Origin of the sequence: Fibrella aestuarina BUZ 2, from assembly GCF_000331105.1 — a bacterium.
GTDB classification, from domain to species: Bacteria; Bacteroidota; Bacteroidia; order Cytophagales; family Spirosomataceae; genus Fibrella; species Fibrella aestuarina.
On the sequence record NC_020054.1, the window covers coordinates 4,323,928 to 4,554,613 of the forward strand.

Sequence of the window (230,686 nt, forward strand, 5' to 3'; positions counted from 1 at the left end):
CATCCTGTTTAGTACGCTTTGGGGCCTGTTTTTGAAGGAATGGAAAGGCTCCAGCAAAAAAACGCTGACGACCGTCTACATCGGCCTCGGCCTGATCATCCTGTCCACGGTCCTGATCGGCATGGGCAGTCAGTTGTAGCCGACCGCCTTGCCAGTTCCTGTTTCTTAGTACCAAAGCGGCCCAGGCGCCGACGGCCCGACGCCTCCCTACTTCAGTTTAGGGAGGCTTTTTATTGCTGGCTGGCGAACCCCTACCCTGCGCGAACCGCCACGACCAGCCGATTGAGGCCGCTGCCTCACTCTATAAGGCCATTTTGGGCTATAAACCGGCTTTTCCGGTTATACTAACCTATGCCTATCCATTTAATAGGCTATCATTCTTTCCTGACAACAAGGTAAGAGCGTTCGTTGCAACAAGCTGTTGCAGCGGGCCAGACGATTCGCGTTGCTACTATGCTTTATCAGAAACTACCCGCTTCACCCGGACGAGCCCCCGTGGCCGGTTGGGGCGGCATTGAGTGCACCGTCAATCGCGTCGGTGATCGGTATTACGATCAACTCCGGCGTACAGGACACCACACCCGGCTGACTGATTTGGATCGAATCGCCGCCTTAGGGCTGAAAACGGTTCGCTATCCCATCTTGTGGGAGCGCACAGCCCCCGAAAACCCGACTCAGCCCGACTGGCGATGGCCCGACGAACGGCTAACGTACCTGCGCCGGTTGAGCATCCGGCCCATCGTGGGGCTGGTACATCATGGCTGCGGCCCCCGCTACGCGACTTTCGATCAGCCCCCGTTTGAGTGGGAACTGGCCCGGTATGCCCGCCGGGTTGCCGAGCGCTACCCCTGGGTCGACGCGTATACACCCATCAACGAGCCCCTTACAACGGCCCGCTTTTCGGGGCTGTACGGCCTCTGGTACCCGCATGCGCAGTCGGATCGGTGCTTTGTCGAGTTGCTCCTTCGGCAGTGCCGGGCCACGGTGCGGGCGATGCAGGCGATCCAGCAGGTACGTCCCGATGCGCAGTTGATCCAAACCGATGATCTGGGCTATACCCACAGTATGCCCTCGTTTCAGTACCAGGCCGATTTCGAGAACGAACGGCGGTGGCTGGGCTGGGACCTGCTCAGCGGACGGGTCACGCCCACGCACCCCCTCTGGACGTACCTGCGCGCCTCGGGTGCCTCGGAGGCTGATCTGGGCTTTCACCTCGACAACCCCTGCCCGCCTTCGCTGCTGGGCGTGAACCACTACGTGACGAGCGAACGGTTTCTGTTCGATGACCCCCAGCAGCCCGGCCACTACCAGGATACGGAAGTGGTGCGCGGCGCACCAGCCCGCCGCCTCGGGTTGGGTGCGCTCCTCAAACAGGCCTGGGACCGGTATGAACTGCCCATCGCGGTGACGGAGGCCCATCTGGGCTGCACCGTCGACGAGCAGATGCGGTGGCTGGGTCAGGTCTGGCAGCAGGCGCAATGGGCCCGGGCGCAGGGGGCCGACATTCGAGCCGTGACAGCCTGGGCGCTGTTTGGCATGTATGACTGGCACTGCCTGCTCACCCGCCCGGAAAATTGCTACGAGCCCGGCGTTTTCACTCTTCAGAAGGGGCAGCCCCGCGCTACGGCCCTTACCCATATGGTGCAGCAGCTGGCAGCGGGCATAGCCGTCAACGACCTCATGCCCGATGGCCCCGGCTGGTGGCAGGACACGACCGCGCCGCAAGACCTTATCAACTATGAGATTCACTGATTTTACCCAACCCGCTCCGTACCGAACAACCGACTGGCCACGTTCCCTGCAGGTCAGCCATCGTCAGTTGGGCGTTACCTTTCCAGTCCCCGGCCAGGCCAACGTGCTGGTTTGGGCACCGCTGGCCGACGACGTAGCCCTCTGGCTACCCGCCGAGGCGGCACTACTACCCCTGACGAAAGACCTGTTCGGCTACTGGCAGCTGACCACCGACCAACTCGCCCCCGGCGACCTGTATGCCTTTGTGCTGAACGGCCAGCACCCCGCCGAGTCTGACTCTCCGGCACCCGACCCGACAGACCGCGACCCGGCTGAACGCAGCCCGGCTGAACGCAGCCCGACTGAACGCAGCCCGACTGAACGCAGCCCGACTGAACGCAGCCCGACTGAACGCAGCCCGACTGAACGCAGCCCGACTGAACGCAGCCCGACTGAACGCAGCCCGACTGAACGCAGCCCGACTGAACGCAGCCCGACTGAACGCAGCCCGATACCAATGCTGCCTGACCCAGCCTCGCTATCGCAGCCCGAAGGCGTGCATGGCCTCTCGCGGGCCGTCGACACGGGTACGTTTCCCTGGGAAGACACGGGCTGGGTCAACCCGCCGCTAGCGCAGTACCTGCTCTATGAACTGCATACAGGTACGTTCACACCGGAGGGCACCTTTGCGGGCATCGAAGAAAAACTCGACTACCTCAAAGCACTCGGTGTCAATGCCATCGAGATCATGCCCATTGCCGAGTTTCCCGGCGATCGCAACTGGGGGTACGACGGGGTGAACCTGTTTGCGGCCCACCATGCTTACGGCGGCGCCACGGCCCTGCAACACCTGGTCGATGCCTGCCATTTCCGGGGTATCGCGGTGGTGCTCGACGTCGTCTACAACCACTTCGGGCCGGAAGGCAATTACCTCAGCCAGTTTGGCCCCTACCTGACCGATCAGTACAACACGCCCTGGGGCAAAGCCGTCAATTACGACGATGCCTGGTGCGATGGCGTGCGGCGGTACGTGATCGAAAACGCGCTGATGTGGCTGCGCGACTTCCACGTCGACGCCCTGCGGCTCGATGCCGTTCACGCTATCAAAGACTTCAGCCCCATCCATATCCTGCGCGAACTGCGGCAGCGGGTCGATGAGCTGTCGGCCCAAACCGGACGTACCTACTACCTTATCGTGGAAAGCGACCTCAACGACCCGCGGGTGATCAACCCGCTGACCGAGCATGGCTACGGCATGGATGCGCAGTGGGTCGATGAGTTTCACCACGCCCTGCGCGTCTCGGTGGGCGAAGAGCCGGCCGGCTACTACGCTGATTATGAGCGGGTCTATCACCTCTCGAAGTCGTACATCGATGCTTATGCCTACGACGGGCAGTTTTCGCAGGTACGTCAGAAACGCTTTGGCCTGAAGGTGGAGCGCCATCCGGGGCATCAGTTCATTGTGTTCTCGCAAAACCACGATCAGGTGGGCAACCGGAAGGGCGGCGAACGCTCGTGCCACCTCTACAGTTTCGAGATGCTGAAACTGATGGCCGGGGCCGTGCTGGTGAGCCCGTTTATCCCGATGCTGTTCATGGGGGAAGAATGGGCCGAAACCAACCCGTTCTTTTACTTCGTTCACCACTCCGACCCGGCGCTGATCGCGTCGGTGCGGGCGGGGCGGCAGGCGGAGTTTGCCGCCTTTTATGAGGATGGCAACATGCCCGACCCGCAACGGAAACAAACCTTCCGGCAGACCAAATTACAGTGGCACCTGCCGACCGAACAGCCCCACCAAACGCTGCTCCGGTACTATCAGACCCTGATTACGCTCCGAAAGCAGCTCCCGGCCCTCTACAACCTGAACCGCCAGACCCTGCGTGTCTTTCCCGACGAGGAAGCCCATACGCTGGTGCTGCACCGCTGGCATCAGGATCAGCACCTGCTGTGTCTAATGAATTTTACGACCGAAACGCGTACCGTTCAGCTCCCCGACCTGCCGGGCGACTGGACCAAACTGCTCGACTCCGCCGATCAGGCATGGCTCGGCCCCGAGGGCGACTCGCCGACGCCGGATCAGTGCACAGGTAACGCCTCGGTCTATCTGCATCCCGAATCCATCGTGCTCTATGCGCAGGGCCACGAAAGCTACCGCGTTACGCTGCCGCCCCCCATTCCGGAGCGGCTCTTCATACCGCACTAACTCTCTTTTCACTAACCACAATACCCGATCATGACCCAGAAAATTGGCCCGCAACTGCTGAAACAGCTTACCAAACGCTACGAGCCCAACCACCTGGTCCGGTTCAAATTTGGCCGCTACGACGTGGCCACTAAAACCGACGAGGAAGGCTATCCGCGGCTGCTCTACCTGGGCACCGCCAATGAAGAAGGCACCATCAAAGGCGATCATTTCAGCCGTCGGCTGGTCAAAGATGAGCACGGAGCCGTAGTAAAAGACCACTGGGATTATAAGGGAAAGGTCTGACTGTCCCTCACTACGGGCAATGTAGCGTGTCAGTAGCCAAAACACCCCAAGCCGGAGGCGGTTATCAACCTCCGGCTTGGGGTGTTTTGGCTCAAAATTGCGTTGTTTAGGGCGTGGTAGCGTTTTGGGAAGCTGAGCACTGGCGTTGTTCAGATGGCCGATAAGGTATCTGGCGACGTTTTGCGCGCCCTCCCGGGCGGCTTTTTCATCACCTTTGGTGGGTGCCTGCACATGGAAGATGTGGTTCAGGTACAGCACGTGCAGCATCCGTTTACGGGGTTCCCAGAGAGCTTTGTCGCCCACGTTGTTGACGGCTACGCCTGTTGGCGTATTGTCGGCGGGCGCGACCAGGTGCGCCGTTGCGGGCGTGTTGTTCTGCGACAGGTTGGTCGAGGTATCGTTCAGCGCCGACGCATCGACGCCTTTGCCGGATAGCCCGTCGGCAGGCCGCTCAGCCGCTGTACCCTGGGGTTTGGGGCCGTGATACGCCCCCATCTTTACGCCGGGCGTTATCGTATTCGAGTCGAGGCGGGCGGCTTTACGGGGCTGAAACAGCGTATCGAACGCATATTCCGACTTGAACACCGACTCGTAGGGCGACGCTTCTTCAAAGTAAAGGCCTACCCGCTGCCCATCCCAGCGAACTTCGCAGCCGTTAGGCAGGTCATACTTTTCGAGTTTGACCGACTCATCGATGTTGAACAACGACTGCACGTACTCCAAAGGCAGGTAATTGCAGCGTTGATCATAATTGTAGTCGGTGCTGAGCAGCCACACGCCCGTCACCTCACGGGCCAGATCGGCATCGCCCGTGCCAGCGGCATCGTTAGCGCCATCTTCAGTAGGTTGATGGTCGCCCTGGAAACAGCCCGAGAGGCTGGTCAGGGTCGCCAAGAGGAGCATCGGCAAGAGACTTCGTTTCATCGTCTGGTTGGTTTGCGTTGTCGGGAGGGGGGCAACGTACCTGTCGCCGGGGAGGTCGTCAGGTACGTTGTTTTATGGTTTGCGCTGATAACCAGGCCCGGCCTACGCCGTCAAAAACAAGCCCGAATCGAATAAGGGAACGGTCCTGTGCCAGGCAGGGCGGGCCGTTGCCTCATGGGTGCTCTGGCGGCCAGCCCCGGTTCAACCGGCGTAGCTACGCCACCCGCCTTGCGGCTCCCGTCACCGATTGGGTATGGGCCGTCTGCTCGTTGCGTTGCCTGCCTGCGGAGCAAACAATGGGAGTCGGGTCCGTTGCCTCACTCGTGGCTACCGACCTCAGGCTCGGAGCCAGACGGGAGCGGTTAACAAGGCACGTTCAAACCAACACAACGTATGAAAACGACTGTCATGACGGTCCTGCTGCTACTTACCGTAGCGGCCGTGGGTGCCCAGGCCCAGACGACCAACTCAGGAAGTACCTCGTCGCAGAGGCCATCGCAATCAGGCCAATCCGGCAACTCAGGCTCAACCGGGCAAAGTAGTACGGGCAGTGGCTCCACCTACGGGACCGGCTCGGGAACCACGCGCCAGAGCGGCACTACCAACTCAGGTACGTATGGTAGCGGCTCAACATCGGGCAGCACCTCCGGGCAGGGAACGATGAACTCCGGGCGGAATGCCGAGCGCAAAAACGAAAAACGCAACCGGAGCGGCAGCACCACGGGCAGCAGCTCCATGACGAATCAGTAGCAGCCTACCCCCCGGCGGGGCGCCCGGCAGCCCCACACTTTTCGGACATTTCTCTTTTTAACCAACGACTCAACACATGTTTTATCACGATAAAAAGCTCCAGTACAAGGTGCGGGTTGATAAGCCCGACCCCCAATTCGCCCGTGCCCTGCAACAGGCCATCGGTGGCATCGAAGGCGAAATTCGGGTGTGCCTGCAATACCTTTTTCAGGCCTGGAACGCGCGGGGGCCGCAACGCTACCGCGATATGCTGCTTGATACGGGAACCGAAGAAATGGCCCACATCGAGATGCTCGCCACGGCGGTTTGTCTGAACCTCGAAGGGGCGTCGAGCAGCGTCATCGATACCATCGTCGGCAACGACCCGATCATGGAGAAAATCGTTGGCGGGGGCGATCCGCGCCACTTTCTGTCGGGCGGACTGGGGGCGCTGGCTTCCGATGCCAACGGTGTCCCCTTCAACGGCTCCTGGATCGTGAGTTCGGGCAACCTGGCTTCCGACATGTTCTCCAACGTTACGGCCGAAGCCACGGGCCGGGTGCTGGCCACGCGCCTCTACGAACTAACCGACGACGCCGGCATGAAAGACATGCTGTCGTTCCTGATCGCCCGCGATACCATGCACCAACAGCAGTGGCTGGCCGTGCTGGAAGAACTCGGGCATGGCGACATCCGGGGCGTCTTGCCCGTGCCCAACAGCTTTCCCCAAAGCCAGGAAGCGCAGGAGTTCAGCTATGCGTTTGTCAACACCAACATTGACCCACAGGAGCCATCGGCCGGGCAAGACCGCCGCTGGACCCAGGGGCCTTCACTGGATGGGCGTGGCACCTTCCAGGAGCAGAAAGCCCGCCCCTTTGGCGACACACCCCGGTTAGCCCCGCCCATTCCGCCCGGCCACGCGCAGGTCGAGCAGATGGAGCAGGCCAACCAGCAAGAGTAACGGCCCTTTCCTCTTTTCTACTCAACAGCAGGGACAACCCATCAGCCGACGGGTTGCCTTGCTGTTTTTGTGGTATCTACGCCCTTAGTCAAGGCAAGTAATAGGGTAACTCATACGAACTGCACGAATCAGTTAAAGACACATAAATTGGATTTGGTAACAAGTTTAAAACACGGGGGTTGTATAATGACTTACCGCTTAGCGACTAACTGCTTTCGTTCAAAACAGACCAGTATGTCCAGACAACAAGTGATCCCCGCCCCTCTAATCGGCCAAGAACACGGTTCCTCCGGCACGCCAACCTCGGAAGAGCATCCCATCGACCAACAGGCAACCACGCTCCAAGCGTTGCTCGACGAACGAACCGCCCAACTGGAAAAAGCCAACGAAGCGCTCGCCAGGGCTCAGGCAGACCTGCGCAGGGCCAACCGGCAAGGGGGGCAACAGGCGCTGTACCTGCAGGCCGTCCTCAACAATTCACCAGCGGCCATTGGCTACATAAAAGCCGTATTCGACAAGCCCGACCCCCTGGAAGGCGACCCCCTCCTGGATTCCATCATCGACTATCAGTTGGTGGCCCTCAACGACAAGTTTGCGGCCATCGTGGGCGAACCCGTCGGGCAGCTGGTTGGGCAGTCGGCTTCCCGGCTGGCCGGGCTGCTCTGGCAAGAGGTTACCTACGCTAACTTTTACCGCATCATTGCGGAAGACGTAGCCCTGTATGAAGAACGGGCGTATGACGAGGCCGGACAGCCGCGTTGGTGGAGCATCTCGGCAGCCAAACATGACGGCGGCGTGGTGCTGACCTACCTGGACGTTACCGAACTAAGGCAGACACAGTTGCAACGCGAAGCCCTGCGCCAACAGGCCGACGAGGCGATCCGGGTCACGGCGCAGCTGGCGGCCCTCCGGCAGCAACTCAACGACCGGGGCGCTTCCATGCGCGTTGCCTCGCACGATATCCGCAGCAGTATCGGGGTTGTGTCGGGAGCGACTCAACTGCTTAAATCCGCCGAGTCGGATGCCGATCGAGTACACCTGCTGGATATGATCAACCGAAACGTGGACGCCATGACGCACCTGCTGGCCGACCTGATCGATGCCTCGCCCATCGGTACTGATCGGTAACCATTACCTGACTGTTTATCGCTTACCAACCTCAACCACCTCTCAACGTTTTTCGCCCGTGCATGTCATCACCCCGCTGCTGAGCTACCCCATCCTGCTGGCTTACTTTAGTGGAGCCGACAACTACACCTGGGTGTATTTTCGAAACGGCAAACGGCAACTGCTGGCCAAGCCGCTGGTGTATTTCGAACAGCGGTTACCTGGCTTCATCCGCATTCATAAAACAGCCCTGGTTAATCCGGCGTTCGTGGTCGACGTTGAGCCGCCACCCCGGCCCAAGATGGCGGCCGCGATTCGGCTTCAGGACGGCACGATGCTACCCGTGAGCCGTCGGCGGTGGGCTAGCGTGCTGGCAACCTTGCAAACCGTGCGGTCCGGCTTCAGCGATACGTCATTGGACCTGACTCCGATGGGGGCTCCGGCGCTGTCGAACGCGATGCCTCCCATCCAGTTGCTGGCCATCCTGGAAGGTGATGCCCGGCTGCTGGCCGAGCACTGCCTGAACCAGCTGGGACTGGCCTATTGCCTGCAAACCGCTCAGGCGGGCGATGACCTGACTCAGGCCTTACGCCACGTACCCGACGACGAATGGCCCGCCCTGGTGCTCATCGACGCCCGAACTGATTGCGCCAATTGCCTGCGGAGTGTGGAAACGATCAAGGGGGATCCGCGCCTACGCATTATTCCGGTTGTCTGGCTCAACGGGCAGGACGATTGTTCCGATCAGGCGTATCAGCTGGATGTCAATTCGGTGGTGGCCGTGCCGGAGGAGCCGGACGCGTTTGTCCGCGTTCTGTCGCAACTGTTCAACTATTGGTTCTTTCTCGCCCAGTTTCCGGTCAGCAGCCGTACTTACGCCTAAAAGACGGAAATACGGTTGCTGGGCAGCGTTACAGTCTCCCACCAATAGGAACGGAGCTGATCGAAGTAGGCCTGCCACTCCGAGGTGCGGCTGGGCTTGACCAGGTACGATGAACACCCCCGCTGATAAGCTTCGACAATGTCTTCGCGGTGACCAGAATAACTAAACAGCACGACAGGGATCTTACTAATGTCGGCCGGTAGCCCCCGAATGTAGTCCAAAAGGTCCCAGCCATCCTGGCGGTCAGGCAGGTACAGGTCCAGCAACACCATTTTGGGGATGTCCCAGTCATTGCCCTGGCATTGGCTCAGGTACGAACGGGTCTCGTCGGCGTTCGTTGCCAAAATGGTTTTTACCTCTGGCATCGACCGGCGCAACTCGCTCTGGATGATAAAGCCGTGGTCGGGGTTATCTTCAACGACGAGCAGTTTGGCGTGGTTGAAATTCGCTCGGATAGTCGGGTCGATGTCGGTGCTTCGTTTCATCAGGTATCTCAAGTGGCCTGATGGTAAAACTAAAAGAAATACTATTTCTATAGAATAAATACTATTCATATTGAGCGATCGGCCTATCAGCCTATGCGGCGCTGGCCCGCCCGCAGATGGGTATTACTAAGGCTGGAACGCGGATGACGAGAATACTGAGACTAATCGCGGATGGTCGCTTATCTGGCGTTTAGGGTTTGCACCACAAGCCATTGAAAAGCCATAAAATCCACGTAGATCCGCCCCATCCCGTCATCCGCTTGCCATTCTGTTCCACCGATCAGCTTCAGACCAGTTCGGTTTGCTGCTGCCAGAACTGCGAATAAATCTTTCCGCTCTTGAGCAATTCGTTGTGTTTGCCTTCTTCCACCACGCGGCCCTGTTCCAGCACCACAATCTTGTCGGCTTTCCGGACGGTGCTCAGGCGGTGAGCAATGATGATGATCGTTTTACCCGCCTTTCGCAGTTGCTGCACCGTTTGCTGTACGTATTGCTCCGAGGCCGAGTCGAGCGCCGAGGTGGCCTCATCCAGAATCAGTACCTCGGGGTCGCGGTAGAGGGCGCGGGCAATGGCCAGTCGCTGTTTCTGCCCGCCCGATAGGGTGGCGCCGTTTTCGCCCAGGTACGTCTTGAAGCCGTTGGGCATGCGTTCGATGAAATCCGTAATGCCCAGGCTCCCGCAGATCGACAGGATACGCTCCATATCCGGGTCTTCTTCACCGATGGCGATATTTTCGACCACGTCACCGGCAAACAGATCGATCTTCTGCGGCACCACGCTCACCACCCGGCGCAGGCTGTCGCTGTGCAGGTGTTTGATATCGTACTCACCGATGAAAATGCTGCCCTCCTGAATAGGATACAGCCCCTGCACCAGCGACAGCATGGTCGACTTGCCCGAGCCACTTTCGCCCACCAGCGCCGTGATTTTACCCTTCGGCATCGTCAGCGTGAGGTTGTCGAAAACCGGCGCGCGCGACCCGTAGCGGAACGTAACGCCCTGAAACCGAATATCACCGACCATATCCGGGCGTAGCTGCACCTTGTTTTCGTTGGACTCGCGGTCGAGGTCCATGATCTCGAAGAGACGGTCGGCGGCAATCAGGGCTTCCTGAATGGGCCGGTTAGCACCAATGAGGCTGGCGGCGGGGCCCGTGAAATAGCCGATGAGCGCGTAGAACGACAGCAGTTCGCCCGGCGTGAGGTCGCCGCCCAAGACGTACCCAGCCCCGGCCCAGAGCAGGATGATCGTGAACAGGCGCGTCACAAACTCAGACGCATTACCGGCATAAATGCCCGCGCTACCCGTCTGGAAGATCGTTTGCAGCAGCATCACGAAGCGGTTTTCGGTTTTCTGGCTAGCAAACTGTTCCAGCCCAAACCGCTTGATGGTGGGCATGGCGTTGAGCGATTCCACTAGCTGCGCTTCCAGATCGGCCGAGTTTTCCATCAACTTACGCTGGTAGCGCTGATTGAACCGGTTCATGGCCCAATAAATCGCCGCGTAGAACGGCACCACCAGAATCAGGATCAGGGCCAGTTTCCAGTAGTAGGTAAACATCAGCCCGAACGAGAAAAAGACGATCAGCACGTTAACCAGCAGGCCCAGCCCCACCTCGTTGATGAACGTGCGGATCTTGACGGCGTCGTTGACCCGCGAAATCACCTCCCCTACCCGCATGGTGTCGAAAAACGACTGCGGCAGGGTCATCAGGTGTTTGTAATAGCCCAGAATGAGCGCGGCGTCGATGCGCTGCCCCGTTTTCAGGTTGAAGAAACTGCGGGTAGCATTGATAAAAATCTGCAAAAACAGCAGTAAAATCATCGTGATACTGAGCAGGTTGAGCAGATTCCGATTGCCGTTAACCAGCACGTTATCGACGATCTTCTGAATATAAATGGCCGATGAAAGCCCCAGGATGGTGTAGATCAGCGCCCCGAACAAGGCCTGCCCCATCACGGCGCGGTGCGGCTGCATGAGCCGCCAGAACCGCTGCAACACCGGCACTTTTTCGTTGCCGATCTTAAACGTTTCGTCGGGGATCAGCAGCACCAGCAGGCCCGTCCAGGCGGCTTTGAACTGCTCGGGCGTCAGGGTGTGCATCTGCCCGTCGGAGGGATCCATCACCGTCACGTGTTGCGGCGTGATGCGGTAGACTACTACGTAATGCTGCATGCGGCCGTCGAGCACGTTCACGTGGGCAATGGCCGGCAGCGGAATCTTCGATAGGCTTTCGTAGGTCGCCTTTACCCCTTTCGCCTGGAAATCGAGCTTTTGGGCGGCTTCCACCATCCCCAGCATGGTGGTGCCTTTCTGGTCGGTGGAGGCGATCTGCCGGATGCGGGCTACGGGCAACACCAGCCGGTAATACGACGCCACCGACGCCAGACAGGCCGCGCCGCAGTCGGTCAGGTCACGCTGCTTTACCCGCACGCGGGCGCCAAGGCTGCGCTCGGCCAGGCGGTCCTGGGTACGTTGCCATCGGGCTAACAAGCTGTTTTTGAGTTGGTTCAGTAGGCTCATGAGCGTGTTCCGCCCTCCTGCTGCGCCAATCGGTTAGACGGTGACGGTTTCGCCTGAATGGCCGGGTTCAGCCAGTCGTCGGCTTTGTCGTAGAGGAGTTGAAACAACGACCGGCGGGCCACCTGGAAGCGCGTTTGCACGGTCATCCCTTTTTTGAGCTGCCCCCGATAGCCGTTGCTCAGGCTCAGGTACGGCCGGTCGAGCTGGCAACGTACCTTGAATACCGGCTGGTTGTTGTTCATGGTGAAATCGTTGGCAATGTCGAGCACCTTGCCGGTGAGCAGCCCCCACTGGTTGTAATCGAAGGCATCGACTTGTAGGCGCACGACCTGCCCCGGTTGCAGCAGGCCAATGTCTTTGGAAGGCACATACGCTTCCACGATCAGCGTCGAGTCGGGCGAGACCACGGCCATGATGTCGCCAGGCTGCACGTAGCTGCCTGCATAGCGCCCCGCCAACTGGCTCGCCGTGCCGCCAATGGGTGCTTTCAGTACATACAGTTCCTGCTCCTCGGCGAGCTGCTTAGCTTCCGATTCGAGGTTGCTCAGGTCGCGGCGGCTCTGGGTGAGGTCGGTTTGCCAGTCGCTCCGTTGCTGTTCCACCAGGGTATTGTAGCGGGCCAACGCGGCTTTGTGGGCGTAGAGAGCATCTTCGTATTCGAGGCGGGCAATCACCTTCTGCGAGTACAACAGGCTCGCCGTCTGGTACTCGCGCTTGCGTTTTTCCTGTAGGTTCCAGCTTTCTTCCACCACCGACCGGAAGCGGGTGTACTCCTGCCGGTAGAGTGGAGCCGTCAAGCCCGCCACTTCCTTCCACGACCGGGTCGTAAGCTGGGTCAGGTCCTGCACAAACGCCTGTTTTTCGGCTAGTTGCTGATCGATCAGTTGTTGACGGGTGAGCAGTTGCTCCGAGCGGAGCCGAAACAGGGGCTGCCCTTTTTTCACCGTCTGCCACTCTTTCACCAGTACGGCTTCGATGACGGCCCCGGCGGTGGCTTTCACCTCACTCCGCTCCGAAATGGGGCGCACCAGGCCATTAGCCTGCACGGATACATCCACGTAGATAAACGGAAGGGCCAGCAGTGTGAGCAATACCGCTCCTAACACCGTGGTATAGATGAGCTGACTCCTGACGCTCACCGTCGGCAGGTACGTGACCAGACCGTGCGAAAAGTCGTTCTCGTTCATAGGGCGTTGAGTTGTTGGGGGCTGCACGTCATTAGGCTGCGCCGTCATTCGTAGTCATTTGCCTTTGGCGTCATTCATTGTAAAAACAACCAATGACGCGAAGCAGATGACTATGAATGACTACCGATGACCATTTATGACATGCATCATCTATTTTTTACGAAAAAAAAAGAAGCAGGGATGTCGCCCTCACTTGGAAACTGACGGAACGGATTCCTGTTTCCCGGGCTGCATACCTGCTTCCTACTTGTTACTCAATGGGTTTTATGGGCAACCCGACCCCACGGCTGTACGCGTACGCTTACCGGCTAAAATTAAAGTTGAAGCTGGTCGTCGAGCTGGTGCCCGTGTTTGTGGTGTTCCCGCTAAAGGCGAGGTAATTCCCGTTCAACAGCTCATTCCCGTTTATATCGACCAGATCCGTGACGATGATCGACCCGATGTTGCCGAGGCTAGTCGTATCACCACCCCCGTGGTTGTTCATCAGGTCGGCAGTTGATAGTTCTTCGAGGCCCAGTTGGGCCAGTTCAAGCGTTTTCATAACTGTATGGCGTTAAGGGCAGTCGCTGGTAGTCAGGTTCGTTACCACGATTCATGACTATGGAAAACGAAACCCGACTACCAAACCACCACCACTGTGATGAATTGACGTTGACGATTCACGTTGGCTTTATTTACCGGCTCGATGAGAAGCCGAGCAGCGTGGTCAGGTTGTTGACGAGGCTCGTGTCGTTCCCGCTGAACAGCGCGTTGTCGCCGTTGAACAGGCTATTCCCACTTACATCCACCAGATCACCGACGGCAATGCTGCCGATGTTGAGGATGCTGGTGGTATCGCCACCACCATGGTTATTCATCAGATCGACTGTTGATAGTTCTTCGAGACCCAGTTGGGTTAGTTCGAGCGTTTTCATAATCGTAAGGAGTTATGGGTAGCTGCCGGTAGCCCGGTTTCGCCGGTGCAACTGTTGACCGAGCACTTGAAACCAGACTAGCCGACGCCACCACTACTGAAACAAATGGATAAACGGGACTCAGGCAACGTACCTGACGCTTAGCGGCTGGTTACGAAGCTCAGCAGGGTCGACAGACTCGTCGATGTGTTGGTTGAGTTCCCGCTGAAGAGCGCGGTATCGCCGTTGAACAGGCTGTTGCCACTTACGTCCAGAAAGTCGGCGGCTATGATCGAGCCAATGTTACCAATGCTGGTGGTATCGCCACCGCCCTGGTTAGTCATCATGTCGGCTGTTGATAATTCTTCGAGGCCAAGCTGGGCCAGTTCGAGCGTTTTCATAACAGAAAGAAGTTTACGGATCGTCACCGGAGTCGGTCTTCGTGGATAGAAGATAAGACTAGTTCGACGGAGACCGACTACCCGATGACCTCCTGTGACAATGATTGATTAGGCCGAGACACGGATTTACCGATTAGCGATTCGACACAAAATTGAGCAGGGTCGTCAGGTCAGTGACCGTGCTGGTTGAGTTCCCACTGAACAGGGCGGAGTCGCCGTTAAACAGGCTGTTGCCGCTCACGTCGATCAGGTCACCGATGGCAATGCCACCGATATTACCGATGCTGGTGCTGTCGCCGCCCCCGTGGTTGTTCATCATGTCTGTAGTTGAGAGTTCTTCGAGGCCCAGTTGGGCTAGTTCGAGCGTTTTCATAACAATTGATCGTTGACTATATACTTGCCTACTCGATTCGCTTTTCGGCTGCCGCGGGGCGCCCGACCGTCCGACTGGCTGACTTAATTACTGTGCCCGCCGTGGTGCCGTTTGCCTGTGACAAAGGTGGGGGGTTCATGCGCCCGGCCCGATAACGAGCGTTTATAGCTTCATAGCGCTCAGTTATAAGTTTATAACCGGCCATTGGCGGGGCCACTCAATAATTCTGCGTGAGAGCGGCAATCCGAACGCCCGTTGGCTTCCGTATACACTACACGATTAAGCCAATAGATTAACCTGTTATAACTGTCTGCTATGTACCGACGCTCTACATTTCCGTTTTTGTTATACCCTAAATCGTTGAACTATGCAGATGCTATCGGAAAAGCTTCGTCGGCTTCGTCAATTATTCGGCTATTCGCAGGAATACATTGCGTTTAATATCGGTATGACCCAACCTGCTTATTGCAAATGGGAAAGTGGACAAACACAGCCTTCGCTCACCAAACTACAGGAGCTGGCTGGCCTTTATCAACTAACAATTGGTGAATTACTCAACGAAAACGACATCGCACTGATCCAGAAACTGCTGGCCGATAGCCATTTTGCCGAGCGCCTGCTAGGCCGCGGCGGCGTCAGTTAGACTTACAGGAGAAAGGAATAAAGGGAGGATGAAGGAAAGGGAGCTGGCGCGTCAGCAATAACGAGGCGCCAGCTCCCTTTCCTTCATCTTCCCTTTATTCCTTTCTCCCTAATTCAGAATTTCTTCTTCTTCGGCGGGAGCCATTTTGGGCGGTATGTAACGTTGCGACGAATCGATGTAATAGCCGCCACAGTCAACTTTGTAGCCGTCAGGTTTCAGGAACGGGCTCGGTTTGTACTTGGCCAGGGTTTTGTCGGCGTATACTTTTTGCATATACATACCCCAGGCTGGCATCGCGAGCCGCGCCCCCTGCCCAAACTCGATGTTCTTAAAGTGAATCGACCGTTCGTCGCCACCCACCCACAGGCCCGAGACCAGATTCTGGGTGATGCCCATAAACCAACCATCCGAATAGCTCGAGGTGGTACCCGTCTTGGCCGCAATCTGATTGCCGTTTTCCAATAGCTTGTACTGGGTGCGCAGGCGACCGGCCGTACCGTTGGGGTCTTCGGCGGCACCGCGCATCAGGTAGAGCATGTCGTAGGCTTTCTGGGCGCTGATCACCTGTACGGCGTTGAGCGTAAAGCGCACCAGTTCGTTGTCGTTCTTATCGGTGATGCGGTAGATGGTCATGGGCTGCACCCGGTGGCCGCTGTTGGCAAACGAGCAATAGGCCGCCACCATCTCAATCACCGACACGTCGGCCGTGCCGAGGCAAAGCGTGGGGTTGGCCGGAAACCCGGTGGTGTCGATACCCAGCGCCGCCGCCGTGCGGAGTACGGGACCCGGCTTGGTTTTTTTGATCAGTTGTGCCGATACGCTGTTGACCGACTGCCCCAGGGCCTCACGCAACGAGAGGGCCCGGTAGCTGTAGCGGCCCGTCGAGTTTTTGGGTTGCCAGGGCGGCCCGCCGTTGCCGTCTTCACCGTGGGCGAACACCACGGGCTGATCGGTGATGCGGTCGCAGGTCGTGAAGTAATTGTTGTTGAGCGCGGTGAGGTACACAAACGGCTTGAACGTAGAGCCCGGCTGACGTCTGCCCTGCGCCACGTGGTCGAATTTCATGTACTTGAAGTTGACGCCCCCAACCCACGCCCGAACGTACCCGGTGGTCGGGTCCATCGACACGAAACCGGTGTGCAACAGCCGCTTGTAGTACTTCAGCGAGTCGATGGTGCTCATGGTGGTGTCTTTTTCCATCCGCCGGTTGGTGTAGGTAAACACCTTCATCTTCACGGGCTTGTTCAGCTCGCGCCAAATGGTTTTCTTATCGTCGCCATACACCGCTTTGAGCAGTTTGTAGCGGGTCGTGCGCTTCACCGAGTTTTCGATGAAATTGGGCATCTCCTGCCACTGATTGCGGGCATTGCGGAACACCCAGGGGTTGCGGCCGCGCCACTGCTCGTAGAATTTCTTTTGCTGATCGCGAATGTTGGTCATCACGGCCTCTTCGGCGGCCTTCTGCATGCGCGAGTCGATGGTCGAGAAGATTTTCAGGCCGCTGGTGTAGAGATTCAGGTCGGTGCCGTTCTCCTTGTTATACTGTTTAAGCCAGCTTTTCAGAAAATCCTTGATGTAAGCGCAGAAGTAGGGCGCCTTGTTGGTGTTCTGGTTTTCAATGTTGAAATCGAGCTTCACCGGCCTGATCTTGTAGGTCACGTACTGGTCGGCCGTCAGAAACTTGTATTTTTTCATCTGGCTCAGCACCACGTTGCGCCGGTCGCGGGCGCGGTCTTCAAACACGCGCGGATCAAACAACGACGGATTTTTGAGCATCCCAACCAGCAACGCGCTCTCATCCACCGATAGTTGCCAGGGCTCTTTATCGAAATACGTTTTGGCGGCGGTCCGGATGCCGTACGTGTTGTTGCCAAACGACACCGTGTTGAGGTACATCATGATGATCTCCTGCTTGGTGTAGTTGCGTTCGAGGCGCACGGCCAGAATCCACTCTTTGGTTTTGGCGATGACGAGCCGAATCACCGGCACTTTGCCCAACGCCCCTTCGTAGACTTCCTCACGGGTATTGAAGAGATTTTTGGCGGTTTGCTGCGTCAGGGTACTGCCCCCACCCGTACTCGCCGTATTCTGAAACGTGACGATCCCTGCCAGTGCCCGGGCAATCGAGCGGGCGTCGATGCCGGAGTGCTTCATAAACCGGGCGTCTTCGGTGGCCAGCAGGGCCGAAATCACGTTGGGGGATACCTGCGTAATCTCGACGGGCGTGCGGTTTTCGAGGTAAAACTTACCCATCTGCGGCCCGTCGTTGAAATAGATGGTCGAGGCTTCCTGGCTTTTGGGATTTTCCAGCGCTTTCAGGTCGGGCATACCGCCGAAGAGCCAGAGGAAATCGACCGACACGGCCAGTACATACAGAATCAGGGCGACGAGGCCGAACAGGAAAACTTTCCAGATGCGAACAATGGTGGTGCGGTAAGGCCCGGAGGCAAATTCGATCATAAACACTATGGGTGTTAGTCTGGATAGTCCGGTCAGCAAAATAGTCCAAAGTCTGGATAGTCGTTCTTGTAATAGGTGCGTAAGCAACGCCCAAACGACTGTCCAGACTTTGGACTATTCTGCTAACCGGACTATCCAGACTTCATATTTATTTCCGTTTCGCCGACAATTGCTCGGCGGCGACCTGGCGTTCTTTCACGTGGGAGAGCAGCGGACTGGTGGGATAATCGCGAACGAAGTCGCCCAGTGCCTGCCGGTAGGCGTCCACGCCCCGTACCTGGCCCAGCAAAATTATACGCAATAAGGCCATTTTGTCCATAATTTTTGACCCACCGAACGTACCCAGCGCCGCTTCGACCCGGGCCAGCGCCTCGGTGCTGTTGCCCGACTGGTACAACTGATACAGCGACGCGTAGGTCTGGCTGGCGGCAATTTCGTTCACGGGCCCTTTGCCAGCCCCGCTCGTGGGCCCGCTTGCCAGGGCCCCCGCCGGGCCCGATTCGGACAGCAGTTTGGCAAACGATGAGGTCGGGAATTCGGTCAGCAGTTTGTCGCGCCAGGGCGAGGGTTTGCCCGCCTGCTGCGGCAGGGCCTCGGTCGACAGGTGCATGAGGTAATAGGCCTCGGGGCGGTAGCTCGAGTTGGGGTAGCGGGTCAGCAGTTGGTCGAGCACGGCGATCGCCTGCGTGGGCTGCTCCAGCTGAAATTTGTACAGTTTCCCCTGCCGGAACAAGGCCGATTCGAGCTTGTCGTTCGAGGCCTGAAGCGCTTCTTTCGTAAAAGGCAGCTGGCCGTAGAGTTCATCTTTCTGCGCCTGACGCGGGTTCAGCGTATTTCTGGCAACGGGGTTGGTACCCGACTGGGGCAGCGGCGCGGCGGGGTTGGTGGCGTTGGCCGGATTGTTGCCATTCTGCGGGCTGCTGTCGCCCGCCAGGGCCGCCGTCGCATCTTTGTTCTGCCTGCGCCAGTTGTCTTCCAGCGGGCGGTTGCCCCAGATGCGCGTAAACTCCTGCCGCCCCTGCGCCAGCTGGTTGGGATTATAGAGCACCCAGCGCTGGTCGGGCGAGAGGTCGGAGTTGGTCGCCTGCGCCCCATCGAGGTTCACGCGGCCGGTGATCTGTTTCGCCAGTTCGGCGCGGGCTTCATCCTCTTTCTGGCGCTGGTCAATTACCTTATCCAGCAGGGCATCGAGCGCCGCCGGGTTCAGCTGCACCAGCCGTTGCAGGCTGTCTTCGGTGTCGATGGTGCGCTGATTCAGCACGAACTCATCGAGCGTTTTTTTGCGGGCGGCCAGCGCCGTATACTGGGCGTGGCCTGGTGGCAGCAACGACAGGGCACTGTCGTAGTAGGCCTGGGCTTTGGCAAAATTGCGTTTCTTATCGAAATAGATCGAGCCCATTTCCAGGTACGTCAGCGGCAACTGCACCGACCCGCTCCCCGCCGACCGAACGGCTTTACCGAACGTACCCAGCGCCTTGTCGTAGTTGCCCCGGCGCGCCTCGGCCCGGCCCATCGTGAAGTAAATCTTGTCTTTCAGATCGGAGTTTTTCCGGTCGTCGAGCATGTCGTCGAAGCGGCGGGCGTTGCGGGCATCGTCGCCTGGCGAATCGCCATCGGCCTGCATCAGGTAGATGTTGGCAAAAAACTCCTGATCGTAGTTAGGCCGCGAGGTCAGCACTTTCTGGAAGTGAGCCGTCGCTTCGGCGGACTTGCCGATGCTTTCGTACAACTGCCCGGCGATCAGGTGCAGCCGTGCTGTTTCTTCCGATTTGCTCAGGTACGGGAACGTGGCGTCCAGAATACCCGCCGCCAGCTGGGGCTGGCCGTTGCGCTGGTGCAGGTACGCTTTGGTGAGGTAAAATTCGCGCGTGTTGGCCTTGTTGAGCGGCTGGGTACGTAGGTATTCGGCTACGGTGAGGCCATTCTGGAAATCGCCCTGCTCGGTGTAGGCCCGCATCAGGTAGATCAGCGCTTCGTGCTTATCGTCGTCGTCGGTGCCTTTGGTGTTCACGTATTTAAACACCTCAATGGCGTTGGGCAGATCCTGCCGGTAGAGGCGCGTTTTACCGATCAGCACGTAGGCGTCGTCGACCCACCGGCTATTCTGGTGCCGCTCGGCCACCAGCGACGCTTTTTTGATGGCATCGTCGAGTTGCGCCCGCACCGGCTGAATGGCGATCGAATCCAGCGGCAGCAGGATGGGTAACGTTTCGTTGTAATTTTCTTTCCGGTTCCGGAACAGGTACCGTTCCACCTCGCTGATGTCGTCGCGGGCCATCACATAGGCGTTGAACCGGGCGGTGGTGTTGTGATAGGCTTTACTCATAGCCCCGTTGCTGTGTTGCGAGCACGACACGCTCAGGCCGGTCAGCAATGCCAGCAGGCCCAAAACGACAACGGGGTTCATTCGATTAATCTGCATTCGTCAGGACGTTCGTCGGGAAACTGAATTCGGTCGAAAACGGTAGAGCGGCTTCTTGAGTTTGACGTATACCGCTGGCTGGTCTGTTTAGCCAATCACAGCAATTAGTAAACCAATTTTAAAACGTTTATCGCTCACCCGAACGTATGATTGCGGCGTAATCGATGGGCGAATCTACCATTTTCCGACCATGAACCCGTCAGCCGACCCCAACAAGCCCGACCGCCCCGATGACGTTGACCGTCGACCCTCGGCCTATGCCCAATACAGCAGCATTGCGTTTCAGATGCTGGCCACCATCGGATTGGGCGTTTATGCCGGCATGAAACTCGACGACTGGCAAGGCAACAAAACGCCCGGCTGGACCATCGGCCTGTCGCTGGCGTCCATCTTCGCCTCTCTATACCTCTTCATACGAGGCCTGCCGAAGGGGTAATCTTCAGTTTGGCGTTTTCGGTTTCGAGCTTTCAGTTTGTCCAGCAGTGAACCTGCGTCAGCCAACTGGAAACTCGAAACTGAAAACACCAAACTCATTTCCGCCATGTGAGGGCGTTGATGTTGGTACCAATCTTTTTGCCTTCGGCCAGCCCCACCACGTTGTCCTGATTGGTATGGATGCCGCCCCAAAAGCGTGACTGCGCGGCTTCTTCGGCCGTCGACCAGAAGGAAGTAAATGAGCGCGATACGTAACTCACCCTGCGCGCCTGATCGCTTGGGCGGCCCCAGTGCGACGTGTCGGTGAAGCGGAACGATGGTCCGTAGAGCGCTTCCAGCACCATGGCCGTAGCGCCCGATTGCACCGAGTGGCCCGAATAGAACGCCGGGAAGGGCGGTTCGGGCCAGAACGAATTCCAGTTGGCGTCGATGTTGGCGCGGATGTAGGTGCCGGGGCGTTCGCAGTGGTAGGTGTACTTGGCTTTCCAGCAGTTGATGAACGCATCGGCCACGGCCATGCCCACGCGGGCGTAGGTCTCGGCGGTCTGATACAGATCAGCGTTGGCCGTGACCGCCACAATACCCGCCAGGCTGTAGGAGTGGCCCGGTGGCGAGAACGTCTCAGTGGGGTCGTCGGCCCACCAGCCCGCGATGTTGCGCTCCTCCTGACTCAGCGACCCGTTTTTCTGGTACACCGCCGCAAACTCCTTGTAGTAGTCTGACGAACGACTGGTACTGTAGGGCGTCATCGACGGGACAGATAACGTGCTGTTGGCCAGCGCAAACGTGCGGTTCTGGCCCCAGTGCGGATGCAGCGGCGCCGTTGTGAAGACCTGCGCCTGCCCCGATGCTGGTGGCACCCAGAAGCCACTGCCGCGCGGGAACACGTAGGTATTATCAAAATTTCGTTTGAACCCCTCGAAACCACCGTCCGTTTTCGACCAGGCAAAAATGGCTTCGGCCACCGCTTTGCCATACGCCACCGACCGATCCATAACGGCCGGATCAACCGTAGCGGCAAATTGCTGATTGATGGCCCGTTCGAGGGAGTCGATCCGGTTCATCCGGACGGCGTCGTTATAGCCGAAATCAAACATTCGTTTCAGGATCACGGCCTGCCCGGCGTTGAGCGCCAGTTCGTACTGGTAGGTTTTGCCGGCTTCGGGAACGGGCAGGTTCGTCAGCCCGACCAGTTGACCGGCCAGCGACCGATGCGTGGGGCTGCCGTTGACGACACATTCGTACATGGTCAGGCCGGCATAGCCCAGCGAACGCGACCCGTAGGTCGGGCTGTTACCCCCCAGCCGGTACATGGTTTGCAGGGTTAGTAGCCCCCATTTCACAGCCACATTCGTGCTGTTGGTGACGATGGGCGGCGGTCCCGGATCGGGATCAGAAATAGGATCGGGTTCGTGCTTGCAGCTTAGGCACAGCAACAGGAAGGCAAAGGCAAGTAGCGAATGTCGCATAGAGTTGAGCAGAGGAAGCGGAACGTGCCACAAAGACCCACCGAAACTACGATGCGTTGGATGATTGCCAAAGGAATTGATTGAGAGGTTTGCCTCTCGGGAAAGCCGTTGGTGAACGGCTTTGGTTTCGGACAGCCTCGTGCCACATGGCCATCCAGCTTGGAACCAGGTGCCTGTACTACTTCTGCGTTGTCAACAGCTTGTCAAATAACTGCCGCGTGGCGGGGTCACCGGGGCGGGACGCATCGGCTTGCAGTAGTTTGCCACCCCGCCCTAGCAGTACGTACCTGGGAATCGTTACGATCTTGAGCCGACGGGCAATCTCCGAATCGTATTCGTTGACAAGCAGGTAATTCTCGGCGTCAGCCAGCCCCACCTGGCGTAGTGCTCGTTTCCAGGCGGCCGGGTCTTTATCCAGGGAGACATACACAAAGCGGACACCGCGTTTGCTATAGTCGGCCTTTAACTGATGCGAACTGGGCATTTCGGCCCGACAGGGGCCGCACCAACTCGCCCAGAAGTCTACATACGTCAGGGGTTGCGTTAGCGAATCGGTCAGCGATTCCCAGTTCAACCCCTGCACATTCGATACCGACAAGAGTTGGTTGGTTCGGTTCGGGACCGTTCGGTCCCTGGCCAGCACATCCACTTTCGACGCCAACCCTTCCGACACGTAGCTTCGTAGAGCGGGATTGGCACTTAGCGCCATAAACTGATTGACCATCACGGCTAACGAATCGTGGCTGTCTTTAGACGCGATTGTCAGCAGGTCAAACAGGGCTATGTCGCGCGTCTGTCCGCTGAATCGGCTCACGCCCGTCTGGAACAACTGAAACACATCAGACTGAGCATCCGCCCGGCCTTTGCCAGCCAAGTAGGTCAGGTAATTCAGCGCAGCCGCCCGGTACTCAAACAGGTAGAAATGGTCGTCGTCTACGCGGAACCCAGCCTCAAGCGCCTCGGTTACGGCCGGTATAGCAGTTGGAGGTGGTACGGCCTGCTTCGACTGCCGCCAGGGCGAGAAGTAATTTCCCGTCAGTTCCTCGAACCGGGTATAATAAAAACTGGCCCTCAGGTAGGCGGCAAAAGCAGGCCGGATTGGATACTGGTCGGCCTGTTGCTTCAGAAAGCGCGTCCGCTGCTCATAGGCTTTCTCAATCTGGGCGACCCGATCCTGTTCGGTTTTTGCCGGGGCGCGCATACTCGCTTCGAAGCCTTCATAAGCCCCCAGCACCTGATTCATCTGAGCAAAGAAGTTCAGTTCCTTACTGCGAAGCGAGTCACCCGCTACAGACAGGCGCGTATTCCCCGCCTTATCCTTGGTGGCCTGAATGTGGTCGTCCGGATAAATGACAAAAGAAGTACTCTTCCCGTTGGGGTAGCCTGTCAGCTCATCTACACAGATAATTCGGACAGGATAAGGAGCAGTCAGGATAAATGACCCGCTTTTTCCTTTGTTGACTCTTGCCATGGGCACTGGCTCCCTGAAAAAATCGGTGTAGTAAAACTGGATCGGGCTTTTGGACCTCGTATTACTGACGGTCAAAACGGCCGAGTCGGCGCGGTTGGGCGGCTTTGGGAACAGCTGGGACTGCTTGTCTGGCTTCGACGCCGCCCCCATCAGCAATAGACTACAGAGGCCTGACATCAATACCGGCCTGGCAGACAAACGGAACGCGGTCAGCATAAAACGATTCGTGGTTTAGGAGAGGGGTACGGCCAAATTAACCGAAACAGACCAGACTGTCACCACAAAGATTCTGCTTACTCTATAGACAACGCTGACGTTGGTCTGAACACAGACCTATTGCTGCTATTTAGGTGCTCCATTCCTCATGCGTCGCGGAAACCACTGATCTTGTGCTGACAACGTACCTGAGGCCTATTGCTTCGCGACTGGGTACGTTCCCGCGCTTCGGCCAGTTTCCTATAAAATAGATCCAACTTGCTTTGATACTTATTTATCAATTGTATATAATTGTCTTTACAACTATCCGCCTAACCGCCAATATATTGGTATCTTGATGAAAGAATTGTTACAAACTATTTTTAAGACTACAGAAGATCGCCTTAAAAATCCTTTCATAGGAGCATTTACAACATCGTGGCTTGTTTTCAATTGGAATGCTATTCTATATCTATTATTTTCAAAAAAAGATATAGAGGAAAAGATTCGTTATATAGAAAATAACTTATCGCACGAGGGAACAGCAATATGGCTCCCTCTCCTTTCAGCATTTTTATACACTTTGCTCTTACCTTATTTAAATCTTTTGATCGATGAAGTTCTCAACTATTCTGTCGTGAGAAGTGAAAAAAATATAATACGGAAGAAGACAAACAATATTGAGAACCAAAAACTTCTTGCCATTGAAGAAATAAAGCTAGAAGATACTAAAACAGAGTATAGAGAGAAGAGGCAACAAAATAATTTAATTGAAGAGTTACAAAAAAAAGTGATACAGTATGAGGATGAAATCAAAACAAACAGAGATTCTTACAATCAGGCAACAGATGAATTCAGGAGCGTTCTACAAAAACTTGAAGAAGAGAAAGCGAATCTCTTAGTCAGTTATGAAAATCGACTTAATGATTTAAGTAAAGAGAAGGATTCTACAATTGAAGAGCTGCAAAAGACAATCAGCAGTTTTAGCAAAGAATCAAAAATCATTTATTCATTTAGCAATGGTCAAGACTTATATGAAAGTAAAGACGGCACTAGAACAATATATATCAACAAGAACAATCGTAGTGTTTACAGTGAAGAAGAATTTCAAGATTTTATAAAGGCTTACACATTAAACAAATACATCGAATCAATATAAATCTATAGACCGTTACTCTCCCGGGCTGCGGCCAGTTTCCACCAGGGCAGGTAAGGCTGATCGTGGTGCTCGAAATGGTAGCCGAAGAAATAGCACGACACAAACGCCCAAACGTGGTTGAGGCTCTGGCTGCGGGCGTTATGGGGCGGGTTTTCGTGGTCACCCCGGTGCGGCAGGTACGTGCCGAAGAAGAATAGTTGAAACGTGCTCAGAATAGCCGGGACCATCCAGTACAGAATCAGGTTCTCCATCGGAAACCAGATTTTCAGCACGTTGTAGGTTAGGGCCATCAGCAGCACCTGCCAGATGGTGACGTAACTGCGGGCAAAGGCCAGAAACCAGAGCAGGATGTTGGCGTTGCCGCGGTGAAAATCGGGGTCGTGGTCGGTGGCGGCGTGCTTGTGGTGCAGGTGGTGGCCCTTCGTCAGCTTCGCGTAGTTGTTGAACGCAAACAGCGTGGTGGCAACCCAGCCGATGGCGTCGTTGAGGCGGCGGTTGGTGGGCGCGACCACACCGTGAATCGCATCGTGCGCCGTGATGAACATGCCCGTGTACAGGTGCGTTTGCAGCAGCACCAGCAGGTACGTGAGCGGGTTCGTCCAGTCGATGGTATAGTTCAGCAGAAACGCCAGCAGCCCGAACCAGCCCACCAGAATCGTCAGACCGATGGCCACACCGCGGTACGGATTCGTCAGGTACCAGCGAGCCGAAGCGTCGTGTTGGGGGGCGGGATACAGTTGAGTCGTGGGCATAAGGGGCGGCTGAACAAAGGCCAGTCTGCCAGATAGGCTGGTCTAGTTCTCAACGGCGGCTTCACCCAAAATGTTCGCTACCTTTGCGGCTTCATGAGCGCAGTTTCCTCACTGTGTTGCCTTCGAACGGTCTTTTCTGCCCATTATGCGTTTCTCAACGGCACTCTGTGCACCCCTCCTGTTTTTCAGCACGTTCTCGGTTGTTGGTCAGTCCAAGCGCGCGCTGACGGCTCCGGCTATTCCTTCGTTCCCTGATCGGCCCAAACTCGTCGTTGGCATCGTCGTCGACCAGATGCGGTACGATTACCTGTATCGGTACTACGAAAAGTTTGGTAACGGCGGCTTTCGGCGGCTCATGGACCAGGGCTATAACTGCCGCAACAACCATTACCATTACGCCGCTACGTATACCGGTCCCGGCCACGCGGCCATTTATACGGGTTCGTCGCCAGCCTACAACGGCATCGTGGGCAACGACTTCTACGACCGGCAGCAAGGGCGGCTCGTGTACTGCGCCGAAGACACATCGGCCCGGAGTGTCGGCAATACCAGCTCAGCAGGCCGGATGTCGCCCCGGAATATGCTGACGACGACCATCGGCGATCAGCTCAAACTGGCGACCGACGGACGCGCCAAAGTAATTGGGGTAGCCCTGAAAGACCGGGGGTCCATCCTACCCGCCGGCCACGCCGCCGACGCCGCCTACTGGTTTGACTCGAAAGATGGCAACTGGATCACGAGCACGTTCTACCGCAAGGACCTGCCCGACTGGGTACGTCGCTACAACGACCGCCGCCTCCCCGATCAGTTTATCCGCCAGAAGTGGGAGCTACTCCTGCCCCTGGACAAATACACCGAAAGCACCACCGACGATCAGCCGTTTGAAGCCACGCTGCCCGGCGAACTGAAAGCCATTCACCCGCACGAATTCGTGACCGTAAGCGGGCAAAGCCGCTATGAAGTGCTCCGCAGCACGCCCTTCGGCGATCAGCTCACGAAAGAGTTTGCGCTGGCAGCGATCGACGGCGAGCAACTCGGCAAAGACAACATCACCGACCTGCTGGCGGTCAGCTTTTCGTCGACCGACTACATTGGCCATGCCTTCGGCACGCACTCGGTGGAGATTGAAGACGAATACCTGAAGCTGGATCGCCAACTGGCCGAGTTGTTCAACGAGATCGACAAGAAAGTGGGCAAAGGCACCTGGATGGCGTTTCTGTCGGCCGACCACGGCGCGGCCGATATCCCCGGCTTCTCGCAGCTTTACCGCATTCCGGCCGATACCAAATCCTACGGCGAAGCGGGTGAAGCGGCCCGCACGGCCCTCACCAAAGCCTACGGCCCCGGCAACTGGGTGCTTCAGTACATCAACCAGCAGATTTACCTGAACACGGCCCTGTTTGCCGAGAAGAAAATCGCCATCAGCGAAGCCTACGAGATCGTTCGGGTGGCGTTGCTGGCCCAGCGCGGCGTCATCAATGTGCTGAACCTGCACAACCTGGGCAACATGGCCCTGCCCGAAAACCAGTTGAGCATGCTGCGCAACATTTACCACCCCAACCGGAGCGGTGATTTCTATGTGATGCTACAGGCGGGCTGGTTTGAAGGCCGTAACCGGGGCACGACCCACGGTACCATGTACCCCTACGACACGCACGTGCCGTTCCTGCTCTACGGCTGGGGCATCAAACCCGGCCAGACCTTCCACCGCACCCAGATCGCCGACATTGCCCCAACGGTCTGCGCCATCCTAGGCATTCTGGAACCCAGCGGCTGCGTAGGCAACCCGGTCGAAGACGCGCTGAAATAAACCGCATTGCTCATTTAATAAGGCTGTCGCGTCCGTTTTATCATTCCGACAACAGGGGAATGACAAAACGGACACGACAGCCTTTTTTATTACTTAGTCAGTACTAATGCGTTATCACTTCCGCAGCACCACCACGCTGTACGGCGGCAGGGTCAATTGGTCTTTCTGAAGCGTAGCGGTGGCTTCTGACGTGAAAAGCATATTTCTGAAGCGGCGTTCAGCGGTAGGTAAGGTAACGGTGCTGGGTACGTTGCCGAGGTTGTGCACCACCAGCACATCGCCCGACGCGTGGGGCCGCACAAACGCCAGCACCCCGTCCTGACGAATGCTGCTCGGTTGCAGGTTCGGGTTCAGCACCTGCGCCAGCGCGGGCGTTTGGCGGCGCAGGGCGATCAGCTTCCGGTAGTGGTTGTACAGCGATTTCGGATCGGTCTGTTGCTGACTCAGCGGCGCCACGGTCGAGTCGGTCGAGAAACGGGGCGTCTGCCAGCGAGTGCGGGCGGTATCGGTAGCGCGGGTCGTCCACAAAAACGGCTCCCGGATCAGCTCGTCGGGTTTAGTGCCGAGCATGCCCAGTTCTTCGCCGTAGTAGATCCAGGGTTGGCCGGGCAGGGTCAGCAGCAGACTCGCCGCCACGCGCATCCGGTTCGGGTCGCCCCCGACGATCGAGCCGATCCGGTTCTGGTCGTGGTTATTGACCATCGTAGCGCTTACAAACGCGGGATTTTCTTTACCGTAGGCGGCGTAATCGGCCAGTAACTTGCTAACCAGGCTGCTATCGCGGCCCGTTTTGGCCATGTTTTGCAGGGCAAAGCAGGCGTCGAAGTGGAAGTTGGCGGGAAGGCCTTTAAAATAGGGCGCCACCTTGTCGGCGGTGTCCCAAACCTCGCCCAGCAGCAGCACGTCGGGTTTTACGGTCTGCAACGCCTGCCGGAATTCCTGCCAGAACTGGTGGTTTTTGGCCACGTCCCACTGCGGGTAAATGTGCTTGGCGGCGTCGAGCCGGAACCCATCGACGCCCACCTCCGTCAGCCAGAACCGGCCGATGTCGTAGAGTTCGCGGCGTAGCGACTGGTTATCCATGTTCAGGTCGGGCATGCCACCCCAGAACAGCCCATAGTATTTTTCGGCATCGGGCGAGGCGCTTTCACCACGCGGTGTGTGCCAGGGGCGCAGTTCCCACGAGTCGGCGGTGCGTTCACGATAGGCAACCCCCATCGAGTCGATGGCCCGCTGCGACATCCAGACGTACCAGTTGCGGTAGGGCGACTGCCGGTCGGCCACGGCGGCCTTGAACCACGGGTGCTGGCTGCTCGAGTGATTGATGACAAAGTCGAACAGCACCTTCATCTTACGGCGGTGCGCTTCGGTCAGCAGCCGCTTGAAATCCGCCATGGTGCCAAATTCCGGGTCGATGCCCCGGTAGTCGGTCACGTCGTATTTATGGTAGCTAGGCGACGGGCTCACGGGGGTCAGCCAGAGCACGTCGGCGCCTATCTGTTGCAGGTAATCGAGCTTAGCCGTGATGCCGTTGATGTCGCCGATGCCATCGCCGTTGGAGTCGGCAAAGGAGCGAACAAAAATCTGGTAGCCGACGCGGGGCGGTTCGCCAACCGGCTGGTTTTGCGCCAGCAACCGATGGGTACTGATCAAAAAGAGGAAGCAATGTAAAAAGCGACGCATTGTGAGCTGTGGGCCGTTGGATGACCCCGATAAATCCAGTTTAGTCGTAAAATGAGTCTACAAAAGTAGGGGTTGCCTTACCCGTCGTCGTGCCACTTTACCAAGGCGGGGCAGCTAGCGAAACCAGATCAACTACCTACAAATCAATCCTTTACCTGACCGGTACGTAAACTGGCACGGTCAATTCGGCCGAACGGGGAAACACGTACCTGACCGGATGGCTGATCCGTCGTTGGCGAACGGCCCCGTGTCGGCACAGGCCGCTGCTCGCCTAAACTCGTTTGGATTTGTCCATAAAATGATGAAGTTTCCGTTCGGGCAGGCTTCTACAGGTAAGCGATTGGCGACTTGGGCAATTACGCTCCATGGCTCGCTCGACTTGTCTGGTAACCTACTGGGCAGTTACTCGTTTAGCCCGCCTACTCATTGCATTGATTACCGAGTAACCCTGTACTATTTGGGGAATTAGCGGATTTTTCGATCGATTGCGCTTTCAATCGTTTCTATTAGCAAATTTTCAACATTTTTGCTCTATTGTTTGCCATTATACAATCTGAAGCCGTTTCCGTTGCCATTTTATGAAGGACTACATCCGCCCGATTAATCGCCTGCTGGTGGCTAACCGGGGTGAAATTGCCATCCGCATCATGCGGGCCGCCACCGAACTGGGCATCACCACCGTCGCCGTTTACACCTACGAAGACCGTTATTCCCTCCACCGGTATAAAGCCGACGAAGCCTATCAGATTGGGCGTGATGAAGACCCGCTCAAACCGTATCTCGACGTGGAGGGTCTTATCCTGCTGGCAAAAAACAAGAAAATCGACGCCATCCACCCCGGTTACGGCTTCCTGTCGGAGAACGTGACGCTGGCCCGCCGTTGCCGGGAAGAGGGCATCATCTTCGTGGGGCCCACGCCCGAGGCGATGGAAGCGCTGGGCGATAAGGTACGGGCCAAGAATCTGGCCACCAAAGCCAACGTACCGCTGATTCCCGATTCACGCGAAGAAAACATGAGTCCCGACCGGGCGATGGCGGAAGCCTCTCGCATCGGGTTCCCCGTGATGGTGAAAGCCGCCGCGGGCGGCGGTGGCCGGGGTATGCGCGTGGTACGCAACCCCGACGACTTTGAAAAAGCCTTTACCGAGGCTAAAAACGAAGCCAAAAACGCCTTCGGCGACGATACCATCTTCCTCGAAAAATTCGTAGAAGACCCCAAGCACATCGAAGTGCAGCTCCTAGGCGACACACACGGCAACCTCATTCACCTCTACGAACGCGACTGCTCGGTACAGCGCCGGTTCCAGAAAGTCGTCGAAGTGGCCCCATCCTTTGGCCTGAAACAGGAAACCCGCGAGCAGCTTTACGCCTACGCCATCAAGATCGGTAAGGCGGCGGGCTACAGCAACGCCGGCACGGTCGAGTTTCTGGTCGACAAGGAAGAGAACATCTACTTCATCGAGGTGAACCCCCGGATTCAGGTGGAACACACGATCACGGAAGAGGTAACGGGCATCGACCTGGTCCGTACCCAGATTCTGATCGCGATGGGCTATAAGCTCTCCGACAACGGCATCTACATTAACCACCAGGACGAAGTGCCGCTCAACGGCTACGCCATTCAGTGCCGCATCACCACCGAAGACCCCGCCAACGGCTTTAAGCCCGACTTCGGCACGATTATCGCCTACCGCAACGCCGCCGGTTTCGGTATCCGCCTCGACGAAGGCAGCAGCTACCCCGGCGTGAAAATCTCGCCCTATTTCGACTCGATGATCGTGAAGGTCTCGGCGCGGGGCCGGACGCTCAAAGGCGCGACCCAACGCTTACAGCGGGCCTTGGTCGAGTTCCGGATTCGGGGCGTGAAGACCAACATCTCGTTCCTGCAAAACGTACTGAACCACCCCATTTTCCAGCGGGGCGAAGCGCGGGTGTCGTTCATCGAAAACCACCCCGAACTGTTCAAGCTCCGCAAGCCACAGGACCGCTCGACGCGGGTGTTGCGCTACCTGGGCGAGGTGGTCGTCAACGGCAATCCCGAAGTAAAAAAGCGCGACGACAGCAAGGTGTTCCGCACGCCTGTGGTGCCGTTTACCGAGCCGTATTCAGCCTATCCCTACGGGAACCGCAACCGCCTCACCGATCTGGGCCGCGAGGGCTTTGCCAACTGGGTGAAGGAGCAGAACCAAATTCTGTACACCGACACCACCTTCCGCGATGGGCATCAGTCGCTGCTGGCCACGCGGGTACGTACCCAGGACCTGCAACGGGTAGCCGAGGGCTTCGCCAAAGCCCACCCCGAACTGTTTTCGATGGAAGTGTGGGGCGGCGCGACCTTCGACGTGTCGATGCGCTTTCTGTACGAGAGCCCGTGGAAACGGCTGCAGGCGCTGCGTGAGGCCATGCCCAACATGCTGTTGCAGATGCTCTTCCGGGGCTCCAACGCCGTGGGCTACTCGGCCTATCCCGATAACCTGATCGAGACGTTCGTGGAAAAATCGGCCGAAACGGGCATCGACGTGTTCCGCATTTTCGACTCGCTCAACTGGGTGGAGGCGATGAAAGTGAGCATCCGGGCCGTGCGCGAACGTACCCAGGCCCTGGCCGAAGCCGCCATCTGCTACACGGGCATCGACGAAAAATACACGCTCCAGTATTACCTCGACATGGCCCGCCAACTGGAAGACGAAGGCGCGCACCTGCTGTGTATCAAGGACATGGCGGGTCTGCTGAAACCGCTGGAAGCCACCACGCTGGTGACCGAGCTGAAGCAGGCGCTGAGCATTCCGGTGCACCTGCACACCCACGACACGGCGGGCATTCAGGCGGCAACGTACCTAAACGCCATCAACGCCGGGGTCGACATCGTCGATTGCGCGTTGGGGGCGCTGTCGGGCCTTACCTCGCAGCCGAATTTCAACTCGGTGGTGGCAATGATGCAGGGCCACGAGCGCGAATGCCCCGTCGATTTGCCGTCGCTGAACGCCTACTCAAACTACTGGGAGGACGTGCGCGAGTACTACTATCCGTTTGAGAGCGGCATGAAAGCAGGCAGCGCGGAGGTCTACGAAAACGAGATTCCGGGCGGGCAGTACTCAAACCTGAAACCGCAGGCCATCGCCACGGGCCTCGGCGACAAGTTCGAAACGCTGAAAAAGAACTACACGGTCGCCAACCAGTTGTTTGGCAACATCATCAAGGTAACGCCCTCGTCTAAGGTGGTGGGCGACATGGCCATTTTCATGACGGCCAACAACCTCACGGCGCAGGATGTAGTTGAGCGGGGCGAGTCGCTGTCGTTCCCCGAGTCGGTGAAGGAGTTGATGAAGGGCATTCTGGGTCAACCCTACGGCGGTTTCCCGGAGGATGTACAGAAGGCGATCCTGAAAGGCGAAGAACCCATCACGGGCCGCCCCAACGAGCACCTCGCCCCGATCGACTTCGACACTGATTTCGCCCAGTTTCAGGAGAGCTTCCCGCAGGCCGACGGCTTCCTCGATTACCTCTCGTACAAGATGTACCCGAAGGTGTATGAAGAATATTACAAAGCCACCGAGCAATACGGCGACGTGAGCGTGATTCCGACGCCCGCCTTCTTCTACGGCCTCAAGCCCAACGAAGAGATCATCGTGCCGATTGCCGAGGGCAAAAACATCCTGGTGCGGTTGCTGTTCCAGTCGGAGGCCGACGCAATGGGCATGCGGACAATCACCTTCGAGCTAAACGGCCAAAGCCGGCAGGTGCAGGTACGTGACAAGGCCCAGAAGGTGGTGAAAGCGCAGAACCAGAAAGTAAGCAAACCCACCGACGTGGGCGCGCCGCTGCAAGGCCGCCTGACGCGCATTCTGGTGAAACCCGGCGACGAGGTAAAGAAAAACCAGCCACTGTTTGTGATCGAAGCCATGAAGATGGAAAGCATCGTGGCCGCGCAGCAGCCCGGCACCGTCAAGCAAATCCTGCTCAAGGAAAACACCACCGTCGAGCAGGACGACTGGGTTTTGGAGATGGCGTAACTGGCTTTGTGTAAGCAATTGAAGGAGTTCGTTTCTGCTTTATCGCTGTGATGGAGCAGAAACGAACTCCTCTTTTATGCACCAGTTCGACTCAGGAAAACCGTACGTTTTGGCGCTTATCCCGATTAAGCCACATGACGTTCGATCTGTGCGTCGCCTTCATCAATACCTACTAAAGTGAGCATTCTACTATGACCGAGTTTGTCATTGAATCCCTGAAGATACTGTTTAATGTTTTCGTAAAAGGGGTGGTGAGCATCATCGTGATTGTTGGTGTTTTGTTGATAGGGCTGTCCATCTACGGCTACTTTAACCGAATTCCAACCACCGATCTACATCTGTCCCACGTTGACCGGGATACGACAGTTTACATCGGAAAAGCGACAAACGATGCTCGGTTTGGCGGGCAGCTTTCGGTTTGGGTAACAGGCAATGTCAACGACTCTGGCGCAGTTATTAAGTATTTTTATCCGCCTGAATCAGAATGGGCCACGAAATCAATAGTGATGCCCAAAGGGAAAATTGACACGATGGTTACGGGTGACTTCTATGATGAGCGAGCCCGGATAACGTACCTACACAAAAGAGTTCGTACCGGGCATTTGCGGATACGGGCTGTTTTCTCATACCCGCCCGAGGAGTGGCCGTTCCGATCGAAAGAAACTGGTGGCTGGCAGCGAATAAAGCAGTAAGCGGGATCCGACGCGACAGTTAGGCAGATGACAAGCGTAATTCTCGGTATCTGATCATGCATCGTTGTGATCTTCGTTCACTTTTGTTCCAGACGGGCTACTCAGGTACGTTACATCGGCTAGCTTGCTGAATCGTTATATTTGGCTGGGGCTAATTGGCTCCTGTCAACATACACCTGATTCATGCTGAAACCTTTCCTTTTTTGCGTGGCCCTCGCCGGGTCCGCCTCAACCGTTTTCGCCCAGACGCCACCAGCCGATTCGGTCGTTATCCGGTCAATCTACAATGAAGCGCTTACCAACGACAAAGCCCACGACTGGCTGCGCTACCTGACGCAGCAAATCGGCCCGCGGCTCAGTGGTTCGGAAGGCGCGAAAAAAGCTGTTGCCTGGACCAAACAACTGATGGAGCAGCAGGGCTTCGACCGGGTGTTTCTTCAGGACATCATGGTGCCGCACTGGGTACGTGGTGCCAAAGAAGAAGCGTATATACTGGCCGACAAGCAGAAGACGGTGGTGCCGATTGCCGCGCTCGGCGGCTCGGTAGCCACCCCCGCCAAGGGCGTTCAGGCGCAGGTGGTCGAAGTGAAAGGCCTCAAAGAGGTGGAGCAACTTGGCCAAGCAGGCATCAAAGGCAAAATCGTGTTTTTCAACCGGCCGATGGACCCGACCAAGATCAACACGTTTGAGGCCTACGGCGGGGCGGTCGATCAACGGGGCAGCGGCGCAACGTTTGCTGCCAAGTTTGGGGCCGTCGGGGCCATTGTCCGGTCGATGACCAACGCGCTCGACGATTTCCCGCATACGGGCAGCCTGCGCTACGGGCCGGGGGTTCCGCTCATTCCGGCGGCAGCCATCAGCACCAACGGGGCCGAAAAATTGAGCGCACTGCTCAAAGCCAACCCGGCGCTGACGTTCTATTTCAAACAGAACTGCGAATCCTTGCCCGACGCGCCCTCGCACAACGTAATTGGTGAGATCCGGGGCAGCGAGAAACCCGACGAGATTATCGTCGTAGGCGGCCACCTCGACTCCTGGGATCTGGGGCAGGGCGCCCACGACGACGGCACTGGCTGTATGCAGTCGATCGAGGTGCTGCGGATTCTGAAAGCCCTGGGCTACAAACCGAAGCGCACGATCCGGGCCGTCATGTACATGAACGAAGAAAACGGGCTGCGCGGCGGCGTGGGCTATGCCGATTACGCGAAGAAAAACAACGAAAAACACATCGCCGCCATCGAGTCCGACGAAGGCGGTTTTACCCCGCGCGGCTTTGGCATCGTGGGCACCGACGCGCAAAAAGCCAAAGTGCTGACGTGGCGTAATCTGCTGACGCCCTACGGTCTGCACGAGATTGGCGTAGGGGGCGGTGGTGCCGACATTGGTCCGCTCGCGCAATTGGGCACGGTGCTGTTTGGCTTCAAACCCGACACGCAACGCTATTTCGACTACCACCACACGGCCGCCGACCGGTTCGAGGCGGTTAACAAACGGGAACTCTCGCTGGGTGCCGCTTCGATGGCCGCGCTAACGTACCTGATCGATCAGTACGGGTTGTAAAGCCCTTACAGGCCAATAGGTACGGCGACCATAGCGGTATCCCAGCCCATGTACATGGTGGCCGTCGAGGCGTCTTTCTTCGCGAACTGGATCGAGAAGTTTTCGATGACCGTGTCGGATTTCTGCACAGGTACGTTCACGCGGGCCACATCGAGCGCCGGGTTGTAGCTGTAGGCGCCCCACTGATCCAGATCGGAGCTGAGGATGATTGTCCACTCGGTTTCGGTGGGGAGCAGCAGCAGGGCATAGTTACCCGCCGGGATTTTCTTGCCGCCGATCGTGACGTCCCGGTAGAATTTGATTTCGGGCGCTTCGTTGGCCCCGGCCCGCCACACCTTGCCGTAGGGGACCATTTTGCCGAATACCTCGCGGCCATTTTTGGCGGGGCGGCTGTACGTTACCCGCACCATGGCTTTGTCGGAGCCGATCTTGGCGGGGGCAAACTTGCGGTCGTGGGCATAGTCGTCGGGGTAATAGGCCATGTCCATCGGTGATTTGTCGAGGCCCCGGAAGGTCTGGGCGGTGGCCCCCGTTAGGGTAATCAGCAAGAAGCCGAGCAGTAAAGCCGTCTGTTTCATACTATCTGTCTGGTAGCAACGTACCCACGCCCGGTGTAGGCCAGGTTGGGTACGTTGCCGGGGGTTTGTGTGCCTAAAGATAGCCCTCCCTGCGTGACCGTTTGCATCCGTTTGTCCAGCAAGACGGTTCACTCCTTATGCACGTCCCGAAACCGGAGCATGTCGGTCAGGCGGAGTTCCCTGGTCTCGTCGAAACCGCAGGTCGATGTGAACTCCTTCGGGTTGCGGTACGTCCCGAACAGCATGTCCCACCAGACAATGTCGCCGTAGTTATGGCTGTGCTTTTCGTATTCGTGGTGGATACGGTGCATTTCCGGACGCTGAAAAATATAGCCGATCCACTGCGGCGTTTTTATGTTGGTGTGGTAGAAGAATTCACCAAGGGCCGTGCACAGCGTGTAGATGGCACCGGCTTCGGCATTCAGGCCCAGCAGCGTGTAGACCAGCAAACTGCCGATGATGGAGTTAACCGTCATTTCGAGCGGATGCTTGTAGAACGACGTGATCACTTCGAGCCGTTGGGGACTGTGGTGAATCTGATGGAAGCGCGTCCACAGAAAATCGACGGTATGCCGCCAACGGTGCCACCAGTAGAAGATAAAGGTGGCGATGAAGTAGGCGATGACGCCGCCCGCCCAGGGGCCAACAGACCTGGACAGATGAAACAGCGACTGAGCCGAGAGCCATTTCTCCCAGGTGAAGCCAGCCACGACCACGACGATCAACTGGATGAAATTGATCGCCAGCACCCGAATGGTCCATGTGGGTACGTCGGGCAGTTTCCAGCCGGGGAAAAGCCGTTCGACAATAAAGCAGAGCGCGAATACGCCAAAAATAATTGGTAACATACGGTTTCAGGGGTTGATGTGACCGCGGGGGTCAGCCTGGTAAAACATAGCTCAAACCAACATCTTTCAGCCGACCCTCGCCTTGACGAATGTCAATTTCGGCGTTCGGCCACCGTTACGTTTTTCGTCCTCGTAACCGGCTCAGCGTTTCGGCTGAAATGCCCAGGTGCGAGGCGATGTGCTTGAGTGGCACCCGACTAAAAATCATGGGAAAGTCGATCAGCAATTGCTGGTAGCGTTCGCTGGCGGTCTGCATGCGCAGGTTCAACGACCGCTGTTCGCTGAGCACGTAGTATTTCTCCGTCAGCAACCGCCCCACCAGATTGAACGCCGGGTAGTCGCGATACAGTTGCTGGAGTTGCTCGTAGGTAATCGACCAGAGTGTACCGTCGGTCAGCAATTCGATGTATTCCTGCGCTGGCTGGCGGGTGTAAAAGCTGACGATGGAGATGATGAAATCGCCCTCACGCATGAACCAGGACGTGACTTCGCGCCCTTCTTTAAGGTAATAGCCCCGCACCACGCCCTGCTCGATGAAATAAATCCGATCGGCTTGCTGACCGGGTTGCAGCACCCATTGCCGGCGCAGGTACGTTTCGCGCCGGAGCCTATCCAGGATTGCGACCTGTAGATCGGGCGGCAGGGTCGTCAGGGCTTGCAGGTACGTCAGCAACGGGTGTGTTGGGGCGGATTCCATTTCGTTTTCGCGATGAGAGGCACAAAGCAATAACGAATCCCTTTTGTGCTGTCGCCTGTCACCGAGCCAACTTTACCTGTGCGACCGTATGCATCCGCCCCGCTACACCCGTCATGACTTGGTCGATCAATGGCACAAGGCGATCGCCTGAACAGTAGCTGGCCCATCGGCGCGGCTTCTATCGGTCAGGTACTTAACCGGCTCACTTTATGTCTGCATACCGTCTTCTTTTTCTGGCTGGTTTACTGCTTTGTCTGGCGGGTATTCCACCGCAGCAACCAACGCTGTACATCATTGGCGATTCCACCGTTCGCAACGGGTCGGGGGTGGGGGCCAATAGCCAGTGGGGCTGGGGAAGCGTCATCCACACCCATTTCGACACCACGCGGCTGGCGATCGAGAACCGGGCTATCGGTGGACGGAGTAGCCGCACGTTTCTCACCGAAGGCCGTTGGGATGCCATCCTGCAAACCCTAAAACCGGGCGATTTCGTGCTGATGCAGTTTGGTCACAACGACGGCGGCGCCATTAACGACACCACCCGGGCGCGGGGCAGTATCCGGGGTACTGGCGACGAAACGGAAGCGATTGACAACCTGCTGACGAAGAAGCACGAGATCGTTCACTCCTATGGCTGGTACATGCGGAAGTACATCAACGATACGAAAGCGAAAGGAGCCACGCCCATTGTTTGTTCGCTGGTCCCGCGTAACGTCTGGAAAGATGGCCGGGTGGAGCGGGGGTCGGCGAGCTACGGCCGGTGGGCCGCCGAGAGCGCCCAGTCGGCAGGGGCGTATTTTATCGACCTCAACGAGATCATTGCCCGGAAATACGAAGCCGGTTACGATGAAGCTAAATTGAAAGCCGATTTCTTTCCCGCTGACCATACCCACACCAACCGGGCCGGGGCTGAACTGAATGCGGCCGCAGTTATCGAGGGGCTCCGGCAGTTACCAGCCTGCTCGCTCAACCGCTACGTCGTTGCGCAAGGCAAGTGACCTGAGCTACGTTATGACCCCAAAAGCGACCGTTTGCCTCCCGTCGCAAGTGCGTTATGGCCGGGCGGCCGGGTACGGATTATCTTTGCGCTATGCAGACCCTTGAGTTCCCCAACGATCCGCTGCCCTGGCAGGTTGAACAGTCCGATTATATCCACCGCGAACGCTGGTTTACTGTCCGTAAAGACGCCATCCGTATGGCCGGAGGCGGCTACATTCCGGATTATTACATCCTGGAATACCCCGACTGGATCAACGTGGTGGCGGTCACGACGGCGGGCGACCTGGTGCTGATCCGGCAATACCGGCACGGGGTGGCGGGGGTGCACTACGAACTCTGCGCGGGCTGTATCGACCCCGGCGAAGACCCACTGGCAGCGGCGCAACGCGAACTGCTCGAAGAAACGGGTTTCGGCGGCGGGACCTGGCAACCGCTGATGACACTGTCGGCCAACCCCGGCACCCACGCCAACCTGACCTATTGCTTTTTGGCGCTGGGCGTGGAAAAATTACAAGAACAGGAACTCGAAATCACGGAGGAGATTTCGGTCCACCTCATCCCCCGCGCCGAGGTGCTGCCCCTACTCGACAGCGGGCAAGTTATGCAATCGCTGCACGCCGCGCCCCTGCTGCGGTATTTGGTGGGTGGTCATTAGGCTGCGCCGTCATTGGTGGTTATTCGTAGTCATTGGGCTGCGCCGTCATTGATGGTCATCAATGACGGCGCAGCCCAATGACTACCAGCTAATCTTTTCCCAACAACCGGGCTTGCTTTGGGCTTTCCGTTGTACACAACCTTTCTGAACAACGGTATGGCATCAACACAGAACGAATTAGGGGGAAAAGTGGCGCTTGTTACGGGTGCCGGGTCGGGCATCGGGAAAGCGGCGGCGCTGCTGATGGGCAAGCAGGGTGCTACCGTAATTGCCCTGAGCCGCACCGACAAAGAGATCAACGAGACGGTGGCGGAGATCGAGCAGCAGGGTGGCAAAGGCCTGGCCCTCACCGCCGATATTGCCAACGCCGACGATATGAAGCGCGTTTGCGACACCATCGATCAGCAGTTTGGCCGACTCGACATCGTCTTTGCCAACGCGGGTATCAACGGCGTCTGGGCGCCCATCGACGAACTTCAACCCGAGGAGTGGCAAAAAACCATCGATAACAACCTCACCGGCACGTACCTGACCATCCACTTCGCCGTACCGATGCTAAAACGGCAGGGCGGTGCCATTGTGATTACGGCCTCGGTCAACGGAACGCGCATTTTCAGCAATACCGGCTCAACGGCCTACTCCTGCACCAAAGCGGCTCAGGTAGCGATGGCCCAATTGCTCGCGCTGGAGTTGGCCAAAGACAAAATCCGGGTGAATGTGGTTTGCCCCGGTGCCATCGACACCAACATCGACGACAGCGCCCAACAGCGTGATATTGAGCAGATAAAAGAACCCGCCGAGTTTCCGCAAGGCAGCATCCCGCTCACCGACGGGAAACCGGGAACCAGCGAGGAAGTTGCCGACCTGGTGCTGTTTTTGGTATCGGACCGGGCGCGGCACATCACCGGCACGCCCGTCTGGATCGATGGGGCCGAGTCGTTACTGATGGGTTAACATTTGATTAATCGTGGGGCGGTTGGCGCTTATTTCAAAACAGACTTACCGCCAATACAGTTAGGTTGTGAGTTCTGTAACATTCACAAACTAACACTCAATTGACGATGAAAAATGCACTGTTTGCTCTGGCCTTAGGTTGTTTTGTAACCACTGCGTCGTTTGCCCAGGACGACATGAAAGCAAAGGATAAAGACGCCAAAAAAGCCGCGAAAGCCGCCAAGCAAGACGCCCAGCAGATGAAAAAAGAAGCGAAGCGGAATGGCGATATGGCGACCAAGGACATGGCGAAAGACATGAAAAAAGCGGCCAAAGAAGAGAAAAAGATGCACAAAGACGGCAACTAAGCCGTTGGTGCACGAGTCAAGAAAAAGCCCTGCTCCGGTCTTGTATCGGGGCAGGGCTTTTTCGGTTCGAAGGCTAGTGCATTACGGCTTCAGATGCCTTCTGAGCCTGCTTTGGCGTTGTTACGCGCTCCAAAGCCGATGCATAATCAGGACGGGTCGTGCCCATCCATTCGTCCCACCATCGAAAATACAGGCCGTAGTTCCCGTTGAAGAACTGGTGATGCTGGTTGTGGTTCACGGAGGTGTTCAGCCAGCGTCCCAGCCAGTGGCGATGCCAGCGGGCCGGCATCAGCTCCCAGCCCAGATGCCCATACACATTGTATACGATCATGAACAGCAAAAACGTCATGACTGTGTACAGATGCAGGGGTAAAACAAAGGTTACCAGGGGAACGATCAGCGCCTCGACGATGGCTTCGAGCGGATGAAACGCATAGGCAGCCCAAGGCGATGGATTCGTCGATTTGTGGTGTACCAGGTGCATCATCCTGAACAGGCGGGGGTGATGCATCGCCCGGTGCGTCCAGTAGAAATAGGTATCGTGCAGCAGGATCAGGGCGGCAAACGAAAACAGGCCATACGCTGTGCCGTACGCGTGCCAGTCGCGATACATGAGCGTGTGCGCACGAATACCCGTCAGGAAGAGCGTCAGCGAAACAAGGGCAAACACGCCCGTTGTCGCGATGGAATAGCCGATCTCGCGGCGCAAGTCGGTATTTTTGGGGAAGCGGGGCTGAATTTTGCGGGCCGCCAGGCGGTGCCGTCGCCAGCCGTAGTAGAGCGCGTAAAAACTACCCGCGACCAGCAGGTACCGCACCAGATGCACTAGCCACATCAGGAGCCAACCCCATCCTGGGTACGTCTTGATCAGGTCAACCATACGAGGTTTTGTGGTTAAAGGGGGAGGCACTAAGTGGTAACAGCCCTCCCCCAATTGATACTACCTCAGCCGCACTCAAACCGTTGCCGGTCTCGCCCTTTATTTGCCTTCTTCACCCTCCTCCTCGCGCCACTGTTCAAACTCGTCGGGCGAGGCGAAGGTAGCCGGGCGGCGCGACCGGCGCTCGGGGGCTTTGATCTCCAGGTCGCGGCTCACCGACTGTCCGTTCTGCGTCAGCGTCAGCCGATATTTGCCGGGGCGGATATACAGTTTTTTGTCGTCGGCCAGCGTCAGGTCGACGGGCTTCTCGTCTTTCTTCCGCGCCTCGTTCAGGTACGTCAGGTACGTTGCCCGCTGGGTGGTGTCGACCGCGTAGTCGAAGCGCAGGTAGTTAAGGCCAGCTTCGGTCGTGTCGGTGAGGGTGCGCATCGTCAGGCCGTTGAGGGTTTTGAGCGTGGCCGTTGTCGGTCCCGCCGACTTGGCCAGATACGGCAGATCGACCGAGTAAGAAGCCGGTGCCTCGTAGGGGCTGTCTTTCCGGCCCCAGCGGCTGTTGGCGGTAATGGCCTTGAGCGCAAACAGGTGCAGCGGCTTACTCAGCAGCGAATCGGTGAGTTGTTGCAGGTGCTCCACATTGGCCGTGTACAACGACCGCCCGTGCGTGCCGATCAGCAGTTCGCTGTCGCGGGGGTGCACCACCAGGTCGTGGACGGCGACGGCGGGCAGGTCTTTGCCCATCGGCATAAACGTTTTGCCCCGATCGAGCGATGCGTAGAGCCCATGATCGGTGCCTACGTAAAGCAGATTCGGATTTTTGGGGTCTTCGCGCACCACGTTGACCGGCTCGGCGGGCAGTGTCTGATCGATCGCCCGCCAGGTTTGGCCGTAGTCGGTCGAGACGTAGACGTGCGCGTTGAAATGGTCGTTGCGATACCCGTTCAGCGCCACGTAAACGGTGCCCTCGTCGTGGGCCGAGGCCGCTACCCGGCTGACCCACAGGTCTTGCGGCAGGCCCGCCGTGATGTTGGTCCAGGTGTTGCCGCCATCTTTCGAGACATGGACCAGCCCGTCGTCGGAGCCCGTGTAGAGCAGGCCAAAGCGCAGCGGTGATTCGTCGATGGTGGCCAGCGTTCCAAACGCCACGTCGCCTTCGCGGGGGCCTTTCGTCAGGTCGCCCGACATCGTTTTGAAGTCATCGCCCCGGTTCAGGCTGCGGTGAAAGCGGTTCGAGCCAAAGTAAATAACGTCCTGATTATGACGCGAGATCAGGATCGGAGCCTGCCAGTTCCAGCGCAGGCGGGCCTCCCCTACCTGCGTGGGCACTGAGAGCCGCTTCATCTCGCCGGTCGCTTTGTTGATGCGGAAGTAATTGCCGAACTGAAACCCCGTGTAGACCGTGTTGTTGTCGCGCCAGTCGACCTGCACCTGCATGCCGTCGCCGCCCACCAGGTTTTTGTACGGGTAGCGGCCACTCCCAAACCAGTCGTAATCGGCCCGGTAGGTGCTGGGGCCGGTCCAGACGCCGTTGTCCTGCAAGCCGCCGTAGACATTGTAGGGTTTGGCCATATCGACCGCCACGGCGTAGAACTGCCCCACCGCCGAGGTGTTGGCTTTGAACCAGGTCTTACCACTGTCGTAGGTGATGTTGATGCCGCCGTCGTTGCCCAGAATCTGGTGTTTGTTGTTGGCGGGGTTGATCCAGAGCGCGTGGTGGTCGGAATGGACGTTGTCCAGATCCATCGAGTGGTACGTTTGGCCCCCGTCGTCGGAGCCAACCACCGGCACGCCCGCAATCACCACCTTGTTGGCGTCGTTGGGCGCCACCCAGATATTGCCGAAATAATAGCCGTAGGTGTTGAACAGGCCATCGAGGTAGTCGCGGTTGACCTTGCGCCAGCGTTGCCCCCCGTCGTCGGAGCGGTAGACCTCGGCCCCAATCACTTCGGCGTTGATCAGCCGCGAATTGGCGTCGTCGGTGTATTCCAGGATAGCGATGGGCTTGATTTTATCCGTCCTGACCAACTCTTTCAGCGTGGCGGGGGTGTAGCGTTCGGGGAAATTCTGTTCCTCCAGGTAGTCGGCAATGAACGAGTCTTCGGCTTTCAGGAAGTCGTCTTTCGAGATCACCCGCAGCCGGTCTTTGGTGATCTTCCGGGCGTCGACCACGGCCTTGCTGTCGTCTTTCTTTTCAGGACGAGCCGCCTGGTTATCCAGGATCAGGTAGAGCGTCTGGGTATTGCCGGGAAAGACCGTCAGGCCGATTCGGCCCGTTTTGTCGTCTTTCGGCAAGCCACTCTGCCCGCCCGAGAGCAGCGCCCAGGTGTCGCCGCCATCGGTGCTTTTGTACAGGCCCGACGTTTGGCCGCTTTCCACAAAATTCCACGCCTTCCGCTCTTTGTGCCACATGGCCGCGTAGACAACCTGCGGATTCGTCGGGTCAACGTCGACGTCGATGGCCCCGGTTTTGGTATCCGTGTAGAGCGTCTTTTTCCAGGTACGTCCGCCGTCGGTGGTTTTGTAGAGGCCGCGTTCGGGGTTGTCGGTGTAGAGGTGGCCCACCGCTGCTACCCAGGCCACGTTGGGGTTGCTGGGATGCAGGGCGATTTTCCCGATGTGGTGGGTTTCTTCCAGGCCCGGCAGGTGCTGCCAGGTACGTCCGCCGTCGGTGCTTTTGTAACAGCCTACGCCCGAATAACTCGACCGGCTGGCGTTGGCCTCGCCCGTCCCGAGCCAGATCGTGTGTCCATCGGTGTTCGGGCCTTTCCAGTCCACGGCCACCGCCCCGAGCGACATCACGGCCTCGTTCTGGAACATCGGCGTGAACGAAATGCCGTTGTTGTCAGTGCGCCACAGCCCACCGCTGGCATAGGCCACGTAAAACTGATTGGGATTCTGCGGGTTGATGGCCAGATCGACCACCCGGCCACTCATAACCGTTGGCCCGATGGATTTGACCGGCAGGTTTTGTAACAGGGACGCCTGTGCGCTCTTGACCCGTTGGGCAGCCCCCAGCAGGCGGTCGGAAGCAGAGGTAGCCCCGATGCCGACAGGTACGTTGGCGGGGGTTTTGCGCGCTTTTTTCTGGGCGTAACTGCCCGTTGTCAGCGCCAGCAGGCTAGCCGTTAGTATTAGTTTATTCATGAATCAGTGGCGAATCGGAGTTGTTACCGTAAAGATAGGTGCCGCTAATTTTCCGCCATCCGCCTTTGCCCGAAAAGCCCCGAAACACAGCCCAGCTACAGGACATCCCACCACTCTTTGACCGGCCTGGCAACAGGAGCTGAGTTGGTCGCCGTTGAGGAAACAGTCGCCGGTACGGGTTCGACGGGCTGCGCCAACGCAGCGTCAGGTCGGCTCTGGATGAGCGCCCGAATACTGGCCACAAGCGACCGGCCTAATTCGGGTTTTACCATCTGCACAAAGTGCGCGTAGCCCAGTACGACTTGCTGAATGTCAGCTTCGGGAGCGGGGTTTCCCCAGGTTTTACCTTCCCAACCCGTTTGCCCGATCTGGTGCAGCAATGCCCGAAACCGCCGTAGCGTGGCCCGGTCGATGCTCGCTTTCTGGTTGACTACGATGCCCGTCACGCGCTGCTGCTGCCCTTTTCGCCTCACCGAAATCTTGTCGGGGTGGACCACGAAGCCCTCACCCTGCACAATCTGTTCCACTGCCCAGATGAGTTGATTGGCCTTCCCGGCTCCACTGCCCGACGCCGAGAAGGTGAGGTCGTCGGCATAGCGGGTGTAGACATAGCCAAACGCCTGGGCCAAGCCGTTCAGGCGGCGGTCGAGGCGGTAGGCGAGCAAGTTGGTCAGCGCGGGGCTGGTGGGCGCGCCCTGAGGCAGGTACCGGGAGCCGTTGCCTACGTAATACGTTTTACCATCCACCTGCAACGCCTGCGTGTCGGGTTCGGTACAAAGCAGGGCCAATACCGTAGCCAGGGCTTCGCTATACCCGAGTTTAGCCAGCAACCCTTTCACCCGGCCGTAACTGACGGTGGGGAAGAAGTTTTTCAGGTCGATGTTAATTACCACGTCTTTGCCCACATGGGGCTGTGCATTGGTCAGAATCGAGCGTTCGGCCCGGAAGCCGTGGGCCTGTTCGGTGGGTTGTACCTTGCTCAGAATGTTTTCCAACACCCATAATTGCGCTTTCTTGAGCCGGGGCATCGGCGCCGAAATCAACCGTTTACCGCCCGATTTTTTGATCAGGTGAAACCGCTTGTAATGCGATACCGTCGAGACGGCGCGGTTATAGGCCAGAAAACGCAACTCACTCAACGACAACCCCATAGCGCGGGCTAGCGCGAGTGGACTCTCAAACTGAGGCAGGCCAACCTGCCGAAGTCGATCGGGATCGGCGGTGTGGTTGGCCAACGCAGCCGGGGTGCCTTCACCAAGGTAGGGCACATCCGTAGCCAGCGTAGCCTGCCAGGCGTCGGCGCGGGCCTTTCGGGCGGCTTCGCGGCGTTGTTTGGTCTCGATGCGGCGCTGCTTGGCCGCTGCCATCCGGGCCTGGCGCATCTCCTTCAGCATGGCGTCGCGGCTTTGAAACCGCCGCTGCCGGTCGAGCAGTTGGCTCAGCTCTTTCTGCAGCGCGGCATCCTGCGCCACCAGTTCAGCGGGAATGGGTTCGCCGTGCTGCGTCCAGAAGCCCAGACGAGTCATTTCGGCGATGATAAACTGTTGTTTGGAGCCAAGCTCCTCGATGCGTTTTTGGATTTCCTGGCGGGTCATTCGGGGCGATGAGCAAAGCCGGGAAGCAGCTGAGGGCGGGAGTGGCCGGTGGCCAGATCCAGCAAAATCAGTAGCGGGCGAATGGGCGGCAGCCGGGCCAGCCTTCGAACAAACTGAGAACTATGTCAATCAACTCCAGGGGAGAGGGTACTAGTACGACCCTCAACTCCACAGGAGTCGCACTGTGAGGGTCGTACTAGTACCCTCTCCCCACAGTAACGATTGACGTAGTGATGCGTGTGTAGTCTTGATACCGGAATGACGAACCATCATTCGTTTCCCTGAGGGAAAGGCAAGGTTTTGACGCCCGCCGCACGGCCCACACGCCCGCTTACTGATTCTGCAAAGTACGCCCCAGCCAGCAGCCGGGCAACTATAAATGAGTTAATGTGACATTTTTATCCGCTGTGTTTCATCCGAAGGGCCAGCATATGATCGCAGGGGCCCGTCATGAGCTTGTGTTGGGCGTAATAGGCGCAGTCACAGGTAGCCTTACTCAGGCGTTCATCCCGGTCGATCAGCAAATCAGGATGATAATCGCGCCCATCGGCCGACCGGACCCGGCCCGTCAGGCGGGTACCTTCGGGGGTTGGCTGCGCGTAGACCTGCACGCCGCCACTGGCCACATACCGGCGAGCGGCTTCTTCCCGCGGATTGGCAAACCGTAATTGCTCCATCGGCAGGGGCTCCTGTGTCAGTTCGCGCACGCGGTACACCCCCAGATTCAGGTCGTAGATAGCGCGGCCCGCCTGCGTGTATGTACCCAGCGCGGCCAGTACGGTTTTGCTGTCGAGGCCGGTTTTCTGCACCAGTTCGTCGGGGCGGGCAAACCAGGTTTGTTTCAACGTTTCAAAGACCTGTCGGGCCGTGCTGGGGAGCACGTCGCCGCGCGGAGCCATCAGATCGAAGTTACCAAGCCGCGACCAATCGTTGGCCGACCAGCCCGACAGCCCCAGCGTGAAGGTCATTTCACCCAGATCGGCCAGCCAGAACGAGGGCAGACCCGAGCCCAGCAGGCTCACCGTGAAGCCTTTAGCCACGGGCACCAGCCGTTCCAGCGTCAGTAGCCGCCGCCGCCCCCAGATCCGTATTTCCTGCTCGGCGAGGCCTTCGTAGCGCGACCGGGCGCAGACTAGCTCTTTGCCCCACGGATCGAACACCAGCCGCACCGGTTCGCCGGGCGTCAGCCGAAAACGGATGGAGCGGGGGCCGGTTTTTTCCTTGAACCGCCGCAGCATCAGGCAGATATCGTGCACATCCATCGGGTGTAGGTGCAGCGTGGTGGCGGGCAGGGTCATGGCCGACGAGACCTGTAAAAAACCACGTACCCAGCTATCGGGCAGGTCAATTTTGACTTCCTTATACTCCGCTTCGCCCGTGGTCTGCACCGAAAACCCGCTGGGGTCGATGCTGAAGTCGGTTTCTTTGTAGTCGCGGATCTTCTGAAACTCGTTGTACAGATCGGCCGAGTAGTCGACGTTGGTGGTACCGCACGCAAACTCGTTGATTTCCCGAAAGACGTTGTAACTGGCCGACAGCTTGCCATACGACGACTCATCCTGCGAGAAACACTCGAAAAAGACTTCATCGGGGTGCACCGTGATTACCGGATCGAGCACGAACCAGGCATCCTTATCACGCTCCCAGAGGTAGTTGAAATAGCGTTGGCGGGCTTCGTAGTACGGGCCGGTGTACTTACCCATTTCTTTCTGCACCGCCTGAAGCTTCCCCTGCACCACCCGGATTTGTTCCGATACGTCGCTGACGTTCTGGGCCAGCATGTAATCGGCCAGCCAGCTTTCTTCCTGTTGCTTGGCCCACGTCAGATAAGCCGTTTTGTCGCGAGGGACAAAGCGCATATCCGACACGACCACATCGTGCAGGGCCGAGATGGCTTCCCGGAACGCTAGTTTCCGATGCAGTTTTCCCACAAAAAACGTGGGCGTTCGGTTGGTATCGGGGGCAAACGACATGCCCACCGATGAGGCATTGCTCACCACCGAGGTACTTCCGCCGAATTTATAGTTGAAGAGCATGCTTGCGGTTGGTCTTTATGAACGGACGGGCTCGGCTTCCTGCCGGACGAACGGCACGGGCGTATCCGGAAATTGACTCTGTAAGGCACTCAGCAGTTGTAAACAAATGGCTTTGTCGCGAATGGCCGACGTAGCCGACACCTCGGTAAGCAATTGGCCGACGAAGTGGGCATTTTCGGCCGAACGCATGCCTTCCTGCCCCAGAAACGCCAGGATACGGTCCTTAGCTATGCGCCCCTGATGCGGCCGCATCAGCACCGTTCGGAAATAGAACGACAGGCCGCGTAGCCGTTCGGGGTTGTTGGCCGCATACTGCTGCAAGTAATTCGTTGTGAACAACTGCACATTGGTCGATGGGTGCTGACTCAGCCGCATCAGGTACGTTGGCCCCTGCTCATCAGTGAAATAGCGGGCAATCAACTCGCGGCCAAACGCCTGGATGTCGGGGCGCACCGAGTCGGCGAGGCCCACCAGCGTTTCGGCATCCCAATCGTCGGCGGTGAAGGCATCCCGAAAAAACGCGATGGCCTCCTGCCGGGTATCGGCCCAGCGGGCATCGAGCAGGCGAATGGCTTCGTCGCGTTCGTAACGAACCTGGGGTACGTTGTCCCGGAAATACTGCCAGGCGTAGCGACGGAGCGACAGGGTTTCGTGGCTCCCCAGCGCAATCACCTGCCGGAGGGTCAGGGTGTTGGCAGGCAACGTACGCAGGGCTTCGGCCCCCACCTGCTGCGCCGGGCCAAAGGAGGCATAGACCAGCCGTAGCACCGTCTGGCGTTCTAGCTGTCGAAGTTCGGGTTGGAGCTGGGTGAGCACGAAATCGGCGACCCGCTGCTGCTGCCCGTCGGCAACCTCGGCCCGGATGAGCACGGGCAGCAGCGCCGCCAGCAGAGCGGTGCCGTAGGTACGTTGTTCATGGGCGCGCGCGGCGACCGACGCCCAGAGCGATTGCCCCAGTTGGGCGGTTGTCGGGTCGGGGCTACCCAGCAGGCGGGCCAGCAGCGCCGGGGCAGGTAAGGTGGTCTGGCGGCTTAGCACCTGCGCCGCCAATGGCTGATAGATCGGGATGGCGCTGTCGAGCAGCCGGTCGAGCAACTCGGCCGATACCTGCTGACAGGCGGCAGGTGGCAGCAACTCAATCAGCCGGCCAACGTCAGTAGCGATGGCGTTGATGGTATCAGCGGGTTGGGTGAGTTGAAGCAGCCGCTCAAGCAGGAGTTGCAAAGTCCCGTTGTTCAGGGTAGAAGCCATAGGCCCACGTCCGTACTGATCGAGCAGCCACTGCCGCACGTCGGTGTGGGGCGAAAGGGCCATTTCGTACATAAAAGCCGGGTCGCTCAGGTACGTGGCGGGCTGGTTGCTCATGTATTCGATGCCCAACTGCCGCACCTCGGCAACAGGACTCCGTATCAGCAGGGGAACCAGGACCGGGTCGGGCGCCTGGGCCATCCGTTTCCGAACCAGTTCGACACCCCACCGGGCCGGTATGTCGAAGGGCGATGCCAGCAATTGCCGCAACAGGGGCAGGTCGACCCGTTGCTCAAGGCGGGGGTAGTCGGGGTGGCGGGTCAGATTGCGGTAGGCAAAGGCATGCACGTCATCGACCCGCGCCTGTACCAGTAGCTGCACGTAGGCTTGTGGTAACTGATCCCAGAGCGCGGGGTATGGTTCGTCGCGGCCGGCCGGGGCAACCGGTTCCGGCTTATCCGGCTCGCTCGGTTTATTACCCAACAACTGCGAAACCCGGTCGATTAGCGAACCAATCAGTCCCAGGGTTTCGGTCGGGTTCACCCATTCTGTGCGCACCCGCACCTCCTTGCGTTGCCAGCGCGAACCGGCCAGTTCTAGCTCCGTGCTGTTGCCATACAGGATCTGGTTTAGCAGCACGGCCTGCGCATAGGCCGGAATGACCCGGTCCAGATAGTCATACGATCGGGTGTTGTAGTTCCACTGGTAGGTTGTTTCAACCCTCGAAGCGGTATAGTCGGTTGCTTTGTCGTAGCTGAGCAAAATGGCCGTTGCCAGCCGCACGTAGCCCAGATCGGCGGTGTTGCCCAGGGTAGCCAGCTGTCGCTGTACGCGCCGTTGCAGGTACGTCCGTGTCGCCGTCGAGTACGCCAGTCGGCTATCGGGTTTACGGAGTTCAGCCTTTACTTTCACCCGCTCGCCCAATACCCCGATATACAGAAGCGGGTCTTTGGCTTTATCGTCGTCATACGACCAGTAAACCGGCTTGGTGAAATAAGCCCTCGCTTGCTCGAAGCGGTAGGCAAGCAGGCCCAGCAGTTCATAATCGTCGCGCAGTTCGGCAAGCTTATACAGGTGCCGCACAGACCGGAAATAGGGTGGCTGTAGCGGAATTTGTCGCAGACAGGCCAACAGGGGCCGGCGCAGGATGGGGTAGTCGATTGCCAGGGCGTAGAGATCGTCCAGCAGCGGGCTACCTGCTGCCGCGGCCACGGCCTGATCGGTCAGGGCTCCCGACAGCCGGGTTACGTCGGCGCCGAGCAGGGCTGTTTGCAGATCAGGCGGGAGCCGTTGTCGGATCGTGGTCAGGTACGTTGCCCGGGCCTCATCCGTGAGCAGATGCAACAGCGCTTCGGCAGCCATGCGCCTAACCTTGTCGCTGTAGGCTGTGTTTGTCGCGTAGGTTTCGACGGTCCGAACAAGGGCTTCGTCGACAGGTACATCCGCAGGTCGGGCGGCACCACAGCGGGCAATTGCCCAGAGGGTAGCGTAACGATGTACGTCGTCGGCTTTCTGGCCACCCGCCCGCTCGATGAGCCGCACCAGCAGGGGTAGCAGATCGACCAGTCGACGTTCGCCCACCTGCCAGATCACCCGCGACGGTTTCCAAACCGTCCGGCTGTTGGTTTCGCCCGCTGCCAATGCCCGAATCCGCCGCCGAATCGCTTCGTCGGGAGAATTGGGTTTGTCGGCAGGGTCTACCGGCTTGGGCGGAGGCGCAGAAGCCCCTCCCCCTTCAGACAGGTAGCCCTTTTTCCGCTTCTCCATTTCCAGGGCGTTGAACACGGCCTCTGCCTGAGGCAGGCCAACGGGTGCCGTAGTCTTGGTGCCCTCTTTCAACGCCGCTCCCCGCTTGCCAAACCGGAAGTTTACCACATACTGCCCAGCGCCCACCTCGCACAAATCGACCTCGTATACTTTGTCGGAAGTCCCTTCGTTGAAGTAAAGTTTTGTCTGCTTAACTAGCTTCATCATTCCCACGGTTACGACCGGTAAGATAGTCGCGAAACCGATTAAGTAATCGGTTTCGTTATGGAGCGTTTAACTACCTTCACACCTCTTACCGTAAATAATTAACTAACAGACCAGTTGCCACCAATCGGTTCTGTTGCTCCCAGCACACTCACGGATCACTTGCCCATGCCGCTCTCGACGCGTTCAGTGCTCTCTGGCGCTTCGGGCGACAGCTGATCGCTGAGGATAAGCACGGTGATTACCCCCGAGATGACCAGCAGCAGCGCCAACGCTCCCAGTTTGGCAAAGATGCCTACCCCAATCAGCACCAGACCCGCGCCAACGCGGACCAGTATACCCCGTTGAAAGCTGACGTGCGACGGCCCCGAATGCAGGGTGGTCAGGCTGATGACGGCCTCAGCAAACAGGTACGTAGCGACCGACCCAATCAGCAGGTGATGGACAGGACGGGGCAATTCGGGCTGGTCGACCGCTTCGATGGCTTTGGCGATAGCCACGCCGTAGCCCGTCAGGGCAAGCGTCAGTGGCAGGTGGGTATACAGCCAGATGGTATACCGACGGATGGCAGGTTGGCTGGCGGGTTCGTCGCCGTCGCGGTGTTCGGTCAGTTTGCGCACGGCATCGTCGTCGAGCCGGTCAAAATAAGCCCACCACAATCCAACGATGATGACACCACCCAGCACGGCAGCTATGATCGTGTTTGGAAAGAAGACACTACCCGACAGACCAGTTACTACGCCCGTTACGGCCTGCCCCAACACGAGCAGTGTAAACAGCCCGTACCGTTCGGGCAGGTGACGCACGTCGGGTGGAAAGTCGACGTGCAGTTTACCGCCCGATGTGAGTGGCGTGCCCAGTTCGATCAGCAACGCCAGTGCCCAAAGGCCATAACGGTAGGGCGGTTCCACCCATATCGATCCAATCCAGACGCACATCGATAGCGAAAACCCGATTCCGATAACCTGAACGTACGGGCGTGTTTCGGGAATATACCACCAGGCTCGGGCGTAGTCGATCAGCAGAATGGCCCGCACACTGGCATAAGCCAGCGCATACACCATCGAGCGTTCTTCGGTTGCCTTACTGATCGACGCTCCCAAAATGAACAGGCCGATCAGTTGGGCACTGCTGAGCAGCCGATGCACGATATCATCGACGTTGTCGAACCGGGTGGCATAGTGCGTTTGCCCGTTCCACAGCCACCAGACGGGTACGTATAGTAGCAGGAATTCGAGCACATTGACCAGTTCCAGCGAAGTGCTTAATCGCATAGCCAGTTGCATCACGATCGCCGTGTAGGCCAGGTCGTTGAGCAGTTCGGCCCAGGAGGTACGTCGCTCCCCGGTCGTTTCGGTAGAGCGGAGCGTGGGTACGTTGCGTGTTTTTTCGTCGGAATCGGCCATCGTTCGGGAAAACCTATTTGCTTACAACCCGATTGACCGGGTGAATGGTCGCCTATTTCGAGGCAACGCCGACTATCTTCTTCGTTACACGACAGCCACTGGCTTTATGAGCGTTACTGACTATCAAGCTGGTACGGCAACCAATGGTTCTATCAGCATTTACTCATAAAAAAAATCTGACAACTACCTGTCACTTTTCCCCGTTGGCTCAGTCTATTTAACTGTGTAATTGAAACGGACTGCCAGCGGATCGATCGCCTGACCATAGCGGATCTGTCATGAATCGTTTATCATGTTCAGCCGTACCTGATTACCACTCTTTAGTTGGATAAAGCGCCAGAAAAGCCCCAGCCGTGATGAGCTGAGGCTTTTTTTATGACCAAGCCATGACCTCGGCTACCAGCCATACCGGGTTTAGGAGCCACAAAAAAAGCCCTCAACCGGTTGGGGTTGAGGGTCTGGTTGTGACCGATACGGGAATCGAACCGCAGCGTTCCGCGTCCGGCGGCGGACCGTCCGTGTTACCGCCGCGAAAGGGCGATGCCTCTAACCGCTAGACGAATCGGCCGTCTTGTCAAAGACCTGAGCGCCGCACGGCTCGAATGAAGCGGGTTAAACACAAAAAAGCCCTCAACCGGTTGGGGTTGAGGGCCTGGTCGTGACCGATACGGGAATCGAACCCGTGTTACCGCCGTGAAAGGGCGATGTCCTAACCGCTAGACGAATCGGCCGTCTTGTCAAAGACCTGAGCGCCGTTCTGACCAAGTCAGCCCGCCGTCAGCGAATCGTGGTGCAAAAGTACGGTTCTGATTTTAATGTGCAACTGAGCGCCCAATTTTTTTTGCAAAAACTGACCGTCACCGCCGGTAACAGCCGCCTAGCGACACCAGCAACGGGCCTGGTATCGTGACGGTGGCAACGGTGGCAAGCTCGATAGGCGCACTAGAACTTGGCTCTACGAATGGCGGATGGGCCTGTCCATCTTATCGATACGGGCGAGTAATGACCGTGTTGTCAAAGCGTTAAGCGGACATATTTCCCAAAAAACGGGCAATACATACAGTTTATCGAAAACTATCATATGATTCTTCGTGAACAGGCAACCTTTGGGCCATCAAATCGCCAAGTCAACAGCAACCGTCATGTACGTTTCTTCTACTGCCCACCAGCCACTCACCGACGAACTCGTTATCCAACACTATTTCACGACCCGGCCTAACTACTGTTTCGAACTGCTGTACAACCGCTACCAGCAGAAGGTATACCGCCGCTGCCTGTCGATGACCCGTGATGCGGACCTGGCGCAAGATTATACGCACGACATTTTCATCCGCATGTTTTCCCGGCTGGATAAATTCCAGGGTCGCTCATCCTTTTCGACCTGGCTGTATTCGATCGCCTACAACTACGTGCTCGATCAACTGCGCCTGACCAAACGCCTGCCGACAGGCCAATTGGACGAAGCGTATGATTACCCTGGCTTCCGCAACGACGACGGCGCCGAAACACTGGAAGCGAGTCTGCAACAATTGGGTAAAGCCCTCGGCAGCATCTCGAGTCAAGACGCCAGCATTCTGCGGCTCAAATACCAGGATGGCCTCGACGTGCGCCAGATCGGTTCGCAGCTGAATATTCAGGAAAGCGCCGTGAAGATGCGTCTCAAACGCTCACGCGACCGGGTGAAGCGCCTGTGCGAAGTAGCTTACTAAACCTATACAATCGACTATCCTTGTTGAACCCTCTTTGCGGTTTCACGAAGCAAACCCCGCCAGTCGACTGGCGGGGTTTTGATTTGTTACAGGATTACTGAAGCGTATCGTTGTCGTTTATACGACCGTCCTTGTTACCGCTGGGCGTGCCACGCCGTGAAAGCGGAACGTGGCCCGGGGCGATGGCCCAATCGCCAGACGAATCGGCCAATCTTGTCAACGACCTAAACGCACAAAAAAAGCCCTCAACCGGTTGGGGTTGAGGGCCTGGTCGTGACCGATACGGGAATCGAACCCGTGTTACCGCCGTGAAAGGGCGATGTCCTAACCGCTAGACGAATCGGCCGTCTTGTCAAAGACCTGAGCGCCGTTCTGACCAAGTCAGCCCGCCGTCAGCGAATCGTGGTGCAAAAGTACTGCTGTGTGCGTAGAATGCAATATTTACCCTCAAAATTTTCGTCCGAAGCGCCATCCACCTCTAATTACTACTATTTTTGACCAGCAACAATTCGCTCAACCTCAACTGCTTTCCCCACTTCTATCGGCATGAAAAAAATGTTAGGCTTCGGCCTGCTTGCCTGTCTATTTCTCGCCTCCCCCGTTCGTCTGCAAGCCCAGAGCGCGCTACCGGCACCCGCTCAGTTTCTCGGGTATGCTATTGGCGAACGGTACACCCCCCACCACCGTGTACTGGCCTATGCCGAACAGATTGCCCGCCAACAACCTACTCGCGTAAAAGTCATCCCGTATGGCACCACCTACGAAGGCCGTCAGTTGGCCGTTGTGGTGATTGCCAACGAGGCCAACATGGCCCGGCTCGACGAAATCCGTACCGACAACCTCAAACGCATCGGGATGCTGCCTGGTCAGCCGTCGGGCAAGGCGCTGCCCGCTATCCAGTGGCTGAGCTACAATGTCCACGGCAACGAAGCCGTCAGCTCCGAGGCGTTCATGGAAGTACTCTACGGCCTGTTGGAACCCACCAAAGCCAGCCCGTCGCCTAAAGCGCAGTTTACCGTGTCGCCCAAGATTCTGGAAACGAGCGTGGTCATTCTCGACCCCGGCCTCAACCCCGATGGGCACGACCGCTATGTAAACTGGTACAACCAGATGCACGGCCGCGTGGCCGACCCCACCCCCTTCGCCCGCGAACACAGCGAGCCCTGGCCGGGCGGGCGTTACACGCACTACCTTTTTGACCCCAACCGCGACTGGGCCTGGCAAACGCAGGAGATCACGCAGCAGCGCATGGCCCTCTACCAGCAATGGATGCCCCACCTGCATGGCGATTTCCACGAAATGGGGGTTGAAAGTCCCTACTACTTCGCTCCGTCGGCCAAACCCTATCACGAAGACATCACGCCGTTTCAGCGGCAGTTCCAGGGCATCGTGGGCCAATATTGCAGCCGCTATTTCGACCGAAACAACTGGCTCTACTACACCCGCGAGCGCTTTGACCTGTTTTACCCCAGCTATGGCGACACGTACCCGACCTACAATGGGGCCATCGGCATGACCTACGAGCAGGGCGGTAACAGCCGCGCCGGCCTGGCCATCCGAAAATCGGACGGCGACACGCTTACGCTCCGCGAACGCATTGACCACCACGTGGCGTCGTCGTTTGCCACGCTCGAATCGGTGGCCGACCGGTCGGCGGAAGTGGTGAAGGAATTCGGTACGTTCTTCGACAATGCCCAACGTAACCCCGTGGGTACGTTCCGCACCTACGTGGTCAAAAGCGGCGGTGATGCCGGTAAGCTGACCGCCCTTCGCCAACTGCTCGACCGCAACCAGATTCGGTACGGGGTGGCGGGGCGCAATCAGACTCTTTCGGGTAGCAGCACGGCGGCCTCTAAAAAAGGGAAGACAACCGCCAAATCGTCGGGTGGCGGGGTGTATAATTACTTTACACAGCGCAACGAGGGGAGCCTCAGCCTCGCCCCCGAAGACCTGGTCATCAGCGCCTATCAGCCGAAGTCGACGCTGTTGAAAATTCTGTTCGAGCCAACCTCGACCCTCGAAGATTCGGTAACGTACGACATTACGGCCTGGTCGCTGCCCTACGCCTTTGGCCTGCAAACCTATGGCCTGACGACCCGCCTCGACCCCGTTTCGGCGCCGCAGGCGTCCACCACAGCCGCTGCTCCGGCCACCGATCGGCCCTATGCCTACCTGGCTCGCTGGCAGTCGATGCCGTCGGTGCAGTTGCTGGCGGGGTTGATGAAAAATAAGGTCCGGGTACGTGCCGCCGAGAAACCCTTTGAACTCGATGGCCAATCGTATGGCGCCGGTACGTTGTTGATCACCCGCGCGGGCAACGAACGGCTCGGCCACCGCTTCGACGAACTGGTTCGGCAGGAAGCCGCCACGCTGGGCGTAACGCTAACGCCCGTCAAAACGGGTTTTGTGAGCAAAGGCTCTGATTTTGGCTCCGATTTTGTGATGACGCTGAAAGCCCCCCGCGTGGGCGTGGTGTCGGGCGACGGGCTGGTGCAAACGGCGGTGGGCGAAGTCTGGCATTACTTCGATCAGGAACTGAAATACCCCGTCTCGATGATCAACGGGGCCGACCTGGGTAGCGTCGACTGGACACAGCTCAACGTGCTGGTGTTGCCCAACGGCTACAACTACGGCCGCATCCTGAACGACCGCGTGCTGACGAGCATCCGGGAGTGGGTACGTGGGGGCGGCAAGCTCATTGCCCTCGAACGGGCGGCGGGCGCGCTGGTTGGCAAAGAAGGGTTTGACCTGAAAGAGAAAGACGATAAGCCCGAAAAAGCCAAGAAAGCCCTGACCGATTCGCTGAAAACGTACGCCGAACGGGAGCGCGCCGCCGTATCCGACGAAACGCCGGGCAGCATCTACCGCCTGAACCTCGACGCGACCCACCCGCTGGGTTTTGGCCTGTCGGGCGGGTATTACGCGCTGGTCAACGAAGCCCATAATTACGACATCCTGAAAGATGGCTGGAATGTGGGCTATCTGAAAGACAGCAACCTCGTGGCGGGTTTTGCCGGGAAGAATGCGAAGGAGAAACTGAAACAGACACTGGCTGTGGGCGTACAGGACCTGGGACGTGGGCAGGTGATTTACCTGGCCGACGATCCACTGTTCCGGGGCTTCTGGTACAGCGGTAAACTACTCTTCGGCAATGCCGTCTTCTTCTAATCGTTATAAAGTGAGCCCCTTCCGTTGCCTGAACGCGGGGACTCACTTACCTTCCGAACATACATGGGGGTAAACCTCTTCTTTTTCGCCTTTCATAGGTAGTACCTACAAACCAGTCAAACGGCATGAATACGTTTCAGATTAAAGACAACCCGACGGTTTACGATGTAGCCATCGTAGGGTCCGGTGCGGGCGGGGGGATGGCGGCTTACATGCTGGCGAAAGCCGGCGCGAAAGTCGTGCTGCTCGAAGCAGGCGGCTATTTCGATCCCGCCGACCCGAAATACATTACCCAACTGAAATGGCCCTACGAATCGCCCCGGCGCGGTGCAGGTACTACCCGGGCCTTCGGCGATTTTGATGCGGCCTGGGGTGGCTGGCAGATCGACGGCGAACCGTACTCGGCCAAAGACGGTACCGAGTTTCACTGGTTCCGGTCGCGGATGCTCGGCGGACGCACTAACCACTGGGGCCGTATTTCCATGCGCTTCGGCCCGGATGATTTCCGGCGGCGGTCGCTTACGGGCATCGGCGACGACTGGCCGATTACCTACGATGATCTGTCACCGTTCTACGACCGGGTCGATAAACTCATCGGCGTGTTTGGCTCGAAAGAAGGCATTCGCAACGAACCCGATGGTCACTTTCTGCCCCCGCCGAAACCCCGCCTGCACGAGCTGTTGTTGCAGAAAGGGGCCAAAAACCTGGGCATCCCCGTCATTCCGTCGCGCCTGTCGATTCTGACCAAAGCCATCAACAACGAGCGCGGCCAGTGCTTCTATTGCAATCAATGCAACCGCGCCTGCCAAGCCTACGCCGACTTCTCGTCGTCGTCGGTACTGTGTATTCCGGCGGTGAAAACGGGCAACGTTACACTCATCAACGGGGCAATGTGCCGCGAGGTAATGACGGACCCTAAAACGGGCCTCGCTACGGGCGTGAGCTACGTACACACGGGCACCATGCAGGAACATACGGTGCGGGCGAAAGCCGTCATGCTGGGCGCATCAGCCTGCGAATCGGCCCGGATCCTGCTCAATTCCAAGTCGTCGCGCTACCCCAATGGGCTGGCCAATGGCAGCGGCGTGATCGGCAAATACATCAATGACTCAACGGGGGCCTCACGCGGGGCGTTCGTACCGGCGCTGATGGACCGGGTACGTTACAACGAAGACGGCGTGGGCGGTATGCACGTGTTTACCCCCTGGTGGCTCGACAACAAGAAACTGGATTTCCCCCGCGGCTACCACATCGAATACGGCGGTGGCATGGGTATGCCTTCGTTCGGTTTTGGCTTCGGTATGGAAGGCATGAATGGCAAGTACCCCTACGCCGATGGCCAGAAACGGCCCGCCGGGGGCTACGGGTCACGCCTGAAGGAAGATGCCCGCCGGTTCTATGGCGCTTACGTCTACATGGCCGGGCGCGGCGAGCCGGTGCCGCTGGAAAGCAACTACTGCGAAATCGACCCGAACAAGGTCGATAAGTACGGCATCCCGACGCTGCGGTTCCACTATAAATGGTCGGACGCCGAGGTGAAGCAGGCCAAGCACATGCAGGATACCTTCGAGGAGATTATTCACTCGATCGGTGGGATTCCCCTGGGCGAAAAACCCGGCCCCAACACCAACCACGGCTACGGGCTGGAAGCACCGGGTAAGATCATCCACGAAGTGGGCACGGTGCGGATGGGCAGCGACCCCAAAAAGTCGGCCCTGAATGGCTACCAGCAGGCGCACGAGTGCAAAAACCTGTTTGTGGTCGATGCCGCCCCCTTTGTGTCGCAAGGCGACAAAAACGTTACCTGGACGATTCTGGCCAGTTCGATGCGCACCAGCGAATACCTGATTGATCAAGTTAAAAAGAAAAACATATGAAGCGCAGAGACACCCTGAAAGCCCTGTCGCTAACTGGCTTTGGCTTGGCCGTGGGGCCCGTTGAGGCGGCCGTACCGGCACCACCCGACAAGAAAGTACCCGTGAAAGCCGGGCCGGGGCGACAGCCTTTCGAAGTGGCGCGGGATGCCAAACTCCACGCGGAGACGTTCTTTACGCCTGCCGAAATGAAAACGCTCACGCTGCTGTCGGACATTATTCTGCCGGCGGATGCCAAGTCGGGCAGTGCGTCGCAGGCGGGCGTACCGGCATTCATCGAGTTTATGGTGAAAGACGTACCCAACTACCAGACGCCGTTTCGCGGCGGGCTGGCCTGGCTCGACAACCAATGCCGGAAACGCTACGGCAAGGCCTTTGCCGACACGACACGTACCCAGCAGATCGAAATGGTCGATCAGATCGCGTACCCGGAGCAGGCTAAGCCCGAGATGTCGCAGGGGGTGGCGTTCTTCAACCTGATGCGCAATTTCACCATCAGCGGTTTCTACACCAGCAAAATGGGCATCGCCGACCTCGGCTACATGGGTAACACCCCCAACCAGTGGGACGGCCCCCCCGAAGCCGTGCTGAAGCAGTACGGACTGGTGTAAGCTGATCGGTATCGTTTACTAGTCAAGGTCCAATGTACAAGGTCGATTCCTGCCTTGTACATTGGACCTTGGACTTTGACCTGTACTTTTGCTTTGTATGGAACAACAATCCCTTTTCCAGCGGCTGCGGCCTCACCTGCTTTTCATTTTCGGGCTCTTCCTGCTGACCTCCCTCTATTTTTTTCCCGCCTGGCAAGGCAAAGAACTTCAGTTACAGGACGTGCGGCAGGGCAATGCCGCCACCATCGAACTTCGTAAATACAAACAGGAAACCGGCCAGTTTCCCAACTGGACCAATGCCCTGTTCAGCGGCATGCCCGGCTACCTGATTGCCCATGATTACCCCAACACCTATGTAGGTTTGGCGGCGGCGGCGGTGCTGCGGCTTTTTCCCCGCCCCATCGACGTGGTGTTCATGCAGATGCTCGGCCTGTATGTGCTGCTGGTGCTGCTGCTAAGCCCACCCAGGCGCTCCGACGAGAGCGACGTACCCCGCCTCTCAGGCACGGCGCGGGGCTGGATGGCCGCCATGGGCGCTGCCGCCTATGGCCTCGCCTCCTGGAACCTGATCACCGTTGAGGCGGGTCACATCTCCAAGATTCTGGCGCTGGGCTACGCCCCCGGCATGCTGGCAGGGCTGATGCTGTGCCTGCGGGGACAATACTGGTCGGGGGCGGCGCTGACGGCCCTGTTCACCTGCCTCAACATCAGCGCCAACCACGTGCAGATCACCTACTACCTGTTTCTTTGCATTGGCCTGTATGTGTTGATCGAAGGCATCCGGCTGGTACGGGCCGGTCAGGTACGTCGGCTGGTAATCGGGCTGGCCATTTTCGGGCTGACAACGGGTATCGGGATGGCGTCGTACAGCAAGCGGCTGCTGCTGCTGAATCAATACTCAAAAGAAACCATACGCGGCAAGTCGGAGCTGACGGCCAAAACGACGGCGACAACCGCGCCCGGTCAGGCCGCCACCGCAGCTAAACCCGCCGATGGCCTCGACGAAGAGTACGCTTTTCAGTACAGCTACGGCGTTGGGGAGGCCCTCACCATGCTGGTGCCGAACCTTTACGGCGGTCTGGCGGGTGCTGGCGAGCTGGACAACAAATCGGAAACCTACAAAGTACTGTCTGACCGAGGACTGGCGGCCGACGAGATCATCGGGCAAATCCCGACGTATTGGGGCGAAACCAACGGGCCGGCTTACGCGGGCGCCATTCTGGTGTTCCTCTTCGTGCTGGGCTTGCTCATTAGCCGCTCCACGCTGCGCTGGTTTATGCTGGGTGGACTGCTGCTGACCTTATTGCTGGCAATGGGCAAAAACATGCTGTGGTTCAACGGCTTGCTGTTTGCCTACCTGCCTTACTTTAACAAGTTCCGGGCCGTCACCATGACGCTGACGATGACCCCGATTTTCTTGGGTGGCGGGGCAGCGCTGGCGCTGTACACCTTACTGACCGAGAAGCCGACGTTCAAGGCGATTCAGCGGCCGTTCCTGATTGCCTTTGGGCTGACGGGCGGGCTGGCCCTACTGCTGGCCCTGCTGGGTGGCAGCCTGCTCGATTTCCGGGGACCGAACGATGCGGCAATGTTTGGCGCTGAAGGGGGCGACATTCTGCGGGCTTTGCAAAACGACCGGGCGAGCCTGCTGCGGGTCGATGCCTTCCGGGCTTTTTTCTACATCACGCTGGCCGCCGGGCTAATCTGGTTCTACCTCACGGGCAAACTGAAAGCGGGTCTACTGCTGCCGCTGCTGTTTGTACTGAATACGGTCGACGTGTATAGCCTGGGACGCCGGTTCATCAATGACAAGAGCTTCATTCCCCGTTCAACGGTCGATTCGGCGTTTGAAGAGACCCCCGCCGACGCACAGATTTTGCAGGACAAGTCGCTCAGCTACCGGGTGTTCGACAACTCAGGCAATTTCATGAACGACAACCGGGCGTCGTACTTCCACAAGTCGATTGGGGGCTACAGCGCGGCCAAGCTGCAACGGTATCAGGAGTTGATTAGCTACGCGTTCCAGAACAACAGCGACAACATCCTGAACATGCTCAACGCGAAGTACATCATCGCGCCGCAGCTTGATAGCACTGGTCGGCCGGTTGGGCAACCCATCGCGCAGCAAAACCCCAACGCGCTGGGCAACGCCTGGTTTGTGCAGACGGTGAAAACCGTTGCCAACGCCGATGAGGAGATAGCGGCCTTGAAAACACTGGATGCCCGCACCACCGCCGTTGTCGATCAGCGTTACGCGGATCAGGTAAAAGGAATCTCGACGCTGTCACCCGCTGGAACCATTCAACTGACAGCGTACAACCCGGATAAGATGACGTACCAGAGCGACAGCCCGACCGAGCAGGTAGCGGTGTTCTCAGAGATTTTTTATCGGGGTAACGACGACTGGAAAGCCTATATAGACGGCAAAGAAACGCCCCACTTCCGGGCTGATTACGTGCTGCGGGGCCTGCGCGTTCCAGCAGGCAAACACACCATCGAATTCCGGTTCGACCCGCCCATCGTTACGCTCGGCAATACACTGGACCTGGTGATGAACCTGATTCTGATCGCGCTCGTAGCGGCTGCCGCCTGGTTTAGCCTGCGCCAGAAACAGTCAGTTACGGCCTAATTTTGGTTCAACAAGCTTGCCAGCAATGCCATCGCCCAACGGTGATGGCATTGCTGGTTTATACCGATAACCAATGAACTACAACAACCGAACCTTCCGGGCGGTGAGCAACACCGATAACGGGGAAGTGACGACTGAGACGCTGTTTTATTACCAGCAGGAATCGAACGTGATCATCGCCATTTACGAAGGGGGCCGCGTGGCGCAGGGGCATCTGATGGGCCTGGTCGATGCCGACGGCAACCTGACGTTCAATTACCACCATATCAATACCGACGGCCAACTGATGGCGGGGCATTGCCGCTCGGTGCCCGAAGTGCTGCCCAACGGCAAACTTCGCCTCCACGAAACCTGGCAGTGGACCACCGGCGACGGCTCCTCAGGTACGTCGATCATCGACGAAGTGTAGGGAAATAAACCTCGGAGCGCGATCTTCACTGATACGTTTGTCACACGCTAAGAATAAATCAGTTACTATGTCGACAACTGTGCGCTTCGCCCTGGCCCTCCTGCTCCTGAGCACCCAGGCCATCAGTCAGGTTACAGAAAAAGGATTCGTTCTGATCGGCCAACTAGAAGGCGCCGATTCCTTAAAAAAAGCGGTGTTAACTCGCCTCGACAGCAGACAGGTAGATACGGTAGCTATCAACCAGGGGCGGTTTACCTTTTCAGGGAACGTGCCGCGCCCGACGGTAGCCTTGATCGGGACGGATAAGGTTAGGGCCGGGCTGGGCGTATGGCTCACCAACGACACGATACGAGCCACGTTCAACGTAGTCAGTTACAGCGAACGCTTCAGATTGCTACAGCCTCTATCCGTATCAGGCCCCTCGGAATCAGTTGATTACTTGGCGAATATGAACGCGTTGAACTACTACAACAAACTTGACTTAACAAAAGAGAAACGCAATCAGCTTAAAGCTGACTTCATTTACGAGTATGTCAGCAAGCACCCGAATTCAGCTTATGCCGCGTTCTTCCTGCGTATGAACGCCGACTACATCGCGCCCGATGTAACGAAAGAATTGCTGGCTTCCCTTTCGCCCGCGCTTCAGCAATCGGAGGAAGGCGAGTCTATCCGAAAATCGATTGCGCGCAACGAAGCCACAACGTTGGGGAAGACCGTTGGGAATCTGACGCTACCTGATCATACGGGTCAGCTACAGACCGTCAACACGACAAGTAAGCCTTTCACGCTGCTTTATTTCTGGGCGTCTTGGTGCGGTCCCTGTCGTAAACACAACCCTGATTTGGTCAGGCTTTACAGACAAGTCGATCCGGGGCGGTTACAGCTCATTAGTGTCTCACTGGATACTGACAAGTCGGCTTGGCTGAAAGCGATCAGGCAGGATGGGCTGCAATGGACGCAGCTCTCCGACTTAAAAGGCTGGGAAAGCCCCGTTGCCAAGCAGTTTGCCCTGTTCGGCATTCCCCAAACTATCCTTCTCGATCAGAGCGGCCGAATCATCGCGGTCGATGCTTCCGAGGCAAGTCGATTACTTACCACCAGGTAGGCTAATAGGCAAGGTGACCATGCTTTACCATCGGGTCGATCCATTTCCAGCTATTCATTAGTGCTGACACCTGCCGCGAGTCGCCAGGGATTGCGGCTCTACGCGAAAACCAATTCACTGCCGTTCTCGCTTACCGTCAACGTACCTGGCAGGCCAACTGGCAGGGCCAGATTGCGCCCTTCGTGACCAACAGGCCACTCGTAGGCGACGGGGTACGTATAGGCTGATACCGCCTCGGCGATGAGTTCGGCGGCGGTTTTGCCCATTTGGTTCGTCTGGTTGTCGCGTATGTCGGCGAAGTTGCCCACGAGCAGGCCCGCCAGTTGCTCGAGCTTACTCGCCCGACGCAGTTGGGTCATCATCCGATCGATGCTGAACAGGGTTTCGTCAATGTCTTCGATGAACAGGATCTTTCCCGCCCAGTCCACCTCCGACGACGTACCCAGCGTATGTACCAGCATCGACAGGTTGCCACCCGCCAACGTACCTGAACCCACGCCCGGCCGGTTCAGCGGATGCGCCTCAGCCATGTAGGGATTGAGCCCGCCCCGCCTGAGCGGGGTTACCTCGCCAAACAGCCATTGCCGTAGCGTTTCGATGTCATCGGCAGTGCCACTAAGGCGGAACTGACGGGGCATGATGGCGTGCAGACTGGCGACGCCCTGCTGTTGGGCATGGGCCAGCAACACCGTAATGTCGCTGAAGCCAACCAGCCATTTGGGCTGCGCCAGCAGGGGCGTCAGATCGAGTTGTTCAACCAGGCGGTAGGAACCGTAACCTCCGCGCGCCGCAAAAATGGCCCGCACCGCCGGGTCGTTGATCGCCTGTTGCAGGTCGGCAAGGCGCTGGGCATCGGTACCGGCAAACGCCCCGGATTGGGCCGTCAGGTACGTTCCCTCCCGAATGGTCAGTTGCCAGTCCTGGCGCATCACCCGAAAGGCATCCTGTAAGTCGGTATACGGAAACGGACTAGCCGGCGCCACAATCATCACGGTATCGCCCGGCTGTAGAAAAGGGGGAATCAGCATGTAGGTAAGTAAGGGGCCGTGATGAATGTATAATGAACAATGTATAATGGGTTAGGAGCATTGTCCATCATCCATTATACATTGTTCATTATACATTCATCACTGTGCCGTTAATTCAACGAGACGGGTTCGGTTTCGTCAAGTTGGTTCAAGTCGACGGTTACGGTGCCTTCGCCGTCCATGCTGCCGCTAAACATGGGCTTGAATTTTTCGCCCCACCGCACTTCATTGTAGCGGTACGAGTAACGGCAGTGCACGGTCTGGTTGAAGGTGTCTTCGACGCCGCGCAGCAAAATTAGAAACTCCGCGTCAGAGTCGGCGAGTTGTTCGGCCGTGCAATTGTAGAGCGGGCTGTCGTCGGTGATGGGGTGCACCAGCGTCCAGTTGGCCGGAAAGAAGTTGACCTTAGTCCGTTCCAGTTTCAGGCCATAATAGCGGCGGTAGCTACTGCCATCAGCTTTGGTTTCGAGGCGCGACAGCGACACCTCCACCTGCACGTCGATCAGCTGGTTGCCGCGCTCGTTGATGATGCGGAACATCCAGCCATTAATGTCGAGATACGGCGCAAAAACGGCGTTTCGGGAAAAGCGGATATGAGCCACCGGGCGCGAAAAACGGCCATAGAGCAACCCCGTCGCCAGCGCAAACAGCAGCAGCCCAAACATCGACTCGATGGCCGCGAGGCCGCTCGTCCAGTAACCGACGGGGCTGATGTGGCCATAACCGACGGTGGTGAGCGTTTGCGAGCTAAAGAAGAAAGCGCCCATAAAGCGCCCAATCGGCGTATCGGGCGTTACATTCTCGATACCCGACAGGTTTTCGTAGCCCAGCAGGCTATAGAGCGTGGCAAACACCACATTCGACGACAGGTAGAACGTCAGCACGAGCCCCAGAAACTTAATCCACGGGATGGTGATTAGTCGGTGGTAGATGTTGATGCGATTCCAGAAGCCTTCGTTGCGCCGGTTGACGTTGAAGGTGCCGTCTTTGTTGATCAGCCGCGATACCGACTCGTTAATGCGGGTACCAAACCCGAGGTCTTTGCGTTGCTCTTCCTGCTCAACCAGTTCGCTGTTACCCCGGTGCTGATCGACAAGCCGCTGCTTCGGACCACGTGCCGCGGCTTTGTCGCCCGCCGCCCGTTTCGGTTTACTTGTATCACTTGAGTGCATAGGTGGGTTGGTTGTGCTGATAGTACAATTCTGACGGTCGTTTGATTCAGAGACAACTAATTTGGTCAAACGGGCATCTACAGAGCATTAACCATTCGTTATTTAGCGTACGTGCAACCTGGCTTTCCCATCATGAAACAGTTTACGTTTTGCCTGCTCTTTCTTTTTGTTACCTGTTCAGCGTTGGCGCAGGGTATTCGGGGCGTCGTTAAAGCCGGTTCGGGCGAGGCGATGTCGTTTGCCACGATCTCGGCCAAGGGCACTACCACCGGCACCATCGCCAACGAAGAAGGCCGCTACGAACTGGCCCTGAAGCCAGGCCAGTACGAGATCGTTTTTCAGTTTCTGGGGTTTAAGTCGGAAGTGCGCCCGGTCACGATCGGGAATGAGTTTCTGGAACTGAACGTGACGATGGCGCAACAAGCCATTAATTTACAAGACGTTAAGATCGGCAAAAACACCGAAGATCCCGCCGTCAGTATTATGCGCCGGGCTATTGCCAAAGCGCGTTTTCACCAGCTACAGGTAAAAAGCTACGCGGCGCGGGTCTATACGCGCTCGTCGGTGACGGTAACGAAGCTCCCGATGACGTTTCTGTACCGGGAGCAACTCAAAAAAGCCGAGAAGGAAGCCAATTTCAAGGTGGGGCGGCCGATGCTGAACGAAACGGTGGCTGAGGTCAACTTTACCTCACCCAACACCGTACGGCAGAAAATCGTGGCCAACCGCAACTCCCAGTTCGATCAGGTCGTGCCGAGCAATTATTACGAAGCCAACCTGTATAAACCCAAATTGCTGGGAGCGGCCTCGCCCCTGGCGCCCAATGCGTTTTCGTACTACAAATTCGAATATGGGGGTACGTTCCGCGAGCAGGGTGCCGACGTCTCGAAGATCAGCGTGATTCCCCGCCAATGGGGCGACGGCGTGGTTCGGGGTACGTTGTACATCATCGAAGATACCTGGGCGGTGCACAGCCTGGACGTTGAAACCCGCACCGACGAGGGCTTCAACATCCGGCTCAAGGCGGTTTGCAGCCCGATCCAGAATGTCTGGATGCCCGTCAGTCAGCAATTTTCGTTCAATGGTTCGTTTATGGGGGCCGAAGCCAACGGGCAGTATGTGCGCAGCCAGACGTTCCGCTCGTTCGTGATTAACCCCGCGTTTGTGGAAGACATTAAAGTGGTGGACGAGCGGTTCAACGCCCCACCGCGCACGCTCACCAAAGGCGATGTGAAAAGCGGGACGTTTGCCGATCAGGTGGCGAAGCAAAAGGAGTTTTCGACCAAAAACCTGAAGCAGCTCGTCAAGCAGTACGAAAAAGAAGAGTTTAAGAACCGCAAAAAGCAAGACCCGAACGTGGCCGTCGTGCGCGACGACTCCACGGTGATCGATTCGCTGGCCCGCAAACGCAGCATGGCTTTCTGGGATTCACTACGGTCGGTGCCGCTCACGCAGGCCGAGCAGGTCAGCTACAAGAAAGCCGATAGCCTGGTGGTGGTGCGAACGGTACAGGCCCGCACCGACAGCGTGAAAAAGGTTAAAACCAACAGCCGGGGCAAGAACCCGCTGAATCTGCTCTTTTTCGACACCAACTACAAGCTCTCGCGCAAGGCTACCCTTACCTGGACCAGCCCCATTAACCTCGAGAGTGCCTATTTCAACACGGTGGAAGGCTGGCCCATCACCGCTTCGCTCCGGTACAATCAACGGCTCGACAGTCTTCGGCAGAGTCAGTTTTCGCTGGGCGGCGTGGGGCGTTACCAGACCGGCCGCGATCAGTTTGTGGGTTATGGCACCGCCACGTATCAGCAAAAACGCACGACCGTGGGGCTGTCGGGTGGCCGGTTTGTGGCGCAGCTTAACCCCGACAATCCCATCAGCCCGATCATCAACACGATCACGACGGTCTTCTTCGAGCAGAATTTTATGAAGTTGTACCAGAAAGATTTTGCGCGGATCGATTTGTCGACCCAACCCCTCGACGGCCGGCTGACCGTGGGGGGCAGCGTTGAATGGGCAAACCGGACCGAACTGACCAACTTCCGCGAATCGATCAAGCCGTTTATCGATTGGAATCAGTTCCGCTATACCCCCAATCGCCCCGCCACGAGCGAGGTACCCAGCGCGGGCTTTGTTGACCATAAAGCCTTGACGTTGAATCTGTTTACGACCCTTCGACTGGGTCAGGTACGTTACCGCATCCGTAACGGGCAACGGGTACGGCTTCGCAACGACGATGCCCCCACCCTGACGCTCAACTACCGCAAGGGGATCAGCGAGTGGGCCGGCTCCGATGTCGATTACGACTTTGCCCAGGCTACCTGGCGCCATTCGTTCGATACGGGCATCCGCAGCCGATTGGCCTACCAGCTCTCGGCGGGTGGTTTCCTGACCAACCGCTCGGTCTTCTTCCCCGACTTCAAGCATTTTCAGGGCAACGAGTTTTTCTTCCAGATCGGCGATCCGGTCAGTTCGTTCCGGTTCCTCCCCTACTACCAGTTTAGCACCCGCAGCCGCTTTGCCGAAGCACACGTGCTGGGTGAGTTCAGGCAATTACTGCTAACCCAGCTAACGCCGCTTCGGCTGCTCGGCCTGAAAGAAAACTTGTTTGTCAATTATTTAGCCACGCCCGCCAGCCAGAATTACACCGAAGTCGGCTACGGAATCGACGGCATTATCCCGGCCGTGTTCCCCTTCTTCCGGGTGGAAGTAGTGGGTCGTTTTCAGGGTGGAACGTACCTGGGAACGGGGGTACGGATCGGAACGACGCTGAAATTCGGTCGGTAACGACGTACCTACGGGCGGGAGTTGGGAACGTCGACCGTTGGTACAAATTGCTGACGCGGGCAAGACGCAATCCCTTGCGTCTCTACATATCCCATATATTTACGGAAACGCACATTAACCGTTCCATGTACAAACCTGTATTGACCGCCCTGTTGCTGGCGACGTTTGCTTTAGGTTGCAACGTAAAAAGCAAGAATGTCGAGGACGACAAGACGGCCTCAGCCCCCACCACCACGACCGTAACGGCAGAAGGCGATGCCGCCGCCAAGGCAGACGCGAAAACGGATGAAGCTACCGCTGCCCCAGCGACCGATGCGGCCAATATTCCAGCCGGTAAGATAGCCGATGCCGCCACGATTCTGAGCCGGAAGCAGGTGCCGATTCTGTGCTACCACCAGATTCGGGAGTGGCGCGGGTCCGACTCGAAGAGTGCCAAGGATTACATCTGCCCCACCACCGTATTTGCCCAGCACATGCAAATGCTGGCCGACAGCGGGTACCACGCCATTACTGCCGATCAGCTCTACGCGTACCTGACCACCGGCGCGGCCCTGCCCGAGAAACCCGTCTTTCTGACGTTCGACGACGGCGACCTCGATCAGTATGAGAATGCCCTGCCGATTCTGAATAAGCACGGCTTCAAGGCGATGTTTGGGATCATGACGGTGGCCATTGGCCGCCGGGGCAAGCAGCCGTACATGGACAAAACGCAGATCAAAGACTTGGCCGACAAAGGGCACGAAGTAAGCTGCCACACCTGGGATCACCACAACGCCAAGAAATACACCGCCGCCGACTGGACGACGCAGGCCGTGGAGCCCAAGAAAAAGCTGGAAGACATTACGGGCAAACCCGTGAAGTATTTCGTCTACCCCTTTGGCCTCTGGAACCACGAAGCCGCCGCCGAGCTGCAAAAGCTGGGGTATCTGGCCTCGTTCCAGTTGTCGGAGAAAAAGCGCGACGAGCAATACCCGCTGCAAAGTGTTCGCCGCATCATCGCCAGCGGTTACTGGTCAGCCAAAACCCTCCGCAACAGCATGGTGGGGAGTTTCAAAGGGTAACCGTTTCTTTGCTAGTAAACGATAAGGTCCACTGTGGCTGGCGCATAAATAAGCTTGCGCCAGCCACAGTGGACCTTATCGTTTACTGCTACTTAGATGTTATGCTGTAAGCTCTTCTTGATCTCCTTCACCCGATCATTGAAGGTAAGCTCCTGAATATCGACGTCGGGCATTTTGGTGGCGTCGAGCAGGTCCATCACGGCGGGGTGGTGCGGGATGCGCTTACCCGTTTCGACGCTGATGTATTTCGAGGTTACCCAGAGCACATTCTTCAACTGCGCCTTGCGGTCGTCGGTCATGTAGTATTCGGTCACGGTGGTGTCTTCGTCGAAGAAAATTACCCGCGACATAATCCGCACCCACTCGCTGACGTAGGCCGGCCGCACGTAGGCGATCTGATGCTGATAGACGACCCAGCTCGATTTGTATTCGTGAAACAGCTGCGCCGGGGCAAAGCCGTAGAGCTTCGCCACCTGATCTTCACGGGCGTTGAAGTAGTAATCGAAATACTTGGCGTTGTTGAGGTGCTGCAACGGGTCGCAGTCCTGAAACCGAATAATCATTCGCGATTCGGTCTCGACCGGGTACGTCCGGCTTGGGTCACGTTGGAACATGATACTTTTCGCTGTCCAAGGCTCATTATCCAACGTGGCTGGCGCATTGGTCAGCCACGTTGGATAATGAGCCTTATCCCTGTTTACAGTTTTTCTAAAATCCGCTCCACCGATACCTCGTGGCCGATGCGGGCTTTCAGTTCGCTCACCGGCACCCGAATCTGCTCGGTAGTGTCGCGGTACCGGATAGTCACGGTGTCGTCTTCGAGTGTCTGGTAATCGACGGCGATGCAGAACGGCGTCCCGATCAGATCCTGGCGGGTGTAGCGTTTGCCAATGGCGTCGCGCTCTTCCATAATCACCCGGAACTCCGATTTCAGCGATTTCACAATCTGCTCGGCTTTCTCGGGCAGGCCATCCTTCCGCACGAGCGGGAACACGGCGGCTTTCACCGGTGCCAGAGCCGGGTGCAGCTTCAGGTACGTCCGTTCTTTCTGCTGCTCACCTTCGCCGACGGTCTCTTTCGTAAACGCGTTGCAGAAGGTTGCCAGGAAAAGCCGGTCAGCCCCTACTGACGTTTCCACCACGTACGGGATGTAGTTGCCGTAGGGTTTGCCCGTGGCAGGGTCAACGTCGTTGTCGAAGTACTGCTGTTTCTTTTTGCTCAGTTCCTGGTGGGCTTTCAAGTCGAAATCGGTACGCGAGTGAATACCCTCGATTTCGCGGAAGCCAAACGGGAATTTGTACTCGATGTCGACGGCCGCGTTGGCATAGTGGGCCAGCTTTTCGTGGTCGTGGAATTTCAGGCTGTCGGCGGGCAGGCCAATCGCCTGATGGAACCGCATCCGGGTTTCTTTCCAGCTGTTGTACCACTCCATTTCGGTGCCGGGGCGCACAAAATATTGCATCTCCATTTGCTCAAACTCGCGCATTCGGAAGGTGAACTGCCGCGCCACGATCTCGTTACGAAACGCTTTCCCGATCTGGGCAATTCCGAACGGAACGCGCATCCGGCCCGTTTTCTGTACATTCAGAAAGTTGACGAAAATCCCCTGCGCCGTTTCAGGGCGGAGGTAGATCGTGCTCGCGTCTTCGGCCACCGAACCCACCTGCGTCGAGAACATCAGGTTGAACTGACGTACCTCGGTCCAGTTTTGCGTGCCTGAGATCGGGCATTTGATGCCTTCGGCGATAATGAGGTTCCGAACGCCGTCGAGGTCTTCGGCACCCAGCAAGCGACCCATTTCTTCGAGCAGGGCTTTGCTGCGGGCTTCGTCGCCCGCATTGGCGTACTCTTCGGCTTTGGCTTCGAGAAGCTGGTCGGCCCGGTAGCGTTTCTTCGAGTCGCGGTTGTCGATCATCGGGTCGTTGAACGAATCCACGTGGCCCGACGCCTTCCAGGTGAGCGGGTGCATGAAGATGGCCGCATCGATGCCCACTACTTCGTCGTGCAGCTGGGTCATGGCCTTCCACCAGACCGTTTTGAGGTTATTTTTCAGTTCGACGCCGTTCTGACCGTAGTCATAAACGGCCTGAAGCCCATCGTAGATTTCGGACGACGGGAATACAAACCCATACTCTTTGGCGTGGGCAATGATGTCTTGTAGCGTGGTAGCCGGGGCGGCTGCTGGGTTGCTCGTCATAATGGCCGCAAAGATAGGCGTTCAGCGCATTAGAACGCTGAAAAGGGCAAACCTACAGATGTGCCCAAAATTCATTTAGTTTGTCGTCACGTACCCACCAACGCCGTAACGACCGCATCATGAAACGCATTCTGCAAGAAATTGCCGATTACTTTGCCATTGGCTATAACGAAGCCCGGGGCGTCTTGCTCCTGCTCCTGATCACGTTCTTCGTGCTGCTCGGCACGTTGCTGTACCGGCAGTTCTGGCCCGATACCAGTCGCGATACAACCGCCGCCGATCAGCGCAAACTGGATAGCCTGGTCGCGCTGATGCGAACCGAAGGCGCCGCCGACGAACAGCGTTTCCGCGAGCAGCGCCGACAGGGCTACGCCTCCCGCCGGGATGAGGACGCTACCACCGCCGAGCACTACCGGGAAGTGAAGCCGTTTCCGTTTGATCCCAATACAGTCAGCGTGGCGGGTTGGCAGCAATTAGGCCTGCCCCGATGGCTGGCCCAGCGCATCGACAAGTATCGTAGCAAAGGCGGGCGCTTCCGCAAGAAGGAAGATCTGCTGCGTATCTACGATTTCCCGCCCGAGGCCTACGAGCAACTGGAAGCCTATATCCAACTGCCTAACAACGTACCCAGCGCAACGCCGTCCAGCCCGAACGTAGCGGCAGGTAACGTACCTACCGGGGCGCCGCCCAGTAACGTACCCAGCCCCACGGCAACGGCAGCACCCACCCGCGAGCGATACACAAAACCAGTGCCGCAGCCCTTCGATATCAACACCGCCGACAGCACCCAGTTGATTGCGTTGAAAGGGATCGGTTCCAAAATAGCCGCCCGCATTCTACGCTTCCGCGATGATCACGGCGGGTTCGTTTCAACCGCTCAGTACGCCGAGATCTACGGCCTCGACTCCATCAATCTGGCGCAACTGACGACCTATGCCCGCATCCTGTCGCCGGTACGCAAAACGCCGATCAACACCGCTTCGGCGGCCGATCTGGATCGGTTTCCATTTCTGTCACGCCGGCAGGCCGAGGTGATCGTCAACTACCGCAACCAACACGGCGCCTACACCTCGCCCGAATCGCTCAAAGCCGTCCGCATCCTCGACGCCCGCACAATCGAGCGTCTTACGCCTTATCTGGTGTTTTGATGGTACCTGTCATTGGTGGTCGTTGCTTGTCATCCGCTGAAAGAAGCAAGTAATGACCACCAATGACAATGAATGACAATCACCTAACAAAAAAGACCCTGCCGGTGAAAGCAGGGTCCAATGATCAAGTTACGGTACGATTGGTTTGGGTATTCGTTTACGCGTGATACTTGATTGGCGTAGTAATGGCGGGTACCAAGTATCGGTTACTCACTTTTTCTGTTACGGCATTTACTTTAAACTGGTTACGGCAGACGCGGAATCACTAATAAAAACGCAATACGGTTTTTTTCCTGGGCCAAAAGGTTGGTAACCCGCTGGTCATGAACGCACCGATTGGCTTGTTGGCCAACAGTTGAAATTGTTTCTCAACAGAAGGGATGGTAGCAGTTGTCTGTTTACCAACCTCCCGGTACAATTCGTCACCTAGCATTGACGACAGCAAAACGAATTGATCAATGTTCATAGTTAATGGTATCTCATAAAGGTTATGCAAAGTTCTACAGACTTAGCAGACTATCCAAGTATTACCACAAATTGTTACTAAATTTTAATGTAAAAACTACTCAATTATTAATCAGATCCGGCCGTGTAGTTACTGAAAATATGCTATTTGATTCATGAGACGCATAAAATGGGTCGAGGTAACGTACCGTAAAAATTAATTTTGCTTAACTCCAATCTGCTGGGCAGCCCGCTGAGCGGGGAAATAGGAGATCAAAAAGGTGACGAAAATCACCACCGCGCCGGTCAGCACGATGTCTTCGGACCGGACCCGTACGGGATAGGCACTCACGATAGACGAGGGGGTTCCGAAGCCAACCAGCCCGTAAGTCTCCTGCAAATAACAGAGCAATAGCCCCAGCGCTAGCCCGACCACGGCCCCGGTCAGCGAGATGATGGCCCCTTCAGTCAGAAAGATGCGCCGGATAAGTGACGGTGCCGCGCCCATCGCGCTCATGATGACGATGTCCTGTTTCTTTTCAAGCGCCAACATGGAGAGCGAAAAGAACGTATTGATGCTGGCAATCAGGATGATAAAAGCGAGCGTAATACTGACAAATATTTTTTCGTAGCTGATTGCCCGAAACAGGTCACGGTTCAGCTCGTCGCGTGTACTAACCACCAGGCTTTGAGGCAGTTGCTCCTGAATTGCCTCTTTCACAGCCTGCTCATCGGCATCGGGCGTCAGTTGCATTTCCAGCGACGAATAGTCATCGGGGCCATAACCCAACAACTCGCGGGCGGCGGCCAGCGGGATCAGAACAAGGTCATTGTAGTTGGCGGCTTCGATAAAAAATACGCCCGACACGCCCAGTTGCTGTTGACGAAACGACTCGGGCGACAGCGACGAGAGCCGTTTGCCACGCTCCGGATAAAACAGTTCGAGCGGCGTCAGGATATCCTCGGGTGAGATGGTCAGTTCGTTACGCACGCCCTCGGCAATGATGGCAAAGTTGTAGCCGTTCTGCCGCAACACCAGTCGGCCTTCTACCAAGATCGAGTCAAGTTGATGGCGTTGCAGGTACGTGCTGTCGACGCCCTTGATGCGCACTACCGTCTGCCCGTCGGCATAGCGCGCCAGCGCATTATCGGCGGCCACGGTAGTGAGTAGTTGTACGCCCGGCACCCGACGTAGTTTGACGATCGTCGACGCCGGCATGGTGAACCGCTTTCCCGTCGTTGGCAGCACCGATAAATCTGACTCGAACGACTTAAAAATCTGGCGGTTCAGTTCCTCCATCCCGTTGAAAACCGATAGCACGACAACGAGCGCCATCGTGCCCACGCCCACACCCAGCATGGCCAGAATGGAGAGATAGCTAATAAAACTCCGCTTGCGCCGCGAAAAAAAATACCGCCGGGCAATGAAAAAAGGAAGGGTCATGCGTGTGAATGTACAATGGACGATGCAACATGAACAATGGAGCGGGTCAACACTCCATTGTTCATAGTCATGACTGACTACTCCTTGTCATCGTCTGTTGCGGGCGGGATAACCAGGCCGGCGAAAAGCTTGTCCATCTTGTCGGCGTACTCAGCCGTATCATCGATGTAAAATTGAAGATCAGGCACAATACGCAGTTGGTGCCGCACCCGTTCGCCCAGCAGCTGCCGGATCGACCGCCCTTTTTCCTCGACGGCTTCCAGCAGCAGCTGCTTGTTTTTGGCCGCCAGAAAACTCAGGTATACGCGGGCAATGCCCAGATCGGGCGAGACCCGCACGTTGGTGACGGTGATGAACGCCCCGTTGAAGGCATGCGGCAACTCGCGCTGAAAAATTTCGCTCAGGTCTTTCTGTAGTTGGCGAGCTACCTTTTGCTGTCGTTTCGATTCCATAGGGCAAATATCCGTAATTTCGCTCTGCAATAGTTTTCGGTTTCTAGTTTGTGTGTTTTCAGTTGTCACGTCGACAGATAACCTGTCGATTGCAACAGACCGGAAAACGCACCCACTTTACATTGAAAACACGTTGCTAAGTCAACTCATTTCTGCCTTCGTAAGTTGCTCAGCTTTTTCCGCTCTTTCGCACCCTACCAATATATCAGCCTGCTGGTGGTGCTTTCGCTGATCCGGTTCCCGTTGTTGATTGCGCCTCCCCCCCTGCTCATTCCCGAACTGAACTGGATGCTGGTTGGCGAACAGATGCGGCAGGGCTATACCCTGTACAGCGACATCTGGGATAGCGTCAGCCCGTTTTCGGCGGGCGTCTATTGGCTCATTGATCTGGCCGTGGGGCGATCGCAGGGGGCCTACTGGTTTCTGGCTACTGCCCTTTCCGTATTCCAGATCGTTTATTTTAACTACGTCATGAACGCGCGCGAGGTATTTCCTGAGCGCTCCTTCTGGCCCGGCCTGATCTACGCCCTGTTTCTGAACCTCTCGTTCGACTGCACCACGCTCTCGCCCATGCTGCTGTCGACGACGTTTCTGCTGCTGGCTTTTGGCTCGCTGGTGAAGCAATTGGGGCGGCAGGGCGCTACCGACGAAGTGTTTGAGATGGGCGTCTACGTGGGCATAGCGGCATTGTTTTACCTGCCCTCGGCCCTGTTCATCATCTGGGCCTCGTTCTCGCTGCTATTCTTCACGGGAGCAACCCTGCGGCAACATTCGCTTACGCTCTTTGGCTTTGCGTTCCCCATCCTCTTGGTGGTGCTGTACTACTACCTCAACAACACGCTCGACGATTTTAACCGCAACCTGCTCACGTCGGTCTTTCGCGTTCGGCAGTATGACCTGAGTGATTTCAAGACACTTGTCATCTCCCTTATTGTGCCGCTCACGGTGGGCGTATTTGGCTTTCTGAGTCTATTTAACAGTGTTAACCGGTACGTCAACTTCCAGCAACGTACCCAGCAGATTATGTTGCTCTGGGTGATTACGGCCGTGCTGACCATCCCGCTCATGCCGTTTCTGGCCCCGATGCTATTCCTCTCGTTTGTACCACCGATGGCCTTTTTTGCGGTGCACTATTTCGCCAACGTACGACGGGTGTGGCAGCGGGAACTGCTTTTTCTGCTGGTCTTTCTGCTGATGGTGGGGGTCTTTTACCAGGGCGCAATTGGGTTGCTTCCGGGCGTCGAAGTAGGGCGGCTCAGCAGCCTGCGCGTGAAGTCGTCAACAATCCCAGGCCGGATTCAGAACCAGAAACTATTGATCATCGACGAGGATATCAGCGGCTACCGGTACAACCGCCCCGCCACGCCATACCTCAACTGGGACCTGGCCAAGTACGACCTCCGCAACCTCGACAGCTACGACGCGGTGATCAATGTATTCGATCATTTTCGGCAAGATCCGCCCGATTTCATCGTCGACCGGCAGCAGGTGGTTCCTAAACTGTTCGAGCGGGCACCGGCGTTGGGGGCGCAATACAAACCCACGGAGACGGCCGGTATCTACGAACGGATCAACCGGTAGATTCACCAGCGGGCAACGCGAATGACCGCTGTGCCCCGGCCCCCTTTTAAGTGGCATTTGGGTTTTCTGAAACCTGACTATATCGATTTGGTAAGTGAATAAAACTCAAATCGTAAAATCAGCGTTATACTCCTCCGGCAATGCCGGATTCGGACAACGATACCTATAGTTTATGGAACAATTGAATGCCCCTTCACCCAACACTACCCCGCAGGAAGTAAACACGGGCCCTGGCTCGAAAGAAACGACGCACCGTTCTGAAGCGCAGAGTACGACCCAGATTGAAAAGGAATTACCCAAACGCGACGAACTGCTGCTGACCCCCGATGAACAGCGCATCAAAGAAGCCTTCAAAGACCGGAACTGGAACGAGGTAAAGACTGCTGATTCGTGGGTTATTTTTAAAGTAATGGCCGAGTTTGTGGAAGGCTTCGATAAGCTGGCCCAGATTGGTCCATGCGTGTCTATTTTCGGCTCGGCCCGCACCAAACCCGATAACCCGTATTACACGATGGCCGAAGAGATTGCCGCCAAACTGGTGCGGCACGGCTACGGCGTGATCACGGGCGGGGGGCCGGGTATCATGGAGGCTGGTAACAAAGGCGCTTTCGAGCAGGGCGGCAAATCGGTTGGCCTCAACATAAAACTCCCCTTCGAGCAACACAGCAACATTTACATCGATCCCGATAAAAACATCAACTTCGATTTCTTCTTTGTTCGGAAGGTGATGTTCGTCAAATACGCCCAGGGGTTTGTGGTGATGCCGGGTGGTATGGGTACGTTGGATGAGCTTTTCGAAGCCCTCACGCTGATCCAGACTAAAAAAATTGCCCGCTTCCCGATTGTGCTGGTTGGCAAAGCCTACTGGCAAGGCCTCATCGACTGGATCATGGACGTGATGCTTGGTCAGGAACACAACATCAACCCGGAAGACATGAAGCTCATCAGCCTGGTGGACACCCCCACCGAAGCCGTGAAAGTCATCGATGATTTCTACGACAGATACCTGATGAAACCCAACTTCTGATCATTGCAGCTTCATCACAAAACCAATCGCTTCAAAATAGAGAGGCTCGGTTCATTACCGGGCCTCTCTGTTTTGCCAATAAATGAGCTACCTGAAGGCGTAGACTTCGTAGCCGTTCACAGGTACAGCGTTGGGGTCAACTTCGCTACGTACCCAGGCTGTACGTGTAGGTCTGCTCGGGGCCGCCTTGTTCGTCTTTCACGACCACGCGGGCAACAATGCCCTTCTGTTGGTCTACCGCAGCGGCTTCTCGGGCCAGCCGAACCGCTTCTGACTGGGTTGGATGAAACTCGAAGAAAGGAAATCGTTTGTCGCTATCGGTTAGCTGTATTCCCCACTTTTGCATACTCGAAAACAATTCGACCGTATACACTTTCTGCCTCATAAGTATCTACTGTTAAACTTAGCAGACGAAAGTAGCGAACTCTACTTACTTATTACACACCATAACTAGTTTTAATAAAAGCTTAATTACTTAGTTAACGTTTGAGTATGCCTGTATGAATCGTAAGCTGTTCAACAGACGGCGAATGTGTTTATACGTACCTGTCACTCACCGATGAGCGTCAGCACCAGGGTTCTTGCCCCACCCCGGTTCCGGTGTTCGCAGAGGTAAATGCCCTGCCACGTACCCAGGTTCAGTTGGCCATCGGTCACGGGTACCGAAACCGAGCTCCCTAACAATGAGGCTTTCAGGTGGGCAGGCATATCGTCGCTGCCTTCGTAGTCGTGCTGGTAGTACGGAGCGTTCTCGGGCACCATCTTATTGAAATGCGCCTCAAAGTCGTGCCGCACCGTGGGATCGGCGTTTTCGTTGATGGTCAGGCTGGCCGATGTGTGTTGTATAAACACGTGCAGCAGCCCCGCCCGCACCGAGCGCAGGGTCGGTAAAGCCCGCTCCACTGGTGCCGTGATCAGGTGAAAACCGCGCGGATAAGCGGGTAACCGGAGCGTTGTCTGGTACACCATGCTGAGAAGATGACGGCCTGATCCTTAATAGAAGAAGGGGAAAGTAATGGCCAGGTACGTTAGCCCCGATGTATTTCTGAACCGATTGTTGCCGTCGACCTTGTTCGTAACCGAGGTAGTATACTCTGTCGACAGCCATTGGTAACCCACTTTCACGGCCATTCGCTGGCTGACGTGCGCTCGGGCAAATACCTCCGTAGCCAGCGTACCGTAGCTGTTGTCGCCCAGCAATTGCAGATTGACCCGCGACGGCTTGGCCGACTGATCGGCGTAGGCACCCTGAAACGTTGTCATCAGTGAATCGGCTCCTGAAGCGGTCTGCCCCCGGTAGTAATAACCGTTCTGCGACAGGTACCGCCCGGTACGGGTACGGCCGATCGTCATACCAAGTAGGTCGGCACTGGCGCCGATTTCCAGAAACCGGTACCGGAACTGCGCCCGAATGCCAAAATTGAACGACGTATTTGAGGCCGACGCCATGCGCAGGGTGTCGATCTGGTTGAGCTTGTAGGGAGCACCGATGGCGTAAATCCCCGTTCTGCCCCGCGACAATTCAGCAGGCGCCGTAATGTAATCGATGTTGCTGGCGTAGTTGGTACGGAAGGTGGCCGTCCAGCCGATCGCAAATGATTTGCTTTTGGTGATGTTCAGCAGTTGGTAGTAGCTCAGCGATGGGCTCACCTGATTCTGGCGAAAGCCTACGCCCACATCCATGCCCGAGTTGATTCGGCTCGAAACCGGCCCCTGATACTGGGCAATGCTGTGTGTGGTAATGAGACAGAAGAGGATGGCGGTGATTTGTTTCATGCACATAAAAAAGTCAGAGGCTCGTGAGAACCTCTGGCTTGGCTGTAGTTGACGGCAAAGATAGGACGGTGACGTCAGAAAATCGGGCCGTTACCTCACCGGCTCAAAGTTAGACGCTTGTTTCAGGGTCCGTTCGTTGCCGGTTTCTGGATCGTTGTAGGTGTAGTCACCCACTTCGATGCTTACCTGTTTCCCCTTCAATTTGTTTGTATCCAGCTCATCGTCAGCGCTGACTTTAACGCCCGCCGCCTGGCACAAATTCAGGATAATCGGCATACCCGCAGGCGAGCTATAGAACCGTTGGGTCACGAAGCCCTCTTCGTTTTCCATGCGACAGGCAAAGTAGGGAATACCTTTGTATTCGCTGGTGCCTTCGTCGATCTGCGTGATCTCGACCGTGTGGCGTCCATCCGTCAGAAACGGTTTATCGAGCCCTTCTTCGACTTTAATCTTCATCTGCGTTGAGTTTTGCGTTGTACATTTAGTAACGCAAACGGCCCCCGGTGTGTTAACCCAGACACAAGCCTGTTTATGTATTCGTTGCCCGGCCGGGCGAGTTAAGCCAGGTCAATTAGGCAGGCTTACCAACGGGTTGTTTGTTGTTTATTTCGACGCATGAAACGCATCTGCCTGATTCACTGGCTCTTTATTTTTTTAGCTTTCCCTGCGATGGCCCAACAGCCGACGCAGGCAGTACTGTATCGCTTTGTTATTACGGAAGTACCCGCCAATACCCCCCACGATGCCACGCTGTATTTAACCGGTAATTTTACCAAGTGGAACTCGGCCCCGCCCGATTACCGGTTTAAAAAGCAACCCGACGGCACCTACCAGGTGTTTATGCGCAGTGACCTGCCCCGCATCGAGTATAAGGTCACCCGCGGCGACTGGACCTCGGTGGAAGGGCGTGGCAACGGCAAGGTGCGCCCAAACCGGGTGTTGTTTCGCAACGAAGTTTCGCGGCAACCTCACGACGTCGACATCCATATACAGAGTTGGGAAGACCTATCCGGTACGTTCGAGTTTTTTTCGCTCTATGACCTGTTGTTGCTATTTTCGGTCTTTCAGGGCCTGTTGCTGATCATCACCATTCCGAGCATTCAGAATTACAACCGCCCGGCCAATCGCTGGCTGGTGTTGCTGCTGGGCCTTACGTCGGTGCTGCTGCTGATGCGCTTCGTTGGCACCAACCGCAACGTGGCGCAGGCCTACGCCAAGCTACAGCTCCTCCCCGACCTGCTGCTGTTCTTATACGCGCCCATCTTTTTCATCTACCTACGTAAACTGCTGTTCAACACCAATCGCCCGGCGGCTGGCTGGTGGCGGCATTTTCTGCCCGCTGTGTTGCAGGTGGCCATCTACATGCCGTTTCTGCTGACCGACAACAAAGAATTGCAGTTGAAGATGGTAAACCACGATCCCTGGCTACAGGGCGTGTTTCTGGGGGTTGGGCTGCTGGGGCTGATCTATAATAGCATTTACTGGTGGCTCTGCCGCCGGGCTATCACCGCCTACCGCGAGCACTACCAGATGACCCAGTCGACCGAGCATCAGGTGCACTATCTGAATGCGGTACTGGCTTTGCAGGCGGTGTGCTTGGGGTTATGGGCCTTCTTTTTCGTGCTGGTGGGTATAGGTAGCGCCGCCGACCTCGATATTCTGGAAATCGCCGGTACCAACGTCGACATCATCTGGCTCACATTCTCCAGCATTATCTTCCTGCTGGGTTATTATGCCATTCACCAGCCCGAAATCTTTAAACTGCCCGACACCCAGCACCTCCCGCTGCTCGAAGAGACCACCGAACCCGGCCAGCCTGCAACGGAGCTTGTTGCCGAACCGGCAGGCAACGTACCTGCGGCTACGCCGACTAGCAAGGCAGCCGCATCCGAACCCACCGAAACCCTGCTGGAACTGAAGCAGCAGGTCGACGCCTTCATGCGCCGCCACAAGCCTTACACCAACCCCAACCTGACACTAGCCGAGCTGGCACTGCGCATGAAGCTGCCGCCTCACGTGCTGTCCAAAGTGATCAACGAAGGGTATCAAAAGAACTTTTTCGACTTTATCAACCAACTACGGATTGACGAGTTGAAAACCCGGCTCAACGATCCTCGTTTCCGGTCCTACACGCTGCTGAGTATGGCCTTCGAAGTAGGCTTCAATTCAAAGACGGCCTTCAACCGGTCGTTCAAGAAATTGACCAACCAGACGCCCAGCGAATACATGCACACCCACCCCAGTGGCGTTACTATAATTGATGAATAGCCTACAAATCACGCTTTGACTGTAGGAACGGTGTTCCATATTCTTAAAACGGAACATGGCATTATCTGCCTAATCTATTAATAATCAATACTATATATATCAATAAACGAACTAACGCCCACGACTGCTAGTCTGGTGTAATCTGGCACGACAGGCCTGCTGGTGAATAGTAATTTTGTTAGATAAAGTTGGCTCAGCCCCTGGGCAAGAGCCAACTTCTCAGTCCAATCTAACAATTAATAGTTCATTTCATGAATAACCTCTCTATCAGAAGGTTTTCATCAGCGGCACTGCTCAACGGCCTGAAGTCGATGATTGCCTTACTGCTGCTGGTGTTTTCGGGGATGCATCCGGCCCTTGCACAGGACCAGACCATCACCGGTACAGTTGTCGAAACCGATGGTACACCGCTGCCGGGCGTAACGGTTGCTCTCAAAGGCACCACACGCGGCGCCAACACCGACGCTACGGGGTCGTACCGCATCGTAGCGCCTGCCAACGGCGTACTGGTTTTCAGTTTTGTCGGCAAAAAACCGCTGGAGATCTCAATCGGCAACAAAACGGTCGTCAATGCGAAACTGGAAGACGATTCCAAATCGCTTCAGGAAGTGGTCGTGACCGGCTACGGCACGCAACGGCGCAAAGACCTGACGGGTTCGATCGCGTCGATTTCGGCCGAAGACTTTCAGAAAGGAAATATCGTAGCCCCCGAGCAGCTGATCGCTGGTAAACTCGCCGGGGTGTCGATTACGCCGCCGAGCGGTCAGCCGGGTGGCGGTAGCCAAATCCGGATCCGGGGTGGTTCATCGCTCAACGCCAGCAACGATCCGCTCGTGGTGATCGACAACGTACCTGTCGACAACAGCAACGTATCGGGTGCTGCCAACGCCCTCAGCCTCATCAACCCGAACGATATCGAAACCATGACGGTGCTGAAAGACGCCTCGGCTGCCGCTATCTACGGGTCACGGGCCGCCAACGGCGTTATCCTGATCACAACGAAGCGGGGCCAATCAGGTGCGCCGCGCGTTAGCCTCAGCCTCCAGGGGTCGGTATCGCAGATCAGCAAGAAGCTGCCGGTCCTGACGGGCGACCAATACCGCGCGCTGCTCAACGACAATTCGGCGGAAGCCAATTTTGCCAACGCCGATCAGCGCAAACTGCTGGGTACCGAAAACACCGACTGGCAGGATCAGATTTATCGCACCAGTTTCAGCAGCGATAACAACGTAAGCGTGAGCGGTTCGGCCAAAAACATGCCGTACCGGGTATCCTACGGGTATTCAACGCAGAACGGTATCCTGAAGACGTCGAACTTCCAGCGGAATTCGGTATCCCTGAACCTGTCACCCCGCCTGCTCAACAACAACCTGCGCATCGACCTGAACGCCAAAGGCTCGATCATCAGCAACCGGTTTGCCGATCAGGGTGCTATCGGTGCCGCCGTGAGCTTCGACCCCACCAAGCCTGTATTGAGCGGCAATAACAACTTCGCGGGTAAGTACGAGTGGCTCGACCCCACAACCGGCCGCCCCAACACGCAGGCGACCCGCAACCCGCTGGGCCTGCTGTATGACAAAGAAGACCGCAACAACGTAAACCGCTTCATCGGTAATGCGCAGTTCGACTACAAAATCCCGGTAGTGCCGGGTCTGCGAGCCAACCTGAACCTGGCCCTCGATCTGTCGTCGACCAAAGGCACGATTTTCGTGCCTACCTATGCCGCCGCCGGTTACGGCCGTGGATTTGGCCGTCCGGGTATCACGGGCGACCTGAACAACACGGGCGGTACCAACAACCAGTACAGCCAAACGCGCGACAACAAGACGCTGGAGTTCTACCTGAACTACGCCCGTGACCTGACTGCCATCCGCAGCCGGTTTGATTTGACGGGCGGTTATTCGTACCAGGATTTTATCCGCGATACGCCAACGTACCCAGACAATCTCGCTAACGGGCAGCAACTGAACCCCGCTGGCGTTCCTGGCTACACGCAATACACGCTGCTGGGCTTCTTCGGCCGCCTGAACTACACGCTCAACGAGAAATACGTACTGACGGCTACGTTGCGCCGCGATGGCACCTCACGCTTCGGCCCGGATGCCCGTTGGGGCTGGTTCCCGTCGGTTGGAGCCTCATGGAGCATCAAGGATGAGAGCTTCCTGCGCAATTCGAAAACCATCTCGGCCCTGAAACTGCGCCTTGGTTACGGCGTAACGGGTCAGCAGGATATTTCGAACCTGACTAACGACTACTCGTACCTTCCGCGCTACACCATTTCGGACCCCACGGCGCAGTATCAGTTTGGCAACACGTTTGTCCGGACGCTGCGGGCCGAGGGCTACGACGCCAACCTGAAATGGGAAGAAACACAATCGATCAACGCCGCTATCGACTACGCGCTCTTCAACGGTCGTATCTCGGGTAGCCTCGATTTCTACGAGAAGAAAACCAAAGACCTGCTGGCCGTTGTGCCGGTACCCGCTGGCTCGAACCTGACCAACCAGATTCTGACCAACGTAGGGAACCTGCAGAACCGGGGTGTCGAATTCCTTATCAACACCACGCCGATTCAGCGCGAGGGCCTCTCGCTCGACGTAGGATTCAACATCACCTACAACGAGAACAAGATCACCAACCTCTCGCGCGTGCCCGATCCGAACAACCCGGGTATCCTGGTGGGTGGCATCGAAGGCGGTACGGGCAACACCATCCAGATTCAATCGGTAGGTTACCCGACCAACTCGTTCTACGTCAATCAGCAGGTGTATAATTCGGCGGGCAAACCCATCGAGGGTGTGTATGTCGACCTGAACAACGATGGGCAGATCAACATCAACGACCGGTACCGCTACCAATCGGCCAACCCGAAAACGTTTATGGGTCTGACCTCGCAACTGACGGCGGGCCGATTTACGGCAGGTTTTGTGCTGCGGAGCAACCTGGGCAACTACGTGTACAACAACGTACGGTCCAACAAAGGCACGTACCAGAGCCTGGTTAACTCGCTCGGCTTCCTGTCGAACGGGTCGACAAACCTGCTCGACACGCGGTTCCGTAACCAGCAGTTTTTCTCGGATTATTACGTAGAGAATGCCTCGTTCCTGCGCATGGATAACCTGACGTTTGGCTATAATCTGGGCCGGGCGGGCATCGTCCGCAACCTGCGTCTGAATGCTACCATCCAGAACGTATTCGTGATCACGAAGTATACGGGCCTCGATCCTGAGATTGCCGGGGGTATCGACAACAATTTCTACCCCCGCCCCCGCACGGCGTCGCTTGGCATCAACCTCGACTTCTAAAACAAGACTTTCTCCATGTTTAAGTACACCATAAAAGTAGGCGCGCTGGCAGTCCTGATGGCCACAGCAACCGCCTGCGTCAATGACCTCGACCGGACGCCGAAATACGACGTAACCTCGGCCTCGGTCTATAATGATGCGGCCAATTACAAATCGGTACTGGCCAAACTATACGCCGTTCTGTCGGTAAGCGGACAGCAGGGACCTGCCGGTAAACCCGACATCTCGGGTATCGACGAAGGAACGTCGAACTACATGCGTCTGCTGTGGAAATTGCAGGAACTGCCGACTGACGAAGCCAAGATTGCCTGGAATGACGCCACGATTCAGGACATCAACAAGATCACCTGGTCGTCGAGCGACGGGTTCGTAACGGCGATGTACAACCGGATTTTCTACATGGTGGCCCTCGCCAACGAGTTTATCCGCGAAACCACCGACGAAAAACTCAGCAGCCGCAGTATCAGTGGGCAAGCAGCTACCGACGCCCGCACCTACCGGGCTGAGGCTCGTTTTCTGCGCGCGCTGGCTTACTACCATGCCGTCGATATGTTCGGCAGCGTGCCGTTCGTGACGGAGGCCGATGCGCCGGGTGCCTTCCAGCCCCGCCAGGCTACACGGGTTGAGTTGTTCAACTACGTCGAAGGCGAGCTGAAAGCGATCGAAACCGAACTGGCCGCGCCGGGTAGTGGTGAGTATGGCCGCGCCGACCGCGCCGCTGCACAGGCCTTGCTGGCCCGCCTGTACCTGAACGCACAGGTGTATACCGGCACGGCACGCTACGCCGACGCCATCACGTACGCCAAGAAGGTAATCGACGCGGGTAAATACACCCTCGACGCCAACTACGCGAACCTGTTCCTAGCGGACAACAACACCTCGAAAGAGATCATTTTCCCGATCACTTTCGACGGCACACGTACCCAGACCTACGGCGGGATGACCTTCCTGGTCCACGCCTCGGTGGGTGGCAGCATGCCGATCAATCAGTTTGGCGTCGATGGTGGCTGGGCCGGTATCCGCTCCACCAAAAACCTCAACGACCTCTTCCCCGATCTGACCGGCACGGCCGACAAACGGGCGATGTTCTACACGGCGGGTCAGGAGCGCGAGATCACCGACCTGGGCAATTTCGCCAATGGCATCGCGGTCACCAAGTACAAAAACATCACATCGAGCGGCAGCGCTGGCTCGTCGCTGACGTTCATCGATACCGACTTCCCGCTGTTCCGGCTGGGTGAAATGTACCTCATCTATGCCGAAGCCGTGCTGCGCGGCGGTGCGGGCGGCGACGTACCCACGGCGCTCAACTACGTGAACCTGCTGCGTACCCGCGCCAAAGCAACGCCGGTATCGAGCCTCAATCTCGATCAGGTCTTGCAGGAACGGGGCCGAGAATTGTATTGGGAAGGCCTGCGCCGCTCGGACCTGATCCGGTACGGCCGGTTTACGGATAACACCTACGTGTGGCCGTGGAAAGGCGGCGTCGCCAATGGCCGTGGCGTCGATGCGAAGTACAACCTGTACCCCATCCCCGCCTCGGATCTGGTTGCCAACCCCAACCTGAAACAGAATACCGGCTACTAATCGCGTTTGGTGTTTGGCGTTACGAGGTTGTAACGCCAAACACCAGATCTTAGACCTCAAACGAAGTTAAAACCATGTTTAGATCATTACAGAAGATAGCCCTGTTTGGCGTTGCCATTGGGCTTCTGACGGCCTGCCAGAAGGAAGGGGAGCAGGTCGTGTTGCCCGATGCGCCGAGTGCCAGCATTACGGCCACGCCCAGTTCCATGACCGTGGCACCTGACCGCACGAACCTGACGGGCACCGCGCTGACGATGCGCTGGAACGCGGTAAACTACGGCGCTACCGTTCCCGTTCGCTATGTCGTGCAGTTCGATAAGAAAGGAGGCAATTTTGCCGCCCCGGCCGAGATTTCAGCCGCCAACAGCACCAGTGTGGCCATTAGCAGCGCCGATATGAACAAAGCGCTGGTTCAGCTAGGCATTGCGCCCGGCACAACGGGGCAGGTCGATGCACGCGTGAAGTCAGAAATCGTCACCATTCCGGATCGAGCCAATGTGAAGGCGTCTTACTCGCCCACCCTGACCCTGACGGGCACGGCGTTCACCAACACAACGTACCTGTACGTACCTGGCGACTACCAGGGCTGGGCCCCCGACAAAGCCCCCCGGCTGACCTCGCCCAACGGCGATGGTATGTATGAAGGCTACGTATACTTCTCGAAGGCTTCGCCATTCAAGCTTACGTCGGCCCCCGACTGGAATCACACCAATTACGGCACGGGTGGCACGGGTAAACTGTCGACTACGGGCGATAACCTGACCATAACCGAAGCGGGCTACTACCGCATCGAGGTTGATCAGAACAAACTCACCTGGAAAGCCACCAAAACGCAGTGGGGCGTCATTGGTGCCGCAACACCCAAAGGTTGGGACGCCAGCACCCCGATGACGTTCGACCCAACGACCAACACCTGGAAAGTGGATGTTGCGTTGAAAGCCGATGAACTCAAGTTCCGGGCAAACGACGCCTGGGACATCAACCTCGGCGATAATAAACCGGCCAACGGTTTCCTGACGTACGGGGGTGAAAATATCAAAGTGGCCACAGCGGGCACCTACACACTGACGCTCAACCTCAACGAGTACGGCAAATACACGTACTCACTGACTAAGAAGTAACCGACTTTTATTACTAACCTATGTTACAAAGCTCGCCGGGCCAGTTGCTCGGCGGGCTTTTTTGTGCCTCTCGTGTGCCTGAAAACCGTCGATAAACGGGGCTGGGTACGTGCACTGGGTTGCGCCAGGTACGTTAGCTTGGGGGCGTCTACGGCCCTATCTTTGTGGCATGGCCCTTCCCTCCTACGCCGCCCGTGTTCGCGACGGCCTGAACTTCGCCAGCAAACTGACGCCCCGCCGCATGGCCAATGCCCTGCGGGTGCTCACCAGTTTTTACGCCTCCCGGCGAAGTGGCCTGCCCGAGCAGCGTGGTCTGCCGGTATCGCTGTCGGTAGAGCCAACGACCTCTTGCAACCTCCGTTGTCCGGAATGCCCCAGCGGCCTGCGTTCATTTACCCGGCCAACGGGTATGCTGGGTGATGCGCTCTTCAAACGGACCATCGACGAACTGCACGACACGCTGCTGTACCTGATTTTCTACTTCCAGGGCGAGCCGTACCTGCACCCGCAGTTTCTGGAACTGGTGCGCTACGCCGCCGACCGGAAGATATACACCGCCACCAGCACCAACGCCCACTACCTCACCGACGACAACGCCCGCAAAACAATCGAGTCGGGGCTGGACCGGCTTATTATTTCTATTGACGGCACCACGCAGGACGTTTATGAGCAGTATCGGGTGGGGGGCAAACTGGAGAAAGTACTTGAAGGCACCCGCAACCTGATGCGCTGGAAACGCGAACTAAACTCGCGCACGCCGCATGTGATCTTCCAGTTTCTGGTGGTGCGGCCCAACGAGCACCAGATTGCCGAGGTGCACGCTCTGGCCCGCGAGTTAGGCGTCGATGAGGTAAAGCTGAAGACCGCCCAGATTTACGACTACGAACACGGCTCCGACCTGATGCCCACCCTCGAGCGGTATAGCCGCTACGCCCCCAAGCCCGATGGCACCTTTGGCATCAAAAACGCCCTGCTCGATCATTGCTGGCGGATGTGGCACTCGTGCGTGATGACCTGGGATGGCCGCATCGTGCCCTGTTGCTTCGATAAAGACGCCGACCACCAGCTGGGTACGTTGCAGGAGCATAGTTTTCGTGAAGTTTGGTTCAGCGACGCCTACCGCCGCTTTCGCCAGACGCTCATCCAAAGCCGCGCCGAGATCGAGATGTGCCGTAACTGCACCGAGGGCGCCAAAGTTTGGGCCTAAGAAGGCTTCCGCCGTCATTTGGATTGGTTGTCATTTGGCTACGCCGTCATTCATAGTCATTTATTGTTTTTTACAACGAATGACTATAAATGACGGCGTAGCCAAATGACAACCAATGACAGCGTAGCCCTTAATACCCCGGATTCTGGGTCAACGTAGCCTGATCCCCTTTCTTGCTGTTCAGGATTTCCTGAATCGGGATGGGAAAGTACTCGTGCTTGCCTTTCACAAACGTCACCCCTTTCAGGTACGACCGCTTGCTGGCTTCAGTGGCGTAATAGGCATTCAGCGTCTGGTCGGCAATGCCCCAGCGCACGAGGTCGAACCGGCGGTGGCCTTCCATGCCAAACTCCAGCCGTTGCTCGAACTGAACAGCCTTGCGCGCCGTGGCTTTGTCGGTCCAGGGCGTATCATACGTTTTGATGACATAGTTGGCGGCCGCTTTTCCGTCGGCCGTTTTCACGAACCCATCGGGATTGGCAGCGCGCTGCCGAATCTGGTTGACGTATGCACGCGCTTTGTTCAGGTCGCCGACTTCCACCTCAACCTCAGCCAGCCAAAGCAGCACGTGGCTGTAGCGGATCATCCGGTAGTTGTTGGCGTTAAGGCGGGCATTACCGGCGAAGGTGTTTGTCCCCACATCCGAACGGTACATCACGTGTTTTTTCGGTGAATAAGGCCCACCGTAGGCCTGATCGCGCACATAGGCTTTGCCAGGGTGAACGCCCCAGTCGAGGTAGGGAATACCGCGGCGGCCAACCGTCCAGTCGAGCCGGGGGTCAACCGGGCCCGCGTAGGGTGTAAACGGCGCCGTCGATTCGATATTCTGGTCGCTGGTTACGTCGGTTGCGTTGAACGTGTCGAGCAGGGGCAGGCCATTGTCGTTGGTTTTAAACGCATTGACGAGGTTCTGCGACGGCTGGAAAAAGCCGCAGCAGGTAGTAACGCCACCGCCGCCGTAGGGGTAGTTGAGCGTCGAACCAATGTTCCCGTTTTCACCACCCGACGCCCCGTCGTTGACTGAATACTGCACCTCGAAAATCGACTCGGCGTTGTTGTTGGTCACCGCTTTGAAGTTGTCGTGGTAACGGTCCATCAGCTTATACTGGCCGCTGGCCACGATGGCTTCCAACAGGGGTTTTGCCTCGGCGGGCTTTTGCTGAAACAGATACGCTTTGGCCAATGTCGCCGCCGCCGCCCATTTCGATACCCGGCCGGGCTGGGTTTGCTTAGCCGGCAGTACGTCGTAGGCTGCTTTCAGGTCAGCCACAATGTTGGGCCAGATGTCGGCCGTGTTGGTGAGTTTCGTGCTTTCGAGGTCGTTTGGGTTGTATATCTTCTCGTCGATATACGGCACGTTTTTAAACATCTTCACCAGTTCAAAGTGGTAGTGCCCACGCAGGAACCGCGATTCGGCCACGAGTTGCTGCCGCTCGGCGTCGGTCAGGTCGGCAGCTTTGGGCAGGGCCTGCAAGACGTCGTTGGCCCGGGCAATACCATCGTACATGCCCCGCCATTTCCCCCGGAAATAGATATTATCCGACTGAATCTGATGCTGCTCGATGAGCGAAATCGGCGGTTGGTCACCGGCGATCGTGCCTTTGTAGGCGTCGTCGGAGGCCACACTACCATACACCCAGTTGTCGGCCCCGACCTGATACGACCGGTAGGCTCCTTCGGGCGTAGCCCAGCCGTCGAGCAGCGAGTAAGCACCAATCAGCAGGGCGTTGACGCCCGCCTTATTTTGTAGCGTTGTTACCGCCAGCGCGGCTTTCGGCTGCACATCCAAAAACTGATCGGAGCAGGCCGTTGCCATGGTGAGGCAAAAAACGGAAAGAAGTATTTTTTTCATGATCGTTTGACGAATTAGAAGCTCAGATTCAGACCAACCAGGATTGTTTTGGCGACCGGGTATGACCCGCCGTCGACGCCAATCTGCCGGTCGTTACCAGCCGAGTAGCTACGCAGGTTGATTTCCGGGTCCATGCCCGAGTACTTCGTAATGGTGAAGAGGTTTTGCCCCTGCACGTAGATGGAGGCCGACCCCATGCGTAGCCGCGACAGCAGCGTCTGCGGCAGGCTGTAGGTCAGCTGCACATTTTTCATCCGGAAATACGAGCCGCTTTCCAGGTAATAAGTCGAGGGTTGAATGCTCACCTGATCCGATGAGCGCAGTTGCGGCAATACGGCGTCGGTGCTGCCCGGGCGCCACGACTGGTAGAGCATGCGCGTGCTGCGGTTACCGGCAAACGTGGGGAAATCGGTCCAGTATTTTACGTAGTTGAAGATCTGGTTGCCCTGTACGCCCTGCCCGAAGACCGTCAGCCCGAAGTTGCGGTAGTTCAGGCTAACGTTCAGACCGTAGTTAAAGCTGGGGTGCGGATTGCCGATGATGCCCTGATCTTTGGTATCGATGACCCCATCGCCATTTACATCGCGAAACTTGAACCGGCCTGCCACGTTTTCGGTAGCGGCGTTGCCAAACTGCACGGGATGCGCTTTGGCTTCTTCGTTGCTCTGGAAGATCCCGTCGATGGTGTAGCCATAGAATGACGAGATCGGATAGCCCTGCTGCGTCACCACGAAGTTCTGAATCCGTTCGTCGTTGATACCGAAGTATTGCGTGCCGGGGTCACCCGTGGTTTTGGTCACCACGTTGCGGTAGGTGCTGAAGTTGGCCGATACATTGTACGTCAGGCCACTAGCCCCTACTTTATCCCCGTAGCCGATCATCAGGTCGATACCCCGGTTGCGCATCGAGCCGATGTTCTGGAAGGGGTTGACAGCCACCCCCTGCGTCAGCGGAGCCGACACCGGGAAGAGCATGTCGGTGGTGGTACGGGTGTACCAGTCGAAGCCCACGTTCAGGCGGTTGCGGAACAGCAGGGCGTCGAAGCCGATGTTCAGGCTGGTGGTGGTTTCCCACTTGGCTTTCGCATTCCCAAACTGTGTCAACTCGTAACCCGGTATCGCCGACGTGCGCGAGCCATTGATGTCGTAGAACGAGGTAATCGGGTTGGTGCTGAACTGGGTGAAGGAGTTGTAGTTACCGATCTCCTGGTTACCCGTCTGCCCGTAGCCGGCCCGCACCTTGAAATCATCGATCATGGTGAGCGGCCGCATGAAGCCTTCTTTCGACAAGCGCCAGCCTACGCTGGCCGCCGGGAAGACCGCCGAGCGAAACTCCGGCGAAAACCGCGACGACCGGTCACGGCGTACGGTCAGGTCGAGCAGGTATTTGTCGTCGAGGCCGTAGTTGAACTTGGCGAACTCCGACGCCAGACGCCAGTTCGAAGCACCGCCGTTGTTGGTCTGCACGCCCGTACCGGCACTGAGGTAGCGGTTGTCCAGATCGTCGATGGCGAAGTTGGTGCGGGTTGCATCAAAGAACTCGAAATAGCTTTTGATCGCTTCGGTACCAGCAATAAAGTTGAACCGGTGGCGATCCCCGATGCTCGTGTTGTAAGTCAGGGTGTTGTACCAGGTCCACGTCCATTCGTAGTTATTATTGGTCGTCAACTGGTTAGACCCACGTGCTTCGGCCGATTCAATATCACGGATGATGTAGTTGCGGTAATTATAGAGGTTATAGTCGATCCCGAAACTGGTGCGGGCCGTCAGATTGGGCAGAATGTCGACTTCGGCAAACGCGTTGCCAAATAAGCGCACTTCTTTCTGTACGTTGTCTTTGTTACGGTACAGCAGCGCCACCGGGCTGTTGGCGTTGTCGAGGTCGCCGCCCCGCGTACCAGCGAAGTTGCCGGCCACATCATACACCGGAATAATGGGCTGAATACGGTAGGCAAACGAAATGGGGTTACTTTCAGCGTTGTTGCCGTTGGGTTGCCCGATCCGTTCGCCAAACGAGGCCTGGAAGTTCTGACCGAAACGTACCCGCTTATTTACGTTAAACTCAGTGTTGGCCCGCAACGAGTACCGTTTGTAGCTCGTGTATTTCATGATCCCGTCCTGATCGAAATAGTTGAGCGACATGGCGTAACGGCCACCTTCGTTGCCGCCCGACACCCCTAGCTGATGGTTCTGGATGGGGGCCGGGTTAAAGATTTCTTCCAGCCAGTTGGTACCGATTTTGTTGGCTGGCGTGATCAACAAAAACTTCGACGAGTTGATGTCATTGTTGTAGTTCACGTAGGTGCCGTCCGGGTTGCGGGCCACGCGCGGGTCGGAGGCCGAGGCACCGCTGGGCAGGATGAAGTCCGGGATAACGGGCGTAGGGCCATTGCCGAATTGCGAGTGGCTGGGGTTACCGTTGGCCGCCACCACGCCCGAGTTTTTACGGGCTTCCCAGGTCAGCTGCGCATACTCGTTGGTGTTGAGCATATCGAGCAGCTTGCCATGACGTTGCACCCCGTAGTAGGCGTCGTAGGTGAACTTGGGCTTGCCAGCCTTACCTTTTTTGGTGGTGATGATCACCACCCCATTGCCAGCCCGTGAACCGTAGATCGAGGCAGCCGAGGCATCTTTCAGCACCTGCAGGCTTTCTACATCATTCAGGTTCAGCGTGTTGAGATTGCCTTTTGTCGGCACCCCATCGATTACGTAGAGGGGCGAGTTGTCGTTGATCGTCCCGAAACCCCGGATACGAACCATGACACCCCCACCCGGCGCGTTTTCATTCCCGACGGTTACCCCGGCCACCCGGCCCTGAAGCGCCTGCCCCACGTTGGTGGCGGGCACCGACAGGAGTTGCTTGGTATCAACCGTTGCCACAGCGCCGGTGATATCCCGTTTCGACTGCGCCCCGTAGCCCGTCACCACAACTTCATTCAGGTTGCGGATGTCGGATTCGAGTGTAATGTTTACCTCCGTCCGGTTGCCGATCGTTATTTCCTGCGATGTAAAGCCGATGGCCGAAAACACCAGCACATCGCGGTTGGTGGGTACGTTCAGCGTAAACTTTCCGTCAGCGTCGGTAGTGACGCCCGTTGCTGTTCCTTTCACGACGACGTTTACGCCGGGAATAGCGGTATTACCGGTTTCGGTAACTCGACCTGTAATTCGACGATCCTGCGCCTGGCTGAGTACGCTCAGACACATAAACCACCCTACTAACAGCCATTGAAGGCTGCGTACCACAATCTGGTAACGATGCTGCATAGTATAGGTATTGTTAGTGTAACAAATAACCCTTAGAGGGTTCCTGCAAAGTACAGCGTAACATAACCAATAATGGCTTAGACCAAGTCAACTATTTATTTAGATAGTCATGTGTTTAACGCTGTATACAGGTGTATATAAGAGCATTTATACACAAACATTTAATAGCATAATAACTTACGATTACAACTAAGTAAGCATAACCAGCGTGCTTAATTCCTTCATCGACGCAGTGACTGAACCAATCGACGGGTGGATGGGCGCCCGAGTAGCAGTAAGTAGTTTCCGGTAAGAAAAAACTGGTTATTCGCCTGACGGATTGTGCCGGCCTCAAAAGCCAGCTTGTTGTAGTCGTCGTCACTGGCCCGAAACAGCGAAGGCCACGTTGCCGTAATGTCGGCTTCCATGGCTTTACCCTGCACGACCAGTTGGTTATCAATCGGATCGTTGACCCGCCGGACATCGCGCATGAACTGTTGGGCAAACTGCACGATCGCTGGTGTCAGTAAGCCATTTCTAAAATGAATCAGTTGGTGTTGTACCGCCATAATCTGGATCAGGCGGGGCGTTGGTGTGCAGACAGCGAAGGCATACCGGCGCAGAAAGAACAGCCGGCCCAACGTTTGCCGCATGTAGAACCGGCTCATGCGATAACTCAACCCCCGACCAGCCAACTGATTATCCTGAAACGCCAGCCCCCCAAAGACGAACGGAATCCTGCCGGTGAAGAAGGGCGTCTGCATCCGGTATAGGTTATACGTTTGGAAACCCAGCAGTTGCCCGTCGCGGTGCGCCATGACAATAGTTGGCGAATGGCTCAGGTGTATGTTTTTCAGATAGGCCTCGTCCACAGCAAAGCCAGTTTGTTGCATGAGGGTTTGGAGCGCTCCAATTTGCGAGGGAGACAGCTCGTCGGCTGAAGTTAACGTGAGTTGCAGCACGGCCAGAAATAAGTAACCGCAGGTCTGAATTAGGTCAGCCTGCGGTCAACGAATTACTGCAAAATGTGATCTGCCGCTACGACCATTTACTAAATGGCAAACCGGCAGCAACGGACTATTTCATGTTGTGATACACCATCTGCACGTCGTCATCTTCTTCGATGCGCTCGATGAGTTTCTCTACGTCGGCAACCTGTTCGTCGGTCAGCTCCTTATAGTCGGTTGGAATGCGCTCAAATTCAGCGCCTTTCAGCTCATAACCCGCCTCTTCGAGGTGTTTTTGCAGCGCACCAAAGGCCGTGAAGTCGCCGTAGATCACGATCTGATTGGCTTCTTCGTCAAACTCCAGTTCGTCGGCCCCAAAATCGATCAGTTCCAGCTCCAGCTCGTCCATGTCGACGCCTTCGGCCGTGATCCGGAACACCGACTTGCGGGTAAACATAAAGTCGAGCATCCCCTGCGTACCCAGGCTACCTCCCAGCTTGTTGAAGTAGCTGCGGATGTTGGCCACGGTGCGGTTGAGGTTGTCGGTAGCGGTTTCGATTACGATGCCCACGCCATGCGGCGCGTAGCCTTCATACACGATCTCCTTATAGTCTTCCTGCTCTTTTGACGAGGCTTTCTTGATGGCCCGCTCCACGTTCTCCTTGGGCATGTTGGCCGCTTTGGCGTTCTGAATCACCGCGCGGAGCCGCCCGTTGGTGTCGGGGTCGGGGCCACCTGCTTTTACAGCAATAACAATGTCTTTACCAATACGGGTGAAGGTTTTGGCCATCTGCCCCCACCGCTTCATTTTTCGGGCTTTCCGGTATTCAAATGCGCGTCCCATTGTCTGGAAGGAGTTTTCAGTTTATCGGTTGATGGTTGACGTTTTCAGTGATCCACTCAGGTACGTTGCAGCCCATTGCAGTTTAATGCTAAACGCCAAGGTAAACACCTTACACTGGCTATTATATAGTTTCAAGAGTTGCTAGTTCAGGTACGTCCACCATGCCGCGGGTGAGGTCTTCGAAGGTATCGCGCCGCCGGATAAGGTGGGCCTCGCCATCCAGCACGAGCACTTCGGCCGGCCGTTCGCGGAGGTTATAGTTAGACGCCATGCTGTAGCCGTAGGCCCCCGCATTTTCAATGGAGAGCACATCGCCCATACGTACCTGGGGCAGCATACGGTCGGTAGCAAAGGTGTCGGTTTCGCAGATGTAGCCCACGACGTCGTAGAGCGTGGGGGCGCCACCGGGGTTGGATACGTTCACGATGTCGTGCCAGGCGTCGTACATCATGGGCCGGATCAGGTGGTTCAGGCCCGAATCGACCTGCACGAAGGTGCGCGTGGGGTTTTGCTTCACCACATTGACGCCCACCAGCAGGTGCCCCGCCTCACTGACGAGGAATTTACCCGGTTCAAACCAGAGTTCGAGGTCACGGCCATACCGATCGCAGAACGCGGCAAACGCCGCCGACACTTTGGCGCCGAGATCGGCCATGTCGGTCACGTAATCGCCTTCGCGGTAAGCCACTTTAAAGCCGCTTCCAAAATCGATGAATTGCAGATCGGGAAAATCGGCCGCCATCTCGAACAGCACGTTGGCGCCGCTGAGGAAGGTGTGGGCATCTTTGAAATCGGAGCCGGTGTGCACGTGCAGCCCCACGATATTCAGCCCGTACTGCGTCACCAGCTCCACAATCTGCTGGCGGTAATCGTTCGGAATACCAAATTTCGAGTTGGCGTGCCCCGTCTGGATTTTGATGTTGCCGCCGTCGGCCACGCTGGGGTTGATCCGCAGGCAGAGCGAGACGGTCGGGCCATAGACCTGCCCGATCTGCTCCAGCAGGGGCAGGCTGTCGACGTTGATCCGCAGGCCCATATCAATGGCGCGCTGAATCTCGGCCCACGAGTTACCGCTGGGGGTGTACATGATCTGGCCCGGGACGTACCCAGCCAGCATCGCCAGCCGCGCCTCGTTCACCGATACCACGTCGACGTCGACCCCCTGCATGCGCATCAGTTTCAGAATCGACAGGTTGGTCAGGGCTTTGGCGGCGTACTTTATCTTGAGGTTTACGCCCCGAAACGAGGAGCGAAACAACTCGATTTTCTCACTGATTTTTGCCGCGTCGTATACGTAGAGCGGTAGGCCAAACTCCTGAGCAATGGCTAGTGTATGGAGACCCTGGATCTGATAAGGTGATTGCTGTTGCGAATGCATGATAAGCCGAAAACAGGCCGCAAATATACGCAGTTTCGGCGTACCAATGCTTGCCGCCTACGGCTTGTCAGTTGCCCTTTTGTGCCGCAACCGGCGCCGCGGGCGTGGTATCGTAGCGCAGCTTGTTCAGGTAAAACACATCGCGGGGCAGGCGGTTACTGCCGCGTGGCGGGATGATCTTCTGGTAGCCCGTAGCCACGAAATGCGGACCATACCAGGCCTGAACGGCATCGTCGGCGCTCGACAGCACTTTCTCGGTGTCCAGGCCGGTCTGCATCTTGACGGGCTCATCGGAACGCAGCACCGAGTCACGTTCAATGAGTTGCGTCGTGATCTGAGCGTCTTTCGTGTAGGCCAGCACGACCTGGTCGTCCTTCGATAGCACCTGTACTTTCTGGCTCAACGCAATGTCGCTCAACTCTTTGATGGGCAGGCAATTATCCCACACCAGATTACCCTGCCGGTCAAACTCGCAGATGAACGCGTGGGTGTATTGGTAGCCCACCGACGACCGATCGATCGCCGGACGCGGCGTGTATGAATAGAAAGGGGCCGCACTGCTCATCGAGTTCAGCAGAAGCGTGCGGTTGTAGAACATCGACGACGGCGAGCTCTTGTACTGGGGGAAGTATACCTCTGCCGCCATGCGCAGCCCCGTGGGAGTAGGCATCAGTTCGTGCACCAGCAGGCGGTAGTGAAACTTGTAGTCTTTGCCCAACTGACGCCGTTTCAGCACGCGGGCCAGCAGCTTTTGCTGCCGCTTCGGATTCATGTAATTGAAGAAGTTTTTCAGCTTCGAAAAATCGAAATAGCGGATTGCCTCGCCCCGATCGGTCCTAACGGTAAGCTTGCCCGTTTCGTTGTGATAAATGCGGGTGACGTAAATGCCCTGCGAATACGGCGTACAGTCGGCCGAGTAGTTACCGACCAACAACGACTCATCAGCGCTAATGGGTAGGATTTTTCCGGTAATCAGGCTTTGTTGCAGCCCATCGTATTCGATAATACGAAGCGGTTTGCCATCGGGTGAATACGACCGGACGGCAAACTGACAGCGTTTTTTGGGCGAATGCGTCAGCACGTGTACCTCCTGCCGAAACGGGTCGACTTCCATGCTGCCCAGCTCCATGTGGTTGACGTACAGCCCCTGAAAGATGCGGAAGCTCCGGTCAAACAGCGAGAACGCCATCACCACCGGCCTCGACCGGTAATAACCCGACAGGTAAGCCACATTGCCCATCACTTTGAATTGGCTGATATCCAGCCCGGAAGGCATCTGCCCGTCGTAAAAATCGATCGCGCCGTCTTCCAGATTCAGGCGCATGACGGCAATCTTCTCCGAGTTGGGCTGGCTATACAGATGAAACAGGTACTGCTCATTGTCGAAGGTTTGCAGGGGCACGTATTTCTCGGGCAGTTTAAATTCAAAGGCCCAGCGGGTGGCCAGGGCGGTGTCGATCCGGATAAACCGGAACTGATGCGGCTGCCGCGAATAATCATCGACCCGATGGTAGGCTACCAGCCCACCGCGCTCACCAAGGGGCAGCAGCGCGTATTTCTCATTCCACGTCGGCGTGATGGGCAGTTCCAGCCGCGTCGTGTGGGTGAGCTGTGCCAGCGCGGGCCAGCCGCAGGCGATGAGTACGAAGATGAAAAGAGAACGCATGCAGTAGAAGGCATTGGCCCATAACCCGAAGCTACATCTTGCCCGCCAATTGCCCAAATCTGGCCGCATTTCGTACTTTTGCGGCCTATTGCCCCACCCTGATGGGTGTAATCAACACATGGATTTACAAGTCGCGCTCAGTACTGCCATTCAGCAAGCCATTCAGGCCGTTTACGATACAACGGTTGATGATATTTCCCTACAACCCACCAAGAAAGAGTTTGAAGGCACCTACACCTTCGTTACGTTCGGCCTGACCAAGGCGCTGCGCAAGCCCCCCGTGGCCATCGGGCAGGCCCTTGGCGAGTGGTTGCAGCAGCACAGCCCGCTGGTGAGCGGCTTCAACGTGGTGCAGGGTTTTCTGAACATCAGCCTTTCCGACGCCGCCTACATTCAGTCGCTGAACGGCATTGCCGCGACGCCCAATTTCGGTACCACGCCCGTCCATACCGAGGCCGTTCCAGGCAACCGGGTGCTGGTGGAGTTTTCGTCGCCTAATACCAACAAACCGTTGCACCTGGGGCACCTGCGCAACAACTTTCTGGGCGATTCGGTGAGCCGGATTCTCGCCGCCAATGGCTACGACGTCACCAAGGCATGTCTGGTCAACGACCGGGGCATCCACATCTGTAAGTCGATGCTGGCTTATCAGCAATTCGGGCAGCAGCCCGACGGCACCTTCGAAACCCCCGAGTCGTCAGGCCTCAAAGGCGATAAGCTGATTGGCAAGTACTACGTGCTGTTCGACAAAGAACTTAAGAAGCAGCTCAAGCCGATTCTAGAGGCGATCTATGAGCAGGGCGATTTATCCCTGTTTGACGAGGCCCAACAGGTACAACTGCAAACTCAACTTTCCGCTTTAAGGAAAGCTGAACACGAGCAACAAGAGGAAGCAAAAGAAGTTGAGTTAACCGGCTTGCCCTTGCAGGGTACCCCGTCAGAGCTAGTTCAGCAAGCGATAACCAATGCTTTCCATCATGGTGGCAAGTGGCGAAGCATCTCAAAAGCGCTTGAAGACGATCGGTTGATTGATGAAAAAGTCAAAAAAGATATTCGTCAAGCCTTTAAAGGCTTAATCCTAAGGGAAGAAAAGATTGATGGACTAAAAGACGACATAAAAGACATTGCTCAGACGAAAACGACTGCGATGCAGGAAGCGCAGGCGATGTTGCGGAAGTGGGAACAGGGCGATGCCGAGACGGTCGCGCTGTGGTCGCAGATGAACGCCTGGGTCTACGCCGGTTTCGCCGAGACCTACAAACAGATCGGCGTCAGCTTCGACAAGACCTATTACGAATCCGACACGTACCTGCTGGGTAAAGATGTGGTCGAGGAAGGCCTGGCGAAAGGCGTTTTCTACCAAAAAGACGACAAGTCGGTCTGGATCGACCTCACCGACGAGGGGCTGGATCAGAAGCTCGTGCTGCGCGGTGACGGCACCTCGGTCTACATCACGCAGGATCTGGGCACCACCGATCTTAAATTCAACGATTTTCACTCGAACCGCTCGATCTGGGTAGTGGGCAACGAGCAGGACTACCACTTCAAGGTGCTGTTCGCCATCATGAAACGGCTCGGCCGGCCCTACGCCGACGGCTGCTATCACCTCAGCTACGGCATGGTGGATCTGCCATCGGGCAAAATGAAGTCGCGCGAAGGGACGGTCGTCGACGCCGACGATCTGGTGGCCGAAGTCGCGCAGGTGGCGGCCGCCGCCGCCGATCAGGCCGCCAAAGGTAAGCTCGATGAGTTCAGCGAAGCCGAGAAGCAGGACCTGTTCCACATGATCGGACTGGGGGCGCTGAAATACTACCTGCTGAAAGTAGACCCGCAGAAACGCATGCTCTTCAACCCCGAAGAGTCGGTGGACGTGCATGGGCACACGGGGCCGTTCATCCAGTACACCCACGCCCGGATTCGGTCGGTGCTGCGGAAGGCCGAAGAGGCCGGTCTCGCAATCAGTGGCGCTGCCGATGAAGCCGCCGCGCCGCTGCACGAAACCGAGCAGGACGTGATTGTGCTGCTGGGGCAATATCAGTTGCGCGTGCGGGAGGCAGGCACCAACTACGCGCCCTCGTACATCGCCCAGTATGCTTACGATCTGGCCAAAGCCTACAATCGCCTGTTTGCCGAAGTGTCGATCCTATCAGAGCCCGATCCGGTCAAGACGCATTTCCGCCTGCTCCTATCGGCCAAGGTGGCCGAAACCATCCGTCACGGCATGGGGTTATTAGGCATCGACGTACCTGAGAAAATGTAACGTTGTGTTTGACGTTTGGCGTTTTCTGGCCGGCGTTGTGCTTCGATTAAGCTATTCCGTTTACAGTCTGTACAAAGTCAAACCCCAAACGCACGATGCGTCGCTCAACAAAGTTCACCCTGGCAGCCGCGGCTGTCGTTATTCTCATCAGCACTATGTCTTTTTCACGCCTCATCAAACACGTTTTCAGCGATAAAGAGGAAGCCCTGTCGGCGCCGACTACCCTGGAAGCCGCGCCCGCCAAGTCGCTCTACGATTTTACCGTAAACAGCCTCACGGGGCAGCCGGTCGCGCTGAGCCAGTACAAAGGCAAGAAAGTGGTCATCATCAATACGGCCTCGAAGTGCGGCTACACCCCGCAGTATGCCGACTGGGAAGCGTTTTACGAAGCCCACAAAGACAAAGTGGTCGTACTCGGTTTTCCGGCCAACAATTTTGCCAATCAGGAATCAGGCAGCAATCAGGAGATTGCTTCGTTTTGCCAGAAGAACTACGGCGTTACGTTCCCGATGTTTGAAAAGGTCGACGTGGTCGGCACCAACCAGGCCCCGCTTTACAAGTGGTTGACGACCAAATCGCTCAACGGCTGGAACGAGCAGGCCCCCGGCTGGAACTTCTGCAAGTACGTGGTCGACGAAACGGGCAAACTCACGCACTTCTTCGCCTCGGGCGTCAAACCCAACGATCCGGCCTTCAAGAAAGCGATAGGCATTTAATAATGGACAATGCACGATGCACAATGAATAATGGGCATACTCATCCATTATTCATTGTGCATCGTGCATTGTCCATTTATCTATTATGAAAGCATGGCTGGCGGCGGCTCGACCGCGCACGTTGCCGCTGGCGTTGGCCAGCATTATTCTCGGTAGTTTTCTGGCGGCGGCCGCCGGTCGATTTAGCTGGCTGACGTTTGCGCTGGCGGCCCTGACCACCATCTGCCTACAGGTACTCTCCAATTTTGCCAACGACTATGGCGATGCCATTTCGGGGAAAGATACGCCCGAGCGGGTTGGTCCCCGGCGGGCCGTAGCCACAGGCGACATCACGAAAGAGGCCATGCGCCGGGCCATGTATGTCTCAGGTACGTTGTCGCTGGTATCGGGCGTGTGGCTGCTGGTCGAAGCCACCCGGCAGGCCGGAGCCTGGTTGTTCTGGGCCTTTCTGATGCTGGGCCTGCTGTGCATCGGGGCGGCGGTAGCCTACACCAACGGCAAGCGCCCCTACGGCTATGCGGGCTACGGCGACATTGCCGTGTTGCTCTTTTTTGGCTGGGTGGGCGTGCTGGGTACGTTCTTTTTGCATACGCAATCGGTTAGTTGGGCGTTGTTACTACCAGCGAGCAGTGTGGGCTTCTTTGCCACGGGCGTTCTGAATATCAACAACATCCGCGACATCGAAACCGACGCCAAAACCGGCAAAAATTCCATTCCCGTGCGCTTAGGTCGGCCGGGGGCGATCCGGTATCACTGGTTTCTGTTACTATCAGGTATGATTTGTGCAGTGGTTTACTCGGTGCTGACCGCCACTGACGCGACCGATTTCTTGTACCTGCTAGCGTTTCCGCTGTTTGTGCTCAACGGGCGCGCCATTGCGCAGCACACCAATCCGGCCGAACTGAATCCCCGACTTGGGCAACTCGCGATGTCGACGCTGCTGTTCGTGATCCTCTTTGGGGCGGGCTTACTTTTATAAACTGCACGGCACTTGCCAGGTATCAAAACAGGCACGGAGCGTTTTTATCGTAAAAATGTTTCCTCCTGTTGCGTAAACCTTCGTGTATTTGCGGTTTACCTTATTAAAACCTCAACTTAATTAAACTTTGAAACGCTGGATTGCCATTGTGCTCGTAGTCGTGGTCCTGGGGGGCCTCATTGTGTATAACAAAATTCTAAACCCAGCCCCCGGCGCCGGTGGCCCGGGTGGGGGTGGCGGCGGAAGCGCGCCCGCCGCTGGCGGAGCAGCCAAGGGCGGCAAAGGTGGCCCCGGTGGACCGGGTGCGGCCGGCCCTACCAATGTCAACGCCTACGTGGTCGTTCCCAAACTGATTGCCAACGCGGTCGTGGCTACGGGTTCGCTGGTAGCCAATGAGCAGGTCGACATCTACCCGGAAATCGCTGGTCGGATCGTTCAGATGAACATCCGAGAAGGGCAGCCGGTGGCCAAAGGGGCGCTGCTGATCAAGATTTACGACGGCGATTTGCAGGCGCAGCTCCAGAAGTTTCGGGTGGTGCAGGAAAACGCCCAGCGCACCGAAGAACGGAACAAGCAACTGTTGCAACGGGGTGGTATCAGCCAGCAGGAGTACGACATCATCGTTACGAACCTGAAGGGAGCTCTGGCCGACATCGAACTGACGAAAGCGGCCCTGCGCCGGACCGAAATCAGAGCGCCTTTCTCGGGTGTTATCGGCATTCGGAATGTGAGCCCCGGCGCTGTTGTTACGCCGCAAACGCTCATCACCCGGCTTCAGCAACTCAACCCCATGAAACTCGACTTCACCGTTCCCGAACGCTACAGCCGGTCGGTCAAGTCGGGAGAGCGCGTGAGCTTTACGCTCGACGGCAGCCAGACCAATTTCACGGGTCAGATCTACGCGGTTGAACCCGATGTCGACGTGGCAACCCGTAGCCTTCGGATTCGGGCGCGGGTAGCCAATACCAGCCCCGAGCTGCGCCCCGGTTCGTTTGCGAAAGTAAACCTTACATTTCGTGAAGATCGGGCACTCACGATCCCCTCGCAGGCGTTACTTCCTCAGACACGTGGTAAACAAGTGGTGGTGGTACGCAACGGCAAAGCCACGTTTGTGGACGTGCAGACGGGTATCCGGGACAAGAGTAACATTCAGATTACGTCGGGCCTGGCCCCCGGCGATACCGTCGTCACATCAGGTCTGCTTTTTGTGAAGAAAGACAGCCCGGTAAAAGTGGTTAAAGTCAGTTCATAAGTATTCTGTCCGGCGTTCACGGTCGTCTGTTGCTTCCTTGTTTTAAACAGCGTAACAGACCACAGCGAACGCAGGAGGGACAACTGCTATCGTTATGAGTCTTTCTTCTCTCTCCTTAAAGCGCCCGGTCTTCGCGATGGTCATGTCCATCGTGATTGTGCTGTTTGGGATTATCGGGTACACCTTCCTGGGGGTACGTGAATATCCAGCCATCGACCCGCCGGTTATTTCCGTCAGGACGAGCTATACCGGTGCCAACCCCGAAATCATTGAGTCGCAGATCACCGAACCCATCGAAAAGACGCTGAACAGCATCGAGGGCATCCGCACGATCTCGTCAAACTCTGCACTGGGAAGCAGCAATATCACGGTCGAATTCAACCTCGACACCGATCTGGAACGGGCCGCCAATGACGTGCGCGACAAAGTATCGCAGGCGCAGCGGCTCCTCCCGCAGGACATCGACGCGCCCCCCGTGGTGACCAAAGCCGATGCCAACTCGGATCCCATCATCTTCATGCCGATCCAGAGTACGACGCGTAACCCGATGCAACTGTCGGACTATGCCGAAAACGTGCTTCAGGAGCGGCTGCAAACCATTCCGGGCGTATCGCAGGTGAACATCTTCGGGCTGAAACGCTACGCCATGCGGATGTGGATCGACCCGGCCAAGCTGGCCGCTTACCAGATGACGGTGCAGGATATTCAGGCGGCGTTGCAGTCGCAGAACGTAGAGCTGCCCGGTGGTAAGATTTACGGCAACAACACCGAGCTCACGGTAAAATCGGTGGGTCGCCTCACCACCGAAGACGATTTCAACAACCTGATCCTACGCCAGACCAACCAGCAGATCCTGCGGCTGCGCGACGTGGGTTACGCCACGCTTGGGCCAGAAAACGAGGAAACTTCCTCAAAGCAGAACGGCGTACAGGGGGTCATTCTCGTGCTTATTCCGCAGCCGGGCGCCAACTACGTCGACATTGCCGATGAGTTTTACAAACGTCTGGATCAGATCAAAAAAGACCTGCCGAAGGATTTGATCGTTAGCGTGGGTATCGACCGGAGTACCTTCATCCGCAAGGCTATCGAAGAAGTAGAAGAAACGCTGCTGATCTCGTTTGTGCTGGTGGTTTTGGTTATTTACTTCTTCTTCCGCGACTGGCTCATTGCCATACGGCCCCTTATCGACATACCCGTTTCGCTCATTGGCGCTTTCTTTATTATGTACGTTGCCGACTTCAGTATCAATATCTTAACGCTGTTAGGTATTGTACTGGCAACGGGTCTCGTGGTGGATGACGGCATTGTGGTAACAGAGAATATCTTCAAGAAGATTGAGCAGGGCGAAGATCCGGAGACCGCTGCCCGCGAAGGCTCCGAAGAAATCTTCTTCGCCGTTATTGCCACCTCGATCACTCTGGCGGTGGTGTTCCTGCCCATCATCTTTCTGCAAGGGTTTGTGGGGCGTCTGTTCCGAGAATTCGGGATCGTGGTGGCCGGGGCCGTACTGATTTCGGCGTTTGTATCGCTGACGCTGACGCCCGTGCTGAGCGTGAAACTGACGTCGAAAGACCACGGCCGGAACTCCTGGTTCTATAAGAAGACGGAGCCTTTCTTCCAGTGGCTTGATACCACGTACCGCAACTCGCTCGGCAGCTTTTTGAAGAAACGCCGCTGGGCCTGGGCCATGATGGTAGCCTGTCTGGCGCTGGTATTTGGCCTCGGGGCGACCCTGAAATCCGAGTTGGCACCGCTGGAAGACCGAGGCCGGATTCGGGTTCCCATCACGGCCCCAGAAGGCACAAGCTACGAAGCAATGTCGGGCATTGCCGACCGTGTAACGAAGCTGGTGCTCGACTCCATCCCGGAAACCAAGCTGACCTTTAGCGTGGTGGCACCGGGCAACTCGGGCGCCGGGGCGGTTAACTCAGGCTTTGTATTCATCAACCTGAGCGACGCCAAAGACCGCAACCGGTCGCAACAGCAGATTGTCGACAACCTGACCAAGAACTTCAAGAAGTTTACCGACGCCAAGATGTTCCCCACGCAGGAACAAACCATTTCGACGGGTGGCCGGTCAGGTTCATCATTGCCGGTGCAGTTCGTGCTGCAAAACCTGAGCTTCGATAAGCTGCGCGAAAAACTGCCGCAGTTCCTCGAAGAAGCCCAGAAAGACCCGACTTTCCAGAACGTCGATGTCGACCTCAAATTCAACAAGCCTGAACTCAACATCAGCGTTGACCGCGAGAAAGCGACCGACCTTGGCGTATCGGTGCTCGACGTATCGAACACGCTGCAACTGGCCCTCAGTAACCGGCGGCTGGCCTACTTCCTGATGAACGGCAAGCAGTATCAGGTGATCGGGCAGGTAGACCGCGAGAACCGTGATGAGCCCACGGATCTGCGCACCTTCTACGTCCGCAACAACCGGCAGGAATTGATTCCGCTCGACAACGTGGTTCGGTTCAACGAGGTGAGCAGCCCCCCGCAGGTATACCACTACAACCGCTTCAAATCGGCCACCGTATCGGCCGGGCTCGCGCCGGGTAAAACCGTCGGCGATGGGGTGGCGGCCATGCAGGCGATTGCCGCCCGCGTACTCGATTCCAGCTTCCAGACGTCTCTGACAGGTTCGTCGCGTGACTTCTCGGAGAGTTCGTCCAACACGCTGTTTGCCTTCGCCCTCGCCCTCATTCTGGTGTACCTGATCCTGGCGGCGCAGTTCGACTCGTTCGTCGATCCGTTCATTATCATGCTGACGGTGCCGCTGGCCCTGGCCGGTGCGGTGTTCTCGCTCTGGCTGTTCAACCAGACGCTCAACATCTTCAGCCAGATCGGGATTATCGTGCTGGTGGGGTTGGTGACGAAAAACGGGATTCTGATCGTCGAATTTGCCAACGAGCAAATGGCCGAAGGCAAAACCAAGGTGGCGGCCGCACTCGAGTCGGCAGCGATGCGCCTGCGCCCGATCCTGATGACCACGCTTGTGGCGGCCTTTGGTGCCCTCCCGCTGGCGCTCGCGCTGGGTTCGGCCTCAAAAAGCCGCGTGCCGCTGGGCGTTGTGATCGTGGGTGGCCTCTTGTTCTCACTGATCCTGACGTTGTTCGTCATTCCGGCGATGTACATCTTCATGTCGCGCCGTAAACCCGGTCAGCCCATCGCCGAATCGCCGGATCAGAAGCAATTGAAAAAAGAATCTGCCGAAGCGGTATAAGCCCGTTTTATGGTTGACGTTTGATGGTATGCGTGCCTCAGCAACGTTAAACGTCAAGCAGGAAACGTCAACCTTACTTCCCTTCCCAAACCCGCCGGAGCACTGCTTCGGCGGGTTTGTTTTGTGGGCTAAAGCTGTCGCGTTCCCGATGCCCGTGCTGGTCGTTCATGAACCACTTCCAGAGAAAGCCGCCCGCAAACCACGGCTGCCCCCAAACGGCCTCGTGCAGCGCGGCATAAGCATTGGCCTGCGCCTGTGGGTTGGGTACACAATCGGTTTCTGATTCCCAGGGGCGGGCGGCTGCATCGTTGCAGGCCCGGTAGCCAAACTCGGTGAACAAGATCGGTTTCTGGTATTTACGGCTGAGAGCTTCCAGTTCGGCCAGTGGTTTTTTCCAGCCCCGAACCATTGCTTTTTCCGACGGCGTCGTAGCGTCCGACAGCGGGAAGTAAGCGTCGACCCCGATGTAATCGAGCTGGTTCCAGAATGGCAGTTGCGGGTAGCGGTCCCAGTTGGCCGCGTAGGTGAGTTTGCCCTTGTACACCTTTCGTACGTCATCGATCAGCTTCGTCCAGAAAGCCGGGCGGCTTAGGGCAAACCGATCCAGCTCGGTGGTGATACACAACAGATCGACACCCAGCGAGTCGGCGAGGTGCGCATTGTGCAGCACGTATCCCCGGTAATCGGCCTCGAACGATAGCCAGTCGGCTTCCTGCTCAAACGCCAGATCGAGGTGTGAGCCGCCCATCATCCAGACGTGCGGCTTGAGCATCACTTTCATCCCTTGTGCCCGGGCCATCTGAATCGTTTCGGCCACACCGGCCGGGGTTTCGCCCCACCATTGTCCCATCTGTCGCCTACCGGGCGGCGGGTTACCGTGCCAGTAGAAATGCGGCGTATCTTTCCGGCAAAACCCATAGGGCACTACCGCCACCCAGTCGCCCCCATCGGCATGCAACGTACCCAGCGTGGAGTCGGACGGCTTTTGGGGGGGAGCCACCAGGTTAGCTCCTTTCATTTTTTTGCCGACGTATACGTAAGGGGGTTGCGCCTGGCAGTGGGCAAGCAGCCAGACTAGAAAAAGGCAGCAGGGGAAGGCGAGTCGATGCACAGCTTTTGGTAGATTGCAGTCAGCATTTAACAAACAGCAGGTTTGGGCCGGTAGCGCCGTCTGCGGTTTCGTATCAAAGCTACACTTCATCTTCGTCAATGATTACTACCTCGGTTTTTGATTTATTTAAGATTGGTCCCGGCCCGTCGAGCTCGCACACCATTGGCCCCATGAAAGCGGCCTACGATTTTGTGCAGCGCATGGCCTCGCTCTTACCCGACCAACTGGAAGCGGCCGATGCACTGCACATACATCTGTACGGATCCCTGAGCGCCACGGGCAAAGGCCACGGCACCGACCGCGCCATTGTAGCCGGCCTGCTGGGCTGGCAACCCGACACCACCGACCCGGACGCCCTGCTGAATCTGCTCCGTGACCCCGCCGATACGTACCCAGTCGTGATTGGCCCGAAGACGTTTCCGGTCAACGCCGCGTCGCTGCATTTTGAACGGGTCCGCTACGACTCGCCCTACGCCAACACGATGGTGCTGCGCCTAAGCAGCGGCACTCATCCTATCGCTGAAGAAGAATACTATTCGATTGGCGGAGGGTTTATTCTGCGCAAAGGCGATCCTAACGGCGACGAAGGCCGGGCGGCCACGGTGGTGCCCTACCCCTACACGACCATGAAGGAGCTGAAGGCGAACCTGAGCGGAGCAGGCCAGTCGCTGACGGAGGTGCTCATGGCCAATGAAATGGCCATCACGGGCCAATCGCGCCGCGACATCAACCAGCGCCTCGATCAGTTACTCGATGTGATGCACAAAGCCGTGCGGCGGGGGCTACGGCAGAAAGGCACCTTGCCGGGAAACATCAAACTACGGCGGAAAGCACCGATGCTCTACCAGCAGGCCCGCTCGCTGGCTCAGTCGGCCGACAGCTTTCTTATTTTTCTGAATGCCTATTGCCTCGCTGCCTCCGAAGAGAACGCGGCGGGCGGCATCGTGGTAACAGCCCCAACCTCGGGCGCGTCGGGCGTCATTCCGGGGCTAACGTACCTGGCCAAACACCATTTTCATTACGACCGCGCCACGCTGCGCGAAGGCATGCTCGCCGCTGCTGCAATCGGCTTTCTGGTGAAGCACAACGCCAGCATCTCGGGGGCCGAGATGGGCTGCATGGGCGAAATCGGGACGGCATCGGCCATGGGTGCCGCCTTCCTGACCCACTGCGCGGGCCACGGCATCGACGCCATCGAAGCCGCCGCCGAAATCGGGATCGAACATCACCTCGGTATGACCTGCGACCCCATCGGTGGGTACGTTCAGATTCCGTGTATCGAGCGCAACGCCATGGGCGCCGTGAAAGCCTACAACGCCTTTTTGCTGGCGTCGTCGGGGTCGCCCGGCATGCAGAAGATATCGCTGGATGCCGTCATCAAAGTGATGAAAGCCACCGGCCGCGATATGTCGACCAAATACAAAGAAACCTCCGAAGCCGGTCTGGCCCTCAGCGCAACGGAGTGCTAGTCCCCGTTGTACAGCAAAAGCCGCTGGCGAGAGCGTTTCTCTTAGGCCAGCGGCTTTTGCGTTGTTATCGTATGTGTAGCCGTGTTATTCGTCGGGGTGTTCGCCCAGCTTTTCGGCCGCCGCGAAAATAAGTTGAGTGAGGTTGATGGCTTCCGTTTCGCCCAACCGGTCGGCAAACTTGGTCCAGTTCTGTTGCCAGGCCTCGGCCACCGTCGGGGCCAGTTCATCGCCTTTGGGTGTGGCGAAGACAAGCGTATTTTTGCCTTCCGTTTGCCGCCGCACCAATCCTTTCAGTTCGAGCTTTTCCACGAGCCGCGTAATCGTTGAGGGCGACAGAAACAAGGTCTCACTCAGCGAGGTAGGCGTCTGTCCGGGGTAGGTCGCCACTTCGTTCAGCAGGTAGGCGTGTGAATAGGAAAGGCCCATTTTGGCAAACTCCCCGTCGCCGATGGCGGTGACGGCCCGGGCCAGGGCATTGGACGCAAACAAAAGGCAGGCGCCAAATCGGGACGAAGGCGTTGTCGCTGGGGCGGGAAGGGTTGAAACAGGATCCATAGCAAAACAGCAACAAAGTTGGCGCCAAATCCGTTTGCCGGTCTACTTCTCCGGTAGGTGAACTTCGGCCAGCATGCACCGGGCCGAACCACCACCGTTGGCCTCGATAGCCGACAGATCGAAGGACTGTATCGCCGCGTAGTCGTCGAGAATATCGATCTGTTTCTCGGTCAGCGAGTTGTATGCCCGCTTCGACATAACCAGCAGCTTCTTGCCTTTTGTGGTCGCTACCAGGAGCATATTCCCGGCAAAGGCATTCATCTGATCGATTGTGATTTCGATCACGCGCTTGCCCAGCCGTTCGAGTTCCTGCCGGATCATCAGCCGTTCGTCGACGTCGGGAATGGCCTGCAAACACACCACCGCGAAGGTGTCGCCGATACACATGACCACGTTGGTGTGATACACCGGGGTGCCGTTTTGATCGACAGCGTGGAACAGTACTGTTTTGTAGCCGGTGCGGTCGCGGAACTCAGCCAGCACTTCGGGGTTCGTGCGCACCGACAGGCAGGCGAACGCCACGCGGTTCATCCGGTCAAGCACCATGCTGCCCGTGCCCTCGAGGAATTTACCTTCCTGCTCAAAGTGCGTCAGATCGACCACGCGCGACACGTGGAAGCGCTGCGCCAGGTCGTCGATGATGTCTTGCCGCCGCTCGAGCCGGCGGTTTTCGGCCTGCATGGGGTACAGCACCACCGTGCCGCTGTAGTGGAAAGACACCCAGTTGTTGGGGAAGATCGAATCGGGTGTGTGCGGTTCGGGGGAGTCGTTGTATACCATCACGTCTACGCCTGCCGCCCGCAACTGCCGCACCATTTCATCGAACTCCCGTTGGGCTTCCGCCTGAGTCGGATCGCCAGACGCATCCGAAGACCGGTCGGCTACCTCAGCCAGTGACGGGTTCTGGAAGGCGTTGGAATCGGCCGTCTGTTCGTTAAAGCCGAATCGAACCGGCCTGATCATGAGAATGCGCGACGTAGTTTGTGATTGCATGTGAAGGTTGTAATCGTGTGCTTAAAAATAAGCGTTTTTAACGCAATCTTAAACGCAAAGGCGCAAAGGACGCGGTGGTTCTATTCGTATCTATGCTAAATCCTTTGCGCGCTTAGCGTCGTCCCTGGCGTCTTCGCGTTAAAAATATTAATCCCGCAGCAGGGGGAGGCTCATGCAGTGGCTACCACCGCGGGCGCGGCTCAGTTCGGCAGACGGGAGCATGATAAACGTGTTTTCAATCGTTTCGGGCGACGACTCCCCCCGCTCGAACCGGTCGAGCAGCGCGGCGGCGCTGACCACGTCGAAGCCCGCTTCGCGGAAGGCCTGCGCCGTTTTGTCGTTCCGATCGTAGCCCACCACCACGCCGTCTTTCAGCGCCAGCAGGTTGCACGAATCAGTCCATTGCTCGCGGGCGCCGAATGGAAATTCGTTGTTGCCCGAATAAATAAACCGAATCGGGTCGGTAGCGCCCAGGTCGTTGCGACTGATGTCGGTGAGCAGGTCTTCGAGGTTTTCGATTTCGATCGGTTTGTGTTCCAGCCCTTTGATAAACTGAAGAATCTTGAGGTCTTCCGACAGGTCTTTGGGCGCGAAAAAGTGCATCACATCGCGCTTCTTGGCTTCGTCGCCGGTGCGGGCCAACGTACCCAGCAGCACCCACACGTTGCGTTTCACCTGCGTGAAAACCGTGTCGATGTGCATGTAATCGCGCTTTTTCGGAATCTTGATGATCGTGACCGTATCGACCACGTTCTTCTCGAACACCAGCCGCATCACCTGCTGCGCGGCGTAGAGCGTGGTGCGTTCGCTACAGCCAATGAGCAGGTGCCGAGGCCCGATCATCATCACGTCGCCCCCTTCGAGGGTGGCGCGGCTCAGGTCGCGGGCTGTATCGCTGTCGGGCAGCAGAAAGGCGTGCTCGTTGTCGGGAATCTCGATGATCTTATCCCGGTAGTCGGCAAACACGCGATGGTTAAAAAAGATGTACTGCGTCAGCAGGGCTTCGCGGGTACGGGCCTGCTTGGCGGGTTTGTTGAGCAGAATGTGATCGTTGATGACAATGCCAATGTCGCGCGTAAAAATGAAGTTGGGCAGCGGCGCAAACAGCATCGTTTTGTCGGGCAGCGAGCCAGAAATCAGAATCTTGGCCAGTTCCGTGGGTACGTAGTCGGCCAGTTTCTGCTGGGTCTTGAACGATGTCCGCTCGATTCCGCAAATGGCCGCAATCAGCTTCGTCCGGATCACCTCGTCGGTCAGAATATCCGCCAATAACACCTGAATATCAACCACTTTATCCGAAGCAAAGTAGTTGGGGTCATCGGGTTTGAAGAAGCCCCGGTCGGTGCCGGGTGCTAGGTCGGCGATTCGGCCGCGCACTTTGTCGGGGTCCAGGAAATAGAGCAGCAGTTTAACGTAGTAATCGTATTCGTCGCGCCGCATCATGTCGAGGTTTACGATATCCTCAAAGAGCCAGTCCTGCGCTTTCGATGGCACCACCTTGCCCAATCCACGATCAGGGCTGTGAATAAGCAGTCGGCGCAGCGTGCCAATCTCAGACGAAACGTGGATGGGACTGGTAGCGACGGGGGTTTCCTGGGTAACCATAGTTTCAGGTACGTTGGTAAAGCTGCAAGGTACGTAGGAAAGGGGTTGGAGTAGCCCCACACCACAACAGGCGAGACAAAGGAGATTACGAAACTCCGTTACCAAAAACTAGGCAGGGTATTTGCTGCGAGTAAACTTTAGGTGACACTACCTATCTAACTATACTGTAAGCGTATTTTTACATGAAGTATATCTAACTCATAAACAGCACTGCTTTACTGCAAAAATCCCTATTGTTGCACCAAAATTGCCATTCACTGCACAAGAATTACTCATTCACCTATGAACATGTTGCAAATTGGATGGGCAGCGGTTATTCTGCTACAGTTAGCCGCCGTGCCCCTTTTTGCCCAAACGCCCACCGAGGCCACATCAGAGGCCGACGCTAAACTGATCGAGTCGCAGCGAGAGCGCATCAACACGCTGCAGGAGCAACAGACGACGCTACGCAATCGCCTACGCCAGGAAGAACGGCAGAGCCGGCTGGCCGAGGAACGGCTGGCGGCCGCCAAGAAAACCATTGAGAATCGCAACGATTCTATTAGCCGCTACCTACAGGAACTGGCTAACCTGACTGCGAAGCTTGCTCAGGTGCAGGGAGCCCTGCGTGAGTCAGAAAGCATGCGCACCCGCGCCGAAGTTGTCCGCGACACGGCGCTGGCCCGGATCGGCCGGCTCACCTACGAGCGAAATCTGTTGAACATCAGCGACCTCATCCGGATCTACCGGATTGCTCCATCCGAAACGCTGGCCACGCTGCTTCGCAATCTGAATCAGTCTGAAGCGGGCTTCCAATACAATGTGGACTCGACGGCCAACGAACTCAAAATTATCCGCCATTTCGATGATCAGACCGAAGCCTGGTGGTTGTTCGACAAAACCCTGGATACGATCCTTGAGCTGACCCTACAGTTCAAGGCCCATCGGTTCGACCGGAACCGCACGCTGGTGTTTGCCAGTTCGCGCCTGCTTCAAAAGATCCGCTACAGCAACAAGCCTTTTGAAGAGCAGACCGACGTCGAAAAAATCGCCCTCTACCGCGATAAAACCCTGAAGCTGCTGGAAGGGAACCTCCGCAAATCCTCTGATAAATAACCCGCTGCTGGCATGAAAAAAAGTATACGTTTCTGGCTGGCCTGTTGGCTGGCCATGTGGTCGTGGTGTGTGAACCCAGTGCTGGCCCAAGGACAACCGACCGTGTTGACAGGGCGCGTCGTACGAGCCGCCAACGGCGACCCGCTGGTGGGTGCGTCGGTCTTTGTAAAAGGAACCAAACGGGGTACCATCACCGACCGGGCGGGCCGCTACCGGTTTATTCTCACCGAGCCCGTAACCATTGTGGCCCGCTTCGTGGGGCTGCGTGATGTCGAGGTGACGCTGCTGCCAACAGGTAAACCCATTGAGCAGAACTTCGAGATGGTCAGCAACGAAACGCAACTGGCCGATGTGATGGTGGCCGCCAACCGGCAGGACGAATACCTCCAGAAAGTACCCGTAGCGGCGTCGGTGGTGGGGCGGCGCGACCTCGAACGGCGCAGCATTTACAACACCATGGAATCGCTCAACAACACGCCTAACCTCATTACCGACTCGTGGCTGAACTCGCAGGTGTCGTTCTCGATCCGGGGGCTGTCGACGGTTTTCGACAACGTGGGGTTTGAGTCGACCGTGGCCCTTTATATCGACGACGTGTATTTCTCCCGCAGTTTTGCGTTCAACCAGACCCTGATGGACATCGACCGCGTGGAAGTGTTGCGTGGCCCGCAGGGTACCTTGTTCGGCAAAAACACCATTGGCGGGGTCATTCACGTCATATCCGAAAAACCCGAGATGACCAACGACGGGCAGATCGAACTCAACTACGGCAACTATAATTTCCGGCAGATCAGGGCCAAGCTCAACCGGCAGCTGGTCAAAAACAAGCTGGCCATTCGGCTGACGAGCGCACTGAGTCTGCGCGACGGGTTCGTTACCGACCGTACCCCGTCGATCGAAGCCCTCAACAAAACCAACTTCTTCGGTTTCCGGGGCTCGCTGCTCTTCACGCCTAGCGACCGCGTAACGCTCACGCTCCGCGGTAACTATGGCCGTGATAACAAAGCCGAAAACACGTTTGTGTACACCAGCAAGCCCGATTACAACCCGGTGGGCGTGCCGGCCGACGAAGGCCTGACCACCAACCAGAACGCACCGGTCGAGTTCTTCCGCGACCAGTATGGGGGTATGGGTAAATTGGAAATCAAGCTGGGGCGCAATACCCTCACGGCCATTTCGGCGCTCAATAGCTCGGTCGATAGTTACCTCAGCGACAACGATATTTCGGCGGCTGATGCCTCGCGTTGGGGTCGCTCCCAGGGCTTGCGGACGTTCAGCCAGGAACTGCGCATCAACTCGCCCCGTGACCAGAAATTCGCCTACGTAGCCGGCCTGTATTACCTTAATGAACGCATCAGTGCCGCCGACACCTTTACGCTGAACAAAGGGTTTCTGCCCGTTGCTGCCCGACTCCTGGGAGCGCCCATTGCCAACGCCAACCAGTTTACGAGCGAGGGGTACACGACCGACGCCGTCATTGAGTCGCAGAGTACCGCGGGGTTTGTATCTGGTGCGCTGGAGCTCACGCCCAAGCTCCGACTGAGCGGTGGCCTGCGACTGACCACCGAAACCCGGCAGCTGGCCTATTACCAACGGCTCAGGCATCAGCTGGTCAACGGGGTACCTTTCAACATCATCGACCTGTACGCCTCTACCATTGGCAGCAAGGCCAGCCCGGTGACTCGCCAGATCACCGATTTAGCCTTGTCGTACGACGTGGGCATGGACTACCGTTTTACGTCGAACCTCATGGGCTACGCCAAATTTGTGCGGGGCTTCAAAGGAGCGGGTTTCAATACGGCGCCGATTAAAGACAGTGAAAGCGGCGGGCTGGTGTTTCGGCCCGAATACGTGAACAACTATGAACTTGGCCTGAAAGCGAAGCCCACCGAACGGATTCAGGTGAATGGGGCGATCTTTTACACCGACTACAAAGACAAGCAGGAACTGCTCGATCAGGGCACGCGGGTGCGGGTCGCCAATGCGCCACTCACACGGGGCTACGGGGCCGAAGTCGAGTTTTCGGCCATGCTCAAGCGGTTTCGGCTCGACGTGTCGGCGGGTTATCTCAACTTGAAATTCATCGACTTCCCCTTCGGCACCGATGACAACGGCAATCCTGTCAACTACGCGGGTAACCGGCTGTTGAAGGCTCCAGACGTTACGCTGTCGGTTGCCCCCGAGTATACCGTGCCCCTAAACGACAAGCTACGGGTGTACCTGGGGCTCAACATCAACCACACGGGTAAAGCCTACAACGACATTTCGAACTCAGAGCTGTTGGCGCGTGTACCGGCCAGTATCATCAACGGACGGGTGGCCCTGGTGCCAGCCAATGGCAAATGGAGCCTGGCCTTCTGGGGAAAAAACCTGACCAATAAACTATACATTCAGCACGGCTGGGAATACGAGTTTGGTGATCAGGTCGCCTGGAGCCGCCCCCGGTACTACGGCATGGAGGTCTACCTGAATTTCCGCTAGCGGATGATGGAACGCGGACGACGCGGACTGAACAGATTGACAGGGGTTTTGGGCTGATTTGACCCGCGCCAGGCGGTTTAGTTGAACCATAAAAATCAGCGCCCATCCGTTTTATCCGCGTCATCCACGTTCCAGTCTCAGTCAACCGCACGCTCCAACGCAAAAACTCTTTTGGCCTGAACCGGTTAATTCACTAATCAACTCGATTACCAAATTAAATCCGCAACACGCTATGCAGCCCAACATTGGCCTCGATCAGGACGTGCTCAAAAAAGACAATGAAATCCTGAACGCCTTTCTGTCTGACCTTCACGTACTATACATCAAAACCCGCAAGTTCCACTGGGACGTGTCGGGACCTAGCTTCAAAGAGTACCACGAATTTTTCGAGGAGCAGTACAACGAACTCGAAGAAGAGATCGATCTGGTTGCCGAGCGTATCCGGCAGTTGGGTGGTCGCCCGCTGGCAACGATGGCCGACTACATCAAAAATTCGAGCCTGAAAGAAGACCACGACGGCCACATCAAGACGCAGGAGATGTTCAAACGGCTGCTCGCCGACCACGAGCAGGTAATCCGCGAACTGCGCGAAGACGTGGAAACGACCGACGAAAAACTGGGTGACGCCGGCACGGCTGATTTCCTCACCGGCCTGATGGAAGCCCATGAAAAAATGGCCTGGATGCTCCGCAAATACCTCAGCGACGAGCGGGGATAAGAAGTTAATGATGAGGTATAAATGATGAATGATGAATTGGGCTGACGCCGGATGGTGCCGCGTCAGCCCAATTCATCATTCATCATTTATACCTCATCATTCGCTTTTACAGCCAGTTCTTCTTCTTGAAGAACAGGTACGTTATGCCGGAGGAGAGCAGCATCAGGCCGAGCGCAAAGGCGTACCCGTAGCGCCACGAGACCTCAGGCATGTTGGCGAAGTTCATGCCGTAGATGCTGGCAATGAGCGTGGGCGGGAGCAACACCAGCGACAAGACGGTGAAGATCTTGATGATGTTGTTCTGCTCCAGATTCACCAGACCCAGAAAGGTATCCTGCAAAAACTCGAGCCGCTCGAAGATAAAATTGGTGTGGTCGATGAGCGAGCTGATATCCTTGATCACGATCCGTAACCGCGCCTGCTCTTCGGGCGTGAACCAGCCGTCGGAGCGGATCATCGCCGAAATCACGCGCTGTTTATCGACGACGTTTTCCCGAATCGACATGGTCAGTTCCTGGAAGTCGTTGATTTGCAGCAGCATTTCGCGGTCGAGTTTCGCGTCCAGATCCAGCTGTTTGTTAATGGCTTTTACCCGGCTCGACAGCGATTCAACCAGATCGGCGTCGTAGTCAATGCGCGACTCGAAAATGGCAATCATGATCTGCGCCCCATCGGTAAACGACGCCCGTCTTAACTTGATCCGCTTCACCATATCGGCAAACGATTTTAGATCGGCAAAACGGTACGTAAACAGCACGTCGTCTTTCAGCAGAAAGTTGACCGGCACCGTCCGGTACTGATTGTCGCGGTCGGGAATCAGGAAGTTGGAGTTGGCCACCAGCAACTCATCTTCTTCGATGTACCGCGAGCTGCTCTCGATCTCGGCCTGTTCCTGCTGACTCTGAAAACTGACGTCGAACTTCTCTTCCACACTCCGAATTTCGTCGGGTGTCGGGTTCTGCAAATCGACCCAGAGCGTTCGTTCCGTATCCTGAAACGAATCGATATCCCGGATTTTCCGTACGGCAGCCTCGTCCTGCTGAAAAATGCGAATCATAAAAGGAGTGTACCGTTTAACGGTTGCTGTTTAGTGAACAATGGGGTGAGGCGAGGCGTCAGCCAACTGACAACGCTAGACTGTGAACCGGTTGACTTTCCAGAGATAGCCAACGCCGACCACCGCCAGCACAGCCGCCAGCCCAAAGGCCAGCGGAATAGCGTCGGCCGGGTGATGCGTATAGAACCAACCGGCAGCTACCGCCCCTAACCCGATGCCTGCTTCGAGGGCGATATAGAGCGTAGCCATCGCCCGGCCCCGCGTGGCTTCGTCGCTGACGTCGACCGTCCAGGCCTGTAAGGTGGGCGAGTTCATCCCCCAGGCGAAGCCGTAGAGAATAGCCGACCCAAAAAACAGCCAGACAGAGTCGGTCAGGGCCAGCATCACCAGCGAAATGGCCAGCACGGTCGTTGACCCGATCAGCACCGGCACCCGTCCGTAGCGATCCGACGACTTGGCCAACGTGAGGCGAATGAGCAGGGAAGCCAGCGTATACAACGCGAAAAACCACCCTTTGTTGGTCACGCCCACCGAGGCACTGAGCGCGGGCGCCAGGGTGATAACCACCCCAGAGGCAAAGGAGTTGAGCAGTTGCACGAAAAAGGGTTGCCGTGCGCCCCAGTCGAACCACTCGTCGCGGCGCAGGCGCAGCAGACTAAACCGAAATGGCTGACGGTTTTCGAGCGTTTCGGGCAGGCGCATCAGAATCAGGATGGACAGCAACGCAAACGCCGACGACGTGTAGAACATGGTGTTCATCGACGCGTTGTTGACCAGGAATGAGCCAATTACCGGCCCCAGCGACATGCCCGTGGCCGTAAACAGCCCCAGCGCGCCCATCGCCTCGCCCCGTCGGTGCGCATTGACCACGTCGGCGACGTAGGCCGAGGTGGCGGTGGGTTTGGTGCCGGTTGAGAAACCATGTACGAGGCGGAGGGTAAGGAACCCGGCAACCGTGATGAGCCAGGGGTATAGCAGCCCGCAAACAAAGCACACCAGCGCCCCGAACGCCATCACCGGCACCCGCCCGATGGTGTCGGTGAGCTTACCGCTAAAGGGTCGCGAAATACCCGCCGTGAGCGTAAACAGCGCAATCACCCAACCGATGTATTCGCGCCCGCCGAGACCCGTCAGGTAGTCGGGCAACTCGGGAATCATCATCGAAAAACTGGCAGAAAACAAGAAGTTGCTCAGGCATAGCAGCCAGAACGGGAGCGTGTACAGCGTGGGCTGTTCCACAGATTCGAGTGTGGTAGCGGGGATGGTTGACTTCGGCAAGTGACGACGCAGACGGTTACGCCCACAAAGGTAGAGCGTTTGCTACTAGCTGAGGCACCTGTTTTTAACTTCTGGCTAAGTGCCTGTTTAGGGCATTTTCATCCCAAATTTAATTGCTGTTAAATAGCCCGGCCCGGCCAATCGAGTAGCAACATTCTCAATTTAGGTGGCGTTCTCTCGCTGTAACCCGTTCGGCTACGGCCGAGCAACTGACCTATGAAAAAGCTGGCCCGCCACTCGCTCTATCTGGCTCTGTTTATGGGGGCGCTACTCACCGTGGCTGGCCTTAGCCTTTACCGTGAACTGCCCGTTTTTATGGTACTGGCCACGGTCATTGCCATCCTCGCCGGTATGTCTTTGCTGGCGTGGGCCTTCTTCACGTTGGCCGGGCGCTCATCGGCGACAAGGTCTACCCGGCAACCGGATGTCCCGAAGTCCTCGGGCGCCATGAGCGAAAGCTCTTCTTATTGAAAACGCGTTAAAAAGGGGGCGTTCAGGCGGGTTCGCCAAACACTATCGGAGTGAAGGGGTTCTGCTTTTTGCACAACCTGTTAAAACACACTACTCTATGAAGACGCTACTGCAACGCTACACCCTGTTTTCGTTTCTGTTTATGCTGCTGCTCACCATGAGTAGCTGCGAGGCCATCGGCAGCATTTTCAAGGCAGGTGCCTGGACGGGCGCCATCGCCGTTATCCTGGTCATTGGTGTCGTTATCTGGCTCTTTGCCAAGCTCCTTGGCGGCGGCGGAAATCGAGGCAGTGTTTAATGTTTGAGGGGTAAGGCTGGCTGACGCGCAATTACTCATGCGTCAGCCAACCTTAACCCTCTCAGACGTTAAACATTAAACGCTATTTCCTCACTTGCGCCATGGCTTTGCCGGTCAGTTGCAGCGACGTACCTGGCGCGGCATCGAGCGTAAAGCCTTTGCTGAACTCGTTGTATTGATGCAGCGAGCTGCTGTCCCGCAGGGTGATTGCGGCCTGCTCGATCCGATTACCGTCTTTAGCGATCGTCAGATGATTTTTACCTGCTAATAAAGCGGTGAGCTGTTGAAACTGTACTTTCTTCAGGCTTAGATCACCCGTTTTGCCCAGTTGAGTGAGCGTCAGGGTAGCCCCGGCAAAATCACTTAGCTGCGCTGAAGCGTCAATGGTTGTGAGGCTGGTCAGTGCTGGACATTGCACCCGAATCGCCGGACGATAGGCCCCTTCGTAGTCAGTTGACGGGCGTCGTTGTGGTTCGGGTTTCAATGTGAGCAAAAGCGTATCGTTGACTACGTTGGCGACGTACCCAGCCTTTGTGTCAGTACCGACACTGAGCGTATCCACCAGCAGGCGCGTGGTGGCAGCCCGTTCGATCTCCACGCTTCGCTCAAACGGCCCGCTGATTTTTATGGCCCGGAACGCCGCCAGAGGCACCTTTTTCCAGCGCCCGTATTTGTCTGATTTGTCGAGGGCATCGTATTGCCGCCGGAGCGAAATCGTGGCTCCGAACGTGGCAACCACCAGCCCCAACAAGAGGCCGAGAAGAAGTTTACTGCTGGTTTTCATGGGGTAGTCAGTTGAAAGGCATTGAAACGGGTTTCGAGGTCGGCGATACTGATGCCCAGCAACTGCATCGTGCGGAATACGTCGGGCAGTTCCTGCTCCAGAAAGCGGGTTCGGCGCATCGTCAGCACCAAGGCAGGAGCCTCGTCGGCGGTGAAGTAGCCCATACCCCGTTTGTTATAGATGATGCCCTGTTGTTGGAGGAAATCAAAGGCCCGCATCGCCGTGTTGGGGTTTACTTCGAGCGACGAGCCCAACTCGCGCACCGACGGAATCCGTTCGCCGGCGGGCCAGGTACGTTGCAGAATCTGCTCGCCCATGTATTCGGCGATTTGCAGGTAGATGGGTTGCTTATCGGTGAATTCCATGATCATCAGCGTTCTATTTCGTTGAACCGAACCCGCGTCGTAATCCAGAGCATCAGCACGATGGCCCCATACACCAACCAGCTAACCCAACCCGGCAGAAAAACCTGCTGATAATTAGCCTTGTCGACCACGGTAAGGCGGCCAAACGGAAAACTAACGTGCACCTCCAGGCCGCGGAAGACCAGCCCGGTGATAAACTGATACAGCACGAAGAAGCCAACGAAGGCCACAATGCCAACACCAACGTTTCGGACCAGCACGCCACGACGGAAATAAAAGCTGCCCAGCAAGCACAGGGCCAGGCAGAGCAAAAAGGCATACAGGCTGAAAAACAAAGCGCTCCCGTCGGAGTGCTTGCCCGGCCCAAAAAACACCAGCGACGACGTGTAATGCGTTTGTCCCGGTTTGAGATGGGTGTTGGCAACGGAAAAGGCGACCGCCTCATAACCGAAATAGATTCCGATAAAGACCGCCAGCGCCAGCAGACAATACAGAACCCCCAGCCAGAATTTTTCGGTGCGGGAGGCCGGGATCATCAGGTACGCAATCGCCGACTCCTGCCGAAACAGCGCGCTGAATACGTCACTACCCATACCCGCTACCAGCACAATGGCCAGAAAAAGAAAGACGGCGAAATTGGTCTGATTATCAAATGCATTGAAGAATATCTTATCGGTAGCCATCAGGCGCGACAAGTATAGTACACAGACCGTAAGCAGGGCGCCAACACCGATCAGGTACGTTCGGCCTTTGGTGGCCCAGAGCCAGCGGTGCAGCCGGGCAAAGCGAGTGAAGGAGAAGGTCTGGTTCATGGCAGTTGGGTCGAGAACAGGCGTTTGATGCGTTGGGGATTGTTGACGGCCGCATTGAACAGGCGTTCGAGGTCGACGGGCGTATCGTCGGTGGGGTCGTCGTTTTCACGCACCACCAGTTGCCCGCGCAGGCCCGGTTCGGCATAGAGCACGTCGGCAGGTAAGCGGGCCGGAACGGTTTCGGCCAGGCGCTCGAAGCGGAGGCGTTGCCCAACGCGCTCCAGCGGGGCCGCCAACAGCATCTCGTGGTCATTGAGCACCACCACGGCGTCGATCAGCGCGTCAAGATCACGGACCTGATGCGTCGAAATCAGTACCAGCCGGTCGGGTGCCAGCGCCGCCGATACCACCTTCCGAAACTGCGTTTTCGACGGAATATCCAGGCCGTTGGTGGGCTCGTCCATCAGCAACACGCTGGTGTTGGTCGCCAGCCCGAAGCTGATAAACACCTTCTTACGCTGCCCCAGTGAGAGCGCGTTGAGCTTACCGATTGTCTCGGGCAACTGAAACGTGCGCAGGTACGTCTGGAACTGCTCCTGGCTGAATTTCGGGTAGAAGGCGCTCAGCGTTCGCACGTAGGTGTCGAGCGTCATCGAGGGCGTATCCGTTTCTTCGGGCAGCAAAAAAACGTCTTCCAGAAACGCCGGGCTGCGGTGGCGCGGGTCGTGGGTATTCACCCGTAGCTGACCCTCGGTGGGGTACAACAGCCCGGCCATCAGCCGCAGCAGACTCGACTTACCCGCCCCGTTCGACCCGAGCAGGCCGTAGATATGGCCCGGCTCCAATTGAAGCGAGAGGTGTCGCAACACGGGCGGTTTCCGGCCGTAGCGAAAGGTTAGGTTGGTTAATTCGATGGTCGCCATAGTGTATTAGATCATTAATACACTGCAATAGTAAGCATTCTTTCCAAAAAGCAATAGGCTGGCGAAAAAATGTGCGCGGCTTTTTACCGGGCGGTGCGGTGTTGCGCCTTAGTTTTGGCGACTGATCTGCGCTGGCCCGTTTATGAACCCACAACTTCAACGTCTGTACGACATTGCTCAAAAACCCGAACGCCGCATCGTGGGGCTCATGTCAGGTACGTCGCTCGATGGCCTCGACGTGGCGCTTTGCCGCATCACGGGTAGCGGCGGCGACACGCACGTAACCCTCGAGCAGTTTACGACCGTGCCTTATGACGAGCCCTTCAAAGACAGCATCCGGGCCGTTTTCGCCAAAAAACAAATCGATTTTGAGCACCTGACGCTGCTGAACGAGCAGATCGGCACGCTACACGGCCACTGGGTAACCGATTGCCTACGTACCTGGAACGTACCCGCCGACGCAGTCGACCTGGTGGCCAGCCACGGACAAACCGTCTATCACGCGCCGCAGCAGCAGCACGGGCGGGCCGGCTACCCCAACGCGACCCTGCAAATTGGCGACGGCGACCATGTGGCAGCAGCAGCGGGCATCATCACACTCAGCGATTTCCGGCAACGGCATGTGGCGCATGGCGGCGAAGGGGCCCCCCTGGCGGTGTATGGCGACTACTTTGTGTTTTCGCAGGCGGGGGAAGACCGCATTCTGCTCAATATGGGCGGGATTGCCAACTTCACGTACCTGCCCGGCTCGCTCGATGCGGGCGTAGTCTTCACCACCGACACCGGCCCCGGCAACACCCTGCTCGACGCCTACGCCCGTCATTATACGGGTAAGTCCTACGACGAAAACGGCCAGATGGCTGCCCGGGGGCACGTGAGCACCGACCTGCTCGCGGCTCTGCTCGACCATCCTTTTTTTGCGCACCCCTTTCCCAAAACGACCGGCCCCGAAGTGTTCAACATGGCCTACGTTCGGGATGCCCAACAGCGGAGCCTGACGACCGATCTGGCTGCCGACGATCTGATGGCGACCCTGACCCGCTTTAGCGCCGAAAGCATCACCAACGCCATCGGGCAAACGCTCCAACAGGCTGGCATCCAACGTCCCCGGATCTACATGAGTGGCGGCGGCGCGCACAACCCCATCCTCACCCAAACCATCGCCCGCTTGCTTCCCGGTTGTACCTTTGCCAAAACCGACGAACTGGGTATACCCGGCGACGCCAAAGAAGCCATTCTGTTTGCCGTGCTGGCCAACGAAGCCCTCGCGGGTGGCAGCACTAACTTCGGCGACCGCCAGGGCGTCCCCAGCGTGACGATGGGAAAGATTAGCTTTTATAAGTGATGACATATCCCCCGCGTCCGGGCGGGGGCAACCTGAAAAATGACTGACGTAACCATAATTGGCGGCGGGATTGTTGGCCTGGCCACGGCCCTCCAGCTCAAGCAACAGCGGCCGGGCCTGTCGGTGATCGTGCTGGAGAAAGAAAACCGGGTAGCCGCCCACCAGACCGGCCACAACTCCGGGGTGATCCACTCGGGGCTTTACTACAAACCCGGCAGCCTCAAAGCCACCAACTGCATCAGCGGCTACCACATGCTGCTCGAGTTCTGCGAGCGCGAAAACGTGCCCTACGAACTCTGCGGCAAGATCGTGGTGGCCACCAAAGCCGAACAGGTGCCCCAACTCAACACGCTGTTTGAGCGCGGCCAGCAAAACGGCCTCGGCGGCCTGCGGCGGCTGTCGGTGGGCGAGATGCGCGAGATCGAACCCCATGTGGCGGGTGTCGATGGCATCTTCGTCCCGCAAACGGGTATTATTGATTACACGCAGGTTTGTGAAGCCTACGCCCGGGTGTTCCAGCGCCTCGGCGGCGAGATTCACTACGGCGAAAAAGTGGAGCAGCTGACGCCCGGCAATAGCCTGAGCGTGGTGGTGACGAACAAAACCCGCTACGAAACCAAGCTGGTCGTCAACTGCGCGGGGCTGTACTCGGATAAGATTGCCCAGCTCACCCAGCGCGAGCCCATCGGCCTGCAAATCGTGCCGTTCCGGGGCGAGTATTACAAGATCCGGCCCGAAAAACACCACCTGGTCAAGAACCTCATTTACCCCGTTCCCGACCCGAATTTCCCGTTCCTAGGCGTGCACTTCACCCGCATGATTCACGGGGGCGTGGAGGCCGGGCCCAACGCCGTGCTGGCGTTCCAGCGTGAGGGTTACCGCAAATCAGACATCAACCTGCGCGAATTGTTCGAGACGCTGGCGTGGCCGGGCTTCCAGAAGGTAGCCATGAAATACTGGGAAACGGGGCTGGGCGAAATGTACCGGTCGTTTTCGAAATCGGCCTTTACCAAAGCGTTGCAGGAACTGATTCCGGCCGTGCAGGAAGACGACCTCATCGAAGGCGGCGCGGGCGTGCGGGCGCAGGCCTGTGACCGCACCGGCGGCCTGCTCGACGACTTTTCGATCATCGAAACCGACCGCGCCGTCAACGTCTGCAACGCCCCCTCCCCCGCCGCCACCTCATCACTCTCGATCGGCAAAACCGTTTCCGAAAAAGTCCTGAGCCGGTTTTAATGAGTGCATGAGATAAAGAGTGAAAGGCTGCGCACTCATATGAACTGGCGTTAGCCTTTCACTCTTTATCTCGTGCACTCTTTCGCTCTTTATTTCTTTCACTCCTTAATTCGCTCGGCGGTCTGGGCGGCTTTGGGGTCGGCGATGACTTTGCCACCGCGCACGGTAGCGCCCAGCAGGATACCCGCGCTGATCAGCACGATATTTTTGATGATGTACTGCCCGGCCAGCGTTGGCACGAACGGGTGTTTCCAGGTGTCGTCCGGAAAAAAGGCGAGTGGCAGTAACGTACCGATCATCTGCGCGAAGAGCAGGAACAGCGTCACGCGCATCAGTCTACCCGTCAGCAAGCCCAGTCCGATGGCACACTCCCAGGTCGCCAGTACGGGCAGGGAGATGGCTGGAGGCATGTGGCCGGCTGTGAGCACGCTGATGGTGCGGGCGGCCAGCAATTCGGCCGTACTCAGATCCGGGAAGTATTTAAGGAAGCCAAACCAGAGAAACACCACGCCCAGTGCCAGGCGCAGGCAATCGGGGCCGTGGTCGGCCATCCAGGCGACGATGCGGGCATCGGCTCGCCGGACGGGCGGGGATACGGGTTCATCCGCTTTCATTGTCTTTTTTGCGTTAAGAGGCGTTCATATAGCCAACCGACACAATAGACTATAGTTTACGGGACGTAGCGTATGGCAATCCGCACGTCGACTTCAGCCGCGGGACGAACACAATCGGCGCAACTTTAGTAGCTTCGCTGTTGGCTTGCTATTAGACACAACCAACTTGAAACTGCTACCCCTTGCCCTGCTGCTGACTCTATCGGCTGCCGCGCAGAACCTGCCCATTCTGGAGCAACCGCCTGCTTCGCTTCGCTTATACCAACTCAACACGCCGCATTTTCGGGTCATCTACCCCGATGGCTTCCAGCAACGCGCCCAACAGACGGCCCAACGGCTCGAACAGATCTACGAACCCGTGGGGGCCGGTCTGGAGCAACGCCCCCGCCCGCTCTCGGTGGTATTGCGGAATCAGACGACCGTCAGCAACGGGTTCGCCACCCTCTTTCCGCGCCATGCCGAATTCTACGCCGTGCCACCGCAAGACCCGGCCCTGCTCGGTACGCTCAATTGGCTCGATCTGCTGGCCGTGCACGAGTACCGTCACATTGTGCAGTACGAAAAGGCGTATCAGGGCTACGGCAAGGTGCTGTATTACCTGCTGGGTGCCCAGGGGCTGAGCTTCGCGACGAACGTGGTCACGCCCGACTGGTTTCTGGAAGGTGACGCCGTCGGGACCGAAACCATCCTGACCCGCTCGGGCCGGGGCCGGATTCCGGCTTTCGAGTTGAGTATGCGCACCAACCTGCTCACCCGCCGCCCCTTCAGCTACGCCAAGGCCACGGGCGGCTCCTTCCGTGACAACGTACCCAACCACTACGAACTGGGCTATTTTCTGACGACCAAGCTGAAACGTACCTACGGCCCCAACGCCTGGAGTGGCGCGCTCAACCGGATTTACAGGCAGTTTCCGTTTTACCCGTTCTCGTTTTCCAACGGCTTGAAACAGACCACCAAATCGGCCGAAAACCCCACCGGCACGCGCGTCGATGACCTGTACGCAGAAACCGTCAACGACCTGATCGAGACCTGGAAGCGGCGGCAGGATAGCCTGACGCTTACGCCCGCAACAACGTACCCGGTCAATGCGGAAAAAGCCGAAACGCCCCGACCGGTGTTCACCAACTACCGTTACCCCCAATACCTGACCGACAGCACCATCCTGTGCATCAAAAGCGGCCTTGGCGACATTCAGCAGGTGGTCTTGTTAAGCCGCAACGGGCACGATCCGGCGCACCGGGAGAAACGCGTCTACACGCAGGGGTTGGTACTCAACGAGCCTACCTACTTCTCGGCCACGCCGCAGATGGCCTGCTGGATCGAAAACCGCTACGACCCGCGCTGGCTGCAACGCATTTACGGCGAAATCAAACTGCTCGACCTCGCCACCGGCCGGGTACGTCGGCTGACGACCCGCAGCCGCTATACCGCCGTGGCCCTGTCGCCCGACAACAGCCGCCTCGTCGCCCTGCGCACCACCGACAGCTACCAGAATGAACTCGTTGTACTCGATAGCCAGACGGGGCGCGAGCTGGCGGTGCTGCCCAACCCGGCCAATGACTTCTATGTAAACCCGCGCTGGCACAATGGCCGCACGCTGGTCACGGTGACGCTGACGAAAGGGGGGAAAACCATTGAGTTCATCGACACCGAAACAGGACAAAAACGGGCGCTGCTCCCCCCTACCAACCTGAACCTGAGCCACCCGCAATCGTACGGGAACACGCACATACTGGTCAACTCGCCGCAGTCGGGTATCGACAACGTCTATGCTGTCGAGATTGCCTCGGGCACGGTCTCGCGGGTGACGTCGCGGCCGTTTGGGGCTTACCATGCCACCGTCTCACCAACGGGTCGCTGGCTGGCCTTCGAAGATTTCGACACGCACGGCTACCGCGTCGCCGAAGCCCCACTCGACCCCGCCGCCTGGCCCCCCGCCGACATTTCACGTGCGGATTCACCAGCCGAATCCACACGCTATTTTGGGCCCCTACTCAGCGCGGGCGCGCAACGCCTGCCGCCCGTCGCCGCCGATTCGATTCCCAACCTGCCCACGTCGGCCCCCGGCCGGTTCCGGCGGCTTGCCCATGCCTTTAATCCGTACAGTTGGGGCCCAACGTTCGGGTCGACCGGGCAATCGCTCAACGTGGGTATTCAGTCGCGGGATTTGCTCAACACCACGCAGTTTACGGCGGGCTATACCTACAACCAAAGCGAACAAACGGGTGCGCTGGGCGTCAATGTGAGTTATCAGGGCTTGTATCCGGTCTTCGATGTGGGCTTCCAGACAGGCAACCGGCGCACCAGTATCCCCGCCAACCCAACCAGTCCGAGTTCGGGTATCCGCACCGATACGTGGCGGTACAACGAACTGACGGCGGGCATTCGCTTGCCCCTTCAACTCACCCGGTCGCGGTTTTTGCAAAGCGCCAATCTGTTTGCCTATTACGGGCTGCTGTCGGTGAGCGGCTACGAACTGCCGGGGCGCTATTTCACCGAGACGGGCAACGGCATCTTACACACGCTGCTCTACGGGGCCAGTTACAATTACCTGCTGCGCCAGAGTCGGCGCGACGTGGGCAACCGCCTGGGCGTGTCGGGCAGCACCAGCCTGCGCAGCACACCGTTTGCTCAAACGACGGGGCAACTGCGCGGCCTGCAATGGGCCAACACGCTGAACCTTTTCGTTCCCGGCCTGGGCAAACACCACAGCCTGCGCCTGCGGGGTGCCTACCAGTACCAATGGGGCGCACCCGACGCCAAAAACCTGTATCGGTTTGGGGCAGCGGTGCTCTACCCGCGCGGCGCGGCCTATACTTCGTTTGACAACCTGTGGGTAGCCGGGGCCGACTACCGCCTGCCCCTGGCCGATCTGCATCTGTCGATCACGCGTCTGCTGTACATTCAGCGCCTCAAAGGCAACCTCTTTTCCGATTACGCCTGGGGGAACAGCCGCTTTTTGCAGATCGACAGCCGAAACGTGGTGCGGGGCATCGTGCCCGTCAGCAGCTACGACTGGACGGTCGGCGGCGATTTGTCGGTGGTGTTCAACCCCCTGCGGCTACGTACCCCGCTGGAGGTGGGCCTGCGGGCAGGCTACGACGTTCGGAACCGGGCGGTGTTCGTCCAGCCGTTGGTCATTGACATTGGGTTTTAGCCAAACGGGCGCGCCGCAACGGGTGCGCTCCATAAGCCTCTCCACCAGTGTGTAACCAACGTTCGTTTAGCGGGTGTCGGTCATTGGCAGCAACCAATGACCGACAGAAAAGGCCAGTAATTGGTTTTTCCGCTAAAAAATTAGGAATATATTTTGCCAATACGCAAAAAACGATAACATTTGCAGCAGAGTATGTATAGACATTCGGACAAAGACTTGCAATTATTCACGATTGATCACGGCAGCCCCATTCCACTCCACATTCAGGTGGAAACAATAATGAGGGAATTGATTGACAGAGAGGAGTATCAGCAGGGTAAGCTTTTTCCCAATGAGATCGACCTGGCCAAACGGTTCGGTATAGCCCGGAACACGGTCAGGCAGGCCATCAATAAATTAGTCAATGAACAGTTATTAATCCGCAAGAAGGGTGTCGGCACTAAGGTGGCCAAAAACCGGATCACGACTAAACTCAACAACTGGTCGAGCTTTACGCTTGAGATGCACGACAAGGGCGTAGACTTTCAGAACTACGAAATTAAAGCAAGCTGGACGCTGGCCGATCAGGATACGGCTGACGTCTTTGGGATTGATGTCGGCTCGAAAGTGCTGAAGCTGGAGCGGCTGCGTGGATTGGAGGCCGGGCCGATCGTCTACTTCATCTCGTACTTCCATCCTCGGGTGGGTTTGACGGGGGCCGAAGATTTTGCCAAACCGTTGTATGAAATGCTGGAAAAAGAGTATCACACCGTCGTGGTGCTCTCCAAAGAGGAAATTAGCGCGACACTAGCCGATGATGAGCTGGCAACCATTCTGCACACCAATCCGGGTGAACCCATTCTGTTGCGCAAACGGATTGTCTGCGATCCGGGTGAACGGGTCGTCGAGTTTAATGTAGGCTACTACCGGGCCGATCGTTTCACTTACGCCATCGACATAGCCCGCAAATAGCCGATTCCTACCCCCTTATCCCACCCTGTCTGTATGTGATTGACGACTCACTCATCCTGGCAGTTTTTTTATCACTTATTATGTCTATACATATAGACATAAACGAATACCTTCTCTTATTCAATCATCAAGTCGAGCGGCTGGCAGCGACCGCTCATCAGCAGTAGTACCCATGGCTATACAAATGGAGCAAGAATTGAAAAAGACCACCAACACGTACCTGTACCTGGTTTGTCTGGTAGCGGCGCTCGGTGGTTTTCTGTTTGGGTTTGATACCGCCGTCATCTCCGGTACGGTAGGTCTGGTCAAAACCGATTTTGGGCTGGACGCGATTCAGGAGGGCTGGTTTGTCAGCTGCGCCTTGCTGGGGTGCATCGTGGGCGTGAGTGTGTCGGGAAAACTGAGCGACACGTATGGCCGCAAACTAGTCCAGATTCTATCGGCGGTATTGTTTCTGGCGTCGGCTATCGGGTGCACGTTCTCAACGACGTTCGCCACCCTGATCGCTTTCCGGCTGGTGGGGGGGCTGGGCATCGGTGTCGCCTCGATGGTGTCACCCCTGTACATCTCCGAATTTGCCCCACCCCGCTACCGGGGGATGATGGTATCCCTCTACCAGTTGGCCCTGACCATTGGCATTGTTATCGCGTATTTCACCAATGCTTACCTGGCCAGTCACACCGATGATTTTGCCGCCAGCGAAGGCCTCAGCCCGATTCTATCGACGCAGGTATGGCGCGGGATGCTGGGCCTGGGCGCTGTACCGGCAGCCATCTTCCTGCTGGCCTTATTGGTGGTACCCGAATCACCCCGATGGCTGCTGCTGCACGGGAAGGAACAACAGGCGCGAGCCATACTCACCCGAATCGACGGGCCGGTTTCGGCTCAGAAAGAGATCGATGCATTTACGGCCGCTGGCGACAAGCGCCAGGGTGACCTGAGCGACTTGTTCACGCCAACGTACCGCCGGGCCCTGTGGATTGGTTTGCTCCTGCCGTTTTTATCGCAAGTCTGCGGTATCAACGCGGTCATCTATTACGGCCCCCGAATTCTGGAACAGGCTGGTTTCACCCTCAATAATGCGCTTGGGGGGCAGGTGACCATTGGCCTGGTCAATGTGGCGTTCACGTTCGTGGCCATTTTCACCGTCGACAGATGGGGGCGTAAACCCCTGCTGTATGTGGGTGTAGGCGGGGCTGTGCTGTCGCTGCTGATCATTGGGGCGCTCTTCCAGATGGGCGTTTCATCGGGCCCCTGGATCCTGCTGTTTATTCTGGCCTTCATCGCCTGCTTCGCGTTTTCGTTCGGCCCGGTTTGCTGGGTTGTCGTCGGCGAAATCTTCCCCAATGCCATCCGGGGCAAAGCCATGGCCCTGGCTACGCTGTCGCTCTGGATCGGCAACTTTCTGGTCGGCCAGCTGACGCCCTTCCTGCTTGAAGAGGTGGGGTCTGCCTGGACCTTCTGGCTGTTTGCAGTATGCTGCTCCCCAGCCCTATGGCTCACCTGGAAATTGATTCCCGAAACCAAAGGCCGGTCGCTGGAAGCCATCGAGGCGTACTGGAAAGATACCCAGGCGCTATCCAGAAACCCCTCCTTATAACGCTTCACCCTTACTCCTTTCTCATCTAGTCATCTCTCAACAGTTCACTGAATTTGCCTAAACCAATTGTCATCGCATGAACAGTTCAATACAGCTCCGAATCAGTCCGGTGCTCCACTCATGGGGCAGGCAGCGCTTGCTCCTCGCCTTGTTACTTCTGCTGCTAGGTGGTCGCTACGGGTTCGCCTTACCGTCCAACGGGATACCGGTGTCTTTCGCACAAGTCAACATTGAGCTTACCGGTCAGGTGCTCGATGATCAGCAGAAGCCCTTACCAGGTGCCACGGTAAGCGTGGTGGGTACGACCCAGGGGACCACCACCGATGAGAATGGGAAATACCGCTTATCGCTGCCGGATGACTACGTGGGGCGTAGCCTCGCCTTCTCGTACATCGGATTTACGAGCCAGACCGTCGTGATTGGGCAGGAGCGCACCGTCAACGTGACGCTGAAGACCGACAACAGCCGGTCGCTCAATGAAGTGGTGGTCGTTGGGTATGGTCAGCAGAACAAGCTGTCGGTGACGGGCGCGGTCGACCAGATTAAAGCCCAGAGCATCGAAGGCAAGCCCGTCACCAACGTGCTGCAGGCGCTACAGGGTGAGTCGCCCAACCTCATTATTCAACAGACCAACTTCACGCCGGGCAGCGGGGTCAATATCAACATTCGCGGCCTGGGTACGTTGGGCGACAATACCCCGCTCATTGTCATCGACGGGATCATTGGGGGCGACATCAACCTGCTTAACCCCAACGACATTGCGAGTGTGTCGGTCCTGAAAGATGCCGGTTCGGCGGCGATTTATGGCTCGCGCTCTGCCAATGGGGTCCTGCTGATTACGACAAAAGGCGGGAAGCTAAACCAGAAAGCCACGGTCACCTATAACGGCAGCTACGGGATGCAGTCGCCGTATGTCGGCCTGAAAAAGGTCAGTGCCTGGGATAATGCCTATTACAAAAACCTGTCGCTGATCAACTCGGGATTGCCGCCCATCTACACGCCGGACGACATTCAGGCGCTACGAGCACAGGGAAACGGCGACTGGGAGCGGCAGTCGATCCTGCAAAATGCGCCGCAGCAGTTGCACAACGTGTCGATTACCGGCGGTGGGGCCACAAGCAGTTACCTGATCTCGGCGGGGCTTCAGGATCAGCGCAGCAATTTTATTGGGCCTTCTTATGGCTACAAGAAATACAACCTGCGCCTAAATCAGCTATCGGTCATTGGCAAGCTACGGGTCAATACGATTCTGAACTACGTCAAATCGCAGAATAAGTCGCACAGCAATGCCGACTGGGTCATTTTTGCCGATGCGGACCGGGTCCCCCTCAACTACAGTTTCCAGGATGCGGCGGGTAATTACCTCACCAACCCGGTCGCTTCGCAGTACAACGTGAAGAGTGTGCTAGAACAGGGCGGCTACTATCAGTCAGACAACGACCAGTTTTTTGCCAACCTGAACGCGGCGCTAAGCATCACCAACGACCTTAAGCTTACGGGTATCTTCGGCGGAACGCTGAACGCCAACAACGCCTTCTTCCGCCGCTTGCAGGTCAACAACTACCCAACCGGTGTGTATGGCAACGACCGTACCGTGTATGACAACAGCTTCAAAAACTCGTTGCTCAACTCGCAGGTATTCGCCGATTACACCAAGCGGATCGGCGATCATAGCTTCAAAGTGTTGCTGGGCGCCTCCGACGAATATTACCGGTCCAACGGGTTCCAGTTGCAGAAAACCCTGACCGACCCGGCCCTGGGTACGCCCACCACCGGGACGATCCTTGACCCGGTTAACTCCTACAACAGCAACACCAACACCAACGAAACGCGCATCAGCTCGGTGTTTGGTCGGGTCAACTACTCGTTCAAAGACCGCTACTTCCTGGAGGGCAATTTCCGGCAGGATGGCTCGTCCAAATTTGCGGCGGGTCGCCGGTGGGGCTTTTTCCCCTCGATAGCGGGCTCCTGGATTCTCTCCGAAGAGTCGTTCATGAAAGCGCAGAACGTGGTGGGCAGTCTGAAGGTAAGGGGCTCGTATGGGCTGGTGGGCAACCAGAACGTAAACGCCTATCAGTACCAGACCAACTACTTCAACTACGCCAACGCCTACGGGTTCAACAACACCGTTGTGGGTGGGGCGGGCTTCAGCCTCGGCAACCCGGACCTGACCTGGGAGAAATCGGCCATGTTGAACGTGGGGGCCGATGCCAGTTTCCTCCAGAACAAGCTCACCGTTTCGCTTGATTATTTCAACAAGGTAACCAGCGATATTCTGTACAGCCGGCAGGACATTCCGCTGCTGTTCGGGGCGGGCTTTCCCGACTTTAACGTAGCGAAGGTCAAAAACAAAGGCTGGGAAGTTAGTGCCACCTATAACCTGAACACTAACGCCACCAAGCAAAGCTTCAGCGTGAATCTGGCCGATAACCAGAACACCCTGCTGGCGCTGACCTACGGTTCTGATCAGCAGATTGCCAACGTCGATGCGTTTGGGTTCATCCGGAAAGTGGGGCAACCCATTACGCAGTACTGGGGCTACAAGACAAACGGCTATTTCCAGAATCAGGCTGACATCGATAATTCACCGAAACCGGACGGTGTCTTGGTGGGCCCCGGCGACATCAAGTTTACCGACTTTAACGGGGATGGCAAAATCGACGACAGCGACAAAATCGTGCTGGGCAACCCCTTCCCCCGCTACACCTTCGGGTTCACGTACCGACTGGCGGTAAAGGGCTTTGACCTAAACCTGTTTATCCAGGGCGTGGGCAAGCGCGATGTCATGCTGCGGGGTGAAGAGGTCGAGCCCTTCCACTACAATTACGGCGCGACCATGTATGAGCACCAGACGGATTTCTGGACGCCCGACAACCCGAATGCGCGCTACCCCCGGCTGGCCGCTATCGGTTCCCCCTCGAACACCAACAACTGGCGTAACGGCTCCGATGTGTATCGCTACAATGCCGCCTATGCCCGCCTGAAGAACGTGCAGCTAGGCTATACGCTCCCCGGTACGTTGACCCAGAAAGTGGGCGTGCAACGCCTGCGGGTGTCCCTGATCGGGCAGAACCTGCTGACGCTCTCCGAGCTCAACTTCATCGACCCCGAAACGTCTGAGTTCAATAACAACCTCAACCTGGGTGCGGCGTCGAACAGCGCCCGTAGCTACCCGCTGCCCGTTTTTTACGGGTTTGGCCTTGACCTCAGTTTCTAACTTTCAACCCGTTACGAACCATGACTTTTTTCAAAAAGATAAGTGCCCTGTGCGTGGTGTTGCTCACCGTCGTCGGGTGCGGCCCTTTAGACATAGCCCCCGTCAATCGCTTTACCGAACTCAACTTCTGGACCACGAGCGAGAACGTCGACAATGCCCTGAACAACATTTACAGTGGCATGTATACCAGCACGTTATACTTCTATAACGAAGCCCTGTCCGACAATGCCTACACCGCCCAGGGGTCGGCCGCGGGTAACCCGGAGGCCATCGCGAGTGGCAGCTTCACCTCGACGCTGCCAAAATTCCAGAACGACTGGGCGTTTTATTACCAGGGCATCAAGTCCTGCAACATCTTTCTGGCCAACATCGACCAGAACAAAACGCTGCCGGCGGAGGTCCTGTCGCGGATGAAGGGCGAGGTACGTTTCGTGCGGGCCTGGCACCATTTTAACCTGATGAAATGGTATGGGGACGTACCCCTGCTCGACCGTGACCTGACGCCCGACGAGGCTAAAGTGATTCCCCGTTCGCCTCGCGCCACCGTCCTGAAGTTCATCACCGACGAACTGACGGCGGCTGAGACCCTGCTCCCCACCAAAGACGCCTATTCGGCCGCCGATAACGGCCGGATCTCAAAAGGGGCGGCCATTGCGCTGCACGCCAGAGTCCTGCTCTACGAAGGCAACCGCATGGCCGAGGTCGTGACCCTGTGCGAAAAGCTGATCAACGATCAGGCGACCAACGGACAGTACGGGCTAGCGGCCAACTACAGCGATCTGTTCAGTAACGCAACGGTCAATAAAACCAGCAACGAGTCGATTCTGGCGCTGCAATACGTACCTGGCTTACGTACCTGGTCGGAGTTCTTTGATTTTGCGCCCCGGTCGGCCGGTGCCCGAACCAATAGCCTGGCCCCTACCCAGGAGCTGGTCAATGACTATGTGACGCTCAACGGCAAAGCGATCACCGAAGCGGGCTCGGGTTATTCGGAAAGCACGCCCTACGCCAACCGGGACCCCCGGCTGACCGCCACTGTCGTGTATGACCAGTATGTCTGGCGCAACGCGGATGGCAGCACCCAGATCATCTACATCAAACCGGGCTCAGACCCCGTCCGGCCCGCCCTCAACGAGTACACGCTGAACGGGCAGGGCTCGCCCACGGGCTACTACTGGCGCAAATACTATGACCCCAACAGCCTGGCCAATTTTACGTCGGGCCTGAATCTGCACCTGATCCGGTACGCCGATGTGCTGCTGATGTACGCCGAAGCCAAACAGAGCCTGGGGCAGCTGACCGCCGACGTGTGGAACAAAACGATCCGGCCACTGCGGCAACGGGCAGGCTTCACCAACACGGAAGCCCTGAACTTCCCGGCCAGCGGCGATTTGACGCAGACCATCCGCCGGGAGCGGCGGGCGGAGTTAGCGCTGGAAGGGCTACGGATTGACGATATCCGTCGGTGGAAGATCGCGGAGACGGTGCTCAATGGCTACGCCCACGGTGCCAAATTCGGCGATCCGACCGTTGACAATGGCTACATCCGCGCGCAACGACGCCAGTTTGACCCCGCCAAAAACTACCTCTGGCCCTTACCAGCCTCCGAGTTGAACCTCAACAAGGCGTTGACACAAAACCCTGGCTATCAACTTTAAACAGCACTGTCAATGAAATATGTATTAAAAACCGGTGGTATGGCTGTACTGGCTATGCTGTCGATCCTGTCCTGCAAACAGACGGTTCGGGAACTGAACCCGGCGGTCACCCCGGTCAGCACCCTGACGGCCCCTGCCAACAACGCCAGTGTCAAGCTGGAACCGTCGACGCCCGCCAGTGTGCAGTTCAAATGGGAACCCACCCAGGCAATCGAAGGGGTGCTCTACGAGGTGGCCTTCGACAAAACCGACGGCGATTTCAGCAAGCCCTTCTACAAGACCGTTTCCGACGGGCTGGGGGTGCAGCCGCAGCTAACGCTCAGCCACAACGATCTGAAGAAAATTGCGGCGCTGGGCGGTATCGGCGCTTCGTCGACGGGCAGCGTCAAATGGACGGTCTTAGCGTCAGTTGCGTTCAATCGGCAGGCAGGTACGTCCACCCGCGTCCTGACCATGACCCGACCAGCCGGATTTACCGAGCTTCCAGACAGCTTGTACCTGACCGGTACGGCCACTGAAGGAGGCGACGACGTGACCAAGGGGATCAGGCTGAAAAAAGTGGAAGACGGCATCTTTGAGGTGTATACCTCGCTGAAGGGAGGCACCTATCGGCTGACGGACAGGCTGACGGGCACCGGCAAGAGCTACTATATCGCGAACGACACCATCCGGGAAGGCACCTCGCGCACCACCCTGACTGGTCCGGCGAAAACGTACCGCTTACGGTATGATTTCAACGTAGCCTCCACGCAGGCAACCGAAATACAGTCGATCGGGCTGTTCATGTCGGCTTACAACAAAGAGATAGGTACGTTGACGTATGCGGGTAATGGCACCTGGACAGCCGCCAGCATTCCCGTCGAGTTCTATCCGTTCTCCTGGGGTCGAGATGAACGCTATAAGTTTGCGGTGCACACCGCGACCGGCACGGAGTATATGGGCAGTTCGAACGTGAACAACAACAGCCCGGCCGGGGCCCCTGCCTCTTATTTCTACCTTCAGCCGGTGTCGAATAGCCAATGGGACAACACCTACAAGTTCGACCCATCTGCCGATCTGAAGAAGGTGAAGGTAGACCTTTTCCTGCGGGCCACTGCCCCCTACAGCCATCAGGTAACCGTGCTGAAGTAAGCCCCGGCTTGCTGCCAGTACGCTGGTGATCCGCTTCCAACACCCTGTGCCAGTTGCCTCACCGCAGCTGGCACAGGTTAAAGACTCCCGTTATGAACCGCTTTCTTTTCACCGGGCTATCACTCGCCGTAGTCGTCACCCTCCTGTCGGCCTGCGAGGACAAGCAGCAGCCCGACCCCATTGCTGGTCCCGATACAACCAAGCCCAACGTACCCAGCCCGACCGTGTCGCGGTACCTGACGGCGGCCCGGAAAACCCATGATTACGTGCTGGCTAACTTGCTGACGCCCTACAAGAGCTACCGGGTCAACGCCACCACCGACCCCAATTCGGCTTTTGAGTGGTACAACGTGAGTCAGATATACGCCGATGCCGCCATGGTGAAGCGGGGCGACACGACGTACGCGACCTACATGAACGATAGCTTCAACTGGATGAGTCACTTCTGGGACGACGCCAGCCCCAACGGCGGCTACTTTGCCTTCGTGCGCATCGACGGCACCGGGAAAGGCTCCGATCCGCTGAAATACATCGATGACAATTCCCTGTCTGGCGTAATCTACCTCGACGCCTACGCTGTCAGCACCGGGGCGATGAAAACAGCGTACCTGGACAAAGCGAAGGCCTGCGCCAACTGGCTGATCAAAAGCGGCACTTGGGATACCACCTTCGACGGGGGTTTCTGGTGGAACACCGCCAAAACGGTGAAGCCAACCCAGTCCAACGGGCTGGCGATGCAGTTATTCACGCGGTTGTACATGATCACCGGCGAGTCGATTTACCGCGACTGGGCGACAAACGTTAACAACTGGTTGTCAACTAAATTATACGAAAGCAGCACCGGCCTGTTCGTCTGGCAGATTGATCAGTCGGGCAAGCGGTTCACCGAAAAATTCACCTACGACAACGCGATCATGGTCGAAGCGTTTCTGCTATACGGGGAAGCCATGAACGACCCGTCGTATCAGGTGAAGGCGCAGGCGCTGGGCAACGCCATGAACCGGACGCTGTGGGATAAAACGCATAACGTATACATTTTCAACACGAGCGACCGCCGAATCAGCCCCGCCTGGTGCGGGTGGGGGTCGCAGGCTATGATCAGGCTGTACGAATCGGATAAAAACGCGTCGTGGCTGGGCTACGCGCAGGGCAACATCGACGCCATTAACACGGTCCTGAGAGAGCCCAATTCAGGCGGTTATTACCAATTTGCCGGTCTGGACGGTGCCGGTCGATACACAAACATCGAAGGCGTCGACGTGGCCTGGATGCAGCGCCTGCAAGCCTTGCTCTCGACGTATCGATAACCCGTTAGAACAGCCTCCATTCAATTTATTCTGGAATGAAACTACGCAAAAGCATCCCTTTCCTCCCGTCGCTGCTCCTCATTGCCCTGCTGACGCCCTGCGCGGTAAACGGGCAAAACGTGCTCCGGTACGTCGATCCGAACATCGGCACGGCCCACAGCCGCTGGTTCTTCTACACGCCCGCCGCCGTACCCCACGGCATGGCCAAACTGGCGCCTTCGACCAATGGTCATTACGGCAACAATCAGGGCTGGGAAGCCGTGGGCTATGATACCCGGCACAATTCCATCGAAGGCTTTGTGCACTTTCACGAATGGCAGGTTGGGGGCGTAAGCTTCATGCCGACCACGGGTGAGCTGAAGGTTAAACCCGGTCTGCTTGACAACCCCACCAGCGGTTACCGGTCCAGATTCGATCGCAAAAACCAGGTGGCCGAACCAGGCTACTACAAAGTCCTGCTCGACGATTACCAGATCACCGCTGAGCTCACCGCGACCAGCCATGTCGGCTTCCACCGGTATACGTTCCCCAAAAACGACCAGTCGAGGGTGCTGTTAGACATTGGCAACGTGCAGGGTGAAAGTGGCGAAGTGCGGACCGCAGCCATCCGGATGACCGACGATACGCACTTCGAAGGTTCTGTTACCACGTACCCAAAATACGTAAGGACCTACGATGCGAACGGGCAGGTGTCGATGTACATCTGGGGGGAAGTGAGCAAAAAACCACGGTCGGTCGGGGCGTTTTCAGACAGCGGTATTCGCCCCAACAGCCGCGAAGCAACCGGAAAGGGAGCCGGGCTTTTTCTGGACTACGCCACTAATGCTAACGAAGCCATTGAGTTGAAAGTGGGGCTCTCGTACACCTCGATCGCCAATGCAAAAGCAAATTTTGAGGCCGAAGCGTCGGGATTGACGTTTGAAAAAGCCAGAAAACAGGCCCAGCAAACGTGGCAAACCGAACTAGGAAAGTTAACTGTGGAGGGCAACGAAGCCAGTAAGGTCAAATTCTACACGGGACTGTTCCATGCGCTGTTGGGTCGTGGCATCGCCAACGACGTGAACGGCTCTTACCCCCGGCACGATGGGGGCATTGGTCAGTTACCCCGCGACAAAAACGGAAAATTCAGCTATAATTTTTACAACACGGATGCCATCTGGGGCGCCTATTGGAACCTGACGCAGTTGTGGGCGCTGTCGTATCCGGAGCGATATACCGATTTTGTGCAGACCCAACTGGCGGTTTACAAAGAGCGCGGTTGGTTTGGCGATGGCATTGCCAACAGCAACTTCGTCTCGGGCGTCGGCACCAATTTTGTCGGGCTGGCCATTGCCGGGGCGTATCAGGCAGGCATACGGGATTACGATACCAATCTGGCGTATCAGGCCATCCGGGCCAACGAACGCAACGGACGCAACCGCCCCGTGGGTTCGGGCAAACTGGACGTAGAGGCCTTTGTGAAACGTGGGTACGTTCCCTACCTCGACGAAGATAAAACCGATTCGACGGGTTCGCACTTTGCCGCCTCCCACACGCTGGAGTACAGTTTCAGCGCGTTCGCCGCCGCCCAACTGGCCAAAGCGATGGGCAAACAGCCCGACTATCAGCAATTCCTGAAGGCCTCCAACGGTTGGAAGTTGCTGTATGAACCAGGTCAAAAACTGGTCCGGCCCAAAAAGGCGGATGGCACGTTCATCAGTAAGTTCGATCCGTACGAACCCTGGCGCGGTTTTCAGGAAGGCAATGCCGTGCAATACACCTTTTTCGTGCCACAGAATCCCAAGGCGCTGATCGAAGCCATCGGCGAAACCACGTTCAATAACCGCCTCGACAGCATCTTCACGGCAGCGCAGAAAAATGGCTTCGGCGGCGGCAAAGAGATCGATGCCTTTGCTGGCATCAAGTCGATTTATAACCACGGCAATCAGCCTAACCTGCACATCAGCTGGCTCTTCAACTTCTCGAAAAAGCCGTGGCTTACCCAAAAATGGACGCGTGCCATCTGCGACGAGTTCTACGGCACCGAACCCATCCACGGCTACGGTTACGGGCAGGATGAAGACCAGGGACAGTTGGGATCTTGGTACGTGATGGCCGCCCTTGGCCTGTTCGACGTGAAAGGATTTACCGATCTACGACCAATTGTCGAGTTGGGAAGTCCCGTCTTCGACAAGGCCACCATTCGATTAGGCGATGGCAAACAGCTTCGGATTGAAGCCAAAAACAACTCGGCCCAGAACGTGTACGTGCAGTCGGCGACCTTCAACGGAAAACCCCTGACGAACTGCTGGCTCTACCGCGATGAACTGATGAAGGGTGGCAAACTCACCTTCGTGATGGGGAGCCAGCCCAATACGAACTGGGGGATTCAAACGCCCCCGCCTTCGGCCCAATAAGGGTCGCGTTACAGGCGATTATGCTCAACAAACCAGGAATGACCTATGATTTTGAGTCAAATATGGGCCAGGTACGTTGCCGGGCTGTCGGTAATCAGCGGGCTTTTCGTGTGTCAGGCGGCGGTAGGGCAATCGCCTAAACCGTCGGCTGTTTACCTGAGCCGGGCGCGGGAAGCGTACGCTAACGTATGGAACCGGTACCGGGTACCTGCCTACACGCTGTTCTCTGAAAACTACCCGTCGAATCACGCCGATTCGCTGACCTACATGCAGGGTGGTGGCGTCAAGGAGAAGGCGGTGAGTTTTCTGTGGCCCTTTTCGGGCCTGTTCTCCGCGACCAACGTGTTGCTGAAAACGCCATCGGAACGTAAACAGCAATTATTTTATCTGGACAGTCTGGTAGCCGGTATGGAGAAATACCGCGACACCAGCCGTTCGCCCGTTGGCTATCAGGCCTATCCGGTTCAGTTCGAAAAAGCAGACCGGTATTACGATGACAACGGGCTGGTGGGTATCGACTACATGGAAGCGTACCTGAACACCCGGAACCCACTGTACCTAACGCGGGCAAAAGCCGTTTTTGCGTTCATTCTGAGTGGGTGGGACGACGAGCTGGGTGGTGGAGTCACCTGGCTGGAGGGGCATCGTGATCAGAAGCCGGCCTGTTCCAACGGCATGGCTACCCTTACGGCGCTAAAGCTGTATCAGGGCACAAAAGACCCATATTACCTTAAGTGGGGCCAGCAGTTTTACAACTGGATGCACGCCAACCTGCTTGATTCGACCGGCGTGTATGCTAATGACCGCAAAGCGACGGGGGCGGTGAACCGGGTTTTCTACACGTATAACTCCGGCTCCATGCTCGAAGCGGCGGTGCTGCTGTACCAGTTTACCGGCGATAAGCAGTACCTCAAACAGGCCGAACAGCTGGCCCGAGACACGTTTGTTCACTTCGACAAGCGGCCGCATCCGGCTCCAATGGCTATCCAGATCGACCTACCCTGGTTTGTTACCGTGCTCTTCAGAGGCTACGACGCGCTGTACCGGGTCAATGGCGATTACCAATACGTGGCCAAGATCAACGAAAGTCTGGATTACGCCTGGCAGCATTCCCGCGATCAATACGGCTTGGTCACCCATAGCTGGATGCCCGATCCCAAGGAACTGGCGAAACCCAAATGGTTGCTGGATCAGGCGTGCATCGCCGAACTGTATGCGCGGCTAAGTCTGCTCGAAAAAGAACGAGAAACAAAACGATAAGCCCACATGGAAGAAAAAGCGACCATCGCCATCGACCTGGGAGGAACCCGTATCAAACTGGGGCTGGTCAGAGCCGGTACCGTTCTGTTGACGAGCCAGATGGAGTCGCAGTCGGGTCAGGGTTTGCAGGCCCGGCTACCCCAGCTTGAAACCGCCATCAACGCCATGCTGGCCCAGGCCCGCCTGACGGCCGCTGATCTGAGCGGCATCGGCATCGCCATACCGGGCATTGTTGACCCCATTAACAAACGCGTGCTGACGATCAACGGCAAATACAGCGATGCGCCTAACCTCGACCTGCCCGCCTGGGCCCACGAAACCTGGGGTTTACCGCTGTACCTGGAAAATGATACCCGCGCGGCCCTGCTCGGCGAATGGCAACACGGCAGCGGCCGGGGCTACGACAACGTCGTGCTGATGACGCTCGGTACCGGCATCGGCACATCGGCGGTGATCGAGGGTCGACTGCTGCGCGGCAGGCATTTTCAGGCGGGCATCCTGGGTGGGCACGTCGTCATCAACACCCAGGGTAACCAATGCAACTGCGGCACCGTTGGCTGCGCCGAGGCTGAAGCGTCGACCTGGAGCCTGAACGAGCGGGCGACGGCGCATGCAACGTACCCACAGAGTTTACTTTGCGGGTACGATACCGTTGATTACGAAGCCGTTTTTCGTTGTGCTCAGCAGGGTGATGCACTGGCTACCACCCTGCGCAACGACAGCATTGCCGTGTGGGCCGCCTGCGCCTACAACCTGGTGCAGGCGTACGACCCGGAAGTGCTCATCCTGGGCGGAGGCGTGATGGCCAGCCGCGACGCCATTATCCCCCCGATTCAGGAGCGACTGAATCAAAACGCCTGGGCAACCTGGGGCCATGTGGCCGTTGTGCCGGGCACCTTATCCGACTCCGCAGCCCTGCTGGGTGTCGCCACGTTAGCATACAACCTCCATATATGAACGTTTTAACACCATCAATCTTCGACAAATTTCCCAGCATTCCGGTAGAAGGGGAAACCTGCACGACGGGTTGGGAGCCGATCGTTTCCCTCCTTCGGGGCCGCATCCGGTCGATGAATCAAGCCAAAACCGTCGTGGCCGTCGATACGTACCTGGGCGTGTATACCGACGAGGTCGTCACGGGCCTACGCGCCCTGTCGGACCAGCTAACCGTCGTCGACACAAGTCAGGCCCTGCGCAGTCCAGCCGAAATCAATGACCTGATCAATGATTTCGTCACGGATGATCCGGTGTTTGGGTACGTATGTCCGTATGAGTTGCCGACCTTTTTCGACGAAGCTAAACTGACGGCGTGCCAACAAACGATTCAGGCAGTTACGGAAGGCGTGGTGCTGCTTATTGGCGCGGGGGCTGCGTTGTTTGTCGACCAGCCCGATCTGCTGCTGTACGCAGATATGCCCCGGTGGGAGATCCAGCTTCGGTTCCGGAAAAATCGGGCAGGTAATCTAGGGGCTTATAACGCCGACGCCCTGTTTGCCTACCAGTACAAACGGGCTTTCTACGTGGACTGGAAAGTGCTGGATCGCCACAAAAAGCAGTACATGGAGCGCTGGGATTATATGGTGGACACGACCCTGGAAGGAACACCCAAACTGATCAGCGGCACGGCCCTGCGCAAAGCCATGGCACTCACCGTTCAGCGACCTTTCCGGGTGGTTCCTTTCTTTGATCCGGGCCCGTGGGGTGGTCAGTGGCTGAAAGAAGTCTGCGACCTGGACCGGTCGGCGGTAAACTACGCCTGGGGGTTCGATTGCGTGCCCGAAGAGAATAGCCTGCTCTACCAATTTGATGGCGAAACGGTTGAAATTCCGTCGATCGACGTGGTCTTCAGCCACCCTGTCGAACTGCTGGGCGAAGCCGTGTTTAATGCGTTTGGCGCCGAATTTCCGATCCGATTTGACTTTCTGGACACCATTGAGGGGGGCAACCTTAGTTTACAGGTGCACCCCCTGCACGAGTACATGCGGGAGAAGTTCGGTATGGGCTATACCCAGAATGAGAGCTATTATTTCCTGGAAGCCAAAGAAGACGCCTGCGTGTATCTGGGCCTGAAAGAAGGCATCAGTCCAAACGCGATGATCGGTGATCTGGAAAAGGCGCAGCACGGCGGCATTGATTTCGACGCCGAAAAGTACGTTGAGAAATGGCCGATCAAGAAGCACGACCATGCCTTGATTCCCGCCGGGACGGTTCACTGTTCGGGGGCCAATAGCGTTGTGCTCGAAATCAGCGCGACACCCTTCAACTTCACCTTCAAACTCTGGGATTGGGGCCGAACGGGACTAGACGGACAGCCCCGACCGATCTCTCTTGAACACGGCAAAAACAACATCCAGTGGGATCGGACGACCGGCTGGACAAAGGCTAACCTGCTCAATCAGATTGAAGAGATTGGCCACGGTGATGGCTGGCGGGAAGAGCGGACGGGACTGGATGCCGATTCGTTCATCGAAACCCGACGGCACTGGTTTTCATCGTCGGTCACGCACCACACGCAGGGCGTGGTGAATGTCATTAACCTGATTGAAGGCGATGAAGCCGTCGTTGAAAGCCCGACGGGGGCGTTTGCGCCCTTTGTGGTTCACTATGCCGAGACGTTCATCGTACCGGCCGCGGTGGGTGCCTACACGATCCGGCCGTTTGGCGGAAGCGAGGGCCAGACGATAGGTACGTTGAAAGCTTATATACGAACGGAAAAGCTGAACGACCAGACGCTCAAGTAAGGCGTAGACAGAGCGCGATCTGTAGCTATTGACCACTGAAACACCATCCACGCGGCAGCGGAGGAGGCAATTACGGGTCTGTAGCTACGGATCGTTTTTTGTTTCTCGTTCGGGCAGCCTACCCTAAGTAGTACTGCCCATGACCGTGTGGCGACGATGGGCCGCCACAAATCTTTTTGGGGGCTTGCAACGGCCCGTTGGGGAGCGACGTAATCTAAGGCAAAACGTATGATGAAAACCATGAAAACGATTAGCCTTGCCAGTTTGATTGCCCTCGTTGGCCTGTTTGTGTGGGGATGTAACCCCTCGCAGAACGTCACGCCCGATGATTCGCTATCGGCCGCCCGCGCGGGTGCCGACACCACCGGCTTCTTCTGTAAAAGCAAGCTGACCAAGATTGCCACGACCGACTTACCCGCCGCCGTAACGAGCTACATTGCGGCTACCTACGCCGGGGCCACTGTCGACTACGCGGCGAAAGACGATACCGGAAACTTCCTGGTGGGTATTACGCAAAATGGCACGCGCAAGAGTCTGCTCTTCAATGCCGATGGGTCGTTCAACAAAGAGTTTACGCACCGGGGCGGCGGTCCGGGTGGTCCCAAAGGGCCGGGTCATAGTCGTGACAGCATCACGCAGGTGGCCATCACCGATCTGCCCGCCGCTATTACCACCTACATCACGGCCAATTATGCCGGGGCCACGATCAACGTAGCCGCCAAAGATGCCAACCGTGGGTACGTGGTGATGATCACGCAGAACGACGTGAAGAAAGCGTTGCTGTTTAACCTGGATGGCTCGTTCAACCAGGAGGTTGTCCGCAAAATCAAGATGGATTACAGCATTGTCGCTGCCAGCACACTGCCCGCCAATGTGACGAGCTACATCACGACCAACTACGCCGGATCGAGCGTGAAGCTAGCCGCCAAGAGCACGTCGGGCGCGTACAAGGTATTTATCCAGACGAGCACCGGCAAGCTGATCGAACTGTCGTTTGCCGCCGACGGCACATTTGTACAGGCCCGCCCCGGTCGCCGCTAGTCCGCCATTAACCTAAAAGCCAGTCTCCCCACAAGGAGCCAGCGATCAGCCGATTGCGGGTTCCTTGTGGGGAGACTGGCTTTTAGGTTAGACATAATGGGTCGATTCGTAGTTATCTTGCTACTAGCCTTTCGCTCGATCCGATGAACCGCGTCGCCCCCGTAACCATACAGAAAATAAAGGCTTCCGCCGTAGGCGAGCCCCAACCCGATTTGCTGGCCGTGGAAGAGCCCATGGAAATCCGGCTGGGCTTTGGCGACGTGACCAACCGGCAGCAGCGTAGCCTCTCGGTCACGATGCGCACGCCGGGCCACGATTTCGAACTGGCACTGGGCTTTCTGCTGACCGAAGGCCTTATTCAAACACGGGAACAGGTGCACAGCCTGCGTCATTGCACCGATCTGGGTCGGCAGCAAGTCCTCGGCAACATCGTCCGGGTGGAGCTTCAACCCGACGTACCGGTCGAGCTGGGTACGTTGGCCCGAAATTTTTACACCACTTCCAGTTGCGGCGTTTGCGGCAAAGCATCCATCGACGCCGTGCGAAATACGGGCTGCCCCCTGCTGCCCGCGGTTCAGCCATTTGTAGCCGCCGACCTGATCCATCAATTGCCCGATCAGTTGCGGGCCGCGCAGGCTGTCTTCGACCACACGGGCGGGCTCCACGCGGCGGCGCTGTTCGACCGATCCGGTATGTTGCGCCTGCTGCGCGAAGACGTGGGGCGGCACAACGCGCTCGACAAAGTGATCGGCGCGTCCCTGCAACAGGGCCTGCTTCCCCTGCATGATTCGGTACTCTTGCTCAGCGGTCGCATTAGTTTCGAACTGGTGCAGAAAGCGCTCATGGCCGGTATCCCGCTGGTGGCGGCGGTGGGAGCCCCGTCGAGTCTGGCCGTGCAGATGGCCGACGAGGTGGGCATGACGCTGCTGGGCTTCGTGCGCAACGGGTCGTTCAACAGCTACACCCATCCCGGCCGACTTACCCTGCCCGAAACGGCGGCATCAACACTCAGTTACTCAACGTCGGCCTAGCGCCGCCCCCCTTTTCTATGAATGACGCATCCAACAGCCCTAATACTTCTGGCAACGTACCCGGCCAGACACCCGATCAGCAGCCCAACGAGGCGCCCCCCCAGGCGGGACAGCCTTCGCCCGACAATAACTACGATCCGCACGGCCGAACCGACGCGGACAAACGCGTTTTTTCAGCCCCCACTACCACCATGTCACAAGCCAACGAGGCCATTCTGGCCCAACCGCCCCTCACCTTCACCGGCCTGAAACTCGGCGAGCCCTATCAGGTAGCCGCTGGCCTGACGGCCGTGCTCAAATCGGCCCAGTATAGCTGGGGCTGGGACGGCGTTGGCCGGGGCACCAAAGCGCTGCTGAACCTAAATCAGAAAGACGGCTTCGACTGCTCGTCCTGCGCCTGGCCCGACCCCGACGGGCACCGGTCGGTAGCCGAATTTTGCGAAAACGGGGCTAAGGCTACGGCCTCCGATGCTGATACCCGCCGCGCCGACCCCGATTTTTTCGCCAAACACAGCCTCGTCGACCTGTCGAACATGACCGACCGCGACCTGAACAACTCGGGGCGGCTTACGCACCCGCTGGTGCGGCGACCCGGCGATACGCACTACCGCCAGATTGAGTGGACCGAAGCTTTTCAGCTGGTCGCCAGCGAGTTGAACGCACTCCCCTCGCCCGACGAAGCGGTGTTTTACACCTCGGGAAAAGTGCCCAACGAGCCCGCCTACCTGTTCCAGTTGTTTGTGCGGCAGTTTGGTACCAACAACCTGCCCGACTGTTCCAACATGTGCCACGAAAGCTCGGGTTCGGCCCTCAGCCCGACGCTGGGGCTGGGCAAAGGGTCGGTGACGCTCGACGACATTCACGAGGCTGAGGTGATCCTGATTATGGGCCAGAACCCCGGCACCAACCACCCCCGGATGCTGACGGCCCTGCAAATCGCCAAGAAGAAAGGGGCTAAGATCATCGCGCTGAATCCCCTGCACGAAACCGGCCTGAGCCACTTCAAGAACCCGCAGGATTTCATGAACCCGATCAAGGCCGTGGGTACGTTGCTGGGCCGGGGCACGCCCATCGCCGATCTGTATTTACAGGTACGTATCAACGGTGATCTGGCGGCACTGCGGGGCATTATGAAACACCTACTCGAGGCCGATGCGGCCGCGCCGGGGTCGGTGATCGACCATGCGTTCATTGAGGAATACACCGACCATTACGACGACTTCGTGACAACCATCCGGCAAACAAGTTGGGCGGACATCGAGGCGATCAGCGGGCTCACCAAAGCGCAGTTGAAAGAAGCCGCCGACCTCATCGGGCCGAAGAAAAAATACGTCACCTGCTGGGCAATGGGCATCACGCAGCACAAAAACGGGGTGATGTGCATTCAGGAAATCGTGAACCTGCACCTGATGAAAGGGGCAATCGGCATTCCCGGCGCGGGTACGTGTCCGGTGCGTGGCCATTCTAACGTGCAGGGCGACCGCACGATGGGTATCTGGGAACGGCCCGAAGCGGCCTTTCTCGACAGCCTGAAAAAAGAATTCAACTTTGAGCCGCCCCGCGAACACGGCCTCGACACCGTCGATTCGATCAAGGCGATGCACGAAGGCAAAACGAAGGTGTTCTTCAGCCTCGGCGGCAACCTGCTGGCGGCAGGACCCGACACGGAGTTTGTGGCCGAGGCGATGCGCAAACAGAGCCTGACGGTGTTTGTGAGCACAAAGCTGAACCGGGGCCACCTCACCACGGGGCGCACCTCGCTTATTCTGCCCTGCCTGACCCACGTCGACATCGACCGGCAAACATCAGGGCAGCAGTTTACGTCCTGCGAAAACTCGATGGGCGTTGTCAGCCAGAACAAAGGCGTGCTGGAACCGCTGGATGGCCAGATGCTCAGCGAAGTAGCCATCATTTCGGGCGTTGCCATCGCCACGCTGGGCAGCCGCAGCACCGCCGACTGGGTGGGGTTCACCGAGAATTACGACACCATCCGCGACAGCGTGGCCCGCGTGATTCCCGGTTTCGAGGAGTTTAACAGAAAGATTCGCCAACCAGGCGGGTTCTACCTGCCCAACGGCCCCCGCGAGCGTAAGTTCACGACCGAAACGGGTAAGGCCAATTTTTCGGTAACCCAGCTGGAGCCGCACCGGCTTGAGCCCGGCCAACTGGTGCTGATGAGCATCCGCAGTCACGATCAGTTCAACACCACCATCTACGATTATAACGACCGCTACCGTGGCGTGTATAATGAACGGCGGGTGATTTTTCTGAACCCGGACGACATGAAGACGCTGGGCATCGCCGAGCAGGAACTGGTCAACATCACGAGTCATTTTGAGGGGCAGCAGCGTCATCTGGCCAAGTTTGTGGCGATTCCCTACGCCATTCCGAAGGGCAATGCGGCGGCTTATTACCCCGAGGTAAACCCGCTGGTACCGGTGGGCAGCGTGGCCGACGTGAGCAACACGCCCACCTCGAAGTTTGTGGTGATCACCCTGACGCCAACCCGCGAAATGTACCCTTCAGCGAACTTCACATCCGCTTAACCGACATTGGTGTGCAACTCGCGGGGCTGGCTGTTATCTTTGACAAAATGCCCCGCGAGACCCCTCTACCGATGAATCCAGTTGAAACCTCATTGCCGATCAGCGACCTGACTCCCGCGCCGCTGCCCGACGAAATCGCCGGGAAAAAGGAGAAAAAGGACAAGGAGAAGAAAAAGAAGAAAAAAGCCAGTCGGGGTATCGAGACCATGTACCGCACGACGCTCGCCAACCACCTGCGGCTGAGCGAGATGGCCGACCAGAAAGCCAACCTGATGATTTCGATCAACACCATTCTGGTGTCGATCATCATGTCGTCGTTTTTCAAGCCGGTGGGTGGCATGGAGAACCTGGTCATTCCCGAAATCATGCTGCTCGTGGTGAGCCTCGTCACGGTGGTTATTTCACTGTTTGCGACCAAGCCAAACTATGCCCCGCCCGCAACCCGCAACGTGGGCGACCGCCCGCTCGACCTGCTTTTCTTCGGCGATTATACGCAACTGACTGTCCAGGAATACCGCGAGGCCGTGCGTGACCTCACCAGCGACGAGAAGCGCCTGTACGAGAGCCTGAGTAATAACATTTATGCGCAGGGCAAGGTATTACACAAGAAATACCGGCTGCTCACGGTGGCCTACACCTTCTTCATGATTGGCTTCTCCATCGTGGTCATCAGCAGCGTCATTGTGCTGCTAATGGGGAATAGATAGTTCGTTGTCATTTGGCTTCGCCGTCATTCGTTGTCATTGATGGTCATTCGTTGTGAAAAACAATAAATGACTACCAATGGCCATGAATGACAACGAATGACCATCAATGACAACGAATGACAGCGCAGCGAATGACCATCAATGACGGCGAAGCCAAATGACAACGAATCCCATTTCTCCTACTTCAACCCTTTGATCTGCACACTGGCGCTTTCGTTGGGCGCAAATACCCGCTGCACGTATTTGGGATTGGTGATGGTTTCGTAAAACTCATCGAGGTAGCGAAGCGTGTCGCGGATATAGGCCGGATCCAGATTCGGGTTGTTTTGGAAAAGCGCGTAGAACTGCGGCTTCAGGGCAACAAACCGGTCGAGCACTCGATTCAGGGCGGGCAGGGTGAACGCAGGCCCCCGATACACCCGGTCGCGCACCGATTCGATGTTCAGCTGTTCGGCGGGGCGGGCGTAGCGGGCATTTACGATGCCCGCGTGGTCGAAATCATAAGGAGCTACCAGCGGCCGGGGCTTCGTGGAATCGATCAGCGTGCGAATGTTGTGCTGAAACGGCACCGACCAGTCGGTATTGCCAATCATATACTCAAACACCGACACCGTCGCCATCGCCATCGTATCGGCAAACTGGGCTTTTGTTTTAATCTTCGTGGTTCGGGCGTGGTTGCGTTTGGCCAGGTCGTCGGCGTCTTCCAGCAGAATACCCCAGTGGGTTTCCGGCGCTCGTTTCTGCGCCGAATCGACGTAGGTAACCTGCGCCAGCCGCGCGCGGAAACTCAGGTTGGTCAGCAGGTTATACATCCGGTAAACGAGGTATTCCCGCACCACGTATTCGTCGAGCTGGCAGTGCGTGACGAGCTTGAGCTTGTTCTGCCCCGCGAAAAGCGTGTTTTTCGTCGCCTTCTTGGGTACGTTCAGGTACAGGGGCGGAAACTTGCAATTGGCCCCGTCGCGTCGGAAATTACCCCGCACCGAGATCGTCACGGGCATGGTCTGCACCTCGGTGGGACTGTTGTAGGTGAGCCGGGCGGGGTGTTTAGTAGCCAGCGAGTCGGCCTTGGGCTTCACCCGATCCCGGTTGATGGCCACCATGCGGGCCGTGAGCGTCAGTGACAGCGGCGCATCGTCGGTGAAAAGCGGCTTCACTTTCTGCGCCAGCAACTCGGCCGGCAGCAACACAACAAACAGAAGGGCGAGCAGGCGGGTCATAAACGGCGGGGTAAGGCAAACACGACTTTAGTTGAAACTCGCAAACAGCTTTCCACCCACATCGCCGTTGAAAAAATAGGCCTTCACCTGCGCCGGGTTGTTGATCAGGGCGTAGAACTTGTCCAGATGCCGGGTCGCCTGCTTCACATACGAGCGCGTCAGGCGCTTGTCCGACTCATACAGGCCGTAGATCGCGGGTTTCAGTTCGTTGTAGCGGGCAAACACGCGCTTCATCAGCCAGCCCGGATACAACGCCCCCCGGTAGGTACGTCCCTCGTCGTCGGGTAGCGACGCGTAAGGCGCATCCACGATCACCGAGTGGTCAAAGTCGTAAGGGATGATCTTGGGGGCCTCGTCGCCCCGCGCCGCCATTAGCCTGACGTTGTGCCGATAGGGTACCGACCAGTCGATGTTACCGATCATGAATTCGAAGACCGCCATCGTGGCCATATTCAACGAATCGATTTCGCTCGTCTGCACGGTCGTCTTCGTTTCACGCATGCCGTTGCGTTTGGCCACGTTGTCTTCGTCTTCGATCAGGAAGCCCCAGCGGATTTCGGTCGGGCGTTTTTGCAGGGAGTCGACGTAGGTCACGCGGGCCATCCGGGCGCGGTAGCTGTAGGGCGTCACGAGGTTATACACTTTGTAAACCAGGTACTCGCGGACTACGTATTCATCGCCCTGACAGTGCGTAACGAGCTTGAGCTTGTTCTGCCCCGCAAAGGGCGTGCTTTTCGCTTTTTTCTTCGGAAAGTCGATGTAGAGCGGCGGAAACGCGCAGTTGGTCTGGTTGCGCCGGAAATTGCCGCGTACCATCAGCGCAACCGGCAGAGGCTGCAACTCGCCACTGGCATCCTGCCAGGAGAGGGTCGCCGGGTGCCGGGTAGCCAGGCTATCCGCTTTGGGCATAGTTCGGTCATCCACAACCACTTTCATCTGCGCGGCGAGCGTAAACGACAGCGGCGCGTCGGCGGCAAACAGATCGGCTTTTTTCACCGAGTCGGCCGGCACCGGTTGGGTTTGGGCCATACCCGGCTGGGCCGCACTCGGCTGGGCCACACTCGGCGAAGCGCTAAGCAGACCTGCCAGGCCCAGCAGCAACCAAATGGCGTTGATTCGTTCCATAGGGCTTAAGTTACGACGTGCCGTGGAAAACAGCGATTTACTCTTCCTGAATGGGGCGGACCAGCATTTTGTCGATGCGGTTTTTGTCCATGTCGATAATTTCAAAGTCGAACGCCTGCCAGCGGAAGGTCTCGCCTTCTTTGGGAATATCTTTCAGGATGTGCAGCGCAAAACCGCCCAGCGTGTCGAAATCGGTCAGATCCCGCCGGGCCTGCGCCGACAACGTGATGTCGAAATACGACACAAAATCGTCGAAGGGCAGCGCGGCGTCGATCAGGTACGTGCCGTCGTCGCGCTGATGAATGTCGTAATTGAACTCACTCTCGTCGGAAATATCGCCCACGAGTGCGTCGAGAATGTCGTTGAGCGTAACGATGCCCAGCACACCGCCGTACTCGTCGACGATGATGCCAGCGTACTGCCGCCGTTCGCGAAAGCGCTCGAGCACCTGATAGGCCCGGTTATTTTCGGGGACAAACAGGGCGTCGCGTTTCAGGTCGATGAGCTTCGTCAGTTCGGTATCAAGGTCCTTCCCGAGCAAATCTTTCGAGTGAATGAGGCCCACTACTTCATCCACGCTGCCGTTGACCAGCGGATAAACGGCGTGCTTATATTCCAGAATCTGCGCCTTGTTTTCGGCTACGTCGGCTTCCAGATCCAGGTACACGATGCTCTGCCGGTTGGTCATCAGCGAGGTAATCTTGCGATCGCCCAGCTGAAATACGTTCTGCACAATCTCGTGTTCGATCTCTTCGATGGCGCCCGCGGTGCTGCCTTCCTGCACCAGGCTTTTGATTTCCTCTTCCGTAACGGCGCTTTCGTTGGGCTTGATACCCAGCAACTTAATCAGCAGATCGCTCGATACGCTGAGCAGGCTGATAAACGGCGACGTCACTTTGGAAAGCAGAATCATGGGGGCGGCCATGGTCTTGGCAATGCCTTCGGGGTTCGACAGGCCGATGCGTTTGGGCACCAGCTCGCCCAGTACCAGCGACACGTAGGTCAGCAGGAGCAACACCACCACTACGGCCACCGACCGCGAATAGGGTTGCAGAAAGCTGATCTGCGCGATGAGCTCCTGCACGTCGGTCGTGAGTTTATCGCCCGAAAAAATACCGAGTAAGATGCCGATCAGCGTAATGCCAATCTGCACGGTCGACAGGAATCGGTTGGGGGCATTGGCCAGATCGAGAGCGGTTTGCGCCCGACTATCGCCGTTTTTTGCTGCTGTTTCGAGTTTGGAACGGCGCGATGATACCAACGCAATCTCCGACATCGAAAAGATGCCGTTCAGAATCGTCAGTACCAGGATGATAAGTATCTCCACGTAATAGACAAATAGTCCTGTCGCAAAAATAGCAGAACTATCGGGGCAGAAAAGGGCCATTGAATGCTATTTTTGCGCGGTTTCTCCGGGCCCCGTGCCTTCCCCCAACTCCATGATTGTATTCATCGACGACCGCCCGCTGCGGTTAATTGGCCCCAAAGCCGTTGATAAACTGGCGTCGCTTACCGACTACGACCGCATTATCGACGCGCGCCTCGAGACGCTGAAGGCCGATGCACTGCACGGTCACCTGCTCATTCTGAACGCTACGCCCGCCTCGGCCGAGCGCCTTATCGGGCTGCTCGAAGAAGCCGATAGCCGTCCGTTGCTGTCGGTAACGATGCAATGCCTGGATAAGGACGCCGTCGAAACGCGGATCAAAAGTCTCTACAAGGTGGTCAAAGCCGGTGGTGGCGTGGTGATGTCGGGTGGACGGCTGCTGCTGATTTTCCGGCGGGGCGTCTGGGATTTACCCAAAGGCAAACTCGACGACGGCGAATCGTCGAAAGACGGGGCCGTGCGCGAAGTGGAAGAAGAAACCGGCGCGGTGGTATCGCTCGGCGATAAAATCTGCACGACGTATCACACCTACACACTCAACGGGAACCGTATCCTGAAACGGACGAAATGGTACCGGATGAACCTCGTCGACGCGACCAACCTGGCCCCGCAGGCCGAAGAAAATATCGAGAAAGTCGTGTTTATGGAGCCGAAGCAGGCGCAAATCGCCCTTGCCAGCTCCTTCAGTTCCATCCGCCACGTGGTCGAGCAGGCGCTGATCGCGGTGAAGTGACGTTAATTTGACGGCCAACGTTCAAGGTCCAATGTTCAAGGTGGTAGCCTCGTCGGCTTTTATTGAACATTGGACCTTGAACGTTGGCCGTCCTTTCAAAGCCAATCGCCCAGCCGGTCGAGGACGGCTTGCACGGTGGCGTCGCCGGTGATGGTGATGTCGGCCTGCCGGTAGATGTCGATACGGTCGTCGTATTTCTGGCGTAACGTACCCAGCAATTCATCGTCGTAGGGATTGTACAGTGGCCGGTCGGTGGCATCGGCGGGGTATTCCTGGGCGTGTACCTGCATCCGGGCCAGAATGGCTTCGGGCGAGACATCCAGAAAAATCGATACGCCCGTCGCTTTGATGTAGGCCATGTTGTCGTGAAAGCAGGGCATCCCGCCCCCCGTGGCAATTACCTGACTACCGCCCGGCCGGATCGACCGCAGCACCCGCGCCTCGGCCTCCCGGAAATACACTTCCCCCGACTGGCTGAAAATCTCAGGGATCGTCCGGCCTTCTTCCCGGATGATCATCCGGTCGGTATCCACAAAAAAATACATCAATTCGCGGGCCAGTCGCTTCCCCAGCGTACTCTTGCCCGACGACGGCATCCCGATCAGGTAAATATTCTTCATGTAAAGAGTGAAAGAGCGAACGAGTCAAAGAGCGGTCCGCCGCTGCTGTGAAAGAGCTGACGCGCGAATCGTATCTGGCGTCAGCTCTTTCACTCTTTGGTTATTTCACCAGTTCCAGCACGTCTTCCTTCGTGGGCGTTTGCGTGTGGGCCCATTTGCCTTTAACGACCCCATCTTTGAGCAACCACGTACCCGGATCGGCCCGCATAATGGTTTTCAGCACCGTGGCGTCGCCTTTGTACACCGGCAGGTCGAGCAAAAACTTCTGTTTGAAGGCGTTGATGGTCTCGTCGCCGGTTGAGGTCAGCAGAATCGGCGTCACCGTCGTACCCTTCAGTTCGTTTACCAGCGCCCGGATCGCCGGGATACTGCCCGCGTCGATCACGTTGGCATCTTTCACAATCACAAACAGCTTGTTGCCCTGAAAGCTCTGTTCGGTAAAGTCCCCTTCAGCATCGTTCCAGAGGCGATAATCCGTGATTTTGGGCTTCGCCGACTCGTTCAGGGTGATCATCTCCTTGAACTTGTAGGTCGTGTCGGTGGGGTACTTCTCGAAGCGCTCTTCCTTGCCATTCTTGGTCATGATGTAGGCAAATCGCAGCGGTTCCGATGGCTTCAGTTGCGCCGGAATGCTCTTCCCAACGGCGTAGGGCAGCATATCCCAGGGCGGGAGGTAGCGCACGGCATACACACCCAGCCCCACCGACAGCGCGAAGGCCGTAAACACCAGCCAGCCCGTCGGGCGGTTTTTCATGCGGTTGCGGTGGCCAATGATAAACAGGATCAGCACCATCAGCACCACGTCTTTGGTAAACGAGGTCCAGGGTTTGAGCTTCAGTGCCTCGCCGAAACAGCCGCAGTCGGTCACCTTGTTGAAATAGGCCGAATAAAAGGTCAGGAACGTGAAGAATCCAACCAGTAGCAGCAGCAGCCAGGTGGTGAGCTTGGGCCGGTACGACACCAGCAGCGCTACGCCCAGCACGACCTCGGCGGCGCACATCAGCACCGAGAAATAGAGCATGTAGGGAATGAGGCCGTGGAAGAGCGGCGCAAACGAGGGCAGATCCTGCGCGAACACCTCGAAGTATTCGGTCATTTTGATCTGCGTCCCCACGGGGTCGTTCATTTTGATCAGCCCCGACGCGATGAAAATGAGCCCGACCAGCACCCGGGCAATCCGGGCGATGAGCAGCATCGTGGGCGTACCGGATTTAACGGGCGGCTGTTGAGTGGAAGAAGGCGTGTTCATAAGTTTTAGAATGCACGATGAATAATGGACAATGAACGATGGATAATGTACGATGCACAATGAATAGTGCACAATGCGGTCTGAAAAGCGGCTAGCCACGGCGGTACAATGGCCCGGTGCAGACTAAATGTGCCTCCTACTTAGTTCATGGTACATCGTGCATTGTCCATTATTCCTGCATCTTGATCAGGCAGAAGACAGCGTAATTGATCATGTCCATATAATTGGCCTCAACGCCTTCCGACACCAGCGTATTGCCACCATGATCTTCGATTTGTTTGGTACGAAGCAGTTTCATCAGAATGATGTCGGTCATCGAGCTCACCCGCATGTCGCGCCAGGCTTCGCCGTAGTCGTGGTTTTTGGCAAACAGCAAATGCATCACCCGGTTCATCTGCTCGTCGTAGCGGCGTTCCAGGTCATCAATCGGCAGGTCGAGGCTGGCGGGTTTGTCATCGCCGGACGTCGTGGGGCTGGCGAGTTCGAGCTGAATCAACGCCATCACGCAGTAGTTGATGATGCCGACAAACTCAGGTTCGATGCCCTCTCCTACCTTGCTGACGCCTTTTTCCTGTAGGGTTCGGATGCGCTGTGCCTTGATGAAAATCTGATCGGTGATGCTCGGCAGCCGCAAAATGCGCCATGACGTGCCGTAATCGTGGTTCTTTTTCAGGAACAGGTCTTTGCAGCGTTGAACAACCTGCCGATATTGGGTTTCTGTAGTGGACATCTATCTCTAACGCAAAGGCGCGAAGGGCAACGCAAGGGACGCAGCGAAAAAAGACGTTGTGATCGTTGCGTCGTCTTTGCGCCTTTGCGTTACCAAATCAATGCTTAAAATTAAGAAGAAAACGCTGAACTGCCGGGGCCGATTGGTTGATCTGACCGAACCTAAGGTGATGGGCATCCTCAACATCACACCCGATTCGTTCTACGCAGGCAGCCGGTATTCAGTGGGTCAGGAGGTGGAAACCGCCGCCCGCATGCTCGACGAAGGCGCCACGTTTCTCGACGTAGGGGGCTACTCGACCCGCCCCGGTGCCGCCGATATCAGCCCCGCCGAAGAAGCCGACCGGGTGCTTCCCGTGATCGAAGGCATCCTCGACAGTTTCCCCGACGCGCTCATCTCGGTAGATACCTTCCGGGCCGATGTGGCGCGGCAGGCCGTGGAGCAGGGCGCGGCGCTGATCAACGACGTGGCCGGCGGCACCCTCGACCCGGCCATGTTCGCGACGGTGGCCGAACTGGGCGTACCCTACGTGCTGATGCACCTGCGCGGAACGCCCCAAACCATGCAGGCACAGGCGCAGTACACGAACGTACCTGTAGAGGTGATCGACGAACTCGCCACGCAACTCGCCCGGCTGCGGTCCTTCGGGCCCGTTGCCGATATTATCCTTGATCCGGGCTTTGGGTTTGCTAAAACACCCGCCCACAACTTTCAGCTTCTGAACGAACTCGACGCGCTCGTAACGACCTTCGACGAACCCCTGCTTGTAGGGCTCTCGCGCAAGACAACCATCTGGAAAACACTGCACACCACCGCCGACCAGGCCCTCAACGGCACCACCGTGCTGAACACTGTAGCGTTGCTGCATGGGGCGTCGATTTTGCGGGTTCATGACGTCCGGGAGGCTGTAGAGGCCGTTATGCTGACGCAGGCATTAAAAAAAGTTTGACCCAGGTATTGCGTTAGTCAATCTGAATTACGACTTTTGCAGTCCCAAAACGCACCGCCCGGTGCGGCTAACTGGGGAAACCGATCTGGTAGCTCAGCTGGTAGAGCAATACACTTTTAATGTATGGGTCCTGGGTTCGAATCCCAGCCGGATCACAACCCGAGTTTGATTTCAGTCCGTTGACGCACATCAACGGACTTTTTTTTGCTCCCGTCCGTCGTAGCGCCCCCCAAAAGCCGGTTTGCAGCCCCGAATGGCTGTCAAACTTTAGGCCACGCCCCAGGCCACGCCGTTTCCATCAGGCCACGTCTGTGTTACCCAGAAGTCACATCATAGTTACTTCATGGGCCCATACAATCACATTCAAGTTACCATAAAGTTACGTTAGGCAACTGGGTGCGATGTAAGCGTTTCGCTTATCTCAATCTCAATAACCATGTTAAAAAACACATGAATGTGCGGTTTCTTTTCCGCCCTTCCAGTAGCCACCCCACCCGTGGCACTATTCAATGCCGGATCACCGTGGCCGGCAAACGAGCTACCCCCTTCGCTACCGGTGTCGGTTTAAGCCGATCCGACTGGAACGCCCGGCTTCAGCAGCTCAAAGGCCGATCCGAACGAGCCCAGATCGACAACACCAGGCTGGAGCGTATCCGGGGCAAGCTGATGAACATCTTTAACTACTACGATACCCACAATATGCAGGTGTCGGCCGAGCTGATCAAAGAGGTCTATGCCGGTAAGCGGTCAGTTCAGTACTCCCTGACGCAGATCGTGCAGATGTTTCTGGATTCAGAGCAGGGGCGCGTCGGCGACGGCGACAAACAGATCAGCCAGGAAACGTTTAACGGCAAAAAGAACAGGCTGAGCCACCTGACCAACTGGCTGAAGGCTCACGGCCGGCAGCATCTGCTCGGTGCCGAGCTAAAAAAAGGCCACGTCATTGAGTGGGTTAATGATATGCAGGGTAGTTATAAACACAACTACATTGCCAAGCACATCGATCTGCTGCACGAGGTGCTCGACTGGGCCGTGTTGCACGAGCATATCGGGGCCAACAAATTAGGCGACTTCCGCTACAGCCGCGAAAAGCCAGAACGCCCGGAATACCTCAGCACGGAGGAAATTGAACGCCTGGAGAAACTGACCTTTCCCCGATCGCTGAGTTTGGCCTACTCGGGCCGGTTAGAGAAAGTGCGCGATATGCTGATGATGATGTGCGCGGTCGGTATGCACTATTCCGATTACGCCAAACTGTCGAGCAGTGATCTGCGCACGTACCCGGAGGGCAAATACATTGTGGTGCTCCGGAAGAAAACCAAAAAGGAGGCAATCATTCCGCTCTCGCCGCTGGCCCAGCGCATTATCGACATATATGGCAGCCTGGAGGCCCTCCCCAGGCCCGGCAATGCCCAGTCGAATAAGCTGCTGAAAATGATCGTGGCCTGCGCCAAGATCGATAAGCCGAAGATCTGCACCAAGTACGGCCGTCGATCGTTTACGGATTTCTATCTGAATGAAATGGGCTGGCCAATGGAGAAGTTATTGAAAATGTTAGGCCTCACCAGCAGCCAGTACATTGCCCACTATGGCCAGATTGATCACCGCTCGCTGCGCCTGGAGGATCGGAGCCAGAAAGAGCTGACCGAACGCGAGCAACTGGAGGTTTTCGAAGGGGCCATTGGTGGCCGTTTCCGCCTGAAGGCCGGCCAGGGTAATGCCCTGGAAGATGAAATTGCAGGCGTTGACTGGAAATACCTGCACGTGCAGAGTAGGCAGTACGGTAACTTTCATGTCAGCCTCTGCGAACTAATAAAATAGTGCTCCCCCCCCGTTATTTTAACGGGGGATTTTTCAAAATCAACATTATATTATTTAAACTTTACATCATCTATATATTTCCTAAGGTCTTCAACGGTATTCATATCCACAAAATCTTTATCCGTGAGAAGTATATGAATTGTTATCTTTATAAGATAATTCGCAATATGCAGGTCCCCTTTAGTAACTTCAACACTTCCTCCATGTGCAACAGCAGATCGCTTCCTGTAAATATCTTTGAAATATTTCACTATATCTTTTCTAGCTTCTAATTCCTCTGACATTATAAACGCTAACCACTCACTTATCTGACTTACTATTGATGAAGTTATAAAGTCTTTACTATTCAATTGCAACAAACCTTCAATTGCAAATACATATTTTACGATAGCTTCCAAATTATTTTTTTCATAGTTTGCTTTCCCTGTCCATTCAACGGCACGGAGAATTCTTTGTTTTAATTCCCCTTTATTATGATCTGTTATAAGATCCCAAAGATAATATGTACCAAATTCTATATTTTTACATAACTTATCGTTCAGATTCACAGGTAAAGATATATCCAATGTACGGCCACTGAATCCCAATCCATCACTAGTGATTGAAAGACTATTTATGTTTTTGCTACCTCTATAACTAAAGATTCCCGGACAGCGTTGTTGTTTGATATCCCCAACACAGTATTTTAAAACATTCTCGAAGACACCAAAATATTCAAATGCAGTTTCTACAGCCTTTTCTTGGGAACGGGCTTTGACTTGCAAGCCAACCATATAATCTGAATCGATAGAATTCAGATGAAATTGGGATCTTCTTGGATCATCATTTTTAGCCTTTTCATTTTCAATATATGACTTTTTATAAACCTTGAATTGCCCTAGCTCATATACATCATGATCACATTCTACTCCATATAATGGCACTAAAATCTCATAGTCCTGTCGCTTCAAATCTAGAAAATAGCTGTACAGCTCATCAACATCATGATCACTACAGAATCTCCCTTCTACCCACAATTCACTCAGTAAACTCATTAATCTTTTCTCGAAAGACTCTATCGTTATATCTCTATGTAAGTATTTAAAATTAAGGAGTTCCCTTCGAATATTCTCAAATTTTTTAATATTATTATCACCCAAGAAATTTATAGCAGTTTCACCAAAACCAAAAGTACGACAACTCTGCCTTTTATGTGCTGTCTCTTCATAAATCCCATATATGGAAATATCCTTCAAAGAATTAATTAATTCTTTTTGTTTATTGTAGTTCATTTAATCAATGAGTTATTACAATATAATGGTCTACCTAGAACTAGTTATTCGACATATCTCCATCAGCCTGTTAGCCCAAGGCAATAGATGCTCTGGAAAACGGGAGTCAAAAACCACTGCTTCAATATCAGTCAGATGTAATATACGTTTTCCGTCCTGCTCGATTGAACGAGTAGCTAATTGGTTATAAACCTCCTGATCAGTCCATTCGACCATAGTAGCAACCGACAGCCAACAGGCGGCGCTGCCTTTCCCGCTGCTAAGTTCATCTACAAGGAGGTGACTAACTGAGCCATTACAGCACAGATACGGGGGTGCAGCACCGCCTACTGGCGACGGTGCCCACCTCCTTGTAAAAAATGAACTTAGCAGTGCAAAAGTAAGGCCTTAACCGAAACGTTATGCAACCTACAGACTGGTTTCAGTACGCACCTGGCCGAGTTGATCTTCGTATTCCTCCAGCAGCCGGTAGTTCAGCATGACGGGCCGGTTAGCCAGGCCCGTCATGTCAGCCCGCAGCTGATTCAGCTGTCCGTTCATCGCCAGCAGCTGGGGGCCGTAGTCCGGGCCAGCCGGTGCGCTCGTCGCCGCGCGGGCCTGCTCGCCCATGATCTGACCGAAGGGCGCATAATCGCCACGTCGCTGCACGGCATCGAGCGCGAGCGCCAGGTTGGCAAACACCGGATTTTCCAGCATGGCCCCACCCATGATAAACTCCCGCCGGCGCTCGCCGACGATATAGCTGCGGCGGCCGGCGTTGACCCGCGTGGGCTGGCTGTAAAAACCCGACGGATCACCGTACAGATCGGCAATGCCGGTAAAGCCCCCATCATCTTTTTTAGCCAGGGCCGTACCCGGCGCGGCCAGCTCCTGCACACCCTGGGCGGCAATAGTGCCGATGCCCACGCCGGCGCGCACCTTGGCGGCCACCGTCTGAGCCGTCAGGATGCTGGCGCCCTGATCGGGTAGCAGCCAGTAATACGGCGGTCGGTTGGTCCACATCTGGGAAATTTCCCGCTGGGTGTTGACGATGATCTCCGCAATAGCGAAGGCTTTCATGGCCACCACCATCGCTTTATAGGCGACGGTGTGCTGGCCCAGAAACGATTGAAGCACACTCAGGCCCTGCGACATAGCCTCCCGGCGGGCTTCGTTCACGGCCCACTGCGCCTCGCGCATGGCGTCGCTTGCATCCTTTTCGGCCTGGGCCCGCAGCCAAACCTGCCGGTTATGGTTCTCCGTTAGGGCCGCTTCGGTGTCGGCCGACTCCTGCGAATAGGCCTGTTGCACCAGCAGTTTGGCGTTCAGGTACGTTTCTTCCTCCTGAAGCTCCAGCAGGCGCAGATCCTGCGCGGCGTTGATCTTACCGTCTGGGGTCAGGCCCAGTTTGCCCTGACGCCCCTCGTGTTCCTGATCAACACCACCCATCACCAGGTCATAGCTGCGTTTGTCGGATTCCCGCTGTTCCCGCAGTTGCTTTTCCTGTTTGATTCGTTCCTTCTCGGCCTTCTGTTCCTCCAGCTTTTCTTTCCGATCGATTTCGCGCTGCTGGATCTGGGTCAGCTCGTCGCTCATCAACTGCTGCACCTCGGCCTGGCGTTCCTTATTGGAACCCGCCATCTTCAGCAGCTTCGCATAGTGTTCGCCAAACTGCAATTGCTCCCGCTCGAAGGTTTTATCACGGCCCTTCGCCTGACGCTCCAGGGCATCCTCAACTAGTTTTTCGTAGGTCTCCTGCTCTTTCTGTACCGTTCTGGCCTCGCGCTGGCTCTTCTTCTCCCGTTTTTCGCGCTCCTTTCGTTCATGATCCGACTCGGTATAGGTGTCCTCGGTAGGGGCCGATTTGGCACTGGGTAGCAGATCCACGCGCTGACGCCGTTCATTGCGCCGGCGCGTCGATTCTTTTTCCTCCAGATAATCCCCGCTCAGCCCGGAGCGGCGCGTTTCCAGATCGGCGATCGCCTTGTTTTTGGCGGCAATATCAGCGTCGAGCTGCTGCAATTCGGCCGTCGTGTACACCCGCTCCTGCACGCTCCCGCTGTTGCCCTTCGACACGACGACCTCCTTGCCGGCTTTCCGTTTGTTAATTAGAAACTGAAGACCAGAGCGCGCATTGGTCAGCTCCTCATCCGTATCGGCGATCGCCTGGCGGTTAGTGTATTTGAGCACCTCTTTCTGCTGCTTGACGTACTCGCGGGCTTTCTCGGTGCTGATGGCCATCGCGTTACCCATTGCATCGAACTGAGTCACGGCCTGGGGAATACTGCCGGCCACGGCCTTGATAATCTTATCGAGTTCCTGCTGCTCGGTGGTGGTCAGCTTGGTTTTCGCTTTTAGCTCATCGTGGCGTTTCAGCAACGGCTCGGTATCTTTCTGAAGTGATTTGATGCTATCCCGCTGGCTTTCGAAGGCCTTCATAGACGACTCTGAGGCACTGGTCAGGCCCAGCACTTTGGTGGCGGCGGTGACCAGCCACTCGGCAAACCCCGGCAGTCCGGATTTTGACAACAAACCACCGAACCACTCGCTGAGCTTCTTGAGGTTCACGGCTAGGTCATAGTTCTTTTTGTTGAACTCGCCCATGACCGAATCCGTCGACAGAATGGTATCCTGGGCCAGCCCGATGCGTTTGTCGAGCATATCGGTGTTGCTGGCCAGCTTCATGAACACTTCCATCACGCCGTTGCCGTTCATGCCCATCTCGTCGAGCTTGTGGGCCATGCCGGTGGCGGTGGCGTCGCCTTCGCCAAATCCTTTAATGACGGCCCTCAGCGCGCCCATCATGTCGGTGTTCACCAGGTGCGCAAACTCCTTCGTGCTGAGCGTAGTGCCATCGGCCGCGCGGGCATATTTGGCGAAGGCGTCGGGCGCTTTGGCCATCCCATTCAGGATGTCGACCACGGCCGTGCTGCCCCGTTCCGACGTTACGTTCAGTTCCTGAAGCGTCGCCGACAGGCCCAGCACCTGGGCGGAGGTCAGCCCCAGCGGCACGGCCACGCCCCCGATCCGGCTGGTCATGTCGGCCAGTACCGGCGCGGTCGCCGCCCCGGCTGACTCCAGGGCGTTGATGGTGTTGGCAATGTGGAGCATGTCGGTGCCCACGTCGTCGGTTTTGATATCGCCGAGCACGTTCCGCAGGCCCGTCATTTCGGTGGCCACGGCCTCGGCGTTCTCGAACTGATCGCCCAGCGCTACGTTGGCAATGTCGGTAGCTTTCACAAACCCGCTGATCTGCTCCTTGGCCACCCCAAACTGACCACCCACAGCCGCCATATCGCGCAACTCTTTGGTGGGCGTACGGGTGTTGATGTCTTTCAGATCTTTGTTCAGGGCCTGAATCTCGCTATCGGCCATACCGGTCGTTTTGGCGATGTCAGCGAACTGATCCCGCAGTTTCACCGACTTGTCGATCGCCATCGGAATCAGCCCGACCAACGTTTCCAGCCCCCAGGTGGCGATGTTGCCACCGGCCACGCCGGCCAGGATCGTGCCTCCTTCCTTGAGGAACGTCTGCCAGCCCGAAGCTGTCTCCTTCAGCCGGTCGCCCATCGACCTGGCTGCGCTCTCCAGCAATTTAACCTGCTCGGCTTTTTTGGCGTAGGCAGCCGGATCGTCAGCCTCAGCCATCCGGTTGAACTCCTTGCGGGCGTCGATGGCCTCGGCCTTGATTTGCTTTAACGAGGCCTTCGCCTGCTCGCCATTGATCACTAAATCAATGACGGCGCGTTCCTGTTGATTGGCCATTAGAGGCTACGGTTAAGGGTCAGTGTAAGGGCGTTCTCGACCAGATCGAGCGGCACCCGGATGGTCATATCGGCCAGAATCTCGCGCAGCCGTTTTACTTCGTAGGCTTTGCGTTTGGCGTACCAGCGTTTGGCCGTGCGGCCGGCCCGACCTTCGCGCAGCTGGCGGCTCACCAGCCGGTCGGTGTGGGACGTACCCCGGCCCACACCCATGTCCACGAAGCGGCCGTAGAGCAGAAATTCCAGCACCACGTTGTTGGCACCGGGAGCCTGCCACCAGCGCTGTTTGAGCGCATTGGTGCGCGCCGGCCGGCCGCGCCCGAAGCGGTAGCCCGCGCCCAGTACCGACCGCTGAACCCCGCTCTTTCGGGCCGTCCTGAGCCCGTAGAGGTTTTTGTCGAGCGACTCCCCAAAGTGGGCCACGGCATAACGGGACCAGGCCGCCAGCGCCGCCTTGAAGTTGATCCGCTCGTTGATGTCCAGATCCTGGTAGCTGTTCATTAGAAAAGGTTGTAGTCGTCACCCGGATCGAGCGCGTATTCCCAGACGGTGGTCTGGTTGTCGGCCCCGTTGGTCGTGCTCTCGTTGATGGTGCGCACCAGGCCGGTGTAGATCACCGCCCGATCGCCACTACTGGTGAGCGTCATGGGGTATTCGTTGTAGCTTAGCAGCTGACCACCGCCGGCATTGGGCAGAGTGATAAAACTCCAGCTGCGCACGCGCACCTGCACGCTGACCGGGGTGCCCGCCAGCGGCTGGGTCCGGGCCTTGTCGCCCCACACCCGCAGGCTCAGCGTCCCGCCCCAGCGCGTCGAGCGGCGCTCCCCGATCGTTTCCACCACGGGGGCCACGTCGGTGGTGCTCGTCAGCTGCACCCACACCACGGCCGGCTGCACGAAGGGCGCCAGCTCCAGCGCCGGGGGAATCGTCAGCAACTGAAGACGGGCCAGGCAGTAGCCGTCCTCGCCGGTGTCTTCGGCCTGGATCTTCTCGATCAGGTAGCGGGCCATGCCCAGCCGGTCCAGATTCAGCCGGGCGGGCTGGTGCAGCCGCAGCTGACCGAAAAGGGGAACCGGCAGCCGCAGGCGCACCGTCAGCGGCCGGGTCTGATCCCGGAAGTAGTAATACAGCCTGAGCGTGTCCTGCCATTGACCACCAGGCCCCGTCAGGCCCACGCCCGCCCGGCCCAGCGACTCCCAGCGGGCATTGCGCACGCCCGGCGAGCCAAACGGATAGAGTCGCCCACCCGAATCGGGCTGCATGCCCCAGTAGGTCAGCAGCACGAGCGACATGGGGTTTTTCTGACGGCCGTTCGCATCCAGGTACCGCTCCGAGGCATTATAGGCCACGTCCAGCACGTTGCCCGGCTGGCGCAGGGTGGGCACGATCCATTTAGCCTGGCCGTCCTGACTGTCTTCCCAGATCTGCTGGGTGGTGGCCACCGGCAGCGTGGCGGCCGTGGCCGGAATCTGGCCGTCGAGGCCCGGCAGCGTCACCTCTTCCGAGGCAATGGGCTGCATGCCCCCGTCGGCCGTGCGCTGCTGGTAGAGCTCGTCGGCGCTGTTGCGGCCTGCCTGCAACCGCACCCCTTCGTTTTTCCCCGTTTCGATGCCCCAGGGGCCCGACACGTACGGCGTCAGGTCGACGGGCTGGGGCGCTGCGGCCACGTCGACGCAGCGGCTGATGGTGCAATAACGGGTCGTCGAATCGTACTCGAACAGCAGTCCGAACTGCGCCCGGATCGCTTTAAGAAATTCGCTGCACTTGATGGGCGGCAGATGGTCGCCCGGCACGATGTGGTAGCCGGCCGCCGAGAAACTACGGCCCCGGATGCTTGTCTGGTTGACGATCACCCGGCGGCGGGTTTCAGCCAGATCGAGCCAGTCGCCGGCCACGCGGTAGCCCACGTGGGCCAGGATCTGCTCCAGCACCCAGCCCAGGTAAAAGAAGGGTACGACGGGATAGCCCGGCCCCGTCAGAAAGCGACCGTTCCAGGTGTTGACCTTCCGATGCCCGTAGTAGATGGTCTGCCCCAGCCGCTCGACCTCGTTATCGGGAAAAAACAGCTCGTTGCGGATTGGGAAGAACGTCAGCGGCTGCGTGCCGATCGGGGCCTGGGCAGCGGCCAACATCCGGCCGGCCAGGTCGTAGACGTTACCCGACGCCGCCGGGGGTAGCACCACCGGCTCGGTGAGCACCTCTTGAAGCGTGAGCCGTTTCAGATCGGGGATTACCTCGCCCCCGTTGAAGCGCAGGGTGCCCTCCCCCATCCCGGCGCTGATGCGGTAGCTCAGCACGCAGCTGCGTTGCAGCAGGCCGTAGTTGAGCGTAACGGGCAGTTGCTGGGTCGGCCGGGCGGCGTTGGGCAGAAACCCGGCCCCCAGAAAGCGGCGGTTCCCCTCGTTGATGGGAAATTTGACGGGGTAGGAATAGCCGCTGGGCGGCAGGGCGTCGCCGTCAGCCAGCCAGCCCGCTGCCACTTCGGTCAGCAGTTTCTGGCCGGCTACCAGCAACAGCCCCAGCCCGGCGGTATTGGTGATGCGGATCATTAATTGAACGAAATACCTTTGATGGTGCCCCCCTGGTTGACGTACAGCTTCAGGGTGTTATCGGACGTGTTGTTCCACAGCAGCAGGTCGCCTGAGCCAGGCAGCTGCGTGGTGGTGGGCGGACCAGCGCCCGACAGCAGCGTAAGCGTGAGCTTGTCGGTGCGCACGTTGTCGGCCCCCAGCCCGCCGGTTACCTGCATCTTTGCCGTCCCGTTGAGGGTGTAGCTCCCCACCAGCCAGGTGTAGCCGCTGCTGACGGTGAAGACGTTGGTCAGGTTGCCCGCCCCGTTGAGCACATCAGACCCCAGCGCTATGACGCCGGAGTAAGTAGTGCCCGCCGCGTTACGTCCGGCTTGCTGGCCAATTAATATGGCATTCGTCACCGTTTTACCAGGGGCAGCCATGGTGCCGGCATTATGGCCTAAGACAACGGTTTGGTTATAGGTGGCGTTCTGACCCGTCGAGTAGCCGATGAACTGGTTGGAGTTGCCGACGTTGTTGAGCCCCGCCGAGGTACCAATGTTGATGTTGGCCGAATTGGCCGAAGCCGACGTAGGGCCGTTACCCGCCTGGACGCCCAGGCTGATGTTATCGTTCCCGGACTGAATGGCGCCGTTGGCCAGGTAGCCCATCGACACATTCCCCGATCCGGTCGAGATATTGGCGCCCGCAATGTGAAACGAGGCGTTGTTACTACCGGTACTGACCTTGTTGAGGGCCACCGGCCCGAACCCCACATTTTTAACACCCGTCATCGCGTAGTTGCCGGCGCTGTTACCCACGAACAGATTATCGGTGCCGTACGAGTGAAACACCCTGGCCCCGTTCTGGCTGATGGTGCCGTTGCCGGCCGCATCGGTCGGGGTCAGACTGAATCCCGTGGTGGGTATTCCCGGCCGCAGGTAGCGAACATCATTCTGCGCCTGGGTCGTATACCGGCTGTCGTTCTGCGTCTGGGTTGTATACCGGGAATCATTCTGGCTCTGGGTGGTGTAGGTGGCCGCTGCCTGGCTGGTCGACAGCAAACCCGACAGATCCGGCGCGGGGGGCACGATGGTTTTCTGCACCTGCACGTCGCCGACCTGGAGGCTGTTGGTATTCAGCGGCTCGCTCGTATTGAATACCCCCACGTTCCACAGCCGCGTATTGAAGAGCTGAAACCCCGTCTGGTTGTTGTTGTCGGTAATGCGCCCGCCCGCGCTGAAGTCGTTGTTATCGAAGCGGAAATTAACCAGGCCCGGCCCGTCCATCAGCAGGTAGGTGGTGCCCACGGTCGAGGCCCTGGTCGGCAATCCAGACCGGGAATACAGCGGCTCTTTGGTAGGCCCGGAGGCGTAGGGGAAAATATCGGTGACGGGCGAGAAGAGCCAGGCGCTGCCAGTCCATTTGGCCAGCTTCCATTTCTGACCGGCCCAGTCCCCGGTGGGGGTGTCACCCAGCCAGTAGGTGGCGTTCGTCGCCGGCGAGACGGGCGGCGTGGTCTGCACCGAGGCGGCCGCCAGCGGGGTGGTCACGAACGCCGTACCGGTCCAGACGTAGCTGTAGAGCCCGGCCAGCGGGTAGTGCAGCACGTCAAAGACATTGAAGCGCATCCGGAACGGCGCGTCGGTCTTCACCCGAAAATTCCGGATGGTCGAGTTGCGGTTATAGTTGAGCGAAATAATACCCGCCAGCGAATCACTGGGGTAGCCCGTCAGCTCCAGCTGGTCGCCGTCCGCCGTCAGATTAACGTTCCCCCCAAAATTCCAGAAGTTATACATAAAGGGGTAGCTGGCCTTGATGCGGTTGTTGCGCACCACGGCATTGAGGCAGTTCTGCACCTGGATGGGTGAGCGCAGGCCCAGCACGTTGGCCCGCCGCTCGATGAGATCCAGCGTATTTTCCTCGATGACGATACCCTCGCTGTAGGTGGCCTCGATCAGCTGCATCTGCCAGCTGCGCTGCTTGAACGAATTTTGGCGCACGATCAGGTTATTGCGGTCATCGGCCGGGTAAGCACCCCGGTCGTTGGAGGTCGTCGAAAAGCCCACCCCGTCGAGTATATTTTTTTCGACGATGGTGCCGTTACCCAGCATTTCGATGTAATCGGTATGCCAGTTCGACAGCGAGTTGCGGGCGATGTAGTTATAGTTGCCCTGCTGGCTCAGGTCAAAATAGCCGCAGTTGCTGATGCGGTTGCCCACGATCTGAAGGCCATAGTTGTACCAGCCTTTGAGGTGGACATGGTCGCCGGGCAGAAACAGCTCCACGCCCATGCGGCCGCAGGAGTCGACGGTGTTGTTCAGCAGCTTCAGGTTTTTCAGCTGGCCCCAGCCCACCAGCCCGTTGCCGGTGCCTTCGCTGAGGTTGAAGCTCAGGCCCGGAATGCCCATCGCCGTCTGCCGGATGGTGTTATCGGTCACCACCGCATCGACCATGTGTTCGGGGTTGTCGAGGTTGTTGAGGTGAATGCCGTGGTAACACTCCCGGATGTCGTTACCCACGATGTTGATTGAGCGAAAGCGGTTGCCGGGCCGGCTCTGCTGGGTAACGACGATGGCCCAGTCACCGGCGCGCCGAAACTTGATGCCCCGGATGTCCACATCGATCATCCGGTCGTTGGGCGCCTCGACGCGCACCAGGTCCTGACTGCTGATCTGGCTGTTTTTGACGGCGGCCGAAAACTGGCCGGTTTTACTCCAGGAGCCCGTCAGGTGGCCCGATCCGGTCAGGCTCAGGCTATAGCCCGTGTAGATAAGTCGTTTGGCGGGGCTGGTATTGTCGAGCCAGATTTCCGAGCCGGACTCCATCACCATCGTCAGCGAGCCGGGCAGCGTCCACTGATCAGTGATGCGGCCCCGGTAGTCGGCCGGAATTAGCACCGGTTTACCCAGGATGGTGCCGGCCACACCCAGCCGGCGCAGGGCGTCCACGTCGTCGGTGGTGCGGTCACCTTTGGCGCCGAACATGGCCGGCGTCAGGGCCGGAGCCTGCATGGCGTAGTAATAGCCGTTCTGGGAGACCGAATAGATGTAGCCTACGCCGGTCTGACCGGGGGTTTTCACGCCGGGCAGCTGCTTCCAGAGGTAGCCATTGCACTGCACCATCGGGGCCGTCAGGGCGGTTAGCCCGGCGGGCGAAGCTACGTAGGGCAGTTGCAAAAGGGCGACGGCCTCCACGTCGGCCATGGTGGGCAGGTTGGTGGTCGTCGATATGGGCCGGCTGAATTCGGTATACTGAAGCCGGCCGGTGGCCGGATCGCGTTTCCAGCGTTGAGCCTGAGCCGATGGCAGGGTAGCAAACAGGAGGAGAATGAAGCCAATAAGGCTACGAACATGGAACATATAGAGGGATTGGTTAGTCAAAAGTGTCCGTTACGTCGACGCCCGTCAGGGCCAGAATGCGGATACCGATCTTGACATAGACGATCTCGCGCTCGGCTACGTAAGCCAGTTTCGGGCTGGGGGCCGCCAGTGCTTTCAGTCCGGCCGCCGTGGTCACGTCGACGAAGGCATCGGAACCCCGGATGCCCTCGTAGATGGTGCTGACCGACGGCACGTTGTTGGGGGGCAGCAGGTCGTAAACCAGCACGGCGGGCTCCAGCGGTGCGTTCGCCGTGAAGTTCTCGGGCTCGATTTTCCAGTTGAACGTGTAGCAGACCAGCGGATTTTTCTTACCCGAAGTCGTTTCCGACAGCCAGAGCCGGTAACTGGAATCGATCAGTTTCGCCTTGTCGGTGGGATTGAGCCAGAGGCCCACCCGGCAGGGCCGGGCGGGCTCGCGCAGCACCAGCGCGTTGGGAATGGACACGACGATCTGGAGCGCTGCCGCCCCGCCGCCGGTCGTGTTGCGGGCGACGAAATCCCAGTGAAAGGTGCGGCCCGATACATCTTTGGGCGCTCCGTTTTCGAACAGATCGACCCATACCTCGCCGGTTTCGTCGAGTACGTACCGGTAGATCTCATCGGTAGCAATGTTGCTTCTTGAGGCCATAGCCGGATCAGGTTGTCGAGAAGGGAATAAAATAGAACCAAGACCCGCGCAGCGCCTCGGTGATTACCAGTTCGCCGCCAGCGGTATTAAACTTCACCTGCTCGCTGTCGCTGGCCGACAGACTGTAGTTGCCGTACAGGATGGCTCCCCGGCCCGTCTGGGCGTTATAATACTCGTAGCCCATACCCCGGTTTGCCACGTAGCGGGTGCGCACGTAGGTACGTTCATTGCTTGCATCGCAGTAGGCTGAATCACCCGCCCCCCACACCGAGGCATAGCGCCAGGGCGTTTCCGAGCCTACCCACGCATCGATGCGATCGAGGATGTTGCGGGCCTCGTAGGCGATGTCGTGGTTGCCCTGGGGACGCAGGGGCCAGGCGGCCGTATAACCCGCGACATACGTACCCGGCATATGGGCCGACAGGGCCGGATTTTCCGGGCCGAAAAACCCTTCAGGGTTGCCATTGCGCAGGCCGTTTTTCTTCTCGAAGGCCGTGGAGCCGTAGGGTGTCGGCTCGTTGTTGCTTTGGTAGCCACGCACGACGCCCGGATTGAAGCCGGTGCGGTCGCCGTCGTCCCAGCCAAAGAAATGGCCCGTTTCAACCATGCCTGCCAGCGTACCGCCGAACTGGGGCCGGAAGGGTGCCGGCGCCAGCATGTGCGTCAGGTTGAAACCTGACAGGCCCGGAGCCGGGGTTTTCAACTCACCCGACGCGCTGAACTGCTCGAAAAAGGTCGGCCAGGAAAAGATCAGGGCCTTCCGGCTGAGGATCTTCGCTTTCCGGGCGGGCTCGCTCACTTCAGCCGCCAGGGCGATCAGGCCACGCCGCACCATCATGCCCGCCAGCGCCGTGCCACTGACAATCTCGGCCGGCGTCGATGACTGGGTGTAATAGCACTTGATGACAATGTGCATGTACTCGGCCGCGCCGACCACATACGTGCCATCGGGCAGGTAATGGGGGATGAACGCGCGCTTCCCAAACGGCGAGTTGCGCCGCAGCCAGGCCAGGATCGCCGCATCCGAGGCTAAATCATCCGGGCCTACATTCTGCATGAAAATTGCGCCCAGATCCCCGTCGTAAGTGCCGGAATACTCCAGGCCTGCCGCCTCGCAGCGGTCGGCAATGCCTTTCTCCACCTGCCAGCACTTGGGCTCGGCGTGGTTCATGTTTACGTTGGGGTCCTTGCCTTCCCCGATCTCATTGGCCTGAGAGGTGAAGAATAAGGCTTTACCGACCTGAAATAGATGCTCGGCGAGCTGATCACAATCCGCCACGCTCATGGTGGCCCAGGTCTTACTATGATCGTGCATCCAGGTTTCGCAGATGCTCGGACCCAGACAGGAGCCGCGTTGCTGGGTGGGCAGGGTACTCACCCCGCTGATCTCGATAGCATCAGCCCCCTGCTCGATGAAAACCGATTCAGGAATATGCGTTTTAGCCTCTACACACAGCCGTACCCGGTTGGATTTGGGATATTGGCGCTTGCCCAGCCGGGCGTAACTCATCAGGTGGCCGAAGCCCCGACTAGGCTTATAGATTCGGTATTGCATCGGTGCTAGTTTTCAGCGTCAGCGAAATAGAATTGTTGGAAAGCCACCCAATCGACGGGGCAGAACGGATACGGGTCCCAGTCCTGGGGCTTGCTGCTCACGAACATCCGCCGCCAGTAGGGCAGGCCTGACAGCCCTTTGCTCTTGACGATCTGGGTGGGTTGGCCCTTGACGAACGTGCGGCCCACGATCGAATCGACAGGCACCTTGTCCATGAAGTAGTAGAACGCCTTGCCGCCCTCCAGGCCTTCGGTGGCGCTGTCGCCGGTGATGGTGATGATGTCGCCCTGCTCGGTGTAGGTCAAGGCCAGCCGGGCCGGGTTGGGGATGTAGACCCCACTGGGCGAGGGGTAGGTCATCTGCTGGTTGGCGATGGCGTCGAGCGTGATATCGCCCCCACTCGGTGGCGGCGGGGTATCGTCGAGCATAACCGTCCAGTCCGGCATCGACACCCGATCGACGCCGGTGATCTGGTAGTAGTTCTCCCCGTTGATCAGCAGCTTCCAGGTGTAGTATTGGTCGTTGCCGGTGCCGAACTGAATCACATCGCTCGCCACGTGCGTGTACCAGTCGCCGGCGGAGGCGGTCAGGTTGACGGTCAGGGCAGGCATACCCGCGCGGGTACGTTCCAGCACCAGCGTGGCGCCAGCAGGTACGTTGCTGATCTTGAAACGCCAGTAGTTTTTCAGCGCCTGCATGGTGCCGCCACCCCCCAGCTGGAAGTTGTCGATCTTCTCGTTTTTGTAATCGACCCGGATCAGGGAGGCGCGGCCGCCACTAATGGGCGAGACCTTGACCACACACTCGATGGTCTGGGCGCCGTTTGAGGAAATACCATCACTGGCCGTCACCTGGAACGTACCTGCGCCGGTGATTTTCACTCTATTGCCGGTACGGGTGTAGGCCGCTGCCGTCTGGGAGGTGATGACCGTCAGCGTCAGGGCATCGCCGTCGATGTCCGTAAATAGCGTATCCAGGTCGATTTCACGGTAGCCGCCCTGCTCGATGGTAATCTCGGCGGGCAGCTTATCGGTAGCCGTTGGCGGATGGTTAACCGGCGTGGTCGACTCAGGATAGACCTGGGCCTCAGAGCCGCCGGCGTCCAGGGTGAAGAGGCTCACCCGAACCAGATCCGAGCCGCGCTTGCGGGTAGTGAGCCGCAAGGGTTTGCCGGTAGGCGGGATGCTGTTGACCCCGTTTACGTCGCCCCACAGCATGCCGTATTTGACGGTACCCGAAAACAGGCTCGGCTTTTCAAAGCCTTTACCGCCGTTGGTATCGCCTACGCGCGTCTGTGGCCCATAAACGCCAGCCTCGACGCTTTCCAGCACACTCTCCATGATGCCCCCCTCGCCGGCGTCACCGTCGACGTACACCGACAAGCTGCCCCCCGGATTGGTGGCCCGAAAAATCCGGTTAATGTTAAAATTCTGCCCGGCGGGTTTGACCACCAGCACGATCTCGACCACCAGTTCACGGCCGCCGCTCGTGGTGGCCAGCAGTGAGATCCGGTACGTACCGGCCGTGGTAGGCTTGCCCGCGATCGTGCGCGTCGGGCCGTCGAACGACAGACCACCGGGTAGCGGGCCGTTGGCCTGCCAGCGCAGGATCGGATTGTCGGTTGCGGTGACCGTACCGGTCGGCACAACGTAGGAAAAGGCCCCACCAACGGTGCCGATCTGATCCGGCGGCTGCGACAGGATAAGCGGGGCGGCCCCGGCCAGTGCCATTACGGCCAGCATCTTTTTGCCGTTCACCAGTTTGATCACCAGCTGCTCGGCGGCACTGGTGACCGTGGGCCAATCGCCCGACAAACCACCCACGTGCAGGCTCTGTTTGGTCGTGCGGCCCCGGCCGGCTACCTGGTCGAGCGTGGGAATCATGGCCGGGTGCAGCAGAATAGCGTCGCCCAGTTCAGCCACGAACATACAGGGCCAACTTTGCATCGTGTCGGTGGTCGGGTCATAGGCCCGCACCGTGTAGATCTGCCCATCGACGAAGGGCGACCCGTCATAATTGGCAAGAAACTGCCGATTGGCCCCGAAGGCCTCCGGGGCAGCGGCCGGGTCGAGCGAGAAAAGCCACTCGGGCCCGGCCGGATAATCGATGGTAATGGCGTTGTTGAGGGGCATAGTTACGCGTTTGTTGGCGGCACGGTTGGCGCGACGTAGGTGGCACGGGCCCGAATAGGTTGGAGGCGGGCCAGCTGCTGGGCCAGCGCGCTCAGGCGGGTGCCGGTTTCACTCTGCTGCTGGGTAGCCTGGGCTTTGGGGACGTACAGCTGATCGCCCAGCTGCTGGTTCAGGTAGCCCTGGGTGGCGTGGTTGCCGAAGGCGGCCACCTGCTTCATGGTCGTCAGATCGGCGGCGGTCAGCTGGCGGGCCACGGCCGGCACGGTGGCGTCGACCGAGTTGATTACCTGCGGCAGGGAGATGCTTACCGCGCCTACGGGCTGAAAGCCCGGCGGTGGCGGGGCATCGCCGGGCTCGTCATCACCCCAGTAGCTTTCCCGGTAGCGATAGACGTAGCTGAAGGCGTGGGCGTACAGCGTTTCGCCGTCCTTGGCTTCCTTGATCGATTTACTGGCCAGGGCAATGGGCAGGGGCAGCAGGGCCGCGCCCTGACGGGCCAGCCGCAGCTTGTGGGGCGAGCGGTAGAAGTCGAACCAGCCGCGCAAATCGGCCTTCGTTCGAAACCCCGTCACCACCTCGACGCTCTGTTGCAGGGCCACGTCGTACTCGCTGTATTCGCCCTCCTGAAGGGCATAGTCGGCGGGCAGCGCCCGCTCGGCCAGTTCGCCGAAACGGTTCCACTCCGAGGCTCCTTTGCCCCAGCCGGTCAGGGTGGCCACCGCTCCGAGCGAATTCAGGTAGGCAAAGGGCCGACTCCAGGGGCGGCGGGCGTAGTCAAGCACGTAGCGATACGCCTGGCTAATGGGGCTGGAGCCACTGTAGAGGCGAACGCTGTACTCCCGCAGGTAGCGGCCGGCGGGCACCTTAGCCAGCAGGCCCAACTGAAGAGGCCCCACCGGTAGCGTGAGCTTTTCGCCCCGCGCCCAGGCTGAGGGGGCCAGCAGGTTGGTAAAGGTGGCGGTACTGTTATCGTCGAAGGTGAGGGTGCAGTCGAGCCGGACCGATGCCAGAAACACCCGCGTGTTGAGAAACGTCAGGTACTCGGTCGCATCGGGGGCCAGGTACCGGGCGCCATCGGTACCCAGCCGCAGCGCCCGATCGGCGCCGGCCGTGGCCCCCACCAGCCGCCCGGTGAGCGAAAAACCACCGTCGGCCCGTCGGCGGTAGTCGGCTCCACCCAAGTAGGCCCAGAAGGGCTCCGTGCGCTGCATGCAGCCGGGGCGCATCGGATTGCCCCAGGCCTCACTGAAGGCCAGAAAATAGGCGCGGCCCGAGTTTTTTGAGCGCTCCAGGGCCGGCACGTTCCAGGTGGGCCAGTCCACGTCCAGCAGCGGGTGCAGCACCTCGCCCACGTCGATGGAGGCCAGCCCGGCCGCGTCCACGTCGAGCCGCTGCTCGGTGACGCGCACAAAGTCGTCAGGGTTAGTGGAGCCGCCGGGCGTTTGCATCCAGACCTCCACGTAGACGCTGTACAGGTCACGGTAGGTGGGATTGACGCCGGCCAGTGGTTGCAGCGTTAAGACGTTACCCTGCTGACCCGCGACCAGCATGTAGGCCGTACCAGGCTGGCGGGCGTCGAAGCGGATGCCGCGAAAGCGCAGAAACCCCTCGGTATCGACGTGAATACGAAAGTTGGTGAAGGCCTCCCGCAGTGGGTAGTAGTCCTTCAGGATGGCGATAATGGCCGTCAGGTGGGCGTCGGACACGTCGCCGGCCGGAATCTCGTAGGGCTCCACGGGGGTGGTGCGTACGATGAGCTCCACCAGCTGACTGCCCCAGCGCAGCACGATGTGCTGGCCCTCGACCAGGGGCGTGCCACCGAAAGCGATTTTATTGATCGCTTTGGTGCCGGTGCTGATCAGGCGGCCGTCCGCCGAAAACGTAGCCTCCATGCGGCCACCCTGGGTGAGGGCAAACAGATCGGGCGGGGTCAGCAGCGTAACGGACATGGGGGCGAAATTGCCCCGCTTGCTCCCGCCCGGAAAGGAGGGCGATTAGTCAACCACCGGCAGTGGGAGCGGCTCTTCGACGACCCAGCGGAACGTGTAAGCCCAGCCATACCAGTGCGTGGCCAGCGCTGGAGTTCCTTCCCCGGCCAGATTACGCATCGGCACTTTGATGCACTCAGCTTCCAGCGGGCCCGAAATGGCATCGATCATCAGTTTGCCCAGCACCTGCTGACAGATGGCCCGGCATTCAGCGTAGGCCTTTAACTTGTCGCTGGGTGTTTTGTCCGTCTTACGGCAGACGACAAACGAGCCCTCCAGTAGCGAGTGGTGGTAATCGGCGCCGGCGTCGTCGAAGGCGTCGGTAAACATTTCCCAAACGAGCACGTAGCCCGTGTCCGGCAGTTCCGTCTGCGCGGCGCGCTCAAACTCCTGGGGGCTGCCCAGATCCGTCACTTTCACGAAGCGGCGACGGCCGGGGCCGTGGGCGATAGAAGAAATGGCGCTGGCCACGGCTTCGCCATAGCTGAAGTAAAAGTCGATCAGGTTCGTCATGGCTAGGTGTTATAAGCCTGTTTGAGTCGTTCATTTTCGCCGATCAGGGCGTCGAGCATGGTCAGTACCAGAAACGTGGGCTGCTTTTCGAGTTCGGCGAACGTGCCCAGCGCGCCGGTTTTGCTGGCCAGATTCAGGCCCACGTCGAGCCAGCTGGTCGACTCGCCACCGGACCCGCCCGGCTTTGGTGGTTTAAAGAGGTGAGTAAACTGGTCGGGGAAGGGCTGACGGGCTCCGACGTAGCACAGATAAACGCCCTTCAATACTGCCTCGGGTAGCTGCTCCATGACGGCCTCGTGAGCAGGCAGCCGCAGCCGATCGAAGCCCAATCGTCCCCCTTCGGTTTTTTGCTGCCAGAACCGGGCGCGTGGTGCGTAGAGGGACGCCGCCAGATCGACCAGGTGTTTAGGCTGCGGTTCGTCGGTGTAGGCCAGTAGGGCGCTTTCGGCAAACATAAACGCCCCGAAGGGCAGGTAACGCAGCCCGTCGCCGGGTCCGATCCACAGCCGGCCGCCGCGAACCAGCCGTGGCAGCAGCCAGCGATCGGGCAGCGTCAGTGTCCAGTCGAGCAGCTCGCAAAGGCTGGCCAGCTGCTCAGGAGCCAGCTGCCGCAGGGCCAGATACGGGATCTTGTACCAGAGTTGCAGCAGCGCAAACTTGCCCGCCGGCGCGCCGTCGAGTTTCAGCTGCCAGGCCATGAACTGAAGAAACTGCTTCGGGTTCAGATCAGCCCAACCAGACGGGCCCCGGTAGCGCAGTTGCCGCCGGGCCTGCATGACTACATGGTGCATAGGGTCAGCAGCGACAGGCCCAGCGCAATCAGGATGCCCAATACCCCCACCGTTAGCAGCCGCGTGCGCATCTGCTGCTTTTCGGCATCCGTCGACTGGGAGTAATTGATGGCCACCACCACGCCGGCAAACAGGGGCAGCGTCCACCAGGAGGCCGTCGTGGCGTAGTCGACGATCTGGCGGGGCATGGTTTTCGGCTGAAACAAACAGAACCAGGCCGCGATGGCGGCAAACAGCACCGTGACGGTAAACACGGTGAGCATCACCAGGTATACCCGGTTCTGGTGCGTCGAAAGCATAACCGCTACCAGCAGTAGCGTCGAGAGTGTCAGGCCGATGGCCTCAAGATGGAGTTGTGTCATTGGTTTTGCGAAGAGCTTGCAGCGCCGCCGCGCCTTTCAGGAGTACGTTGGTGAGCAGATCGATCAGGAACGGAATGGGCTTCTGGCGAAACTCCGAGCCCACGGCATCGGCGCCCCCCAGCACGTCGTTGGCCCAGTAGCCACCCCAGAAGGTGGCCAGCCACATGTCGTCCCACTCCAGGTGCAGATCGAGGTAGGCGTTGGCCATGAGCATGAACCCTTTGGTCAGCGTCAGGGCGACCGGCGCGCCGGTGAGAAAGCCCAGCAGGCCCTCGACGACGGCTACCTGCCGGTTACGGGCCGCGTGGGTGCCCGACCCCAGAAAGGAGAACAGCACGGCGTAGAACAGGCCAGGCAGGGCCAGCAGCACCCGGATGAATTCATGCATCAGATTGGATCGTAGACGGTCGTTTCGACCAGTTTTTTGCCTTGTTTGACCAGTGTCTTCCGGGCGCGCAGCACCTGTTTCCGGTTGATGCCATTCGCCCGGTAGCTGACGTGGACCCAGCTGGGTTTGCCGTTTTTGTCGGGGTATTCCAAGATCAGCTGGTCGAAAATGAAATTGGCCCGGATGTAGGCCAGCAGGGCGTCGTTACTCAGCTGCGGCAATCCATCACAGTCGATGTCGACGGCCTGACCCAGCATATGGGCCGACGTGCGCGAAGCCCCTTTGATACTCCGGTTCAGGGCCGGGGAGCGAAAAAAGGAGCTGATGGGCAGCTTAAACCCGTAATGATCACAAAGAGGGCCATAGATGCGGTTATACAGTACCTGCATGTTAGCCAGCTGGGCCGCGTTGGGTACGTTGGGGATACCCAGACTTTTGGCCGTGTCAGAGTGAATGGCCCGTTCGTAGGTACACCAGGGGCCCAGATCGTCCGGTGCTGGTGGCTGAGCCATAGCCGGCTTAGGGGCTAGTGGCTCCGTAGAGGCGGTTTGCGGGCTCATAGCAGCACGATCAGCGTTAGAATGGCCCCTACAATCATTCCACCCAAACCGAAGCGCAGGGGGGCTTTCTGGCCTTTTTCCAGTTCCTCGACAATAAACTGCGCCAGCAGCTGCGGGGTAATGGCCTTTTTGCGCAGCCGTGCGGACAGGGCCGCGCGGGCCGCATCGATGACGCGCTGCGCCTCGGCCAGCTGTGCCTGGTAGGCGTCACGTTCAGCCTTCAGGTTTTCCACGTCGCGTTGCAGCGCACGTTGCCGATCGTCGAGGTAGCTGCTTTCGGACTGCAATTCACGCTGGAGCGTTTCGTGCGCCTGGATCTGCTCATTCAGGCCGGCAATGGCCTGCTGTGAGCTGGTACGTACCGCGTCGGCCAGCGTCAACTTGGCTTTCAGCTGCTCGTAGAGGCCTTGATCGAGGGCCATGCCCACCGTGTAGGGGAACGGCTGGCCCCGCTTCATAGCAACGGCTGGGGCGGGTTGGGCCTGACTAAGGCAGATCGACATCGACAGTGTCATAAGCAGCAGCAGCGGCTTCATAGGCGTTGGTTGTTGGTTGGTTGCGTTCTTTCAGGACCTGCACGCGGGTGCGGGCCTCATCGACGCGGTGCAGGATCTGCACGCGGGTCGTATCGATGATCAGGATAGTGCGGGTCGGGGCCGGTTTTTCAGCTGGTTTGGCTTTACAGGCCGACAGCAAACAGATCATTAGCCAGGTGAGCATGGTGAGTACGGTGGCGGCCACCAGCCACTCCCGGCGCTCTCGTTTGAGGAATTCGTCCATGATAGATTGGGGGTTAAAAGCCAACGACGGCATTACCGGTGACGCGGTTTCGCGTGCCACCCGAAGCGGCCGGCCGCATGAGTTTGGCGATTTTGTTAAGGCCTTTTTCGGCCTGTAGATCGAAGTGGTCGAGCGTATTGCTCAGCCGTTCCTTGTCGGCGGGGCTGGCGTAGGTGCGGGCCGAAAACTCCGAAATGCCGCGCACCTGAATGCCCTGCTCGGTCACGTCGACGGCCCGCTCCCGAAGGGCCAGCGCCAGGGTGGCGTAAACCAGCGCCCGGCGGGCTTCATCTTGCAGATCCACCAGCTCCGGGCTGAGCGGGCTGGCCAGCAGCTGCGCGTGGCGATCCCCCAGCAATGGACGGATTCGGTCTTTCTCGGCCGTGCGCAGCGAGGGTTGCAGCGAGGCAAACGTGAGCCGGCTCCCGGCGATGTAGTAGTAGTGATCGAACACCTCGGCCGACCGAATCAGGTACGTCTGATCGGCCTGGTACATGGCCGACTGGGCGTATTCCGGAAAGCTCGACAGGTTGATTTCCAGGTAGCGCAGCAGCGCTTCCAGCCCGTCCCAGGCCTCGGCCTGAAGGGCGGCAATGAGTTTATCGTGTTGCCACTCGAACGCGTCTTTCTGGTCGGTCGACACCGAGCGCAGCACGCCCGTGTCGGTGACCTGCCCCACGCCCGATGCAGCCTGTTTCATTACCGTCAGGTTGGCGACGGGTACGCGCATCAACTCGGCCAGCTCGGCGTGCTGGGAAGGTGACGAACTAACCATGTTCATCAGCGGGGTGCCGACGTAGCGTTCGACAAACGCCTGGGCCACGCGCACCTTGGCGGCCAGCGATGAAAAGGCAATATCATTGGCCAGCACCGGCACGATCAGCCGGATTTCCGACGTGGCATTGAACAGCAGGGGCATCAGGCGGCGGGGGTGTTTAGCTCGGCGGTCGAGTGGCCGGTGTCGAGCGTAGTGGGTACGGTATCCCGGAAGCGGAACGTCAGGCGGGGGTGGCGGGCTTTCCAGCCGTTATACTCGGCCACGAAGTCCAGCAATTCCAGCAGGCAGTCCCGGAACAGGGACGACTTGGCCAAGAAGATCCAGAAGGCCTCCCGTTTGTCGCTACCGCCTGAGCGGCCGCCTTCCTTGCCGGAGGTATAGCCGATCATGGTGGGGTCCAGGCCCAGCGCGTACAGCAGCTGGCTGACGCCCTCGGAATAGTCTTCGTTGTATTTGCCTTCCTTGTGCTTGTCGTCGAGGGTTTTGATAACTACCCCGGTCGGCTTGCCATCCCGGCCCACCCAGGACTCGGTCATGACGGCCTTGTGGGCGTTTTTTACGCCGGTGAGCCGGTCCATGACTTCCTGCAGAAAGGCATCGCGGATGGCCATTTTGCCGTCGAAATCGGCCTCTTCCCACTTCTCCTGGTAATAGTTGGGCCAGTAGTCCATCGGCACCTCGATGTGGTAGCGAATCGTCATCTGATTCTGCATGGCCGCCTTCTTGAACTCCGGAATGGCTTCCAGCACGTCGAGCCAGCCACTGGAGCGCACGGCATCCCAGGCCGCCAGGGCATAATAACTGCGGTCTTCCGAGGGGAACGACAGCGGGTAAACGTATTTGTAGTCTTTGGCTGAGCGGACCCAGTCGACCAGATCGAAGCGTTCGGGGTTGACGGCCGGCAGGCTGATGGTCGTCGGGTCGGTGGTGCTGGCCTCGGGCCAGTTGGCCGACACGTACACGCGGTTGAGCTCGCCGGTTTTCTCATCCATCCGGCCCCAGCGGCAATAGGCCGTTTTGTTATGGTGCAATTGCACCACCTTCCGACGGTCCTTGCTCAGAATGAACTCAGGGAACGAGTTCCACCAAGTGGCGATGGCCAGCGCCGAATCGCGTAGGTACTTTTTGGTGCTGCGGCTGGCCAGAAACGTTTCGATCTCGGCATCGTCGATGGCGGTATCGTCGGTTTTGGATACGGAGGCATACACGCCCCCACCTACCCACAGTGAGGCAATTTCGACCAGGCCCCGGCGAATGATGGGGTTTTTGTCGATGCGCTGGCTGACCATCTGGGGAAAGCTGTTATCATCGCCCCAGTAGACCACGTCACCCTGACCAGGTGCACGGTCCTTTTTGACCACGGGCCTCGTCACGTTAGCCCCCACCGTGGCAACGGGTGCCGCAGGCATTCCTTTAAAGGAAACGACCGCCTGCACACCAGGCAGGTAAGCCGCCCGGCCAGAGGAGGCGAAGAAAATGCGGCTATCGCTCATCGGATGGGTTGGCCGTTAAGGGTCAGAATCAGATCCAGATGCACCTGCCGAACCTGATCGGAGTCAACAGCCCGGATTTTGCGGGTCCAGCGGCTGCGCTCGCTCCGGCCCTCGTCGGCCGGCGGGCAGTCGCCGCCTTTCTGGAACTGCCCAGAGCGACGGACCCGGTTACCAGGTACGTGCCAGATGGCCCTATCGAGGGTGACGATTTCGCCGCCGGTGCCTCTTCCTTCATCGGCCGTGCAGAAGGTGATGGCAAAAGGCGTGGGTACGCCCTTCGCATCACAGCGTTCGATGAGGGCCAGTGCGTCCTGACGGGACAGCACTGGCTGATTGAAGGGCATTACATAGGCGTGAGAGTTGGTGCGCATTGGACCCGAAAGAAGGGCCGCAAATTGCTCCGGGTGCGGGGGGAGAGAAAGGAGGGCAGTTAGTTAAACAAGTGTGGCATATTTGCCATAAATACCCTATCTTTGTTCTATGACAACCCAGCAGGCGATTACGCTCTTACTGACTTCGGATGAGTACCTGGCCGACTGGCTGCGCGCCGGGCATTCCCGGATGGACCGAAGCAACTACAAACGGCGGTTAAAGGAGGGAAAGTTATCGCTGGAAAAGCAGGATGAACTGCTCGAATCAGTGGGCTTCGTTGTCAAACAGGTCAAGATTTGGACCAAACCAAGTTAAGTGTAACTCGACAATTTATATAGCCATGCCACACACCTTAAAATCGTCCTCACTTGACCTAATCAACCTAGCTATAGTCATACAATATGCGCTTGCTAGTAAAGATTTCGCCGTACAGATGTACGAGAGATTTGACGAAAGAAAACGTCTAGAAACACATTCAGCTCTTGTCGATGTAATTAAATACGAGTCAGATAGGAATGACCTATTTAAGGCAAAATATGCCCAGCAACTCGCCCTATCTGACCAAAAAAGGCCTTGGACGTTCGCATTTTTTGCATTTGACAACGCAGAAGAATTGTATGCTTTGCTCGAAAAGCTACGGCGCGAAAAGGATAGTCGGCAGTAAACTTTATAAGTGATAGTCAAAAACCGATTTGGCCCTGCTGAATCGGTTTTTTGTTGTAGCTCGACGATACTCGTCCTGGCTATTGTGCTGATTCGGTCTGGTCCCCTTTTTCGGGGGCCGGGGCGGATCAGGCTAAGGGCAGTCCATAAGGGGGCCGCGCCGATCCGGCTCCTTCGTCCCCAGTGACAGGGCCGACCGTATATTTTTCCGATATGTGTACTACTAACTAGCTGCCTCGCTCGTCGGCTCGGCTGGTGCTAACTCGGTCGCTGGGGCTTCCTGTGGGCTGTGTCGGATAAACGCAATCTTTCGGCACTCAAATAAGGCGGCATCCATTACGCCCGCTGGGGTGTCGATGCGTGGCACATAGCGCGGCGCGTCGATAGGGCTGGTTTTTTCCAGATACAGGGCACCCATTAACAGGCCGTACTTTGTCTCAAAAACCGTGTAATAGTCCCAACCGGCGGGGGTTTCCTCTTGGCTGTAGCTAGGCGCAAAATCGTACCAGATAAGCCCGTTTTTTACGGCTCTATTGTCGCAGTCTTCCAGACTGTCCGACAGCAATTTTAACACTTCCTCCATATGGCTAGGCGTTGTTTGCGTAAGTAGTCCAAGGCTTGCCGGTACTCGTCGGCGGCTTGGGGGTCGTTGTTCTGTTCAAAGTGTAACCGAAGTTCTTCTATGCCGGGAATAACGCGCGCGATCGCATCAGCACGATAAAAACCAACGTCCGTGTATTCAGCAATGAGGTATTCCATTACCTCCACCATCTGACTATAAAAGTCCATCGTCGGCAAAGCTTAGGTACGTCGTTGATGTCAAAATCAAATGGTCTAGCACCTTAATATTTAGCAGGTTACCAGCGTCCCTAATTTTTCTGGTCTCGTCTTTGTCTGGCTGAGAGGGCGTAAGGTTGCCCGATGGGTGATTATGCGCCAAAATCACGCCGGTCGCATTTACGCCCAGTGCTACCTGAAAAATTACGCGTAGGTCCGTGCAGGTATAGGAAATTCCACCTTCTGACACTCGATAAACGGCTAGTACTTCGTTGGCCTGATTAAGAAGCAGAATGTAAAATTCTTCCCGCCATTCCATATGCCCACTCCAATAATGGCGCAATACATCACAGGCTACCTCACTCTTAGTAATACGGGGCCGGGGGCGGTTCACGTCATTTGTTGCCCTATAGGCAACTTCAATTTCACCCACTGAAAAGACAGGCGTAACGGTTTGGGGAATCATAAAGGGAGTAGTAAAGTGATTGTGTAACCGCGCCAAAAAATCGGGCTGTGATAGGGCGCGTCTACTGTTTTGCGCTTCCAGATAATGCGGTAGCCCTCGCGGCGGTCGGGCCTGATTACATGACAGATACAAGGCTCAAAATGAGCGGCGGCGAGCATCGCAGGGGGCGGTTGCGCGCGGCGAAACTCCGCGCGCAACTCGTCCACCATCAAGGCTTGAAAATCCGTCATACGAGCGGGATTTCCAGTAGAGCGTTTTCTACCTCCTTGATTTTAGCGGTTAGAATCGTGTCCAACTCGTTCACCAATAACCGGCTAAGAACAGGGTTCTTCGTGTTGAACTCCTTGCCCCGATCGTCTTTAATGGTGATACCCTGATAATAGCGGTTGGCTTCGGCCCCGTCAGAATCGAAGATAAATTCCTGAATCTGGGCCTTAGTCGCCTTCAACTGATTCAGGTTCGTATTCAACTTCCGCAATTGCTCGTAATGCTCGAAGTGCTTTTCAAGCTGCTGAATCCGCACGACTTTAGGATTAACGGGGGCGGGCTGCTCGGCGGCTGGCTCCGGGTTGGGCTGCTGCTCCGGGTTAGTCTTCGGCTCGTCCTGCGGCGGGGTCGAGGGGTGAGCAATAACGGAGGCAGACTCGTTTACTTCGCTTTTGGGCGCGTTGTTTTGGGCCACTTTTGGGGTGGTTTTCATGGTAAATTGTGTTTATAAGTGATAGTTTGAAAAAATTGCCTTTGAGATGTAACTCCCTCATTTGCAGTAGCTAAGTTACTGCAACTATGGCACATTTGCCATAGTTTTTTGATGTATTTTTTATCATTTTTTTCTATAACTACCTGATTTACATAGGCATTAGGGTAGATGGGCAAAAACGGCGAAGCCGGAAGCTGTCAGCAGACCCCGCCACGCACTGCGGAGGGGGTGCAATTGCAGGGGGTCGGGCCGTCATATATGATCGAGGGTGGGGGCCGGTGGGTGGGGGCCGTGCATCAAAACGCCCGACTGCGGCGGCGGTCGGGCGTTGGGCAAAGGGGCGGCGGGGCTGGCCTACACAATGGCCGGTAACAGGTGGGTCAGCTGCGGCTTGCTGATGGTGAGGTAATAAAACACCGTGTCGCAGGCGTCGGTTAAGTGGGTGGTCTGGTGCTGGGGTATCTCCCGGTTTTTTTCGTCGGCTTTGTCCTTCTCAAAACCGTTGCGGCCCTCCTTAGCCTCGGCGTCGGCCATTGCCTCAAAGGTGTACTTTGTATTCTCCCGGTTGAAGCGTTGAATGGCGAACCGGTCGTCGGCTTCCCTCAGGGCCACGCCCCACCCTAGATAGCGGGTCATGTGGCCGGGCACCTCCCCGATATAAATTTGGCGAATCTTCCAGCCCCGGCGCTTGAGTACCTTGATAACCTCATCGGCATAGGTCAGGTCTGACTTCCCATCCTTACCCACAGCGGTCTGGTCATAAACGTAATGCACCTCCTTTCGATGCCAGTACTCGTAGTAATCACAAAAGGCCTCGGTCACTGAGCTAATCTTGGCCGGTGAAGGGGCATAGAAGCTTTTGAGGTGCCGTACCATGTCCTTACCCGTCAGGTTACCCTTGGCAAACCGACTATGGCGCTGGGCTACGTGCAGACAGTTGAAGGAGGCCCCATAGTCACCGCCGAGCGTCAGGGCCTGCGCGTTGTCGATGTCGGCATCCTTCCTACAGTCGTTAAACGCGCGGGTGCCAAAATCAAATTTATCGACGTAGCTATAGTCGACTGCGTCATAGTAGTGCAGCTGCTCGTTAAGATCCGGGTAGTACTTGTTTTCACCTCCTGTATCCCGTTTGTTCAGAATCGAGGTGTTGAAGATTGAGCGGGGCATGGTGCGGTACATATCCCGGAAATACTTCAGGCCCAATACATGCACGTTGACAAACGACGAAAAATCCAGAAAGTGGGTCAACTCCTTACGGAGTTCATTGATCTGTCCCTCATAGTGGGCAATACGGCGCAACCGGCCGTTGTTATTGGCTGAGGTGGGCAGCTTCTGCTTTTCTCGCCAGATTTCCAGTTGCAGGGCCAGTATGAGTCGGATGGCTTCCTGATTGTGGGGTTTATTGCATTCGTCTTCGGCCTCGAAGACCCAGCGGCCGCCCTTGGTGGTCGGCATGTCGGTGGTGAATACCTCCCCGTGGTGCTCGGCCAGATGACCGAACCGCTCTTTGTTGCCCCGGTTGATGGGCCGGGTTTCCTCGTCGAGCTTTTTCTTGTTTAAAAATTTGACCTCATCCCCGATGATCCAGTCGACCGACAGACCGTTCGACGTGCCGGGCCGGTCCTGGCTCACCAGCCGCATGGCGGCGGCCGTGTTGCCGTTGCGGATGAAGATGCTATGCTCCGGGCTAAGGGGCGCGTTAAAGGGCAATTGCAGCTTGTATTTGGGATCAGGGAACCGACGTACCCAAAAATCGCGGTCCCGCTCGTAGCCCAGCCGTTGAAAGCCCTGAAACAGGGCGGGCAGCGTGCGGTCCAGCAGCTGAATGTACGTGGTACCCAAGGCCACACCCGACGAGCGCGGCATCACCTCTACGTTCCGATGCACGCGCGGGGCCAGAATACCGTCTGATTTACCACCCGCCCGGCCGATCACCGCCGTGCAGTTCGCGGCGCCGACCGTCAAAGCCAGCAATTGAGCCTTGTTCATGTGGCCCTCGGCCACTTCGATGCTTTCCTGGGCCAGCGCCTCGGTGTTGGGCTGAAGGCTTGACAGGACTTTATACAGCGCTTGTTCCATCGGCTGGGGGTACGTCTTCGAAGTCGACATCTTCGATGATGAGTTCTTTTTTGGCTTTTTCGCCCAGGAACCGCTGTACGGCCCGATCCAGATTCGGCACGTCCTTGGCCCCGACCAGCGCCGGATTAAACGACAGGTTCAGAATGATCTGTTTAGCACCGGCGGCTTCCTCGTCTTCGGGCTTATCGAAGCCGCCCAGCTTGATCAGATTGGCGTGGCACATGGCCTTTACCGAATCTTTATTGGTGGTGTGGGCCAGCTTCTCGATCCGGGCGCGCAGGCGGATTTTTTCGAATTCGCTGTTGATCTGCTCCATCGAGCCGAAAAACCGTTTACAGTCGCGCACGTCGTTCCAGGCCGTGCCTTCGCTGATTGTGAATTCTTCCACCAGCAATTGCACCACGTCGTAATCGGTGCGGGGCTGTAGGTCGAGCAGGTACGAGCGGGCAATCTTCCAGCGCATGACCCGCCCGGCCAGTTCGTCGGGTAGGTCTTCGCCTTTGTTAAAGTGGCGCATGATCTTGTCATAGATCACGTCGTAACGCGCCGCATCGGTTCGTTTCATGAGGGTTCAGTTTGGCGTTGCTGCTCCCGCAATTGCAGCATGAGCGTCTGGGCCGGGCTGCTGCCCTGGCGGGCAAGCGAGCGGCCGGCTTTGCGGATCTCCAGTTCGGCGGTAATGGTGCCTTTCTGGTAGGCCTGCCAGAGTTCGCCCTGGCGCAGGTACTCGGCCGTTACGTGATGGGGCCGCAGTTGCAGGAACGCGGCAATCTGTTCAAGGGAAAAGAAGTGGCCGGCCAGCTCTTCCACGGCTGCCAGCTGGGTGTCGTCGAGTGTAATCGGGTTCATGTCAACGGATGGGCTTTGCGCAACTCGGCATCGATCCACTGGCGGTGCAGCTGGGCCGCCTGCGCGTCGACGGCCACGACCGAGGCCTCGTAGCGGGGGTTATTGGTGAAATTGGCACTGGATACCACGGCGATCTGCCAGGTCTCGTTCTCGATCACGGTAACTTTGGCGTGGTTGGCCGTAATGCGCACCCTGGCCGCCTGGCAGGTCAGGAAGGCGAGCACCTCCGGGGTACGTACCCGGACGCGGCCGTCGAGCAAGGCGTGCAGGCTTGTGATCACACCGGCGTCGAGCCCGCGCACCAGCTGACGCACGGCCGTTTCCGACATCGACCAGGTTGCCAGCGTCACGCGGGCCGGACCAGTCAGGGCCAGCAGGTGAAACAGTAGCTCGTGCATGGCCCACAAACCAGCTGAAGCCAGGTGATAATGGGTGCCAGGCTTAATGCAGGGAAGCACGTCGAGCAGATCGCTGTTCGGCGGGCAGATCACGCCGTCGACGGGGGTTTCCAGGGCAACGCCAACCGCCTGTTTTACCTGCGGCTGCGTCAGATCGGTGACGGCGGCGGGGTCAAACAGCATCGGCGGGCGGAGTTGAGCCCGTCAGGGCGGCTTCCAGTAGCTCCCGCTGCGCCTCGTACTCCCGCAGCTTATCGGCGGCGGCCTGCCGGGTCTGGGGCGTGGTGGCTGCCTTTAGCTTCTTTTTGTAGCGGGAGATGTAGGTACGCACGTTGAGCAGCGTGGCGCGGTCGTCGACCGAATTACTAACCAGCTTGGTCTGCACTATCGGTAGAAAGCCGTGCTCGTCCAGATAAGCCACCCGCGCATACACCTGATCGATCTGTAGAGTCAGCTCCTTGATGCGGTAGGCAACCTGCAAACGCATTTGCCGGGCGGGTTCGTCGTCCTGCACCAGCGCGGCTAATGTCCGCAGCCGTGCCTTCTGTTCGGTGCGCCGGTCCATCAGCCCGTAGGCCTGTTGCAACAGCGCCGCGCGGGCGTTTGCCGACGTGGCAGCAGCCGGCGGGGCTGGTTCGATCGCTGGTGCATCCACGTCAGCCAGACTACTGGCCACCGTGGATGCGGCCGACGTGGATGCGGCCGACGCCACTGGTTCGGCCTGGGGGCTGTGTTCGCTTAATTGCGCCGTTAACGCTCCGCTTAATTTGCCGCGGGTAAACCGGTCTTCGCCCCGCTTCAGTACACGCAGCAGCAGGCCCTCGTAACCCGATTGCACAAGCAACGCCAGGCCTCGATCGTACTCGGCCAGTTCGTCGGCCAGCCATTCCCGTATGGCATCGTGTAGGGTCATTGTTTGGCTAGAAAAAAAGGACGGACCGACTAGGGCCCGTCCTTCGTTGTTCGATCCGGTTTGTTCTGGTTTTACACTTTGCGAATGTGGGGCCACTCGATACCGAGCAGGTAGTCGACCTGCTCGGGGCTGAGCTCGTTCACGTTAAACGAGCGCGCGGCGGCTGGCACGTAGTGCTCACCTGGAAGCAAATCGATCAGCTCGTAGCCCGACGTGGCGGATGGGGTCACCTCTGCCACTGGTTCATTCACATTGGGGGCGGTAGCTTCTGGCTCCCCGCCCCCCTCCTGCCGCGTTGCTCTCATCGGTCGGTTATGGCGTCACCCCTTTCATGGGGATCGTTGATGCTTTATACTTGATTTTGTTGGCGCAGAAGCACTCGAAATCGAACATGCTCGTGCGACCGTCGCCTGAGTTCTTGCCCGTATCGTAGCTGGGGAAGATACTCATCTGGAACTCCTTGTCGCCGATCTGATACAGATCCGTCGTGCCCGGCAGCGGCACCAGGGCCACCCAGCGGGTGTTGCCGCAGTTGTTGGCGAAGTTGTCGATCTCGTCGGCCTCGCCCGGATGATGGAACTTGCCCGTGGCCTTGAAGGAAACCCGGTCTTTGCCGCCCATCTTCTCAAACTTCAGCTCGCCGGTGTCCTGAATGACGTACAACTCGATGAAGCCTTCACCGTTGCCGAATACGTGCGGCGTGGTGATGTTGTAGCTGTTGGCGGCGGGCTCCTGAAGCGTGGTGATCTTGTCGAAGTCAGCCAGCAGGATCTTCTGCGCCGTGCCGCCCATCCGCTTACGCGGAGCGGGAAACTTGATGCTTTGATAGTCTGCCATCTTACGCCTGCTCTTTGATTTTGATAAACCCTACACCCGCTTTGACCAGCTCTTTTTGCAGGGCTTTGTTTGCGACCAGATCAGCCACCTCATACGAGGTTTTTTTCCAGGTAAACTGGCGACAGTCGACCGTGTAAACGGTTTTGTCCAGCACAAACGAGGGCAGCGCATCCGGCGTTGCCCGGAGCCGCTTGATCTCCAGATCCTGATTGGCGATGGTTTCGCCCTGCTCGTCGACCAGTTGGAGTACCTCACTCAACTGCTGTTCCTTCTTGTCAGCCAGTTGAAGCGCCTCACCCAGCTGCTTACTTAGCTGTTCGATTTTCGTCTGCTGATCAGCGCTCTGCTGATTGACGGTGGCCAGTTGTCCCTCCAGGGTGGCCAGCTGTGCCGTTAAAGCGGCTTGCGCCTCGGCGTTGGGTTGCTCAGACGGCACCTTGTCCGTCTGAGCAACCGGGGTTGCGGTGTTTCCCATGAATTAGGTTCGGTCAATATCTTTCAGCTATGCCCAACGAAGGGCTGCGCATGGCTGAGCGGATGTTTTCCGTGAATTAGTTTTGATCACTCCGGAAGCACAGGTAAGGCAGCAAATAGCCGACGCCACGGTAGAAGTCAGTCAGCATGTTCACTTCGCGACCGGCTACCTGCATGTCGAAAATTTGCTGATTCTGGGTCTTCTTCCGCAGACTGATGCAGTTCTCTTTAGGCGAGCACCACAGGCGATTCGACGTACCCATCGATGCATAGCCCTTCACCAGCAGGTTCGTTTTCGGAACCCGCAGGGTGTTGACGCTAACATCCGTGTTAGGCCGCAGTCCGTAGACATCATCCAGACCGCGCGCAAACCGGCGTTCGTTCTCTTCCGAGCAGACGATTGTCATCGCCTTTTTCCAGTAGTCTTTGCGGATCATGTCGGCAAAGTCCTGGAAATACAGTACCACGTCGGCGTCACTGGTGGTGGGGATCGCGCCCATCGTCAGCACCGGCATGTTACCCGCTGTCGTTTCGGTGTTCTGGATGGTCAGGTAGCCATTCATCGACTTACCGGCATCACTAACCACGCCGCTCGTGGGCTCGACGCGCACACCTTTACCGATTTCGAGCAGTTCGAGGTCTTCGTCGATTTGCGGAATAACCTTTTGTTCCAGCAGCCAGCGAATCAGTGGCCAGGTTTCGGGGTTTACGTCGTCGCTGGCCAAAAAGCCCAGCCAGGTACTTTCCAGATCGTGCGGCGTCACTTTCGTATCCACCTTGAGGTGGTGCATGGCCACGCCGCGCGGCTTGAAGCCCAGCGGATCGATCGGCGTAAACTTGCTCTGATACGCCTGCACCAGTCGACCGTAGGTTGACTCGGCGGCCTGATAGACCGTTTCATCGGTTACGATGATGGTAAACAGCTCTTCAGACTCCAGTTTCCGACGCGCCATTTGCAGCAGTCGGGTGGCATTTTGCCCTTGTCTGAGGTAGTAGGCCCCGTAGGCCGCAATGATTTCCGTTAAGGTCATCGGTTATTGTTTGTTAAGCCAGTTTAAGGTTGCGAGTTGTGCCTGGTGGGGTAGCGCGTTGAGCTCCTGCTGAGGCGTCAACTCACCCGATGTGTCACTGACGGGCGCCGGATCGGCGGCCGACTGTGGGTTGGTGGGCTGCTGGCCGGGTTGCTGACCCAGCCGGGTCACCTCGGCCTGGAGCGTTTCTGCCCGGCCGTTGGCCTCACCCAGTTGGGTGGTGAGCGCCGCCACCTGACCGGTTAAAGCCGCCGCATCGGCCGCCTGTTGGGCGCTCAGGCAAACTATGTTGTAACCCTGGGCGTTGAGTTGCTCGGTCAGGGTGGCCGCCTGCTCGGGGGTCACCTGATCCGCTGCCACACCCGCCAGGGCGTTGAGCGCCGCAATGCGCACAAATCCTAAAGCATTCATGGAATTGGTTTTTGACGTAGTTATTGTGTTGGGTTGGCTGCGCACGCGGGCAATGGCATCCTCGATGGGACCAATGGCATCGATCAGGCCCAGTTCCAGGGCCTCAGTCGCCTGATAAATTGCCCCTTTAAACGGGTCTTTGCCTTTGACGGCAACCAGTGCTTCGCTCCGGCATTCTTTGACGAATTCGATAAAGCCGGCCGCGATCTGGGTCACGTAAGCCTTCAGCAGGGAGAAATCGCCGGCTTCGGCCGCGCGGGCCTCCTGGTTCTTTTCGGTGCTCTGCTCAGCGTAGATGTCGACCTGCTCAATCCCCATCTTTTTGAGGTAGCCTTTGATCGACTGCCAGGGCAGGTACGTGCCGATCGAGCCGACTAGATCCGTGGGCCGGCTGGCCACGATCCCACCCGAGCAGGCGCAGGCCAGCATGTAATGGGCTGAGGCGGCCATGCCGTAGTCGATCCAGGCGGTTACCGGCAGGGGGTAGTTACGCAGGAAGTTAGCGAATTTCTCGCCGGCATTGGCATTGCCACCGGGGCCGTTGAGCTTCAGCACCACCGACGTAACGTTGGCGTCGAGCGCGATCCGGCGCATCTGTTCCATCGTGTAGGCGATGGACCAATCCGCGTAGATCGGTCCGGAGAAGGTCACAATGGCGGTGCTGTTGGGATGTTCCGCAGCCGGGTAATAGCCATACTGGTACTCGTATACGACGGGAATTTCCGGTACGTCGACCACCAGCGGGCCGGCCAGCACGGCCGCCAGCAAGGCAGCGCCGGCGGCTTCCTCGATGAGCCAGGGCGTCGAGGCAATCAGGGCGAGATCCAGGCTGCGCTTATTCATAATCACAGCCTTTGGTTAGGGTGCCTGACAGCGACAGCGCGTAGCCGCGTTTATCCGCGACAGAGTCACCTGTTTGCTGCTCGTAAACGAATTTGAGGCCTTCGGTGGCGGTGCCAACCAGACGGGTAAGGCGGGCGTTATCCCGAAAACGCACCACGTGCGGGCCCAGCACTTTCAGCAATTCGATCGCTTTGGCTTTGGCGGGGGTGTCGCCGGGCGAAAAACCCTTGATGTCGATCGTGTGCAGATCGCCGTTGTCGGCTTCGGTTACCGTATCGAGGTAACTCATGGTTTCCTCGGTGCAGTAAATGCGCGACCAGCTGTAGCCGTCGCGGGGGGTAATTGAGCTGGAGCCGGGAGTTGCCGGGGCAATGCCATCGACCGGAAGCAGTTCCAGCCAATTACCACCGCCAGGGTTATAGCCTCCTATTCGTATGATGTCGCTCATAGGGCAAAACTGCCCAATGCAAACGACGCCCTATAGGAGGGCAGTTAGTTAGGTGAGGTGACGGGCTCCAGGGGCCGGTGCAGCCGGTGGGTGCGGTAGTAGCGCGTGGCTGTGTCGAGGGATAATTCCTCGTCGGTAATGCCGTAGCGGTTCAGAAACGCGGCTACGGACCGGTCGATGCGCTCCCCGTAGGAAACGCGCAGATCCACCTCGGTCACCATCTGGCGCAGGTAGCTGAGGCGCACGAATTCATTGAAGGCGTAAATCTTGGCTGGCGTCAGGTGATGACCGAAGCCGTACCGGCTTTTGGCTTCCGATACGGCTACTGTCAGGCGGGCCGAGAGCCGTTTGAAGCCTTTGGGCTCGGCGGCGTCCTGATAGCGGTAGCGGTCGAGCTGGCCGTTCAGGAACACGCTGTAGGGGTTGAACGTCTGGTTACCGCCCCGGATGATAAACGGCTTGACGGTGTAGTGATGGGCCAGAAACTTGAGCACCAAGGGCTCAACTGCAATCTCAAACTGTACGCGCGATGACGTTGTCGGGGTGGTGCCGTTCGGAAAAGACATACCCAAACCTATTTCATATATAGGTTGACTCATAGGAGGGCAATTAGTCTGAATCTAGCTGATTACTACTTAATGGCAAATTGAGTAGCAGCAAAAGGCATTCAATATACTTAATATTTATGCTTTTTCTTACATATGACCTAGTTATAAATAACAAATCCCGGACCAATTCTTAGGAGTCCGGGATATAGGCAATTTGATGGGTACTAAGAAGTTTGTCTTGAGATTTAAACGCACCCTCGTCAGTCTCACTTAGATGGCGACTTTACTTGTAGTTGAATGAACTCTTAAACTCTGTAGGCATCGCTTACTAGTGGCAAAATCATGCTCCTGGCAGGTGAGTTCGATAACTTTTCAAGTAATATACCCCGGACCGTTGCAAGAACATTGTTGGATAGGAACTCTAAGAAATCTGGATCCGGTTCGGCTTGCCCCCCCTCTACTTCTTTTGTAACCAACTCAATATTGTCATGTTTAATCACGGTCATATTGACGTAGTGAACAGCTATGATTTTTTCTCCAGGTTCATCAGGGTCATCAATAAGGAAAGTGATCTCGGTTTTGGTCAATATTCTTTTATACTCTATCTCCGCTTTGAAATTTTGTTCAATCTCAGCCGAGAAGACCAGTCCTTTATTTTTCCGAATATACATTCCTATATCACGCAAGGTGAATTCAACGTCATGCACTTGGGCGAACGAAAAAAGGAACCTCTCTTGCTGACTAGATGTAGACCGACTCATCTGATGTTATTTTGGCTGTAACCTTTGCACTAAACTTTGAAGACCTACTAGCTCTGTCGGAAATATCACATAAATCCCACCCTTCTACGCCATCGATTACTACGGGCGCATACACATCGTGCATATAAAGCGTACGATTACTAATAGCTTGACTATCCTCTCGAATAACTTGGCGAACGTCCTTCCAGTATATGAAGGGCACTTTACCCACCTTGAGTGAGAGATCAATTAGTTTGCTGATTTTGTGGTCAAAGTCACCATTTAATACCTGTGATATATAGCCTTTGGAGAACCCTAGTTCATTAGCTAGTTGCGTACGATTTAGGCCACGAGCATCCATGTACTCTTGAATTTGATTGTACAGGTCTATTTGAATCTTGCTTTGCAAATAGCCTGGGCTTACTATAAGGTCTGACCGTTTCATGAATGTTTACGAATTGAGGTTGAGGTACTCTTCTATTTCTTTGAGCAAGGATTCAAGTCGGCGTATATCCGCTGGTTGCCGGTTCTTAAAGCCTCCGAGGACAATAACCTTGCCATCGGGACCTTGAAATCCGTATAGCCGCAAGTCAGACCGCTTACACTCGAACACCTTTAAACTGGTTTTTTTGAGGTTAAACGGATGGTACTTTTCTTTCGGTAGCCGAACACCACTAACAGCCATTTCTAAAACTGCCAAGATACCTTGATAGTGTCGAGCATACTGGTCACCTGTCTCCTGCTCGAATAAGTCAAGTTGCTTAACTCCGTCAATCACAAGCTGAAATACCTGCTCTCTTCCAGTGATGAACTCTATCTTCTCAAACGCAAATCTAGGCATAAGAGTTTAGCTGCAACTAAACACCAAAATATTTTCTGGTACGACTAGCGGTGAGATGCACAGTCAAGCAGCCTTGTAAATATACAAGGCTTTGCCGCTTATGTACCTAATGGGATGGTTTATGTACGCGTTTATGTCCGAACAGGGCCATTTGAGTAGGAAACGATTTACCACATTGGTCACAGACGTGGGCCACTGCGGGTGACTCATGGGCTACAGGCTGAGCCGGTACTACTACCGTCAGCACGTCGGTAACGCACAGGCGCAGGGCACGGCAGTCGGCCGCTATTTCAGTCAGGATCGTATAACCGACGTAGCGGTTATCGAGTCCCGCCCGGAGAGTGGCCAAGTTTTTGGCGAGCCGTTGCTGGCGGGCGGGATCAGGCATACGCGGGGAGTGATCTGAGCAGGGAACGGCAATCGAAGCGGACGCGCACGTTGTCGGTGTCATTGTAGAAATAGATTAGATCCAGGCCTCGGAGATCACCGGCTTCGTGGGCCAGAAACAGGCCCATGACGTAACCGCTAAGCACTTCTGCCGACACGTCATAGGCTAGTGTTGCCTGGGGCGTCAGAGCTCCCAGTGCCACCAAACTAACCCCGCATTTCAGCAGGCCCAGGCTACCATGCTCAGGATCTTCAATCAGGTCGGTAATACACACCTCAACAATACCAGGTGTATCGGTGGTCAGTTGGGCTAGTGGTGTAGGCATGGCTACTTGAGAAGTTGGTCGAGTTGAGAGAGCACCCGCTGCTGGGGCTCGGTGATGGTATGGCCTTGCAACGACTTGTGAAGCAGGCGTACATAAAAGATCGAGAGCCGCAACGTGTAGCGTTTGTCGTGGCGGCGCTTTCGCCAGGCCTCCGTGCGCGAGTAAGTGAAGAGCCGACCGTACAGATCGGCCAGCAGCATATAATCCATCGGCATGTGCTTCGGTGCAGGATAACCGTTGAGCATAACCGAGGCGAAGTGCTGGCAGTACTGCCCCAGCGCCGCGTACTCGTCCGGGTATAAGTTAAGGGTGACGGGGAACAGGGTAACCATCGATTTGTGTACGTTTTACGCAAAAACCAGAAACGGAATATTATTCGGCGAACCAATGGTTAAAACCCAGTTGCGGCAGCCCGATCGGGGCGATATCTACGCCGGCCGGACCCGATCGGGCCACCCTACGGCAGCTGTCGACCAAATTTTATTCTAAATTGGCAACAGACGCCCCAACAGGTTTAGTATTCATTGTTGCGACGCGATTCAACCGGGTAAGTTGGTTTGGCTGGCAGTCCCATAAAATGCGCGTTCCATCATGGCCACCAGTTCCTCCTGATCCATAATCTGTTTGGCCATCGCCTGATCGGCCGCTGCAATGAATTCGCGCGCGGCCGCCTCGTCTGTGTCAGCCACGTGCTGTTTTGCAATTTCGGCGGTTGCATCCTCGGCCAGTATCGCCGACACCTTATACAATACACTGGGCTCAACCCAGGTGTGCAGGTGAATGACATGGCGCTGCTGCTCGTCTTCGCCTTCAAATTCCCGGAAGACGAGCAAGCTGCGGCCGTCTACCTCAATGATTTTGTAATCCATCTCTAAGGGGGTTTTAGTCTTCATGGCTGTGTTTCTCGTTAGACGCTGACTGCTCAGCCGGATTGTCAACGATCGGCCACCCGTTGCGGTAAGCCCGCCACTGGGCTTCATCGCGCGATTGCTCAATGGCCTCTTCGTTTAAAAAATCGTTCGTGTCCCGGATGTAATCAGGATCTTTCGAGCAGGTCACGCACACCATACCAAAACCTTTTTCAAGGCGTGGGTCCTGGGTTGTCAACTGCTGGCCAACGTCGCGCGGGTCGAACGTTTGTTTGCACCAGTCGCATCTCCAGATCGGATTATACGGTTCACCGATAGTTGCCGTTTGGGGGATTTGTTCCAGCGTAATCCTCATCAGCGTGCGCTTATCTTTTCCTCGAATGATCAGACCTGGCACGTCATGGGTCAGGCTGTAGGTAATCGTGCCGGCACGAGGCCCAGATTCACCGTCGCGGTCGACGGCTTCGCGGTAATCGTCTTCGAGGGTTTCGGCGAGCGTGTCCAGATCCCGATTGTCGGGTTCAGTCAAACAGTCCAGCGCGCGCTGCACGGCGACGTCTTCCCACCAGGTCAGATACAGGCCGGGCGTCGTGCGGGCAATGAAGTTGGGCACCCGCTCGACCGATCGCACAAACACCTCGCGGCCCTGATCAAAGGTGAATCGCTCGGTGATGAGCTGCCGGGCCTGGGCTTCGTCGACGGCACGCACTGAATTTTCGAAGCGGCGCGGATTTTCGCCGGCCTGACGCGGCCCGCCCCTATCCCACTCAACCCACCAGCGGGGGGCCAGCCAGGGCCGTTCCACGTCGGTCAGTTTACTGGAGCAGGCCGTGCAGATCGGCCCCTCTTTAGTCCGGTTTTCCCTATCCCAGGCGCAGGGGCCATATTCTTCATGCATACAGGCCATGCTATCATGGCAGCCACAGACGCGGCAGGTTTCGACAATGGGGGTTGTTCTAGTCATCGACCAAGGAGAGTTGGGTGCCCTCGATCGGGCCGTGATACTGTTGGATCTGTTGGTCGACGTGCTCACCCAGTCGGGTGACCTGGGTGAGCACGTCCGCTAGGTCAGCCGTGGCCAGCTGCGCAGTAAGCCGCTCGATGATCTTGCGATAGGCCCAGTCGTAGGCCGTGCCGATAACCTCACCGCAGTGGTAGCGCACCACCAGCAGGCTCAGCAGCCGGATCAGAGAATCGGGTTCCGCCTGTGTTATGTAGCACGTGGCAGACTCGTAATACGCAGGACTGGCCATAGCATCAGCAGCCCACGGGGGCCGTTTTGAGGTGACGATACAGACGTTGCATCAACTGGGTGCTGCGGTTTGCTCGCTTGGGGCGATTCTCCAGGCGGTGCCGGAGGCGGGCGCGATGTACCTTGCCTAATTGTTGCAGCAGCAGAAACCGCTCAGAGGGTTGGGGCGTATTGGCCCCGATCGTTACATTTGCCATCGGTTATTTGAGAAGTTTTAGTTGCCCCGGCCGGTGTTCCAGCACCCACCGGGGCCTTTTGTTTTTATTGGGATTTATTCGGTATAGTCGACTAGCAGAACTGTAGCTGCTATATTGGCACCGGTGCGGCGGGTTGTCAGGGAGTGGACTGACAGACTAAATTCGTCGTTCATCCGCGCGGCATTCGTTAGCAACGTCAGATCGACGGACGGACCAACGAGTGTGAGCTGCCGGCAGTGAATAATCGATTCCCGTTCAGGCTGCACCGGCAGCACGCGCACGTCGGGCTGGGTGCGTTTGATTTCGTTTTTCAGATCGACGTAGACTTTGTCATCGAGAGTTTTCACCTCTTCAGTTTGCATATAGGGGAGTTGGTTATGGCCCATCGGGCCGGTTGGTTTGGTTCGAATCCCTACGCGCGGGGCGAGCGGTTTTTGATCCTGGGCAGCATTTTCTGGTAGTAGGCCGTTACCCGGCCGCGTTCTTCTCCCCGTTCAAGCAGCCCATTGATGTAATCCATTAGGGAGTCCTCACTTTTGAAGTGCTTCGTTTCGTCGTACTTATCGGTCGGGTGATACGCCGGCCGATCCGGAATGATCTGTTTGCCTACTGGGGGCTGCGTGGGTACCTGGGGGAAAAGATCCGTGCCATACACCACCACCGGCGGCACGTAAAAAGCATCGAGCCAGTTTTTCAGCCACGTTTCCCCGATGCAGCACGCTTCCATTTCGTAGCGGGTGGCGTGCAGCGTAAAGAGCTTGATGCTGTCGCGGTTGTCGTTGGAGAAATTCCGGTAGAAAACCACCATCTGGTTAGGCACGATGTACTTGCTGGTGCGGTTGAGCCGCGTGATAATGTCCGTCAGCAGCTGGCGTTTATCGGCTTTTTCGGCCGCGCCTACCGGCTTGGAATTACCGTACAGATTGTGCTTGCCAGGTCGGTATACAATCCAGGAATACGTTGAGCCCTGCCGCTCGAATTGAGCGAATCGTTGATGAATAGGTACAGGGGGGGCATTGTCGGGTAGCGCCTGCGCGGCAACTTGCCCGATATTTTGGGTCTGAGCCATTGAAAATTTAAGGGAATGATTCGCTGTGAATCGATTTGAGACTCGTAGGGTCAATACAGCGTGCGAACAGGTCGGGAGTCGTCGCGTCTTTTTTCGCGCAACTGGGGCCACAGTACCCTTGTACCTGTAACAATAGTACTTAACGGACTTAGGGACTTTTCTTTTAACCCGGAGGTATACACTAAGCCGCTTACAGTACAGTGAAGCACCGTTCCGAAAAACCGGCCAAAACAGCCGGGGTAATAGATTCCTGATTTATCGCCAAAACGTGAAAATTTTGGCGGTATAGCGGTGCCGGTGCGGGCATAAGGAATACGTCTGCTGCTGTGGCCACAGCAGGCAGGCACCAGGGGTTATATGGTCAGATCGACTAGGGGGAGCGGTTGTGTTGACGCATAGCGCAGGCCGTCAGGCGGTTAGGTTAGTGTTGATAAAGTCACTCGGTAACGGCTGTCACTATACGTCGATAGCTCGCCTAGTGGAAACTCGGGATTCGAACCACGTTAGTCAGCCGTTCAGGCTGACCGGCCCCCGGTGGGCCATTGTCTCCGGGTATGGGTTAAGAATAGAGTGTGATGGGGATGTGGGCTAGTTGATCAGCCAGATACTCCCTCCGGGCGAGCAGGCGCTTGCCTTCATTGACCAGATCTTCCAGAACCTTCCGGTGCAGCCATTGCTGCCACCAAGACTGTTGCTCGAACTCGACGCATTTGTGATAGTTGCTAACACCCTCGGCACATACCTGCTGGTAACGGCGCAGCAGGTCGATGGCCTCAGGGTTGATGCGGTGCAGGTTCATGAGTGGCGGCGGGGATCACGCGTTTTATCGTGCTTCATCTGAATTAGCACGGCTAATACCAGCGCCAACGCGGCGGCCAGGCAGGCGATGACAGTGAGGGAAAGGTCAGACTCGTTCATACATCGAAGGAGGGTCTACCGTTGACACAGAAAGGGCGCGGATGATCGAACGCGCTGCCTATGTTCATACGTTAAGTTCGCTGCAAACATAGTATTCAAATTTTGATACCTCCAAATTATAGGTGCACAAATTTGAATAAATATTTTTTTTCACTTTTCTTTGGGGTATGGAAACGGCAGTAGAAGTATCAACCTTAGCCACCCGTGTTAAGGAGCTGCGCAGGCTTCTAGGTAAGTCAGCGGAAACGTTTGCCGACGAAACAGGCATTGGGCTCGGTGCGCTTCGCCATATAGAGCAGGGGCGAACGCTGAATCCTGGTATTAATGTGGTCGAACAGGTCTGCACGAGGTACGGCGTTAGTGAAAAATGGCTCATACGTAATATGGGGCCGGTTTTCGATGCGCCGGACAAGATGGAGGCTCAGCTGAGTGAAACGCTGTCTAAACTGAATCAGGCTTACCAACAGCTCGACCAGGTGCAGGCAGAGGTCGCCGGTAAAGAGACCATAATTCAGGGACTACTGGCCTTGAGTGGGGCAAAGCCAACTAGACCAACCCAGACAAAGCAGCGTTTGGGAAAGGGTAACGATGTAGTTCATAGTCCATTGCAGCGCGGCCGTTTTGGACCTAATTTTTCACAACTAGGCCACGTTGGGGGCTACATCGCACGTTAATGGACTGAAAATCAGTAGGGGTTCGAATCCCAGCCGGATCACCCGAAAAGCCGATAGCCTTGCTGTCGGCTTTTTTTATTGGCTTTAGCGCACTCTGGGCCAGTCATCTGACGGCCCCGGCAACGTACCTAGCTTTACGTAGGCATAATCAGTACCTCCTCTCTGACAAGTCGCTCACCACCTGCGCATTGTCTTTAATTTACACATCACCCTTCTGCACGGCATGCCTGCCGGACCGACACAGCACCCGCACGGTAGGATAAGTACGGAAAACATTTTGCGCGCTGAGCGTGATAATCTTCGCGACGTGTTGCCAACGATACGCTACTAACAGGCGTTGACGGCGTCTGCCTGTCGACCTTCTTTACCGACGCAATCGGTGCCGTTTACCAGTCGTTTTTGCCGCCGGGTACAGCCCCGCCCATAGCGGCGAATACCACAAAACCCAACTCAACCTATGACCGACTGGACACCTAACCCGGACGTGCTGCTGGCCCACAGCCACGATACGGACCGCTACTTGGCTTTACTCGAAACAGCAGGTAGCCAACGGCCCGCTGGCGCCCGTCTGTCGCTTTGCCTATCCGAAGCCGACCGCCACATGGCCCACTGGCTCCTGGCCCTGCATCGCATTGACCTTACCTTGCCCTGGCTCGTGTTGCACCCGGGTGTCAGCGACGAGAAAAGTGGCTATTCGGCCAGGTACGTTGCCGAAGCTGCCCAAACCCTGATTCGGGAACACGGCTACCAGCTTATCCTGACCGGATCAGCCGCCGAACGCTCCTTTGCCGACGCTGTCGCCCAGCACCTGACAGGCCGGGTCGTCAACCTGACGGGTCAGTTGGCGCTGGGCCCGCTAACCGCCCTGCTCGCCGAAGCGCCCCTATTGCTGACCAGCAACCGGGGCCCGGTGCATATGGCGGCGGCGTTGCAAACACCAGTCGTGGTGATGGCCGTCGATGCCACTACGGTACCGACGCCCTTACCACAACCTTTGCCGGTGGCCACTGACGTACCCAGTTCTTCCCACACCCGGCATACCGTGCGGCAGTCGCTCCCACCGGGGGTTCCGCTCCAACGGCTTGTTGATGCCGTGCTGGCGCTGGTTACCAGCCAGAAGTCAGTCGTCTGTTAACCCTTCTCGACGAACGGATGCCTGTCGATCTACTGATCAATCCAACTCAATCCCCGCAGTAACACAGCAGTCCATAACCGGAGAATAGCCATCAAAGTCGCCCGTGTGCCTCAGAAGGCCCCGGCCACGCTGGCTATGGATGCGTGTCTGCGGATAACCACAACAACGCTTATGACGCCTCAGCTTTCCATCGTTATTCCCACCTACAAGCGACCCGGCCTGCTCCGTGCTTGCTTAGCCGCCCTGGCCGAACAGACGGTCTCTCTGATGACCTTTGAAGTGATCGTTGTCGACGACGGCAATGACCCACCCACCGCTCTGGCCGCGCGGCAGATGGCCCAGCAAACTGGCCTGACGGTGCGCTACCTGGCCCAGCCTGAACGGCGTGGCCCAGCAGCGGCCCGGAACCGGGGCTGGCGGGTAGCACTAGCCCCCCTGGTCGCCTTTACCGACGACGATTGTCTGCCGGAACGTACCTGGCTGGCCACAGCGTTGGCCCAGTTCGAGCAGGGCGCGCAGGTGCTGACGGGCCAACTCGTCATGCCGACTACCGCTCACCGAGCCACCCGGCCCGAAACGCCTACCTCGATCACGGCCAATCTGTTCTGCCGCCGCAACGTACTGGAGTTTGTCGGCGGGTTCGACGAAGCCTTCGATAGTGTCTGGCGGGAAGACCGCGAGTTGCAGTTCAAAATCATCCGGGCAGGTATCGGTATCAGCCCTTGCCCCGAAGCGGTAGTGATTCATTCAACGCCACCCGGCCCCTGGTATGCCCCCCTGCGCGACGAACGCCGGAACCGGTACGATGCACTGCTCTACAAACGTCACCCGCAGCTCTTCCGCGAACATATTCCCCTTCAGACGGGACGAGTTCGGCGGTATTATTTCTCCATCATCGCCCTGATGGGTGGCGCCATAGGTGGACTACTCGGGCAGCCGCAGGTAGCGCTGATCGGGCTAGCCGTTTGGAGTGCGCTCACCATTCTGCTATTTGTTGAACGGCTACCTGCTCAACCCACCCCCGTTACGTTGGGGCAGGCATTACTCACCAGCGTAGCCACGCCCTTCCTATCGGTCTACTGGCGACTACATGGGGCCGTCACCTATCGCGCCTGGTATCTGTAATGCCCACAAGCCTGTAGTCGACTTGGTCAAAAGTGGGGTGTGGCCAGCCTGATCGAGCAATATTCTACTATTTCTGTAGAATTAATTGCTCACTATTTTTTCACCGTAAAAGCTAACTCGCAGAGGATCAGCGACTGGTACAATGCTTGCAGCATAGACAGTGTAATCAACAAGTAAAAAACCCAACTTACGTTATGGCAACGATTGGCAAACAAATCGCTGATTTTTTCTCAGGTGGTTCAACAACCGACAATGACGAAGGTCTCAAAGGCTTATTCGTGAACGAACTGCGGGGCATGTATTATGCCGAGCAGGCACTTGTCGACAACATGCCAAACATGGCTGATGCGGCCACCACCGATCAGGTACGTATGGCCTTCCAGCAACATCTGGAAGAAACCCGCAACCAGGTAACCCGCCTCGAACGAATCTTCGATAGCATCGGTGTCGAAGCCGACAGCAAAACCTGCAATGCCATCGATGGCCTCGCCGACGACGGCGATGAAGCCATCAGCACCACCGAAACGGGTTCACTGACCCGCGACGCCGCCCTGATTATCGCCGGGCAGAAAGTGGAGCACCACGAAATTGCCGCCTACGGCTCGTTGCACGCACTGGCTCAGTTGCTGGGTTACACTGAAGCCGCGCAACTGATTGAACAGTCGCTGCAGGAAGAAAAGGCTACCGATAAAAAGCTGACTCAACTGGCCGAATCGTTTGTCAACGAACGGGCAAAATCGGAAGGCCGGGGCGATGAAGCAGCCTATTCAAGCCCGAATCGCCGGAATTACTACGATGATGACGATGACCTCAATCAGGGTAACCTGGTGGGCAGCGACGCCAGCTACCGCAATCAGTCGGGTGCTGGTTACCAAAGCGGCTCGCAGTCGGGCAGCGGCTCAATCTACAGCGGCGGTAGCTCAACCATGGGCGGCCCCTCGACGGTAGGTGGTGGCTCAACCAACAGCGGCTCAGGCTATTCGTCGGGTCAGGACGTGACGGCCGGCGGACCGCTGGGCGTATAAAGTAAGTAAGCCTAACTTTTCAGGAGTCTTCCTTGGCAACGGCGCTCTCATTGAGGGTGCCGTTGCCGTTTATAGCGACCGGCGGATACTAGCCGTATTTCTCCTGCCAGGCTTTGCGCAATTGCTTGTAGTCGGGGTCTTCGCGCGCTTTCAGGTAGACGCCATAAAAAATCCGGGCCGATTCCGCCTTGACCGGGTCTTCGACGCGCGGTAGCTGCTCACGACCGTGGGCACCCGACTGCCCTTTTTTGTCGGCGGGGACGGGCCCGTCGTACTTCTGGCCGGAGGCGTGGTTGGCATAGCGCCGCGAACGCGTATAGCCCATCTGCAAAAACTTCCGGGCCATATCCATACCCACAAAATCGCCCTGCGCTTTGTAATCGAGAAACAGCTGGTAGATTTTCTCCGACGACTCGCGGGCGATCTCGGGCGTTTTGAACCGCCAATGGGGTAAAATCTCGTCTTTGTAGGGCCGCACGAGTAGCACACCCATTTCGCCTTTACCCACGCGGTATAGCTCGGGCTGCTGCCGCAAATCAAGGTTGCGGTAATCGAGGTCGTAGTTGAATTGCCGGTCAGCTTTAGCGTTGGTGGCCATGAGTCAGAGGCTATTGGTGGTTCATCAATTAACCCGCGAAGCGCGGTGTTGCTGTTAAAGCTTATCCAACGCCAGCCTGACTTGCCGGATGTTGCGATCAGTGGCTGTACATCGCCCACTTTTTCGGCAGATTGTGTACCTTTCTTATCAGCAACTGCCTAAACCATGAACCGCCTTTTTACCCTCTTCCTGTACCTGCTCGCGCTGCCGCTCCTGGCCCAGCCCGACGTGCAGAAAAAGCTGCAAACCGACCTGATTCTGGCCGATGACGGCGCGACCATCGACCTGCCCGCCGGTACGTTCGCGCTGGTGAGCAGCCTGTCGTTGCAGGATAAAAAGAACATCACCATCCGGGGGGCGGGCGCGGGCAATACCGTGCTGTCGTTCAAGGGCCAAACCGAAGGCGCCGAGGGGCTGCGCGTGAGCAACGGCCGCAACATCGTGATCGAAAACCTGACCATTCAGGACTCCAAAGGTGATTGCATCAAGACGATGAACGTCGACGGGATCACCTTCCGCAATGTGCGCGTGGAATGGACCGGCGAACCCAAAGAGACCAACGGCTCGTATGGCCTCTACCCCGTGCAGTGCCAGAACGTAACCATCGAGAGCTGCACCGCCGTGGGGGCGTCCGATGCGGGGATCTACGTGGGGCAGTCAAAGCAGATTGTGGTCAAAAACTGCGTGGCCTGGCATAACGTGGCGGGCATCGAAATTGAAAACTCCATCGGAGCCGACGTCTACGAAAACCACGCCTACGAGAACACGGGCGGTATCTTGGTGTTCGACCTGCCCGATCTGGTGCAGAAACGGGGTGGTCAGGTACGTGTCTTTAACAACCGGATCGAGAATAACAACCTCGACAATTTCGCGCCGAAGGGCAACATCGTGGCGCGGGTGCCCGCCGGTACGGGTGTGCTCGTGCTGGCCACCAGTCAGGTCGAGATTTTCAGGAATCAGATCCACAACAACAAGTCGCTCGGGACGGGAATCATCAGTTATTTCATGACCGAAGAACCCATCCGGGATTCGCTCTACTACCCCTACCCCACCCAGATTTCGATTCACGACAACACATATAGCCGCCCGGCCGTGTATCCCACACGCAAGGGACGCATGGGCCTGATGTTCCGGTTCAAACTCCGCTTCGGCAAGAACGTACCTGACATTCTGTGGGATGGCGTCACCGACGACAAAGCGACACGTACCCAGCCGCCGCTCTGCCTGGCCAACAACGCCAACGCCCAGTTTGCCAACATCGACGCCGCCAACAACTTCAAAGCCATCCGCCGCGACGATACGCCCTACCGCTGTACGCTGCCCGCCCTGGAAGCCGTCCGCTGACCCACACCCTCGCCATGAACGTCTCGCCCGACGCGCTGCCCGACCTGGGGTATACCCTCGACACCGAACTCCCGCACGACCAGCTCGTACCCTTCGTGCAGACCTATTGCCGGAAACGCAACCCGTATACGATTTTTTATTGGGCGTTCAACCTAGCCCTCATTCTTCTTTTTCTGATCCTATTATTCCGCCAGCCCCGCGCCGCGCTGTCGACCAGCCTCAGCCAGGCGGCATTGGGCATGGCCCTCTTTCTGCTTGTGCTTCTTCCGGTCCACGAATGGCTGCATGGACTGGCGTATAAACACTTCGGTGCCAGCCGGGTAACGTTTGTGGCGCAGTGGCGGCAATTGGTTTTTTACTGCCTCGCTGACCGCTTCGTCGCCAACTCGGCCGAACTGCTGGTTGTCGCGCTGACGCCCTTCGTCGTGATCAATACGCTGCTGATTGCCGGTATGGCGCTGGCAACGCCGCCGCTGTTCTGGGCCTTGTTTAGTGCGCTGATACTGCACACGGGCGGTTGCTTCGGCGATGTCGGCATGGTTAGCTATTTTTATACAAACCGGCACCGAAACCCCTGCACTTACGACGACGCCCAGCAACACAAATCGTTCTTCTTCGTGCGTGCCTGAACCTGTCAATTGCCTTCACCATGAAATTCTGTCCAGGCGGCCCTGTTAAGCGGCTCTCACGTCTCGTTTGTCTTGTCCTCTGGCTGGGGGTGACAGGCACACGGGCTCAGGTAACCCTCCACACCCAGGACTTGCCCCGCTTCTATCAGGCCTTCGACAGCGTTTTGACCACGTCGGATACCTTACGCCAAACGGCCTTCATCCAGCAACTATACGTCGACAAAGCAAGCGTTGGCCTGAAACAGTTTATGGCCTTGCGGGGCGGCAACACCGCCGCCTGGCGGGCCATAATGGTCACGCAACAGGCCATCCTACGCGAAAAGCGACCGTTGATTCTGTCAGTTCAGCAACAGGAAGACCTTATCCGGCAAAAACTAAAGGTGTTTAAAAGCCTGTATCCTTCCTTTCGCGAAGGTGACGTGTATTTCTGCGTGGGTATCAACAATTCCGGGGGCACCATCGACGACAGGACGGTCTACATCGGCACCGAAGTTGCCGCCCACAATAGCCCGACCTGGGCGCTACCGCTCGTATTGCACGAGTATGTACATACGCAACAATGGATGCATCGCAACAAAAGCCGCATCCTAAAAAGCGACAGCCTGGTCAACCAGTACCTCTCTACGCATAAAAGCGTTCTGGGCAGGTGTCTCGAAGAAGGTATGGCCGATTTTGTCTCGGAACTGGTGTATGGCAAGCGACTCGATCAGGTCAATCCGGATGGCTACACGGCCTTCGGTCTCAACCATGAAAAAGCCGTTTGGGAAGCTTTCAAAACGGACATGTTTGCTGATTTCAAGCACGAAATGGGCTGGCTTTATGCTAAAAAGGAGATTGACGGACAGCCGATGAACGATCTCGGCTATTTTGTTGGTCACCAGATCTGTAAAGCTTATTATGACAAGGCACGCAACAAAAAGCAGGCGTTGAACTACATGATTGGGCTGGACCTGACCGACGAAAACGCCCGGCGCTTCCTGGCCGAGTCGGGCTACGATGGCCCCAAACGTTAACTGATCGACTATGAAACCAATCCTCCTTCTCTGGCTGCTCGGTAGTATTGGCTTTGGCTTACAGTCATTCAGCGGGGAGCAGGCAATCCCCCAACACCTGTCGGAATGGGGCTTTTTTGCGGGAAACCTGGCCGATCAGCAGCCCGCCGATGGCGTGGTGCCTTACCGGCTCAACACGCCGCTGTTTTCAGATTACGCCGAAAAGCTGCGGTTTGTGAAGCTGCCCGCCGGGACAACGGCCCGCTACGATGCCCGCGAGGTGATGGACTTTCCGGTGGGGACTACGCTCATCAAGACGTTTTACTTCCCCGCTGATTTCCGGGATGCTACTAAAGGCCGACGGCTGATGGAAACACGCCTGCTGATCCGCAACGAGTCGGGTTGGAAGGCGCTGGAATACGTCTGGAACGATGCCCAAACCGACGCCGTGCTGGAAGTGGCGGGCGACCGCAAGACGGTCAGGTACGTCGATGCGGCCGGACGTACCCACGAGCAGACCTACGTGATGCCCAACCTGAATCAGTGCAAAAGCTGCCATAACCGCAACGAGGTGCTGATGCCCATCGGCCCCACCGCGCGCCAGCTCAACGGCCCACTCGACTACGGCACCGGCCCGGAAAACCAGCTCACACACTGGCAGAAAACCGGTCTCCTTACCAACCCCGCCTCAGCAGGGCAGGCTCCCCTGATCGACCCCGCCGTTGCCCCCGCGCCCCCGTCTGGAACGACCCCGCCACCGGTACGTTGGCCGAGCGGGCGCGTATCTACCTCGACATCAACTGCGCGCACTGCCACCGCCCCGACGGCCCCGCCAACACCAGCGGCCTGAACCTGACGATCCATGAACAAAACCCGACGGCCTGGGGCTTACGCAAAACACCCGTCGCCGCCGGACGTGGCTCGGGCGGGCATCAGTACGACATCGTAGCAGGCAAGCCCAACGAATCGATTTTACTCTACCGGATGGCCTCGACCGACCCCGGCGTGATGATGCCCGAAGTCGCCCGCAAAGTGACGCACCAGGAAGGCGTTGCGCTGATCCGGGAATGGATTGAGAAGATGAATGAATGATGAGTAATGTACAATGTATAATGAATGATGTATGATGGGGCTGACGCGAGAGAAGGGTGCTGCACCGGCAGACCGGTCAGCCCCATCATACATCATTCATTATACATTCAATCACCCTCGGCCCGACGGTGTTGATGCCTGAGACATACACCTCGCCGGTAATGCCGACCGACAGGAAGGCCTGCTGCATGGCGGAGCCCACGGCCTGCGCCGTTTCCAGATCGCGGCTGAGAGCAAACATAGACGGGCCGGAACCCGAAATGCTGCAACCCAGCGCGCCATTGTCGAGCGCGGCCTGTTTAACTTCGTTGAATTCGGGAATGAGAATCGACCGGACCGGCTCGATAATGACGTCGACCATCGAGCGGCCAATGAGGTCGTAATCGGGTTTGGTGAGGCCCGCAATCAGGCCCGCCACGTTGCCCATCTGGGTAATGGCATTCTTCAGCGACACCTCGTTTTTGAGGATATACCGGGCGTCTTTCGTGTTTACCTCCACGTCGGGGTGAACGATGGTGGCAAACAAGCTAGCGGGCGTGTCGATCCGGATCACGTCGAGGGGCGAGTAACTCCGTACCACCACAAAGCCACCCAGCAATGACGGCCCCACGTTGTCGGCATGAGCCGAACCGCAGGCTACGCGCTCGCCTTCCATCGCAAAGGGGAGCAGTTCCAGCGTCGTCAGGGGGCGGCCCAAGAGTTCGTTGGCGGCAAAAACGCCCGCTACCGCGCTGGCGGCACTCGACCCCAGCCCGCTACCCAGCGGCATATGCTTGGTCAGGATCATCTCGAACCCGACATCGGTACGGCCAATTTTCTGAAGGAATACCTGAATGGCAATGCCAGCCGTGTTGCGGGCAGCCTCGCGCGGCAACCGCCCCTGATCACCGATAATGTCGATGATGCGGACACCGGGCTGATCGACTAGCTTAAGCCATACCTCATCGCCGGGCTGATCGACGGCAAATCCGAATATATCAAAGCCACAGGCCACATTGGCCACCGTAGCGGGCGCAAATACACGTATTTCGTTCACGGAGCAAATATAGGTTAAGGTTTAGCGATTAAAAGTTAGGGTTTCAAGTTGGCTGTTGCACACGTACAAGCGCGACAGCCAACTTGAAACCCTAAACGTTAAACGCCAAACTTCTTCCTCTTACCAGAACCGGACGTAGAGCATCGAGAACAGCACCAGAATCGCGACGATCATGGCAATGCTGGTGTTCGACAGCTTGAACATCGCGGCGTCGATCTCGAAGGCCTTCGGGTTGATCTTCGGACCGGCCAGACTCACCAGCACCATCAGGCCAACCGTCAGGAAGAACGACCAGCCCATCGCTACGAGGAATGGAATTTCGTAGGCACCCTTTCCGTTGGGAAATGCCGTGTACATGATCGTTTCGGGGCCGAAGAGTGCCGGCGCAAAGTTGTTGAACAGCAGTGCAAACCCGAAGCCCGCCAGGATACCGACGATAGCCGCCGGGCCGGTGGTACGCTTCCAGAAAAAGCCCAGAATGAAGATGGCGAAGATACCAGGGCTGATGTAGCCCGTGTACTTCTGGATGTAGGTAAAGCCGCCTTCACCACCAATGCCCAGGGCATCTTCCCAGGTGAAGATGATCGAGATGAGCATAGCCCCCAGAATGGCAAACCGGCCCACCCAAAGCTGCTTGCTTTCGCTGGCCCCCTTGTCGATGTATTTCTTGTAGATATCCAGCGTGAAGATCGTTGAGATGGAGTTGGCTTTACCCGCCAGCGAAGCCACGATCGCCGCCGTAAGCGCCGCCACCGAAACCCCTTTGAGGCCCGTAGGCAGGAATGTCAGCATCGCCGAATAGGCATTATCGCCCGACACGACACCATTCCGCAACATCTCGGCCTGAATACCGCCATTTTTGAAGATCACGTAGGCGGCAATACCCGGCAGCATCACAATAATCGGCATGAAAATCTTCAGGATGGCCGCGAAAAGAATACCCGTACGCGCCGTTTGCAGATCGGCACCCAGGGCCCGCTGCGTGATGTATTGGTTACAGCCCCAGTAGTTGAGGTTCACAACCCACTGCCCACCCAGGTACATGAGAATACCCGGCAGCGTGAGATAGCGGTTGATTTCGCCCTGCGACGCGCCGGGGCCGGGTTTCGGGAAAATCATGTGGAAGTGATCGTCGGCATCTTTCATCATGGCCCCCAAACCCGCTATGGCGCTGCTGCCCAGTCCGAAGGTTTCGCTCACCTTAGTTAGGGCCAGGTACGTAGTCACGAGCCCACCGATGATGAGCACCAGTACCTGAACCACGTCGGTGTAGCCAATCACTTTCATGCCACCCAGTGTAATGAAAACGGCGAATATGCTCAGCCCGATGACGATCACGTGAAACGAGTCGCCGCCGATCAGGTTACTCAGGGCCAGCGCCCCCAGAAACAGAATCGACGTCAGGTTCACGAAGACGTAGAGAAACAGCCAGAACACCGCCATAATCAAGCTCACAGTCTCGTTGTAGCGCGTGTTCAGGAACTGCGGCATGGTGTAAATCTTATTCTTCAGGTAGATCGGAATAAACCACACGGCCACGATAATGAGGCTGATCGCCGCCAGCCACTCGTATACGGCAATAGCCACCCCGAACCGGAACCCATCGCCCGACATGCCGATAAACTGCTCGGCGGAGATGTTAGAAGCAATGAGCGATGCCCCGATCGCCCACCAGGTCAAGGATCCTTCGGCCAGGAAGAAATCTTTGGTGTCCATGCTCGTGGTCTGTTTCCGTTTGTAGATCCAGTAGCCATAGGCCGAGACGCCGACAAAATAGAGCAGGAAAACGATGTAATCCGTTGTAACAAGTTGATTCATGTAAACTACGTGGCAGGTTTAGAACCGTAAGAGTTGATTTGTATTTAACGGGGTTAAAAATAGACTATCGTGACCAAAAGCTGCCTTTTTCTGCGCAAAAAGCCCACGATTATGACCAAGACTGGTTGAAGCCCGATAGGCAAAGGCAGAAAGGCCATGTTTCAACTCTATTCGGGAAAGAATTTCGTTAACAAACCTGCTCTTGTCTGTACCTTAGTAGCCATCAGCGATTATCCGACAACAGCTTGTTTCTGGTCCCATTTGATTGAAAATAGTCGTTGCCCTACGTCTTGACTTCGGATACACCTAACTTGCTGCTTCTTTTCCCCTTCCTTCATGAGAACCGTGTATTCGTCGGCCGACGAACTCTACGACGAACTGGCCTTTGCCATTGATGCGGCTGAACTGGGCGTTTGGGACCTCAACCCAGTCACTAACACCTTCAAGGGCAACGCACGGTTAAAAGAGTGGTTTGGCCTACGCCCCGACGATGATATTCCGCTCACGCTGGCGCTGGACGTGATTGCCCCCGCCGACCGGGAACGGGTCACCGAGGCCATCTGGCGGGCCATGCAGATCAGCTCAGGTGGGCAGTACGATACCGTCTATACCATCATTAATCCGCATACCAACGCGGAGCGGGTCGTGCGCGCCAAAGGCAAAGTCAAATTTGGGTCCGACAAGACGGCTCAGCGCTTTAACGGCATTTTGCAGGATATCACGGAGCAATACCGCATCGATCAGATCTGGCGCGAAAGCGAGGAACGCTTCCGGACCATGGCCGAAGGCACGGACGTGCTCATTGCCCTCGGCGACGAAACCAGCAATGCTACCTACTTCAACCGGGCCTGGACAGACCTGACGGGCCGGTCGATGAACGAGCTGATTGCTTTCGGCTGGGCCGACCTCATTCACCCCGACGACCGGGAGGCGTATGTCAACGTATACCTGTCGGCGTTTGCCAGGCGGGTGCCTTTTACGGGCGAGTTTCGGTTGCTGAGCAAAACGGGCGACTACCGCTGGCTGCTGGCCAATGGGCCAGTGCGCTTCCGGCCCGACGGCTCGTTTGCGGGCTACATCAGCTCGTGTGTCGACATCACCGACCGTAAACAGGCCGAAGAAGCCCTGCTCCTGAGCGAGCGCCGCTTCCGGTCGATTATCGAAGAGGCTTCGGTGGCGACGATGCTCTTTGTGGGCCCGAATCATTACATCGAGGTTGCCAACGAAACCATGATTCGCTACCTCGGCAAAGGCCCGTCCATCATTGGCAAGCCGCTCATTGAAGCACTGCCCGAACTGGACGATCAGCCGTTTATTCAGTTGCTGGATACGGTTTACTCGACCGGCGTTGCCTACGAAGCCCAGGCCGCCGAAGCGAAGCTGCTGGTTGACGGGCACTTGCAGACGTTTTATTTCACGTTTTCGTACAAGCCCCTGCGCGATGCCCGAGGTGAGGTGTATGGCATCCTCGACACGTCTGTTGACGTAACGGAACAGGTGCTAACCCAACGCGCGCTGGAGCGGAGTGAGCAGAACCTGCGCAGTGTCGTCGAGAGCGCCCCGTTCCCGATCGGCGTTTATGTGGGCCCCGAAAAGCGCGTTCAGCTTGCCAACCAGGCCATCATGGATGTGTGGGGCAAAGGCCGCGATGTGATTGGCACACGCTACACCGATCTGCTGCCTGAATTGCAGTACCAGGCCATTTTTAGCCAACTGGATCAGGTCTACACCACCGGCGTGGCGTTTCATGCCAAGAACCGACGGGTCGACCTGATCGTACACGGCGAGCCCAGGCCTTATTTTTTCAATTACAGCTTCACCCCCCTTTTCGACGGGGAGGGGCAGGTTTACGGGGTCATGAGTACCGCCGCCGACGTGACCGATCTGGCCCTTGCCAAGCAGCAGGTGGAGGAAACCGAAGCGGCCCTGCGCGGGGCGATCGAACTGGCCGAACTGGGGGCCTGGGAAATCGACGCCACCACCATGCAGATGACCTACTCAGACCGGATAAAAGGCTGGTTTGGCTTCGGCGACAATCAGGCGAAGGCCGACGCGGCCTACAGCCTTATCCACGAAACCGATCGGCTTCGGGTCGAGCAGGCCATCGTGGTTGCCCTCAGGCCCGGCTCATCGGGTGTGTTTGACGAAGAGTACACGCTTGTGGAGCGCTCAGGCTACGAGCGGATCATCCATGCGCACGGCAAGACCCTGTTTGACGAACAGGGCCAGCCCAAAAAGATCAGCGGTACGGCGCAGGACGTTACCGAGCAGCGCCGGATACAGCAGGCACTGGAACGGCAGGTGCAGGAACGTACCCAGCTGCTTCAGGCGCTGGTGCGCGACCTGGAACGCTCTAACGCCAATTTGCAGCAGTTTGCCTATGTGGCCTCACATGACCTCCAGGAGCCGCTGCGCAAAATCCGGTCCTTCGGCAATCTGCTCATCGACCAGTTTGGCGATCAGCTGGGCGACGGGGCCGACCTGCTCAGTCGCATGCAGGCCGCGGCCAGCCGGATGTCGGTGCTGATTCAGGACCTGCTCACCTTTTCGCGCATTTCGACCCGGCAGGAAACGGCCACGGCTGTCGAATTAAGCCAAACCATCCACACCGCCCTGGCGGATCTTGAGTTACGCATTCAGGAAACGGAGGCCGTCGTCGACGTTGATCAGCTCCCCACCGTGCAGGGCGACGCCTCCCAGTTGGGGCAGCTGTTTCAGAACCTGCTCAGCAACGCGCTGAAGTTCAACGTACCCAACCAGCGGCCCCACATCCAGGTACGTTCCCAAACGGTTGCCGCCGACCTGCTCCCCGCCGATGTGCGCCCAACGCGCCCAGCCTCGGCCTATTACCGCATCGATGTGACCGACAATGGCATCGGGTTCGAGGCCAAATACACCGACCGCATTTTCCAGGTGTTCCAGCGCCTCCACGGGCGGGGTCAGTACGAAGGAACGGGTATTGGTCTGGCCATCTGTGAGAAAGTGGCCGCTAACCACGGGGGGGCAATCACCGCGACCAGTCAGCCCAATCAGGGGGCCACGTTCAGTGTCTACCTGCCCGTTTGGTCGTAAGGGAGATTCATCGGTAGCGTTTGCTGGCTACAGGCGTTCGCTCAGGCGCTCGGCCAGGTCCTCGATGTCGGTGCGGCGGGCCAATACCGATAGCCACAGTTTGGGAATACTGCCCACGCCATAACGTAGCCCGGCCAGGCCGCCCGTAATGCTGCCGATGGTGTCGGTATCGCCACCCAGGTTGACGGCTTTCAACACCGCCTGCGTAAACGAATCGGTGGTCAGGAAACACCAGAGGCTGGCCTCCAGCGTGTGCACCACATACCCCGACGACTGAATATCCGACTCGTGACAATGGGCCAGCGGTTTGGCGGGTGCAGGCAGCGCCGGATGGTCCAGAATACGCTGGAAGTGCACGAGTTCCTCCGCGGGCGCAATGGCAAATTCATCGATGAACCCATTGACGGCCTCTTTCATCTGCGTAAAGGCCTTGTCTTTGTCGGGCTCGACAAGCAGGCATCGGGCCAGTTCAGTATAGATAAAGCAGGCCAGCACCGAACGTATATGCCCATGCGTAAGTGACGACACTTCGGTTACGAGCCGATACCGGTCGGAGATGGGGCGTTCATACAGGTAGAACACCAGCGGCAACAGGCGCATCAGCGACCCATTGCCATTGTCGGTCTCGGCGCGACCACCGGCCAGCGTCGGGGCTACGCCAAACCGTAGCTTGGTAATGGCCGTGCTGGTGGCCACGCCAATAGCAAACACGCGGCCACGGGCCGTCCAGTAGCCCCGGTCGCTCCAGTTGATAAACCGGTGCGCGATGTCGCTGAGGTCATAGCCCTTGCAGAGACTTTCGGCCAGGCAGAACGACAGCGAGCTGTTGTCCGACCAGGTGCCCGCTGGCTGATCGTGGGTGCCGTGCCCCTGCATGGTGGTGACGGGGCGTTGCTTCAGAAAGACCCGCCCCTGAAACTCGACGGGAACACCCAGCGCGTCTCCTACCGCTAACCCTAGTAACCCCGCCGTTATTTTGTTTAGTACAGGTTTATTCATCGTTTATCAACGGAACTTGCTGGCGGTGCCGTGCGTAGCGTGGTAGGTTACTAAGTACAACCAATAGCGGTAACCTCAGCCAGCGACTAATGACCAACGAGCTATTATCAGGGACGAATGGTTGCTCCAGGGCGCAGCACCTGCTTCAATTCTGTCACCTGCTCGATTTTCTTCTTCGAAAAGAAAACCGGAAAGTAGCCATTCTCGGCCCATAATGGAAACAGATCGCGGTAGTGCGGGCTATCGGGGTTGGCCGATTGGCCGGGGCTGTTGATACCCATCGTGCGGTCCCAGTCTTCGGTGTCGACCACGATCCGGAAGGTAGCGCCATGTTCCTGATTCAGGCCGCCACCCGTCACGTTGACGGTTTCGCTGTAGCCACCCCGCGCCACCGGCCCGAGGTTGATACGCCGTCGCTGCTCCTCACCAACCAGCTCGCTCAGGGCGTTGGTAAGGGTAATGTGTTTGTTGCGACGCTGCCCATACACCCAGGTTTCCATGTCGGGACCCAGCCGCCCACTCAGTTCCTGTACCGATTGCGTCAGGCAGGCGAGCAGCAGGCTATCGCGCCCGATGGGCCGGTTCAGGGCTAGTTGCGGCGATACGGCCCAGTCGAGGATGCGTTTCGTTGGGATGCTGCGCAGGTAGGGTCTGGCATCGGCGGGGATGGTGAGGTCGGCGAAGGCGCGGCGAAGGGCCGTTTCAAAACCCACGTAAATGGCCGCGGCTACCGACGAGGGAGCCAGTTCGTAGTTCCATTTGCGCAGGTAAGCCAGCGCCTGTTCGGTGGGTACGTCCTCCGAGGCCAGTGGCTCCAGCAGGGGCACCAGCGTACGGGCGGGCAGGGCTACGTAATCAGCTTGCAGGCGCATGAAATCGGGCAGCGTTTTGCGGCGCGAATCGGCCAGCACTTCCTCGATCCGCTGCGCCCGCGACGGTCCCGCCCACACCCAGCCGATGGCATTGCGGTGCAGAAAATCGACCGGCGTAAGGTTGTTGTTGGCCGTGACGATGTAGCCCGACGCGGGGTTCTCGCTGTGGGGTAGTTGCGCAATGGGCAGGTAGCCCGACCACTCGAAGCGGCCATCGCCCGGTACCGGCACCAGCCCCGTCCAGTTTTTGCGGACTGGTGCCAACCCCACCGCCTGCCAGCCGATGTTCCCTTTAGGGTCGGCCCAGACCATGTTTTCGCCCGGCACCCGACTGGCCAGACACGCCTGCCGGAACTCGGCCCACGACCGTGCCTGATTCATGCGCAGACTGGCCAGGTAGGGCGAACAGCCGGGTTCGCGCCAGCCCGCCCGCACGGCGTAGGCCCGGTGCGCCTTGCCGTCTTCAAACACCACGGGGCCGTGGCGGGTGTACTTCAGCGTGACGGTCTGTGCGGACTGGCCTTTCACCGGAATCGTTTCGCGCAGGGTGCGCATGGGTTCCCAGCGGCCCTTGTAGCGGTACTGATTCGGGTTGGCCGGGTTGGTTTCGTAGACGTACAAATCTTCGTTGTCGGTGTCGAAGATGGTCAGGCCCCAGGCTCCGTAGTCGTTGTGGCCAATGGAAATACCCGGCAGTGTGGGTTCGCCCGCCCCGATTACGTTCCAGCCCGGCGCATTCAGGTGCGCCCAGTAGCGCAACGACGGCACCGACTGCGCCCGGTGTGGGTCGTTGGCCAGCATGGGATACCCACTCGCCGATTTGCTGCCCGACACCACCCAGTTGTTAGAGCCGACAAATTGTTTCTCGGCCTCGAACCAGGCATCAATCTCCTGCTGCCGCTGTTGGCGCAGGGCTTCGTCTTCCATCGTCACGCCCATCGATTTATCGGATTTGCTGAACCGGATGGGCAGACGAAACGCTTCGTACAATTCCAGAATAGGCTGCATCAGTCCCTTGCCGTCCACGTGCAGCGTCAGGTCGGGATCGTTGGCTTTTGTTTTGGGGTGAAACCACTGTAGCATCCGCAGGCTATCCGCCCCGATCAAATGCACCAGCCGACCGTAGTTCAGTTCGTCGCGGATGTTGCTGAGCAGGCCCTGATGCCGGCTGATCACCACCTCGGGCGTCCAGAGGCCGGGGCGGGTATTCAGCGTTTTAAACTCAAACGGCAGTTTCTCCGGCGTCTGGTTGATCTGCGTCACGTAGGCGTTGATGCCCGCCACAAACGCCCGCACGATCAGGCTACCGTGGGGATGGTAGTGGTTCAGCTCGGCGTCGAGGTTAGTGGTCCGAAACTTGAACAGCCGCGTGCCGATGTCGCGTTTCAGTTCCTGCGGGCCCAGCAGTTCGGCTACGGTGCCGGTCGCCTGCCGCCGCCATAGCTCGAGCTGAAACAGCCGGTCCTGCGCCGCCAGATAGCCCTGTGCAAAGAACAGATCGTGTTCGTTTTTGGCGTAAATGTGATTGACGCCCCATTGGTCACGAAGTACCTCGACGGGTTGGTTGAGCCCTTTGACGGTCAGGGGCTGGGCGTAGGAAGCCGTCGTAAGCAGCACTAGAACAAAAAGTAAGCGCATAATGGCAGGAATTAGGGGCGGCGGTTGGTGATCGATGCGTTTAGTACTAGAAACTCTCAGACAGGCAGGTTGTCTACCCAACGAGCAACGAATGCGAACAAAGTAAAGTCGTGTCCTGCCAACGCCCCTAATAAAACTTCCCACGTCGGGCGACGCACAACCCACCGCGAGCGAGTTCGGCCAGGAAACGGCGCGGCGACAGGCCCAGGAAGTACTGAAAGTCGCGGGATAGATGCGGCTGATCGTAATAGCCGAACTCCGTGACCAGTGCCTGCCAGTCAACTGCCGACGGCCGGGCTTCCATCAAGCGGTCGATCAGCTTTCGGAAGCGCAGAAAGCGGGTCAGTTCTTTTGCCGAGTATCCCAGATGCGTTTTCATGCGCTGCTGTACACTTCGGGGCGTGAGTTGCCTATCGCCCGCCATGCCTTTAACCGGATCAACAGCTGTTGTCTCAAAATAGCCCACGTCGGCGGGCATTCGTCTCGTCACGTCGTCGGCTGGCATCAGCTGGGTCAGCGCATAGGCATTGACGTGGCTGATGCGCTCATACAGCGTGGGCCGGTTAGCTAACTCCTCCCATAACGAAACCAGCGTGACTGACTCGAGTTGCGGACTGGTTAATCGGATGTCAGCCATGCCCGTTTTCAACTGATGGCCCATCAACCGATAGAAGCCATTGAGCGTAAACACAACGACCATCAGGTCGGCACCAGGCCGCACCTCGTACGCCAGCGTTTTATCCAGAGGCCCAATAATCGCAGTGTGGTGAATAGAGAAAGCCTGCCCCCCTAGCCGGATGGGTACGTCCGTTCCGAAGTTGAAACCAACCAGCATCTCGTAATTGGGCAGTAGCTGCTGAACGACAGGCTGAGCCTCGGCATCGTGCCGGACGGCGTACACGTGCCGAAAGACCGCTTCCAATGGCGGTATGGCATCGACAATGGCCGTAAACGTAGGGGCTTGCATTTCGTTTTCGTACAAGTTTGGGGGGCGCTGTCTAAGGACTTTTGTCTGACCGATCGGAGACTATAACGCCTGATTGGTACGACTCATGATTACAACCACAAAAACCGGGTCACTCGTCACCCCGCCGAGCCAACGACCCACCGTATTAATTACCGGTGCGACCGGTACCATCGGCACGGCACTCTGCCAGACCCTCAGCAACCGGGGCGTTCCCTTCCGGGCGATGGTCCGTCGACCCGAAAGGGCCAGCGACCTGGCCACCCTGCCCGGTGCCACCGTGGTGGCGGGCGATTTTGACGACCCGTCCTCACTGGCCACGGCGCTCAACGGTATGGAGCAGGCTTTTTTATTAACACCCTCGTCGGCTCAGGCTGAAGCGCAACAACTCCACTTTGTCGAAGAAGCCCGGAAAGCGGGCGTTCAGCACCTGGTTAAACTATCTCAATTGGCGGCAGATGCTCATTCACCGGTTCGTTTTCTGCGCTACCATGCTGTTGTGGAGAACGCCATTCAGGCGAGCGGGCTGACGTACACGTTTCTGCGGCCCAACCTCTTTATGCAGGGGCTGCTCGGCTTTCGCGACCTGATTCGGCAGCAGGGCGCCCTGTTTGCCCCTATTAATGACGCCAGCGTCAGCCTCATCGATATCCGCGACATTGCCGACGTGGCCGCTACGGTACTCACCCAACCCGGCCATGCGAATCAGACCTACACGTTGACCGGTCCCCAGTCGCTCACCCACGCCGACTTGGCCAATGCGTTGGGGCAGGCGCTGCATCGGTCAGTACAGTTTGTTTACATCCCGGGCGAGGTGATGCATCAGGAATTGCTCAAGGCCGGTTTCATCGACTGGCAGGCCACCGGGTTGGTCGAGGATTATGCGCACTACAGCCGGGGCGAAGCCGCCGCGGTGACCGATACCGTCGCGGCGATTACCGGTCATCCCGCTCGCCCATTCGCCCAGTTTGCCGCGGACTATGCCGACTGGTTCAGGTGAAGCTGTACCGGAAGGCGCAGCCGTTACAGTACCGTTCCCGTTACCTCGCCAAAACCGACGCGGTGGTCGCCTTCACCCGCCCAGCCCCGGAACGTGACCGTATCGCCGTCCTCCAAAAAGGTGCGCTTGCTACCGTCGGCCAACGTAAGGGGTTCGGCACCACCCCACGACAATTCGAGCAGCGACCCCCACGATGACCGGTCGGGGCCGGAGATGGTGCCGGATGCCATCAGATCACCCACGCGGAGGTTACAGCCGTTGATGGTATGGTGCGCCAGTTGCTGCGCCTGCGACCAGTATAAAAACCGCTGATTGGAGCGGGAAATGACGGTTGTAACGTCAGCCGGATCGGTCAGTTCGACCGTCAGATTGATGTCGAAATTGGGCAATGGGTTGGGGTCGTGCAGGTACGGTAGCGGTTCGGGCTCCTGCACGTACCCAGCCACCCGAAACGGGGCCAACGCCTCTATCGTGACCACCCAGGGCGACACCGACGAAGCGAAACTTTTACCCAGAAACGGCCCGAGCGGCACGTACTCCCATTGCTGAATATCGCGCGCCGACCAGTCGTTGAACAGCACCATGCCGAAGGCGTGCTCATCAAAATCACCGGGAGTTACCGACGTACCCAACGCCGTGTCTTTCCCAACGATGAACGCCGTTTCCAGCTCGAAATCGAGTCGTTGGCTCGGTCCGAAAACGGGTTGATCTACCCCTTTTGGCAGGCGCTGCCCCTGTGGTCGCCGGATGGACGTACCTGACACCACCACCGACGACGCCCGGCCGTGGTAGCCCACCGGAAGGTGGCGCCAGTTGGGCAACAGCGCATTGGCTGGATCGCGAAACATCTTGCCGACGTTGCTGGCGTGGTCGATGCTCGAATAAAAATCGGTATAGTCGCCAATTTGAACGGGCATGTGCATCGTTGCGTCGGCCTGCGCCACCAGCGCGTGTTGGGCATTAGCTTTCAGCCGTGACGCCGGATCGCTCAGTTCGGTTTGCAGCACCCGACGTACCTGCTGCCAGATGGTTCGCCCCAGCCGAATAAAATCGTTCAGGTACGGTTGGCTGAAAACCGACCGCTGGGCCTTGGTCAGGCAGGTATCGAACGTACCCAGCTGGGCCGCCACCGCCATATCGATGATCTGGTCGCCAATGGCCACGCCCACACGCGGCTGGGTACGTTGCGCCGTGCTGAACACGCCATACGGCAGGTTATGGATTGAAAAATCAGAATCAGCAGGAATGGGTAGCCAGGGCATATGATAAAGCAGGGCATATGATAAAGAGTGAAAGAGTGAAAGAGTGAATGAGCGAAAGAGTGAATGAGCAAAAGGGCTTGACGCAACCCTACAACTCTTTCACTCTTTCGCTCATTCACTCTTTCACTCCTCCGTCCACGATTGAAAATAGATGCCGTCGTCGATGCCCATCGCCTGGGTGGTGAGGCGCAGCGGGCGGAAGGTGTCGACCATCACGGCGAGTTCGTCGGTACCGGTTTTACCGATGCTGCGCTCCATTGCGCCGGGATGCGGCCCGTGCGGAATGCCACCGGGATGCAGCGTCAGCACGCCAGGCCCGATGCCGTTGCGCGACATGAAATTGCCATCGACGTAATACAGCACCTCGTCGGAGTCGATGTTGCTGTGGTTGTAGGGAGCCGGAATCGCCTGCGGGTGGTAATCGAACAGGCGCGGCACAAACGAGCAGATCACGCAGGCTTTCGTCTCGAACGTCTGATGCACCGGCGGCGGCTGATGGATGCGCCCCGTAATCGGCTCAAAATCATGAATCGAGAGGGCGTACGGGAAATTGTAACCGTCCCAGCCGACCACGTCGAACGGATGCGTCGCATACACGAGCGTATGCAGAATGCCCTCTTTTTTGATCTTGATCACGAAGTCGCCGGTTTCGTCGTGCGTTTCGAGGTCCTGCGGTAGCCGGAAGTCGCGCTCGCAGTAGGGCGAGTGTTCCAGTTGCTGCCCGAACCAGTTGCGGTAGCGCTTGGGCGTGTAAATCGGCGACGTCGATTCCAGGTAAAACAGCCGATTGTCGGCCGCGTTGCCCGTCTCGTTACCCATTGGGGTAAACTGAATCTGGTAGATCATGCCGCGCGGAATGAGCACGTAATCGCCCGGCACGAAGGGGATGTTGCCCAGCAGCGTCCGCAACGTACCCGAGCCCCGGTGCACAAACAGCAGTTCGTCGGCGTCGGCGTTTTTGTAGAAATAGTCGGTCAGCGATTGCCGGGGTGCGGCCACGCCCACCACCACGTCGTTATTGACCAACAGCGGCGTGCGACTTTGCAGAAAATCATCAGCCGGGGGTACGTCAAACCCGATCAGCTTGCGTGATTGGATGTTGTGCTCCACGGCCAGTTGCGGGCGCAGGTCCACCGTATCCAGCACGGCCTTCACCTGCGTAGGCCGGTGCAGGTGGTACAGCAGCGACGACATGCCATCGAAGCCAACCGTACCGAAGAGCTGTTCGTAATAATAAGCACCCTCAGGACTCTTGAAGATCGTGTGCCGTTTAGGGGGCAACGTACCCAGTCGATGATAGAGCGGCATGGCGGTTCGTTGATGAATTAGTTGTCAAAGCAACAAATTTATCCCGGTTTTGTCATAGAACAACAAGCCTGCGTTATAAATCGATTAACAGGGCATTCGCTTTCTTTCACGAATGTGCGCTGCGGGGTTCATCGGCCCCTTTATGCATTGGTAAAAAGTGCACCCAATGGCCTTTAGCTCCTAGTGTCCCGGGCGGTTACCAAAAGGCCGCCCGCATGGCCAACTGCTTAACGGGTTCTTTACATGAAACAACACCGCATACGGGTCTTTACCCGCAAGCACGCGCTCTGGTCGGCAGGCCTGGTTACGCTGCTGGGTTTGGCTGGCTACCAACAGTCCATTGCGCCCATTGACAAGCGCATCAAACGGCTGGCGCCCGACAAGGCCGTCCGCATGGCCAAAGCCATCGAAGCTACGGTCACCCCCCAATTGGCACCGGGCCTGACCCTCAAGCTGTGGGGCGTCGATTCGCTCGTGTCTGACCCCATCGGCATCGACGTCGACGACAAGGGGCGGCTTTATTACAATAGGACCAACCGCCAGAAAAACTCGGAGTTCGACATTCGCGGGCATCAGGACTGGGAAATCGAGTCGATCCGGTTGCAGACGGTTGAAGATCGGCGGGCGTTTCTGCGGAAGGTGCTCGCTCCGGCCAACAGCGCCAAAAACGAGTGGCTGAAAGACGTAAACGGCGATGGCTCGCACGACTGGCGCGACCTGACCGTGGAGCGCGAAGACGTATTCCGGCTGGAAGACACCAACGGCGATGGCGTAGCCGATCAGTCGAAGCTGGTGACCAGCGATTTCCACGAAGAAATCACCGACGTGGCCGGTGGCGTAATGGCCCACGGCAACGACGTGTATGTGGCCGTGGCGCCCGACCTGTGGCGGCTGCGCGACAAGAATGGCGATGGTATTGCCGACGAAAAAACGTCGATCTCGCATGGCTACGGCGTACACGTCGGCTTCAGCGGCCACGGCATGTCGGGCATCGAGATGGGCCCTGACGGTAAGATTTACTGGCAGATCGGCGACATCGGGTTCTCGGGCAAAGGCCCCGACGGCAAAAAGTGGGAACACCCCAACAGCGGCGTGATTGTGCGGGCCAACCCCGACGGCTCCGACTTCGAGGTGTTTGCCTATGGCGTCCGGAATACGCACGAGTTTGTGTTTGACGAATACGGTAACCTCATCAGCGAAGACAACGACGGCGACCACCCCGGCGAGAAAGAACGGCTGGTGTACATCGTCGACGGCTCAGATACGGGCTGGCGGAGCAACTGGCAGTATGGCAAATACCGCGATCCGCTCAACAACACCTACAAGGTTTGGATGGACGAGAATATGTTCAAGCCCAAATTTGAGGGGCAGGCGGCCTACATCACCCCCACCATTGCCAACTACGTGAGTGGTCCGGCGGGCATGAAATACAACCCCGGCACGGCACTGGGGCCGCAATACAAGAACACGTTCTTCCTGGCCGAGTTTATCGGCAGCCCCACCAACTCCGGCATTCACGCCTTCAAGCTGAAACCCAAAGGCGCCGGTTTTGAACTGGGCGAAACGAAGAAGATCGTCGGCGGCGTGCTGGCCACAGGCATCGACTTTGGTCCCGACGGCTCGCTCTACGTGGCCGACTGGATCAACGGCTGGGACACCAAAAACTATGGCCGTATCTGGAAGATGGACGTGCAGGGCGGGGCCGCCTTCGAAGAACGGCAACGCACGAAAGCCCTGCTGGCGGCCGATTTCCGGCCCCGCACCGCCGCCAGCCTGGGTACGTTGCTGAGCAACCCCGACATGCGGGTACGTCAGAAAGCGCAGTTTGAACTGGCCCGCCGGGGTGCAGCCAGCCTCCCTATTTTCCAGCAGGCGATTGGGCAGAAGGCCAACCAACTGGCGCGCATTCACGGCATCTGGGGCATCAGTCAACTGGCGCGCCAGAGCAAAACGCACGCAAAACTGCTACTCCCCCTGCTGACCGACAGCGACCCCGAAATTCGGGCGCAGGCCGCCCGCTGGCTCGGCGATGTGCGCTATGCGGAGGCCGGTTCGGCCCTGCTGCCGCTGCTCACCGACGATAACAGCCGGACGCGGTTCTTTGCCGCCGAAGCCCTGGGTCGTATTGCCTACGAACCCGCCATTCAGCCGCTGATTAAACTGCTGGAGGAGAACAACGACGAAGACGCCTACCTGCGCCACGGGGCGAGCCTCGCCCTGGCCCGGATTGGGAAAGCCGACCCGCTCATTTCGCTGGCCAACCATAAGTCGAAGGCCGTTCGGGTGGGAGCCGTGGTGGCGCTGCGTCGCATGCAAAGCCCCGGCATTGCCTCGTTCCTGAACGACAAAGACGAGTTTGTGGTGACCGAAGCCGCCCGCGGTATCAACGACGACCTCTCGATTCCCGCCGCGCTGCCCGCCCTGGCTAAGTTGCTCCAGACCACTAAATTCAGTAACGAAGCGCTCATCCGCCGGGCCATCAACGCCAACATGCGCGTGGGTACACCCGAGGCCATGCAGACGCTGATCGGCTATTTCCAGGGCACGGGTAACCCCGCCGCCATGCGGGCCGAGGCGATGGACGCCCTCAGCACCTGGGCCAAGCCGTCGGTGCTCGACCGGGTTGACGGACGTTATCGGGGGGCCGTCGAGCGTGACCTGGCACCCGTTCGGACTGCGACGGCCTCGGCCTATACTGGCGCGCTGACGCAGTCGGAGCGGCAGGTACGTCTCAGCGCCATTTCGGCCATTCGTCGGCTGGGCATTTCGTCGGCCGATGAAGCGATGGCCAAGCTGGTATCGACAGACGCCGATCCGGCGGTTCGGGAAGCGGCCCTGCGCGGACTGGCTTCGCTGAACGCCCCGCAACTGAATGCCGCCATTGAAACGGCCCTTGCTGACAAAGCGCGTGAGGTACGGGTGGCGGGGCTTGACCTGCTCGGGAAAGCCGCCATGCCGAAAGAGCAGATGGTACGCCTGCTGACCAACGTACTCGATAACGGCCCGATTGAAGAAAAGCAGGCAGCCCTGCTGACGCTGGGTACGTTGCCCGCCGCCAATTCGCAGCCCGTTTTCGACAAACTGCTTAGCTCGATGCAGGCCGGTACGTTGTCGCCCGAGTTGTATCTGGAACTGGAGGAAGCCATCGAGAGCAGCAAATCGGCGGCGCTGACGGCCCGCTACAAAAGCCTCAGCGGGCAACTGTCCGACGCCGACGCGTTTAAAGGGAGCCTGATGGGCGGTGTGGCCGACAAAGGGCGCCGCATTTTCTTCCGGCACCCAACGGCGCAGTGTATCCGCTGCCACTCGTACAACGATCAGGGCGGCAATGCAGGGCCACGGCTCAACGGCGTTGCTGGCCGTCTCACCCGCGAACAACTGCTCGAAGCGGTCATCAACCCCAGCGCCCGGCTCGCACCCGGCTATGGTACAGTGTCGGTGACGCTGAAAGATGGCAAGTCGCTGTCGGGTATTCTGGCGGGCGAGACCGATAAAGAGCTTCAGATCAAGATAGGCAACGACCCGGCTCGGACCATCGCGAAAGACCAGATTGCCAAGCGCACTAACGATCCGTCGAGTATGCCGGAGATGAAATACCTGCTCACGAAACGCGAAATCCGCGACGTGGTCAGCTTCCTCTCGACGCTGAAAGACGAGCATTGATCAAGGATAAAAACGTAGCGCCCGGTTCTGGCCAGTCCGTCTAGTAAACCCAAATCGCTGAGTTTACTAAATGGCCCGGCCAGAGCCGGGCGTTACGTTTTTGATTAAGACTTACGTTGCCAGTTAGTCAGGGCGATATGCAGGGCGGCCAGCGCCGTGTAGCCCAAATGAAACGGTAGCATCCGTTTATCGTTCCGGATGGCCTTGTGGAACGTCAGCAGTGCCAGCCCGGCCACGCTGACAATGTCAATAAGCCGGTGCGTTGAGTAGGCAATGACCGGGGCCGCCCCGGCGGGGTGGTCCGTCAGCAGGTTGGTGAGCAGCAGGTTTCCCCCGAGTAACCGATACAGCTTCACGGCTTCCGGGTTTGCGCCCAACCGCTCCGGAACCAGGAATTGCGTGGCCGAAAACAGGTAATCATTAATGCCGTGTTGCTTGGCCGATATGGGTTTCGTGTTCATAGCGTCTTGTTGCTTGTTTATACCCCCAACCGGAATGATACGCGGTTGTTACTCCAGCAATCCGCTTTAACGAGGCAAGTCGCACTACAGGCTGATAGATGCATGACCCAATACGCCATATTGACAAACAGTACAGGGTAACGACTTACTAACTGACTCTTTTTTATCATCCCGACCGGGATGACAAAAAGCGTCGCTTACGCCTTTAAAACTCCATTTTTCATTTGCCCCAACTGAGTGCCAAAATCACTAAGTTGGGACAGGCATTCAGTGCCCTCCTACCCTATTCGTCCCTATACTATCGATGCAGGACCTCCTCAAAAAACTGAATTACACCGGGCAACAGCCCCTTGTGCTGTTCAACGCACCGACCGCCTTCGCGCAGGCGCTGCAACAGACGCTACCCGATGGCAGCGTGCAAGTGGACGTTCGGTCCAATGAGCCCGTTTCGTTTGCACTGGCCTTCGTAACGCAGCAGGCTCAGATCGATGCGCTCATCGGGCAGTTGGCTCCACTGCTTCAGGGCGACGCAACGCTATGGTTCGCCTATCCAAAGGGTAGCTCGAAAAACTACACCTGCGATTTCAACCGCGACACGGGCTGGCAATCGGTTGGGCAGGCGGGGTTCGAGCCGGTTCGAATGGTCGCCATCGACAGCGACTGGTCGGCGTTGCGGTTTCGGCGGGTAGCCTACATTAAGA

At 57.4% G+C, this 230,686-nt stretch carries 192 protein-coding genes and 4 tRNA genes (2 of these 196 running past the window's edge); 81 read left to right on the top strand and 115 right to left on the bottom strand.

The window, feature by feature from the left end; translation table 11 throughout:
* The 7 genes from rhaT to FAES_RS17730 all read left to right on the top strand — a co-directional run.
* Window positions 1-139 carry the 3' end of an L-rhamnose/proton symporter RhaT gene (gene rhaT / locus FAES_RS17685; protein WP_015332601.1) on the top strand. 896 nt of this gene lie to the left of the window's left edge, so 139 of the gene's 1,035 nt are visible here — the last part of the coding sequence; the start codon falls outside the window, past its left edge; its stop codon occupies window positions 137-139.
* A gap of 314 nt (window positions 140-453) precedes the next feature.
* Entirely contained in the window at window positions 454-1,752 is a 1,299-nt protein-coding gene (locus tag FAES_RS17690; RefSeq protein WP_015332602.1) for a glycoside hydrolase family 1 protein, read from the top strand.
* Window positions 1,739-3,934, top strand: a complete 2,196-nt coding sequence (gene treZ / locus FAES_RS17695) for a malto-oligosyltrehalose trehalohydrolase (protein WP_229364499.1) — start codon at window positions 1,739-1,741, stop codon at window positions 3,932-3,934. Before FAES_RS17690 ends, treZ begins: the two co-directional genes overlap by 14 nt.
* Before the next feature lie 1,602 nt (window positions 3,935-5,536).
* Window positions 5,537-5,893, top strand: coding sequence for a hypothetical protein (locus tag FAES_RS29125; protein ID WP_015332605.1), 357 nt, complete (start codon window positions 5,537-5,539; stop codon window positions 5,891-5,893).
* Window positions 5,894-5,969: 76 nt separating this feature from the next.
* Window positions 5,970-6,833 (top strand): manganese catalase family protein, encoded by an 864-nt coding sequence (locus FAES_RS17720; protein WP_015332606.1) that lies wholly within the window; start codon window positions 5,970-5,972, stop codon window positions 6,831-6,833.
* Between the two features lie 234 nt (window positions 6,834-7,067).
* Window positions 7,068-7,961 carry a histidine kinase dimerization/phospho-acceptor domain-containing protein gene (locus FAES_RS17725; RefSeq protein ID WP_158408791.1) on the top strand — a complete coding sequence of 298 codons (894 nt, stop codon included), beginning with the start codon at window positions 7,068-7,070 and terminating at the stop codon, window positions 7,959-7,961.
* Between the two features lie 58 nt (window positions 7,962-8,019).
* A complete protein-coding gene (locus tag FAES_RS17730; RefSeq protein ID WP_051054198.1) occupies window positions 8,020-8,823 on the top strand; it encodes a LytTR family transcriptional regulator DNA-binding domain-containing protein in 804 nt (267 codons plus the stop codon).
* Here FAES_RS17730 and FAES_RS17735 read toward each other — a convergent pair.
* The 7 genes from FAES_RS17735 to FAES_RS17765 all read right to left on the bottom strand — a co-directional run bounded on the left by FAES_RS17735 (window position 8,820) and on the right by FAES_RS17765 (window position 14,686).
* Complete coding sequence (locus FAES_RS17735; protein WP_041258063.1) at window positions 8,820-9,308, bottom strand: response regulator; 489 nt, start codon at window positions 9,306-9,308, stop codon at window positions 8,820-8,822. The genes FAES_RS17730 and FAES_RS17735 overlap by 4 nt on opposite strands.
* Before the next feature lie 286 nt (window positions 9,309-9,594).
* Window positions 9,595-11,832, bottom strand: coding sequence for a peptidase domain-containing ABC transporter (locus tag FAES_RS17740; protein WP_015332610.1), 2,238 nt, complete (start codon window positions 11,830-11,832; stop codon window positions 9,595-9,597).
* Complete coding sequence (locus tag FAES_RS17745; protein ID WP_041258064.1) at window positions 11,829-13,019, bottom strand: HlyD family secretion protein; 1,191 nt, start codon at window positions 13,017-13,019, stop codon at window positions 11,829-11,831. Before FAES_RS17745 ends, FAES_RS17740 begins: the two co-directional genes overlap by 4 nt.
* A gap of 301 nt (window positions 13,020-13,320) precedes the next feature.
* Window positions 13,321-13,560 carry a hypothetical protein gene (locus FAES_RS17750; protein WP_015332612.1) on the bottom strand — a complete coding sequence of 80 codons (240 nt, stop codon included), beginning with the start codon at window positions 13,558-13,560 and terminating at the stop codon, window positions 13,321-13,323.
* 133 nt (window positions 13,561-13,693) lie between these two features.
* Window positions 13,694-13,933 (bottom strand): hypothetical protein, encoded by a 240-nt coding sequence (locus FAES_RS17755; RefSeq protein ID WP_015332613.1) that lies wholly within the window; start codon window positions 13,931-13,933, stop codon window positions 13,694-13,696.
* 140 nt (window positions 13,934-14,073) lie between these two features.
* Window positions 14,074-14,313 (bottom strand): hypothetical protein, encoded by a 240-nt coding sequence (locus tag FAES_RS17760; protein WP_015332614.1) that lies wholly within the window; start codon window positions 14,311-14,313, stop codon window positions 14,074-14,076.
* 133 nt (window positions 14,314-14,446) lie between these two features.
* Window positions 14,447-14,686: a hypothetical protein gene (locus tag FAES_RS17765; protein WP_015332615.1), complete on the bottom strand. Its 240-nt coding sequence runs from the start codon at window positions 14,684-14,686 to the stop codon at window positions 14,447-14,449.
* A gap of 367 nt (window positions 14,687-15,053) precedes the next feature.
* Between FAES_RS17765 and FAES_RS17770 the strand changes: the two genes are divergently transcribed.
* A complete protein-coding gene (locus FAES_RS17770; RefSeq protein ID WP_015332616.1) occupies window positions 15,054-15,329 on the top strand; it encodes a helix-turn-helix domain-containing protein in 276 nt (91 codons plus the stop codon).
* 108 nt (window positions 15,330-15,437) lie between these two features.
* Here the strand turns inward: FAES_RS17770 and FAES_RS17775 are convergent, their stop codons facing one another.
* Together FAES_RS17775 and porW are read right to left on the bottom strand one after the other, a co-directional pair.
* Window positions 15,438-17,789 (bottom strand): penicillin-binding protein 1A, encoded by a 2,352-nt coding sequence (locus FAES_RS17775; protein WP_015332617.1) that lies wholly within the window; start codon window positions 17,787-17,789, stop codon window positions 15,438-15,440.
* A 148-nt stretch (window positions 17,790-17,937) separates the two neighbouring features.
* Window positions 17,938-20,211 carry a type IX secretion system periplasmic lipoprotein PorW/SprE gene (porW, locus tag FAES_RS17780; protein WP_015332618.1) on the bottom strand — a complete coding sequence of 758 codons (2,274 nt, stop codon included), beginning with the start codon at window positions 20,209-20,211 and terminating at the stop codon, window positions 17,938-17,940.
* Between the two features lie 190 nt (window positions 20,212-20,401).
* Here porW and FAES_RS17785 point away from each other — a divergent pair, with 190 nt between their 5' ends.
* Window positions 20,402-20,647: an AtpZ/AtpI family protein gene (locus FAES_RS17785; RefSeq protein WP_015332619.1), complete on the top strand. Its 246-nt coding sequence runs from the start codon at window positions 20,402-20,404 to the stop codon at window positions 20,645-20,647.
* 94 nt (window positions 20,648-20,741) lie between these two features.
* Here the strand turns inward: FAES_RS17785 and FAES_RS17790 are convergent, their stop codons facing one another.
* Together FAES_RS17790 and FAES_RS17795 are read right to left on the bottom strand one after the other, a co-directional pair.
* Window positions 20,742-22,115 (bottom strand): vanadium-dependent haloperoxidase, encoded by a 1,374-nt coding sequence (locus tag FAES_RS17790; protein WP_015332620.1) that lies wholly within the window; start codon window positions 22,113-22,115, stop codon window positions 20,742-20,744.
* Between the two features lie 178 nt (window positions 22,116-22,293).
* On the bottom strand, window positions 22,294-23,586 hold the full coding sequence (locus FAES_RS17795; protein WP_015332621.1) for a TlpA family protein disulfide reductase: 1,293 nt from the start codon (window positions 23,584-23,586) through the stop codon (window positions 22,294-22,296).
* Between the two features lie 553 nt (window positions 23,587-24,139).
* Here FAES_RS17795 and FAES_RS29130 point away from each other — a divergent pair.
* A complete protein-coding gene (locus FAES_RS29130) occupies window positions 24,140-24,940 on the top strand; it encodes a hypothetical protein (RefSeq protein WP_051054199.1) in 801 nt (266 codons plus the stop codon).
* Between the two features lie 2 nt (window positions 24,941-24,942).
* On the opposite strand, the gene FAES_RS17805 is transcribed toward FAES_RS29130, so the two are convergent.
* Window positions 24,943-25,692, bottom strand: coding sequence for a fatty acid desaturase (locus tag FAES_RS17805; RefSeq protein ID WP_015332623.1), 750 nt, complete (start codon window positions 25,690-25,692; stop codon window positions 24,943-24,945).
* Window positions 25,693-25,837: 145 nt separating this feature from the next.
* Here FAES_RS17805 and pafA point away from each other — a divergent pair, with 145 nt between their 5' ends.
* On the top strand, window positions 25,838-27,502 hold the full coding sequence (gene pafA, locus FAES_RS17810) for an alkaline phosphatase PafA (protein WP_015332624.1): 1,665 nt from the start codon (window positions 25,838-25,840) through the stop codon (window positions 27,500-27,502).
* A gap of 114 nt (window positions 27,503-27,616) precedes the next feature.
* Here the strand turns inward: pafA and FAES_RS17815 are convergent, their stop codons facing one another.
* On the bottom strand, window positions 27,617-29,185 hold the full coding sequence (locus FAES_RS17815) for an alpha-amylase family glycosyl hydrolase (protein WP_015332625.1): 1,569 nt from the start codon (window positions 29,183-29,185) through the stop codon (window positions 27,617-27,619).
* A 578-nt stretch (window positions 29,186-29,763) separates the two neighbouring features.
* Here FAES_RS17815 and FAES_RS17820 point away from each other — a divergent pair.
* The 3 genes from FAES_RS17820 to FAES_RS17830 all read left to right on the top strand — a co-directional run bounded on the left by FAES_RS17820 (window position 29,764) and on the right by FAES_RS17830 (window position 35,450).
* Window positions 29,764-33,198 (top strand): pyruvate carboxylase, encoded by a 3,435-nt coding sequence (locus FAES_RS17820; RefSeq protein WP_015332626.1) that lies wholly within the window; start codon window positions 29,764-29,766, stop codon window positions 33,196-33,198.
* Window positions 33,199-33,389: 191 nt separating this feature from the next.
* Window positions 33,390-33,890 carry a hypothetical protein gene (locus tag FAES_RS17825; protein WP_041258066.1) on the top strand — a complete coding sequence of 167 codons (501 nt, stop codon included), beginning with the start codon at window positions 33,390-33,392 and terminating at the stop codon, window positions 33,888-33,890.
* A 183-nt stretch (window positions 33,891-34,073) separates the two neighbouring features.
* Entirely contained in the window at window positions 34,074-35,450 is a 1,377-nt protein-coding gene (locus FAES_RS17830; protein ID WP_015332627.1) for a M28 family peptidase, read from the top strand.
* A gap of 5 nt (window positions 35,451-35,455) precedes the next feature.
* Here the strand turns inward: FAES_RS17830 and FAES_RS17835 are convergent, their stop codons facing one another.
* The 3 genes from FAES_RS17835 to FAES_RS17845 all read right to left on the bottom strand — a co-directional run bounded on the left by FAES_RS17835 (window position 35,456) and on the right by FAES_RS17845 (window position 37,573).
* Window positions 35,456-36,028 carry a DUF2911 domain-containing protein gene (locus FAES_RS17835; RefSeq protein WP_015332628.1) on the bottom strand — a complete coding sequence of 191 codons (573 nt, stop codon included), beginning with the start codon at window positions 36,026-36,028 and terminating at the stop codon, window positions 35,456-35,458.
* A 128-nt stretch (window positions 36,029-36,156) separates the two neighbouring features.
* Window positions 36,157-36,876: a sterol desaturase family protein gene (locus tag FAES_RS17840; RefSeq protein ID WP_015332630.1), complete on the bottom strand. Its 720-nt coding sequence runs from the start codon at window positions 36,874-36,876 to the stop codon at window positions 36,157-36,159.
* 115 nt (window positions 36,877-36,991) lie between these two features.
* On the bottom strand, window positions 36,992-37,573 hold the full coding sequence (locus FAES_RS17845; protein ID WP_015332631.1) for a Crp/Fnr family transcriptional regulator: 582 nt from the start codon (window positions 37,571-37,573) through the stop codon (window positions 36,992-36,994).
* A 209-nt stretch (window positions 37,574-37,782) separates the two neighbouring features.
* Here FAES_RS17845 and FAES_RS17850 point away from each other — a divergent pair, with 209 nt between their 5' ends.
* The 4 genes from FAES_RS17850 (at window position 37,783) to FAES_RS17865 (ending at window position 40,528) form a co-directional block, all read left to right on the top strand.
* Entirely contained in the window at window positions 37,783-38,571 is a 789-nt protein-coding gene (locus tag FAES_RS17850) for a rhamnogalacturonan acetylesterase (RefSeq protein WP_015332632.1), read from the top strand.
* 92 nt (window positions 38,572-38,663) lie between these two features.
* Complete coding sequence (locus FAES_RS17855) at window positions 38,664-39,227, top strand: NUDIX hydrolase (protein ID WP_041259134.1); 564 nt, start codon at window positions 38,664-38,666, stop codon at window positions 39,225-39,227.
* Window positions 39,228-39,383: 156 nt separating this feature from the next.
* On the top strand, window positions 39,384-40,181 hold the full coding sequence (locus FAES_RS17860) for an SDR family oxidoreductase (RefSeq protein ID WP_015332634.1): 798 nt from the start codon (window positions 39,384-39,386) through the stop codon (window positions 40,179-40,181).
* A 107-nt stretch (window positions 40,182-40,288) separates the two neighbouring features.
* Window positions 40,289-40,528, top strand: a complete 240-nt coding sequence (locus tag FAES_RS17865) for a hypothetical protein (RefSeq protein ID WP_015332635.1) — start codon at window positions 40,289-40,291, stop codon at window positions 40,526-40,528.
* A 73-nt stretch (window positions 40,529-40,601) separates the two neighbouring features.
* On the opposite strand, the gene FAES_RS17870 is transcribed toward FAES_RS17865, so the two are convergent.
* From FAES_RS17870 to FAES_RS17900, 8 genes are all read right to left on the bottom strand, one after another.
* The gene (locus FAES_RS17870) at window positions 40,602-41,408 is read right to left on the bottom strand and encodes a sterol desaturase family protein (protein ID WP_148289393.1); all 807 of its coding nucleotides are present in this window, start codon (window positions 41,406-41,408) and stop codon (window positions 40,602-40,604) included.
* Window positions 41,409-41,507: 99 nt separating this feature from the next.
* Window positions 41,508-44,549 carry a WD40/YVTN/BNR-like repeat-containing protein gene (locus FAES_RS17875; protein WP_015332637.1) on the bottom strand — a complete coding sequence of 1,014 codons (3,042 nt, stop codon included), beginning with the start codon at window positions 44,547-44,549 and terminating at the stop codon, window positions 41,508-41,510.
* 95 nt (window positions 44,550-44,644) lie between these two features.
* Window positions 44,645-46,144: a reverse transcriptase family protein gene (locus FAES_RS17880; protein WP_015332638.1), complete on the bottom strand. Its 1,500-nt coding sequence runs from the start codon at window positions 46,142-46,144 to the stop codon at window positions 44,645-44,647.
* Window positions 46,145-46,542: 398 nt separating this feature from the next.
* Window positions 46,543-48,180, bottom strand: coding sequence for a hypothetical protein (locus FAES_RS17885; protein WP_015332639.1), 1,638 nt, complete (start codon window positions 48,178-48,180; stop codon window positions 46,543-46,545).
* Between the two features lie 15 nt (window positions 48,181-48,195).
* Entirely contained in the window at window positions 48,196-51,399 is a 3,204-nt protein-coding gene (locus FAES_RS17890; protein WP_041258068.1) for a hypothetical protein, read from the bottom strand.
* Between the two features lie 158 nt (window positions 51,400-51,557).
* Window positions 51,558-52,805, bottom strand: a complete 1,248-nt coding sequence (locus FAES_RS17895) for a low temperature requirement protein A (RefSeq protein ID WP_015332641.1) — start codon at window positions 52,803-52,805, stop codon at window positions 51,558-51,560.
* A 465-nt stretch (window positions 52,806-53,270) separates the two neighbouring features.
* A tRNA-Glu gene (locus tag FAES_RS30130) sits at window positions 53,271-53,373 on the bottom strand.
* Between the two features lie 91 nt (window positions 53,374-53,464).
* Window positions 53,465-53,536, bottom strand: a tRNA-Glu gene (locus FAES_RS17900).
* Between the two features lie 411 nt (window positions 53,537-53,947).
* Here FAES_RS17900 and FAES_RS17910 point away from each other — a divergent pair.
* Complete coding sequence (locus FAES_RS17910; protein WP_015332644.1) at window positions 53,948-54,514, top strand: RNA polymerase sigma factor; 567 nt, start codon at window positions 53,948-53,950, stop codon at window positions 54,512-54,514.
* Window positions 54,515-54,788: 274 nt separating this feature from the next.
* Here FAES_RS17910 and FAES_RS17915 read toward each other — a convergent pair.
* Window positions 54,789-54,860: transfer RNA gene (locus tag FAES_RS17915), tRNA-Glu, on the bottom strand.
* A 200-nt stretch (window positions 54,861-55,060) separates the two neighbouring features.
* Between FAES_RS17915 and FAES_RS17920 the strand changes: the two genes are divergently transcribed.
* From FAES_RS17920 to FAES_RS17945, 6 genes are all read left to right on the top strand, one after another.
* Entirely contained in the window at window positions 55,061-57,682 is a 2,622-nt protein-coding gene (locus FAES_RS17920; RefSeq protein ID WP_015332645.1) for a M14 metallopeptidase family protein, read from the top strand.
* A 125-nt stretch (window positions 57,683-57,807) separates the two neighbouring features.
* Window positions 57,808-59,559: a GMC oxidoreductase gene (locus FAES_RS17925; RefSeq protein ID WP_015332646.1), complete on the top strand. Its 1,752-nt coding sequence runs from the start codon at window positions 57,808-57,810 to the stop codon at window positions 59,557-59,559.
* Window positions 59,556-60,167 carry a gluconate 2-dehydrogenase subunit 3 family protein gene (locus FAES_RS17930; RefSeq protein ID WP_015332647.1) on the top strand — a complete coding sequence of 204 codons (612 nt, stop codon included), beginning with the start codon at window positions 59,556-59,558 and terminating at the stop codon, window positions 60,165-60,167. Before FAES_RS17925 ends, FAES_RS17930 begins: the two co-directional genes overlap by 4 nt.
* 97 nt (window positions 60,168-60,264) lie before the next feature.
* The gene (locus tag FAES_RS17935) at window positions 60,265-62,796 is read left to right on the top strand and encodes a YfhO family protein (protein WP_015332648.1); all 2,532 of its coding nucleotides are present in this window, start codon (window positions 60,265-60,267) and stop codon (window positions 62,794-62,796) included.
* A gap of 73 nt (window positions 62,797-62,869) precedes the next feature.
* The gene (locus tag FAES_RS17940; protein ID WP_015332649.1) at window positions 62,870-63,205 is read left to right on the top strand and encodes an avidin-fold protein; all 336 of its coding nucleotides are present in this window, start codon (window positions 62,870-62,872) and stop codon (window positions 63,203-63,205) included.
* Window positions 63,206-63,272: 67 nt separating this feature from the next.
* A complete protein-coding gene (locus FAES_RS17945) occupies window positions 63,273-64,310 on the top strand; it encodes a TlpA disulfide reductase family protein (protein WP_015332650.1) in 1,038 nt (345 codons plus the stop codon).
* 98 nt (window positions 64,311-64,408) lie between these two features.
* Here FAES_RS17945 and FAES_RS17950 read toward each other — a convergent pair whose 3' ends face one another.
* Both FAES_RS17950 and FAES_RS17955 read right to left on the bottom strand, forming a co-directional pair.
* On the bottom strand, window positions 64,409-65,338 hold the full coding sequence (locus FAES_RS17950; RefSeq protein ID WP_015332651.1) for a S66 peptidase family protein: 930 nt from the start codon (window positions 65,336-65,338) through the stop codon (window positions 64,409-64,411).
* Window positions 65,339-65,448: 110 nt separating this feature from the next.
* Window positions 65,449-66,510, bottom strand: a complete 1,062-nt coding sequence (locus tag FAES_RS17955) for an ion channel (protein ID WP_015332652.1) — start codon at window positions 66,508-66,510, stop codon at window positions 65,449-65,451.
* 132 nt (window positions 66,511-66,642) lie between these two features.
* Here FAES_RS17955 and FAES_RS17960 point away from each other — a divergent pair, with 132 nt between their 5' ends.
* Both FAES_RS17960 and FAES_RS17965 read left to right on the top strand, forming a co-directional pair.
* A complete protein-coding gene (locus FAES_RS17960) occupies window positions 66,643-69,297 on the top strand; it encodes a DUF5686 and carboxypeptidase regulatory-like domain-containing protein (RefSeq protein ID WP_015332653.1) in 2,655 nt (884 codons plus the stop codon).
* A 125-nt stretch (window positions 69,298-69,422) separates the two neighbouring features.
* On the top strand, window positions 69,423-70,358 hold the full coding sequence (locus FAES_RS17965) for a polysaccharide deacetylase family protein (protein ID WP_015332654.1): 936 nt from the start codon (window positions 69,423-69,425) through the stop codon (window positions 70,356-70,358).
* A 92-nt stretch (window positions 70,359-70,450) separates the two neighbouring features.
* Here FAES_RS17965 and FAES_RS17970 read toward each other — a convergent pair whose 3' ends face one another.
* A complete protein-coding gene (locus tag FAES_RS17970) occupies window positions 70,451-70,972 on the bottom strand; it encodes an acyl-CoA thioesterase (protein ID WP_015332655.1) in 522 nt (173 codons plus the stop codon).
* 83 nt (window positions 70,973-71,055) lie between these two features.
* Complete coding sequence (locus tag FAES_RS17975) at window positions 71,056-72,555, bottom strand: glycine--tRNA ligase (RefSeq protein ID WP_015332656.1); 1,500 nt, start codon at window positions 72,553-72,555, stop codon at window positions 71,056-71,058.
* 119 nt (window positions 72,556-72,674) lie between these two features.
* Here FAES_RS17975 and FAES_RS17980 point away from each other — a divergent pair, with 119 nt between their 5' ends.
* Window positions 72,675-73,703 (top strand): ComEA family DNA-binding protein, encoded by a 1,029-nt coding sequence (locus FAES_RS17980; RefSeq protein ID WP_015332657.1) that lies wholly within the window; start codon window positions 72,675-72,677, stop codon window positions 73,701-73,703.
* A 661-nt stretch (window positions 73,704-74,364) separates the two neighbouring features.
* Here FAES_RS17980 and FAES_RS17990 read toward each other — a convergent pair.
* On the bottom strand, window positions 74,365-75,591 hold the full coding sequence (locus FAES_RS17990; protein ID WP_015332658.1) for an ABC transporter permease: 1,227 nt from the start codon (window positions 75,589-75,591) through the stop codon (window positions 74,365-74,367).
* A gap of 77 nt (window positions 75,592-75,668) precedes the next feature.
* On the bottom strand, window positions 75,669-76,043 hold the full coding sequence (rbfA, locus tag FAES_RS17995; RefSeq protein ID WP_015332659.1) for a 30S ribosome-binding factor RbfA: 375 nt from the start codon (window positions 76,041-76,043) through the stop codon (window positions 75,669-75,671).
* Window positions 76,044-76,208: 165 nt separating this feature from the next.
* Here rbfA and FAES_RS18000 point away from each other — a divergent pair, with 165 nt between their 5' ends.
* Together FAES_RS18000 and FAES_RS18005 are read left to right on the top strand one after the other, a co-directional pair.
* On the top strand, window positions 76,209-77,624 hold the full coding sequence (locus FAES_RS18000; protein WP_015332660.1) for a hypothetical protein: 1,416 nt from the start codon (window positions 76,209-76,211) through the stop codon (window positions 77,622-77,624).
* A gap of 172 nt (window positions 77,625-77,796) precedes the next feature.
* The gene (locus tag FAES_RS18005; protein WP_015332661.1) at window positions 77,797-78,651 is read left to right on the top strand and encodes an LOG family protein; all 855 of its coding nucleotides are present in this window, start codon (window positions 77,797-77,799) and stop codon (window positions 78,649-78,651) included.
* Window positions 78,652-78,796: 145 nt separating this feature from the next.
* Here FAES_RS18005 and FAES_RS18010 read toward each other — a convergent pair whose 3' ends face one another.
* From FAES_RS18010 to FAES_RS18025, 4 genes are all read right to left on the bottom strand, one after another.
* Window positions 78,797-78,997 (bottom strand): hypothetical protein, encoded by a 201-nt coding sequence (locus FAES_RS18010; RefSeq protein ID WP_148289394.1) that lies wholly within the window; start codon window positions 78,995-78,997, stop codon window positions 78,797-78,799.
* Window positions 78,998-79,200: 203 nt separating this feature from the next.
* Entirely contained in the window at window positions 79,201-79,620 is a 420-nt protein-coding gene (locus FAES_RS18015; RefSeq protein ID WP_015332663.1) for a secondary thiamine-phosphate synthase enzyme YjbQ, read from the bottom strand.
* A gap of 24 nt (window positions 79,621-79,644) precedes the next feature.
* Entirely contained in the window at window positions 79,645-80,427 is a 783-nt protein-coding gene (locus FAES_RS18020) for a hypothetical protein (RefSeq protein ID WP_041258072.1), read from the bottom strand.
* A 90-nt stretch (window positions 80,428-80,517) separates the two neighbouring features.
* Entirely contained in the window at window positions 80,518-80,883 is a 366-nt protein-coding gene (locus FAES_RS18025; RefSeq protein ID WP_015332665.1) for a hypothetical protein, read from the bottom strand.
* Between the two features lie 159 nt (window positions 80,884-81,042).
* Here FAES_RS18025 and FAES_RS18030 point away from each other — a divergent pair, with 159 nt between their 5' ends.
* The 5 genes from FAES_RS18030 (at window position 81,043) to FAES_RS18050 (ending at window position 89,915) form a co-directional block, all read left to right on the top strand.
* A complete protein-coding gene (locus FAES_RS18030) occupies window positions 81,043-82,695 on the top strand; it encodes a helix-turn-helix domain-containing protein (protein ID WP_015332666.1) in 1,653 nt (550 codons plus the stop codon).
* A 251-nt stretch (window positions 82,696-82,946) separates the two neighbouring features.
* A complete protein-coding gene (locus tag FAES_RS18035; RefSeq protein ID WP_015332667.1) occupies window positions 82,947-86,000 on the top strand; it encodes a SusC/RagA family TonB-linked outer membrane protein in 3,054 nt (1,017 codons plus the stop codon).
* Window positions 86,001-86,015: 15 nt separating this feature from the next.
* Window positions 86,016-87,587, top strand: coding sequence for a RagB/SusD family nutrient uptake outer membrane protein (locus tag FAES_RS18040; RefSeq protein WP_015332668.1), 1,572 nt, complete (start codon window positions 86,016-86,018; stop codon window positions 87,585-87,587).
* 74 nt (window positions 87,588-87,661) lie between these two features.
* On the top strand, window positions 87,662-88,708 hold the full coding sequence (locus tag FAES_RS18045; RefSeq protein WP_015332669.1) for a SusE domain-containing protein: 1,047 nt from the start codon (window positions 87,662-87,664) through the stop codon (window positions 88,706-88,708).
* A 169-nt stretch (window positions 88,709-88,877) separates the two neighbouring features.
* Window positions 88,878-89,915, top strand: coding sequence for an SPASM domain-containing protein (locus FAES_RS18050; protein ID WP_015332670.1), 1,038 nt, complete (start codon window positions 88,878-88,880; stop codon window positions 89,913-89,915).
* Window positions 89,916-90,045: 130 nt separating this feature from the next.
* On the opposite strand, the gene FAES_RS18055 is transcribed toward FAES_RS18050, so the two are convergent.
* The 6 genes from FAES_RS18055 to FAES_RS18080 form a co-directional block, all read right to left on the bottom strand.
* Window positions 90,046-91,767, bottom strand: coding sequence for a RagB/SusD family nutrient uptake outer membrane protein (locus FAES_RS18055; RefSeq protein WP_015332671.1), 1,722 nt, complete (start codon window positions 91,765-91,767; stop codon window positions 90,046-90,048).
* 14 nt (window positions 91,768-91,781) lie between these two features.
* Window positions 91,782-95,033, bottom strand: a complete 3,252-nt coding sequence (locus FAES_RS18060) for a SusC/RagA family TonB-linked outer membrane protein (protein WP_041258075.1) — start codon at window positions 95,031-95,033, stop codon at window positions 91,782-91,784.
* A 221-nt stretch (window positions 95,034-95,254) separates the two neighbouring features.
* Window positions 95,255-95,905 carry a hypothetical protein gene (locus tag FAES_RS18065; RefSeq protein WP_041258077.1) on the bottom strand — a complete coding sequence of 217 codons (651 nt, stop codon included), beginning with the start codon at window positions 95,903-95,905 and terminating at the stop codon, window positions 95,255-95,257.
* Between the two features lie 184 nt (window positions 95,906-96,089).
* A complete protein-coding gene (locus FAES_RS18070; RefSeq protein WP_015332674.1) occupies window positions 96,090-96,803 on the bottom strand; it encodes a YebC/PmpR family DNA-binding transcriptional regulator in 714 nt (237 codons plus the stop codon).
* A 121-nt stretch (window positions 96,804-96,924) separates the two neighbouring features.
* On the bottom strand, window positions 96,925-98,181 hold the full coding sequence (gene lysA, locus FAES_RS18075; protein WP_015332676.1) for a diaminopimelate decarboxylase: 1,257 nt from the start codon (window positions 98,179-98,181) through the stop codon (window positions 96,925-96,927).
* Window positions 98,182-98,248: 67 nt separating this feature from the next.
* The gene (locus FAES_RS18080; protein ID WP_051054203.1) at window positions 98,249-99,847 is read right to left on the bottom strand and encodes a hypothetical protein; all 1,599 of its coding nucleotides are present in this window, start codon (window positions 99,845-99,847) and stop codon (window positions 98,249-98,251) included.
* Window positions 99,848-99,965: 118 nt separating this feature from the next.
* On the opposite strand from FAES_RS18080, the gene FAES_RS18085 reads away from it, so the two are divergent.
* The 5 genes from FAES_RS18085 to FAES_RS18105 all read left to right on the top strand — a co-directional run bounded on the left by FAES_RS18085 (window position 99,966) and on the right by FAES_RS18105 (window position 108,268).
* Window positions 99,966-102,107 carry an arginine--tRNA ligase gene (locus FAES_RS18085; protein WP_015332678.1) on the top strand — a complete coding sequence of 714 codons (2,142 nt, stop codon included), beginning with the start codon at window positions 99,966-99,968 and terminating at the stop codon, window positions 102,105-102,107.
* 95 nt (window positions 102,108-102,202) lie between these two features.
* On the top strand, window positions 102,203-102,823 hold the full coding sequence (locus FAES_RS18090; RefSeq protein ID WP_015332679.1) for a glutathione peroxidase: 621 nt from the start codon (window positions 102,203-102,205) through the stop codon (window positions 102,821-102,823).
* Between the two features lie 85 nt (window positions 102,824-102,908).
* The gene (locus FAES_RS18095) at window positions 102,909-103,802 is read left to right on the top strand and encodes a 1,4-dihydroxy-2-naphthoate polyprenyltransferase (RefSeq protein ID WP_015332680.1); all 894 of its coding nucleotides are present in this window, start codon (window positions 102,909-102,911) and stop codon (window positions 103,800-103,802) included.
* A 127-nt stretch (window positions 103,803-103,929) separates the two neighbouring features.
* Window positions 103,930-105,054 carry an efflux RND transporter periplasmic adaptor subunit gene (locus tag FAES_RS18100; RefSeq protein WP_015332681.1) on the top strand — a complete coding sequence of 375 codons (1,125 nt, stop codon included), beginning with the start codon at window positions 103,930-103,932 and terminating at the stop codon, window positions 105,052-105,054.
* A gap of 94 nt (window positions 105,055-105,148) precedes the next feature.
* Window positions 105,149-108,268: an efflux RND transporter permease subunit gene (locus FAES_RS18105; RefSeq protein ID WP_015332682.1), complete on the top strand. Its 3,120-nt coding sequence runs from the start codon at window positions 105,149-105,151 to the stop codon at window positions 108,266-108,268.
* Between the two features lie 73 nt (window positions 108,269-108,341).
* Here the strand turns inward: FAES_RS18105 and FAES_RS18110 are convergent, their stop codons facing one another.
* Window positions 108,342-109,379, bottom strand: a complete 1,038-nt coding sequence (locus tag FAES_RS18110) for a glycoside hydrolase family 113 (RefSeq protein WP_041259141.1) — start codon at window positions 109,377-109,379, stop codon at window positions 108,342-108,344.
* Between the two features lie 98 nt (window positions 109,380-109,477).
* Here FAES_RS18110 and FAES_RS18115 point away from each other — a divergent pair, with 98 nt between their 5' ends.
* Window positions 109,478-110,848, top strand: coding sequence for an L-serine ammonia-lyase (locus tag FAES_RS18115; protein WP_015332684.1), 1,371 nt, complete (start codon window positions 109,478-109,480; stop codon window positions 110,846-110,848).
* 84 nt (window positions 110,849-110,932) lie between these two features.
* Here FAES_RS18115 and FAES_RS18120 read toward each other — a convergent pair whose 3' ends face one another.
* The 3 genes from FAES_RS18120 to FAES_RS18130 form a co-directional block, all read right to left on the bottom strand.
* Complete coding sequence (locus FAES_RS18120; protein WP_015332685.1) at window positions 110,933-111,403, bottom strand: MarR family winged helix-turn-helix transcriptional regulator; 471 nt, start codon at window positions 111,401-111,403, stop codon at window positions 110,933-110,935.
* 42 nt (window positions 111,404-111,445) lie between these two features.
* On the bottom strand, window positions 111,446-112,396 hold the full coding sequence (ctlX, locus tag FAES_RS18125) for a citrulline utilization hydrolase CtlX (RefSeq protein WP_015332686.1): 951 nt from the start codon (window positions 112,394-112,396) through the stop codon (window positions 111,446-111,448).
* A gap of 147 nt (window positions 112,397-112,543) precedes the next feature.
* A complete protein-coding gene (locus FAES_RS18130; protein ID WP_015332687.1) occupies window positions 112,544-114,001 on the bottom strand; it encodes an arginine deiminase family protein in 1,458 nt (485 codons plus the stop codon).
* A 282-nt stretch (window positions 114,002-114,283) separates the two neighbouring features.
* Between FAES_RS18130 and FAES_RS18135 the strand changes: the two genes are divergently transcribed.
* From FAES_RS18135 to FAES_RS18145, 3 genes are all read left to right on the top strand, one after another.
* The gene (locus tag FAES_RS18135) at window positions 114,284-115,096 is read left to right on the top strand and encodes a hypothetical protein (RefSeq protein WP_015332688.1); all 813 of its coding nucleotides are present in this window, start codon (window positions 114,284-114,286) and stop codon (window positions 115,094-115,096) included.
* Between the two features lie 12 nt (window positions 115,097-115,108).
* A complete protein-coding gene (locus FAES_RS18140; protein WP_015332689.1) occupies window positions 115,109-117,577 on the top strand; it encodes a TonB-dependent receptor in 2,469 nt (822 codons plus the stop codon).
* 232 nt (window positions 117,578-117,809) lie between these two features.
* Complete coding sequence (locus FAES_RS18145) at window positions 117,810-118,295, top strand: Dps family protein (protein WP_015332690.1); 486 nt, start codon at window positions 117,810-117,812, stop codon at window positions 118,293-118,295.
* Window positions 118,296-118,401: 106 nt separating this feature from the next.
* Here FAES_RS18145 and corA read toward each other — a convergent pair whose 3' ends face one another.
* The gene (gene corA / locus FAES_RS18150; RefSeq protein WP_015332691.1) at window positions 118,402-119,352 is read right to left on the bottom strand and encodes a magnesium/cobalt transporter CorA; all 951 of its coding nucleotides are present in this window, start codon (window positions 119,350-119,352) and stop codon (window positions 118,402-118,404) included.
* A gap of 75 nt (window positions 119,353-119,427) precedes the next feature.
* Window positions 119,428-120,630: an MFS transporter gene (locus FAES_RS18155; RefSeq protein ID WP_015332692.1), complete on the bottom strand. Its 1,203-nt coding sequence runs from the start codon at window positions 120,628-120,630 to the stop codon at window positions 119,428-119,430.
* Between the two features lie 216 nt (window positions 120,631-120,846).
* Between FAES_RS18155 and FAES_RS18160 the strand changes: the two genes are divergently transcribed.
* Together FAES_RS18160 and FAES_RS18165 are read left to right on the top strand one after the other, a co-directional pair.
* Complete coding sequence (locus FAES_RS18160) at window positions 120,847-121,101, top strand: hypothetical protein (protein WP_015332693.1); 255 nt, start codon at window positions 120,847-120,849, stop codon at window positions 121,099-121,101.
* Between the two features lie 97 nt (window positions 121,102-121,198).
* On the top strand, window positions 121,199-121,399 hold the full coding sequence (locus FAES_RS18165; protein ID WP_015332694.1) for a hypothetical protein: 201 nt from the start codon (window positions 121,199-121,201) through the stop codon (window positions 121,397-121,399).
* An 82-nt stretch (window positions 121,400-121,481) separates the two neighbouring features.
* Here FAES_RS18165 and FAES_RS18170 read toward each other — a convergent pair whose 3' ends face one another.
* From FAES_RS18170 to FAES_RS18185, 4 genes are read right to left on the bottom strand one after another with little or no spacing between them, the layout of a single operon-like run.
* Window positions 121,482-122,183, bottom strand: coding sequence for a hypothetical protein (locus FAES_RS18170; protein WP_015332695.1), 702 nt, complete (start codon window positions 122,181-122,183; stop codon window positions 121,482-121,484).
* On the bottom strand, window positions 122,180-122,548 hold the full coding sequence (locus FAES_RS18175) for a GntR family transcriptional regulator (protein ID WP_041259143.1): 369 nt from the start codon (window positions 122,546-122,548) through the stop codon (window positions 122,180-122,182). The genes FAES_RS18170 and FAES_RS18175 overlap by 4 nt, the downstream gene beginning before the upstream one ends.
* Before the next feature lie 5 nt (window positions 122,549-122,553).
* Complete coding sequence (locus tag FAES_RS18180; RefSeq protein WP_015332697.1) at window positions 122,554-123,360, bottom strand: hypothetical protein; 807 nt, start codon at window positions 123,358-123,360, stop codon at window positions 122,554-122,556.
* Complete coding sequence (locus tag FAES_RS18185) at window positions 123,357-124,223, bottom strand: ABC transporter ATP-binding protein (protein WP_015332698.1); 867 nt, start codon at window positions 124,221-124,223, stop codon at window positions 123,357-123,359. Before FAES_RS18185 ends, FAES_RS18180 begins: the two co-directional genes overlap by 4 nt.
* Before the next feature lie 142 nt (window positions 124,224-124,365).
* Between FAES_RS18185 and FAES_RS18190 the strand changes: the two genes are divergently transcribed.
* Both FAES_RS18190 and lhgD read left to right on the top strand, forming a co-directional pair.
* Window positions 124,366-125,568, top strand: a complete 1,203-nt coding sequence (locus FAES_RS18190; protein ID WP_015332699.1) for an anhydro-N-acetylmuramic acid kinase — start codon at window positions 124,366-124,368, stop codon at window positions 125,566-125,568.
* Window positions 125,569-125,607: 39 nt separating this feature from the next.
* Entirely contained in the window at window positions 125,608-126,804 is a 1,197-nt protein-coding gene (gene lhgD, locus FAES_RS18195) for an L-2-hydroxyglutarate dehydrogenase (RefSeq protein WP_015332700.1), read from the top strand.
* A 98-nt stretch (window positions 126,805-126,902) separates the two neighbouring features.
* Here the strand turns inward: lhgD and FAES_RS18200 are convergent, their stop codons facing one another.
* Complete coding sequence (locus tag FAES_RS18200) at window positions 126,903-127,418, bottom strand: DoxX-like family protein (protein WP_015332701.1); 516 nt, start codon at window positions 127,416-127,418, stop codon at window positions 126,903-126,905.
* A gap of 166 nt (window positions 127,419-127,584) precedes the next feature.
* On the opposite strand from FAES_RS18200, the gene FAES_RS18205 reads away from it, so the two are divergent.
* From FAES_RS18205 to FAES_RS18275, 15 genes are all read left to right on the top strand, one after another.
* Complete coding sequence (locus tag FAES_RS18205; protein ID WP_041258079.1) at window positions 127,585-130,575, top strand: TolB-like translocation protein; 2,991 nt, start codon at window positions 127,585-127,587, stop codon at window positions 130,573-130,575.
* Window positions 130,576-130,767: 192 nt separating this feature from the next.
* Complete coding sequence (locus FAES_RS18210) at window positions 130,768-131,526, top strand: GntR family transcriptional regulator (RefSeq protein ID WP_051054205.1); 759 nt, start codon at window positions 130,768-130,770, stop codon at window positions 131,524-131,526.
* 172 nt (window positions 131,527-131,698) lie between these two features.
* Window positions 131,699-133,126 carry a sugar porter family MFS transporter gene (locus FAES_RS18215; RefSeq protein WP_015332704.1) on the top strand — a complete coding sequence of 476 codons (1,428 nt, stop codon included), beginning with the start codon at window positions 131,699-131,701 and terminating at the stop codon, window positions 133,124-133,126.
* A gap of 76 nt (window positions 133,127-133,202) precedes the next feature.
* Window positions 133,203-136,343, top strand: coding sequence for a SusC/RagA family TonB-linked outer membrane protein (locus FAES_RS18220; RefSeq protein ID WP_015332705.1), 3,141 nt, complete (start codon window positions 133,203-133,205; stop codon window positions 136,341-136,343).
* Window positions 136,344-136,363: 20 nt separating this feature from the next.
* Entirely contained in the window at window positions 136,364-138,001 is a 1,638-nt protein-coding gene (locus FAES_RS18225; protein ID WP_015332706.1) for a RagB/SusD family nutrient uptake outer membrane protein, read from the top strand.
* 12 nt (window positions 138,002-138,013) lie between these two features.
* Window positions 138,014-139,132, top strand: a complete 1,119-nt coding sequence (locus tag FAES_RS18230; RefSeq protein WP_015332707.1) for a SusE domain-containing protein — start codon at window positions 138,014-138,016, stop codon at window positions 139,130-139,132.
* A gap of 92 nt (window positions 139,133-139,224) precedes the next feature.
* Window positions 139,225-140,439: a glycoside hydrolase family 76 protein gene (locus FAES_RS18235; protein WP_015332708.1), complete on the top strand. Its 1,215-nt coding sequence runs from the start codon at window positions 139,225-139,227 to the stop codon at window positions 140,437-140,439.
* 35 nt (window positions 140,440-140,474) lie between these two features.
* Entirely contained in the window at window positions 140,475-142,835 is a 2,361-nt protein-coding gene (locus FAES_RS18240; protein WP_015332709.1) for a GH92 family glycosyl hydrolase, read from the top strand.
* Window positions 142,836-142,880: 45 nt separating this feature from the next.
* Window positions 142,881-144,095 carry a glycoside hydrolase family 76 protein gene (locus FAES_RS18245; protein ID WP_015332710.1) on the top strand — a complete coding sequence of 405 codons (1,215 nt, stop codon included), beginning with the start codon at window positions 142,881-142,883 and terminating at the stop codon, window positions 144,093-144,095.
* 6 nt (window positions 144,096-144,101) lie between these two features.
* A complete protein-coding gene (locus tag FAES_RS18250; protein ID WP_015332711.1) occupies window positions 144,102-145,052 on the top strand; it encodes an ROK family protein in 951 nt (316 codons plus the stop codon).
* Entirely contained in the window at window positions 145,049-146,836 is a 1,788-nt protein-coding gene (locus tag FAES_RS18255; RefSeq protein ID WP_015332712.1) for a class I mannose-6-phosphate isomerase, read from the top strand. Before FAES_RS18250 ends, FAES_RS18255 begins: the two co-directional genes overlap by 4 nt.
* A gap of 240 nt (window positions 146,837-147,076) precedes the next feature.
* Window positions 147,077-147,877, top strand: a complete 801-nt coding sequence (locus FAES_RS18260) for a PepSY-like domain-containing protein (RefSeq protein ID WP_148289395.1) — start codon at window positions 147,077-147,079, stop codon at window positions 147,875-147,877.
* Between the two features lie 143 nt (window positions 147,878-148,020).
* On the top strand, window positions 148,021-148,908 hold the full coding sequence (fdhD, locus tag FAES_RS18265; RefSeq protein ID WP_015332714.1) for a formate dehydrogenase accessory sulfurtransferase FdhD: 888 nt from the start codon (window positions 148,021-148,023) through the stop codon (window positions 148,906-148,908).
* A 17-nt stretch (window positions 148,909-148,925) separates the two neighbouring features.
* Window positions 148,926-151,454, top strand: coding sequence for an FdhF/YdeP family oxidoreductase (locus FAES_RS18270; RefSeq protein ID WP_015332715.1), 2,529 nt, complete (start codon window positions 148,926-148,928; stop codon window positions 151,452-151,454).
* 71 nt (window positions 151,455-151,525) lie between these two features.
* A complete protein-coding gene (locus tag FAES_RS18275; protein ID WP_148289396.1) occupies window positions 151,526-152,161 on the top strand; it encodes a Pycsar system effector family protein in 636 nt (211 codons plus the stop codon).
* Between the two features lie 179 nt (window positions 152,162-152,340).
* Here the strand turns inward: FAES_RS18275 and FAES_RS18280 are convergent, their stop codons facing one another.
* The 3 genes from FAES_RS18280 to FAES_RS18290 are packed head-to-tail and all read right to left on the bottom strand — an operon-like array spanning window position 152,341 to window position 155,833.
* Window positions 152,341-153,381 carry a hypothetical protein gene (locus FAES_RS18280; protein ID WP_015332717.1) on the bottom strand — a complete coding sequence of 347 codons (1,041 nt, stop codon included), beginning with the start codon at window positions 153,379-153,381 and terminating at the stop codon, window positions 152,341-152,343.
* A 27-nt stretch (window positions 153,382-153,408) separates the two neighbouring features.
* Window positions 153,409-154,506: a hypothetical protein gene (locus FAES_RS18285; protein WP_015332718.1), complete on the bottom strand. Its 1,098-nt coding sequence runs from the start codon at window positions 154,504-154,506 to the stop codon at window positions 153,409-153,411.
* Between the two features lie 37 nt (window positions 154,507-154,543).
* Window positions 154,544-155,833, bottom strand: coding sequence for a hemolysin family protein (locus FAES_RS18290; protein ID WP_229364500.1), 1,290 nt, complete (start codon window positions 155,831-155,833; stop codon window positions 154,544-154,546).
* Between the two features lie 112 nt (window positions 155,834-155,945).
* On the opposite strand from FAES_RS18290, the gene FAES_RS18295 reads away from it, so the two are divergent.
* Entirely contained in the window at window positions 155,946-156,626 is a 681-nt protein-coding gene (locus FAES_RS18295; protein WP_015332720.1) for an NUDIX hydrolase, read from the top strand.
* A 95-nt stretch (window positions 156,627-156,721) separates the two neighbouring features.
* Here FAES_RS18295 and FAES_RS18300 read toward each other — a convergent pair whose 3' ends face one another.
* The 3 genes from FAES_RS18300 to FAES_RS18310 form a co-directional block, all read right to left on the bottom strand.
* Window positions 156,722-157,246, bottom strand: a complete 525-nt coding sequence (locus FAES_RS18300) for a shikimate kinase (protein ID WP_015332721.1) — start codon at window positions 157,244-157,246, stop codon at window positions 156,722-156,724.
* 100 nt (window positions 157,247-157,346) lie between these two features.
* Window positions 157,347-158,495 carry a BT_3928 family protein gene (locus tag FAES_RS18305; RefSeq protein WP_015332722.1) on the bottom strand — a complete coding sequence of 383 codons (1,149 nt, stop codon included), beginning with the start codon at window positions 158,493-158,495 and terminating at the stop codon, window positions 157,347-157,349.
* Window positions 158,496-158,664: 169 nt separating this feature from the next.
* Window positions 158,665-159,225, bottom strand: coding sequence for a DUF1599 domain-containing protein (locus FAES_RS18310; RefSeq protein ID WP_015332723.1), 561 nt, complete (start codon window positions 159,223-159,225; stop codon window positions 158,665-158,667).
* 100 nt (window positions 159,226-159,325) lie between these two features.
* On the opposite strand from FAES_RS18310, the gene folP reads away from it, so the two are divergent.
* The 3 genes from folP to FAES_RS18325 all read left to right on the top strand — a co-directional run bounded on the left by folP (window position 159,326) and on the right by FAES_RS18325 (window position 161,995).
* Complete coding sequence (gene folP / locus FAES_RS18315; protein WP_015332724.1) at window positions 159,326-160,174, top strand: dihydropteroate synthase; 849 nt, start codon at window positions 159,326-159,328, stop codon at window positions 160,172-160,174.
* 82 nt (window positions 160,175-160,256) lie between these two features.
* A tRNA-Lys gene (locus FAES_RS18320) sits at window positions 160,257-160,329 on the top strand.
* Between the two features lie 295 nt (window positions 160,330-160,624).
* Entirely contained in the window at window positions 160,625-161,995 is a 1,371-nt protein-coding gene (locus tag FAES_RS18325) for a tyrosine type site-specific recombinase (protein WP_015332725.1), read from the top strand.
* Window positions 161,996-162,045: 50 nt separating this feature from the next.
* Here the strand turns inward: FAES_RS18325 and FAES_RS18330 are convergent, their stop codons facing one another.
* From FAES_RS18330 to FAES_RS18420, 19 genes are all read right to left on the bottom strand, one after another.
* Entirely contained in the window at window positions 162,046-163,266 is a 1,221-nt protein-coding gene (locus tag FAES_RS18330) for a HEPN domain-containing protein (RefSeq protein WP_015332726.1), read from the bottom strand.
* A 408-nt stretch (window positions 163,267-163,674) separates the two neighbouring features.
* Entirely contained in the window at window positions 163,675-167,010 is a 3,336-nt protein-coding gene (locus FAES_RS18335; RefSeq protein WP_015332727.1) for a phage tail tape measure protein, read from the bottom strand.
* Window positions 167,010-167,510, bottom strand: coding sequence for a hypothetical protein (locus FAES_RS18340; RefSeq protein WP_015332728.1), 501 nt, complete (start codon window positions 167,508-167,510; stop codon window positions 167,010-167,012). The genes FAES_RS18335 and FAES_RS18340 overlap by 1 nt, the downstream gene beginning before the upstream one ends.
* Entirely contained in the window at window positions 167,510-169,558 is a 2,049-nt protein-coding gene (locus tag FAES_RS18345) for a hypothetical protein (RefSeq protein ID WP_015332729.1), read from the bottom strand. Before FAES_RS18345 ends, FAES_RS18340 begins: the two co-directional genes overlap by 1 nt.
* The gene (locus FAES_RS30565; protein ID WP_015332730.1) at window positions 169,558-172,881 is read right to left on the bottom strand and encodes a DUF2793 domain-containing protein; all 3,324 of its coding nucleotides are present in this window, start codon (window positions 172,879-172,881) and stop codon (window positions 169,558-169,560) included. The genes FAES_RS18345 and FAES_RS30565 overlap by 1 nt, the downstream gene beginning before the upstream one ends.
* Window positions 172,882-172,894: 13 nt before the next feature.
* Complete coding sequence (locus tag FAES_RS18355) at window positions 172,895-173,530, bottom strand: hypothetical protein (protein WP_015332731.1); 636 nt, start codon at window positions 173,528-173,530, stop codon at window positions 172,895-172,897.
* Window positions 173,531-173,537: 7 nt separating this feature from the next.
* The gene (locus FAES_RS18360) at window positions 173,538-175,085 is read right to left on the bottom strand and encodes a hypothetical protein (RefSeq protein ID WP_015332732.1); all 1,548 of its coding nucleotides are present in this window, start codon (window positions 175,083-175,085) and stop codon (window positions 173,538-173,540) included.
* A 5-nt stretch (window positions 175,086-175,090) separates the two neighbouring features.
* Window positions 175,091-177,217, bottom strand: a complete 2,127-nt coding sequence (locus tag FAES_RS18365) for a putative Ig domain-containing protein (RefSeq protein ID WP_015332733.1) — start codon at window positions 177,215-177,217, stop codon at window positions 175,091-175,093.
* A gap of 2 nt (window positions 177,218-177,219) precedes the next feature.
* A complete protein-coding gene (locus FAES_RS18370) occupies window positions 177,220-179,166 on the bottom strand; it encodes a hypothetical protein (protein ID WP_015332734.1) in 1,947 nt (648 codons plus the stop codon).
* A gap of 45 nt (window positions 179,167-179,211) precedes the next feature.
* Complete coding sequence (locus tag FAES_RS18375; protein WP_015332735.1) at window positions 179,212-179,718, bottom strand: hypothetical protein; 507 nt, start codon at window positions 179,716-179,718, stop codon at window positions 179,212-179,214.
* A gap of 2 nt (window positions 179,719-179,720) precedes the next feature.
* Window positions 179,721-180,509, bottom strand: a complete 789-nt coding sequence (locus FAES_RS18380) for a hypothetical protein (RefSeq protein WP_015332736.1) — start codon at window positions 180,507-180,509, stop codon at window positions 179,721-179,723.
* Window positions 180,497-180,871 (bottom strand): hypothetical protein, encoded by a 375-nt coding sequence (locus FAES_RS18385; RefSeq protein WP_015332737.1) that lies wholly within the window; start codon window positions 180,869-180,871, stop codon window positions 180,497-180,499. Before FAES_RS18385 ends, FAES_RS18380 begins: the two co-directional genes overlap by 13 nt.
* Window positions 180,852-181,259: a hypothetical protein gene (locus FAES_RS18390; RefSeq protein WP_015332738.1), complete on the bottom strand. Its 408-nt coding sequence runs from the start codon at window positions 181,257-181,259 to the stop codon at window positions 180,852-180,854. Before FAES_RS18390 ends, FAES_RS18385 begins: the two co-directional genes overlap by 20 nt.
* Complete coding sequence (locus FAES_RS18395) at window positions 181,259-181,819, bottom strand: D-Ala-D-Ala carboxypeptidase family metallohydrolase (protein ID WP_015332739.1); 561 nt, start codon at window positions 181,817-181,819, stop codon at window positions 181,259-181,261. Before FAES_RS18395 ends, FAES_RS18390 begins: the two co-directional genes overlap by 1 nt.
* Window positions 181,816-182,355 carry an exodeoxyribonuclease V subunit gamma gene (locus FAES_RS18400; protein WP_015332740.1) on the bottom strand — a complete coding sequence of 180 codons (540 nt, stop codon included), beginning with the start codon at window positions 182,353-182,355 and terminating at the stop codon, window positions 181,816-181,818. Before FAES_RS18400 ends, FAES_RS18395 begins: the two co-directional genes overlap by 4 nt.
* Entirely contained in the window at window positions 182,306-182,599 is a 294-nt protein-coding gene (locus FAES_RS18405) for a hypothetical protein (RefSeq protein WP_148289397.1), read from the bottom strand. The genes FAES_RS18400 and FAES_RS18405 overlap by 50 nt, the downstream gene beginning before the upstream one ends.
* A gap of 13 nt (window positions 182,600-182,612) precedes the next feature.
* A complete protein-coding gene (locus FAES_RS18410; RefSeq protein ID WP_015332742.1) occupies window positions 182,613-183,518 on the bottom strand; it encodes a DUF6712 family protein in 906 nt (301 codons plus the stop codon).
* Window positions 183,518-184,870 carry a hypothetical protein gene (locus tag FAES_RS18415; protein WP_015332743.1) on the bottom strand — a complete coding sequence of 451 codons (1,353 nt, stop codon included), beginning with the start codon at window positions 184,868-184,870 and terminating at the stop codon, window positions 183,518-183,520. The genes FAES_RS18410 and FAES_RS18415 overlap by 1 nt, the downstream gene beginning before the upstream one ends.
* Window positions 184,867-185,241, bottom strand: a complete 375-nt coding sequence (locus FAES_RS18420) for a hypothetical protein (protein ID WP_015332744.1) — start codon at window positions 185,239-185,241, stop codon at window positions 184,867-184,869. The genes FAES_RS18415 and FAES_RS18420 overlap by 4 nt, the downstream gene beginning before the upstream one ends.
* 109 nt (window positions 185,242-185,350) lie before the next feature.
* Here FAES_RS18420 and FAES_RS18425 point away from each other — a divergent pair, with 109 nt between their 5' ends.
* Window positions 185,351-185,557: a hypothetical protein gene (locus tag FAES_RS18425; protein ID WP_015332745.1), complete on the top strand. Its 207-nt coding sequence runs from the start codon at window positions 185,351-185,353 to the stop codon at window positions 185,555-185,557.
* Window positions 185,558-186,128: 571 nt separating this feature from the next.
* Here FAES_RS18425 and FAES_RS18435 read toward each other — a convergent pair.
* From FAES_RS18435 to FAES_RS30765, 29 genes are all read right to left on the bottom strand, one after another.
* The gene (locus FAES_RS18435; protein WP_015332746.1) at window positions 186,129-186,488 is read right to left on the bottom strand and encodes a hypothetical protein; all 360 of its coding nucleotides are present in this window, start codon (window positions 186,486-186,488) and stop codon (window positions 186,129-186,131) included.
* A 192-nt stretch (window positions 186,489-186,680) separates the two neighbouring features.
* The gene (locus FAES_RS18445) at window positions 186,681-187,148 is read right to left on the bottom strand and encodes a JAB domain-containing protein (RefSeq protein ID WP_041258090.1); all 468 of its coding nucleotides are present in this window, start codon (window positions 187,146-187,148) and stop codon (window positions 186,681-186,683) included.
* A 226-nt stretch (window positions 187,149-187,374) separates the two neighbouring features.
* Window positions 187,375-187,848: a hypothetical protein gene (locus FAES_RS18455; protein WP_015332747.1), complete on the bottom strand. Its 474-nt coding sequence runs from the start codon at window positions 187,846-187,848 to the stop codon at window positions 187,375-187,377.
* Between the two features lie 354 nt (window positions 187,849-188,202).
* Entirely contained in the window at window positions 188,203-189,957 is a 1,755-nt protein-coding gene (locus FAES_RS18460; protein WP_015332748.1) for a hypothetical protein, read from the bottom strand.
* Window positions 189,908-190,492 (bottom strand): hypothetical protein, encoded by a 585-nt coding sequence (locus tag FAES_RS18465; protein WP_015332749.1) that lies wholly within the window; start codon window positions 190,490-190,492, stop codon window positions 189,908-189,910. The genes FAES_RS18460 and FAES_RS18465 overlap by 50 nt, the downstream gene beginning before the upstream one ends.
* Entirely contained in the window at window positions 190,489-190,776 is a 288-nt protein-coding gene (locus FAES_RS18470; protein WP_015332750.1) for a hypothetical protein, read from the bottom strand. The genes FAES_RS18465 and FAES_RS18470 overlap by 4 nt, the downstream gene beginning before the upstream one ends.
* Window positions 190,773-191,357: a phospholipase D-like domain-containing protein gene (locus FAES_RS29135; protein WP_015332751.1), complete on the bottom strand. Its 585-nt coding sequence runs from the start codon at window positions 191,355-191,357 to the stop codon at window positions 190,773-190,775. The genes FAES_RS18470 and FAES_RS29135 overlap by 4 nt, the downstream gene beginning before the upstream one ends.
* On the bottom strand, window positions 191,347-192,087 hold the full coding sequence (locus tag FAES_RS18480; protein ID WP_015332752.1) for a hypothetical protein: 741 nt from the start codon (window positions 192,085-192,087) through the stop codon (window positions 191,347-191,349). Before FAES_RS18480 ends, FAES_RS29135 begins: the two co-directional genes overlap by 11 nt.
* A 71-nt stretch (window positions 192,088-192,158) precedes the next feature.
* The gene (locus FAES_RS18485) at window positions 192,159-192,392 is read right to left on the bottom strand and encodes a hypothetical protein (RefSeq protein ID WP_015332753.1); all 234 of its coding nucleotides are present in this window, start codon (window positions 192,390-192,392) and stop codon (window positions 192,159-192,161) included.
* Window positions 192,393-192,399: 7 nt separating this feature from the next.
* A complete protein-coding gene (locus FAES_RS18490; protein WP_015332754.1) occupies window positions 192,400-192,924 on the bottom strand; it encodes a hypothetical protein in 525 nt (174 codons plus the stop codon).
* 1 nt (window position 192,925) lies between these two features.
* On the bottom strand, window positions 192,926-193,399 hold the full coding sequence (locus FAES_RS18495; RefSeq protein ID WP_015332755.1) for a hypothetical protein: 474 nt from the start codon (window positions 193,397-193,399) through the stop codon (window positions 192,926-192,928).
* Between the two features lie 76 nt (window positions 193,400-193,475).
* The gene (locus FAES_RS18500) at window positions 193,476-194,429 is read right to left on the bottom strand and encodes a hypothetical protein (RefSeq protein ID WP_015332756.1); all 954 of its coding nucleotides are present in this window, start codon (window positions 194,427-194,429) and stop codon (window positions 193,476-193,478) included.
* Between the two features lie 3 nt (window positions 194,430-194,432).
* Entirely contained in the window at window positions 194,433-195,683 is a 1,251-nt protein-coding gene (locus tag FAES_RS29140) for a S49 family peptidase (protein ID WP_015332757.1), read from the bottom strand.
* Complete coding sequence (locus tag FAES_RS18510) at window positions 195,676-196,131, bottom strand: hypothetical protein (protein ID WP_015332758.1); 456 nt, start codon at window positions 196,129-196,131, stop codon at window positions 195,676-195,678. Before FAES_RS18510 ends, FAES_RS29140 begins: the two co-directional genes overlap by 8 nt.
* A gap of 44 nt (window positions 196,132-196,175) precedes the next feature.
* On the bottom strand, window positions 196,176-196,697 hold the full coding sequence (locus tag FAES_RS18515) for a hypothetical protein (RefSeq protein ID WP_015332759.1): 522 nt from the start codon (window positions 196,695-196,697) through the stop codon (window positions 196,176-196,178).
* 287 nt (window positions 196,698-196,984) lie between these two features.
* Complete coding sequence (locus FAES_RS18520; RefSeq protein WP_148289398.1) at window positions 196,985-197,386, bottom strand: hypothetical protein; 402 nt, start codon at window positions 197,384-197,386, stop codon at window positions 196,985-196,987.
* Between the two features lie 34 nt (window positions 197,387-197,420).
* On the bottom strand, window positions 197,421-197,864 hold the full coding sequence (locus FAES_RS29145; protein WP_051054210.1) for a helix-turn-helix domain-containing protein: 444 nt from the start codon (window positions 197,862-197,864) through the stop codon (window positions 197,421-197,423).
* 6 nt (window positions 197,865-197,870) lie between these two features.
* Window positions 197,871-198,260: a hypothetical protein gene (locus tag FAES_RS18530; protein WP_041258095.1), complete on the bottom strand. Its 390-nt coding sequence runs from the start codon at window positions 198,258-198,260 to the stop codon at window positions 197,871-197,873.
* Window positions 198,261-198,366: 106 nt separating this feature from the next.
* Window positions 198,367-198,648, bottom strand: a complete 282-nt coding sequence (locus FAES_RS29645) for a C2H2-type zinc finger protein (RefSeq protein WP_158408792.1) — start codon at window positions 198,646-198,648, stop codon at window positions 198,367-198,369.
* Window positions 198,641-198,973: a hypothetical protein gene (locus FAES_RS30135; RefSeq protein ID WP_015332760.1), complete on the bottom strand. Its 333-nt coding sequence runs from the start codon at window positions 198,971-198,973 to the stop codon at window positions 198,641-198,643. The genes FAES_RS29645 and FAES_RS30135 overlap by 8 nt, the downstream gene beginning before the upstream one ends.
* Before the next feature lie 2 nt (window positions 198,974-198,975).
* Window positions 198,976-199,305, bottom strand: coding sequence for a hypothetical protein (locus FAES_RS18540; RefSeq protein WP_015332761.1), 330 nt, complete (start codon window positions 199,303-199,305; stop codon window positions 198,976-198,978).
* Window positions 199,306-199,512: 207 nt separating this feature from the next.
* A complete protein-coding gene (locus FAES_RS18545) occupies window positions 199,513-199,866 on the bottom strand; it encodes a hypothetical protein (protein WP_015332762.1) in 354 nt (117 codons plus the stop codon).
* The gene (locus FAES_RS18550; RefSeq protein ID WP_015332763.1) at window positions 199,856-200,806 is read right to left on the bottom strand and encodes a hypothetical protein; all 951 of its coding nucleotides are present in this window, start codon (window positions 200,804-200,806) and stop codon (window positions 199,856-199,858) included. The genes FAES_RS18545 and FAES_RS18550 overlap by 11 nt, the downstream gene beginning before the upstream one ends.
* On the bottom strand, window positions 200,799-201,095 hold the full coding sequence (locus FAES_RS18555) for a hypothetical protein (RefSeq protein WP_015332764.1): 297 nt from the start codon (window positions 201,093-201,095) through the stop codon (window positions 200,799-200,801). Before FAES_RS18555 ends, FAES_RS18550 begins: the two co-directional genes overlap by 8 nt.
* A gap of 4 nt (window positions 201,096-201,099) precedes the next feature.
* Window positions 201,100-201,291 carry a hypothetical protein gene (locus FAES_RS18560; protein ID WP_015332765.1) on the bottom strand — a complete coding sequence of 64 codons (192 nt, stop codon included), beginning with the start codon at window positions 201,289-201,291 and terminating at the stop codon, window positions 201,100-201,102.
* A gap of 74 nt (window positions 201,292-201,365) precedes the next feature.
* The gene (locus tag FAES_RS18565; RefSeq protein WP_148289399.1) at window positions 201,366-201,653 is read right to left on the bottom strand and encodes a hypothetical protein; all 288 of its coding nucleotides are present in this window, start codon (window positions 201,651-201,653) and stop codon (window positions 201,366-201,368) included.
* A 50-nt stretch (window positions 201,654-201,703) separates the two neighbouring features.
* On the bottom strand, window positions 201,704-202,360 hold the full coding sequence (locus FAES_RS18570; protein WP_015332767.1) for a hypothetical protein: 657 nt from the start codon (window positions 202,358-202,360) through the stop codon (window positions 201,704-201,706).
* A gap of 559 nt (window positions 202,361-202,919) precedes the next feature.
* A complete protein-coding gene (locus tag FAES_RS18575; protein WP_015332768.1) occupies window positions 202,920-203,159 on the bottom strand; it encodes a hypothetical protein in 240 nt (79 codons plus the stop codon).
* Entirely contained in the window at window positions 203,156-203,278 is a 123-nt protein-coding gene (locus tag FAES_RS30765) for a hypothetical protein (RefSeq protein ID WP_262493796.1), read from the bottom strand. Before FAES_RS30765 ends, FAES_RS18575 begins: the two co-directional genes overlap by 4 nt.
* 167 nt (window positions 203,279-203,445) lie before the next feature.
* Between FAES_RS30765 and FAES_RS18580 the strand changes: the two genes are divergently transcribed.
* The 4 genes from FAES_RS18580 (at window position 203,446) to FAES_RS18595 (ending at window position 207,237) form a co-directional block, all read left to right on the top strand.
* Entirely contained in the window at window positions 203,446-203,952 is a 507-nt protein-coding gene (locus tag FAES_RS18580; RefSeq protein ID WP_015332769.1) for a helix-turn-helix domain-containing protein, read from the top strand.
* A 457-nt stretch (window positions 203,953-204,409) separates the two neighbouring features.
* Window positions 204,410-205,087: a glycosyltransferase family 9 protein gene (locus tag FAES_RS18585; RefSeq protein WP_015332770.1), complete on the top strand. Its 678-nt coding sequence runs from the start codon at window positions 204,410-204,412 to the stop codon at window positions 205,085-205,087.
* A gap of 171 nt (window positions 205,088-205,258) precedes the next feature.
* Window positions 205,259-206,212 carry a glycosyltransferase gene (locus FAES_RS18590; protein WP_041258099.1) on the top strand — a complete coding sequence of 318 codons (954 nt, stop codon included), beginning with the start codon at window positions 205,259-205,261 and terminating at the stop codon, window positions 206,210-206,212.
* Window positions 206,213-206,406: 194 nt separating this feature from the next.
* Entirely contained in the window at window positions 206,407-207,237 is an 831-nt protein-coding gene (locus FAES_RS18595; protein WP_015332772.1) for a YciE/YciF ferroxidase family protein, read from the top strand.
* Between the two features lie 88 nt (window positions 207,238-207,325).
* On the opposite strand, the gene FAES_RS18600 is transcribed toward FAES_RS18595, so the two are convergent.
* Entirely contained in the window at window positions 207,326-207,835 is a 510-nt protein-coding gene (locus FAES_RS18600; protein WP_015332773.1) for a DUF4385 domain-containing protein, read from the bottom strand.
* A gap of 165 nt (window positions 207,836-208,000) precedes the next feature.
* On the opposite strand from FAES_RS18600, the gene FAES_RS18605 reads away from it, so the two are divergent.
* The 5 genes from FAES_RS18605 to FAES_RS30645 are packed head-to-tail and all read left to right on the top strand — an operon-like array spanning window position 208,001 to window position 211,892.
* On the top strand, window positions 208,001-209,179 hold the full coding sequence (locus tag FAES_RS18605; protein WP_015332774.1) for a parallel beta-helix domain-containing protein: 1,179 nt from the start codon (window positions 208,001-208,003) through the stop codon (window positions 209,177-209,179).
* 14 nt (window positions 209,180-209,193) lie between these two features.
* Complete coding sequence (locus FAES_RS18610) at window positions 209,194-209,808, top strand: DUF3267 domain-containing protein (protein ID WP_015332775.1); 615 nt, start codon at window positions 209,194-209,196, stop codon at window positions 209,806-209,808.
* A gap of 20 nt (window positions 209,809-209,828) precedes the next feature.
* Complete coding sequence (locus tag FAES_RS18615; RefSeq protein WP_015332776.1) at window positions 209,829-210,821, top strand: hypothetical protein; 993 nt, start codon at window positions 209,829-209,831, stop codon at window positions 210,819-210,821.
* Between the two features lie 10 nt (window positions 210,822-210,831).
* On the top strand, window positions 210,832-211,650 hold the full coding sequence (locus tag FAES_RS18620) for a hypothetical protein (protein WP_015332777.1): 819 nt from the start codon (window positions 210,832-210,834) through the stop codon (window positions 211,648-211,650).
* A complete protein-coding gene (locus FAES_RS30645; RefSeq protein ID WP_229364501.1) occupies window positions 211,566-211,892 on the top strand; it encodes a c-type cytochrome domain-containing protein in 327 nt (108 codons plus the stop codon). Before FAES_RS18620 ends, FAES_RS30645 begins: the two co-directional genes overlap by 85 nt.
* An 85-nt stretch (window positions 211,893-211,977) precedes the next feature.
* Here the strand turns inward: FAES_RS30645 and FAES_RS18625 are convergent, their stop codons facing one another.
* A complete protein-coding gene (locus tag FAES_RS18625; RefSeq protein WP_015332778.1) occupies window positions 211,978-212,928 on the bottom strand; it encodes a homoserine kinase in 951 nt (316 codons plus the stop codon).
* Between the two features lie 120 nt (window positions 212,929-213,048).
* The gene (locus FAES_RS18630; protein WP_015332779.1) at window positions 213,049-214,746 is read right to left on the bottom strand and encodes a sodium:solute symporter family transporter; all 1,698 of its coding nucleotides are present in this window, start codon (window positions 214,744-214,746) and stop codon (window positions 213,049-213,051) included.
* A gap of 336 nt (window positions 214,747-215,082) precedes the next feature.
* Between FAES_RS18630 and FAES_RS29150 the strand changes: the two genes are divergently transcribed.
* On the top strand, window positions 215,083-217,818 hold the full coding sequence (locus FAES_RS29150) for a PAS domain-containing sensor histidine kinase (RefSeq protein WP_015332780.1): 2,736 nt from the start codon (window positions 215,083-215,085) through the stop codon (window positions 217,816-217,818).
* Between the two features lie 27 nt (window positions 217,819-217,845).
* Here the strand turns inward: FAES_RS29150 and FAES_RS18640 are convergent, their stop codons facing one another.
* The 3 genes from FAES_RS18640 to FAES_RS18650 all read right to left on the bottom strand — a co-directional run bounded on the left by FAES_RS18640 (window position 217,846) and on the right by FAES_RS18650 (window position 222,294).
* The gene (locus FAES_RS18640) at window positions 217,846-218,817 is read right to left on the bottom strand and encodes an ADP-ribosylglycohydrolase family protein (RefSeq protein WP_015332781.1); all 972 of its coding nucleotides are present in this window, start codon (window positions 218,815-218,817) and stop codon (window positions 217,846-217,848) included.
* 107 nt (window positions 218,818-218,924) lie between these two features.
* Entirely contained in the window at window positions 218,925-221,327 is a 2,403-nt protein-coding gene (locus FAES_RS18645; protein WP_015332782.1) for a penicillin acylase family protein, read from the bottom strand.
* Between the two features lie 127 nt (window positions 221,328-221,454).
* Window positions 221,455-222,294 (bottom strand): AraC family transcriptional regulator, encoded by an 840-nt coding sequence (locus FAES_RS18650; protein WP_015332783.1) that lies wholly within the window; start codon window positions 222,292-222,294, stop codon window positions 221,455-221,457.
* 85 nt (window positions 222,295-222,379) lie between these two features.
* On the opposite strand from FAES_RS18650, the gene FAES_RS18655 reads away from it, so the two are divergent.
* A complete protein-coding gene (locus FAES_RS18655) occupies window positions 222,380-223,291 on the top strand; it encodes an SDR family oxidoreductase (RefSeq protein WP_015332784.1) in 912 nt (303 codons plus the stop codon).
* A 23-nt stretch (window positions 223,292-223,314) separates the two neighbouring features.
* Here the strand turns inward: FAES_RS18655 and fahA are convergent, their stop codons facing one another.
* Window positions 223,315-224,553, bottom strand: a complete 1,239-nt coding sequence (gene fahA, locus FAES_RS18660) for a fumarylacetoacetase (protein WP_015332785.1) — start codon at window positions 224,551-224,553, stop codon at window positions 223,315-223,317.
* A gap of 123 nt (window positions 224,554-224,676) precedes the next feature.
* Complete coding sequence (locus tag FAES_RS18665; RefSeq protein ID WP_015332786.1) at window positions 224,677-225,861, bottom strand: homogentisate 1,2-dioxygenase; 1,185 nt, start codon at window positions 225,859-225,861, stop codon at window positions 224,677-224,679.
* Between the two features lie 243 nt (window positions 225,862-226,104).
* Here FAES_RS18665 and FAES_RS18670 point away from each other — a divergent pair, with 243 nt between their 5' ends.
* Window positions 226,105-229,524 carry a DUF7133 domain-containing protein gene (locus FAES_RS18670; RefSeq protein WP_015332787.1) on the top strand — a complete coding sequence of 1,140 codons (3,420 nt, stop codon included), beginning with the start codon at window positions 226,105-226,107 and terminating at the stop codon, window positions 229,522-229,524.
* Between the two features lie 104 nt (window positions 229,525-229,628).
* Here FAES_RS18670 and FAES_RS18675 read toward each other — a convergent pair whose 3' ends face one another.
* Window positions 229,629-229,985, bottom strand: a complete 357-nt coding sequence (locus FAES_RS18675; RefSeq protein WP_015332788.1) for a hypothetical protein — start codon at window positions 229,983-229,985, stop codon at window positions 229,629-229,631.
* A 304-nt stretch (window positions 229,986-230,289) separates the two neighbouring features.
* On the opposite strand from FAES_RS18675, the gene FAES_RS18680 reads away from it, so the two are divergent.
* Window positions 230,290-230,686, top strand: partial view of a hypothetical protein gene (locus tag FAES_RS18680; protein ID WP_015332789.1) — the 5' portion only. Its footprint extends 65 nt past the window's final position; only the first 397 of its 462 coding nucleotides appear in the window; it begins with the start codon at window positions 230,290-230,292; its stop codon lies beyond the right edge, outside the window.

Excerpts from the sequence above, each read along its gene's own strand:
- FAES_RS17690 (WP_015332602.1), top strand. The coding sequence starts at position 454 with ATGCTTTATCAGAAACTACCCGCTTCACCCGGACGAGCCCCCGTGGCC.
- treZ (WP_229364499.1), top strand. The coding sequence starts at position 1,739 with ATGAGATTCACTGATTTTACCCAACCCGCTCCGTACCGAACAACCGAC.
- FAES_RS29125 (WP_015332605.1), top strand. The coding sequence starts at position 5,537 with ATGAAAACGACTGTCATGACGGTCCTGCTGCTACTTACCGTAGCGGCC.
- FAES_RS17720 (WP_015332606.1), top strand. The coding sequence starts at position 5,970 with ATGTTTTATCACGATAAAAAGCTCCAGTACAAGGTGCGGGTTGATAAG.
- FAES_RS17725 (WP_158408791.1), top strand. The coding sequence starts at position 7,068 with ATGTCCAGACAACAAGTGATCCCCGCCCCTCTAATCGGCCAAGAACAC.
- FAES_RS17735 (WP_041258063.1), bottom strand. The coding sequence starts at position 9,308 with ATGAAACGAAGCACCGACATCGACCCGACTATCCGAGCGAATTTCAAC.
- FAES_RS17740 (WP_015332610.1), bottom strand. The coding sequence starts at position 11,832 with ATGAGCCTACTGAACCAACTCAAAAACAGCTTGTTAGCCCGATGGCAA.
- FAES_RS17745 (WP_041258064.1), bottom strand. The coding sequence starts at position 13,019 with ATGAACGAGAACGACTTTTCGCACGGTCTGGTCACGTACCTGCCGACG.
- FAES_RS17750 (WP_015332612.1), bottom strand. The coding sequence starts at position 13,560 with ATGAAAACGCTTGAACTGGCCCAACTGGGCCTCGAAGAACTATCAACT.
- FAES_RS17755 (WP_015332613.1), bottom strand. The coding sequence starts at position 13,933 with ATGAAAACGCTCGAACTAACCCAACTGGGTCTCGAAGAACTATCAACA.
- FAES_RS17760 (WP_015332614.1), bottom strand. The coding sequence starts at position 14,313 with ATGAAAACGCTCGAACTGGCCCAGCTTGGCCTCGAAGAATTATCAACA.
- FAES_RS17765 (WP_015332615.1), bottom strand. The coding sequence starts at position 14,686 with ATGAAAACGCTCGAACTAGCCCAACTGGGCCTCGAAGAACTCTCAACT.
- FAES_RS17770 (WP_015332616.1), top strand. The coding sequence starts at position 15,054 with ATGCAGATGCTATCGGAAAAGCTTCGTCGGCTTCGTCAATTATTCGGC.
- FAES_RS17775 (WP_015332617.1), bottom strand. The coding sequence starts at position 17,789 with ATGATCGAATTTGCCTCCGGGCCTTACCGCACCACCATTGTTCGCATC.
- porW (WP_015332618.1), bottom strand. The coding sequence starts at position 20,211 with ATGCAGATTAATCGAATGAACCCCGTTGTCGTTTTGGGCCTGCTGGCA.
- FAES_RS17785 (WP_015332619.1), top strand. The coding sequence starts at position 20,402 with ATGAACCCGTCAGCCGACCCCAACAAGCCCGACCGCCCCGATGACGTT.
- FAES_RS17790 (WP_015332620.1), bottom strand. The coding sequence starts at position 22,115 with ATGCGACATTCGCTACTTGCCTTTGCCTTCCTGTTGCTGTGCCTAAGC.
- FAES_RS17795 (WP_015332621.1), bottom strand. The coding sequence starts at position 23,586 with ATGGCAAGAGTCAACAAAGGAAAAAGCGGGTCATTTATCCTGACTGCT.
- FAES_RS29130 (WP_051054199.1), top strand. The coding sequence starts at position 24,140 with ATGAAAGAATTGTTACAAACTATTTTTAAGACTACAGAAGATCGCCTT.
- FAES_RS17805 (WP_015332623.1), bottom strand. The coding sequence starts at position 25,692 with ATGCCCACGACTCAACTGTATCCCGCCCCCCAACACGACGCTTCGGCT.
- pafA (WP_015332624.1), top strand. The coding sequence starts at position 25,838 with ATGCGTTTCTCAACGGCACTCTGTGCACCCCTCCTGTTTTTCAGCACG.
- FAES_RS17815 (WP_015332625.1), bottom strand. The coding sequence starts at position 29,185 with ATGCGTCGCTTTTTACATTGCTTCCTCTTTTTGATCAGTACCCATCGG.
- FAES_RS17820 (WP_015332626.1), top strand. The coding sequence starts at position 29,764 with ATGAAGGACTACATCCGCCCGATTAATCGCCTGCTGGTGGCTAACCGG.
- FAES_RS17825 (WP_041258066.1), top strand. The coding sequence starts at position 33,390 with ATGACCGAGTTTGTCATTGAATCCCTGAAGATACTGTTTAATGTTTTC.
- FAES_RS17830 (WP_015332627.1), top strand. The coding sequence starts at position 34,074 with ATGCTGAAACCTTTCCTTTTTTGCGTGGCCCTCGCCGGGTCCGCCTCA.
- FAES_RS17835 (WP_015332628.1), bottom strand. The coding sequence starts at position 36,028 with ATGAAACAGACGGCTTTACTGCTCGGCTTCTTGCTGATTACCCTAACG.
- FAES_RS17840 (WP_015332630.1), bottom strand. The coding sequence starts at position 36,876 with ATGTTACCAATTATTTTTGGCGTATTCGCGCTCTGCTTTATTGTCGAA.
- FAES_RS17845 (WP_015332631.1), bottom strand. The coding sequence starts at position 37,573 with ATGGAATCCGCCCCAACACACCCGTTGCTGACGTACCTGCAAGCCCTG.
- FAES_RS17850 (WP_015332632.1), top strand. The coding sequence starts at position 37,783 with ATGTCTGCATACCGTCTTCTTTTTCTGGCTGGTTTACTGCTTTGTCTG.
- FAES_RS17855 (WP_041259134.1), top strand. The coding sequence starts at position 38,664 with ATGCAGACCCTTGAGTTCCCCAACGATCCGCTGCCCTGGCAGGTTGAA.
- FAES_RS17860 (WP_015332634.1), top strand. The coding sequence starts at position 39,384 with ATGGCATCAACACAGAACGAATTAGGGGGAAAAGTGGCGCTTGTTACG.
- FAES_RS17865 (WP_015332635.1), top strand. The coding sequence starts at position 40,289 with ATGAAAAATGCACTGTTTGCTCTGGCCTTAGGTTGTTTTGTAACCACT.
- FAES_RS17870 (WP_148289393.1), bottom strand. The coding sequence starts at position 41,408 with ATGGTTGACCTGATCAAGACGTACCCAGGATGGGGTTGGCTCCTGATG.
- FAES_RS17875 (WP_015332637.1), bottom strand. The coding sequence starts at position 44,549 with ATGAATAAACTAATACTAACGGCTAGCCTGCTGGCGCTGACAACGGGC.
- FAES_RS17880 (WP_015332638.1), bottom strand. The coding sequence starts at position 46,144 with ATGACCCGCCAGGAAATCCAAAAACGCATCGAGGAGCTTGGCTCCAAA.
- FAES_RS17885 (WP_015332639.1), bottom strand. The coding sequence starts at position 48,180 with ATGCTCTTCAACTATAAATTCGGCGGAAGTACCTCGGTGGTGAGCAAT.
- FAES_RS17890 (WP_041258068.1), bottom strand. The coding sequence starts at position 51,399 with ATGAAGCTAGTTAAGCAGACAAAACTTTACTTCAACGAAGGGACTTCC.
- FAES_RS17895 (WP_015332641.1), bottom strand. The coding sequence starts at position 52,805 with ATGGCCGATTCCGACGAAAAAACACGCAACGTACCCACGCTCCGCTCT.
- FAES_RS17910 (WP_015332644.1), top strand. The coding sequence starts at position 53,948 with ATGTACGTTTCTTCTACTGCCCACCAGCCACTCACCGACGAACTCGTT.
- FAES_RS17920 (WP_015332645.1), top strand. The coding sequence starts at position 55,061 with ATGAAAAAAATGTTAGGCTTCGGCCTGCTTGCCTGTCTATTTCTCGCC.
- FAES_RS17925 (WP_015332646.1), top strand. The coding sequence starts at position 57,808 with ATGAATACGTTTCAGATTAAAGACAACCCGACGGTTTACGATGTAGCC.
- FAES_RS17930 (WP_015332647.1), top strand. The coding sequence starts at position 59,556 with ATGAAGCGCAGAGACACCCTGAAAGCCCTGTCGCTAACTGGCTTTGGC.
- FAES_RS17935 (WP_015332648.1), top strand. The coding sequence starts at position 60,265 with ATGGAACAACAATCCCTTTTCCAGCGGCTGCGGCCTCACCTGCTTTTC.
- FAES_RS17940 (WP_015332649.1), top strand. The coding sequence starts at position 62,870 with ATGAACTACAACAACCGAACCTTCCGGGCGGTGAGCAACACCGATAAC.
- FAES_RS17945 (WP_015332650.1), top strand. The coding sequence starts at position 63,273 with ATGTCGACAACTGTGCGCTTCGCCCTGGCCCTCCTGCTCCTGAGCACC.
- FAES_RS17950 (WP_015332651.1), bottom strand. The coding sequence starts at position 65,338 with ATGCTGATTCCCCCTTTTCTACAGCCGGGCGATACCGTGATGATTGTG.
- FAES_RS17955 (WP_015332652.1), bottom strand. The coding sequence starts at position 66,510 with ATGCACTCAAGTGATACAAGTAAACCGAAACGGGCGGCGGGCGACAAA.
- FAES_RS17960 (WP_015332653.1), top strand. The coding sequence starts at position 66,643 with ATGAAACAGTTTACGTTTTGCCTGCTCTTTCTTTTTGTTACCTGTTCA.
- FAES_RS17965 (WP_015332654.1), top strand. The coding sequence starts at position 69,423 with ATGTACAAACCTGTATTGACCGCCCTGTTGCTGGCGACGTTTGCTTTA.
- FAES_RS17970 (WP_015332655.1), bottom strand. The coding sequence starts at position 70,972 with ATGTTCCAACGTGACCCAAGCCGGACGTACCCGGTCGAGACCGAATCG.
- FAES_RS17975 (WP_015332656.1), bottom strand. The coding sequence starts at position 72,555 with ATGACGAGCAACCCAGCAGCCGCCCCGGCTACCACGCTACAAGACATC.
- FAES_RS17980 (WP_015332657.1), top strand. The coding sequence starts at position 72,675 with ATGAAACGCATTCTGCAAGAAATTGCCGATTACTTTGCCATTGGCTAT.
- FAES_RS17990 (WP_015332658.1), bottom strand. The coding sequence starts at position 75,591 with ATGACCCTTCCTTTTTTCATTGCCCGGCGGTATTTTTTTTCGCGGCGC.
- rbfA (WP_015332659.1), bottom strand. The coding sequence starts at position 76,043 with ATGGAATCGAAACGACAGCAAAAGGTAGCTCGCCAACTACAGAAAGAC.
- FAES_RS18005 (WP_015332661.1), top strand. The coding sequence starts at position 77,797 with ATGGAACAATTGAATGCCCCTTCACCCAACACTACCCCGCAGGAAGTA.
- FAES_RS18010 (WP_148289394.1), bottom strand. The coding sequence starts at position 78,997 with ATGCAAAAGTGGGGAATACAGCTAACCGATAGCGACAAACGATTTCCT.
- FAES_RS18015 (WP_015332663.1), bottom strand. The coding sequence starts at position 79,620 with ATGGTGTACCAGACAACGCTCCGGTTACCCGCTTATCCGCGCGGTTTT.
- FAES_RS18020 (WP_041258072.1), bottom strand. The coding sequence starts at position 80,427 with ATGAAACAAATCACCGCCATCCTCTTCTGTCTCATTACCACACACAGC.
- FAES_RS18025 (WP_015332665.1), bottom strand. The coding sequence starts at position 80,883 with ATGAAGATTAAAGTCGAAGAAGGGCTCGATAAACCGTTTCTGACGGAT.
- FAES_RS18030 (WP_015332666.1), top strand. The coding sequence starts at position 81,043 with ATGAAACGCATCTGCCTGATTCACTGGCTCTTTATTTTTTTAGCTTTC.
- FAES_RS18035 (WP_015332667.1), top strand. The coding sequence starts at position 82,947 with ATGAATAACCTCTCTATCAGAAGGTTTTCATCAGCGGCACTGCTCAAC.
- FAES_RS18040 (WP_015332668.1), top strand. The coding sequence starts at position 86,016 with ATGTTTAAGTACACCATAAAAGTAGGCGCGCTGGCAGTCCTGATGGCC.
- FAES_RS18045 (WP_015332669.1), top strand. The coding sequence starts at position 87,662 with ATGTTTAGATCATTACAGAAGATAGCCCTGTTTGGCGTTGCCATTGGG.
- FAES_RS18050 (WP_015332670.1), top strand. The coding sequence starts at position 88,878 with ATGGCCCTTCCCTCCTACGCCGCCCGTGTTCGCGACGGCCTGAACTTC.
- FAES_RS18055 (WP_015332671.1), bottom strand. The coding sequence starts at position 91,767 with ATGAAAAAAATACTTCTTTCCGTTTTTTGCCTCACCATGGCAACGGCC.
- FAES_RS18060 (WP_041258075.1), bottom strand. The coding sequence starts at position 95,033 with ATGCAGCATCGTTACCAGATTGTGGTACGCAGCCTTCAATGGCTGTTA.
- FAES_RS18065 (WP_041258077.1), bottom strand. The coding sequence starts at position 95,905 with ATGCAACAAACTGGCTTTGCTGTGGACGAGGCCTATCTGAAAAACATA.
- FAES_RS18070 (WP_015332674.1), bottom strand. The coding sequence starts at position 96,803 with ATGGGACGCGCATTTGAATACCGGAAAGCCCGAAAAATGAAGCGGTGG.
- lysA (WP_015332676.1), bottom strand. The coding sequence starts at position 98,181 with ATGCATTCGCAACAGCAATCACCTTATCAGATCCAGGGTCTCCATACA.
- FAES_RS18080 (WP_051054203.1), bottom strand. The coding sequence starts at position 99,847 with ATGCGTTCTCTTTTCATCTTCGTACTCATCGCCTGCGGCTGGCCCGCG.
- FAES_RS18085 (WP_015332678.1), top strand. The coding sequence starts at position 99,966 with ATGGATTTACAAGTCGCGCTCAGTACTGCCATTCAGCAAGCCATTCAG.
- FAES_RS18090 (WP_015332679.1), top strand. The coding sequence starts at position 102,203 with ATGCGTCGCTCAACAAAGTTCACCCTGGCAGCCGCGGCTGTCGTTATT.
- FAES_RS18095 (WP_015332680.1), top strand. The coding sequence starts at position 102,909 with ATGAAAGCATGGCTGGCGGCGGCTCGACCGCGCACGTTGCCGCTGGCG.
- FAES_RS18105 (WP_015332682.1), top strand. The coding sequence starts at position 105,149 with ATGAGTCTTTCTTCTCTCTCCTTAAAGCGCCCGGTCTTCGCGATGGTC.
- FAES_RS18115 (WP_015332684.1), top strand. The coding sequence starts at position 109,478 with ATGATTACTACCTCGGTTTTTGATTTATTTAAGATTGGTCCCGGCCCG.
- FAES_RS18120 (WP_015332685.1), bottom strand. The coding sequence starts at position 111,403 with ATGGATCCTGTTTCAACCCTTCCCGCCCCAGCGACAACGCCTTCGTCC.
- ctlX (WP_015332686.1), bottom strand. The coding sequence starts at position 112,396 with ATGCAATCACAAACTACGTCGCGCATTCTCATGATCAGGCCGGTTCGA.
- FAES_RS18130 (WP_015332687.1), bottom strand. The coding sequence starts at position 114,001 with ATGGTTACCCAGGAAACCCCCGTCGCTACCAGTCCCATCCACGTTTCG.
- FAES_RS18135 (WP_015332688.1), top strand. The coding sequence starts at position 114,284 with ATGAACATGTTGCAAATTGGATGGGCAGCGGTTATTCTGCTACAGTTA.
- FAES_RS18140 (WP_015332689.1), top strand. The coding sequence starts at position 115,109 with ATGAAAAAAAGTATACGTTTCTGGCTGGCCTGTTGGCTGGCCATGTGG.
- FAES_RS18145 (WP_015332690.1), top strand. The coding sequence starts at position 117,810 with ATGCAGCCCAACATTGGCCTCGATCAGGACGTGCTCAAAAAAGACAAT.
- corA (WP_015332691.1), bottom strand. The coding sequence starts at position 119,352 with ATGATTCGCATTTTTCAGCAGGACGAGGCTGCCGTACGGAAAATCCGG.
- FAES_RS18160 (WP_015332693.1), top strand. The coding sequence starts at position 120,847 with ATGAAAAAGCTGGCCCGCCACTCGCTCTATCTGGCTCTGTTTATGGGG.
- FAES_RS18165 (WP_015332694.1), top strand. The coding sequence starts at position 121,199 with ATGAAGACGCTACTGCAACGCTACACCCTGTTTTCGTTTCTGTTTATG.
- FAES_RS18170 (WP_015332695.1), bottom strand. The coding sequence starts at position 122,183 with ATGAAAACCAGCAGTAAACTTCTTCTCGGCCTCTTGTTGGGGCTGGTG.
- FAES_RS18175 (WP_041259143.1), bottom strand. The coding sequence starts at position 122,548 with ATGGAATTCACCGATAAGCAACCCATCTACCTGCAAATCGCCGAATAC.
- FAES_RS18180 (WP_015332697.1), bottom strand. The coding sequence starts at position 123,360 with ATGAACCAGACCTTCTCCTTCACTCGCTTTGCCCGGCTGCACCGCTGG.
- FAES_RS18185 (WP_015332698.1), bottom strand. The coding sequence starts at position 124,223 with ATGGCGACCATCGAATTAACCAACCTAACCTTTCGCTACGGCCGGAAA.
- FAES_RS18190 (WP_015332699.1), top strand. The coding sequence starts at position 124,366 with ATGAACCCACAACTTCAACGTCTGTACGACATTGCTCAAAAACCCGAA.
- lhgD (WP_015332700.1), top strand. The coding sequence starts at position 125,608 with ATGACTGACGTAACCATAATTGGCGGCGGGATTGTTGGCCTGGCCACG.
- FAES_RS18200 (WP_015332701.1), bottom strand. The coding sequence starts at position 127,418 with ATGAAAGCGGATGAACCCGTATCCCCGCCCGTCCGGCGAGCCGATGCC.
- FAES_RS18210 (WP_051054205.1), top strand. The coding sequence starts at position 130,768 with ATGTATAGACATTCGGACAAAGACTTGCAATTATTCACGATTGATCAC.
- FAES_RS18215 (WP_015332704.1), top strand. The coding sequence starts at position 131,699 with ATGGCTATACAAATGGAGCAAGAATTGAAAAAGACCACCAACACGTAC.
- FAES_RS18220 (WP_015332705.1), top strand. The coding sequence starts at position 133,203 with ATGAACAGTTCAATACAGCTCCGAATCAGTCCGGTGCTCCACTCATGG.
- FAES_RS18225 (WP_015332706.1), top strand. The coding sequence starts at position 136,364 with ATGACTTTTTTCAAAAAGATAAGTGCCCTGTGCGTGGTGTTGCTCACC.
- FAES_RS18230 (WP_015332707.1), top strand. The coding sequence starts at position 138,014 with ATGAAATATGTATTAAAAACCGGTGGTATGGCTGTACTGGCTATGCTG.
- FAES_RS18235 (WP_015332708.1), top strand. The coding sequence starts at position 139,225 with ATGAACCGCTTTCTTTTCACCGGGCTATCACTCGCCGTAGTCGTCACC.
- FAES_RS18240 (WP_015332709.1), top strand. The coding sequence starts at position 140,475 with ATGAAACTACGCAAAAGCATCCCTTTCCTCCCGTCGCTGCTCCTCATT.
- FAES_RS18245 (WP_015332710.1), top strand. The coding sequence starts at position 142,881 with ATGATTTTGAGTCAAATATGGGCCAGGTACGTTGCCGGGCTGTCGGTA.
- FAES_RS18250 (WP_015332711.1), top strand. The coding sequence starts at position 144,102 with ATGGAAGAAAAAGCGACCATCGCCATCGACCTGGGAGGAACCCGTATC.
- FAES_RS18255 (WP_015332712.1), top strand. The coding sequence starts at position 145,049 with ATGAACGTTTTAACACCATCAATCTTCGACAAATTTCCCAGCATTCCG.
- FAES_RS18260 (WP_148289395.1), top strand. The coding sequence starts at position 147,077 with ATGAAAACGATTAGCCTTGCCAGTTTGATTGCCCTCGTTGGCCTGTTT.
- fdhD (WP_015332714.1), top strand. The coding sequence starts at position 148,021 with ATGAACCGCGTCGCCCCCGTAACCATACAGAAAATAAAGGCTTCCGCC.
- FAES_RS18270 (WP_015332715.1), top strand. The coding sequence starts at position 148,926 with ATGAATGACGCATCCAACAGCCCTAATACTTCTGGCAACGTACCCGGC.
- FAES_RS18275 (WP_148289396.1), top strand. The coding sequence starts at position 151,526 with ATGAATCCAGTTGAAACCTCATTGCCGATCAGCGACCTGACTCCCGCG.
- FAES_RS18280 (WP_015332717.1), bottom strand. The coding sequence starts at position 153,381 with ATGACCCGCCTGCTCGCCCTTCTGTTTGTTGTGTTGCTGCCGGCCGAG.
- FAES_RS18285 (WP_015332718.1), bottom strand. The coding sequence starts at position 154,506 with ATGGAACGAATCAACGCCATTTGGTTGCTGCTGGGCCTGGCAGGTCTG.
- FAES_RS18295 (WP_015332720.1), top strand. The coding sequence starts at position 155,946 with ATGATTGTATTCATCGACGACCGCCCGCTGCGGTTAATTGGCCCCAAA.
- FAES_RS18300 (WP_015332721.1), bottom strand. The coding sequence starts at position 157,246 with ATGAAGAATATTTACCTGATCGGGATGCCGTCGTCGGGCAAGAGTACG.
- FAES_RS18305 (WP_015332722.1), bottom strand. The coding sequence starts at position 158,495 with ATGAACACGCCTTCTTCCACTCAACAGCCGCCCGTTAAATCCGGTACG.
- FAES_RS18310 (WP_015332723.1), bottom strand. The coding sequence starts at position 159,225 with ATGTCCACTACAGAAACCCAATATCGGCAGGTTGTTCAACGCTGCAAA.
- folP (WP_015332724.1), top strand. The coding sequence starts at position 159,326 with ATGCTTAAAATTAAGAAGAAAACGCTGAACTGCCGGGGCCGATTGGTT.
- FAES_RS18325 (WP_015332725.1), top strand. The coding sequence starts at position 160,625 with ATGAATGTGCGGTTTCTTTTCCGCCCTTCCAGTAGCCACCCCACCCGT.
- FAES_RS18330 (WP_015332726.1), bottom strand. The coding sequence starts at position 163,266 with ATGAACTACAATAAACAAAAAGAATTAATTAATTCTTTGAAGGATATT.
- FAES_RS18335 (WP_015332727.1), bottom strand. The coding sequence starts at position 167,010 with ATGGCCAATCAACAGGAACGCGCCGTCATTGATTTAGTGATCAATGGC.
- FAES_RS18340 (WP_015332728.1), bottom strand. The coding sequence starts at position 167,510 with ATGAACAGCTACCAGGATCTGGACATCAACGAGCGGATCAACTTCAAG.
- FAES_RS18345 (WP_015332729.1), bottom strand. The coding sequence starts at position 169,558 with ATGATCCGCATCACCAATACCGCCGGGCTGGGGCTGTTGCTGGTAGCC.
- FAES_RS30565 (WP_015332730.1), bottom strand. The coding sequence starts at position 172,881 with ATGTTCCATGTTCGTAGCCTTATTGGCTTCATTCTCCTCCTGTTTGCT.
- FAES_RS18355 (WP_015332731.1), bottom strand. The coding sequence starts at position 173,530 with ATGGCCTCAAGAAGCAACATTGCTACCGATGAGATCTACCGGTACGTA.
- FAES_RS18360 (WP_015332732.1), bottom strand. The coding sequence starts at position 175,085 with ATGCAATACCGAATCTATAAGCCTAGTCGGGGCTTCGGCCACCTGATG.
- FAES_RS18365 (WP_015332733.1), bottom strand. The coding sequence starts at position 177,217 with ATGCCCCTCAACAACGCCATTACCATCGATTATCCGGCCGGGCCCGAG.
- FAES_RS18370 (WP_015332734.1), bottom strand. The coding sequence starts at position 179,166 with ATGTCCGTTACGCTGCTGACCCCGCCCGATCTGTTTGCCCTCACCCAG.
- FAES_RS18375 (WP_015332735.1), bottom strand. The coding sequence starts at position 179,718 with ATGACGAACCTGATCGACTTTTACTTCAGCTATGGCGAAGCCGTGGCC.
- FAES_RS18380 (WP_015332736.1), bottom strand. The coding sequence starts at position 180,509 with ATGCACCATGTAGTCATGCAGGCCCGGCGGCAACTGCGCTACCGGGGC.
- FAES_RS18385 (WP_015332737.1), bottom strand. The coding sequence starts at position 180,871 with ATGACACAACTCCATCTTGAGGCCATCGGCCTGACACTCTCGACGCTA.
- FAES_RS18390 (WP_015332738.1), bottom strand. The coding sequence starts at position 181,259 with ATGCATGAATTCATCCGGGTGCTGCTGGCCCTGCCTGGCCTGTTCTAC.
- FAES_RS18395 (WP_015332739.1), bottom strand. The coding sequence starts at position 181,819 with ATGAGCCCGCAAACCGCCTCTACGGAGCCACTAGCCCCTAAGCCGGCT.
- FAES_RS18400 (WP_015332740.1), bottom strand. The coding sequence starts at position 182,355 with ATGAAGCCGCTGCTGCTGCTTATGACACTGTCGATGTCGATCTGCCTT.
- FAES_RS18405 (WP_148289397.1), bottom strand. The coding sequence starts at position 182,599 with ATGGACGAATTCCTCAAACGAGAGCGCCGGGAGTGGCTGGTGGCCGCC.
- FAES_RS18410 (WP_015332742.1), bottom strand. The coding sequence starts at position 183,518 with ATGCCCCTGCTGTTCAATGCCACGTCGGAAATCCGGCTGATCGTGCCG.
- FAES_RS18415 (WP_015332743.1), bottom strand. The coding sequence starts at position 184,870 with ATGAGCGATAGCCGCATTTTCTTCGCCTCCTCTGGCCGGGCGGCTTAC.
- FAES_RS18420 (WP_015332744.1), bottom strand. The coding sequence starts at position 185,241 with ATGCGCACCAACTCTCACGCCTATGTAATGCCCTTCAATCAGCCAGTG.
- FAES_RS18425 (WP_015332745.1), top strand. The coding sequence starts at position 185,351 with ATGACAACCCAGCAGGCGATTACGCTCTTACTGACTTCGGATGAGTAC.
- FAES_RS18435 (WP_015332746.1), bottom strand. The coding sequence starts at position 186,488 with ATGGAGGAAGTGTTAAAATTGCTGTCGGACAGTCTGGAAGACTGCGAC.
- FAES_RS18445 (WP_041258090.1), bottom strand. The coding sequence starts at position 187,148 with ATGATTCCCCAAACCGTTACGCCTGTCTTTTCAGTGGGTGAAATTGAA.
- FAES_RS18455 (WP_015332747.1), bottom strand. The coding sequence starts at position 187,848 with ATGAAAACCACCCCAAAAGTGGCCCAAAACAACGCGCCCAAAAGCGAA.
- FAES_RS18460 (WP_015332748.1), bottom strand. The coding sequence starts at position 189,957 with ATGTCGACTTCGAAGACGTACCCCCAGCCGATGGAACAAGCGCTGTAT.
- FAES_RS18465 (WP_015332749.1), bottom strand. The coding sequence starts at position 190,492 with ATGAAACGAACCGATGCGGCGCGTTACGACGTGATCTATGACAAGATC.
- FAES_RS18470 (WP_015332750.1), bottom strand. The coding sequence starts at position 190,776 with ATGAACCCGATTACACTCGACGACACCCAGCTGGCAGCCGTGGAAGAG.
- FAES_RS29135 (WP_015332751.1), bottom strand. The coding sequence starts at position 191,357 with ATGCTGTTTGACCCCGCCGCCGTCACCGATCTGACGCAGCCGCAGGTA.
- FAES_RS18480 (WP_015332752.1), bottom strand. The coding sequence starts at position 192,087 with ATGACCCTACACGATGCCATACGGGAATGGCTGGCCGACGAACTGGCC.
- FAES_RS18485 (WP_015332753.1), bottom strand. The coding sequence starts at position 192,392 with ATGAGAGCAACGCGGCAGGAGGGGGGCGGGGAGCCAGAAGCTACCGCC.
- FAES_RS18490 (WP_015332754.1), bottom strand. The coding sequence starts at position 192,924 with ATGGCAGACTATCAAAGCATCAAGTTTCCCGCTCCGCGTAAGCGGATG.
- FAES_RS18495 (WP_015332755.1), bottom strand. The coding sequence starts at position 193,399 with ATGGGAAACACCGCAACCCCGGTTGCTCAGACGGACAAGGTGCCGTCT.
- FAES_RS18500 (WP_015332756.1), bottom strand. The coding sequence starts at position 194,429 with ATGACCTTAACGGAAATCATTGCGGCCTACGGGGCCTACTACCTCAGA.
- FAES_RS29140 (WP_015332757.1), bottom strand. The coding sequence starts at position 195,683 with ATGAATAAGCGCAGCCTGGATCTCGCCCTGATTGCCTCGACGCCCTGG.
- FAES_RS18510 (WP_015332758.1), bottom strand. The coding sequence starts at position 196,131 with ATGAGCGACATCATACGAATAGGAGGCTATAACCCTGGCGGTGGTAAT.
- FAES_RS18515 (WP_015332759.1), bottom strand. The coding sequence starts at position 196,697 with ATGTCTTTTCCGAACGGCACCACCCCGACAACGTCATCGCGCGTACAG.
- FAES_RS29145 (WP_051054210.1), bottom strand. The coding sequence starts at position 197,864 with ATGAAACGGTCAGACCTTATAGTAAGCCCAGGCTATTTGCAAAGCAAG.
- FAES_RS18530 (WP_041258095.1), bottom strand. The coding sequence starts at position 198,260 with ATGCCTAGATTTGCGTTTGAGAAGATAGAGTTCATCACTGGAAGAGAG.
- FAES_RS29645 (WP_158408792.1), bottom strand. The coding sequence starts at position 198,648 with ATGCCTGATCCCGCCCGCCAGCAACGGCTCGCCAAAAACTTGGCCACT.
- FAES_RS30135 (WP_015332760.1), bottom strand. The coding sequence starts at position 198,973 with ATGCCTACACCACTAGCCCAACTGACCACCGATACACCTGGTATTGTT.
- FAES_RS18540 (WP_015332761.1), bottom strand. The coding sequence starts at position 199,305 with ATGGTTACCCTGTTCCCCGTCACCCTTAACTTATACCCGGACGAGTAC.
- FAES_RS18545 (WP_015332762.1), bottom strand. The coding sequence starts at position 199,866 with ATGAAGACTAAAACCCCCTTAGAGATGGATTACAAAATCATTGAGGTA.
- FAES_RS18550 (WP_015332763.1), bottom strand. The coding sequence starts at position 200,806 with ATGACTAGAACAACCCCCATTGTCGAAACCTGCCGCGTCTGTGGCTGC.
- FAES_RS18555 (WP_015332764.1), bottom strand. The coding sequence starts at position 201,095 with ATGGCCAGTCCTGCGTATTACGAGTCTGCCACGTGCTACATAACACAG.
- FAES_RS18560 (WP_015332765.1), bottom strand. The coding sequence starts at position 201,291 with ATGGCAAATGTAACGATCGGGGCCAATACGCCCCAACCCTCTGAGCGG.
- FAES_RS18565 (WP_148289399.1), bottom strand. The coding sequence starts at position 201,653 with ATGCAAACTGAAGAGGTGAAAACTCTCGATGACAAAGTCTACGTCGAT.
- FAES_RS18570 (WP_015332767.1), bottom strand. The coding sequence starts at position 202,360 with ATGGCTCAGACCCAAAATATCGGGCAAGTTGCCGCGCAGGCGCTACCC.
- FAES_RS18575 (WP_015332768.1), bottom strand. The coding sequence starts at position 203,159 with ATGAACCTGCACCGCATCAACCCTGAGGCCATCGACCTGCTGCGCCGT.
- FAES_RS30765 (WP_262493796.1), bottom strand. The coding sequence starts at position 203,278 with ATGAACGAGTCTGACCTTTCCCTCACTGTCATCGCCTGCCTGGCCGCC.
- FAES_RS18580 (WP_015332769.1), top strand. The coding sequence starts at position 203,446 with ATGGAAACGGCAGTAGAAGTATCAACCTTAGCCACCCGTGTTAAGGAG.
- FAES_RS18585 (WP_015332770.1), top strand. The coding sequence starts at position 204,410 with ATGACCGACTGGACACCTAACCCGGACGTGCTGCTGGCCCACAGCCAC.
- FAES_RS18590 (WP_041258099.1), top strand. The coding sequence starts at position 205,259 with ATGACGCCTCAGCTTTCCATCGTTATTCCCACCTACAAGCGACCCGGC.
- FAES_RS18595 (WP_015332772.1), top strand. The coding sequence starts at position 206,407 with ATGGCAACGATTGGCAAACAAATCGCTGATTTTTTCTCAGGTGGTTCA.
- FAES_RS18600 (WP_015332773.1), bottom strand. The coding sequence starts at position 207,835 with ATGGCCACCAACGCTAAAGCTGACCGGCAATTCAACTACGACCTCGAT.
- FAES_RS18605 (WP_015332774.1), top strand. The coding sequence starts at position 208,001 with ATGAACCGCCTTTTTACCCTCTTCCTGTACCTGCTCGCGCTGCCGCTC.
- FAES_RS18610 (WP_015332775.1), top strand. The coding sequence starts at position 209,194 with ATGAACGTCTCGCCCGACGCGCTGCCCGACCTGGGGTATACCCTCGAC.
- FAES_RS18615 (WP_015332776.1), top strand. The coding sequence starts at position 209,829 with ATGAAATTCTGTCCAGGCGGCCCTGTTAAGCGGCTCTCACGTCTCGTT.
- FAES_RS18620 (WP_015332777.1), top strand. The coding sequence starts at position 210,832 with ATGAAACCAATCCTCCTTCTCTGGCTGCTCGGTAGTATTGGCTTTGGC.
- FAES_RS18630 (WP_015332779.1), bottom strand. The coding sequence starts at position 214,746 with ATGAATCAACTTGTTACAACGGATTACATCGTTTTCCTGCTCTATTTT.
- FAES_RS29150 (WP_015332780.1), top strand. The coding sequence starts at position 215,083 with ATGAGAACCGTGTATTCGTCGGCCGACGAACTCTACGACGAACTGGCC.
- FAES_RS18640 (WP_015332781.1), bottom strand. The coding sequence starts at position 218,817 with ATGAATAAACCTGTACTAAACAAAATAACGGCGGGGTTACTAGGGTTA.
- FAES_RS18645 (WP_015332782.1), bottom strand. The coding sequence starts at position 221,327 with ATGCGCTTACTTTTTGTTCTAGTGCTGCTTACGACGGCTTCCTACGCC.
- FAES_RS18650 (WP_015332783.1), bottom strand. The coding sequence starts at position 222,294 with ATGCAAGCCCCTACGTTTACGGCCATTGTCGATGCCATACCGCCATTG.
- FAES_RS18655 (WP_015332784.1), top strand. The coding sequence starts at position 222,380 with ATGATTACAACCACAAAAACCGGGTCACTCGTCACCCCGCCGAGCCAA.
- fahA (WP_015332785.1), bottom strand. The coding sequence starts at position 224,553 with ATGCCCTGGCTACCCATTCCTGCTGATTCTGATTTTTCAATCCATAAC.
- FAES_RS18665 (WP_015332786.1), bottom strand. The coding sequence starts at position 225,861 with ATGCCGCTCTATCATCGACTGGGTACGTTGCCCCCTAAACGGCACACG.
- FAES_RS18670 (WP_015332787.1), top strand. The coding sequence starts at position 226,105 with ATGAAACAACACCGCATACGGGTCTTTACCCGCAAGCACGCGCTCTGG.
- FAES_RS18675 (WP_015332788.1), bottom strand. The coding sequence starts at position 229,985 with ATGAACACGAAACCCATATCGGCCAAGCAACACGGCATTAATGATTAC.